193 protein-coding genes, 1 tRNA gene and 11 pseudogenes (2 of these 205 running past the window's edge) are annotated in these 230,686 nt (G+C 58.4%); 111 read left to right on the forward strand and 94 right to left on the reverse strand.

Annotated elements, in window-relative coordinates; genetic code table 11:
* The 9 genes from ABH909_RS16650 to ABH909_RS16690 all read right to left on the reverse strand — a co-directional run.
* Positions 1 to 1,523 carry the 5' portion of a malto-oligosyltrehalose synthase gene (locus tag ABH909_RS16650; protein WP_429435079.1) on the reverse strand. The gene continues 1,273 nt to the left of window position 1, outside the view, so only the first 1,523 of its 2,796 coding nucleotides appear in the window; the start codon lies at positions 1,521 to 1,523; its stop codon lies off the left edge, out of view.
* The gene (gene malQ / locus ABH909_RS16655; protein WP_429435080.1) at positions 1,520 to 3,598 is read right to left on the reverse strand and encodes a 4-alpha-glucanotransferase; all 2,079 of its coding nucleotides are present in this window, start codon (positions 3,596 to 3,598) and stop codon (positions 1,520 to 1,522) included. The genes ABH909_RS16650 and malQ overlap by 4 nt, the downstream gene beginning before the upstream one ends.
* Positions 3,595 to 5,391, reverse strand: a complete 1,797-nt coding sequence (gene treZ / locus ABH909_RS16660; RefSeq protein WP_429435083.1) for a malto-oligosyltrehalose trehalohydrolase — start codon at positions 5,389 to 5,391, stop codon at positions 3,595 to 3,597. Before treZ ends, malQ begins: the two co-directional genes overlap by 4 nt.
* A gap of 13 nt (positions 5,392 to 5,404) precedes the next feature.
* Positions 5,405 to 6,991 (reverse strand): glycogen synthase GlgA, encoded by a 1,587-nt coding sequence (gene glgA / locus ABH909_RS16665; protein WP_429435086.1) that lies wholly within the window; start codon positions 6,989 to 6,991, stop codon positions 5,405 to 5,407.
* A gap of 574 nt (positions 6,992 to 7,565) precedes the next feature.
* Entirely contained in the window at positions 7,566 to 8,519 is a 954-nt protein-coding gene (locus ABH909_RS16670) for a D-2-hydroxyacid dehydrogenase family protein (protein WP_429435088.1), read from the reverse strand.
* 13 nt (positions 8,520 to 8,532) lie between these two features.
* Positions 8,533 to 9,576 carry an alpha/beta fold hydrolase gene (locus ABH909_RS16675; protein WP_429435090.1) on the reverse strand — a complete coding sequence of 348 codons (1,044 nt, stop codon included), beginning with the start codon at positions 9,574 to 9,576 and terminating at the stop codon, positions 8,533 to 8,535.
* A 212-nt stretch (positions 9,577 to 9,788) separates the two neighbouring features.
* Positions 9,789 to 10,223 carry a YqaA family protein gene (locus ABH909_RS16680; RefSeq protein WP_429435093.1) on the reverse strand — a complete coding sequence of 145 codons (435 nt, stop codon included), beginning with the start codon at positions 10,221 to 10,223 and terminating at the stop codon, positions 9,789 to 9,791.
* Positions 10,223 to 10,669 carry a DUF411 domain-containing protein gene (locus ABH909_RS16685; protein ID WP_429435095.1) on the reverse strand — a complete coding sequence of 149 codons (447 nt, stop codon included), beginning with the start codon at positions 10,667 to 10,669 and terminating at the stop codon, positions 10,223 to 10,225. Before ABH909_RS16685 ends, ABH909_RS16680 begins: the two co-directional genes overlap by 1 nt.
* Positions 10,670 to 10,897: 228 nt before the next feature.
* Entirely contained in the window at positions 10,898 to 11,893 is a 996-nt protein-coding gene (locus tag ABH909_RS16690; protein ID WP_429435097.1) for an aldo/keto reductase, read from the reverse strand.
* A 117-nt stretch (positions 11,894 to 12,010) separates the two neighbouring features.
* Between ABH909_RS16690 and ABH909_RS16695 the strand changes: the two genes are divergently transcribed.
* The gene (locus ABH909_RS16695; RefSeq protein ID WP_429435099.1) at positions 12,011 to 12,937 is read left to right on the forward strand and encodes a LysR family transcriptional regulator; all 927 of its coding nucleotides are present in this window, start codon (positions 12,011 to 12,013) and stop codon (positions 12,935 to 12,937) included.
* On the opposite strand, the gene ABH909_RS16700 is transcribed toward ABH909_RS16695, so the two are convergent.
* Positions 12,926 to 13,192: a hypothetical protein gene (locus ABH909_RS16700; protein ID WP_429435102.1), complete on the reverse strand. Its 267-nt coding sequence runs from the start codon at positions 13,190 to 13,192 to the stop codon at positions 12,926 to 12,928. The two genes, ABH909_RS16695 and ABH909_RS16700, sit on opposite strands and share 12 nt — an antisense overlap.
* Before the next feature lie 159 nt (positions 13,193 to 13,351).
* Between ABH909_RS16700 and ABH909_RS16705 the strand changes: the two genes are divergently transcribed.
* On the forward strand, positions 13,352 to 13,540 hold the full coding sequence (locus ABH909_RS16705; RefSeq protein ID WP_007901365.1) for a hypothetical protein: 189 nt from the start codon (positions 13,352 to 13,354) through the stop codon (positions 13,538 to 13,540).
* Positions 13,541 to 13,559: 19 nt separating this feature from the next.
* Here ABH909_RS16705 and ABH909_RS16710 read toward each other — a convergent pair whose 3' ends face one another.
* Positions 13,560 to 13,931 (reverse strand): fe2+ zn2+ uptake regulation protein, encoded by a 372-nt coding sequence (locus ABH909_RS16710; protein ID WP_429435105.1) that lies wholly within the window; start codon positions 13,929 to 13,931, stop codon positions 13,560 to 13,562.
* 234 nt (positions 13,932 to 14,165) lie between these two features.
* On the opposite strand from ABH909_RS16710, the gene ABH909_RS16715 reads away from it, so the two are divergent.
* Positions 14,166 to 16,502, forward strand: a complete 2,337-nt coding sequence (locus ABH909_RS16715; RefSeq protein WP_429435108.1) for an acylase — start codon at positions 14,166 to 14,168, stop codon at positions 16,500 to 16,502.
* 55 nt (positions 16,503 to 16,557) lie between these two features.
* Here ABH909_RS16715 and ABH909_RS16720 read toward each other — a convergent pair whose 3' ends face one another.
* On the reverse strand, positions 16,558 to 17,559 hold the full coding sequence (locus ABH909_RS16720) for a FecR family protein (RefSeq protein WP_429435110.1): 1,002 nt from the start codon (positions 17,557 to 17,559) through the stop codon (positions 16,558 to 16,560).
* Positions 17,560 to 17,792: 233 nt separating this feature from the next.
* A pseudogene (locus ABH909_RS16725) lies at positions 17,793 to 22,611 on the reverse strand (dermonecrotic toxin domain-containing protein).
* 267 nt (positions 22,612 to 22,878) lie between these two features.
* On the opposite strand from ABH909_RS16725, the gene ABH909_RS16730 reads away from it, so the two are divergent.
* Complete coding sequence (locus tag ABH909_RS16730) at positions 22,879 to 23,919, forward strand: Ldh family oxidoreductase (protein WP_429435112.1); 1,041 nt, start codon at positions 22,879 to 22,881, stop codon at positions 23,917 to 23,919.
* A gap of 107 nt (positions 23,920 to 24,026) precedes the next feature.
* Here ABH909_RS16730 and ABH909_RS16735 read toward each other — a convergent pair whose 3' ends face one another.
* The gene (locus ABH909_RS16735) at positions 24,027 to 24,344 is read right to left on the reverse strand and encodes a DUF883 family protein (protein ID WP_429435115.1); all 318 of its coding nucleotides are present in this window, start codon (positions 24,342 to 24,344) and stop codon (positions 24,027 to 24,029) included.
* A 166-nt stretch (positions 24,345 to 24,510) separates the two neighbouring features.
* Between ABH909_RS16735 and ABH909_RS16740 the strand changes: the two genes are divergently transcribed.
* Positions 24,511 to 24,762 (forward strand): hypothetical protein, encoded by a 252-nt coding sequence (locus ABH909_RS16740; protein ID WP_095631421.1) that lies wholly within the window; start codon positions 24,511 to 24,513, stop codon positions 24,760 to 24,762.
* A gap of 578 nt (positions 24,763 to 25,340) precedes the next feature.
* Here the strand turns inward: ABH909_RS16740 and ABH909_RS16745 are convergent.
* The gene (locus ABH909_RS16745; RefSeq protein WP_429435117.1) at positions 25,341 to 26,249 is read right to left on the reverse strand and encodes a LysR substrate-binding domain-containing protein; all 909 of its coding nucleotides are present in this window, start codon (positions 26,247 to 26,249) and stop codon (positions 25,341 to 25,343) included.
* Between the two features lie 85 nt (positions 26,250 to 26,334).
* Here ABH909_RS16745 and ABH909_RS16750 point away from each other — a divergent pair, with 85 nt between their 5' ends.
* Both ABH909_RS16750 and ABH909_RS16755 read left to right on the forward strand, forming a co-directional pair.
* Positions 26,335 to 27,258 carry a carbon-nitrogen hydrolase family protein gene (locus ABH909_RS16750; protein ID WP_429435120.1) on the forward strand — a complete coding sequence of 308 codons (924 nt, stop codon included), beginning with the start codon at positions 26,335 to 26,337 and terminating at the stop codon, positions 27,256 to 27,258.
* A gap of 66 nt (positions 27,259 to 27,324) precedes the next feature.
* Positions 27,325 to 28,902 (forward strand): alkaline phosphatase D family protein, encoded by a 1,578-nt coding sequence (locus tag ABH909_RS16755; protein WP_429435122.1) that lies wholly within the window; start codon positions 27,325 to 27,327, stop codon positions 28,900 to 28,902.
* A 3-nt stretch (positions 28,903 to 28,905) separates the two neighbouring features.
* Here the strand turns inward: ABH909_RS16755 and ABH909_RS16760 are convergent, their stop codons facing one another.
* Positions 28,906 to 29,379 (reverse strand): LEA type 2 family protein, encoded by a 474-nt coding sequence (locus tag ABH909_RS16760; protein ID WP_429435125.1) that lies wholly within the window; start codon positions 29,377 to 29,379, stop codon positions 28,906 to 28,908.
* Positions 29,380 to 29,501: 122 nt separating this feature from the next.
* Positions 29,502 to 30,395: a LysR family transcriptional regulator gene (locus ABH909_RS16765; RefSeq protein ID WP_429435128.1), complete on the reverse strand. Its 894-nt coding sequence runs from the start codon at positions 30,393 to 30,395 to the stop codon at positions 29,502 to 29,504.
* A gap of 101 nt (positions 30,396 to 30,496) precedes the next feature.
* Here ABH909_RS16765 and ABH909_RS16770 point away from each other — a divergent pair, with 101 nt between their 5' ends.
* From ABH909_RS16770 to ABH909_RS16800, 7 genes are all read left to right on the forward strand, one after another.
* Positions 30,497 to 31,588 (forward strand): polyamine ABC transporter substrate-binding protein, encoded by a 1,092-nt coding sequence (locus ABH909_RS16770; protein ID WP_429435129.1) that lies wholly within the window; start codon positions 30,497 to 30,499, stop codon positions 31,586 to 31,588.
* 21 nt (positions 31,589 to 31,609) lie between these two features.
* Positions 31,610 to 32,569: an agmatinase gene (speB, locus tag ABH909_RS16775; RefSeq protein WP_429435132.1), complete on the forward strand. Its 960-nt coding sequence runs from the start codon at positions 31,610 to 31,612 to the stop codon at positions 32,567 to 32,569.
* A 208-nt stretch (positions 32,570 to 32,777) separates the two neighbouring features.
* Positions 32,778 to 33,494 carry a helix-turn-helix transcriptional regulator gene (locus tag ABH909_RS16780; RefSeq protein WP_429435134.1) on the forward strand — a complete coding sequence of 239 codons (717 nt, stop codon included), beginning with the start codon at positions 32,778 to 32,780 and terminating at the stop codon, positions 33,492 to 33,494.
* Positions 33,495 to 33,546: 52 nt separating this feature from the next.
* Positions 33,547 to 33,888, forward strand: coding sequence for a nuclear transport factor 2 family protein (locus ABH909_RS16785; RefSeq protein ID WP_429435136.1), 342 nt, complete (start codon positions 33,547 to 33,549; stop codon positions 33,886 to 33,888).
* Positions 33,889 to 34,115: 227 nt separating this feature from the next.
* On the forward strand, positions 34,116 to 35,234 hold the full coding sequence (gene zapE / locus ABH909_RS16790; RefSeq protein ID WP_429435139.1) for a cell division protein ZapE: 1,119 nt from the start codon (positions 34,116 to 34,118) through the stop codon (positions 35,232 to 35,234).
* A gap of 18 nt (positions 35,235 to 35,252) precedes the next feature.
* Entirely contained in the window at positions 35,253 to 35,834 is a 582-nt protein-coding gene (locus tag ABH909_RS16795; protein ID WP_429435141.1) for a DinB family protein, read from the forward strand.
* 116 nt (positions 35,835 to 35,950) lie between these two features.
* Positions 35,951 to 36,442, forward strand: a complete 492-nt coding sequence (locus tag ABH909_RS16800) for a GNAT family N-acetyltransferase (RefSeq protein ID WP_429435143.1) — start codon at positions 35,951 to 35,953, stop codon at positions 36,440 to 36,442.
* 188 nt (positions 36,443 to 36,630) lie between these two features.
* Here the strand turns inward: ABH909_RS16800 and ABH909_RS16805 are convergent, their stop codons facing one another.
* Positions 36,631 to 38,376 (reverse strand): phosphoethanolamine transferase CptA, encoded by a 1,746-nt coding sequence (locus tag ABH909_RS16805; protein WP_429435146.1) that lies wholly within the window; start codon positions 38,374 to 38,376, stop codon positions 36,631 to 36,633.
* 200 nt (positions 38,377 to 38,576) lie between these two features.
* Entirely contained in the window at positions 38,577 to 38,759 is a 183-nt protein-coding gene (locus tag ABH909_RS16810; protein ID WP_008069248.1) for a DUF6026 family protein, read from the reverse strand.
* 272 nt (positions 38,760 to 39,031) lie between these two features.
* On the opposite strand from ABH909_RS16810, the gene gnd reads away from it, so the two are divergent.
* Both gnd and zwf read left to right on the forward strand, forming a co-directional pair.
* Positions 39,032 to 40,012, forward strand: coding sequence for a phosphogluconate dehydrogenase (NAD(+)-dependent, decarboxylating) (gene gnd / locus ABH909_RS16815; RefSeq protein WP_429435148.1), 981 nt, complete (start codon positions 39,032 to 39,034; stop codon positions 40,010 to 40,012).
* On the forward strand, positions 40,009 to 41,532 hold the full coding sequence (gene zwf / locus ABH909_RS16820) for a glucose-6-phosphate dehydrogenase (RefSeq protein ID WP_429435151.1): 1,524 nt from the start codon (positions 40,009 to 40,011) through the stop codon (positions 41,530 to 41,532). Before gnd ends, zwf begins: the two co-directional genes overlap by 4 nt.
* A gap of 191 nt (positions 41,533 to 41,723) precedes the next feature.
* Here the strand turns inward: zwf and nhaB are convergent, their stop codons facing one another.
* The 3 genes from nhaB to ABH909_RS16835 all read right to left on the reverse strand — a co-directional run bounded on the left by nhaB (position 41,724) and on the right by ABH909_RS16835 (position 45,132).
* Positions 41,724 to 43,226: a sodium/proton antiporter NhaB gene (gene nhaB / locus ABH909_RS16825; protein ID WP_429435154.1), complete on the reverse strand. Its 1,503-nt coding sequence runs from the start codon at positions 43,224 to 43,226 to the stop codon at positions 41,724 to 41,726.
* Positions 43,227 to 43,301: 75 nt separating this feature from the next.
* Entirely contained in the window at positions 43,302 to 44,591 is a 1,290-nt protein-coding gene (locus ABH909_RS16830) for a hypothetical protein (protein ID WP_429435157.1), read from the reverse strand.
* Between the two features lie 277 nt (positions 44,592 to 44,868).
* On the reverse strand, positions 44,869 to 45,132 hold the full coding sequence (locus tag ABH909_RS16835; RefSeq protein WP_429435160.1) for a hypothetical protein: 264 nt from the start codon (positions 45,130 to 45,132) through the stop codon (positions 44,869 to 44,871).
* Between the two features lie 342 nt (positions 45,133 to 45,474).
* Between ABH909_RS16835 and ABH909_RS16840 the strand changes: the two genes are divergently transcribed.
* Positions 45,475 to 46,800, forward strand: coding sequence for a sigma 54-interacting transcriptional regulator (locus tag ABH909_RS16840; protein WP_429435162.1), 1,326 nt, complete (start codon positions 45,475 to 45,477; stop codon positions 46,798 to 46,800).
* A gap of 117 nt (positions 46,801 to 46,917) precedes the next feature.
* Here the strand turns inward: ABH909_RS16840 and ABH909_RS16845 are convergent, their stop codons facing one another.
* The 10 genes and pseudogenes from ABH909_RS16845 to ABH909_RS16890 form a co-directional block, all read right to left on the reverse strand.
* Positions 46,918 to 48,198 (reverse strand): hypothetical protein, encoded by a 1,281-nt coding sequence (locus tag ABH909_RS16845; RefSeq protein ID WP_429435164.1) that lies wholly within the window; start codon positions 48,196 to 48,198, stop codon positions 46,918 to 46,920.
* 49 nt (positions 48,199 to 48,247) lie between these two features.
* A complete protein-coding gene (locus tag ABH909_RS16850; RefSeq protein WP_429435166.1) occupies positions 48,248 to 48,985 on the reverse strand; it encodes a hypothetical protein in 738 nt (245 codons plus the stop codon).
* 32 nt (positions 48,986 to 49,017) lie between these two features.
* Complete coding sequence (locus ABH909_RS16855) at positions 49,018 to 49,698, reverse strand: C39 family peptidase (protein WP_123496755.1); 681 nt, start codon at positions 49,696 to 49,698, stop codon at positions 49,018 to 49,020.
* 62 nt (positions 49,699 to 49,760) lie between these two features.
* Positions 49,761 to 51,047: a heme utilization protein gene (locus ABH909_RS16860; protein WP_429435169.1), complete on the reverse strand. Its 1,287-nt coding sequence runs from the start codon at positions 51,045 to 51,047 to the stop codon at positions 49,761 to 49,763.
* 51 nt (positions 51,048 to 51,098) lie between these two features.
* On the reverse strand, positions 51,099 to 51,671 hold the full coding sequence (locus tag ABH909_RS16865; protein ID WP_429435172.1) for an adhesin: 573 nt from the start codon (positions 51,669 to 51,671) through the stop codon (positions 51,099 to 51,101).
* Position 51,672: 1 nt separating this feature from the next.
* Positions 51,673 to 52,113, reverse strand: coding sequence for a hypothetical protein (locus ABH909_RS16870; RefSeq protein WP_429435175.1), 441 nt, complete (start codon positions 52,111 to 52,113; stop codon positions 51,673 to 51,675).
* A gap of 480 nt (positions 52,114 to 52,593) precedes the next feature.
* The gene (locus ABH909_RS16875; protein ID WP_429435178.1) at positions 52,594 to 53,118 is read right to left on the reverse strand and encodes an AAA family ATPase; all 525 of its coding nucleotides are present in this window, start codon (positions 53,116 to 53,118) and stop codon (positions 52,594 to 52,596) included.
* Entirely contained in the window at positions 53,115 to 53,678 is a 564-nt protein-coding gene (gene pnuC / locus ABH909_RS16880; protein WP_429435181.1) for a nicotinamide riboside transporter PnuC, read from the reverse strand. The genes ABH909_RS16875 and pnuC overlap by 4 nt, the downstream gene beginning before the upstream one ends.
* A gap of 232 nt (positions 53,679 to 53,910) precedes the next feature.
* A complete protein-coding gene (locus ABH909_RS16885) occupies positions 53,911 to 54,645 on the reverse strand; it encodes a methyl-accepting chemotaxis protein (protein WP_429439951.1) in 735 nt (244 codons plus the stop codon).
* Between the two features lie 123 nt (positions 54,646 to 54,768).
* Positions 54,769 to 55,578 (reverse strand): annotated as a pseudogene (locus tag ABH909_RS16890) (cache domain-containing protein); the annotation flags it as partial.
* A gap of 259 nt (positions 55,579 to 55,837) precedes the next feature.
* Here ABH909_RS16890 and ABH909_RS16895 point away from each other — a divergent pair.
* Positions 55,838 to 56,668, forward strand: coding sequence for an undecaprenyl-diphosphate phosphatase (locus ABH909_RS16895; RefSeq protein ID WP_429435183.1), 831 nt, complete (start codon positions 55,838 to 55,840; stop codon positions 56,666 to 56,668).
* Positions 56,665 to 57,096 carry a DUF1294 domain-containing protein gene (locus ABH909_RS16900; RefSeq protein WP_429435185.1) on the forward strand — a complete coding sequence of 144 codons (432 nt, stop codon included), beginning with the start codon at positions 56,665 to 56,667 and terminating at the stop codon, positions 57,094 to 57,096. Before ABH909_RS16895 ends, ABH909_RS16900 begins: the two co-directional genes overlap by 4 nt.
* A 6-nt stretch (positions 57,097 to 57,102) precedes the next feature.
* Here the strand turns inward: ABH909_RS16900 and ABH909_RS16905 are convergent, their stop codons facing one another.
* Positions 57,103 to 57,462 carry an MmcQ/YjbR family DNA-binding protein gene (locus ABH909_RS16905; RefSeq protein ID WP_095630514.1) on the reverse strand — a complete coding sequence of 120 codons (360 nt, stop codon included), beginning with the start codon at positions 57,460 to 57,462 and terminating at the stop codon, positions 57,103 to 57,105.
* The gene (locus ABH909_RS16910; RefSeq protein WP_429435188.1) at positions 57,459 to 58,367 is read right to left on the reverse strand and encodes a LysR substrate-binding domain-containing protein; all 909 of its coding nucleotides are present in this window, start codon (positions 58,365 to 58,367) and stop codon (positions 57,459 to 57,461) included. Before ABH909_RS16910 ends, ABH909_RS16905 begins: the two co-directional genes overlap by 4 nt.
* Positions 58,368 to 58,499: 132 nt before the next feature.
* Between ABH909_RS16910 and ABH909_RS16915 the strand changes: the two genes are divergently transcribed.
* Complete coding sequence (locus ABH909_RS16915) at positions 58,500 to 59,111, forward strand: FMN-dependent NADH-azoreductase (protein WP_429435191.1); 612 nt, start codon at positions 58,500 to 58,502, stop codon at positions 59,109 to 59,111.
* Positions 59,112 to 59,276: 165 nt separating this feature from the next.
* Positions 59,277 to 59,981 (forward strand): annotated as a pseudogene (locus tag ABH909_RS16920) (alpha/beta hydrolase family protein); the annotation flags it as partial.
* A 141-nt stretch (positions 59,982 to 60,122) separates the two neighbouring features.
* On the opposite strand, the gene ABH909_RS16925 reads toward ABH909_RS16920, so the two are convergent.
* The 4 genes and pseudogenes from ABH909_RS16925 to ABH909_RS16940 form a co-directional block, all read right to left on the reverse strand.
* The gene (locus tag ABH909_RS16925; RefSeq protein ID WP_429435194.1) at positions 60,123 to 61,310 is read right to left on the reverse strand and encodes an MFS transporter; all 1,188 of its coding nucleotides are present in this window, start codon (positions 61,308 to 61,310) and stop codon (positions 60,123 to 60,125) included.
* Between the two features lie 311 nt (positions 61,311 to 61,621).
* Positions 61,622 to 63,211: an ABC-F family ATPase gene (locus ABH909_RS16930; protein WP_429435196.1), complete on the reverse strand. Its 1,590-nt coding sequence runs from the start codon at positions 63,209 to 63,211 to the stop codon at positions 61,622 to 61,624.
* Between the two features lie 5 nt (positions 63,212 to 63,216).
* Positions 63,217 to 63,473: pseudogene (locus ABH909_RS16935) on the reverse strand (integrase); the annotation flags it as partial.
* Between the two features lie 283 nt (positions 63,474 to 63,756).
* Positions 63,757 to 63,963 (reverse strand): hypothetical protein, encoded by a 207-nt coding sequence (locus tag ABH909_RS16940; RefSeq protein ID WP_371317102.1) that lies wholly within the window; start codon positions 63,961 to 63,963, stop codon positions 63,757 to 63,759.
* Between the two features lie 371 nt (positions 63,964 to 64,334).
* Here ABH909_RS16940 and lpxO point away from each other — a divergent pair, with 371 nt between their 5' ends.
* A complete protein-coding gene (gene lpxO / locus ABH909_RS16945) occupies positions 64,335 to 65,234 on the forward strand; it encodes a lipid A hydroxylase LpxO (protein WP_429435199.1) in 900 nt (299 codons plus the stop codon).
* Positions 65,235 to 65,378: 144 nt separating this feature from the next.
* Here the strand turns inward: lpxO and ABH909_RS16950 are convergent, their stop codons facing one another.
* On the reverse strand, positions 65,379 to 66,239 hold the full coding sequence (locus ABH909_RS16950; RefSeq protein WP_429435201.1) for a Ku protein: 861 nt from the start codon (positions 66,237 to 66,239) through the stop codon (positions 65,379 to 65,381).
* A 215-nt stretch (positions 66,240 to 66,454) separates the two neighbouring features.
* Between ABH909_RS16950 and ABH909_RS16955 the strand changes: the two genes are divergently transcribed.
* On the forward strand, positions 66,455 to 66,808 hold the full coding sequence (locus ABH909_RS16955; protein ID WP_429435204.1) for a hypothetical protein: 354 nt from the start codon (positions 66,455 to 66,457) through the stop codon (positions 66,806 to 66,808).
* Between the two features lie 51 nt (positions 66,809 to 66,859).
* A complete protein-coding gene (locus ABH909_RS16960) occupies positions 66,860 to 68,011 on the forward strand; it encodes a PQQ-dependent sugar dehydrogenase (RefSeq protein ID WP_429435207.1) in 1,152 nt (383 codons plus the stop codon).
* Positions 68,012 to 68,030: 19 nt separating this feature from the next.
* On the opposite strand, the gene ABH909_RS16965 is transcribed toward ABH909_RS16960, so the two are convergent.
* Positions 68,031 to 68,378, reverse strand: a complete 348-nt coding sequence (locus tag ABH909_RS16965; protein ID WP_429435210.1) for a DUF2834 domain-containing protein — start codon at positions 68,376 to 68,378, stop codon at positions 68,031 to 68,033.
* Between the two features lie 360 nt (positions 68,379 to 68,738).
* Between ABH909_RS16965 and ilvA the strand changes: the two are divergent.
* Positions 68,739 to 69,734 (forward strand): annotated as a pseudogene (gene ilvA, locus ABH909_RS16970) (threonine ammonia-lyase, biosynthetic); the annotation flags it as partial.
* Positions 69,735 to 69,764: 30 nt separating this feature from the next.
* Here ilvA and eco read toward each other — a convergent pair.
* The gene (gene eco / locus ABH909_RS16975; RefSeq protein WP_429435213.1) at positions 69,765 to 70,247 is read right to left on the reverse strand and encodes a serine protease inhibitor ecotin; all 483 of its coding nucleotides are present in this window, start codon (positions 70,245 to 70,247) and stop codon (positions 69,765 to 69,767) included.
* 382 nt (positions 70,248 to 70,629) lie between these two features.
* Here eco and ABH909_RS16980 point away from each other — a divergent pair, with 382 nt between their 5' ends.
* Entirely contained in the window at positions 70,630 to 70,899 is a 270-nt protein-coding gene (locus ABH909_RS16980; protein ID WP_429435216.1) for a DUF1652 domain-containing protein, read from the forward strand.
* A 151-nt stretch (positions 70,900 to 71,050) separates the two neighbouring features.
* Here ABH909_RS16980 and ABH909_RS16985 read toward each other — a convergent pair whose 3' ends face one another.
* From ABH909_RS16985 to ABH909_RS17045, 13 genes are all read right to left on the reverse strand, one after another.
* Positions 71,051 to 71,317 (reverse strand): DUF2790 domain-containing protein, encoded by a 267-nt coding sequence (locus ABH909_RS16985; protein WP_429435219.1) that lies wholly within the window; start codon positions 71,315 to 71,317, stop codon positions 71,051 to 71,053.
* 403 nt (positions 71,318 to 71,720) lie between these two features.
* On the reverse strand, positions 71,721 to 72,452 hold the full coding sequence (locus tag ABH909_RS16990) for a hypothetical protein (RefSeq protein ID WP_429435222.1): 732 nt from the start codon (positions 72,450 to 72,452) through the stop codon (positions 71,721 to 71,723).
* Between the two features lie 465 nt (positions 72,453 to 72,917).
* Positions 72,918 to 73,856 carry a carbohydrate kinase family protein gene (locus ABH909_RS16995; protein ID WP_429435225.1) on the reverse strand — a complete coding sequence of 313 codons (939 nt, stop codon included), beginning with the start codon at positions 73,854 to 73,856 and terminating at the stop codon, positions 72,918 to 72,920.
* Positions 73,857 to 73,869: 13 nt separating this feature from the next.
* The gene (xylB, locus tag ABH909_RS17000; protein WP_429435228.1) at positions 73,870 to 75,366 is read right to left on the reverse strand and encodes a xylulokinase; all 1,497 of its coding nucleotides are present in this window, start codon (positions 75,364 to 75,366) and stop codon (positions 73,870 to 73,872) included.
* A 158-nt stretch (positions 75,367 to 75,524) separates the two neighbouring features.
* A complete protein-coding gene (locus ABH909_RS17005; RefSeq protein WP_429435230.1) occupies positions 75,525 to 76,997 on the reverse strand; it encodes a mannitol dehydrogenase family protein in 1,473 nt (490 codons plus the stop codon).
* 14 nt (positions 76,998 to 77,011) lie between these two features.
* On the reverse strand, positions 77,012 to 78,115 hold the full coding sequence (locus ABH909_RS17010; protein ID WP_218395160.1) for an ABC transporter ATP-binding protein: 1,104 nt from the start codon (positions 78,113 to 78,115) through the stop codon (positions 77,012 to 77,014).
* Between the two features lie 130 nt (positions 78,116 to 78,245).
* Positions 78,246 to 79,076: a carbohydrate ABC transporter permease gene (locus ABH909_RS17015; RefSeq protein ID WP_192343026.1), complete on the reverse strand. Its 831-nt coding sequence runs from the start codon at positions 79,074 to 79,076 to the stop codon at positions 78,246 to 78,248.
* Between the two features lie 10 nt (positions 79,077 to 79,086).
* Positions 79,087 to 80,013 carry a carbohydrate ABC transporter permease gene (locus ABH909_RS17020; protein WP_429435235.1) on the reverse strand — a complete coding sequence of 309 codons (927 nt, stop codon included), beginning with the start codon at positions 80,011 to 80,013 and terminating at the stop codon, positions 79,087 to 79,089.
* A gap of 169 nt (positions 80,014 to 80,182) precedes the next feature.
* A complete protein-coding gene (locus tag ABH909_RS17025) occupies positions 80,183 to 81,505 on the reverse strand; it encodes an ABC transporter substrate-binding protein (RefSeq protein ID WP_429435238.1) in 1,323 nt (440 codons plus the stop codon).
* 321 nt (positions 81,506 to 81,826) lie between these two features.
* Complete coding sequence (locus tag ABH909_RS17030) at positions 81,827 to 82,732, reverse strand: AraC family transcriptional regulator (protein ID WP_429435241.1); 906 nt, start codon at positions 82,730 to 82,732, stop codon at positions 81,827 to 81,829.
* Between the two features lie 183 nt (positions 82,733 to 82,915).
* Entirely contained in the window at positions 82,916 to 83,782 is an 867-nt protein-coding gene (locus ABH909_RS17035) for a phospholipase (protein WP_429435243.1), read from the reverse strand.
* A gap of 175 nt (positions 83,783 to 83,957) precedes the next feature.
* A complete protein-coding gene (locus tag ABH909_RS17040; RefSeq protein WP_429435246.1) occupies positions 83,958 to 85,247 on the reverse strand; it encodes a glycosyltransferase in 1,290 nt (429 codons plus the stop codon).
* Positions 85,248 to 85,303: 56 nt separating this feature from the next.
* Positions 85,304 to 85,666, reverse strand: coding sequence for a response regulator (locus tag ABH909_RS17045; protein WP_429435248.1), 363 nt, complete (start codon positions 85,664 to 85,666; stop codon positions 85,304 to 85,306).
* Positions 85,667 to 85,925: 259 nt separating this feature from the next.
* On the opposite strand from ABH909_RS17045, the gene ABH909_RS17050 reads away from it, so the two are divergent.
* The 4 genes from ABH909_RS17050 to ABH909_RS17065 all read left to right on the forward strand — a co-directional run bounded on the left by ABH909_RS17050 (position 85,926) and on the right by ABH909_RS17065 (position 91,945).
* Positions 85,926 to 89,417: a response regulator gene (locus ABH909_RS17050; protein ID WP_429435250.1), complete on the forward strand. Its 3,492-nt coding sequence runs from the start codon at positions 85,926 to 85,928 to the stop codon at positions 89,415 to 89,417.
* Positions 89,417 to 90,232 carry a CheR family methyltransferase gene (locus tag ABH909_RS17055; protein ID WP_429435252.1) on the forward strand — a complete coding sequence of 272 codons (816 nt, stop codon included), beginning with the start codon at positions 89,417 to 89,419 and terminating at the stop codon, positions 90,230 to 90,232. Before ABH909_RS17050 ends, ABH909_RS17055 begins: the two co-directional genes overlap by 1 nt.
* A 76-nt stretch (positions 90,233 to 90,308) precedes the next feature.
* Positions 90,309 to 91,523, forward strand: coding sequence for a hybrid sensor histidine kinase/response regulator (locus ABH909_RS17060; protein WP_429435255.1), 1,215 nt, complete (start codon positions 90,309 to 90,311; stop codon positions 91,521 to 91,523).
* Positions 91,524 to 91,567: 44 nt separating this feature from the next.
* Positions 91,568 to 91,945, forward strand: coding sequence for a response regulator (locus ABH909_RS17065; protein ID WP_429435258.1), 378 nt, complete (start codon positions 91,568 to 91,570; stop codon positions 91,943 to 91,945).
* A 156-nt stretch (positions 91,946 to 92,101) separates the two neighbouring features.
* Here the strand turns inward: ABH909_RS17065 and ABH909_RS17070 are convergent, their stop codons facing one another.
* The 7 genes from ABH909_RS17070 to ABH909_RS17100 form a co-directional block, all read right to left on the reverse strand.
* Complete coding sequence (locus tag ABH909_RS17070; protein ID WP_429435261.1) at positions 92,102 to 93,772, reverse strand: response regulator; 1,671 nt, start codon at positions 93,770 to 93,772, stop codon at positions 92,102 to 92,104.
* A complete protein-coding gene (locus ABH909_RS17075; RefSeq protein WP_429435264.1) occupies positions 93,769 to 95,271 on the reverse strand; it encodes an ATPase domain-containing protein in 1,503 nt (500 codons plus the stop codon). The genes ABH909_RS17070 and ABH909_RS17075 overlap by 4 nt, the downstream gene beginning before the upstream one ends.
* A gap of 241 nt (positions 95,272 to 95,512) precedes the next feature.
* The gene (locus ABH909_RS17080) at positions 95,513 to 96,568 is read right to left on the reverse strand and encodes a tetratricopeptide repeat protein (RefSeq protein ID WP_429435266.1); all 1,056 of its coding nucleotides are present in this window, start codon (positions 96,566 to 96,568) and stop codon (positions 95,513 to 95,515) included.
* A gap of 326 nt (positions 96,569 to 96,894) precedes the next feature.
* Complete coding sequence (locus tag ABH909_RS17085) at positions 96,895 to 98,316, reverse strand: efflux transporter outer membrane subunit (protein WP_429435269.1); 1,422 nt, start codon at positions 98,314 to 98,316, stop codon at positions 96,895 to 96,897.
* Positions 98,313 to 101,504, reverse strand: a complete 3,192-nt coding sequence (locus ABH909_RS17090; protein WP_429435272.1) for an efflux RND transporter permease subunit — start codon at positions 101,502 to 101,504, stop codon at positions 98,313 to 98,315. The genes ABH909_RS17085 and ABH909_RS17090 overlap by 4 nt, the downstream gene beginning before the upstream one ends.
* 15 nt (positions 101,505 to 101,519) lie before the next feature.
* Positions 101,520 to 102,773 carry a multidrug efflux RND transporter periplasmic adaptor subunit MexE gene (gene mexE, locus ABH909_RS17095; protein WP_429435275.1) on the reverse strand — a complete coding sequence of 418 codons (1,254 nt, stop codon included), beginning with the start codon at positions 102,771 to 102,773 and terminating at the stop codon, positions 101,520 to 101,522.
* Positions 102,774 to 102,908: 135 nt separating this feature from the next.
* Complete coding sequence (locus ABH909_RS17100; protein ID WP_429435277.1) at positions 102,909 to 103,151, reverse strand: hypothetical protein; 243 nt, start codon at positions 103,149 to 103,151, stop codon at positions 102,909 to 102,911.
* Positions 103,152 to 103,301: 150 nt separating this feature from the next.
* Here ABH909_RS17100 and ABH909_RS17105 point away from each other — a divergent pair, with 150 nt between their 5' ends.
* From ABH909_RS17105 to ABH909_RS17115, 3 genes are all read left to right on the forward strand, one after another.
* Entirely contained in the window at positions 103,302 to 104,600 is a 1,299-nt protein-coding gene (locus tag ABH909_RS17105; protein ID WP_429435279.1) for an MFS transporter, read from the forward strand.
* Entirely contained in the window at positions 104,597 to 104,755 is a 159-nt protein-coding gene (locus ABH909_RS17110; protein WP_429435282.1) for a hypothetical protein, read from the forward strand. Before ABH909_RS17105 ends, ABH909_RS17110 begins: the two co-directional genes overlap by 4 nt.
* Positions 104,756 to 104,845: 90 nt before the next feature.
* Positions 104,846 to 104,998 (forward strand): hypothetical protein, encoded by a 153-nt coding sequence (locus ABH909_RS17115; protein ID WP_429435284.1) that lies wholly within the window; start codon positions 104,846 to 104,848, stop codon positions 104,996 to 104,998.
* A 176-nt stretch (positions 104,999 to 105,174) separates the two neighbouring features.
* On the opposite strand, the gene ABH909_RS17120 is transcribed toward ABH909_RS17115, so the two are convergent.
* On the reverse strand, positions 105,175 to 106,092 hold the full coding sequence (locus tag ABH909_RS17120; RefSeq protein WP_008156370.1) for a LysR family transcriptional regulator: 918 nt from the start codon (positions 106,090 to 106,092) through the stop codon (positions 105,175 to 105,177).
* Positions 106,093 to 106,361: 269 nt separating this feature from the next.
* Between ABH909_RS17120 and ABH909_RS17125 the strand changes: the two genes are divergently transcribed.
* From ABH909_RS17125 to pgm, 4 genes are all read left to right on the forward strand, one after another.
* A complete protein-coding gene (locus ABH909_RS17125; protein WP_429435287.1) occupies positions 106,362 to 107,384 on the forward strand; it encodes a zinc-dependent alcohol dehydrogenase family protein in 1,023 nt (340 codons plus the stop codon).
* Positions 107,385 to 107,949: 565 nt separating this feature from the next.
* Positions 107,950 to 109,440, forward strand: a complete 1,491-nt coding sequence (locus ABH909_RS17130) for a hypothetical protein (protein ID WP_429435290.1) — start codon at positions 107,950 to 107,952, stop codon at positions 109,438 to 109,440.
* Between the two features lie 67 nt (positions 109,441 to 109,507).
* Positions 109,508 to 110,908, forward strand: coding sequence for a PLP-dependent aminotransferase family protein (locus ABH909_RS17135; protein ID WP_429435293.1), 1,401 nt, complete (start codon positions 109,508 to 109,510; stop codon positions 110,906 to 110,908).
* A gap of 111 nt (positions 110,909 to 111,019) precedes the next feature.
* Positions 111,020 to 112,666 carry a phosphoglucomutase (alpha-D-glucose-1,6-bisphosphate-dependent) gene (gene pgm, locus ABH909_RS17140; protein ID WP_429435296.1) on the forward strand — a complete coding sequence of 549 codons (1,647 nt, stop codon included), beginning with the start codon at positions 111,020 to 111,022 and terminating at the stop codon, positions 112,664 to 112,666.
* 205 nt (positions 112,667 to 112,871) lie between these two features.
* Here pgm and ABH909_RS17145 read toward each other — a convergent pair whose 3' ends face one another.
* Positions 112,872 to 113,567, reverse strand: coding sequence for a pirin family protein (locus ABH909_RS17145; protein ID WP_429435299.1), 696 nt, complete (start codon positions 113,565 to 113,567; stop codon positions 112,872 to 112,874).
* A gap of 279 nt (positions 113,568 to 113,846) precedes the next feature.
* On the opposite strand from ABH909_RS17145, the gene ABH909_RS17150 reads away from it, so the two are divergent.
* From ABH909_RS17150 to ABH909_RS17160, 3 genes are all read left to right on the forward strand, one after another.
* Positions 113,847 to 116,321, forward strand: coding sequence for a UvrD-helicase domain-containing protein (locus ABH909_RS17150; protein ID WP_429435302.1), 2,475 nt, complete (start codon positions 113,847 to 113,849; stop codon positions 116,319 to 116,321).
* A 303-nt stretch (positions 116,322 to 116,624) separates the two neighbouring features.
* Positions 116,625 to 118,001 carry a pyridoxal-phosphate dependent enzyme gene (locus ABH909_RS17155; RefSeq protein WP_429435305.1) on the forward strand — a complete coding sequence of 459 codons (1,377 nt, stop codon included), beginning with the start codon at positions 116,625 to 116,627 and terminating at the stop codon, positions 117,999 to 118,001.
* A complete protein-coding gene (locus tag ABH909_RS17160) occupies positions 117,998 to 119,179 on the forward strand; it encodes a cystathionine gamma-synthase (RefSeq protein ID WP_429435307.1) in 1,182 nt (393 codons plus the stop codon). Before ABH909_RS17155 ends, ABH909_RS17160 begins: the two co-directional genes overlap by 4 nt.
* A gap of 108 nt (positions 119,180 to 119,287) precedes the next feature.
* Here ABH909_RS17160 and ABH909_RS17165 read toward each other — a convergent pair whose 3' ends face one another.
* Positions 119,288 to 119,563 (reverse strand): DUF1652 domain-containing protein, encoded by a 276-nt coding sequence (locus tag ABH909_RS17165; RefSeq protein ID WP_095631396.1) that lies wholly within the window; start codon positions 119,561 to 119,563, stop codon positions 119,288 to 119,290.
* 508 nt (positions 119,564 to 120,071) lie between these two features.
* On the opposite strand from ABH909_RS17165, the gene ABH909_RS17170 reads away from it, so the two are divergent.
* The 12 genes from ABH909_RS17170 (at position 120,072) to ABH909_RS17225 (ending at position 139,590) form a co-directional block, all read left to right on the forward strand.
* Positions 120,072 to 120,323: a hypothetical protein gene (locus tag ABH909_RS17170; RefSeq protein WP_429435310.1), complete on the forward strand. Its 252-nt coding sequence runs from the start codon at positions 120,072 to 120,074 to the stop codon at positions 120,321 to 120,323.
* 400 nt (positions 120,324 to 120,723) lie between these two features.
* Positions 120,724 to 122,181, forward strand: a complete 1,458-nt coding sequence (locus ABH909_RS17175; RefSeq protein ID WP_429435313.1) for a serralysin family metalloprotease — start codon at positions 120,724 to 120,726, stop codon at positions 122,179 to 122,181.
* Positions 122,182 to 122,278: 97 nt separating this feature from the next.
* Complete coding sequence (locus ABH909_RS17180) at positions 122,279 to 122,701, forward strand: AprI/Inh family metalloprotease inhibitor (RefSeq protein WP_429435315.1); 423 nt, start codon at positions 122,279 to 122,281, stop codon at positions 122,699 to 122,701.
* 200 nt (positions 122,702 to 122,901) lie between these two features.
* On the forward strand, positions 122,902 to 124,689 hold the full coding sequence (locus ABH909_RS17185; protein WP_429435318.1) for a type I secretion system permease/ATPase: 1,788 nt from the start codon (positions 122,902 to 122,904) through the stop codon (positions 124,687 to 124,689).
* The gene (locus ABH909_RS17190; RefSeq protein WP_429435321.1) at positions 124,686 to 126,035 is read left to right on the forward strand and encodes an HlyD family type I secretion periplasmic adaptor subunit; all 1,350 of its coding nucleotides are present in this window, start codon (positions 124,686 to 124,688) and stop codon (positions 126,033 to 126,035) included. The genes ABH909_RS17185 and ABH909_RS17190 overlap by 4 nt, the downstream gene beginning before the upstream one ends.
* Before the next feature lie 2 nt (positions 126,036 to 126,037).
* A complete protein-coding gene (locus ABH909_RS17195) occupies positions 126,038 to 127,411 on the forward strand; it encodes a TolC family outer membrane protein (RefSeq protein WP_429435323.1) in 1,374 nt (457 codons plus the stop codon).
* Positions 127,412 to 127,777: 366 nt separating this feature from the next.
* A complete protein-coding gene (locus ABH909_RS17200; RefSeq protein ID WP_429439954.1) occupies positions 127,778 to 130,735 on the forward strand; it encodes an autotransporter domain-containing protein in 2,958 nt (985 codons plus the stop codon).
* A 203-nt stretch (positions 130,736 to 130,938) separates the two neighbouring features.
* Complete coding sequence (locus ABH909_RS17205) at positions 130,939 to 133,986, forward strand: autotransporter domain-containing protein (protein ID WP_429435326.1); 3,048 nt, start codon at positions 130,939 to 130,941, stop codon at positions 133,984 to 133,986.
* A 23-nt stretch (positions 133,987 to 134,009) separates the two neighbouring features.
* Positions 134,010 to 135,710 (forward strand): polyurethane esterase, encoded by a 1,701-nt coding sequence (locus ABH909_RS17210; RefSeq protein ID WP_429435329.1) that lies wholly within the window; start codon positions 134,010 to 134,012, stop codon positions 135,708 to 135,710.
* A 97-nt stretch (positions 135,711 to 135,807) separates the two neighbouring features.
* Positions 135,808 to 137,661, forward strand: coding sequence for a polyurethane esterase (locus ABH909_RS17215; RefSeq protein ID WP_429435331.1), 1,854 nt, complete (start codon positions 135,808 to 135,810; stop codon positions 137,659 to 137,661).
* A gap of 284 nt (positions 137,662 to 137,945) precedes the next feature.
* Positions 137,946 to 138,311, forward strand: a complete 366-nt coding sequence (locus ABH909_RS17220) for a hypothetical protein (RefSeq protein ID WP_429435333.1) — start codon at positions 137,946 to 137,948, stop codon at positions 138,309 to 138,311.
* A gap of 73 nt (positions 138,312 to 138,384) precedes the next feature.
* Positions 138,385 to 139,590 (forward strand): DUF1624 domain-containing protein, encoded by a 1,206-nt coding sequence (locus ABH909_RS17225; protein WP_429435335.1) that lies wholly within the window; start codon positions 138,385 to 138,387, stop codon positions 139,588 to 139,590.
* 161 nt (positions 139,591 to 139,751) lie between these two features.
* Here the strand turns inward: ABH909_RS17225 and ABH909_RS17230 are convergent, their stop codons facing one another.
* The gene (locus ABH909_RS17230) at positions 139,752 to 139,976 is read right to left on the reverse strand and encodes a YgdI/YgdR family lipoprotein (RefSeq protein WP_095632581.1); all 225 of its coding nucleotides are present in this window, start codon (positions 139,974 to 139,976) and stop codon (positions 139,752 to 139,754) included.
* 218 nt (positions 139,977 to 140,194) lie between these two features.
* On the opposite strand from ABH909_RS17230, the gene ABH909_RS17235 reads away from it, so the two are divergent.
* The 3 genes from ABH909_RS17235 to ABH909_RS17245 all read left to right on the forward strand — a co-directional run bounded on the left by ABH909_RS17235 (position 140,195) and on the right by ABH909_RS17245 (position 146,193).
* Positions 140,195 to 141,853, forward strand: a complete 1,659-nt coding sequence (locus ABH909_RS17235) for a VRR-NUC domain-containing protein (RefSeq protein ID WP_429435337.1) — start codon at positions 140,195 to 140,197, stop codon at positions 141,851 to 141,853.
* Complete coding sequence (locus ABH909_RS17240; RefSeq protein ID WP_429435339.1) at positions 141,850 to 144,126, forward strand: helicase C-terminal domain-containing protein; 2,277 nt, start codon at positions 141,850 to 141,852, stop codon at positions 144,124 to 144,126. Before ABH909_RS17235 ends, ABH909_RS17240 begins: the two co-directional genes overlap by 4 nt.
* Before the next feature lie 144 nt (positions 144,127 to 144,270).
* Positions 144,271 to 146,193 carry a PAS domain S-box protein gene (locus ABH909_RS17245; protein WP_429435341.1) on the forward strand — a complete coding sequence of 641 codons (1,923 nt, stop codon included), beginning with the start codon at positions 144,271 to 144,273 and terminating at the stop codon, positions 146,191 to 146,193.
* 207 nt (positions 146,194 to 146,400) lie between these two features.
* Here the strand turns inward: ABH909_RS17245 and ABH909_RS17250 are convergent, their stop codons facing one another.
* From ABH909_RS17250 to ABH909_RS17260, 3 genes are all read right to left on the reverse strand, one after another.
* Positions 146,401 to 146,877 carry a hemerythrin domain-containing protein gene (locus ABH909_RS17250; protein WP_429439956.1) on the reverse strand — a complete coding sequence of 159 codons (477 nt, stop codon included), beginning with the start codon at positions 146,875 to 146,877 and terminating at the stop codon, positions 146,401 to 146,403.
* A 223-nt stretch (positions 146,878 to 147,100) separates the two neighbouring features.
* Complete coding sequence (locus ABH909_RS17255; protein WP_429435343.1) at positions 147,101 to 148,447, reverse strand: cation:proton antiporter; 1,347 nt, start codon at positions 148,445 to 148,447, stop codon at positions 147,101 to 147,103.
* A 55-nt stretch (positions 148,448 to 148,502) separates the two neighbouring features.
* Positions 148,503 to 149,114 carry a Yip1 family protein gene (locus tag ABH909_RS17260; RefSeq protein WP_429435344.1) on the reverse strand — a complete coding sequence of 204 codons (612 nt, stop codon included), beginning with the start codon at positions 149,112 to 149,114 and terminating at the stop codon, positions 148,503 to 148,505.
* Between the two features lie 169 nt (positions 149,115 to 149,283).
* Here ABH909_RS17260 and ABH909_RS17265 point away from each other — a divergent pair, with 169 nt between their 5' ends.
* From ABH909_RS17265 to ABH909_RS17275, 3 genes are read left to right on the forward strand one after another with little or no spacing between them, the layout of a single operon-like run.
* A complete protein-coding gene (locus tag ABH909_RS17265; RefSeq protein ID WP_429435347.1) occupies positions 149,284 to 149,808 on the forward strand; it encodes a CinA family protein in 525 nt (174 codons plus the stop codon).
* The gene (locus ABH909_RS17270) at positions 149,805 to 150,323 is read left to right on the forward strand and encodes a hypothetical protein (protein WP_429435350.1); all 519 of its coding nucleotides are present in this window, start codon (positions 149,805 to 149,807) and stop codon (positions 150,321 to 150,323) included. The genes ABH909_RS17265 and ABH909_RS17270 overlap by 4 nt, the downstream gene beginning before the upstream one ends.
* Positions 150,324 to 150,330: 7 nt before the next feature.
* The gene (locus ABH909_RS17275; RefSeq protein ID WP_429435351.1) at positions 150,331 to 150,777 is read left to right on the forward strand and encodes a DUF421 domain-containing protein; all 447 of its coding nucleotides are present in this window, start codon (positions 150,331 to 150,333) and stop codon (positions 150,775 to 150,777) included.
* A gap of 124 nt (positions 150,778 to 150,901) precedes the next feature.
* Here ABH909_RS17275 and ABH909_RS17280 read toward each other — a convergent pair whose 3' ends face one another.
* Both ABH909_RS17280 and ABH909_RS17285 read right to left on the reverse strand, forming a co-directional pair.
* A complete protein-coding gene (locus tag ABH909_RS17280; protein WP_429435354.1) occupies positions 150,902 to 151,759 on the reverse strand; it encodes an SDR family oxidoreductase in 858 nt (285 codons plus the stop codon).
* A 286-nt stretch (positions 151,760 to 152,045) separates the two neighbouring features.
* Entirely contained in the window at positions 152,046 to 153,194 is a 1,149-nt protein-coding gene (locus ABH909_RS17285; RefSeq protein WP_429435357.1) for a MalY/PatB family protein, read from the reverse strand.
* Positions 153,195 to 153,564: 370 nt separating this feature from the next.
* Between ABH909_RS17285 and fdnG the strand changes: the two genes are divergently transcribed.
* From fdnG to fdhE (ABH909_RS17305), 4 genes are read left to right on the forward strand one after another with little or no spacing between them, the layout of a single operon-like run.
* Positions 153,565 to 156,630: a formate dehydrogenase-N subunit alpha gene (gene fdnG / locus ABH909_RS17290; protein WP_429435360.1), complete on the forward strand. Its 3,066-nt coding sequence runs from the start codon at positions 153,565 to 153,567 to the stop codon at positions 156,628 to 156,630.
* A complete protein-coding gene (fdxH, locus tag ABH909_RS17295; RefSeq protein WP_429435363.1) occupies positions 156,631 to 157,575 on the forward strand; it encodes a formate dehydrogenase subunit beta in 945 nt (314 codons plus the stop codon). It begins immediately after the preceding gene.
* Entirely contained in the window at positions 157,572 to 158,225 is a 654-nt protein-coding gene (locus ABH909_RS17300) for a formate dehydrogenase subunit gamma (protein WP_429435366.1), read from the forward strand. The genes fdxH and ABH909_RS17300 overlap by 4 nt, the downstream gene beginning before the upstream one ends.
* Positions 158,226 to 158,229: 4 nt before the next feature.
* On the forward strand, positions 158,230 to 159,156 hold the full coding sequence (gene fdhE / locus ABH909_RS17305; protein WP_429435369.1) for a formate dehydrogenase accessory protein FdhE: 927 nt from the start codon (positions 158,230 to 158,232) through the stop codon (positions 159,154 to 159,156).
* Positions 159,157 to 159,265: 109 nt separating this feature from the next.
* On the opposite strand, the pseudogene ABH909_RS17310 reads toward fdhE (ABH909_RS17305), so the two are convergent.
* Positions 159,266 to 159,343 (reverse strand): annotated as a pseudogene (locus ABH909_RS17310) (type II toxin-antitoxin system mRNA interferase toxin, RelE/StbE family); the annotation flags it as partial.
* On the opposite strand from ABH909_RS17310, the pseudogene fdhE (ABH909_RS17315) reads away from it, so the two are divergent.
* Positions 159,344 to 159,565: pseudogene (fdhE, locus tag ABH909_RS17315) on the forward strand (formate dehydrogenase accessory protein FdhE); the annotation flags it as partial. It abuts the pseudogene before it with no gap.
* Between the two features lie 111 nt (positions 159,566 to 159,676).
* Here the strand turns inward: fdhE (ABH909_RS17315) and ABH909_RS17320 are convergent.
* Both ABH909_RS17320 and relB read right to left on the reverse strand, forming a co-directional pair.
* Positions 159,677 to 159,946, reverse strand: coding sequence for a type II toxin-antitoxin system RelE/ParE family toxin (locus tag ABH909_RS17320; RefSeq protein WP_007902310.1), 270 nt, complete (start codon positions 159,944 to 159,946; stop codon positions 159,677 to 159,679).
* Positions 159,936 to 160,127 carry a type II toxin-antitoxin system RelB family antitoxin gene (gene relB / locus ABH909_RS17325; protein ID WP_007902309.1) on the reverse strand — a complete coding sequence of 64 codons (192 nt, stop codon included), beginning with the start codon at positions 160,125 to 160,127 and terminating at the stop codon, positions 159,936 to 159,938. The genes ABH909_RS17320 and relB overlap by 11 nt, the downstream gene beginning before the upstream one ends.
* Positions 160,128 to 160,688: 561 nt before the next feature.
* Between relB and ABH909_RS17330 the strand changes: the two genes are divergently transcribed.
* From ABH909_RS17330 to ABH909_RS17360, 7 genes are all read left to right on the forward strand, one after another.
* The gene (locus ABH909_RS17330; RefSeq protein WP_218394957.1) at positions 160,689 to 161,051 is read left to right on the forward strand and encodes a DUF6124 family protein; all 363 of its coding nucleotides are present in this window, start codon (positions 160,689 to 160,691) and stop codon (positions 161,049 to 161,051) included.
* Positions 161,052 to 161,253: 202 nt separating this feature from the next.
* Complete coding sequence (gene selA / locus ABH909_RS17335; protein WP_429435373.1) at positions 161,254 to 162,702, forward strand: L-seryl-tRNA(Sec) selenium transferase; 1,449 nt, start codon at positions 161,254 to 161,256, stop codon at positions 162,700 to 162,702.
* Positions 162,699 to 164,618 carry a selenocysteine-specific translation elongation factor gene (gene selB / locus ABH909_RS17340; protein ID WP_429435376.1) on the forward strand — a complete coding sequence of 640 codons (1,920 nt, stop codon included), beginning with the start codon at positions 162,699 to 162,701 and terminating at the stop codon, positions 164,616 to 164,618. Before selA ends, selB begins: the two co-directional genes overlap by 4 nt.
* Positions 164,619 to 164,624: 6 nt before the next feature.
* A tRNA-Sec gene (locus tag ABH909_RS17345) sits at positions 164,625 to 164,720 on the forward strand.
* Positions 164,721 to 165,000: 280 nt separating this feature from the next.
* Positions 165,001 to 165,966 (forward strand): tripartite tricarboxylate transporter substrate binding protein, encoded by a 966-nt coding sequence (locus ABH909_RS17350; protein ID WP_429435379.1) that lies wholly within the window; start codon positions 165,001 to 165,003, stop codon positions 165,964 to 165,966.
* A 1-nt stretch (position 165,967) separates the two neighbouring features.
* Positions 165,968 to 166,459 carry a tripartite tricarboxylate transporter TctB family protein gene (locus ABH909_RS17355; protein WP_429435382.1) on the forward strand — a complete coding sequence of 164 codons (492 nt, stop codon included), beginning with the start codon at positions 165,968 to 165,970 and terminating at the stop codon, positions 166,457 to 166,459.
* 24 nt (positions 166,460 to 166,483) lie between these two features.
* Positions 166,484 to 167,992 carry a tripartite tricarboxylate transporter permease gene (locus ABH909_RS17360; protein WP_429435385.1) on the forward strand — a complete coding sequence of 503 codons (1,509 nt, stop codon included), beginning with the start codon at positions 166,484 to 166,486 and terminating at the stop codon, positions 167,990 to 167,992.
* Between the two features lie 101 nt (positions 167,993 to 168,093).
* Here ABH909_RS17360 and ABH909_RS17365 read toward each other — a convergent pair whose 3' ends face one another.
* On the reverse strand, positions 168,094 to 168,525 hold the full coding sequence (locus ABH909_RS17365; RefSeq protein ID WP_429435388.1) for a nuclear transport factor 2 family protein: 432 nt from the start codon (positions 168,523 to 168,525) through the stop codon (positions 168,094 to 168,096).
* A 364-nt stretch (positions 168,526 to 168,889) separates the two neighbouring features.
* Between ABH909_RS17365 and ABH909_RS17370 the strand changes: the two genes are divergently transcribed.
* The 4 genes from ABH909_RS17370 (at position 168,890) to ABH909_RS17385 (ending at position 171,202) form a co-directional block, all read left to right on the forward strand.
* On the forward strand, positions 168,890 to 169,531 hold the full coding sequence (locus ABH909_RS17370) for a hypothetical protein (protein ID WP_429435390.1): 642 nt from the start codon (positions 168,890 to 168,892) through the stop codon (positions 169,529 to 169,531).
* Positions 169,531 to 169,974 carry a phage holin family protein gene (locus ABH909_RS17375; RefSeq protein ID WP_429435393.1) on the forward strand — a complete coding sequence of 148 codons (444 nt, stop codon included), beginning with the start codon at positions 169,531 to 169,533 and terminating at the stop codon, positions 169,972 to 169,974. Before ABH909_RS17370 ends, ABH909_RS17375 begins: the two co-directional genes overlap by 1 nt.
* The gene (locus ABH909_RS17380; protein WP_429435396.1) at positions 169,971 to 170,801 is read left to right on the forward strand and encodes a DUF3618 domain-containing protein; all 831 of its coding nucleotides are present in this window, start codon (positions 169,971 to 169,973) and stop codon (positions 170,799 to 170,801) included. The genes ABH909_RS17375 and ABH909_RS17380 overlap by 4 nt, the downstream gene beginning before the upstream one ends.
* Positions 170,802 to 170,917: 116 nt before the next feature.
* Entirely contained in the window at positions 170,918 to 171,202 is a 285-nt protein-coding gene (locus ABH909_RS17385) for a hypothetical protein (protein ID WP_429435399.1), read from the forward strand.
* A gap of 27 nt (positions 171,203 to 171,229) precedes the next feature.
* On the opposite strand, the gene ABH909_RS17390 is transcribed toward ABH909_RS17385, so the two are convergent.
* Positions 171,230 to 171,787, reverse strand: coding sequence for an ATP-dependent Clp protease proteolytic subunit (locus ABH909_RS17390; RefSeq protein WP_429435402.1), 558 nt, complete (start codon positions 171,785 to 171,787; stop codon positions 171,230 to 171,232).
* Positions 171,788 to 172,060: 273 nt separating this feature from the next.
* Between ABH909_RS17390 and ABH909_RS17395 the strand changes: the two genes are divergently transcribed.
* Positions 172,061 to 172,372 carry a KGG domain-containing protein gene (locus ABH909_RS17395; protein WP_429435405.1) on the forward strand — a complete coding sequence of 104 codons (312 nt, stop codon included), beginning with the start codon at positions 172,061 to 172,063 and terminating at the stop codon, positions 172,370 to 172,372.
* 70 nt (positions 172,373 to 172,442) lie between these two features.
* Here the strand turns inward: ABH909_RS17395 and ABH909_RS17400 are convergent, their stop codons facing one another.
* On the reverse strand, positions 172,443 to 173,369 hold the full coding sequence (locus tag ABH909_RS17400; protein WP_429435408.1) for a LysR substrate-binding domain-containing protein: 927 nt from the start codon (positions 173,367 to 173,369) through the stop codon (positions 172,443 to 172,445).
* A 144-nt stretch (positions 173,370 to 173,513) separates the two neighbouring features.
* On the opposite strand from ABH909_RS17400, the gene ABH909_RS17405 reads away from it, so the two are divergent.
* From ABH909_RS17405 to ABH909_RS17420, 4 genes and pseudogenes are all read left to right on the forward strand, one after another.
* On the forward strand, positions 173,514 to 173,924 hold the full coding sequence (locus ABH909_RS17405; protein WP_429435410.1) for a RidA family protein: 411 nt from the start codon (positions 173,514 to 173,516) through the stop codon (positions 173,922 to 173,924).
* A gap of 104 nt (positions 173,925 to 174,028) precedes the next feature.
* On the forward strand, positions 174,029 to 174,595 hold the full coding sequence (locus tag ABH909_RS17410) for a hypothetical protein (RefSeq protein WP_429435413.1): 567 nt from the start codon (positions 174,029 to 174,031) through the stop codon (positions 174,593 to 174,595).
* Positions 174,596 to 174,697: 102 nt separating this feature from the next.
* Positions 174,698 to 174,826, forward strand: a pseudogene (locus tag ABH909_RS17415) (Lrp/AsnC family transcriptional regulator); the annotation flags it as partial.
* A 151-nt stretch (positions 174,827 to 174,977) separates the two neighbouring features.
* Positions 174,978 to 176,162 (forward strand): patatin-like phospholipase family protein, encoded by a 1,185-nt coding sequence (locus ABH909_RS17420; RefSeq protein WP_429439959.1) that lies wholly within the window; start codon positions 174,978 to 174,980, stop codon positions 176,160 to 176,162.
* Positions 176,163 to 176,171: 9 nt separating this feature from the next.
* On the opposite strand, the gene ABH909_RS17425 is transcribed toward ABH909_RS17420, so the two are convergent.
* Positions 176,172 to 176,825, reverse strand: a complete 654-nt coding sequence (locus tag ABH909_RS17425) for an MliC family protein (protein WP_429435416.1) — start codon at positions 176,823 to 176,825, stop codon at positions 176,172 to 176,174.
* An 86-nt stretch (positions 176,826 to 176,911) separates the two neighbouring features.
* Positions 176,912 to 177,916: an AraC family transcriptional regulator gene (locus ABH909_RS17430; protein ID WP_429435419.1), complete on the reverse strand. Its 1,005-nt coding sequence runs from the start codon at positions 177,914 to 177,916 to the stop codon at positions 176,912 to 176,914.
* A gap of 169 nt (positions 177,917 to 178,085) precedes the next feature.
* On the opposite strand from ABH909_RS17430, the gene ABH909_RS17435 reads away from it, so the two are divergent.
* The 5 genes and pseudogenes from ABH909_RS17435 to ABH909_RS17455 all read left to right on the forward strand — a co-directional run bounded on the left by ABH909_RS17435 (position 178,086) and on the right by ABH909_RS17455 (position 183,018).
* A complete protein-coding gene (locus tag ABH909_RS17435) occupies positions 178,086 to 179,843 on the forward strand; it encodes an alpha/beta fold hydrolase (protein WP_429435422.1) in 1,758 nt (585 codons plus the stop codon).
* A 180-nt stretch (positions 179,844 to 180,023) separates the two neighbouring features.
* Positions 180,024 to 180,479 carry a hypothetical protein gene (locus ABH909_RS17440; protein WP_429435425.1) on the forward strand — a complete coding sequence of 152 codons (456 nt, stop codon included), beginning with the start codon at positions 180,024 to 180,026 and terminating at the stop codon, positions 180,477 to 180,479.
* Between the two features lie 46 nt (positions 180,480 to 180,525).
* Positions 180,526 to 180,600, forward strand: a pseudogene (locus tag ABH909_RS17445) (hypothetical protein); the annotation flags it as partial.
* A gap of 28 nt (positions 180,601 to 180,628) precedes the next feature.
* Positions 180,629 to 182,104 carry a DUF3300 domain-containing protein gene (locus ABH909_RS17450; RefSeq protein WP_429435428.1) on the forward strand — a complete coding sequence of 492 codons (1,476 nt, stop codon included), beginning with the start codon at positions 180,629 to 180,631 and terminating at the stop codon, positions 182,102 to 182,104.
* Between the two features lie 14 nt (positions 182,105 to 182,118).
* On the forward strand, positions 182,119 to 183,018 hold the full coding sequence (locus ABH909_RS17455; protein ID WP_429435430.1) for a DUF2950 domain-containing protein: 900 nt from the start codon (positions 182,119 to 182,121) through the stop codon (positions 183,016 to 183,018).
* 216 nt (positions 183,019 to 183,234) lie between these two features.
* On the opposite strand, the gene ABH909_RS17460 is transcribed toward ABH909_RS17455, so the two are convergent.
* A complete protein-coding gene (locus ABH909_RS17460) occupies positions 183,235 to 187,287 on the reverse strand; it encodes a glycosyl hydrolase family 28-related protein (protein ID WP_429435432.1) in 4,053 nt (1,350 codons plus the stop codon).
* Positions 187,288 to 187,719: 432 nt separating this feature from the next.
* Between ABH909_RS17460 and ABH909_RS17465 the strand changes: the two genes are divergently transcribed.
* Positions 187,720 to 188,361 (forward strand): dTMP kinase, encoded by a 642-nt coding sequence (locus tag ABH909_RS17465; protein ID WP_429435435.1) that lies wholly within the window; start codon positions 187,720 to 187,722, stop codon positions 188,359 to 188,361.
* Between the two features lie 79 nt (positions 188,362 to 188,440).
* On the opposite strand, the gene ABH909_RS17470 is transcribed toward ABH909_RS17465, so the two are convergent.
* The 8 genes from ABH909_RS17470 to ABH909_RS17505 all read right to left on the reverse strand — a co-directional run bounded on the left by ABH909_RS17470 (position 188,441) and on the right by ABH909_RS17505 (position 194,752).
* Positions 188,441 to 188,941, reverse strand: a complete 501-nt coding sequence (locus ABH909_RS17470; protein ID WP_429435438.1) for an outer membrane beta-barrel protein — start codon at positions 188,939 to 188,941, stop codon at positions 188,441 to 188,443.
* Between the two features lie 108 nt (positions 188,942 to 189,049).
* Positions 189,050 to 189,850 (reverse strand): EAL domain-containing protein, encoded by an 801-nt coding sequence (locus ABH909_RS17475; protein ID WP_429435440.1) that lies wholly within the window; start codon positions 189,848 to 189,850, stop codon positions 189,050 to 189,052.
* A 245-nt stretch (positions 189,851 to 190,095) separates the two neighbouring features.
* Complete coding sequence (locus ABH909_RS17480; RefSeq protein WP_429435442.1) at positions 190,096 to 191,058, reverse strand: helix-turn-helix domain-containing protein; 963 nt, start codon at positions 191,056 to 191,058, stop codon at positions 190,096 to 190,098.
* A gap of 55 nt (positions 191,059 to 191,113) precedes the next feature.
* Positions 191,114 to 191,440: a hypothetical protein gene (locus ABH909_RS17485; RefSeq protein WP_429435445.1), complete on the reverse strand. Its 327-nt coding sequence runs from the start codon at positions 191,438 to 191,440 to the stop codon at positions 191,114 to 191,116.
* 280 nt (positions 191,441 to 191,720) lie between these two features.
* Positions 191,721 to 192,203, reverse strand: a complete 483-nt coding sequence (locus ABH909_RS17490; protein ID WP_429435447.1) for a hypothetical protein — start codon at positions 192,201 to 192,203, stop codon at positions 191,721 to 191,723.
* Positions 192,200 to 193,024, reverse strand: coding sequence for a winged helix-turn-helix domain-containing protein (locus ABH909_RS17495; RefSeq protein WP_429435450.1), 825 nt, complete (start codon positions 193,022 to 193,024; stop codon positions 192,200 to 192,202). Before ABH909_RS17495 ends, ABH909_RS17490 begins: the two co-directional genes overlap by 4 nt.
* A 423-nt stretch (positions 193,025 to 193,447) precedes the next feature.
* Positions 193,448 to 193,909 carry a hypothetical protein gene (locus ABH909_RS17500; protein WP_429435453.1) on the reverse strand — a complete coding sequence of 154 codons (462 nt, stop codon included), beginning with the start codon at positions 193,907 to 193,909 and terminating at the stop codon, positions 193,448 to 193,450.
* A 162-nt stretch (positions 193,910 to 194,071) separates the two neighbouring features.
* Positions 194,072 to 194,752 carry a DUF3313 domain-containing protein gene (locus ABH909_RS17505; protein WP_429435456.1) on the reverse strand — a complete coding sequence of 227 codons (681 nt, stop codon included), beginning with the start codon at positions 194,750 to 194,752 and terminating at the stop codon, positions 194,072 to 194,074.
* Between the two features lie 1,122 nt (positions 194,753 to 195,874).
* On the opposite strand from ABH909_RS17505, the gene potE reads away from it, so the two are divergent.
* On the forward strand, positions 195,875 to 197,215 hold the full coding sequence (gene potE, locus ABH909_RS17510) for a putrescine-ornithine antiporter (protein ID WP_429435462.1): 1,341 nt from the start codon (positions 195,875 to 195,877) through the stop codon (positions 197,213 to 197,215).
* 47 nt (positions 197,216 to 197,262) lie between these two features.
* The gene (locus ABH909_RS17515) at positions 197,263 to 198,168 is read left to right on the forward strand and encodes an amino acid ABC transporter substrate-binding protein (RefSeq protein WP_429435465.1); all 906 of its coding nucleotides are present in this window, start codon (positions 197,263 to 197,265) and stop codon (positions 198,166 to 198,168) included.
* 119 nt (positions 198,169 to 198,287) lie between these two features.
* Here the strand turns inward: ABH909_RS17515 and ABH909_RS17520 are convergent, their stop codons facing one another.
* Together ABH909_RS17520 and ABH909_RS17525 are read right to left on the reverse strand one after the other, a co-directional pair.
* Positions 198,288 to 198,485, reverse strand: a complete 198-nt coding sequence (locus ABH909_RS17520) for a YbdD/YjiX family protein (protein ID WP_183681751.1) — start codon at positions 198,483 to 198,485, stop codon at positions 198,288 to 198,290.
* Between the two features lie 15 nt (positions 198,486 to 198,500).
* Positions 198,501 to 200,558, reverse strand: coding sequence for a carbon starvation CstA family protein (locus ABH909_RS17525; protein WP_429435468.1), 2,058 nt, complete (start codon positions 200,556 to 200,558; stop codon positions 198,501 to 198,503).
* Between the two features lie 385 nt (positions 200,559 to 200,943).
* Here ABH909_RS17525 and ABH909_RS17530 point away from each other — a divergent pair, with 385 nt between their 5' ends.
* Both ABH909_RS17530 and ABH909_RS17535 read left to right on the forward strand, forming a co-directional pair.
* The gene (locus tag ABH909_RS17530; RefSeq protein WP_429435471.1) at positions 200,944 to 202,317 is read left to right on the forward strand and encodes a cache domain-containing protein; all 1,374 of its coding nucleotides are present in this window, start codon (positions 200,944 to 200,946) and stop codon (positions 202,315 to 202,317) included.
* Between the two features lie 21 nt (positions 202,318 to 202,338).
* Positions 202,339 to 202,971, forward strand: coding sequence for a response regulator (locus ABH909_RS17535; RefSeq protein WP_429435473.1), 633 nt, complete (start codon positions 202,339 to 202,341; stop codon positions 202,969 to 202,971).
* Between the two features lie 6 nt (positions 202,972 to 202,977).
* On the opposite strand, the gene ABH909_RS17540 is transcribed toward ABH909_RS17535, so the two are convergent.
* Entirely contained in the window at positions 202,978 to 203,502 is a 525-nt protein-coding gene (locus ABH909_RS17540; protein WP_429435476.1) for a transporter suffix domain-containing protein, read from the reverse strand.
* 194 nt (positions 203,503 to 203,696) lie between these two features.
* On the opposite strand from ABH909_RS17540, the gene ABH909_RS17545 reads away from it, so the two are divergent.
* From ABH909_RS17545 to ABH909_RS17555, 3 genes are read left to right on the forward strand one after another with little or no spacing between them, the layout of a single operon-like run.
* Entirely contained in the window at positions 203,697 to 205,220 is a 1,524-nt protein-coding gene (locus tag ABH909_RS17545; protein ID WP_429435478.1) for an efflux transporter outer membrane subunit, read from the forward strand.
* A gap of 5 nt (positions 205,221 to 205,225) precedes the next feature.
* Positions 205,226 to 206,365, forward strand: a complete 1,140-nt coding sequence (locus ABH909_RS17550) for an HlyD family secretion protein (protein ID WP_429435481.1) — start codon at positions 205,226 to 205,228, stop codon at positions 206,363 to 206,365.
* Positions 206,355 to 207,404: a DUF2955 domain-containing protein gene (locus ABH909_RS17555; protein ID WP_429435484.1), complete on the forward strand. Its 1,050-nt coding sequence runs from the start codon at positions 206,355 to 206,357 to the stop codon at positions 207,402 to 207,404. Before ABH909_RS17550 ends, ABH909_RS17555 begins: the two co-directional genes overlap by 11 nt.
* On the opposite strand, the gene ABH909_RS17560 is transcribed toward ABH909_RS17555, so the two are convergent.
* Positions 207,394 to 207,699: a hypothetical protein gene (locus tag ABH909_RS17560; protein ID WP_429435487.1), complete on the reverse strand. Its 306-nt coding sequence runs from the start codon at positions 207,697 to 207,699 to the stop codon at positions 207,394 to 207,396. The two genes, ABH909_RS17555 and ABH909_RS17560, sit on opposite strands and share 11 nt — an antisense overlap.
* 12 nt (positions 207,700 to 207,711) lie before the next feature.
* Positions 207,712 to 208,623: a helix-turn-helix domain-containing protein gene (locus ABH909_RS17565; protein WP_429435490.1), complete on the reverse strand. Its 912-nt coding sequence runs from the start codon at positions 208,621 to 208,623 to the stop codon at positions 207,712 to 207,714.
* A 160-nt stretch (positions 208,624 to 208,783) separates the two neighbouring features.
* On the opposite strand from ABH909_RS17565, the gene ABH909_RS17570 reads away from it, so the two are divergent.
* The 14 genes and pseudogenes from ABH909_RS17570 (at position 208,784) to ABH909_RS17635 (ending at position 225,119) form a co-directional block, all read left to right on the forward strand.
* A complete protein-coding gene (locus ABH909_RS17570) occupies positions 208,784 to 210,142 on the forward strand; it encodes a glutamine synthetase family protein (protein WP_007900282.1) in 1,359 nt (452 codons plus the stop codon).
* A 150-nt stretch (positions 210,143 to 210,292) separates the two neighbouring features.
* Positions 210,293 to 211,381 carry a polyamine ABC transporter substrate-binding protein gene (locus ABH909_RS17575; protein ID WP_429435492.1) on the forward strand — a complete coding sequence of 363 codons (1,089 nt, stop codon included), beginning with the start codon at positions 210,293 to 210,295 and terminating at the stop codon, positions 211,379 to 211,381.
* Entirely contained in the window at positions 211,378 to 212,679 is a 1,302-nt protein-coding gene (locus tag ABH909_RS17580) for an NAD(P)/FAD-dependent oxidoreductase (protein WP_429435495.1), read from the forward strand. The genes ABH909_RS17575 and ABH909_RS17580 overlap by 4 nt, the downstream gene beginning before the upstream one ends.
* A gap of 364 nt (positions 212,680 to 213,043) precedes the next feature.
* Entirely contained in the window at positions 213,044 to 213,640 is a 597-nt protein-coding gene (locus ABH909_RS17585; RefSeq protein ID WP_429435497.1) for a paraquat-inducible protein A, read from the forward strand.
* Complete coding sequence (locus tag ABH909_RS17590; protein WP_429435500.1) at positions 213,637 to 214,293, forward strand: paraquat-inducible protein A; 657 nt, start codon at positions 213,637 to 213,639, stop codon at positions 214,291 to 214,293. Before ABH909_RS17585 ends, ABH909_RS17590 begins: the two co-directional genes overlap by 4 nt.
* Entirely contained in the window at positions 214,274 to 215,929 is a 1,656-nt protein-coding gene (locus ABH909_RS17595) for an intermembrane transport protein PqiB (protein WP_429435502.1), read from the forward strand. The genes ABH909_RS17590 and ABH909_RS17595 overlap by 20 nt, the downstream gene beginning before the upstream one ends.
* Before the next feature lie 17 nt (positions 215,930 to 215,946).
* Positions 215,947 to 216,501: a PqiC family protein gene (locus ABH909_RS17600; RefSeq protein WP_429435505.1), complete on the forward strand. Its 555-nt coding sequence runs from the start codon at positions 215,947 to 215,949 to the stop codon at positions 216,499 to 216,501.
* A 65-nt stretch (positions 216,502 to 216,566) separates the two neighbouring features.
* Positions 216,567 to 217,811, forward strand: coding sequence for an MFS transporter (locus ABH909_RS17605; RefSeq protein WP_429435507.1), 1,245 nt, complete (start codon positions 216,567 to 216,569; stop codon positions 217,809 to 217,811).
* A gap of 80 nt (positions 217,812 to 217,891) precedes the next feature.
* On the forward strand, positions 217,892 to 218,407 hold the full coding sequence (locus ABH909_RS17610; RefSeq protein WP_429435510.1) for a sigma-70 family RNA polymerase sigma factor: 516 nt from the start codon (positions 217,892 to 217,894) through the stop codon (positions 218,405 to 218,407).
* On the forward strand, positions 218,408 to 219,385 hold the full coding sequence (locus tag ABH909_RS17615) for a FecR domain-containing protein (protein WP_429435513.1): 978 nt from the start codon (positions 218,408 to 218,410) through the stop codon (positions 219,383 to 219,385). It abuts the gene before it with no gap.
* Between the two features lie 248 nt (positions 219,386 to 219,633).
* Positions 219,634 to 222,064 (forward strand): annotated as a pseudogene (locus tag ABH909_RS17620) (TonB-dependent siderophore receptor).
* Between the two features lie 63 nt (positions 222,065 to 222,127).
* Positions 222,128 to 223,312, forward strand: a complete 1,185-nt coding sequence (locus ABH909_RS17625) for an ABC transporter substrate-binding protein (protein ID WP_429435516.1) — start codon at positions 222,128 to 222,130, stop codon at positions 223,310 to 223,312.
* On the forward strand, positions 223,309 to 224,370 hold the full coding sequence (locus ABH909_RS17630; RefSeq protein ID WP_429435517.1) for a FecCD family ABC transporter permease: 1,062 nt from the start codon (positions 223,309 to 223,311) through the stop codon (positions 224,368 to 224,370). Before ABH909_RS17625 ends, ABH909_RS17630 begins: the two co-directional genes overlap by 4 nt.
* On the forward strand, positions 224,364 to 225,119 hold the full coding sequence (locus ABH909_RS17635) for an ABC transporter ATP-binding protein (protein WP_429435520.1): 756 nt from the start codon (positions 224,364 to 224,366) through the stop codon (positions 225,117 to 225,119). The genes ABH909_RS17630 and ABH909_RS17635 overlap by 7 nt, the downstream gene beginning before the upstream one ends.
* A 9-nt stretch (positions 225,120 to 225,128) precedes the next feature.
* Here the strand turns inward: ABH909_RS17635 and ABH909_RS17640 are convergent, their stop codons facing one another.
* The gene (locus ABH909_RS17640) at positions 225,129 to 226,067 is read right to left on the reverse strand and encodes a site-specific integrase (protein ID WP_429435523.1); all 939 of its coding nucleotides are present in this window, start codon (positions 226,065 to 226,067) and stop codon (positions 225,129 to 225,131) included.
* Positions 226,068 to 226,376: 309 nt separating this feature from the next.
* Between ABH909_RS17640 and ABH909_RS17645 the strand changes: the two are divergent.
* The 4 genes and pseudogenes from ABH909_RS17645 to ABH909_RS17660 all read left to right on the forward strand — a co-directional run.
* Positions 226,377 to 226,661 (forward strand): annotated as a pseudogene (locus ABH909_RS17645) (lipid IV(A) 4-amino-4-deoxy-L-arabinosyltransferase); the annotation flags it as partial.
* Positions 226,658 to 227,002 (forward strand): 4-amino-4-deoxy-L-arabinose-phosphoundecaprenol flippase subunit ArnE, encoded by a 345-nt coding sequence (gene arnE / locus ABH909_RS17650; RefSeq protein WP_429435525.1) that lies wholly within the window; start codon positions 226,658 to 226,660, stop codon positions 227,000 to 227,002. The pseudogene ABH909_RS17645 and the gene arnE, both read left to right, overlap by 4 nt.
* The gene (gene arnF / locus ABH909_RS17655; RefSeq protein WP_429435527.1) at positions 226,999 to 227,412 is read left to right on the forward strand and encodes a 4-amino-4-deoxy-L-arabinose-phosphoundecaprenol flippase subunit ArnF; all 414 of its coding nucleotides are present in this window, start codon (positions 226,999 to 227,001) and stop codon (positions 227,410 to 227,412) included. Before arnE ends, arnF begins: the two co-directional genes overlap by 4 nt.
* Positions 227,409 to 228,788: a UDP-glucose dehydrogenase family protein gene (locus tag ABH909_RS17660; RefSeq protein WP_429435529.1), complete on the forward strand. Its 1,380-nt coding sequence runs from the start codon at positions 227,409 to 227,411 to the stop codon at positions 228,786 to 228,788. Before arnF ends, ABH909_RS17660 begins: the two co-directional genes overlap by 4 nt.
* Positions 228,789 to 229,071: 283 nt before the next feature.
* On the opposite strand, the gene ABH909_RS17665 is transcribed toward ABH909_RS17660, so the two are convergent.
* Entirely contained in the window at positions 229,072 to 230,037 is a 966-nt protein-coding gene (locus ABH909_RS17665; RefSeq protein WP_429435531.1) for a LysR family transcriptional regulator, read from the reverse strand.
* Positions 230,038 to 230,358: 321 nt separating this feature from the next.
* Between ABH909_RS17665 and argH the strand changes: the two genes are divergently transcribed.
* A protein-coding gene (gene argH, locus ABH909_RS17670; RefSeq protein WP_429435533.1) for an argininosuccinate lyase crosses the window boundary here: on the forward strand, positions 230,359 to 230,686 show its beginning. 1,100 nt of this gene lie beyond the right edge of the window; the window shows 328 of its 1,428 coding nt (coding positions 1-328); it begins with the start codon at positions 230,359 to 230,361; its stop codon lies off the right edge, out of view.

The following is a 230,686-nucleotide window of genomic DNA, read 5'->3' on the forward strand; positions in this document are numbered from 1 at the left end:
TCGAGCACGGGCCAATCAGCCTCGCCCAGGGTTTGCCGGGCACCGTCCATGGCTTGCTGGAAAAACGTTTCGTCTTGGGCCGCGCGGCCCAACGGGCTGATGTAAGTGCGATACACCGGGAAGTGTACGATCAGTTCCTGCAGGGCCCGACGAATCGCGCCGAGGGTCAGGTCCCGGGTCATCAAGTCGTCCCGGGCTACTTGCAACAGGGCGTGGGCGACACTTTCGAAATCTCCGGCCAGGGAGCCGTTGAGAATCTGCTGGCGCGCCAGTTGCGCTTCCTGACGGAAATCGGCGGGCCGTTCGCTGTGCCGGCTCCAGAGCTCACCCAAGGTCCGGGCGCCTTCGGGGTGGTGTTGCAGCAACGACAACTGGTTCATGAATTCGTAACCGGTGCTGCCATCGACGGACCAGTCACGGCGCAGGGTTTCGCCCTGGCCGAGAATCTTTTCGACGTAGATCGGCAGGTGCCGATCCGGTGCCAGGCGATCAATTCTGCGCCGCAGTTTGCGGCAGTAACCACGCGGGTCGGCGAGGCCATCGATGTGATCGATGCGCAACCCGTCGACAAGACCTTCGGCCACCAGCTCGAAGATTTTTGCATGGGTCGCCTCGAACACCGCCGGACGTTCAACGCGCAAACCGCCCAGTTCATTGATATCGAAAAAGCGCCGCCAGTTGATGTCGTCCGCCGCAGTGCGCCAACTGGCCAGACGATAACTCTGGCGCTCCAGCAGGTTATGCAGGCGCTCGAAACCCTGGGGAGTGAGCGAGTCATAGGTGCCGAGTGTGTGCTCGATGGCGTGAAGAATGGCCGGATCGCTGGCGAGTTCGTGCAGTTCGTTTTTCAGCGCAATCGCCAGGTTGTACGCATCAGTCTGGTAGCTCAAGGTACTGAAGCGGTCTGCCAGGGATTTGAGCTGTTCGGCCTGCTCGGCATTCAAGTGATCATCGGCCTTGAGCAGCTCGCCATAGTCTGACGGGGAAATCGGGAAGTGATGTTCGTAGTGTTCGACATAAAAGCCGCCGTGCCGGGCATCGAAACGCAAGGGTAGAGTGCCGTCCTGCAAGGCGATGCCGTAATCACTGCCCAAGAAAGGCAGCAGCAATTGGCCTTCCATCAACGGGTCGGGCGAGTGCCATTGAATGTCGAAGAACTCGCCGTAAGGGCTCAGTCGCCCCCATTCCAGCAAGTCGAGCCACCAGGGGTTATCGCCACCGCCGACGGCCATGTGATTGGAGACGATGTCGAGGATCAGCCCCATGTTTTGTGCACGCAATGCAGCAACTAAACGGCGCAACGCAGCTTCGCCACCCAGCTCAGGGTTGACCCTGGTCGGGTCCACCACGTCATAGCCATGCATGGACCCCGCGCGGGCGGCGAGCAGCGGCGAGGCATAGACATGGCTGATGCCCAGGCTGGCAAAGTACGGCACCAGCGGCACCGCCTGATCCAGGGTGAAACCTTTATGAAATTGCAGCCGCAAGGTTGCTCGCGGCGGTGGGGTGAGCGAATGATTCATTGGTCACGCTCGGCCGCCTGAAGTCGCGCACAGGCGAGCAGTTCCAGGCGTCGGGCGGCGTCCGGATCATCGAGCAGGGTCTCGCTGTCGCCAGGCAACCTGCGCGACCAGTTGGGATGGGTGTCGGTGGTACCGGGCAGGTTGGCCTGCTGTTCGATACCCAAGGCATCTTCCATTGGCAGCAAGACCAGCGGCGCGCGGGTATGACCAAGGAAGCGGATGGCGGCGTCGAGCACCTGATCGGTTTCGTGGGACTCTTCGCGGAAATTCTGCGGGTCCTCGCTCAGCACCCGACGCAAGCCTTCGCGCTCGCGCTCACGGTGTTGGCGCCATTCGATTTCCCCCGGGGCGTCGACCAGATTCAAGCGCGCGCTCCAGTCGATATCGCGGCCATGCCACCAGCCATTGAGCGTCGGCAGGTCATGGGTGCTGGTGGTTGCCAGGGCGTTGTCCGGCCAGTCGAGAATCGGCTTGAAGTGAGTATTGTCCTGTTCGAACAGCAGCACGCGCATGCCGAGAATCGAGCGCGCGATGAGTTTTTCGCGCAACCCCTCGGGCACGGTGCCGAGGTCTTCGCCGAGCACGATGGCCTGATGTCGATGGGATTCGAGGGTCAGCAGGCGCAGCAAGTCATCCACCGGATAATAAAGGTAGGCCCCGTCGCTGGGTGGCGCGTCATTGGGGATCACCCACAATCGTTGCAGGCCCATGACGTGATCGATGCGCAGGCCGCCGGCATGGGCGAAGTTGGCCCGCAGCATTTCGATGAACGCGCGAAAGCCGTTGCGCACCAGACCTTCGGGGGAAAACGCGGAAATGCCCCAGCCCTGGCCGGAACGGTTGAGGATATCCGGCGGCGCACCCACGGTCAGTGAGGCGAGCAATTCGTCTTGACGACTCCAGGCCTGGCTGCCGCCGCCGTCGGCGCCCACCGCCAGGTCCGCGATCAGGCCGATGCCCATGCCGGCGCTGCGGCCGGCGGTCTGGGCGCGTTCCAGGCAGCGTGCGATCATCCATTGGCAGAACGCGTAGTAGCCGATGCGGGTTGAATTTTCTTCGGCAAAATGCGCCAGAGCGGTGCTGCGCGGGTCACGCCATTGTTCGGGCCACTCACGCCAGTCGAGGCTTTCACCGCGTCGCGCACGGATTTCCTGAATCGCTTCGAAGCGGCAGTGATTTTCCAGTGCTTCGCCACCGGCATGGCGGAAGCTGCTGAAATCCGGGTGCAGAGGGTGTTCGCCGTGGGTGAAGCCTTCGTACAAGGCTTCGAGCAAACGGTGCTTGGCTTCGGCGGCGGTGGGCCAGTCGATCAGCGGCAATGCTTCCAGGTGCTTGAGCTCAGCGGCAAGGCCGGTGGCGTCGATCGCGGTGCGCAGGGCACGCTCACCGAGAATCGTACCGGGCGCCGCGTACAGGCTATTGAGGAACAAACGGCTGGAGGGCGAGTAAGGGCTGTAACGCTGGGTGTCGCCGCTGAACATCGCGTGCAGCGGACTGATCGCCAACGCTTCGGCGCCTCGTTCGCCGGCCACCCGGGCCAGATCTTCGAGGGCCTGGGTATCGCCGAAACCGCCATCGCCGGGACGGCGCAGCGAATACAACTGCACGCTCAGGCCCCAGGCGCGCGGGTTTTGACTGCCAACGGCATCGCCGACGCTATAGCAGCGCAGGGGGGCTACCGCCAGGGTGAAGGATTGATCGTCGATGCTGACGTGCTGATAACCCACGGGCACCAGCCCGGGCAATACCGCGTTGTCATCGAGCTTCAAGTTGATCCGTGAGCCGTCTTCGAGATGGATTTCACACGGGGTTTGCGGTTCGAAGTAGCGGGACAGATCAAGGCCAGCACCCACGTCGCACGTCAGCAGCGGTGGCAGGTGCCGGGTTTGTTGCACTTCTTGCAATTGCAGCAGGCTGGCGTCGATCTCCTGGGCCGTGCTGGCGGGGTGGCCAAGCCCACTGAGCACCGAACGCAACACCGCCGGAGCCACTTTCTGTGGACGGCCATTGGCATCGATCCAATCGACGGCCAAGCCTGCTCGGCTGGCCAGTATTTCCAGTTGCGCATTGCTCATGGGCGCTCTCCATCCGGGGGTAGCAAAGGGGCTGCGGCCGTGAGGCTGACTAGCGCGCAATACGGGGCAAGTGTGCCCTGATTCAACAGACCGGCTGATTGTGGCGGGTGTTCGAACAGCAATGTCGAGTCGGCCTGTGGGGTGTGGACCACGGGCACAGCGCTGAGGTTCAGGTCAATGCGCAACTGACTGCCATCGCCCAGCCGCCAGCGCGCCGTCACTGCGCCCTCGGCCAATACCTGCGCACCCAGCGCCTGGGCGCCGGGCAGGTGCGGGATGATGTGTTGGTGGCGGATTTTCAGCAGTTGGCGATACAGCTCATAGACCGGCGATTGGCGGCTGGCGCTCAGTTTCGGCCGTGAAGCTTCGAAGGTCTGCGTCGCGTTCGGGTCGGGGATCTGCTCGCGTTTGTGCGGATCGGCAAAAGCACTGAACGCCGCGAATTCATTGCGTCGCCCTTCGCGCACTAACTCCGCCAGTTCACCGTGGTGGCTGGTGAAGAACAGGAACGGTTGTTCGGCGGCAAATTCGTCGCCCATGAACATCAGCGGGATCATCGGCGACAACAGCAGCAACGCGGTGGCGGCGTAAAGGGCATCAGGATGGGCCAACTGATGCAGGCGCTCGCCAAAGGCGCGATTGCCGATCTGGTCGTGATTCTGCAGGAACAGCACGAAGGCCGTGGGTGGCAAGTGACCGCTTGGCTCACCGCGCGGCGTACCGTGGCGGGTGATATGGCCCTGAAACACGAAACCCTGGCTCAGGCAGCGGGCGAGCTGTTCGGTGGGCTGTTCGGCATAGTCGGCGTAATAGGCATCGGTTTCGCCCGTGAGCAGAACGTGCAGTGCGTTATGGCCGTCGTCGTTCCATTGCGCGTCGAAACCTTGCTCCAGCAGACTGGCCTGATTGTGTTCGTTTTCCGCCATCAGCCACACGTGTCGCGCCGGATCGGTTTGCCGCCGCACCCGTTGCGCCAGCTCCTGAAGAAAATCCGGGTCTTCGATGGCGTGCACCGCGTCCAGGCGCAGGCCATCAAAGCGGTATTCCAGCAACCACATCAGCGCGTTGTCGATGAAGAAGTCGCGCACTTCGCGCCGCCGGAAGTCGATCGCCGCACCCCACGGGGTGTGTTTGTCTTCGCGGAAAAAGCCTTTGGCGTAGCGATGCAGGTAATTGCCGTCGGGGCCGAAATGGTTGTAGACCACGTCGAGAACCACCGCCAGGCCATGGCCGTGGGCCGTGTCGATCAGGTGTTTGAGTTGTTCGGGCGAGCCGTAGGAGGCTTGTGGCGCGTAAAGCAAAACCCCGTCATAGCCCCAGTTACGTTCGCCGGGAAACTGCGCCAGTGGCATCAGTTCGATGGCGGTAATACCCAACTCGGCCAGACGCGCCAGATGTTGCTCAACCTCGCTGAAACCGCCGAGTGCACCGACGTGCAGTTCGTAGATCACCGCCTCATTCCACGGTCGACCCTGCCAGGCGCTGTGTTGCCACCGATAGGCGAGGGGATCGACCACCACGCTGTGGCTGTCGATATCGCCCGCCTGGGCGCGGGAGGCCGGGTCCGGCACTTCCAGCTCACCATCGATGTTGTAGCGGTAGCGGGTACCCGCGGGGCAGCGGGTCTTGATCACAAACCAGCCATCGGCCTGAGGCAATAACGGCAGGGATTGTCCATCTTCCAGTTCGAGACTGACGAAAAACGCATCTGGCGCCCACAAGGCAAAACGCGTGTGTTCTGCGTCCAGCATGATTGCGCCGTGGGGCCAGGTCTCAAGGGTCCGTAACGGCATCGTTGAAAGCCTCTTACTGTTTGCCCGATTTTCCCAGCGCTTTAGCCACCAGTCGTTCGTAGAGTTCGGCGTAGGGTTCGACTGCCTTGCACCAGTTGAACGGCGCAGCCATGGCTCGGCACCGCATCGCGTTGAGCAGGCCGGGGAAGGCGAACACCTTGAACGCGCGGCTCAGGGCTTCGCGATAACTGTCCACCGTGGATTCGTCGAAGAGGAAACCGGTCACGCCGTTTTCAATGGTGTCGGCCAGGCCGCCGGTATTGCGGGCCACCGGCAATGAACCGAAGCGCTGGGCGTACATCTGGCTCAGGCCGCAGGGTTCATAGCGCGAAGGCATCAGCAGGAAGTCACTGCCGGCGAACATGCGGCGGGCGTCGGTTTCATTGAAACCGATGTGCACGCCGATTTGCCCGGGGAAGCGCAACGCCAGTTCACGCATGGCTTGTTCTTCTTCCGGTTCGCCACGGCCGATGATCGCGATCTGCCCGCCATTGGCGACAATGTATTCAGCCACCGCTTCAGTCAGGTCCAGGCCTTTCTGGTAAACCAGCCGCGAGACCACGGCGAACAGCGGACCTTCAGAGTCTTCGAGGTCGAACAACCGGCGAACATGCGCCGCGTTGATCGCTTTACCTTCCCAGTCGCCGATGCCGAACGGGTGGAACAGGTGCGGATCGGTCGCTGCATCCCAGCTTTCATCGATGCCATTGGGAATCCCGCTGAGCAAGCCTTGCTGGGTCTTGGCGGCGAGAAAGCCGTCGAGACCGCAGCCGAAGGCCGGCGTGGTAATTTCCTGGGCATAGGTCGCGCTGACGGTGGTGATGTGGCTCGAATAGGCCATGCCGGCCTTGAGGAACGACATCTTGCCGTAGAACTCCATGCCTTCCTGTTGCAAGGCATGCATGGGGATACCAAGTTCCGGGCACGAGCCGAGGCTGATGACACCCTGGTACGCCAGGTTGTGAATGGTGAAAAGAGTCGGGGTGCGTTGACCACGCCAGTGCATATAGGCTGGCGCCAGGCCTGCTGGCCAGTCATGGGCGTGCACCAGATCCGGGCACCAGTGAATCTGGGCGAGGTTGGCGGCGATATCGGCTGCGGCGAGGCCGAGTCGGGCGAAACGGATATGGTTGTCCGGCCAGTCGCGGCCGTTGTTGGCGCCGTATGGTGAACCTTCGCGCTCGTACAATTCAGGGCAGATCAACACGTAAATGACCAGGCCATCGGGCATGTCCATGCGCCCGATCTTGCAGGGCGGCAACGCGGCATGCCCGCCCAGTTCACCGATAATATGAATCGGGTTTTCGCTATTCATCACTTGCGGATAACCGGGAATCAGCACACGGACATCGTGCAGATGCGCCATGGCCCGCGGCAGTGCGGCGGAAACGTCACCAAGACCTCCGGTCTTCACCAGATCGGCAATTTCTGAGGTAACGAACAGGACTTTCTTTTTATTGGGATTCTGGCTGACTACCGGTGCCAGTGTCTTGGGGATCGGCATGTTGACCGATTTGGCGCTGAGGACACCGACGGTGCTCGTTTCCCCGACCTGCTGATGAGCACGTTCTCCCTGGATATCTAAAGCCGCACTAATCATATGAATCTCCCGTGTTGTTGATCTAATTCTAGGCCTGGCACAAACGGTATTCGTGGCCAAATCCTGTGGCCGGGCGCAAACGCGCTACGCATCGGTGAGCAAGTGCTGCCCATGCGCTGAAGCAGAATGGGGTGAAGTGGCTGTTGCAAGGAATGCACCAGTCGCTGTGGCCCTACCTTTAACCTGACACGAGGCCAACACCAAAAGTTTCGATTATTTTCACCGAATGACCAGCCGGTTTTACTCCGCGAAAAGGAGTCTAGGCCAGAACTTAGAGCAGGGGCGGGCAACGGGTGGAATTGTTCGACAATCGGTCAAAAGAGGGTGCAGGCATAGAGCTTTGCGGGGAGGCGCACCGACGAAGTGCAGGTTTATTTTCTGGTGCGGGACAAATCGGGACCAGGAAGTCACGGTAATCGGGCGTGACAGGACGTGGGTTGCACTATTGCGGTGCGCTGGATCCCTGGGGGATGTGGTGAGGTTGAGGGCCTTTTCGCGAGCAAGCCCGCTCCCACAGGGGAATGCATTTCAAAATGTGGGAGCGGGCTTGCCCGCGATGAACGATAACGCGGTCTCAGCTCAGAATCCGAATCGGCTCCCCCGCCGTCCAGGCCTGTATGTCCTCAATCATCTGCGAAAAGAACACCTGGTAATTCTGCCGGCTGACGTACCCGACATGCGGCGTGGCCAGCACATTGTCCAGCGTTCTGAAAGGATGATGGCGGGGCAACGGTTCGTGCTCGAACACATCCAGCGCCGCGCCCGCCAGGCGTTTTTTTTGCAGAGCCTTGATCAGCGCCGACTCATCGACAATCGCCCCGCGGGCAGTGTTGACCAACCATGCCGTGGGTTTCATCCAGTCCAGTGCCTGAGCGTCCACCAGCCCTCGGCTGCGCTCGCTGAGCACCAGATGGACCGACAACACATCGGCCTGCTCGAACAGTTCCTGTTTGCTGACATAGGTGACATCGACCTCGGCAGCCCGTTCGGCGGTCAGGTTCTCGCTCCAGGCAATCACCCGCATACCGAACACCTGCCCGAACCGGGCTACCCGTTGACCAATGCTGCCGAGCCCGAGAATTGCCAAGGTCTTGCCCTGCAGATCGCCGCCCAACCCTTGTTGCCACTGACCGGCGCGCAAGGCATTGGCTTCGGCCACCAGATTGCGGGTGGCGGCCATGATCAGTGCCCAGGTCAGTTCGGGGGCGGCATGTTTGTAGCTGTCGGTGCCGCACACCTGAACGCCCAGCGCCGCGGCGGCTTTCAGGTCCAGGGCAGCGTTGCGCATGCCGCCGGTAACCAGCAGTTTGAGTGCGGGCAAGCGGCGCAGCAGGTCTTCGTCGAACCGGGTGCGCTCGCGCATCACGCAGATCACCTCGAATGCACCGAGGCGTTCGGCCAGGGTTTCGTTGTCGGCCGGGTAGTCATGGATAAAACTCACTTGGCCGATGCTGTCCAGCACCGACCAGTCCACCACGTCGCGAGCCACGTCCTGCCAGTCATCGATCACTGCAATCTGCACCGCCATCAGTCTTGCCTCATCAACGAACGGGATTGGTTTGGTTCAGCCAGCCGAGCAACGCCTGATGGAATTTCGCCGGTTCCTCCATCTGCGGTGCGTGGCCAAGGCCCGGGAATTCAATCAATGTCGACCGGGGAATCAGTTTCGCCACTTGCTTGCCGAGTACGTCGTAATGACCGATTTTCGCCTTGACCTCGGGCGGTGCAATGTTCTTGTTGATGGCCGTGGTGTCGGAGGTGCCAATCAGCAGCAGGGTCGGCACTTTCAGGTCCTTGAACTCGTAGTACACCGGTTGGGTGAAGATCATGTCGTAGATCAGCGCCGAGTTCCACGCCACCGCTGTTTTGCCTGGCCCTTTGGCCAGGCCCGCGTACATGTTCACCCAACGATCAAACTCCGGCTTCCAGCGGCCATCGTAATAGGTGTTGCGTTGGTAGTCGTGGATACCTTGCGCTGTGACTTTCAGCTCGCGCTCATACCATTGATCAACCGTGAGATAGGGCACGCCAAGGGCTTTCCAGTCTTCCAGGCCGATTGGATTGACCAGCGCCAACTGTTCGACTTGATCGGGATATTGCAACGCATAGCGGGTGGCGAGCATGCCGCCGGTGGAGTGGCCGAGCAGGGTGGCCTTCTGGATGCCCAGGGTTTTGAGCAGTTGCTGGGTGTTGGCTGCCAGTTGCTGGAAAGTGTATTGATAGTGGTCCGGTTTGCTTGAGGTACAAAAGCCGATCTGGTCCGGCGCGATGACCCGGTAACCGGCCTCGCTCAGCGCCTTGATCGAGCTGTCCCAGGTCGCGCCGCAGAAGTTTTTGCCGTGCATCAGCACCACGCTGCGTCCATTGACCTTGCCTTGGGCGGCAACGTCCATGTAACCCATCTGCAGGGATTTGCCTTGGGATTCAAAGTCGAAGTGTTTGACCGTGTACGGGTAAACGAAACCCTGAAGTTGCGGGCCGTATTCCGGCGTTTCGGCCTGGTTCTGGTTCTGGGCGTGAACGAGAACGGGCAGAGCCGCTGTCAGCAGCAGGCCGGGTAACCAGCGGGAGAGGATGGGCGACATGGGTAAGCTCCACAGGAAATCCGCTGATGCTGGATCGGCATGATTAGGGTGACATTAAACATTAGGTCATGGCCTCAATGCCGAGCGAAATCCATGTGGGAGCGGGCTTGCTCGCGAAGGTGGTGTGCCAGACAACATTAATATCGACTGACACTCCCTCTTCGCGAGCAAGCCCGCTCCCACAGGTTCCGCGCCGCCATGGCCCTGAGCATTCAACCCATCCACCCCAGCGTGGCCAGGGCCAACATGCCATAGCGGGCGCCCTTGGCGAGTGTCACGATCACCAGGAAACGCCCCAGCGGTTCGCGCATGACGCCAGCCACCAGCGTCAATGGATCGCCGATGATGGGTACCCAACTGAGTAACAACGACCAATGACCGTAACGCTGGTAGTGCTTTTGGGCTTGCTCGAGATGGCGAGGGCTGACCGGAAACCAGCGCCGCTCGCGAAACCGCTCAATGCCGCGCCCCAGCCACCAGTTCAGCAGCGAGCCCAGCACATTGCCCAGCGTTGCAACTGCCAACAACGACCAGAGCCAATCCTGGTTGCTGAGCAACAACCCCACCAGCACTGCTTCGGATTGCAGTGGTAGCAGTGTCGCGGCACCGAACGCCGCGAAAAACAGCCCGATGTAGGCGCCGAACATCAATGGGCGGGGTAGTCCGCGACCACCACGTCAGTGCCGTCCTTTTTCAAACCGATCACTTGATAGGCATCGCTCATGCCGTCTGTTTCCATGCCGGGCGAGCCCATGGGCATGCCGGGTGCGGCAACCCCCAACAAATCATCACGCTTGCTCAAGGCCAGTACTTGATCGGCCGGCACGTGGCCTTCGACGAATTTACCGTTGATAAGGCCTGTGTGACACGACGCGAGGCGCGGTGGTACGCCGTGTTGTTGCTTGAATTGGCTCATGTCGGCTTCAACATGGTCGGCGACCTTGAAACCGTTGGCTTCCAGATGGCTGACCCATTTTTTGCAGCAACCGCAGTTGGCATCGCGATGAACTTCGATGGGAATCAGCTCGGCAGCCTGGGCCAGGGAAGAGATGAAAAGGGCGCTCAGGGCGGCCAGACGCAGGTGGTTTCGCATGGGGATCTCGTCTCGGGTTGTGGCCAGAAAAGTGCATTTTGACCCGTTTACCTAACAAAGAGACAGGGGATTGTTTCGAAGTACTCCGGCGTTGGCCTGATTCCTGACTACAACTGCAAACTTATGGCAAAGGCAATGGCACGACCCCGACTGACAAAGGCGTTAACGCCAAGGCGTGATGTTTGGCAGCGCTGGCCCGCTCGAACCATCGAACGGGCCGGGCACCTGTTATCGATCAAGCAACTTCATGACTTCTTCCGGATAACGCAGCCCTGCCGTGGCATTGGCCGGGAATATCGCTTCCAGGGCCTGCAACTCTTCGCGGCTCAGCTTCACGTCCAGCGCGGCCACATTTTCTTCCAGATATTTACGCTGTTTGGTGCCTGGAATCGGGATCAGGTAATCCCCTTGGGCCAAGACCCACGCCAACGCCAGTTGGCCCGCCGTCACACCCTTGTCGGCGGCCAGGGCCTGCACTTGCTGCACCAGCAACAGGTTTTTTGCGAAGTTTTCCCCTTGAAAACGTGGACTGAAGCGACGGTAGTCGTCGGCCGCGAAATCATCCGGACTTCTTAGCGCACCGGTCAAAAAGCCCCGGCCCAACGGACTGTAAGGTACAAAAGCAACACCCAGACGCTGGCAAGCCGCCAGACAGCCGTTCTCCTCCTGATCGCGGCTCCATAGCGAGTATTCACTTTGAAGTGCGCTGATCGGATGAACCTTGTTCGCTCGCTCCAGCGTGGTGACCGATGCTTCGCTCAATCCCAGATAACGCACCTTGCCGGCCTTCACCAGTTCTGCCATGGCGCCAACGGTTTCCTCGATGGCCACTTGCGGATCGATGCGGTGCTGGTAATACAAATCGAGGGTCTCCACGCCAAGGCGTTTGAGGGTGCCGTCGATAGCGTCGCGAATGTATTCCGGTCGACCATTGACGCCCCGTGCACCAGGGGTGGAGGGATCACGGACAATGCCGAACTTGCTGGCCAGAAACACCTGCTCACGCTTGCCGATAATGGCCTTGCCGATCAGCTCTTCATTGGTATGTGGGCCGTACATGTCTGCTGTGTCGAGCAGGTTGATTCCCAGTTCCAGCGCACGGTGCAAAGTGGCCGTGGCTTCGCGGGTGTCCACGCCGGTGGTGTAGAAATCGGTCATGCCCATGCAGCCCAGACCTATCGCACTCACCTGCGGACCGTTTTTGCCCAGTTGACGTGTTTGCATGAAATCAGCTCCCTGTGAATTGAATCCCATTGTTGACCTCGACAGAAACAAGATAAACCGGTTAAAACTGCTATCACTGTTTGTAATTTCTAAATAATCAGCCGGTAAGTCAAAGCAATGGACCGTTTCCACGCCATGCGCGTGTTCACCCGAATCGTCGAACTGGGCGGCTTTGCCAAAGCGGCGGATAGCCTGCAATTGCCCCGGGCTTCGGTGACCATTCTGATCAAGCAACTTGAGGCACATCTGGGTGTGCAACTGCTGCAACGCACTACCCGGCAGATCAGTCTGACGCTCGATGGCGCCGCCTATTACCCGCGTTGCGTGCGGCTGCTGGCGGATCTGGAGGAGACCGAAGCCGTGTTTTCCGCCGCTCGCCAAAACCCCAAGGGGCTGCTGCGAGTGGATATGCCGGCCGGAGTGGGACGTTTGATTGTGATTCCGGCATTGCCGCAATTTACTGACCGGTATCCCTTGATCGAACTGGAAATCGGTTTGAATGACCGGCCTGTGGATCTGATCCGCGAAGGTGTCGATTGCGTGTTGCGGGGAGGCTCGGCCCTGGACGATTCACTGGTGGCAAGACCGCTGGTCATGATGGACCAGGTCACCTGCGCGAGCCCGCAATACTTGCAACGGCACGGGACGCCTCAGTGTCTGGCCGATCTCGACGGCCACCGGATGGTGGAGTATTTCTCCAGCAACACCAGCAAGCGTTACGGGCTGGAGTTTGTGGTTGACGGTCAAGTGCAGCCGATCGATCTGCCCAAACAGGTTTCGGTCAACAGCGCCGATGGATATCTCGCCGCGTGCGAAGCGGGTTATGGACTGGTCCAGACCCCGTGTTATCACGTCGCACGACAACTGGACGAAGGCCGTTTGTGTGAAGTGTTAAAAGAAGTGCCGCCACCGGCGTTTCCGTTGACGGCGCTCTATCCACCGCACCGCCAGTTGTCTCGACGGGTGAGGGTGTTTGTCGATTGGCTGGTGGAGCTTTGCGCGCAGCCAAGCGCTGACTTTTATAGGAAACACTCAAGCGGCTGAGCGGGAGCCGATATGGGCGTCGACGTACCGGTGGGTTCTCGTGGCATTTGCGTTTTGCTGTAAGTCGTCATGCAATCCCGCGGTATTCGAAGGCAAGTCGCGGCACAGCGCGGCATGCCCGAGCACCCGCGCGCCATCCATGGCCAGTATCGATTGCCAGCGGCCTTCGGCATTGTGCTGACTGATCATGTTCGGCAGGTAAACATCCGGCTGAGCGTAAATATCGCCGTAGACCTCTTGAAACAACCGGCTCACGGCATCGGCGGTGTTGGGTTATCGCCGCAATGAAGTCAAAACGCTTTATCGGCTGTAACATGAGATCCCGTTTGCAGCCCCCACATCCCCGCAGAACGGTAGGGGCTTGGCATGCAATCGGATACAAATCGGATACTTTTTTTGGTTCAGGAACCCGCAATGACCCAGTCGCAACGTTTGAAATACTCGATTCTGATCTCCCTGGTGGTACTGGGGATCATGTTCGGCCTTTCCTGGCTGCAAAATGCAGGGATCATTACAGAGCAGCTGTTCCAATACATCGCCATTGGCGTGGCGGTGCTCGTGGTGGTGATCAATGGCGTGATGCGTCGCAAGGTCAAGCCTTGAGCGACGCTCCCTGGCCGGATTACTCGCTATTCAGGACGGCGGCAGCCTGTGGGTGCAGGCTGTAGCTTTTGTCTGGATTGAGGGTGATCACGCCTTCACCGCACAAGCGTTTCAATACTTCACGGACACTGAGAAAGGACAGGGGAATGTCCAGGTTCAGCAAGTGACTGTGCACGCCACGCACCCCCAGGCTGCGGTTGCTTTGCGCGGCCGTCAGCAAGGCGTCGATGACTTTCAAGCGAATCAGGCTGGTTCGCAGGCCAAAGCTCTTGAGCAGAAACTTGATCCGTTCGTTGCCGTGGCGTTCGGCGGGTTGATTGAAAACGCCGGAGCCCAGGGTGTTGGCTTTTGGCGCATGGCTACCGTCCGTTGGTAGTTGCGGGTTGTACATGCAAAAACTCCTTTTCAGAGCATGATCATGAAAAATGTGATGGGCGCTCTCAATCAATAAGACGAACGAGCCAGGCAAATAATAATGACTCGTATGTAGAAATTTTGTCGCCAGTACGTCAGCAGCCCGTGAGCCGGGCGTGGGGGCGCCCTCAAAGGCTTAAATTTTTGCTGTTTGCTTCGTTTTAAGGGGAGGCGCATTGCGTGTCATACGTCTTTTCGATCAGGAGCGAGCGTGATTATTTCCAGGCAGTTAACCAGGTTGAGCCTTGCGGGTGTGTTGCTGGGGCTGAGTCTTGCGGCAAACGCGCGCAGCCAGCCAGACCAGGCGACGGCCGAGATTCGTCGAACCAGTTTCGGCGTGCCGCATATTCGTGCCGACAACGAGCGCGGCCTCGGCTATGGCATTGGCTATGCCTACGCTCAGGACAATCTGTGCTTGCTGGCTAATGAGATCGTCACCGTTAATGGCGAGCGTTCACGGTATTTCGGCCCGGATCAGTTTACGGTCGAAGAGCGCGGGAACCTGGCCAGCGATGTGTTTTTCAACTGGCTGAATACACCGCAGGCAGTCGGCGCTTTCTGGCAGGCGCAAACGCCTGAAGTCCGTGAGCTCATCGACGGTTATGTGGCCGGTTACAACCGCTCGCTGACCGAGCGCCGGGCCCAGGGTTTGCCTCAGCAATGCCAGGGCGAATGGGTGCGCGCGATCACTGCGCAGGATCTGGTCAAGTTGACCCGGCGCTTGTTGGTCGAAGGCGGCGTGGGTCAGTTTGCCGAAGCTTTGGCCGGCGCTACCCCACCAAAAACCGTGGCCCATTCGGCAGGCAAACCGGTGTCGTTCCAGCTGGCGGCTTCGCGCATGCAACGTTTCGCTTTGGATCGCGGCAGTAACGCCGTGGCGGTCGGCAGCGAGCGCTCGTTCAACGGACGCGGGATGCTGCTGGCCAATCCGCACTTTCCTTGGGTCGGGGGGATGCGTTTTTATCAGATGCACCTGACTATTCCCGGCAAACTGGATGTCATGGGCGCCGCGTTGCCTGGCCTGCCCATGATCAATATTGGTTTTAACCAGCACCTGGCGTGGACCCATACGGTGGATTCGTCCAAGCACTTCACGCTGTATCGTCTGCAACTCGATCCCAAGGATCCGACCCGTTACCTGCTGGATGGCAAGTCCTTGCCGATGAAAAAGCAGACGCTGGCGGTGAATGTGAAGCAAGCCGATGGCCAGACCCGGCAGATTTCCCATGTGGTCTACAGCTCGCAATTCGGCCCGATTGTGCAATGGCCTGGCAAGCTGGACTGGGACAACCAGTTCGCCTATAGCCTGCGCGATGCGAATCTGGACAACGACCGGGTCTTGCAACAGTGGTATGCGATGAACCGTGCCGCCAGCCTCAAGGATTTTCAGGCATCGGTGCACAAGATTCAGGGGATTCCCTGGGTCAATACCCTGGCAGTGGACGAACAGGGGCAGACGCTTTACATGAACCTGTCGGTGGTGCCGAACGTCAATGCCGACAAGCTGGCCAAGTGCAGCGATCCGCGGGCCGGATTACAGATGATCCTGCTCGACGGTTCCAACAGCGCCTGTGCCTGGGACATCGACCCGCAGGCTGCGCAAGAAGGTATTTATGCGGCAGACAAGTTGCCACAACTGTTGCGCAAAGACTTTGTGCAGCATTCCAACGATTCGGCCTGGATGGCCAACCCGGCGCAGCCGCTCACCGGTTTCTCGCCGCTGATCAGTCAGGACAATCAGCCGTTGGGGCTGCGCACGCGCTTCGCACTGGAACGCCTGGGGAGTTTGAACACTGTCGCTGCAGCAGATCTGCAACACATGGTGATGGACGACCAGGTGTATCAGGCGACTCAGGTGATGCCGGACCTGCTGCAATTTTGCGCCGCGGATCCTGGCACCGATGCGCCGACGCTTACGCCGTTGTGTGCCAGCCTCAAGGCTTGGGATCGTCGGGTGAATCTGGACAGTGGACTGGGCTTTGTGCATTTTCAGAATGTCATGGCGTCGTTGCAGCAACTGCCAGGCATCTGGCGTGTCGCGTTCGATCCGAAGGATCCGCAACACACGCCACGTGGTCTGGCAATTGAACGGCCAGACGTCGCCAAAGCGACTCGGGCGGCGATGCTGGCCTCGGTTGAACAGGTAAAGACCCTTGGCCTGAAAGCCGATAGCCGCTGGGGTGATATCCAGGTGGTCAGCAGTGGCGGGCAGCAAACGCCGATCCATGGCGGGCCGGGCACGCTGGGTGTGTATAACGCGATCCAAAGCGTGCCGAGAACCGACGGCAAACGCGAAGTTGTCAGTGGTACCAGCTATTTGCAGGTGGTGACGTTCGATGACAAGGGGCCGCAGGCTCAGGGCCTATTGGCATTCTCGTTGTCCAGTGACCCGGCGTCGAAGTACTCCCGGGACCAGACACTGGCCTTTTCGAAGAAGCAGTTGAGTGTGTTGCCGTTCACCGAACAGCAGATCACCTCCGACCCGCAGTACCAGGCTCAAACGATTCGCGAGCAGGATGAAAAAGCTGCGAAGATCGCCGCGCAGTAGTCGCGATAGCGTTTGAATCAAAAGCGAAGGCCGCACCCCGCAAGGGTGGCGGCCTTCAGCTTTTTGGGGCTTGTTGCGGGATCGAATTGAGGACCGGATTGCCGTCCTTGTTGCGGGTCAGGTAGACCGGCAGCACTTTGGGCAATGAGGCCACCAGGCTGTCGAGCTCTTTGATGTTGTAGATACCGCCAAGGCGAATCGTGCCGGTGCTGTGATCCGCGATCATGACTGGCTTGTTCAGATAACGATTGATCAAGGGCAGGGCATCGGTCAGCGTCAGATCATCGAGCACCAGTTTGCCGCTGCGCCACGCCAGCGAATGGTCATCGGCAGAGACCTGGCTGATTTGCGGCGTGAAGTCGCCGTGTCGATAACGTGCCTGCATGGCAGGTTCAAGAGGTGAACCTTCGCCGGGCAGGGCACCGTTGCTGGTCACCAGCACGGACCCTTCGATCAGGTTCACGCGTACCTGGTCTTCATACATCCAGACATTGAATCGGGTTCCGGTGACGCGAATCCTTCCGTCGGCCGCCCTGACGATGAACGGATGCTGCAGATCATGACTGACGCTGAAGAAGGCTTCGCCTTTTTTCAGCGTGACACGACGCTGATCCTTGTAATTGCTGAACGTCAGTTCAGTGCCCAGATTCAGCTCCACCTGACTGCCGTCGCTCAGCGTGACCTGACGAACATTATCGCTCGCTTCGAAATGCTGATAGGCATTGGGCAGCCAACCCAGGTTCCATCCGGTATAGGCCGCCAGCGGCAACGCCAAGGCGCAGACGGTGGCGGCAATGCCGAAGGTGCGCCAGGGCATTGTCGGTTTGCTGCGAACAGGCGGCGCGGAAGATTCGGGACGCGGCAAATCGCCCGCAACCTCCCAGATTTCCAGCATGGCTTCGTACTCGAAAGCATGCAGAGGATGGGCATCACGCCATTGCTCGAACGCCTGACGCTCTTCGGCTGTGCAGTCGATGGCATGCAAACGCATGCACCAGTGCGCAGCGGCATCGGTGATGGCGTCGTATTGTGCTTGGGAGAGAGAGTGGTCGGTCATTGACTCATCCTGATTTCCTGCATTCTAACCTTGAGGCGAAGTCTGCGAGAACAACCGTCATGGCATTTGCCCATCAAAGTACAACTTATTTTCACATGGGCGCCCTGAACGCCGGGCGCCGCCGCCCAGGCAGTATCCATAAAGGGCGTGAAAAAATAGTCAACACTTCCAGGACTGGCATCGCAGCTGTTGAGCCCGGCTGGGATCGGGCCCGACAGCTATTACGCCGGACGTCAGGCAGTGGGCGGGGCTGGCGCCGGATCCAGTTGTCGACCCATTTCGCAGATCAAGTGAGCAATCGAATCGGCGTTGCGCAAAATGGTGTCGGCGCGCAGGCCCACATTTCGTGGATTCAGGAAGGCGTTGCGAGCTTCATCCATGGTTCTGCAGCCTGTCGTTTTCAGAATGTCCTTACCCACGTGTTCCAGACCTTCGATCGAATCCAGATTGATCCATGACTGCTCCATTTCGCTCCAGTGAGCAAACAGTTCTTCCCTCGGTGTGGCCAGCGACAGGGCCTGGCGCTGGAAATTCTGCTGCGATTGTTTAGTTGCCACACCGAAACCGGTCACTGCAGCGATGAGATCGGTGAACGGACGTCTTGCTTCAAGCGAGGCAATATCCACGGTGTGCGAAAAAAGATGGGAGAACTCATGAATCAACGTCGCGGCCCGGGCATGGTCGTCGACGTTGAAAGGCTCGGTCAGAGAAGACTTGTACCAATCGAGTTGCGGATCAAAAAAAAGCTCCGTGAAATGCACACGCTGCTGTGCATCGTTATGCACAACAAAAGCGATCGTGCCCCTCATCCCGTATCGGCTTGAACCGACGACAAAACGCTCGGTATTCATAAAGTCGACGTTGGGGTCCACCAGCGCTTTGCAAATGGGCACGATGACGTTTCTTATTTTGTCCAGAAGGCTGGCTTCGATGTCCTGGGCATCAAAAAAAACTTTGAGAAAGGTGTCCAGCCGCGTCCCCGGCGTCAGGTGTTTGAGTTGTGCCAGGTTATGCAAGCTGTTAAACGCGTAGAAGCGAGCCATGTCAATCGCTTGCGTGATCATCCGCGCTTTTTCCGGGTGTTTTGTCCGAATCTCTTCCATTCCCCTGGCTTCGATATTCAAGGTGTCTCTGACCGCGAGGCTGGTAGTGAATTGATTGTGCATTTTTGACAGGGCTTTACCGTAATGGATCGTGTGGGAGTCCGGGTCGACCACCCATTGCTGACCGGCAGCCGCCAACAACGCTGGACCCTGGAGTTGGTCCTTGGCCATTCGCCAGACCGGCCCGATTTTGGCGACGGGATAGACCTTTCCCTCGACAGGGACGTACGTGCGATTGTTGATTGAATCCAGGTACGTGCCATCGGTGCTGATCTTCTTCAGGTTCTTTAATGCAATGTCCGGGCTCTCGAAAGGCTGCAATAGCGTGCGCGCCGGTGCCGTCGGTTTCACTTTCGACCATTGTGGGGCGGCCACCGGGCTGACAACCGGTGCAGCGTGGGAGGTTGCTTGCTCAGTTGCCGAAGCTTCCAGCGACAACCTGCCCAACGTCACCATCTGCGCGGCCCCGGCAATAAACGCCTGCAATGCCCGTTTCCAGTGGTGATCCTGCAGCGCTTGGGCAGAATTCTTGAAGTCCTTGTAGCTTTGCCACAGAAACTGCACATAGGCGAGCTTGCCCGGCAACATGCCGGAGATCAGCTTGATGCCAGTACTGAACAGGTTTTTGGCGGTTTCCCAATCGGCCTGACCGTTGATCTCGGAATGGCTGCCGAGCATCTTCGATAAAAGGCCCCATGTTATCGCTGTATAACTGTGCAAGCAGGTTGCCGTCGATGGGAGAGGACGCAAGGCTGATTTCGCTTGGCTGTCCGCCGGTGGACTTGAACAGGTTACCGAACAAGGACCGCTGACTTTCGGGGAGCCGCCGAATAATCAGATTTTGCAGTGCCCCGGGTGTATTGATCGCCGAGATAACGTTGGCCTCGTTCTCGAATTCGGTAAATACCGAAGCCGAGTGATAAGGCGCATACAGGATTTGCGGTCCGTTATGCCCGGCACCGGGACCGATCAGGTACAGGCCCAGGGTTTTGACGGCAGCGGCGCCTGCGGTCTTGATCAGTTCCAGCGGCCTGACGATAGCGTGGGCACCGGCTACGGCCATGCGGGCCATGGCGTCCGGCATGTCGAGTACTTGCAGGATCAAATCGAAAGCGCGGGTCGAAAGATGTTGCTGCAGTTTCAGCGCATGAGCGTGTTGCAGCAGTTGCCACGGTAATTGTCGAATGTAGCGTTGCTTTCGTTTGTCGGCATCGGTACCGGCCTTGGTCAATGCATCCGTCACCCGCTGTGCATAATCGCTCTGGATATTCAGTGACTGTACAAGCTGGCGCACGGCGTCCTGATTCAACCGGTCGGGAAGCGTCCGGGAGGTGGTCGTAGCTATTTTGAACCCGATGCCTTGAGCTACGCTGGCAGGGTTCAGGCCACACTCGGTCAGGCTTCGCGAGGGCCCGGCCAGGGTCAAGTCGGGCGTGATTTTGATGTGATCAGGGTCAAGCAGCGCGCCAGGGAATCGACTGCCGAGCAATGACACCAATCGCTCATGCACGTATGACCTCAGGGGCTGGATCCCGTGCAGGTAGTCCTTGTCATCGGTGACGCTGTTGCGATATTGCTCCAGCAATTCAACGTGCAACTGCTGTTCTTCGACGGGGGCCATTGCGAGCCATGCAGGCAGGGACTGCTGTCGAGTGATGGCTTGTGAGATCAACGTGGCTCTGCGCAAGTTGGTGTCGATGACTTTTTTCGTCATCTTTTGCAATGCTATGACCTGTTGCGCGTCACTCAGTTTAAGGCTGCGCAGGTGTTCGCAACGGGCCAGGAAGTGATCAATGGAGGATTGCGCAAGGTGCTGCAAGACGTTGCTCTCAATCAGTCGCAGCGAATTGAGCGTATAGCGCTGGTGGAATGTGTGCTGGGCAGGGGAGAGGTTTTCCAGCAGTTCCAGGCGTCTGTTGGCGTCGAGCAAGCGCCGGTTCAATTCCATCGTAGCGCTGCTCACCGTCGCGAAGACTTCCAGCCCGCCTGCCGGTGTCCACAGAATCGCCCGACCCGAATGCCGGACGTCGAGCCCGCCACGTTCGGTCAACAGCACGCAATTGGCCAAGGGCCGCACATTGTTCTGCCCGGAACAGTCCAGGATCAGCGAATAGGCGTCAGGCCTGAAACCGTTGAGGGCCAGGCGCGTTTTTCGATCGGGTTGATCCGGGTTGAGTGCCGTATCGACAATGGCCCGGTCGGCGCTGCGCAGCGTTGCGTTGAGCGCTCTAAGGCTGGCTTCCCCGCGTATTCCCACGGCCAGTGCGTGGGCCAGCCGGGGTTTTAGTTTCTCCAGATAAACGCGCTGAAGCGCCAGCGAGGTAATCGGCTGAGCAGCGAATTCCGTGCTGATCAGCGATTCGACATCGTTGAAGGTTTTTACGAACGCTGCTGCCGTGTCCGCCAACACCATGGAGGGCCGTTGGTTGCCGGATAACACCGGTCGGGTACTCCAGCGTCCCTGAACATCCAGCAACAGCAATTGCTCGCTGATCATTGCGCGTATATCCAGTGCCTTGTCGAACAAGGCATGGAGGTCCACGGTGCCGTCGCTGTGACGAAAAACCTGCAGCACGTATTCAATATTTTGCAGCTGCTTGGTAATGATCGCCTCAAACAGCGTCTTGAATATCGACCCTGAAATCACCTCGCCGGAGACCTGTGGGTGACTGAAACCGATGAACCGGTTACGTTCATCCAGACTCAGGAGACCGTAGAGTTCGTCTTCATGGCCCGCGGCGCTGAATTTGCTGAGCAAGGTGTCTTTGAGGTCCTGATAGTCGTTCAGCACCTGGAGTCCTTGCGTCGGCGTATACAAAAAGGCATTGGCGTGATTAATCATCAGCGCGCCCGCCAGTTCCACATAATTGGCCGCGTGTTCCCAAAGACGCACCGTTTCGAGGGTGAGTGCCGAGGACGTACCCGCCGTCGGCTGAATCAACGAGTGCAAGGCCTGGCTTTGTTCAGGGCTGATGATCTCGGCCTCGCGCTTGATCAGCAATTCTGCGCGCGCCTTTTCCCGAATTGCCCGACTGAAAAAAGCGCGACGGGATGCACCGTCGGCTGCCGCGTTGTCCCAATAGTGCTGCAGTTTTGTGCAAAGAAGGCTTGCCAGTTTGCTGGAAACGGTCTCTACGGCAGTTTTCCAGTGGTGTTGGTCGGTGTTCGCCGGTTGTTTTTCCGGATGGGAGAATTCACGAATCTGCCCGGTCGGCCATCGCTGATGACGGTAATGCGACAGCACCGCGTCGCTCAGGGACAGGGAATTGATCCAGCGTCGGGAGGCGCCGTTGTCCTGGGCGTCGTGGGCTGGTGCGACAGAGTAGATGTTGAGCCGGGTCTGGCTTTGATCAAGCCCCGGGAATGATGACTGCAGACACTCGTCAAGCAATGTGTCGAGCAGCGAAGTGAGCGTTGGCAATTTGATCAACTCATCCAGCATGGCCTGCTCGTTCATCTGCTGGTTATGGGCGATGACGGTGCGCTGGTCTTCGAATATTTCGCCCTCGATGGCCTGAAAGCTCACTTGAATAGAGGTTGCGGCTGCCAGCGTTTTACGCGCAGACAACGACATGAAGGCCAGCACGTCGTCGTCCTCGGTCGCGCTGCTCAGCTGACGCTTTAGCTGTTCGGTCAAGGCAGCGCGGTTGTCAAACTTCTTTATGCCGGCGTACGGGGTGTAGAGAATCTCGCCGTTGTCATCCGGCGTGCGGCTCAACACGAAGCTGCCGGCCAAGGGGATGGGGTCCAGAACATCTGACTTCAGCAGGATTTTTTCGGCAAACATGGGCGGGGTCTGTTGACTGCGTGACGTTTGGCTGGCCAGTTCCAGATGACTGAACCATTCGAAATCCTTGCGCGTGAGCCCATGGGTTTTACCCAGATCATTCCAGTGCCCGGGCGAGTGCAGGGCCTGGGGGAAAAACAGTGGAGCGGGAGGTGTGAGCATCGTCGAGTCTCGTTCAGGGCGCGGTTGAATGCGCCAGTGGATTGAGGCTCAAGACTAAAAGTCGCGGCTGAGTCGAAGGTGGTAGATAGTTACCGCATGGCCGCCCGATGTTTATGCAAACATGCGTCAAAGCGTCTTTTAGGCTCATTCGGTTTTGATCAGGTGTACCGCTTCAAGCGAAGGGTTGACAGGCTGCCTGTCGCCCGTTGTTAATCGGTTGGTTTTCGTACGCTGTTGCCCCCTCCAATAATTACTCTGGAGCTTCAGATGTCTGCGTCTCACGATCATGTATCTACTGCGGTTTCGTCAAACTTGTCTTTCGAAGCGCTGACGGCGTTGCTCGAACAAATCTTCCTGCACTACGGCACCTCAGCCGATGTCGCCAAAACCCTGGCCCTCAACTGCGCTGCTGCCGAACGCGACGGGGCTCACAGCCATGGTGTATTCCGCATTCCCGGTTATGTATCGACGCTGCAAAGTGGCTGGGTCAATGGTCAGGCTGTGCCGGTGGTCGAGGACGTGGCCTCGGGTTTTGTCCGGGTCGACGCCGCGAATGGTTTCGCCCAACCGGCGCTCGCGGCGGCGCGGCCATTGCTGGTCGAAAAAGCCCGCAGTGCCGGCATTGCGGTGCTGGCCATTCGTAATTCCCACCATTTCGCTGCCTTGTGGCCGGACGTCGAGCCGTTTGCCGATGAAGGGCTGGTGGCACTGAGCGTGGTCAATAGCATGACCTGCGTGGTGCCGCACGGTGCAGATCGTCCACTATTCGGGACCAACCCGATTGCCTTCGCCGCGCCCCGGGCCAACGGCGCTCCGATCGTCTTCGACCTTGCCACCAGCGCCATCGCCCATGGCGATGTGCAGATCGCTGCCCGCAAAGGCGAGCGCTTGCCGGCGGGCATGGGGGTGGACAGCCTTGGTCAGCCGACCCAGGACCCGAAAGCGATTCTCGAGGGCGGCGCCTTGCTGCCGTTTGGCGGGCACAAGGGCTCGGCGCTGTCGATGATGGTGGAGCTATTGGCGGCGGCGTTGACGGGGGGTAATTTTTCTTTCGAATTCGACTGGTCGAACCATCCGGGGGCGAAAACACCCTGGACGGGTCAACTGCTGATTGTGATCGATCCGAGCAAATCGGCGGGGCAGAATTTTGCCGAGCGCAGCCAGGAACTGGTCCGACAGATGCACGGTGTCGGACTCAAGCGGTTACCGGGTGATCGACGTCACGGGCAGCGCGCCAAAGCCAAGGTCGAAGGCATTGCGCTTGATCCTCAGACGCTGGCCAATCTGCGAGAGCTGGCTGGGCTCTGAACCTGTGGGAGCGGGCTTGCTCGCGAAGGCGGTGGCACAGTCAACATTGATGTTGCCTGACACACCACTTTCGCGAGCAAGCCCGCTCCCACATAGGTGCGCTTGGCTTAACGCCGTCCCAACAACAGCCCCACCACCAAACCGAATCCAGCGGAGATGGCCACGGTTTGCCAAGGATGGCCGCCGATATAGATTTCACTGGCCTCGACCGCGGGCCTGGTCCGGTCACGCATACTGGAGACCGACCCCTTTGCCTGCTGGAGTTTCTGGGCGATTTGCCCACGAAGGGTGTCCGCTTCTTCACCGACCAGTGAAGCACTGCTTTTCAGCAGTTTTTCCGATTCTTCGATCAGGGCCTGCAGTTCGCTGAAGACCTGATCCTTGATTTGATCCTCGGCGACTTGATCGATGATTTTGCGGGCCATTAGAGTACTCCTTGCAGAAAAATGGGCAGTGAACAATGGAGTCTGGCGCTATGGCAAAAGTTGCAGTGATTTTGCGTGGCGACTCCACCCCGAAGAAAAATCCAGGGCAGGACATTTCCTCCTACAGTGTAAGATGTCGCCTATTTTATGCAGCAGGTAATCTTCCATGAGCTTCAATCTGGCCGACAAACCCCTTGCCGAGCGCGCGGCGCTTGAAGATGAAAAATCCCGTCTGTTCGAACTCTGGCAAAACAACCTGGGTAAATCCAAGGGCGAAGCCGCACGGTTGTTCGCTGAGCGTGCCAAGCGCAAAGGCAAATGGGCCGAGTGGGTCCGCGCCGAACTCGACGGCATGTCGCCCCCGGAATTCGCCAACATGGTGCGCAGTGAAGTCAATCGTTTGATGGCGGCTAAATAAGCTTCCGGACACCACTCCCCTGTAGGAGCTGCCGCAGGCTGCGATCTTTTGATCTTGCTCTTTTGCCGGTTTCGAAATTGCCGAAGATCAAAAGATCGCAGGCTTCGCCAGCTCCTACGGGGAATGAGTACAACCGATCCATGGCCGATGTACGCACTCATGTAGGAGCTGCCGCAGGCTGCGATCTTTTGATCTTGCTCTTTTGCCGTTTCGAAATTGCCGAAGATCAAAAGATCGCAGGCTTCGCCAGCTCCTACGGAGAATGAGTACAACCGATCCATGGCCGATGTACGCACTCATGTAGGAGCTGCCGCAGGCTGCGATCTTTTGATCTTGCTCTTTTGCCGGTTTCGAAATTGCCGAAGATCAAAAGATCGCAGGCTTCGCCAGCTCCTACGGAGAATGAGTACAACCGATCCATGGCCGATGTACGCACTCATGTAGGAGCTGCCGCAGGCTGCGATCTTTTGATCTTGCTCTTTTGCCGGTTTCGAAATTGCCGAAGATCAAAAGATCGCAGGCTTCGCCAGCTCCTACGGGGAATGAGTACAACCGATCCATGGCCGATGTACGCACTCCTAGGAAAAGGTCGCGATAATCGCCTCGCGCACTTTTAACACCACCGGGTCGAGCTGTGTGCTGGTGCGCCAGCCCAGCTCGATCGGATAGCGTGGCAGCGCCAAAGGGCAGGGCAGTAGCGCCAATCCGCTGAGCGCGGCGATACTTCGAGCCGCATGGGCTGGAATGGTCGCCACCGCCTGACTGCCCTTGAGCAGATGCGGCAACGCGGCAAAGTGCGTGGTCGACGCGCATACCCGCCGACTCAGCCCCAACGCCGCCAGGCCTTCATCGGTAATCCCGATAAAACCGCCCGATGACACCAGAATGTGTTCGCGGGCGACGAACGCTTCAAGGCTGAGAGTCTCTTGTCCCTCGGCCAGGCTGAGGGGGTCGACCAGGCACAGATAATCCCCTTCACCCAGCACCTGGCGACTGAGCAAACGCTCGGCAAATCCGCCTGCCGTAATCGCCAGATCGATGCTGCGTTCCATCAAGGCCCGGGCGACGATCTGGCTGTGGGTCTGACGAAAGATCAGCCGCAGTTTCGGCGCACGGTCCGCGATCTCGTCAATCAATCGCCGCCCGTAGGCGATTTCGAAATCATCCGACAAACCCACCATTACCGAACGTCCGTCATATTGATGCGCAGCCGGATCGACCATCGCCAGGCTCTGGCGGCATTTGTTCAGCGCATCGCTGACCACCGGTTTCAACTGATTGGCCTTGAGCGTCGGCGCAAGACCTCGACCGGTACGCACGAACAGCTGATCGCCATACACCTCGCGCAATCGACGCAACGCCGCGCTGACCGCCGACTGCGTCACGCCCAGACGTAATGCGGCACGGCTGGCGCTGGACTCCTCATGCAGGGCTTCGAAGACTTTGAGCAGATTGAGATCGACGGTGGCGATATTCATTTGGTTCATATCATTCAGCAGTGAGTCGGGCTTTATTCATGATCCTGTGGCGCCGGACAATGAGCAACACCTCATTACTGACGGAGTCATCGCGATGCCCAAGTCCATTGTTGCTGCGCTGCAAATCGGCGCCTTGCCCGGCGGCAAGGCTGAAACCCTCGATCAAATCCTCTCCCGGGAAACCGCCATTATCGAATCTGGTGCCGCACTGGTGGTCATGCCGGAGGCATTGCTCGGCGGATACCCAAAAGGTGAGAGCTTCGGTACGCAACTCGGCTATCGACTGCCGGAAGGTCGTGAAGCGTTTGCCCGATATTTTGCCAACGCCATCGATGTGCCCGGTGCCGAGACTGAAGCCTTGGCCGGATTGGCCTCACGCACGGGCGCCAATCTGGTGATCGGCGTGATCGAGCGCGCAGGCAGCACCTTATATTGCACCGCGTTGTATTTCGATCCGCAGGCCGGGCTGATCGCCAAGCACCGCAAATTGATGCCCACCGGCACCGAACGGCTGATCTGGGGCAAGGGCGATGGCTCGACCTTGCCGGTGATCGACAGCCAGGTCGGGCGAATCGGCGCCGTGGTGTGCTGGGAAAACATGATGCCGCTGCTGCGCACCACGATGTACGCCAAAGGCGTGGAGGTCTGGTGTGCGCCGACCGTGGACGAGCGGGAAATGTGGCAGGTGAGCATGCGTCACATCGCCCATGAAGGACGCTGCTTTGTGGTCAGCGCCTGTCAGGTTCAGGACTCACCGCAAGCCTTGGGCGTGGACATCGCCAATTGGCCGGCGCAGCGCCCGTTGATTGCCGGCGGCAGCGTAATTGTCGGGCCCATGGGCGACATTCTCGCCGGGCCGCTGCGTGACGAGGCGGGTTTGCTGACTGCCGAAATCGACACCGACGACTTGATCCGCGCCCGTTACGACTACGACGTGGTCGGGCACTACGCGCGCCCGGACATATTTGAATTGACGGTGGATGAGCGGGCCAAATCGGGCGTGCGGTTCAATGCGTAAACCTGCGGGCGCGCGATTGTCGTCTAGTCTCTAGGCGTTCACACCCTGTCAACGGATGGACTGTCCATGAGTTTGTTACTCGGCCCGATTCTGCAATTTCGTGGCGTCAACAGTAATGTCTATAACGTGTCGGCTTTAGTGGTTTTGCCCTTGGGCGCGTCATCACCCAGCGTAAAAGTACCCGGCGGTGTCACTGGCGGCAAACCGTTGGCCATCGCCGATATCCCGTTGCTCAGTCCTCAGTTCCGCGTCTGGCGCATCGATTTCAAAGCGCTGCAAGACCAGGCGGTTGCCAGCACATACACGATCAAGATAGACGGTGCGCAGGCCAATTTCGTCGTTCCGGCCGAGGGCCAGTCACCGCGCCTGGCCTATGTGTCATGCAACGGCTTTTCGAACCCCAAGGACATGGAGAAGGTGGACAGAAACCATGAGCGCTGGGAGCACATGTGGGGGGCTCATCAAAGCAAGCCCTATCACCTGTTGTTGATGGGGGGCGATCAGGTTTACAGCGACGAGATGCGCAGCAATCTGTCGTCGATGAAATCATGGTTTGCCAAACCCTTCGCCGAGCGTCGAAAGGCGGTCTACAGCAAAGTGATCGAAGCCGATCTGGACAAGTTCTTCGCCAGGCTCTACCTGGAGCGCTGGAAGCAGCCTGAGGTCGCGAAGCTGCTCAGCGCCGTGCCGACGGTGATGATGTGGGATGACCATGACATCATTGATGGCTGGGGTTCCTACGATGAGATATTGCATTCAAGCCCGGTGTTCCAGGGGCTGTTTGCCACGGCCAAGCGCTATTTCAGAATTTTCCAGCAGCAACTGATCCAGACTCATCCTCACCTCAAACCGTCCGCTGATACCCACCCTTGTGCGATTCCCGATACCGCTGACGGCTTTCACCTGGGGTTTACCGGCCTGGGTGAATTGGCATTGCTGGTTCCCGACTTGCGCAGCGAACGTGCGCCGGATCTGACGACTGCGCCGGCCCGGCGAACCCGGATCATTTCGCCCGTCAGTTGGGATGCGATTTATGCCTGGCTGGGGAAGGCCAAGGGGCATAAGCACTTGCTGCTAATGTCGAGTATTCCCGTGGGTTACCTCGATTTACAGGCGGCGGAAAAGGCGCTGGACCTGATTTCGGGGCAACAGGAGCTCGAGGACGATTTGCGCGACCATTGGCGAAGCCTGCCCCACCGGGACGAACGCAAGCGGTTGATCATGCGACTGCTGGATTACGCCCATGCCGAGTCATGCAAGGTCACGCTGGTGTCCGGTGATGTACATGTGGCGGGGGCCTGCGTGATCGAATCGACGTTATCCCGGCATCGCTACGATGGTTCGGGATTGATCTACCAATTGATTTCGACCGGGGTCGTGCATCCTGCACCGCCGGTGCTGGCAGTGCAGTTTCTGGAGTCCATTGGCAAACATCAGGAACAGATCGACTACGGCATCACCGGAACCATGTTGCCTATCGGTTCGCGAGGACGTTACCTGATTGCCGCTCGAAACTGGTTGGCGATAGAGCCGGATGAAGACAGCACCGACCAAAGTCGGCTGTGGGCCAACTGGCATGTAGAAGGCCTCAAACATTGTGTGACCCAGGTAATCGATCCGGTTAAGCCGCAAACCGAGCCGTGAGCATTACCACGTGTCGGTAGTTTGCCCCGGCAGGCGGAGTTTGCCGCGATCAACGAAACGCATTGTGCCGAACACGCCGCCAGCCAGTTTGCCCCGAAGCACGTAAGGCAGATTGTTCAGTGTCTGCGTCTGACCCAGCCCGAGGGTCTGACGCAGCACCGAGAAAGCCGAAACGCTCACCGGCACCACAATCACCGCCTCGGAAAAACGCGGGATCGAGCCCGACTGGTCGCTGACACCGGAGGCGAGGGATTGACCGTTCACCTCCAGATCCAGGGCTACGCCGTTGTAGTCGATCGCTGTTTCATTGGGGTTCTGCACGCGCAGTTTTACCGCGAAACGCACTTCCAGTTCCTGGCTTGGCAGCGGCTCGATACCGACCACATTGATGTTCAGCGGATCGTGTTGGGGGAACAGGGCGCAGGCGCTCAGGGAGAGCAGCAGGAGAGACAGAGACAGGGCGAACAATCTGCGCATGGACAGGTTCTCGTAAAGAAAAAGGGCCGAGCAAGTTCAAAAGATCGCAGCCTTCGGCAGCTCCTGCATAGGTTTACCCTGTAGGAGCTGTCGAGTGCAACGAGGCTGCGATCTTTTGATCTTCAAGCAAACGCCGCAAGCAGATCCTCTTCAAAAGCTTTTTGCGCATCCCCTGGCACCTGCGCACGATGGCGGGCCAGATGGAACGCCACCTCAAAACTCATATCGCCCTGGCGCACGGGGCGCAGCAACCCTTTGCTTTCCCAGCTACGGGCGAAGTGATCAGGCAGGTAGCCAACGTGCTTGCCGGAAAGAATAAAGGCGAGGGTGCCTTCGACCTGCTCGGAGCGGGCCGAACACCTCTTCCCCTGAAATGGCTCGTCGCTGCGCAGGAAGCGGTAGGGGTGATCGACCCGGTCGCAGGCCTGAAGTGCTTGATCATCAGGTGCCTCATCGGTGAACAGCGGATGCCCCGGGGCGCAATACAGGTGCTGGGTTTCAGTGAACAGTTCGCGGTAGTCAAAAGCGCTTTGCGCCTGCGAGAAATAGCCGATCGCCAGGTCCAGCCGTTGTTGCAGCAACAGCCGCTCCATTTCGCCGGGCATGGCGCTGATCAACTCGATACGCACCGATTCATCCCGTTCGCGAAAGCGCCGGATCGCCTCGGCAACCCGTCGCAGCACTGACTGATCAAGTGCTTCGGACAAGCCCAGGCGCACTTCGCCGATCAAGCGTCCGGCCACGCCGTTGGATTGATGACGGAACGCTTCAATCGACTCGAACAAGGCGCGAATGGCAAGGAGCAGCTGTTCGCCCTTGGGGGTGATTTTGAACCCGCCCTTGCCGCGACTGCACAGCCGATAACCAAGCCGGGTTTCGAGCCTGGCCATCTGCTGGCTGATGCTTGACTGACTCAGCCCCAACTCCCCCTGAGCCGCGCTGAAACCACCGCATTCCACCACGCTGACAAACAGGCGGAGCAGGTGCAGGTCGAGGTCATGAAGTTGACCGAGCATCAAACATTACTCCGCAATAAAGTCAGGATAACTAACTTGGTATTTTTCCAATGTAACCGACGACGCATTCTGCAACCACTTCCTCCGGTCAGGTGTTTGTCATGGCTGCACTCTTCAAACTGTGTTTACCCGCACTGTTCCTCGCCATGGCCGTGCCGGCCCAGGCAGAGGAAAAAGTCCTCAATCTCTATAGCTGGGCCGATTATGTCGCGCCCGAGACCTTGCAACGGTTCGAAAAGGAAACCGGCATCCGTGTGCGCTACGACACGTTCGATGCGCCGGAAGTGCTGGAAACCAAGCTGCTCACCGGCGGCAGCGGCTACGACGTGGTGGTGCCGTCGTCCAGCGTTCTGGCCCGAGGGCTGGCGGCGGGTGCGCTGCAGGAAATTCCTCGCGATGGCCTCAAGGGTTACGCCAACCTTGACCCGGACATGCTGGAAAAACTGGCGGCGGTCGACCCCGGCAACCGGTATGGCGTGCCTTACACCTGGGGCACGCTCGGGTTGGGGATGAATGTCGAAGCCGTGCAACAGCGCTTGCCCAACGCACCGCTCAACAGCCTGGACCTGCTGTTCAAACCTGAATACGCCAGCAAACTGAAAGATTGCGGCATTGCGATTCTCGATTCGCCACAAGAGGTGATCGGCCTGGCGCTGCACTATCTGGGTAAAGATCCCTACAGCACCGACAAGGCTGATCTGACAGCCGCCGATGCACTGTTGCGTCAGTTACAGCCGTCGGTGCTGTACGTCGCCACCGGGCGGCAGATCAACGATCTGGCCAATGGTAGCGTCTGCCTGGCATTGACCTACAACGGTGACGCGAGCATGGCCGCCGACCAGGCGCGCAAGGCCAACAAGCCGTTCGAAGTGGCCTACCGCATTCCGCGGGAGGGCACGCTGGTGTGGCAGGACAACCTGGCGATTCCCAAGGACGCGCCGCACCCCGAAGCCGCCCGGGCCTTCATCGAGTTCATGTTGCGTCCCGAATCTGTCGCCGCGCTGACCAATACGCTGTTCTTCGCCACGGCCAATCGGGCGGCGACGCCGTTGGTGGATGAGGCGGTGCGCAGCGATCCCGACATCTACCCGCAGAGCGAGGTGCGTGAGCGGCTGTACGCCGACCGCAGCATGAGCCTCAAGGACATGCGTCAGCGCACTCGCTTGTGGACCACTTTCCGTAGCCGCCAATAAGCCAATAACAAGGAATAGACCATGGACGTCCCTGCACAGAACGATCAGGCCATGACCCGCGACAGTCTTTACGGGACTGCCGCCGAAAGCACCTACGCCGGTATCACCAGTTTCATGCGCCGCCGGTACAGTCGCGACTTGCGTGGCGTCGACGTGGTGGTCAGCGGCGTGCCGTTCGACACTGCCACCAGCAACCGTCCCGGTGCGCGTTTCGGACCGCGCGGCATTCGGGCGGCATCCACCGGGATCGCCTGGGAACGTCATTGGCCGTGGACGTTCGACCCGTTCGATCACTTGGCGGTGATTGACTATGGTGATTGCGCCTTCGATTACGGCACGCCGCAGTCGGTGCCGGACAGCATCGAAGCCCACGCCGAGCGCATCCTGAGCGGCGGTTGCGCGATGCTGACCTTCGGCGGCGATCACTTCATCAGTTATCCGCTGCTCAAGGCCCATGCCCGTCAGCATGGCCCGTTGTCATTGATTCACTTCGACGCCCATAGCGACACCTGGCCGGATGAGGAGGGCAAGCGTGTCGATCACGGCACGATGTTCTGGCATGCTGCCAAAGAAGGGTGGGTGGATCCGTCGCGCTCGGTGCAGATCGGGTTGCGCACCACCAATGACGATCATCAGGGCTTTCAGGTGCTGGATGCGCGGCAGGTGCATCGGCAAGGGTGCGAGGCAATCGTCGAGGCGATTCGTGCGCGGGTTGGTGATCATCCGGTGTACCTGACCTTCGACATCGACTGCCTCGACCCGGCCTTCGCGCCGGGCACCGGAACGCCGGTGTGTGGCGGCTTGAGCACAGTGCAGGCGCTGGAAATTCTCGGCGGGTTGCGCGGGATCAACCTGGTGGGGATGGACGTGGTGGAAGTGGCGCCGGCCTACGACAGCGCGGACATTACCTCACTGGCAGCGGCGACATTGGCCATGGAGATGCTGTGTTTGTATGCGGCCAGGCACAAGGTCGATCGGTAACACACAAGCCAATGTGGGAGCGGGCTTGCTCGCGAAAGCGGAGTGTCAGCCACCAGAAGTGTTGAATGTTAAGCCGTCTTCGCGAGCAAGCCCGCTCCCACATTTGATCTGTGCCAGGCCATCAAGCGATGGTCTTGTCGCTCCTGCCAGTTTCTGACAACAGCCTCTGCTAATCTGCGACGACTTTTCAGGAAAGAGCCTGCCGACCGTGTCGCGAACCAGTCGTTTACTGACCTTGTTACAAGTGCTGCGGGGCAAGAGTCGTCCAGTGACGGCGGCGACATTGGCCAGCGAACTGGAGATTTCCGAACGCACGCTGTACCGCGACATCGCGGAACTCACCGCGCTCGGCGCGCCGATTTTTGGCGAGGCGGGGATCGGCTATGTATTGCGCAGCGGCCTGTTTCTGCCGCCCTTGATGCTCAATGCCGATGAGACCGAGGCCATCGTGCTCGGGTTGCGCTACGTGGATCAGCGTGGCGATGAGGTCTTGAGCAAAGCCGCGGCCGATGCCCTGGCCAAAATCGCCGCGGTACTCGATCCCGTCGCCCAGGAGGCCTTGCGCAACCCGACGATGCTGCCGGGGCCGCCGGGTTATGGCTATCCGCAAAATGCCGTGCCTTTGAATGTGTTTCGCCAAGCCATCCGCGATCAGGCCAAGCTGCACATCGACTACGCGGACGCCAATCAGGTGCCGAGTCAGCGGCTGATCTGGCCACTGGCCCTGGGCTTTCTCAACGAGGTGCGGATTATCGTCGCCTGGTGTGAATTGCGCAGTGCCTATCGCACCTTTCGCACCGACCGGATCTCCGCCGCCAGCGAGCAGGGTGAGCGCTATCCGGGGCGGCGCAGTGACCTGTTGCGCACCTGGCGCAAGCAGATGCAACTGGACGAAGCAGGGCGTTTCACTCCTGACAAGAATTGACACAGGCTTGTTTTAGCATGGCTCCAGAATCAACTCACAAGGAGCCGTAAACATGTCCAATCCAGCCTCTTCACTGGCCCCCGCCATTGCCGCCTACATTGCCGCTGCCAATGCTTGCGACACATCGAGGGTTGCCAGTTTTTTCGCTGAGGATGCCAATGTGTTCGATGAGGGGCAGCATCGGGTCGGCACACAAGCCATCGCCCAATGGATGCAAGACACCGCACAACGTTATCAGCCGCGGGTCGAGGTGCTCGACGTTCAGATGCGCACCGGCAAAGTACTGGTGCACAACCTGATCTCCGGCACGTTTCCCGGTAGCCCGCTGGAATTGCGCTACATGTTCCGCCTCAATGAACAGGGCAAGATCGCCCGGCTGGACATCTCGCTGTAACCCGGTGTTGTGTCGCGGCGCGGAACCTGTGGGAGCGGGCTTATGTGGTGAGATGGCTTGTTGTGGCGAGGGGGCTTGCCCCCGTTCGGCTGCGAAGCAGCCGTAAATCCTTTACATGCGGTTTAACTTTGAAATGCCGGGGGCGCTTCGCACCCCAACGGGGGCAAGCCCCCTCGCCACAAAAAGCCCGCTCCCACATGGATTGCGTTTTACCTATACTGCCGCGCATGAATGTCGACTCTCCCTTAAGCGCCTGGCAACACGCCATCGAACTGAAGGGCTTCGTCCAGGACGAGGCTCAGGAACATGCTGTGTGGGCGTTGCAAAAATGCCATGAAGCCTTGCATGAAGACCGCGCGCCCGTCACCGGTGTATACCTATGGGGGCCGGTCGGGCGGGGCAAGACCTGGTTGATGGATCAGTTCTACCAAAACCTGCGCGTCCCGGCCCGGCGTCAGCACTTTCATCATTTCATGGGCTGGGTGCATCAGCGTTCCTTTCAATTGACCGGCACCGCCGATCCATTGAAAGCGCTGGCCCGCGAGTTGAGCCAGGAAGTGCGCGTGCTGTGTTTCGATGAATTGTTCGTCAACGACATCGGTGACGCGATCATTCTTGGACGTTTGTTTCAGGTGATGTTCGAGCAGGGCGTGGTGGTGGTCTGCACCTCCAATCAACCGCCGGATCAGTTGTACGCGGATGGCTTCAATCGCGATCGGTTCGTGCCGGCTATTGCTGCAATCAAGCAACACATGCAGGTCATAGCGGTGGATGGCGGGGAAGATCATCGCTTGCACCCGGGCGCCGGTCTGCAGCGTTACTGGGTGAACGTACCGGGTCAGCCCGGCGCGCTGAGCGAGGTGTTCAAAGCCTTGACCGTCGGCCAGTCGCTGTCCGGCGATCCGGTGAAGATCGGCTACCGTTCGGTCAATGTCATGCAGGCCAGTCAAACGGTGCTCTGGTGCCGATATTCCGAACTCTGCGAGCAGCCATTTGCCGCGATGGATTTCATGGCCCTGTGCGACACCTTAAGCGCTATTCTGTTGAGTGACGTGCCCAACCTCAGCGCGCAAAAGCGCGAAGGGCGCATTGCGCGCGGCACTGAGGACGGCGTCGAACGGGTGATGGCGGGTGATCGGGAGTTGCCGCAGTTGTCGGTACATGACGACGGCGTACGCCGATTCATCGCCCTGGTGGACGAATGCTACGACCGCAAAGTACCGCTATACCTCGAGGCGCAGGTGCCGATGGAGGCGCTCTACACCGAGGGCTATCTGGAGTTTCCGTTTCGCCGCACCCTTAGCCGTCTTCAGGAAATGCAGCTACAACGTTTCGCCGAGGTTTGATATCCGGGAGGAGCGAACATGAATCAGCCCTTGTCCCACCATTTGCTGACCATGGCCTATCAGAACGCTTGGGCCAATCATCGACTGGCCAAGGCCTGGCTTCAACTAAGCCCGGCCGAACTGGCGGCGCCGCGAGTCAGTTTCTTTCCCAGCCTCAGCGCGACCCTCAATCACATCCTGACCTGCGACTGGTTTTATGTGGACGCACTGGAGCGGGAGTTGCGCGGTGACGAACCGCATCCCGATTGCTACGTCTTTTTCAACGAAGATGAACCGTTCACCCACGGTGCCGATCTCAAGCGCGAACAAGCGCTTGTGGACCGTCGACTGATTGCCTACTGCGAGCAATTGCGCGACGCAGACCTCGGACGGCTCGTGACCATCGCGCGCGACATCCCGCAACATGACAGCCGTTTGCGCATGCTGTCCCATTTGTTCGAGCATCAGATTCATCATCGCGGGCAGGTTCACGCGATGCTCAGTGGCACCTCGGTCAAGCCGCCGCAACTGGACGAGTTTTTCTGTGCCGGTGAGGCAAAACTGAGGGCTGAGGATTTTGCCGAGTTGGGATGGACCGAGGCATTGATCTGGGGCGTTTGAGAGCGAACGATCACAACAAGATCCGGTTGTCGGCACCCCGGCACTCGCGATAAGGTCGCTGGACCTTTCAGCGCGCAAGAAGCGGGCTGGGGCAACTTGTGTGATTGAGGGTGGAAATGGAATCCGCAGAAATTCTTGTGCTTCAGGCCAGCTACACCAACCCGGTGCATGCCGAGGCGATTTGTCTTGTATTGAATCACTATGCCGAAGACCCGATGGGCGGCGGACACCCGTTACCCGCCGATAGATTGCGACAACTGCCGGGGGAACTGGCCAAACGTCCCCATGCCTTCAGCGTACTGGCATTTGTCGGCGGCGAACCGGCAGGGTTGGTCAACTGCTTCGAAGGTTTTTCGACCTTCGCCTGCCGGCCTTTGGTCAACGTGCACGATGTGGCGGTGGTGTCGAAGTTTCGCGGGTTGGGACTGAGCCAGAAGATGCTGCACAAAGTCGAAGACATCGCACGCCAGCGCGGCTGCTGCAAAATCACCCTGGAAGTACTGGAAGGTAACGCAGTGGCTCAAGCGTCCTATGGCAAATTCGGTTTCTCGCCAGGCATGTTCGACCCGGCGCACGGGCGGATGCTGTTCTGGATCAAAGCGCTTTAATTCGCAGTCCATTTTGGGAGCGAGCTTGTTGTGGAATGGGGCTTTTGTGGCGAGGGAGCTTGCTCCCGTTGGGTCGCGCAGCGACCCCTGCATTTCAAAATTAAACCGCATATGAAGGGTTTACGACTGCTTCGCAGTCGAGCGGGAGCAAGCTCCCTCGCCACGCAAGCCCGCTCCCACATGTGCAATTACTGCTGAACGACTGCCGGCGAGACAGGCGCGCCCTTGGGCTTCATCAGGCTGAAATCGATCAACGGTCGCTGCTTACGTGCATAAGGATCGCCGATCATCAATGGCCGAGGCTTGAAGCTGTCGCTGACCAGGCTTTTGCTACGGTCCAGTTCATCGAAACTCAGGCCTGCCAGATCCGCCCAAGTGTGAATCAACTGAGAGCTGCTGTAGGGCCGGCTCAGGTCGCCAGCAAAACTCCAGTCATGGGTTTCGCGCCATTTCGGCGAAGCCCAGGCCATGAATGGAATGGTGTACATCGGTGCCGTCGGTTTGCTCTCGTTGCGGCCCAGGGTTTTATGGCCAACGGAGTCGAAGACGTCTTCGCCATGGTCAGAGAGGTACAGCAGAAAGCCGTTCGGATCAGACTTGGCGTAATCCTTGATCAGGCTCGACACCACGAAGTCGTTGTACAGCACCGCATTGTCATAGCTGTTGTACGTCGGCACCTGATCGTCACGCACGCCGTCCGGAACACCTTTGCGGTCAGTGAACTTGTTGAAGGTCGGCGGGTAACGGTACTGGTAGCTCATGTGTGTGCCGAGCAAATGCACAACGATCAGCTTGCGTGGTGCCGCATCGGCCAGCGCCTTGTTGAACGGCTCGATCACGTCGCCATCGTACTGGGCGGCGTTCTGGTTGCGGTTGTTGTTCAGGTAAACCTGCTCGTCAGCCTGTTGGGAGAAGGTCGTGAGCATGGTGTTGCGCTTGGTCATGGTCTGCTGGTTGGTGATCCAGAAGGTCTTGTAACCCGCCTGCTTCATCATGCTCACCACCGACGGTGTGGACAGGTAGAGGTCGGGGTTTTCTTCGTCGGCGAACGTCAGCACCTGCTGCAACGCTTCGATGGTGTAGGGGCGCGGGGTAATGACGTTATCGAAAACCGCCAGTTGATCCTTCAGCTTGTCCAGTTCCGGGGTGGTCTGCCGAGGATAGCCGTACAGGCTCATGCGCTGACGGTTGGTGGATTCGCCGATCACCAGCACCAAGGTCGCCGGCTGATTGGCCATCGAATCGGTGAGGTTCTTGAGCGGTGGAATTTTGCTGGCGCTGTCGAGCATGGCTTGCATGCCGGCCAACGTGTCGAGGTAACGGTGATAGGCCACGGCCATTTGCCATGGCACCGCGGGCTCGATACGGGTTTCGAACTTCTCGAAGCCGCCCGCCAGACTACCGGCGCGCAACGTATGCTTGATCATCGGGTAACCGACCACCGCCAGTAGAATCGCTGTCGCCGCGACCAGAGCCTGGCCACGTGGCAGGTATACCGGACGCAAGCGGGTCCAGAGGAAGTACGCGAACGCGGTGTGGGCGAGGAATGCCGCCACCATCCACCAGGCAAAATACTGGGTCATGTACTCGCCGGCTTCAGACACGTTCGATTCGAACATGATGAAGATGACGCTCTGGGAAAACTCCTGCTGATAGATGAAGAAATAGCCGAGGCTTGCCATCGAACAGGCCCACAGCACCACGCCGATCAGCGCAGCCATCACGCGTGTTTGCCTGGGAAATAGCAGCATCGGCGCCAGCCAGATGGCGCTCATCACAAAGGCCTGGCGGAACCCGGCAAAACCAGAGGTGCCCGTCAGTTGGATCAGTAGTTGGGTAATGCCCGAAAAATACCAGAAGAACAGAAATAACCAGAGAAATCCTGTCCAATCAAAACCTTTCGCAGACGTTTCGCTGCGTTTAAACAAAGCCATTCAGCACTCCAGCCTGATAGTTACTTCGGCCGTCGGCACTTTCCCTGTCGCAGACGAACGAATGCCGCGCGGATACCGCGCGGCCACAAAGAGCCGGAGTATCGACAAGAAGGTGTGAAAACTTTGTGAGTTGGCCGGAAGCTGGCAGGTTTACAGCGGGTCGGAAACAGCAGTGGCTGCTTCCGATTCAAACGAGGGGGTCAGGCGTGGGGAGCACGCTGGGTGACAGGCAAGGGCTGAGCCTGATTACCTTGGGTCAGCAGGCGCAATTGCGCGACTTCCCGTTTCAACTGGTCGCGCTCGTCTTTCAACTGGCGCAGTTCATCGCGGCGGATCGTGACGTAAAGGGTTTGTGCTGGCAGTGCTGTGTGTACGGTGCCCATTGCTCACCTCGCAAATGGCTGTCTCAACTGTAAGTTCGCTCCCGATTTCGGGTGCTTACTTACTATCGGCGCCAATTTTGATTTCTTTTGCCCCTGAAGGGAACTTTTTTATTTTTCATGGTCGTTGTGTCTTCGATACGATTCCCGACGTTATCAGTCTGGATCGGGCACAATGCCCGGAAACTTCATCCCCATACGCTGGACTAACTCGAATGAGTCGCGTTGGGCTATAACCTTTGACACACTTTATTTGTAGTAGGGAGCATCAGTACATGCAACTCGGGATTATTGGACTGGGCCGCATGGGCGGTAATATTGCGCGGCGCCTGATGCTCAACGGACATACCACCGTTGTTTACGACCGCAATAGCGCCTTTGTCGACACCCTGGCTGAAGAAGGCGCCACCGGTGTTGCCGACTTGCCAGCCCTGGTCGCAGGTCTGGCCAAACCACGCGCGGTGTGGGTCATGCTGCCCGCCGGCGCACCGACCGAAGACACCATCGACACCCTGAGTACCTTGCTTGAAGCGGGCGATACCATCATCGACGGCGGCAACACCTTCTATAAAGATGACATCCGCCGGGCCAAAACCCTGTCGGAAAAAGGCCTGCACTACATTGACGTCGGCACCTCCGGCGGCGTCTGGGGCCTGGAGCGTGGTTACTGCATGATGATCGGTGGCGATGCCGACACCGTTAAGCGTCTTGACCCGCTGTTCGAAACGCTGGCCCCGGGCATGGGCGACATTCCGCGCACCAAGGATCGCCAGTCCGAGGACGATCGCGCCGAGCGCGGTTACATCCATGCAGGCCCCGCCGGTTCTGGCCATTTCGTGAAAATGATTCACAACGGCATCGAATACGGAATGATGCAGGCCTTCGCCGAAGGCTTTGACATCCTCAAGACCAAAGCCAGCACCAACCTGCCGGAAGATCAGCGTTTCGACCTGAACGTCGCCGACATCGCCGAGGTCTGGCGTCGTGGCAGCGTGGTGTCGTCATGGCTGCTCGACTTGACCGCCGATGCACTGGCCAGCGACCCGAAACTCGAGGGCTATTCCGGCTCAGTGGCTGACAGCGGTGAAGGTCGCTGGACCATCGAAGCCGCGATGGAGCAATCGGTGCCTGTACCGGTGCTGTCGAACTCGCTGTTCTCGCGCTACCGTTCGCGCGGGCAAGGCACCTTTGGTGACAAAATTCTCTCGGCCCAGCGCTTCGGCTTCGGCGGCCATGTGGAGACCCCGAAAAAATGAGCCATGTGATCCGCAGGAAATCCAAGGCAGAACCCGCACCGCCTACCACGCTGTTTCTGTTCGGTGCCCATGGTGATCTGGTCAAGCGCTTGCTGATGCCGGCGCTGTACAACCTGAGTCGCGACGGTTTGCTGGGAAATGGACTGCGGATCATCGGCGTTGATCACAACGCTATCAGTGACGAAGCCTTCGCTAAGAAACTCGAAGATTTCATTCGGGCGGAAGGGGCGGCCAAGGTCGGCGAGGGCGGTCTAGCCCTTGATCCGGCGTTGTGGGCCAAACTGGCCAAGCACATCAGCTACGTGCAGGGCGACTTCCTTGACGAACGCATCTACGAAGCGCTGGCGGCGAAAATTGCTGCCAGCGGCACGGGCAATGCGATTTTCTACCTGGCCACCGCGCCACGCTTTTTCAGCGAAGTGGTGCGGCGTCTGGGGGCTGCCGGATTGCTGCAAGAAACCCCCGACGCCTTCAGAAGGGTGGTAATCGAAAAACCTTTCGGCTCCGATCTGCCTACCGCAGAAGCCCTGAACGCGTGCCTGCTCAAAGTGATGACGGAAAAGCAGATCTACCGGATCGATCACTATCTGGGCAAGGAAACCGTGCAGAACATTCTGGTCAGCCGGTTCTCCAACAGCCTGTTCGAAGCCTTCTGGAACAATCATTACATCGACCACGTGCAAATCACCGCCGCCGAAACCGTCGGCGTGGAAACCCGTGGCAGTTTTTATGAGGTCACCGGCGCCCTGCGCGACATGGTGCCCAATCACCTGTTCCAATTATTGGCGATGGTGGCCATGGAACCCCCGGCCGCTTTTGGCGCCGATGCGGTACGCGGCGAAAAAGCCAAAGTCGTCGGTGCAATCCGCCCCTGGTCGGCCGAGGAAGCGCGAGCCAACTCGGTACGCGGCCAGTACACAGCCGGCGAGATCAATGGCGAGCCAGTGCCCGGTTATCGCCAGGAAACCAACGTGGCGCCCGACAGCACGACCGAAACCTATGTCGCGCTCAAAGTCATGATCGACAACTGGCGCTGGGTTGGCGTGCCGTTCTATTTGCGCACCGGCAAACGCATGAGCGCGCGCGACACCGAGATTGTCATTTGCTTCAAGCCGGCGCCGTATGCGCAGTTCCGCGACACCGAGGTCGATGAGTTGCAGCCGACTTACCTGCGGATCCAGATTCAACCCAACGAAGGCATGTGGTTCGATCTGCTGGCCAAGCGGCCGGGGCCGGCGTTGAACATGGCCAACATCGAGCTGGGTTTTGCCTACAAGGATTTTTTCCAGATGCAGCCGTCGACCGGCTATGAAACGCTGATCTACGACTGCCTGACCGGCGATCAGACGCTCTTCCAGCGCGCCGACAACATCGAGAACGGCTGGCGCGCCGTACAGCCATTCCTCGACGCCTGGCAGCAGGACGCGAGGGTGGAGAACTACGCGGCCGGCGAAGACGGACCCAAGTCTGCTGACGAGCTGCTCACCCGCGATGGTCGCGTCTGGCACAGCGTCGGATGAGCGAGATAACGCAACAGCCCATCCGTTTTCTGTAGGAACTGTGGGAACTGTGGGAGCTGTAGGAACTGTAGGAACTGTAGGAGCTGTCGAGTGAAACGAGGCTGCGATCTTTTGATCTTGTCTTTAAACATGAAAATCAAAAGATCGCAGCCTCGTTTCACTCGACAGCTCCTACATGGAATATTGCGGTGTTACAGCCAGTAACTCACCGCATACCATCCCAACACGCCCATCACCACGGTGTAAGGCAGCGCCATCCATACCATCCGCCCGTACGACAGGCGAATCAGCGGGGCAATCGCCGAGGTCAGCAGGAACAGGAACGCCGCCTGACCATTAGGCGTCGCCACGCTCGGCAGGTTGGTGCCGGTATTGATCGCAATCGCCAGGATTTCAAATTGTTCGCGGCTCATTTGGCCGGCGAGGAAAGCCTGTTTCACTTCCGTAATGTAAATGGTCGCCACGAACACATTGTCGCTAATGGCCGACAGCAAGCCATTGGCAATAAACAACATGCCTGGCTGTTGATCGATCGGAAGGGCCAGCACCCAATGAAGCACCGGAGCGAATAATTTCTGATCCTGAATCACCGCCACCACCGCAAAAAACACCACCAGCAGCGCGGTGAACGGCATGGCATCCCTGAAGGCATTGCCGATGCGATGTTCATCGGTGATGCCGGTGAACGCGGTGATCAGCACGATCACCATCAAACCGATCAAGCCGACTTCGGCCACGTGAAACGCCAGCCCGACAATCAGAATCAACGCTGCCGCGCCCTGCACCAGCAACGCAGCGCGCTGACGTGCAGTGCGTGCGGCGTTGTCTTCGGCGGCGTAGTTGGCCAGTACCGCACGTACATTGTCCGGCAGCAGCGTGCCATAACCGAACCAGCGCAGTTTCTCCAGCAGCACGCAGGTCACCAGACCGGCTGCCAGTACCGGCAACGACACCGGTGCGACCTTCAAAAAGAATTCGGCGAAGTGCCAACCCATTTCATGGCCGATCAACAGGTTCTGCGGCTCGCCAACCAGGGTGCACACACCGCCCAACGCAGTGCCGACAGCGCCGTGCATCAGCAGGCTGCGCAGGAAGGCGCGAAACTGTTCGAGGTCGGCATGATGGAGCGTGGGCAAGTGCCGGTCATCGCTGATTTCGCTGTCCTGACGCGGATCGCCGCCCGAGGCGACACGGTGATACACCGAATAGAAACCCACCGCCGCACTGATGATCACCGCCGTCACGGTCAACGCATCGAGAAATGCCGACAGAAACGCGGAAAGGAAACAGAACATCAAAGCCAGTAGCGCCTTGGAGCGAACTTCCAACAACAAGCGCGAGAAGAGAAACAGCAGCAGGTCTTTCATGAAATAGATGCCCGCCACCATGAACATCAGCAGCAAGATCACCGGGAAGTTGTGGACCAGCTCATCATAGAGTGCCTGGGGCGTGGTCATTTTCAGCAGCAATGCTTCGACCAGTAACAACCCGCCGGGCATCAATGGGTAACATTTGAGCGCCATGGCCAGGGTGAAAATAAACTCCACCACCAATAACCAGCCGGCCGCTACCGGCCCGACCGTCCACAACACCACCGCGTTGAGAATCAGGAAGCCGATAATGCTCGTCTTGTACCAACGAGGTGAGTGTCCGAGAAAGTTATGCGCGAAAGCCTGAGCCATTGAACCGGACATCGGCTACTCCTTGTATTAAGAAGCGCGCAAGTTGCCGTAAGAGCAACAGAAGATCAAGTGCGGAATGACGTTGGCCTAACACTGATAACGCGCGACGATCGCACGGCAGTTTCCGTCCAGTGAATAGCCGCCGATGACAATGCGACCGTCGGCCTGAATGGCCAATGAAGTGGCCGTATGCGGACCGTGACCCAGGCGTGTACGAAACCAGCCAATGCCCTTGGCAAAACTGCGATCGGGTTGCCCGCTGGGTAAGTATCGGGCAAAAACGAGATCGTCTTCGACCCTGCCGACCGTCGCTCCGACTGTCAGCACTCGCCCGTCTGGCTGAACCCCGGCGGCGGTCCAGTGGCAGTCGCTACGGCCGACGCCCAAGAGCTTTGGCTGACCACCGTTGCAATGAATATCCGGCCGGCCATTACTGTGAACTTTCAGAGACAGGCAGAGCATCGGGTCGCGACTGCTGCCAAAGCAATGCAAGTCACCGTTTTCATGCTGGACGATCTGGCAGACCCGGGCGCTGTGTTCGCGCACCTTGAAGGTCATGAAACCATCCACGGCAAAGCGGTCGTCCAGTTGGCCATCCGGGTGATAACGCGCCAACAGACCTTCCTCGGGAACATTGATTGTGCCGCTCACCAGGATCCGACCGTCGCGCTGCACCATCAGGCTACAGAGCCAGGTGTTCATTAGCAGGTGCCGGACCATGACGAAACCACGGCCGTTGAAACTGTCGTCCAGCGAACCGTCGGCGTTGAGTCGTATCAGCATGCCGGCGTGATCGGCCAGGTCGAAGTGATGATTGGCCAGCAGCAGGATTCGACCGTCCTCCTGTACGCAGACATCACAGGCTTCAGCGCCCGGCACGCCGCGCGGTAACCAGGCATCGCGAGCGCCCCGGGAAAGATCACCCGGCAGGCGCACCACACAGCATCCATTGTCGCCAAAACCCTGGACCGGACAGCCTTGCTGATCGAACATCGCCAAGGCAGGCAGTGTACGGTGAGCATTTTCGTAATGCAGGCCGGCCACCAGAATGTGCCCGTCGGGCAACACCCGCACCTTGCCGGCCATCGCCTCGAAGCCGTGGGCGAACTGCCCGCTGATGCTGCCTTGTTTGCCGAATGTCAGATCCGCCGAACCCTCTGCAAGCAGGCGGGCCAGGCCGAAGCGATAGCCGCCCGGCGTACCGACCTTTGCCGCCACCAGCAATCGGCCGACAGAGTCAATCGCAATGTCATTGGCCATGCTGGAGAGGCTGCCGGAAAAATACACTTGAGTCTTGCCCGTGCCAGCGAAACTCGCATCGAGCCGTTCGGCGCCATTCACGGTTGCAGGTAAGGCAAAAGCAGTCTGGGGTGACATGCATGCATCTCCTTGCCAGTCGTCCTCATCCGGGTGCCCGGAGGGTGACTGCCTGAGCAAAACATTCAATCCCTGAATGACTCGGCGCACAACTGTTTTCATGAGCCGCAGAGGGGGCGTTTTGTGCCAGAACAGTGTCTTTTCGAACCACTGAAAAGCTTGCCAAGTAATCCGGCGGTGAGACGTTAAACAGGGGAGGGTATTGCGCAGCTGACAGTAGAAAATCGTCAACTAAAAGAAGGGGTGCGGATTGCCGGGTGGCAATCCGCGAAAACACTTAGTGCGGCATGGACCATGATTGCAATGTGTAACCTTCCTGGCTCAATTCGGCACGGGCCTCTTCCAGCACGTGTTCGAGTTGCTCTGGATCGGAATAGGCGCTGCTTGGAATTTGTTTGCGGCTGATGCGCGTGTTGGTGCGATCAATGATGGCCAGGTTTAGTTCGCTACCGTCTTGTAGAGCCCAGGCCACGCATTGAAAGGGTTGGAATGCGCGGTCAGCAATCAAAAGTGCTTCGTTGATACGGAGCGGGGCGTTCATGGGATCTTCTCTCTCTATGCCCAAACAAGTGATGTGCCGTCGGTTGGGCTTACCGTTCGGCTGGTTACTTGTACTGATGTCCGTAACCAGTGTTTAGGTCACACACAATCAAAAGAAATTTTAACTTTTATTGATTGAATCGGTAATCAGGCCGCTTTTGAAAGCTGAATGAAAGGATCAACCCGTTAGGCAACTAACCAACTCGTTTCTTATAACTAATAAGCAAACAACCCTATAAGCAATCGATACAAGCTCGCGTCAAATTCTTGCTAGTGTTACATCGAAGCCCGCCAAATGACTGTTTTTACTAATATTTCCTAAATTTGGCGTCAAGGAACAGTCATGATTGAAGCGCCTGCCTTACGACGTCTTTTAGTAGTGGATCCTTGCGACGACTGCCACCGCTTGTTGCCGGGTTTACGCGCCGTTGGATGGGATGTCGACAGCTGTACGCTGGAAAACGCCACTGAACGAACCTGCGATGTCGGTCTGTTGCGCTTGCAGCCATTTCATCTGGAACGCCCGGAAGCCGTCAAGGAATTGATCACCCGTAGCGGTACCGAATGGATTGCAGTGCTGAATCAGGAAGTCCTGCGATTGCAAAATGTCGGGGACTTCGTCTGCGAATGGTTTTTTGACTTCCATACCTTGCCGTTCGATGTCTCGCGGGTTCAGGTCACCCTGGGCCGAGCGTTCGGCATGGCACGCTTGCGCGGCCAGGGCACGGTGCATATCGATCAGCCTGAACATGAGTTGCTGGGCGACAGTAAACCGATTCGCGAGCTGCGCAAATTGCTCAGCAAACTGGCACCCACCGAATCCCCCGTGCTAATTCGCGGCGAAAGCGGGACCGGCAAGGAATTGGTCGCTCGCACTCTGCATCGACAATCCCAGCGTCACAGCAAACCGTTCGTGGCGATCAACTGCGGAGCGATTCCCGAACACTTGATCCAGTCCGAACTGTTCGGTCATGAGAAGGGCGCCTTTACCGGTGCTCATCAGCGCAAGGTCGGGCGGATCGAGGCGGCTAACGGCGGAACGCTGTTTCTCGATGAAATCGGTGATTTGCCCTTGGAGCTGCAAGCCAATCTGCTGCGCTTCCTGCAGGAAAAACACATTGAGCGTGTAGGGGGGCACCATCCTATTCCGGTGGATGTGCGGGTATTGGCGGCAACGCACGTCGACCTGGAAGCGGCCATCGAGAAGAAACGCTTTCGCGAAGATCTTTACTACCGCTTGAACGTTCTGCAAGTCATCACCGTGCCGCTACGTGAACGCCATGGTGATCTTTCGATGTTGGCCAATCACTTTTCCCATTTCTACAGCCATGAAACCGGTCGTCGTCCGCGCAGCTTCAGCGAAGACGCGCTGATCGCCATGGGCAAGCACGACTGGCCGGGCAATGTCCGCGAGTTAGCCAACCGGGTACGGCGTGGACTGGTTCTGGCCGAAGGACGGCAGATCGAAGCCCGGGACCTGGGGTTGATCAGCCAGCACGCCATTGCCGCGCCGATGGGCACGCTGGAAGACTACAAGTGCCGGGCAGAGCGCCAGGCCTTATGCGATGTACTTAACCGCCACAGCGATAATTTGAGCAACGCCGCCAAGGTGCTGGGCGTGTCCAGACCTACTTTTTACCGTTTGTTGCACAAGCATCAGATACGTTGAGCGATTGCGGGCCCGGAGTGAGGTTTGCCCGCGAAGAGCGATCTTCGCGGGCAAACCTCACGCCTACAGGATCAACAAAAAAACCGCCAAAAAAGCCGGCATATGGTGTGTGCCGGATCAGAAGTAGTACGGGAATTTCAGGCTAAAGGAAAAGTCAGGCGAGTCGTCGGTCAGGCCGATGGCCAGGTTGGGAACGATCGTCAGGTTATCGGTCGCGGCCAGGGTCATGCCGATGTTGAAGTTGGCCGAGTTGTAATCGCTGTTGGTAATCGATTGCCAGTCGCCACCGTCCGGCTTGATCTTGCTCTTGCTGGCGAACTGATCGGTGAACGAGAACGACATACTCATCTTCTCGTTCAAGGCGAAGGCAATACCCGCGCCGATCTGCCAGGAATCGCCCAGTTTCACGTCCCCTGGCACCTTGGAGTTGACCTGAGGGCTGATGTCGCTGAAAGAGTCTTCCATGTTGTAGGTGTAGGACAGGCTGCCGAACAGTACAGCCGGGTCGAAGCTCTTGACCAGCGAGAGCCCCGGAGTGATCGACCAGATACCATTGCCGGTAGGCAACTCCTCGGGTACCGAGAGGTTATCGTTGTTCGGGTCATTGACCAGCTTGATGCCGTAAGGGTCTTCACCGGTTGGCGCCTTGACGCGCAGAGTAAAGACCGCGTCCGGCAGATTGGCCGACTCATCCAGAAACTTGTAGGCAACGCCAACGTTGATATCGCCAATGGTCGGATCGCGGGTCACGGTTGCGTCCGACGTCACCGGGCCTGCGCCACCGGCGCCACCGGAGGAATACGTTGATTCGCGATACACCACGGGGACATTAATGTCGAACTGCCAACGTTGTGCCACGTTGTAGCGGGCGGTCAGGTCCAGGGTCCAGTTATCCGCCTTGATACGGTCGAGGTTGATGTTGCCAAGGAAAATCGAGTCCAGTGCCAGGAAGCCGTTGAGTACCAATGCGCGGGTATCGTAGTGCGTGTATGTCAGGCCGGTTTCGAAGCTGAACTTGCCGCCACCGAAGAAGCCGCTGGCTTCGTCATACAGGTTGGAAACGCTTTGCGCAGGCTCCGAGTCATCCTTGAGCGACTGGCCGTATGAACTGCCCGTGGTTCCCGGCGCCCCGGCGGCCACTGCCTGACCACCACCGGGCGTTTCTGCGGGGGATTTGGTCAGGCGTTTGGGGGCAGGCGTCGCAGGTGTTTCTTCGACTTGGCGAATGCGCTGCTCGAGTACCATCAGCGCGTTCTGTTGTGCTTCGTAACGCTGTTTCAACTCCATGAGTTCTTGTTTTAGTGCTTCGACCTGGGGGTCCGGTGCTGCATACAGCAACGGGACCGGGGCCAGGCTACTCAAACAAACGATAGCTCTGAACGTCAACGATCGGTGCATGGGTTAACCGTCCCTTTTCTGACTACGTCTGGATGACACTGAGCGTAGATCAGAATCCTTGAGTGCGAAGACCTTTGAGCTGGTCGAGGTTGCCGTTCAGCGACCCGGTTGTCACGTTGTCACGCAGCACGACATTGAAAGTCGTGAGGTTGTTGACCTGGTTACCGCCGCCGAGCAACGTCGTGTTCTGCATCAGCCCGCCCTGGGCCAGGCGCTGTTCGGTGCTGCCCTGGTTATTGTTGGCGACGATGTTGAGTTGCACCCCCGTAACGGTCGAGGAAACGCTCAACGCGCCCGCGCCATTGGCGCTGACCAACGTCGAGCCTGCGGCCAACGCTTGGCCCTGCTGTTGCGTTGCTGGCGCCTGACTCGCTTTTGTGACGTTGATCTGAACGTTGTTGTAGGCACTGTTGTGGTCGCCGGCAGCACGCACGACTTGAGTGACGCCTTCGGTGGTGTTGAGGCCATTGCCGCCAGTGACGGTGCCAGTGCCTTGCGAACTCGTTGAGCCATTACCCTTTTCATTGATCATCGATACATAGAACTGTGGCTTGATGGTCGATTGTTGAATTTGCATCGAGGACGTTGCCCCGATCACTTCACCGTTGGCATTTTGCCAAGTGCTGGTCATGACAATGCCAAAACTGATAATCCGCCCTGGCATGACATAGCGGCCACGCAGGGTCGCCAATTCCTGATCCTTCAGCTCAATGGGTTTGAACGTCTGTGCCTGGGTCGGGAGGCTGGCGGCCAGGCAAACCACGGCCAGCCAGAGTGGAGTCTTCATGGGATGCTCCCGGAGCGTCGTGCTCCTTGTTATCAGAAGAAGTCGCTTTGGATGAATCCAAAATCCATCAATTCTGCGTCTCGCACCGGCGTGAAGGCGTTGATGCGGTTCTTGGCCGTCAGTGGCATGGGTGGGTCGAGCAACGCATTGGCTTTGTCGTAACCCTGGCCGATGACGGCAAAGATGATGCCGTTCCAGCCTTTTACAAAGTCGTCGACTTTGTAGCGTTTATGACCGAGTACCGGATCTCCGATATAGACCCAGCCCTTGTGAACTCTTTGCATGACCACAAAGTGTTTGTAGCCACGGATATCCAGAAGCACCACAACCGGAATTCTGATGTCGCTCAACGTTTGTGGCGCTACCCGGTAGCCACGGGCCCGCATGCCGATACTTTCCACGTAACGCTTCATATCGAGCATGGAGAAGCCCTGGACACGGACAAGATCCTGATCGGAATGTGCCAGCATGCCTTCGATGATCTGTTCTTCATTCACGTCCAGCCAATAGGCTTGGCGCAATATGGTTGCCAGCGCAGCTGCGCCGCAACTGAAGTCGGTTTTCTGTTGCACCAGGTCGGCAAACTTACGCTCGCGAATGCTCTGAATCGGCTTGTACACCACCGCGCCACCCGGCAGGACGGACAGCGGCATTTGTGCAGCCTCGCTCACACTGGCCACACACAGCAAAAATGCCAAGGCAATAATGCGCATGGAAGGACGCCTTCTGGTGGTGTTGAAACAGGCCCCCGTGAGGGGGCCTTCAGAGACAGCCATTAGAACGAGTTGTTGGAGATGGCCAACGAGTTGCTTTGTTGGTTGCCCACACCCGCAGCCACGTTGACGCCCAGGTTGCCACTGCCACCATTCACCGAACCGTTCAGGCTTGCGGTGTTGGTCACAGGGTTGGCCCAGCCAGTTGGAGTCAGCACTTGATAGGAATAGGTGTTGCTCAAATCAAAAGAACTGCTCTCGCTGTAGCTTTTTGATTTTTCGTACGAAGATTCGGACTCTTTACTGCCCGATTTTTCGAACGAGGAGGCCGACGAGCTCTCCCACGACTTATCGAACGATCTTTCGAACGAGGAGTCGCTCGATCTTTCACGCGATGCGTCGAAATCGGCATCGATCGATGCGTCAACCGATACGTCGACAGTCCTGGTGCGGGTGCGATCGCCATTGCCATTGTTCCAGGTAACGGTTCTGGTGGCATTCGCAGACGCATCCAAAGCAGCACTCAAAGAAGCACTGCGGCTGGAGCTGCTGTCCGAGCTTCTGAAGCCGCTCGCATCGGAGCTTCTGGAACCGCTTGCCTCAGCGCTCCTGGAACCACTCACATCGAAGCTCGAAGAAGCGCTTTGGTTAACGCTCAAATCGGAAGACTTGTCGCGAGAGGAACTACCGCTGGCCGTTGTGGTAACGGTTATCGTATCCAGGCGAGTTGTCCGATCGGCGTTGTTATTCACCACCAAGCCAGGACCTTGTTGATCGGCAGAGGCGGTGGCAGTTGCGTTACCAAGCGGGGCATTGGTGTTGGCAATGGCCATGGTGTTTTTCTGTTGGTTGAGATCGCCGCCAGCAATGTTGATACCCATATTGCCGCTGCCGCCATTCCCCGATCCGTTCATCACGGCAGAGGCTGTACTACCGAAGTTGTTGACCCTGTTGTTGTTGCTGTATTGCGTGACGTCGGCGGTGGCTGTCGCCGTGCCGAACACGAAGCTGTTGTCCTGACTGGAGTTTGAGGCAGCATTGGCGATGGCGGACGCGTTGTCTTGCTGGTTGCCACTACCGGCCGCCACGTTGACGCCGACGTTGCCGCTGGCGCCTGTGGCAGAGCTGTTCATTTCAGCTTCGTTGATCGTCCCCTCGTTACGGATGCGGTTGCCGGTACTGCTCTGGTTATCCCACGCTTCGGCCGTCGCATAGACAGGGATCTTTGTTGGAGGAGGGGGTTTATGACCGTGGTGGTGGTCGTTGTCACGCTGCCCAGCTTGTACAGCAACAGCCATGACCGCAGCAATTGCGAAAACCAGAGGCTTGAGTGCCATCGAAGGTTTCATGGTGATTCTCCGTACTTATTTTAGGTTAAGTGTTGTGTCTACCTGTTTGGATCAATCCATGACCCGTACGCTCAGGGTGTTGGCCATTCGGTTTCCCACCCCGGAGCTCTGATTCAACTGGATCACCCCACGGCTACCGGTGAAGGCCTGATCGCTGGTAGCGACCTGGCGATTGCCTGGTGCAGAGTCAGTTGGATCGGAGTTGTTGATCAGCGTCACGTTCTGCTGCATGAGGACGCTGTCGTCGATACTTTGCGGCTGTGAACTGATACTTATCCGCAGGGCATTGGCTTGCTGGTTGCTGGCGCCTGCGCTCTGGTTGACGCCCAGTACACCGTTGCCGTGGCTGAAGGAGTCGCCTTGAATGCTGGACCGAGCATCGATCCTGGGGTCGACCTGCGTACGCAGCCGTTGGCGAATCTGGGTGGTGGCGCTGGCATTGTTGCCAATGGCGATGGCCCGGGCGTTGGCTTGTTGCTGCTGATCGCCCGCAGCCTGGTTGACCGAGAGGATGCCCTGGTGCCGCATGCCCGAACCGTCGATTTCGGCGTTATTGATGATGGGAGACTGGGCAAAGGTCGATGCACTGCAAAACAGGGCCATCATCAGCAGCGTACGATTCATCTCAACGGTCTCCCGTGATGACTTTCAGAGCACCCAGCCCTTGCTGGACATTTGAATTGACCATGTTGGCAATGCCGTTGCCCGAGTTTCCCGAACGTCCAGCGGGGAGGTTGGAAAGCTGGGTCTGGTTGGCGATATTGCCGCCCAGGTTGTCGTGGGTGCCTTGAGTGACCAGGCGGGAGATACCGGCACCACTGGCGACATTGGCAAAGTCGCCGTCGCTCAACTCGTTCGTTTGCCTGAGAACTTGTCTGGACGGGTTGGCGTTTGCGGTCGTGGGGCTGGGGTCGGGAATCACCGGTGCACGCGTTGCCATGCGCGGCTGGACATCACGTTTGATAATAATGATGCCGTTGTCAGCCTGTACGGGCAGGCTGACACTTGAGCCCAGTGCACATCCGATCAGTAGCAGGCTAAAGATGCTGTTATCAAATGTCCCCACGGCGGCAATTCCTTCTTTGATGTGGGCGGGTCCCAATCAACGTTTCGAAGGAGCGAGCGAAAGCTGTGCCGGTTTTCGATTGTCGTTTCGATTCAGAGGGTTATCGATCAACGCTAGTGGATCGATGAAAGGATGTTTCAGGTCTGAGACAACCTGTGGCAAGGCAATACCGATAAGAGATTGCAATAGCACTGGATCCAAGCTTTCTGCGGGATGTATCAGCGCTCTAACACATCGGATCAGAAGATGATGACCAGCGTTGAAACGGGTTGTTCGAGAGAGGGCGGTGTTTCAGAAGCGGACGTATTTGCAAAAATACTGCAACAAATGCTGGAGGCGTGTGCCAGCAAGTCTAGTCAAGCGCAATCCCTGTGGGAGCGGGCTTGCCCGCGAAAGCGGTGTGTCAGGCGACATCAATATTGATTGTGCCGCCGTCTTCGCGGGCAAGCCCGCTCCCACAGGATCTGGGTGAGGGCCGGCTCAGCGCCCGAGCAGCCGCGTGACGGCTTGCAGTGCCTGAAACCGGCGTTCGGCCCAATCGCCCTGAAGCACTTGAACAGGTTGTCGATGCTGCTCCAGCCAGGCTTGAGTCGCGTTGAAAAAAGCCCGGCGTTCCTCCAGCTCGGGCTGACACCGTTGACCATCATCGGTCCAGTCGACCAGTTCGGGCGACAGCAGCAAGTGCAGGTCATAGTGCCGAGCCAGCAGCGCTTGCTCGAGCCAGGCCGGGCAATCGCCAAACAGGGTTTCGCTCCAGAGCATATTGCTCAACAAGTGAGTATCGAGAATCAGCAAAGACGGCCTCAGGGCACGAGCGTCGTCTTCCCATTGCAACTGACCGCGAGCGATTTCGGGGATATCGGCCGGGCAGGTGTCGCGCGCCTCCTGCTCAATGAACCAGCGCACGTATTCACCCACCAGCACACCACCGAATTGCTGTTGCAGTTCGGCGGCCAGCCAGCTCTTGCCGCTGGATTCAGGCCCCGTCAGTACCAATACTTTCATGTGCGCAACGCCGGGTCGGTGCGCCATGTCCGCCAGCCATGCACCGCCAGCAGAGCGAACGCCCCATACAGGCCCGCAGTCAAGTACAGCTCTTTGTAGACGAACAGGCCAACAAAAATGATGTCCAGCGCGATCCACAGCGGCCAGCATTGCAGACGTTTTTGCGCCATCCATAACTGAGCCACCAGGCTAAAACCGGTCAGTGCCGCATCGAGCCAGGGCTGCGCAGCATCGGTCCAGTGGGCCATCGCGGCGCCCAGCAGCAAACTGCCGACTGCGCCGACGGCCAGCCCGAGCGCAATGGATTTGCCATCGAGCAGGCTGACATGCCGCTTGCCATGAGTCGCGGTCCCTTGGGTCCACTGCCACCAGCCGTAGATCTGCAAACCGGCGTAGATCACTTGCAGCAGCATGTCCGAATACAGCTTCACTTCGAAAAAGATCCAGCTATACAGCAACACCATGACCAGACCGATCGGCCAGCACCAGGGGTTCTGTTTGACCGTCAACCAGACGGCAATCACGCCGAGGGCGGCAGCAAACAGTTCAAGCCCGGACATGGAGGTTCCTTGGTGTCGTAAAAATGAGGGGGAGCGAATTGTACCCGGATTGCGGGGAATGGGCTTGTTGTGGGGAAGGGGGCTTGCCAATGCCAGTCAAATGAAACGCAGTCCCTGTGGGAGCGGGCTTGCTCGCGAAGGCGGCGGCACAGTCAATATTGATGCTGCCTGATACACCGCTTTCGCGAGCAAGCCCGCTCCCACAAGGGATCGCGTCAGGTGAAGAAAAGGGTTACACCCGAAACTGCTTGAGCAACCCGTTCAACTGCTCGCTCAATTCCTTGAGATGAACGCTGGCCACGCTCGACTGCTCGGCCGCCAGTGCCGTGCTGTGGGACAAGCCTGCGGCCTGGGTCACGTTCTGGTTGATGTCTTCCACCACATGGGCCTGTTGCAAGGTCGCACTGGCAATCGAAGCGTTCAACCCATTGAGATTGCGCAAGGCCTGGCCGATGGCATTCAGGCTGGCGCCGGCCAGGCCGGCCTGCTCGATGGTCAGTTGCGAGGCACGGCTGCTGTCGCCAATCACCTTGACCGCCGCTTCCGAATGGCTTTGCAGGCGTTCGATCATCGACTGGATTTCCGCCGTCGACTTTTGAGTACGCTGGGCCAACAGGCGTACTTCATCGGCGACCACCGCAAACCCGCGACCTTGCTCGCCGGCTCGGGCGGCTTCGATGGCTGCGTTGAGGGCCAGTAAGTTGGTTTGTTCGGCGATGGAGCGGATCACTTCCAGAACGCTGCCGATTTGCGTGCTTTCGGCGGCCAGCGTACGAATCACTTCGACGGCTTGATCGATGGTCGACGACAGCTTGTCGATCTGCTGCAGGCTGCCGTCGATATTGACCTGGCCCTGTTGCGCCTGAGACTCGGCATTGCGCATTTCACTGGCCGCGTGTTCGGCATTCTTGGCCACATCCTGCACGCCGTAGGTCACTTCGTTGATCGCGGTCGCCACCAGCTCCATCTGCTGCGACTGCTGCTGGCTGCGTTGCTGGGCTTGCGCAGCATCGTTGCCCAGTTCATTGGAAGATTGGCCCAGCGCACCAGCGGACACTTGCAGCTGACTGATCACCAGGCGCAGTTTGGCGGTGAAGGCGTTGAAGTGCCGGGCCAGTTGCGTGACTTCGTCCTGGCCGTGGGTATCGAGGCTGCGAGTCAGGTCGCTTTCACCACTGGCGATGTTGGCCATGGCGTTCACGGTTTCCTGGAGCGGGCGCACGATGCTGCGGGCAATCATGATCACTAGCAACGCCATGATCAGCGCAATCACCAGCCCCACAAAAGAGGTCTTCCAGACTTGGGCATGAAATTCGTCCTGCATGTCATCGATGTACACACCCGAACCGATCACCCAACCCCAGGGCTCGAACAGTTTCACGTAGGAGGTTTTTTCCACCGGCGCGCTGGCGCCCGGTTTCGGCCAGCGGTAATCGACCATGCCGGCACCCTTGGCCTTGGCGATGGCGACCATCTCGTTGAACAGCGCGAAACCGTCGGGGTCGCGGATCGTCGAGAGATTCTGACCTTCAAGTTTCGGATTGGTCGGGTGCATGACCATGACGGGCGTCAGGTCGTTGATCCAGAAATAATCGTTCTGGTCGTAGCGCAAACCGCGCACGGCGGTCAGTGCCTGTTTTTGCGCGGCATCGCGGGTGAGGGTGCCGGCAGTTTCCAGGCCGTGATAGTAGGTGAGGATCCCGCTGGCGGTCTGCACCACGTGCTGGGTCTTTTGGGCCTTGGCCTGATAGAGATCGTCGTGAATCTGCTTGAGCATCAACACGCCCAACGTCAGTAGCATCACCACGGCCACGATCAAGATGAGCCACAAGCGTCGGCTGATCGACACACTGCGCAAGCTGTTCATAACGCGGTTACTCCGATTTTTTATTCTTGTCATAAACGATCGCCAGCATCCAATCACACGTTGCCGATCGGGCCTATGCGACTCAGGTCCTATTACGCGGCAGCGTAAATGAGGCGTGTCTGATAGGATTTCGGCCCCGCACGGAAAAACCTGAGCCCAAGTCTTTTCTCACGCAGTTTTTACAGTTTTGCGTGGAGCTTGTGCGCGCGGGGATTCAGCTACGGTTGATCGCGGTCAGCGCTTATAAATTATTAACGGAGCATGCCTTGGGGCATTGTTTCTTGGGGGATTGATGGATCTTTGGACGGCCTTTCAGGCATTGATTTTAGGCGTGGTAGAAGGGCTGACGGAGTTTCTGCCCATTTCCAGTACCGGGCACCAGATTATTGTGGCGGACTTGCTCAATTTCGGCGGCGAGCGCGCCATGGCCTTCAATATCATCATTCAGCTCGGCGCGATCCTGGCGGTGGTCTGGCAGTTTCGTCGCAAGATCTTCGACGTGGTCATTGGCTTGCCGACGCAGCCCGGCGCTCGGCGTTTTACCGCGAACCTGTTGATCGCTTTCCTGCCGGCGGTGGTGTTGGGGGTGATTTTCGCCGATCTGATTCACGAATACCTGTTCAACCCGATTACCGTGGCCAGCGCATTGGTCGTGGGCGGGGTCGTGATGTTGTGGGCCGAACGTCGCCAGCATGAAGTGCATGCTGAAAGCGTCGATGACATTACCTGGAAAGACGCGCTCAAGGTCGGTTTCGCCCAGTGCCTGGCGATGATCCCCGGCACCTCGCGTTCCGGCTCGACGATCATTGGCGGCTTGCTGTTCGGGTTGTCGCGCAAAACGGCCACCGAATTCTCGTTCTTCCTCGCCATGCCTACTATGGTCGGCGCGGCGGTGTACTCAGGTTACAAATACCGCGACCTGTTTGTGCCGGCTGATTTTCCGGTATTCGCCATCGGGTTCGTCACTGCCTTTGTCTGCGCGATGATTGCTGTCCGGGGGCTGCTGATCTTCATTGCCAGTCACAGCTACGCGACATTCGCCTGGTATCGCATTGCGTTCGGTCTGCTGATCCTGGCCACTTGGCAATTCGGGTGGGTCGACTGGACCGCGGTCAAGCCATGAGCGATTCCAGTGCGCGCAACCATAACCCCGGGCGCAAGTCCGGGGGCGCCATTCAGAACCTGCGGCTGAAACTGCTGGTGTTCGCTGTGCTGTGCACGGTGCCGTTGTTTGGCTCGGTGTCGATGTGGCTGCGCGGGGTGTCGGTGATTCCACTGGCGGCCTACGGCATCGTCAGCGTGCTGGCGTTTTTCCTGTACTGGAGCGACAAGCACAAGGCCCGCGCCGATAGCTGGCGCACGCCGGAGAACGTCCTGCACGCGGTGGAACTGGCGGGTGGTTGGCCGGGCGCTTTGCTGGCCCAGCAAGCGTTTCGGCACAAGACCCGCAAAGTTTCGTTTCAGTTGGTGTTCTGGCTCATCGTGTTGATGCATCAAGTGTTCTGGATCGATCAGCTGTTTCTGGGCGCTAACCTGTTTGCATTGCTTTAAAGCACTTTAAAGCAGCAAGCCGACCTGCGTGCGCTTGGGCAACTTGCTCACCACCAATTGGTGGGAGCGTTGCAGCAAGCCTTGCAACTCTTCGGTGCCCAGCGGGTAGGGCGTTTCCATGATGATCCACTGAGCCCGGGCCAGATACGGCGCCGGGTGAATGCCCGGCCGGTCGCAATGGCCCAGGAACAGGTCTTTGTCGACCTTGAAAGCCAGGGACTGCCCTCGCAGGTTCTGCAAGGCAAACATCTTGTTCCCGGCAATCGAAAACACCCGCACGCCACCCCACTTGTAATCCTCTCGCGCACCGGGCAACGCCAGGCAGTATTGCGCGACATCCTCTTCGCTCATTCGTCCCGCTTTCATAACAGTCTGTCCCCACAAACATTAAATGATTCGATCAAATGGTCGATCCAGGCGCGCACCGCCGGCATCACCCCGCGTCGATGAGGGTAGACGGCTTGCAGCCAGCCGCCCGGCAATGACCACTCGGGTAACAGTTGCACCAGTGAACCGTTTTCCAGCTCTTGCTCGCAATACATCATCGGCAGCATGGTAAAGCCCTGGCCGCTGAGGGTGCAGGCTTTGCGCACGATGAAATCTTCGCAGCCCAATCGCGCTTCGAGGCTCAGGTCGTAACTCTTGCCCTGTTGATCAAGCATGCGGATGTGCACCATGCGATCGGCCTCCAGAGCGCCGAGCACGGGCAGATTCTTCAGGTCTTCGGGATGATTGATTTCATGGCCCCGCAAAAATGCGGGGCTGGCAACCATCAGCATCTGGGCCTGACGCAGGCGACGGGTCACCAGCAATGGATCTTCATCACCCAGATCCCGCACTCTCAAGGCAACGTCGACGCCCTCGTTGATCAGGTCAACCCGACGGTTGAGCAGCATGACTTCCAGTTGAACCTGGGGGAATTTCTCCAGAAAGTTACTGATCACCCCAGGCAGCATCTGATGGGCCAACCCTACGGGGCAGGACACTCGCAAACGCCCCCGGGGTTCGCTGGACATGCTGGCCACCGCTTCGTCGGCCATTTCGGCCTCCAGCAGCATCGCCTGACAATGGCGCAAGTAGCGCTCGCCCACGGCGGTGAGGTTGAGTTGGCGGGTGGTGCGTTGCAGCAGGCGCGCGGCCAGGCGTTCTTCCAGCTCAGCAATGCGTCGCGACAATCGCGACTTGGGAATCCCCAGCAAACGCCCGGCGGCAGCAAAGCCACCGGCTTCGACCACTTTGGCGAAATAGTAGAGGTCGTTGAGATCTTGCATGGGTTCAATACTCGACTGTTCTATCTGTGGGACGAACTATCGCATTGTTAGCGACTAATCAGCCATTGGTTTCGTCGATAGGATTGTCTCCATCAGATCGCCTGGTGGCGATCCTCACCTTGGAGATCCCACATGAAATTACTGCATATCGATTCGAGCATTCTGGGTGACAACTCGGCTTCCCGTCAGTTGAGCGGCGAAGTCGTCAAAACCTGGCAAGCTGCCGAGCCTGGCGTTGTGGTGACTTACCGCGACCTGGCCGCCGATGCCATCAGCCATTTCTCCGCCTCCACCCTGGTTGCCGCCGGCACTGCCGCAGAGCTGCGTAATGCCGCGCAACAGCACGAAGCCGATCTGAGCGCGCAAGCCCTGGCCGAATTCATCGCCGCCGATGCCGTGGTGATTGCCGCGCCGATGTACAACTTCACCATTCCGACCCAACTCAAGGCCTGGATCGACCGCATCGCCGTGGCCGGCCAGACTTTCCGCTACACCGAAGCCGGCCCTGAAGGCCTGTGCGGCGGAAAGAAAGTCGTGATCGTTTCCACTTCCGGTGGTCTGCATGCCGGTCAGGCAACCGGTGTTGCGCACGAAGATTATTTGAAAGTGCTGTTCGGCTTCCTGGGTATTACCGACATCGAGTTCGTCCGCGCCCATGGCCTGGCCTACGGTGATGAAGTGCGCACCAAAGCCATGAGCGACGCTCAGGCGCACATCAGCGAGCAACTGTTCGCCGCTGCGTAAGGCTTGCATAAAGTCGTAAACAGCCTCGGGCAATACCCCTGAAACTCTGTATTCTGGTCATCGTGATGGCCAGGTACGGAGTTTTTTTGTGTCTGGCGTTATCGACTTATGGCCCAGGTTATGCAGTCGAGGGCTGACATCTGTGGTCAGGCAACAAGGTGGGGCGTGGTGGCGGTGATCCATCCCGGCGACAACTCCAAAGACCACAGCCGCCTCGGCACCTTGAGTAACCTTTATGGGCGGCCGATCCAGATTTCCGAAGCCATTACCGCGACCCTCAGCGACCGGATGCTCGCGCCTTTCGTCAATGCCCGGCAGGTCGGGGTGATTGGCTATTCGGCGGGCGGTGAGACTGCGTTGATCCTGTCCGGTGCTACGCCGGATCTGGATCGCCTGCGCCGTTATTGCCAGGAGCGCCCGGATGATCACGATGCCTGCAACACGCAAGGCGAACTGATCGCCGACCGCGATGATTTGCAGCCAGTGGCGGACCCGCGCGTGCATGCCTTGTTGCTGATGGCACCGCTGAGCCTGAAGTTCGGTCGCCATACCCTGGCCGATGTGCATGTGCCGGTGCTGCTGTACAGCGGTGATGGCGACAAACTGGTGGCGTTCGACAAAAACGCCGCAGCACTTGCACGCAAACTGCCTACCGCACCGGACTTCAAGTTGCTGGCCGGGGCAGGGCACTTCGTATTCCTGGCGCCATGCAACGAAGAACAGATCGCCGCCATGCCGGCACTGTGCACCGATGCCGACGGCGTCGACCGCAAGGACATTCACCGCAACATGATTTCCGAAGCCGGACGATTCTTCGCCCATGCCCTGGGCAAACCCACTCGCGCCGGGATGCAGACCGCGGATCAGTAAGATCGGTAATGCAATTGCCTGACACCAACAACCATTGTGGGAGCGGGCTTGCTCGCGAATGCGGTGTGTCAGCCGACATTAATGTTGCTGACACACCGCATTCGCGAGCAAGCCCGCTCCCACAGGGGATATGCGGCAGACTTAGACCATCGCTCGGCGTTTCAGCAGCAGGGTCAAACCAAGTCCGGTTATCGACAACATTGCCGCACTAAAGAAAATCCACGAATACCCCAGGTTCAACGCCACTGCGCCCATCAGCGGCCCGGCGATCGCCAGTGCCAGATCGAAAAACACCGCATAGGCACTCAAACCCGCTCCGCGGCTGGAATTGGGCACTTGCTTGATCGCTTCCACCCCCAGCGCCGGATACACAAGCGACAGACCGAACCCGGTCAGCCCAGCGCCGATCAAGGCATAACCCGTCGAGGGCGCCAGCCACAGCAGGACCAGCCCCACGGTTTCAATGGTCATACAGGCGATGGCGGAGGTGAAGCCGCCGAAACGGCTGATGCTGGAGATGAACAGTAACCGCGCCAGAATGAAACAGACCCCGAATACCGTCAGGCAATAAGCCGCGCCGGTCCAGCCAAGGCTGAGGTAATACAGGGTAATAAAGGTAGTGAGCGTGCCGTATCCGATGGATGCCAGGCTCAGGCTCGCGCCGAAGGGGGCAATGCGCCCGAACACCGCCCAGAACGGCAAGCGCTCGCCACGAATCACCGGCACCGAAGGTTTGTTGCGGATCAACAGCAGCGCCAGCAGGGCCAGTAACGACAGCGCGATCCCGAGGCTGGCGAACCCCAGTTCAGCGACCATCACTACCCCCAGTGGTGCACCGATGGCGATGGCGCCGTATGAGGCGATCCCGTTCCAGGAAATCGAACGCGCCGTGTGCTCGGCACCGACCTGGCCCATGCACCAACTGATCGTGCCGACCCCAATCAATCCTTGGGCGATGCCCAGCAACAAGCGGCCAGCGATAAGGATGATCAGGCTCAACAACGGCACACTTTGCAGCAGGGTCGACAGCCATGTCAGCACGCCGCTCAACGCAATCCCCGACAAGCCGTAAACAATCGCCCGCTTGGTGCCGATGCTGTCCGACAGACGTCCGGCCATGGGCCGGCTGAGCAGGGTGGCCAGGTACTGAGAACCAATGGTCAGCCCCGCCACGATGGCGCTGAACCCCAACTGTTCATGGACATACCCTGGCAACACGGCAATCGGCAGGCCGATGCAGAGGAAGGCAATAAAGGTATAGAAAACGATGGAGACGATCTGCCGGGTGATCGCCATGGAGCTTTGCGGGGGCAGTTGCTGCACAGACATGAGAGCTCGTTCGCGGGCGGCGGTAAGAGAACTGCATCATGGAGTGGGTGTGGAATAAAAGGAAGCAGACTAACGATGTGGGTTGCAGAATATGACTGGGGTTTCAGCTTTGTGTGTTCCTGAGGGCCTCTTCGCGAGCAAGCCCGCTCCCACAGTGGATCTCCAGTGGTCATCAATCTTCTGTACGCAGTCGATCCACTGTGGGAGCGGGCTTGCTCGCGAAGGTTTCAGCACCACAATCATTCTGGCCACGAAAATGCAAAAAGCCCCGTCACCAGGACAGGGCTTTTCACTTGAAGCTTGCAGCTGTCTTACATCAACACACCCTGACTACGCAGGTAATCGTCGTAGGTGCCGCTGAAGTCGATCACGCCATTGGCGCTCAACTCGATGATGCGGGTGGCCAGGGACGATACGAACTCACGGTCGTGGCTGACGAAGATCAGCGTGCCCGGGTAGTTCTCCAGCGCCAGGTTCAGCGCTTCGATGGATTCCATGTCCAAGTGGTTGGTCGGCTCATCCATCACCAGCACGTTCGGCTTTTGCAGGATCAGTTTGCCGAACAGCATGCGACCTTGCTCACCACCGGAGATGACCTTGACTGACTTGAGGATCTCGTCGTTGGAGAACAGCATCCGGCCGAGGGTGCCGCGAACCAGTTGCTCGCCGCCCTGGGTCCACTGGCCCATCCAGTCGAACAGGTTGCAGTCGTCTTCGAAGTCATGCGCGTGGTCCTGGGCGTAGTAGCCCAGTTCCGCGGCCTCGGTCCACTTCACGGTACCGGCATCCGGGGTCAGTTCGTTGACCAGGGTGCGCAGCAGGGTGGTTTTACCGATACCGTTCGGGCCGATGATCGCCACGCGCTCGCCGGCTTCAACCTGGAAGCTGAAGTCCTTGAACAGCGGCTTGCCGTCGAAGCCTTTGGCCATGCCCTCGACGATGACCGCCTGACGGTGCAGCTTTTTGGTTTGTTCGAAACGAATGAACGGGCTCACACGGCTCGAAGGCTTGACTTCGGCCAGCTGGATCTTGTCGATAGCCTTGGCGCGAGAGGTCGCTTGTTTGGCTTTCGAGGCGTTGGCCGAGAAACGGCTGACGAACGATTGCAGCTCGGAAATCTGCGCCTTCTTCTTGGCGTTGTCCGACAGCAGTTGCTCGCGGGACTGGGTCGCCACGGTCATGTACTCGTCGTAGTTGCCCGGGAACAGACGCAGCTCGCCGTAGTCCAGGTCAGCCATGTGGGTGCACACGCTGTTCAGGAAGTGACGGTCGTGGGAGATGATGATCATCAGACTGGAGCGCTGGGTCAGAATGTTTTCCAGCCAGCGGATGGTGTTGATGTCCAGGTGGTTGGTCGGTTCGTCGAGCAACAGCACTTCAGGATCGGAGAACAGTGCCTGCGCCAGCAACACGCGCAGTTTCCAGCCCGGGGACACTTCGCTCATCGGGCCAAAATGCTGCTCGATGCCGATACCCAGACCCAACAGCAATTCACCGGCGCGGGATTCGGCGGTGTAGCCGTCCATTTCGGCGAATTCGGTTTCCAGCTCGGCCACGGCCATGCCGTCTTCTTCGGTCATTTCCGGCAGCGAGTAGATGCGGTCGCGCTCGGCCTTGACCTTCCACAGCTCTTCGTGACCCATGATCACGGTGTCGATCACGGTAAATTCTTCGTAGGCGAATTGATCCTGGCGCAGTTTACCCAGACGCACGTTCGGCTCGAGCATGACCTGGCCGCCGGACGGCTCGAGGTCGCCACCGAGGATTTTCATGAAGGTCGACTTGCCGCACCCGTTGGCGCCGATCAGGCCGTAGCGGTTGCCAGCGCCGAATTTGACCGAAACGTTTTCGAATAGCGGCTTGGCGCCGAACTGCATCGTGATGTTAGCTGTGGAGATCAATTACTTTACCTATCAATGGGTTGCGAGCTGCGCATTTGGCGCTTGGGCCATTCCTGGGACATTCTGGAGTTTCTCTCCATCTCTTCCCAGTCACCGCTAGAGTTCAACCAGCGCGCATAAGTCGAGAGCAGCATCTGAACGTTGTGTCCAAGCTGTTGGGCAAAAAGGCGGGATTCATGCCAGACATTGCGCATATTGTCGCATATGTGTGACGGCAGTTGTACGGTGGGCGATAACGTGTCGCAGGCTTCTTCAAGGTCGGGCCCCGGTTTGTGCAAAATCGGGGCTGATTGCAAGAGGGTTCATCATGGACAGGGCCGAGGCGCGTAGCGCTGACTGGATGTTATTTTTGTTCAGTGTTGTGTTCGGGACACTTGGCGTGGCGCTGGGTAAAGTCAGCACCGCTTGCCCGGCCTCGTGTGTTTCAGATGGATTACTGAATGGCCAGCACTTGGTCAGGGTGGGCACCAAATCACGTTCCCCAGGCGCAGCGCGTCTGGGCGCTGAACGAACAGCGACAAGCCGCGACTGACCTGGTCGGGGATTTACAGCAAATAACCAGCGGCATGTCCGGGATGGTTGTCCTGCCCTCCGGTAATGAGGTGCAGTGGAATGTGTTGTTGGTCATCGATAGACGGGATTTCGAAACTTCCCACTATTTGAAGGTGCCGCTCACTCAGCCCGGTCGACTCTTCTTCTTTTGCCTTAGCCATTCTCGCGTGGTTCGCTGCGATTTCATTGAGAGTTGACACGTTACATCTCCCGGTGACTGACCAAGCGTATCGCTGGAGTCCTAAGCGTTGATTTAATTGCCGCCGCGTCAGAATTACGTCGTTCTGGGGCTGCTACGTCCGGCCTTTGCAAGGCCTAAGCCAGACAGGGGCACGTATTGCGTGCCAGGTTTTTATAGGCGACGAATGGTGGAGTGGCAGGACGCTACCACCGCAAGGGCGGTTCGCGTTAGCATTCGCTCAGCGTGCACACATTTTCACAGTTGAAGGTTAACTATTAGTTACAAAGTGCGGCTAATATGCCATTTTCTTCCTCGTGCCGTTCATCGAGGGATGGCTCAAGAACGCGCCATCGGACGCAGTTTGTTCACTTCTGACGTGTGACGATTTTCGTGAAACTTATCATTGCCGCTGTTTATGTCATCTCCGTCGCATATGTGCATTTGCGCGGAAAGGTGCGCCACAAATTAGGCCGTCAACTCAGCGACCACTCCACGTTCCTGGCGCCGGTCAATTGCTTCCTTTATCTGTTCTCCAAAACGCCCAACAAGCCTTATCTCAATCCGGCAGATTTTCCCGACTTGAGCCCTTTGCAGGCTCATTGGGAAGAGATTCGCGCCGAAGGCCAGAATTTGCTCAAGGCTGGGGAGATCAAACGTTCCAATCAGTACGACGACGTTGGTTTCAACTCGTTTTTCAAAAGTGGCTGGAAGCGTTTCTACCTCAAATGGTATGGCGATAGTCACCCGTCCGCCGCAAAGCTCTGCCCGCGTACGACTGAATTGGTGCAAAGCATCGGCTCGATCAAGGCCGCGATGTTCGCCGAACTGCCGCCGGGTTCGAAACTGGTCCGTCACCGCGATCCGTATGCCGGTTCTTACCGTTATCACTTGGGGCTGGACACTCCGAACGATGCCGGTTGCTACATCAACGTCGACGGTGAGAACTACCATTGGCGCGATGGTCAAGTGGTGATGTTCGATGAGACCTTCATTCATTACGCCGAAAACACCACTGCGCAGAACCGCATCATTCTGTTCTGCGACATCGAGCGGCCTATGAAGTATCGCTGGGCGGCGGTGTTCAACCGTTGGTTCAGCCGCACGGTAATGGCGGCGGCGGGCGCGCCGAACGATGCAGGCGACAAGGTGGGTGGCATCAACCGCGTGTTCGCCAGGATCTACACGATTCGCCTGCGCGGCAAAGCGCTCAAAAAGCGTAACCGTACTCGCTACTACCTGGAGAAATGGGCGGTATTTGGCGGGTTACTGGCGATTTTTATTTTGATCTGAGTTTTGTATTCAGGCGTATGACGCCTTCGCGAGCAAGCCCGCTCCCACATTGGTCCTGTGAACGACACAGATCCAATGTGGGAGCGGGCTTGCCCGCGAAGAGGCCGGTATTTTCCCTGCAAAACTTATGGATGTCCCGAGAGGTCAGCCGCTCGACCGCTTCGTGGTTTTTTTCTGCGCAGTAGATTTGGCTTTAGTAGCCGCTTTACCACCGCCCTTGCCACCCAGGCTGCGCTTGAGCAGTTCGGTCAGATCGATAACATCGGCCGTCTTGCGCTCCTCTTCACCCGTAACGGTTTCAACGGTTTGGATCTTGCCTTCATTAGCCTTCGTCTCGACCAGCGCCATGATCTTGTCTTCGAAGCTGTCGCGGTACTCCTCAGGCGTCCAGTCGGCGCTCATGTCCTCCACCAGCCGTTTGGCCATATCGAGCTCACCTTTGGCCAAATCCGGCTTGGTCACTTCACTGCCCAGTTCCAGTTGAGCAAGGCTGCGCACTTCGGCGGGCCAGCGCAGCTTCACCAGCACCATGGCTGATTCCAGCGGCATAAGGGCCGCCAGGTATTGGCGGGTATGCAAAACTACGCGGGCCAGGGCGACCTTGTTGGTTTGGCTGAGGGTTTCGCGTAACAGCGCATAGACCTTGCCGCCGCGTCTGTCCGGGGCCAGGTAATAAGGCGTATCGATGTTTTGCAGAGGGATTTGCTCGCTGTCGACAAAGGCAAAGATGTCGATGGTTTGGGTCGACACCGGATGGGCCGAGCGAATCTCCTCTTCGCTAAGCACCACGTAACGCCCTTTTTCGAACTGGACGCCTTTGACGATGTGCTCCTTGGTGACTTCCTTGCCAGTGACTTTGTTGACGCGCTTATAGCCCACCGGTTCCATGCTGCGGCTGTCGAGCCAGTCGAAATCCACCCCGTGGGAAGACGTCGCCGAGACCAGCGACACGGGGATATGCACCAGACCGAAACTGATTGCGCCTTTCCAGATTGCCCGTGCCATCGTCGTGCTCTCGTCAGTCGATTGATGTTCAGGTGACCTGTGGCCAAGGGCAAAAGTTTCAGTCGGCGGCGGCCCGGTCCTGCGGGCGGATCGGCGGTTCGGTCAACTCGTGTTACATGTTGTGGGGGAGGTTTTAGTTAACAAATCCGAACCCTGGGCGTAGCGTGGCTCTATTCATCCATGAAGCATGGCGCACTCATTTAGAGAGGTCCCCCATGAACCGATGTGTGCTTGGCGTCATCGCGCTGGCATTGAGTGGCGGGCTAAGCCCTTTGGCGCTGGCAGACGCCGCATCGTCGTCTTCGCCCTTGCTAATGGCGCAGAACCTGCCGGGAAACAACAATCCCTACAACAGCCCGATTCGCCGGGCCAATCCCAACAGCATGCAAGGCACGCAACCCAATATCCCGGTAATCCGCGGGCCCAATACGGTGCCGGTGCCACGACCGCCAACGCTCGATAATGGCGGCATCGGCAATCGCTATCCGCAAGATCGACAGGCTCCCACCGGCCAACCGAAATTCATTCCCAATCCACCACCCCGGGACTCGAACCGCAACTACCGTTGAACGGCAGGACAGAAGTCTTGCCAGCCCTAATGACGACAAAAGGAATCGTGCATGTTGCGTAAAATCCTCTTGGCCACTTTCTGTGCCAGCGCCTTTTTAACAGTTACGGCGCCCGTCTTTGCGGCGTCAACACAGGATTATAAAAGTGAGCAGGGCACCCTTGAGCTCACGCCGATCGCTAAAGGTCTGGACCACCCCTGGGCGCTGGCATTTCTGCCTGACCGCCAAGGGGTGCTGGTGACCGAACGGCCCGGTAACCTGCGCCTGGTCAGTGCCGACGGCAAACTTTCGGGGCCGCTCAATGGCGTACCTCAGGTCTGGGCCAAGGGACAAGGCGGATTGCTCGATGTGGTGTTGTCGCCCGATTTCAAGCAAGACCGCATGGTCTATCTGTCTTACGCCGAAGGGGGCGGTGAGGGCGGTAAGGCCGGCACGGCGGTCGGTCGCGGACGGTTGACGGAAGACCTGACGGCGATCAAGGATTTCAGGGTGATCTTCCGGCAGGAGCCCAAGCTCTCCGTTGGCAATCATTTCGGCTCACGACTGGTGTTCGACCGTGACGGTTATCTGTTTATCACCCTGGGCGAGAATAACGACCGGCCCACGGCGCAAGATCTCGACAAGCTGCAAGGCAAGATCGTGCGGCTCTATCCGGATGGCAAGGTGCCGAAAGACAATCCCTTTGTCGGGCAAAAAGGCGTTCGCCCGGAAATTTGGTCCTACGGCCAACGCAACCCGCAAGGCGCGGCACTCAATCCCTGGACCGGCACGCTCTGGGAAAACGAGCACGGCCCACGGGGCGGCGACGAGCTCAACCTCATCGAGCGTGGCAAAAATTACGGCTGGCCGATGGCAACCCACGGCATCAACTATTCTGGCCTGCCGGTCCCGGAAGCCAAGGGCGAAACCGCTGAAGGTACCGTGGGCCCGCACCATGTCTGGGAAAACTCCCCCGGCCTCAGCGGCATGGCCTTCTATGACAGCGATCGCTTCAAGGATTGGCAGCACAACGTGTTTATCGGGGCGCTGGTAAGTCAGGAGCTGATTCGCCTGCAATTGAAGGATGACAAGGTTGTTCATGAAGAGCGGTTGCTGGGTGAACTCAACAAACGGATTCGTGATGTACGGCAGGGGCCGGATGGTTATTTGTATTTGTTGACCGATGAGGACGATGGCGTTTTGTACAAGTTGGGGTTGAAGTAAACGGGCTTGCCTAAAAACTTTAGTCAACTGTCGGACCAGACCGAGTCGCGCTCACGGAGTTTTTCCGCTCCTGAAGCCCCCGCACCACCAGATACAACAACGGCCCGATAGACACAAAAACCGCCGTCACCACCAGATAGGGAACCACCGACAACCCCGATTGCCCACGCTGGCGCGCATCCTTGTACATCCAGATACCGGCAAGCGTCGCCAACAGGTATAAATCGATCACCACTTGCGCGGTATCGGGCCGCGACATCAGGCTGATGCCGAAATCGAGCAGCGATTGCTCGGCCAGCAGCATCACCGAAAGGGTGTAGCCGGCGAAGGCGATCAGGGCGATGAGGGGCAGGGCGACAGACTTCATGGTTTCCTTCCTTGGGACAATGAACAGAATCGCCAGCCTACAGCGGCCTTTGAAAATTGGCCATTGACTTGCCATCAGCGTCGGGCTAATTTCCAGCCATGACATCCACCGTATTGCGCTGCCAGCCAAGCATTATTACCGCCATTCCTTATTTGGCGGGCTAGCTCACGACTGCAGCACCCAACCCGCCCTAGAGGCGGGTTTTTACTTTCTGTCTCTTGGGTTTTGAGCTTACCGGGCGCACGCAACCCGTGTAGGTGCTGCCGAAGGCTGCGATCTTTTGATCTTGAAAAAGCAAAGATCGCAGCCTTCGGCAGCTCCTACGCCGACCGCGTAAACCCGGTTACCGAGGAGACGACCATGAGCAGCACCCCCGCCCAGCAGAGCTTGCTTGAGCACTACGTGAAAAAGATCCTCGCCGCGCCGGTTTACGAACTTGCCGTGCGCACGCCGTTGCAAGCGGCGCCGGCCTTGTCCGAGGCGTTGGGCAATCAGATCCTGCTCAAGCGCGAAGACTTGCAACCGACCTTTTCCTTCAAGATTCGTGGCGCCCACAACAAACTGGTCAACCTGAGCGATGAACAGAAGGCTCGTGGCGTAATCACGGCCTCGGCGGGCAATCATGCCCAAGGCGTCGCGTTAGCGGCTCGCGAGCTGGGAATCGGCGCAACCATCGTCATGCCCTGCACGACGCCGGAATTGAAGGTTCACGGGGTGCGCAGTCGAGGCGCCGAAGCACTGCTGCACGGCGAGAGTTTTCCGTTTGCCCTGGAATACGCGCTGAGTCTGGCGCAGCAAACCGGCCGCACCTTTGTCTCGCCCTTCGACGACCCGGACGTGATCGCTGGGCAGGGCACCGTCGCCATGGAAATCCTGCGCCAACACCAAGGGCCGCTGGATGCGATCTTCGTTCCGGTGGGCGGCGGTGGTTTGATCGCCGGCATCGCCGCGTATGTCAAATACCTGCACCCTCAAATCCGCATCATCGGCGTTGAATCGGAACACTCCGCTTGCTTGCAGGCCGCATTACAGGCCGGCGAACGGGTTGTGCTGCCAACCGTAGGCACCTTCGCCGATGGCGTGGCCGTCGCTCAGATCGGTGCCCATGGATTCGAGGTCTGTCGGTTTTGCGTCGATGAGGTAATGACCGTCAGCAACGACGAACTTTGCGCCGCCATCAAGAACATCTATGACGATACCCGCTCGATCACCGAACCTTCCGGCGCCCTGGCCGTGGCCGGGATCAAGCAGTACGTGGCGCGAACCGGCGCTCGGGGTCAGACCCTGGTGGCCATCGATTCCGGAGCGAACATCAATTTCGACAGTTTGCGGCATGTGGCCGAGCGCGCCGCGTTGAGCGGCGTGTCGGCGTGAGGGCTAGTCCGATCATTCCTGAACGGCTTTCTCGACATGGTTCGACGCCGACCAGATCCGGTAGCGCACTTCGACGTCCTTGGGCACGTAGAGCACGATCGGCAATTTGCTGTTGTATCGCAGTTTGAAACCGTCTCCGACGACTGGCACGAATTCTTTTTTGCGCTTGCCATCCGGGCAGGCCATCAGCGTGCTCATGGGGCCGGTGACTTTTTCCAGCCGATGAAACGGATAGCCCCAGCCTTCGAGATTTTTCTCTTCGAGCCTGCCGCCCAGGCGTTGACGGTTGCAGTCGACGGTCAGGGTCTTGCCAGCCAGGATTTCGACCTGATAGCTGTCTTCCTGTTGTTGCGGAGCGAGGTGAATGACCTGGCGGGTAAAGCCGCTCTCGGGCTTGGGATACGGTGCGACGTCTTCGAGGGTTGCGGCGTGGGTTACGGATGACAGAAGGGCAATTATCAGCCCGACGGTCGTGTTAAGCGGCAAAGCACCCATGATGCCTCCTTGCTTGTGTGTGGGGTCAGCGGATACTGAAAGGATGGGCCGCATTCTCACTGCCGTCCTCACCCAATGCAAACCCGCCATCGGGGTGTTTGCAAAATGCAGGTCTTGAAACAGGTCTTTCTTGCATTTTGCATGACGCGATGTGTTGTCATTTCCCCCAAACCCTTGATTTACCGACGAGGCGCAGAGCGAAATCTCGGGCATGTTTTATGCTGAAGCTGTCTTGAGCTGGCCACGACTTTTACTGAGTCAGCGCTGAAACAAGAAGACGGTTGGGAACGTTGGAACACTGAGGTTCCGCTAAAACAACGGGCGACTTGAGCTCCGACCGACATTGATTTTTATTGGCATCTCACAAACCGAGAGGGTGGCCATGTTTCTTTCTGCCTTGGAACTACGCAATATCATTGAGAGCAGTTTTCTCCCGAAACGCTGCCAATGCACGCTGTCGCCGGACCTGTCGATGACCGTCAAGGTGTATTCGGACGTCGAGACCGACCATCTCGATCTGATCGTTACCGGCATAGATGCCCAGCGTCTCAATGGATGCAGGGAAATCAACGACCTGATAGCCGAGTTGCGCACCGACCTTGCGTTCAACACGCATGGGCAACGGTTCATCGCGAAATCAAAACTCCATTAACCGCCTGCTTCACCCGGTTCGACCGATATGCGCCGGGTCTGGATAAACCCCAGACCCAGTGCAAACTCAACAAAGCGCGGCAGCGAACGAATCCTTGCGGCAGTGAGGGAAGCGCCAGAGCATAGCCCCAGAACCCTGAACAGGCCTATTGTCAGTTCTGATAGCTGCACGCGTCAGACAGTTTTTGGTACGTAATCTCCGCAGGCTTACCCGACTTGTCGATGTACTTCATGTTGGCCGTCACCACTTTGCATTCCTGGGTTTGCGGTTCAGTCAGGGAAATGACCTTGGCCACCTGCAGCTGCATGCCGTAATGATAAGGCACGGCCTGGGAGGACGACGTCTCGTTTGCCTGAGCAAGCCCGGCAAATGTGGTGCAGGCGAGGGCGGTGGTTATCAGCAGTGTTCGCGTGTTCATGATGAATCTCCAGTGCAGAGGGGAAATCAGTTCGACTGAAGAACGTCGAACCTGCCGCACTGGGCGTCAGAGGGAGCTGAGGGCGTGCGGTCCAGTAAAGCTTTGGACCGTGGGGTTAAGCGATGGTTAACCGGCTTGCGTGCCGCCTGTCGTGAGGAGTTTCTGACAGAGGTTTCGTGTCGGTAAAAAACTGCGGGAGCTTCGGCTCGTTCCTACAAGCTTGGGCGCCTTGTCGTCTTTCGCTAACCGGCAACCAGCTGGCCTGCCTGTGGGGGTAGCTTTGTTTGTGAAGGGTTTGATGAGCGTTACCAAGAGCCAGGCTTTTTTGGGGCGATTGGCCGTCTCACCAAATAAAAGAAGACCCCACGGGGTGGGGCCTTCTTTTATTACTCAGCCAGGAAATTCAAAGCGATTGCAAGGATATGGTCGCGCTCTGAGAATCTTGCGGGCTGTCAGCATCCATCCACACCCATTGCGTGCCGTCGCCTTGCAGATTATTGGTGATGCTCTGAATCTGCGAGTAAACGATCTTGACGTTCCCAGCCGCACTGGCAGTAGGCCCAATGTTGGTCACCTGATTGGCAAGGAGGCCGTTTGAAGTCTCATTGACGACAAACACGGTCGCTTGCGCCTCACGGAACTGGCAAGAGAGGAACTGTGTGATGGTGCTGGTGATCGTCAGGTTCATCCATTTCGATGGGGGTACCGCATAGTAACGGGCGTACTTGTTGAACGGATGCTGCTCACCATCGGCTTGCAGCGGATAATTGCTCAGCCCCGATGTATTGGTCGGCATACTGACACTTCCCAACCAGATTTCGACCTGGGATTTACCGGCGTTGCTAGGCAGTGAGACCGACACGGTTTGAGTATCGGTACCCGAGACAAAACCCAACGATGCCAGGCCTGCATTGGCCGTGGTGCCAGGAACTGTGATTGATACGGGTGGCTGGCTATTGCTCCAGTTCACGGAGACAGTCGAGTTGTTGTCATTTTGAGCGGAGTTATAGATAAAGATGCCATAAAGCTGGCCGGGGCTAAGCGCGGTACAGGTGGCTGTATCTCCTGCGGTGAGCGTAATGCGTTGTCCGCCGTTCCAGTTTATTTGGGCAGCTGAGATAGCGACACTTTCCATGTTGGAGTTCCTTTTCCTGTTGTGGGTATAAGAATGGCCGCACAGCAATTTCCTTACCTGCGCTGTGCGTGGAAAAGATATTAGTCGAAGGCATGTAGCGGTCAAGTAACGGGCTGGTTATTTTTATTGAGTGCACCTTGGCTTCTGGTAAGCGCTGGGTTGTATTGGTGGCGATTATCTATTTATTAATATAATTCAATAAGATAAGAATCAGTCATGCCTTGAGCAGTAGTGTTGTTTGAAGACGGATGAGTTTAAGAAATTGACTTTTGGAATAACTCAAATCAGGAAGCGCTATAACTCTTCTTGTAATTTTTATAATCTATGAAACTGTCAATATCCGCTGGTCTTTTAATTTGACTCAAGTTTCTCTGCCTATTTTTAATTGAAATAAAAAATAGATCAAAACAATATTTAATCTCTACCAGCAGGTCCTGAAACCAGCACCTGCGGTAGTGGCGGATTTCAGCTCAACTGCCGCCGATACGGCAAATCCGGTCCGGTCTTGCTACAGGTCAACGCTGCAGCGCTCACTGCAAACCTGAGCATCGCGTCAATTTGCTCACGGCTCAGCTGCTGCAACCCTTCAATCGAATCCAGTTGCTGCTCGGTCAGCCAGGTAATCAGCGCCGCCTGGAAGGTATCCCCGGCACCTACGGTGTCGGCAATCTTCACCGAACAGGCCGGCACCGACCACGCACCGTGGGCACGGCTGAATACCATTGCGCCTTCGCCGCCACGGGTCAGGAACACCAACTGACAGCGGTATTCCAGCCAGCTCTCGATGACGCGCTGAGGATCTTGCTCGGGGTACAACAGACTCAAGTCTTCGTCGCTGACCTTGATCAGGTCGGCCAGCTCCACCAGCGTGGCAATCCGCGAGCGCCACAACTCGATGTTCGGCTCGGGATTGAGGCGCACGTTCGGATCGAGGCTGATCAGGCGTTTGCCGCTTTCCCGTTGCACCAATGCCAATAACGTATCGGCAATCGGCTGAACCACCAGCGAAAACGAGCCGACATGCAAACCGCGCACTTCAGGCCCAAGCGTCGGCAGATGCGCCAGGCTCAACTGCCGATCAGCGCAGCCTTCGCCACGAAAGCTGTAGTGGGGCGAGCCATTGGCACCGACCGCGACCATCGCCAAGGTGGTCGGCGCGGCAAAGTCCACGAGGTAATCCGGGCGCACACCTTCATTCTGCAGCACTTGCTGCAAACGTCGGCCGAGGTAATCGGTCGATAGCCCGCCAAATAGCGCGGCGTCCACGCCCAAGCGGCGCAAACCTACGGCCACATTGAACGGCGAGCCACCGGCAATCGCCTTGAAATTCACTTTGGATGCCAGGCCGCTGGCATCGTCATCGCTGAAGAAATCGAACAGCGCTTCGCCACATACCAGATACATAGTTTCTCGCTCTTTAAAAGGTTGCGACATGCTGTTGATAGCGTTCGTAGGCCTGCTGAAAGGCCGCCACATTTTCTGCAATCGGTAAGGTTTCACTGGCCAGATCGAGCTTTACGCAACGCTCGCACAAGTCCGCCAGACTGTCTTCGTGACCGTTTGCCCAGGATTTGCACCACGCCGCCTGAATCGCTGCGCCGAGGGCCGCGGCCTCGCTTTGTTCGGTACAAATCACTGGCGTATTCATGATGTCAGCGACGATCTGTCGCCACACCGGACTCTTCGAACCGCCGCCGATCAGGCAGATGCGCAGGCTTTGTAAGCCATTCTGGCGCAGGAGGTCCAGCCCGTAACGCAAACCGAAGGTAGTGCCTTCGACTACGGCGCGGCACAGATTGGCCCGGGTCAGGTTGGTCATGGTCAGCCCCAGCAGACTGCCGCTGGCATGGGGCAGGGCGGGGACGCGTTCGCCATTGAGGAACGGCAGCATGCACACACCGTCGGCACCGATCGGCGCTTGCTCGACCAAGCCGTTGAACGCCTCGATATCCAGTTCGAACAGCTCGCGAATTGCGCCAGTCGCGTTGGTCAGGTTCATCGTGCAAATCAGCGGCAGCCAGCCGCCGCTGGAGGAGCAGAAGGTCGCGACCGAGGCATCGGGGCTGACCTTCGCTTGCTCGGCATAGGCGTAAACCGTGCCCGAGGAGCCAAGGCTCATGGTGATTGCGCCGGGCTTTATATTGCCGGTGCCGATCGCGCCCATCATGTTGTCGCCACCGCCGCTGGAGACCAGTGCTTGCGGGTTGATGCCCAGATGTTCGGCGATACTCGGCAGGATTGTGCCGACCGGCTGATGGGCGTCGATCAGTTGCGCAAGCGCAGCTTGCAGGCGCCCGGTGGGGTCGATTTCGCGCAGCAGTTGCAAGTCCCATTGGCGGGTGCGCACGTTGAAATACCCGGTGCCCGAGGCATCACCGTACTCGCTGCAACTGCGCCCGGTGAGCCAGTAGTTGAGGTAGTCATGGGGCAGCAAAATGCGGGCGATCCGGGCGAACACTTCCGGATGCTGTTCTTTGGTCCAGAGCAGTTTGGACAGGGTGTAGCCCGGCGCAATGACTACGCCGAGGCGCTCCAGGGAGCCTTTTTCGCCGCCTAGAAGGGCGAGCAAGCGATCGTTCTCCGGCGTCGACTCGGTGTCGCACCAGAGCTTGGCCGGGCGCAGCACCTGGCCACGATCGTCGAGCATCACCAAGCCATGCTGCTGGCCGGAAACACCGATGCCGAGGATGGCCTGACCGTCTACATTCGCTGCGAGTAATGCATGGTGGGTGGCCAGGGTTAAGGCGTCCAGCCATTGGGCGGTGTCTTGCTCGCGACGACCATTGGCACCGCTGATGAGGCTGTGGGCGGCGGCGCCTTGACCGAGGACCTCGCCGCTGCGCGCGTCGAGCACCACGGCTTTGGTGCCTTGGGTGCCGCAATCGATGCCGAGGAATAATTGTTGGTTTGCCATGGAAGATCCTTGGTGTGTCAGGTCGATCTCGGTGAACCCATTCGCGAGCAAGCTCGCTCCCACATTGGATTGTTGTCGAACACCAAATCTGTATTCGCTGAAGATCTACTGTGGGAGCGGGCTTGCTCGCGAAGACGCCAGCAGTTTCACCGCAGGGCTTATGCCAGCACCCGCTCCAGCGTCCGCGTCACCCCAACCTCCCGCAAGCTGTTACAACACCAGTCGAACGCAGCGACAAATTCGGGGGAGTTCGGAATCGCCGTCCCGAAAATTTCCTCCACTTCCAACAACCGCTGCGTGATCAACGCATCGTCGGTCACCAGCGCCTGACAGAACGCCGCCCGTGGATCCGGAATGGCATAGGTCTGGCCATTCTCATCCACGCCTTTGAGGTACAGCGCCCAGGCCGCCACCACCAGCGCCGCACGCTTGGTTTCCTGGCCATCGGCAATCAAGCAGTTGATGGTCGGCACGGTGAATTTCGGAAACTTCGACGAGCCATCCGAACATACCCGCTCCAGCTGATCGGCAATCGCCTGGTTGGAGAAGCGCGCCACCAGGGTGTTTTTGTACTCGGTCAGGTCGATCCCCGGCACCGACGCCAGTTGCGGCGTCACGTCCAGATCCATGTAGGCGCGCATGTAGCACACGAACAGTGGGTCGTTCATGGTTTCGTGAACGAAGCGGTAACCCTTCAAAAAGCCCAGGTAGGTCAGCGCCAGATGGCTGCCGTTGAGCAGTTTGATCTTCATCTCTTCGTACGGCGTGACGTCATCGGTGAACTGCACGCCGACCTTTTCCCAGGCCGGGCGACCGTTGACGAATTTGTCTTCCAGCACCCATTGCACAAACGGTTCGCAGACCACCGGCCAAGCGTCATCGACCGCATGTTTGTCGGCCAGTTGCAGACGATGCTCGGTGCTGGTCATCGGCGTGATGCGGTCGACCATCGCGTTGGGGAAGCTGACGTGGCGCTCGATCCAGTCGCGTAGATCGGCGTCGCGCAGGGCGGCGAATGCCAACAGGGCTTTGCGGGTCACGGCGCCGTTATGCGGCAGGTTATCGCATGACATCAGCGTGAAGGCGGGCGTGCCGGCCGCACGACGTGTGGCCAGTGCGGCGCAGAGGAAACCGAACACGGTTTGCGGTGCGTTCGGGTGAGCCAGATCATGCTGGATCTGCGGCAGGTGCGCCATGAACTCGCCGTTGCTGTCATCGATGCAATAGCCGCCTTCGGTAATGGTCAGCGAGACGATGCGGATGTCTGGATCGGCAAGTTTGTCGATCAGCGCTTCGGCGCTGTCTTCGGCCAGCAGCATGTCACGGAGGGCGCCGATCACCCGCACTTCAGCGTCGTCGCTGTCACCGAGTTCCAACAGGGTGAACAGATAATCCTGCTCTTTGAGATCGTTCCGGGCGCGACGGTCTTCGGCGCGCAGGCCGACCCCGCAAATGGCCCAGTCCAGCGCTTCGCCGGTATTCATCAAGGCATCGGTGTAATACGCCTGATGCGCGCGGTGGAAACCACCGACGCCAATGTGCGCGATGCCTTGGCGGGTATCGCTCAGGGTATAGGTGGGCAGGGCCACCTCGGGGGCGAGGCGGTTGAGGTTCTGTCTGTTCAGTTTCATTGCATGCTCTCGGATCAGGCTGCGGCGCGCAGTGGGCGGGTCAGCGCCACGCCGTCGGCATCGAATAAATGGCAGTGTTCGGCATCCAGGTGCAGGCTCAGGGTTTCGCCATAACGGCTGGCCAGATCGCCGCGAACACGCATGGTCAGCGCTTCGCCGGACGACGTCAGGACGTGGCAGAACGTGTCGCTGCCCAGGCGTTCGCTAACGTCCGCCGTGACCTGCAAGGTGCAGTCGCCGGTTTGCGCCAGGTTCAGATGCTCCGGGCGAATGCCCAGGGTCACCGCGCCGCCGACGCTCAGGTTGGCGCCGCTCAGCGGCAACGTGATGCGGGTTCCCGCGTCCAGCAGCACTTCGCAGCGCTGGCTTTCGACGCGGGTGACTTTGCCCTTGAGGAAGCCCATTTTTGGTGTGCCGAGGAAGCCTGCGACAAACAGGTTGGCCGGCTGGTGATACAGGTCCAATGGCGAACCGACTTGCTCGATCTTGCCGCCATTGAGCACGACGACTTTGTCGGCCATGGTCATGGCTTCGACCTGGTCGTGGGTCACGTAGATCATCGTGGCTTGCAGTTCCTTGTGCAGGCGCAACAGTTCCAGGCGCATCTGCACCCGCAGGGCGGCGTCGAGGTTGGACAGCGGTTCGTCGAACAGGAAGATTTTCGGGTTACGCACGATCGCCCGGCCGATGGCCACGCGTTGCCGCTGACCGCCAGACAATTGCTTGGGCTTGCGCTCCAGCATCGGCCCGAGTTCAAGGATGCGCGCCGCTTCGCCGACTTTTTTCTCGACTTCGGCTTTCGCAACACCGGCCAGGTCCAGGGCGAACGACATGTTTTTGCGCACGCTCATATGCGGGTACAGGGCGTAAGTCTGGAACACCATCGCCAGGTCGCGCTTGGCCGGGCTGACTTCGGTGATGTCGCGGCCATCCAATTCGATGGTGCCGCCGCTGACTTCTTCAAGGCCGGCGATCAGTCGCAGCAGGGTGGATTTGCCGCAGCCCGACGGGCCGACGAACACCACGAATTCCTTGTCATTCACTTCCAGGTCAATGCCTTTGATGATGGAAAAACCTTCGAAGCCTTTTTGCAGATTTTTGATTTTCAGGTTGGCCATGATGATGGGCCTCCGATTGTTGTTTTTTAAGATCAAAAGATCGCAGCCTTCGGCAGCTCCTACACGGAACGTCCGGCCGATGCGGTGCTCCTGTAGGAGCTGCCGCAGGCTGCGATCTTTTGCTTTTGATTCATTTCACGGCGCCGAACGACAGGCCGCGGACCAGTTGTTTCTGGCTGATCCAGCCGAAGATCAGAATCGGCGCACAGGCCAGGGTCGACACCGCCGATAACTTGGCCCAGAACAGACCTTCAGGACTCGAGTAGGAGGCGATCAACGCGGTCAGTGGCGCGGCTTGGGACGACGTCAGGTTCAGCGACCAGAACGCCTCGTTCCAGCACAAGATCAATGACAACAAAACCGTGGAAGCCAGGCCGCCCTTGGCGATCGGCAGCAACACCCGGACCATTTCCTGCCACAGGGTTGCGCCGTCCAGGCGTGCGGCTTCAAGGATGTCTTTGGGGATGTCCTTGAAGTAGGTGTAAATCATCCAGACCACGATCGGCAGGTTGATCAGCGTGTAGATCACGATCAGCGCGATCCGCGTGTCCAGCAGGCCGAAACTCTTGGCCAGCAGGTAGATTGGCATCAGTACGCCCACCGGTGGCAGCATCTTGGTCGAGAGCATCCACAGCAGCGTGCCTTTGGTGCGCTGGGTTTCGTAGAACGCCATGGAGTAGGCCGCCGGCACCGCGATCAGCAGGCACAGGGCCGTGGCGCTGAAGGAAATCACTACCGAGTTCCAGGCAAAGCTGAAGTAGTCGCTGCGCTCGTTGATGTGCAGGTAGTTCTCCAGCGTCGGCGTGAAGATGAACTGTGGCGGTGTGGCGAACGCGTCGATTTCGGTTTTGAAACTGGTCAGCACCATCCAGAAGATCGGGAAGAAAACCAGGATCGCGATGGCCCAGGCCAGGGTGCCGAGCAGCAGGCTTTGCAGGCGACGGGATTGTTGAAGGGTCATGGCGCAGGCCTCAGGCTTTGTCTGTCAGGTTTTTGCCGATCATGCGCACCAGCACGATGGCCGCGACGTTGGCAATCAACACCGCGATCAAACCACCGGCGGACGCCATGCCGACGTCGAACTGCACCAGCGCCTGGTTGTAGATCAGGTAGGCGAGGTTGGTCGAGGCGTAGCCGGGGCCACCGTTGGTGGTGGTGAAGATTTCGGCGAACACCGACAGCAGGAAGATGGTTTCGATCATCACCACCACCGCAATCGGCCGGGCCAGGTGCGGCAGGGTGAGGTGCCAGAAAATCGCGATGGGGCCTGCACCGTCCAGGCGCGCGGCTTCTTTCTGCTCCTGGTCGAGGGACTGCATGGCGGTCATCAGAATCAGGATCGCGAAGGGCAGCCATTGCCAGGAGACAATGATGATGATCGACAGCAGCGGGTAATGCGCGAGCCAGTCCACCGGCTGCGCCCCGAACAGCTTCCAGATGTAGGCGAGAATCCCCGAGACCGGGTGAAAGATCAGGTTCTTCCAGATCAGCGCACCGACGGTGGGCATGATGAAGAACGGCGAGATCAACATCACCCGCACGATGCCGCGACCGAGAAACTCACTGGCCTCCAGCAACGCGCTGATCAACACGCCGAACACCACGCTGATCAGCAACACACTGCCCACCAGCAACAGGGTGTTGGTGGCGCCGGGCAGGAAGCCCGAGTCACTCAGAAAGTAGCTGAAGTTCTCCAGCCCCACGAACTGGTTTTCACCGGGGTAGAGCAGGTTGTAGCGAATCAGTGAAAAGTAAACGGTCATGCCCAGCGGCACGATCATCCACAGCAGCAACAAGGCCACCGAGGGGCTGACCAGAAACCAGCCAGGGTTGGTCAACCGGCTTTTACGCACCGGTTGGGCAATGTCCATGTGAGCTTTGACGGTTGAAATATTCATGGCGTTAAAACCGATTAAGAACAGACAAATGAAAATCCAATGTGGGAGCAGCTTTGTGTGGCGAGGGAGCTTGCTCCCGCTGGGTCGCGAAGCGGCCCCAAAAATTTTGCGACTGCTTCGCAGCCGAGCGGGAGCAAGCTCCCTCGCCACACAAACCCACCCACAGTTGTTATTGCGCGGTTACTTTGGGATAACCGGCGCGCTTCATCTCACGTTCGGTGGTTGACTGGGCAGCGGTCAAAGCCTGGTCGACCGTGGTCTGGCCGATCAGCGCTGCCGAGAACAGCTTGCCGACCTGGGTGCCCACGGCCTGGAACTCAGGAATGGTCACCAGCTGGATGCCGATGTAGGGCACGGGCTTGAGGGACGGTTTACTCGGGTCCGCGGCCTTCAGCGATTCCAGCGTCACCTTGGCGAACGGCGCGGCACTCATGTAGGCCTCGGTGTAGGTCGAAGCGCGAGTGCCTGGCGGCACGTTGGCGATGCCGTCTTTTTCCGCGACCAGCGCACCGTATTCCTTGGACGTGGCCCAGGTGCTGAACGTTTTCGCCGCGTCCTTGGCCTTGGAACTGGTCGGAATGGCCAGCGCCCAGGAATACAACCAGGCGGAACCTTTGTCGGTGGTTTCATGCGGTGCGTAGGTGAAGCCGACGTGTTCGCTGACCTTGCTTTGAGCCTTGTCAGTGACGAACGAGCCGGCGACGCTGGCATCGACCCAGATCGCACATTTACCGCTGTTGAACAGCGCCAGGTTCTCGTTGAAACCGTTGCTTGATGCGCCGGGAGGGCCGGACTTCTTCATGGTGTCGACGTAGAAATTCAGCGCGTTTTTCCATTCGGGGCTGATGAATTCCGGTTTCCACTGCTCATCGAACCAGCGTGCCCCGTAAGCATTGGCGACGGTGGTGATCAGCGCCATGTTCTCGCCCCAGCCCGCCTTGCCGCGCAGGCAGATGCCGTACTGTTCCTTTTCTTTGTTGGTGAGTTTGCTGGCAAATTCGCTGATCTGGGTCCAGGTAGGGCGTTCGGGCATGGTTAGCCCGGCGTTCTTGAACAGGTCGGTGCGGTAATAAGTGATGGAGCTTTCCGCGTAAAACGGCAGGGCATAGAGCGCGCCCTTGACCGAAAGGCCTTCACGGACTGAAGGGAACACGTCGTCGAGGGCGTAACTGGCCGGCAAGTCCTTCATCGGTTCCAGCCAACCCTTGGCGCCCCAGAGTGCGGCTTCGTACATGCCGATGGTCAACACATCGAACTGCCCGCCCTGGGTGGCGATGTCGGTGGTCAGGCGTTGGCGCAAGACGTTTTCTTCGAGCACCACCCAATTGAGCTTGATGTCCGGATGCTCGGCCTCGAAGGTTTTCGAGAGTTTTTGCATGCGGATCATGTCGCTGTTGTTGACGGTGGCGATGGTCAGGGTCTGGGCGCCGAGGCTGACGCTACTGAGGGTCATGCAGGTAAGGGCAAGCAGAGCTTTTACAGAAGGTTGCATCATGCACTCCTTTTCTGCACCCGGCGGGTTACAGAAGGACAGTTATTGTTTTTGTGTCTTCCTGGGCAGGAAGAATGTGCGCTGATTACAGCCTTCAATCGATGGGCTGACAAATCATCCATCGCACTGTGACCGATACTTTTTTGCACTGGGGTTCAATGCGGGAAGCGCAGAGGACGGTGTTTTAGCGGTTAACCCTGATTGAATCCGTACAGGTTTATACGGCCGAAAATCAAAAGATCGCAGCCTTCGGCAGCTCCTACAGGAGTACGCATTCCACCTGTAGGAGCTGCCGAAGGCTGCGATCTTTTGATCCTGCTTTTAACCGTGGTTTTGCTCGGTCAAACGCTGCACCGCCAAGCGCCGGTAGTGTGACGGCGTCATGCCCTTGAGCTGTTGAAAGCGCCGGTTGAAGTTGGAAATATTGTTGAAGCCCGATTCGAAACACACATCGGTCACGGTTTTATCGCCATCGGCCAGCAACTCGCAGGATTTGCTGATGCGCAGGCGATTGACGAATTCAATGAAGCAGCGCCCCGTGGCCTGTTTGAACACTCGGCTGAAGTAGGTTGGCTTCAGACCCAGGTGCTCGGCGACTTCATCCAGCGGCAGTTCGCGGGCGTAATGGGCAAAGATGTAATCCACCGCCCGGTTGGTGCGGTCGATATTGTGTTCATCGGCCAATTGCGGCGTCGTCGCACCGGACAGCAACTGGTAGTCATCGGACGCCGCCAGCAACTCCAACAGAATGAAAAAATGCCCGAGCCGGGTCATGCCCTTGGTATCAGCGATGCGCTGCATCAAGGTCATGGCCTGGCGGATCGTGCGCTTGCAGCGAAACTCGATGCCGTACTGCGCGCGCTCCAGCAAGGGTGCAAGCGTCTTGAGTTCGGCGAACACCTGATGACCGCTTTCGAACAGTTCGTCAGTGAAATTGACCAGCATGTCGCGCTTGGGCACCACTTCATCTTCAGCCACTTGGCTGATCCAGTTGTGGGGCAGGTTGGGGCCGGTCAGAAACAGCGTTTCCGGATAGAAGTTGCCGATGTAGTCACCGATGAATACCTTGCCGGAGCTGGCGACGATCAGGTGCAGTTCGTATTCCTTGTGGAAATGCCAGCGCACCAAAGGGCAGGGGAAGCCGTGCTGGCGATAGATGATGGACAACCCGTTATGGTCGTCCATCAATTCGTAGGAAGGATCTGTAACTCTGGCTGGTCGGCTCATGTCAGGGCACTTTTATTGTTATCGCCCGTTGATCATGCCTCTTTCCAGGCTCACTGTGCCAGCCTGCGACACTGACCGTGGCTGCTCGATAGCGAATGGTGGTCGACGACAGCGACCAGAGGAACTTTCGTAGGGCGTCCCTTCAAGTTGTAGCGATGCCCTCGGCGTTCGGCGTGATGATCATTAGATTTTCTTGGCGGCTTTGTTCAGGTTTGCCGTTCGGCAATAAGAAACGATTCTCGAATCTTTAATAAAGTCGAAGTTGATGATGTTGCATGTTTCTGCCCATTTACTTTTTGCTGGATCAAACCACAGATCAAGATACTCAAGAATTCTTTTGGGGCCGCCTATGCTGTAACAGGTTGCGGAAAGCGACCAAAGTTCCCGCTGGTCGGGCGGGTTATTCATTACAGTGGCGATGTAATTTTGCAGGTCGTCAGTATTAACCAGATTTTGGTTGACCCATTTATGTTCGATTTTTTTGCAGAATATTGTGTAATCCAGATCGTAGTGCCGTGGGGCGGCGACCAATACTCGTTGTAATGGACTGATTTTCTTGAGTTGACCCAGGCTAAGATACTGGTTTGCGGCAGGTATTATCTGGTCGCCGAGATGCCTTAGCATCATCTCGTTGAAGTATTTGAAATCGAACGTCTCTTTGCCACCTTTCAGTTCGTGAAAAGCCAGCACAATGAATTCATCGTGGCTTCTTACGAGAAAAGCTTTTATTTCGCTGACGAGATCTTCCAGCGTGCGGGATGAGAGGTAATCGCCATGTTGGAAACGGAATTTGCCAAGTCCTGAAGCGTCGGCATCGTAAACCAATCGGATATCGAGCGCCCGAGAACCGCGGCTCAGCTGGGAAAAAAACGGGACGTCCTGACACGCAAGATAGTTGGGACCTGGAAAAAGCGCATAGGACGCTTCCCGGTCGCAGCCTGTATTATGAGTGCCTGGCAGGGTCAGTTCACGAAGCGATAAAGTGTCAATGGCTGGTGTGGCAGCCATCCAGTTATGATTTTCATAGTTGTTTAAATTGCTGGTGTTCATTAATGCGTCCTTGCATCAGCTTGATAAAAAAGCGCCACTTGTTATGAGTTGAATCAGCGTGGCGCTTGCAGCGTGTTTATAGTGGTTTTAATTTTGTTCGCCAAGATGCGCTTTGATGCCAAGTGTGTGGTCGAGAATGCTCTTGTTGTGTTCGGCGGGCGAAGTTCGGCATTTTTTAAATGCGATTTTTTGCTTCAATCCACTGCGCCATGTATTGAGTGCTTTTGTGATGATGATGGCGCAACATGCTGCCGGTAAAGTTATCCCTTCTAAGTTGTGCCAGGTGTTGCTGGCAATACAACAACTTCTCGATCAGCACCGGGCCATGTACCGCCGGCTGATAACGCTCGGCTAATAGCATCTGCCCATGGGATTGGGCGCTCGTCCAGAGGTCTTTGTCTTTATAAAGACGAACCGCACAATCGGCGAACTCACGCGCGGTACGGGTCACGGCCCCCGGCCACGGTTGTTCGCGGTGCATCGCTTCTGCGCCAATCGGAGTGGTGACATTGGGCGTGCCACACAGCATGGCGTCGACAATCTTGCCTTTGATACCCGCACCAAAGCGTAACGGCGCCAGGCAGACCCGCGCCGCAGACATCACTTGCAATGCATCTTCTGCCCAGTTCATCACATGAAACCCTTGGGCCGCATTGTGCAGGGCGGTAGCTTTGGGTGGCGTATAGGCGCCATAGATATGCAGTTGCGCCTCTGGCAGCTGCGCACGGATCAGCGGCCAGATCGTGGTTTTCATCCAGAGCACGGCGTCCCAATTGGGCGCGTGACGGAAGTTGCCGATACTGAGGAAATGCGCCCGGTCTTCAAAGGCTGGCGATGCGGTGGTCAGCGGTTCGACCATCAACGGGCACCAGTGCAGCAGTTGTTGCGGTAACCCGAACTGCTCCACCAGCAATTCAATCTCCACTTCGGAGATCATCAGGTTCAAGTCGCAGCGATACAGCGCGGCGATCTCCCGTTTCGCCAGATCGGTATCGGCCATGAGCTCGAACTCTTCGCGCAATGCAGGAGCGAACAACTCACCAAAATCATTGGCGTCATCACTGCCCTTCAAGCGTTCCTTGAGTCGCTGATGCCGGGCATGTCGCAGGCTTTGCAGGTCAGAGGTCTCCAGCACGCGCAAGGCGTCGGGGCAGTGTTTCTCTACTCGCCAGCCGAACTGTTCTTCCATCATGAACTGGTCGAACAACACGATATCCGGTGCCAGTTCACTGACAAAGGTATCGAAACTGCTGTTATTCAACTCGATCGGCACTTCGCGGATGCCCAGCGCAGTCAGATCCGCACGATGCTCACCAGTGCCGGCCGGGCTGCTGAAGGTGATGTCCCAGCCTTGCTGCAGGAACATATCGAGAATTTGCATCACATGCCCACTGGCCGCAGAAGAGCGGGGCTCGGGCCAGACGTAACCAATCACCAGGACTTTGGTTGCGCGGGGCTGACTCATTGACGGGTATTCCTTGAAGCGGGTAGGGAACGGAGAGAATGGGGGCGCGAGCAAAGTCAGGCCTTGAGGATGTCCTTGACCTTGTCCCGCAACTGATCGATAGAGAATGGCTTTCCGATGAGATACATGCCGTCCGGCACCTCGATGCTTTCGGCATAGCCGCTGGCGAACAGAATCGGCAACCCGGGACGCAGCATGCGCGCTTGCCTGGCCAATTCCCGACCGTCCATGACCGGCAACCCCACATCCGTCATCAGCAAGTCGATGTGCTGGTCTTCATCGTTGATGAACTCCAGCGCCGTTTCACAGCCGTCCGCCTCAAGCACCTTGAATTTGAGTTCCTCCAGCACATCGACGATCAGCTCGCGCACGATGGCATCGTCTTCGACGACTAGAATGGTGGAGGTGTCAGCGGACATAGTGGGGTTCTCAAAGGTTGAATTCGCGGTTGCCGGACAATCGAAACCGCCGGACTCCAGCATGGGTCAGTGACGAATCACGACAAGTTCCCGACGCGTTACAAAGACAATAGCCGCACCAGAGCCGCAGAGAATAACCGCTCCTTTGTCCCAGAGCAGCTAAATGCAGGTTTTTACCGCAAAACATGTCAGAAAAATGGATGAGTCCGGACGTTTTGGGGCAGACTCGATGCCTTTCAACAGCACGACAAGGCTTCCCATGACCTCTGCGTCTTCGGTTGATGAGCAACGATTCCGTAAACTCCTGAGCCGTAACGTCAGTCTGCCATTGGGCGTGGGCGTCATCAGTGCGGTTTTCTTCGTTTCGCTGATCACTTACCTGCTGTCAGTGATCCAATGGGTCCAGCACACCGACCGGGTGATCAATAATGCCAATGAGGCGATAAAGCTGACCGTCGATCTGGAAACCGGCATGCGTGGGTTCCTGCTCAGTGGCGACGAACATTTCCTCGATCCCTACGAGACGGCCAAGCCGAGAATCGCCGTCGCGCTCAATACTTTGCTCGAATTGACCGCTGACAATCCGGTCCAGACTGATCGTCTGCGCCGGCTCCAGGCCTTGCAGTTGGAATGGGCCAATTACGCGCAAGCGATGATCGATTTGCAGCGCGCCAACGGTGACTACCGTGGCGCCGTCAAGGCCGGGCGTGGCAAGCGACTGACCGACGAGATCCGCAAGCAGTTCGAAGACGTTATCGACCTGGAGCAGCAATTGCGTGCTACACGCAACGAGGAAGTGCGCCACACCACGATCTGGAGCATCGCCCTTTATCTGCTGTTCGTGGCCGCTATCAGCGGGTTACTGGCCTACATTGGCCGTCGGGACCTACTCAAACTGTCGCAAAGCTACAGCGCCAACCTTGCCGGACAACAGGCCAGTGCCCGGCGTCTGGAACAGCAAGCCTGGTTACGCAATGGCCAGACCGAACTGGCCGAACAAGTCCTGGGGCAACTATCGCTCAATGTGTTGGGGCGCAACATTTTGCAGTTCTGTGCCCAATATTTAGGCACGGCTGTCGCGGCGATCTATGTCCGTGAGGATCATGGTGGCCTGAAGCGTATCGCGTCTTACGGTTTTTCCCGCGAACAGGAAGCGCTTGAACAGCAGATCTACAGTGGTGAAGGGATTGTCGGCCAGGTGGCGCAACAGGCGCGTTTAATTCGTCTGGATCACGTTCCCGGCGACTACTTCAAAGTCAGTTCCGGCCTGGGCGAAGGTTTGCCGCATAGCGTATTGGTGGTGCCGACCAGCGATGATGATCGGGTCAATGGTGTGATCGAACTGGGTTTCTTGCGCACGCTGACGGATCGTGATGTTGAACTGCTCGAATTGATTGCCGGCAACATCGGCACCTCGATCGAGGCCGCCCGCTATCGCCAGCGCTTGCAGGAAGTACTGGCTGAGGCCCAGCAACTCAATGAAGAGCTGCAGGTTCAGCAAGAAGAACTCAAGAGCGCCAACGAGGAGCTGGAAGAGCAATCACGGATTCTCAAGGCGTCCCAAACTCACTTGGAAGCCCAGCAGGTGGAGCTGGAGCAAACCAACGAACAACTCGCCGAGCAGGGGCAGATCCTGGCCGCGCAACGCGATGCCATGGACCAGAAAAATACCGAGCTGAATCTGGCCCAGGTCGAGCTGCAGGCGCGTGCCGAAGAGTTGCAGCGCTCCAGCAAGTACAAATCCGAATTCCTCGCCAACATGTCCCACGAACTGCGTACCCCGCTGAACAGTTCGTTGATTCTGGCCAGGCTGTTGGCGGAAAACCCGCAGGAAAATCTCAGTGCCGAGCAGGTCAAGTTCGCCGAGTCGATTTATTCCGCCGGCAACGATTTGCTCAACCTGATCAACGACATTCTCGACATTTCCAAGGTCGAGGCCGGCAAGCTTGAGGTGCGAGCGGAAAACACCAGTGTCGCGCGTCTGGTGGAAGGCCTGCGTGGCATGTTCCAGCCGTTGGCTGCGCAAAAGAACCTGGATTTCCAGGTGCAATTGCTGGCCGACGCGCCGCTGATGCTGTTCACCGACCGTCAGCGCCTGGAGCAGGTGATCAAGAACCTGCTGTCCAACGCGGTGAAGTTCACCGAGAAAGGCACTGTCAGCCTGAGCGTCGCTGCTCAACCGGGCGAGGGCATTGCCTTTATCATCCGCGATTCGGGCATCGGTATCGCGCCGGATCAACAGGAAAGCATTTTCGAAGCCTTCCGTCAGGCCGATGGCACCATCAACCGTCGTTACGGCGGCACCGGCCTGGGGTTGTCGATTTCCCGTGATCTGGCCACATTATTGGGCGGCTCCATCAGCGTGACCAGCACGCCAGGGCAGGGCAGTGTGTTCACTCTGGTGCTGCCGCAGCACTATGTCGAACCGGATGAGGCGCCTGTCGAGGCGACGGGCGCCACCCCAGTTGCCGTGCCGAAAAATGCCGTGGTCGCTGCGCCTGGGCCGCTGATTGCCGACGTCGACATTCTGCGTTTCGACGATGATCGCAACAAGGCGCCATTCGCTACTCGCTGCATTCTGGTCGTGGAAGATGAGCCAAACTTTGCACACATTCTCTACGATCTGGCCCATGAACTGGGTTATCAATGCCTGGTGGCCCACGGCGCCGACGAAGGCTACGACCTGGCCATGCAGTTCCTCCCTGATGCGATTCTGCTGGACATGCGCCTGCCGGATCATTCCGGGCTGACGGTATTGCAGCGCCTGAAGGAACATGCCGAAACCCGGCACATCCCGGTGCACGTGATTTCGGTCGAAGACCGGGTCGAGGCGGCCATGCACATGGGCGCCATCGGTTATGCGGTCAAGCCCACCACCCGCGAGGAGCTCAAGGAGGTATTTGCCCTCCTGGAAGCCAAACTGACGCAAAAGGTCAAACGGGTCTTGTTGGTTGAAGACGACGATGTGCAACGCGACAGCATCGCCCGGTTGATAGGCGACGAGGACATTGAAATCACCGCTGTCGGCCTGGCGCAGGATGCGCTGGACTTGCTGCGCACCACGATTTTCGACTGCATGATCATCGACCTGAAGCTGCCGGACATGCTCGGCAATGACTTGCTCAAACGCATGTCCACCGAAGATATCTGCTCGTTCCCGCCGGTGATCGTCTATACCGGACGTAACCTGACCCGGGACGAAGAGGCCGAGCTGCGCAAGTATTCGCGTTCGATCATCATCAAGGGCGCTCGCTCACCCGAGCGGTTGCTGGACGAAGTGACACTTTTTCTGCACAAGGTCGAATCCCGTTTGTCCCAGGAGCGTCAGACGATGCTCAAGATCGCCCGCAGCCGCGACAAGGTTTTCGAGGGTCGTAAAGTGCTGTTGGTTGACGACGATGTACGCAACATCTTCGCGTTGACCAGTGCATTGGAGCAAAAGGGCGCCGTCGTGGTCATTGGCCGCACCGGCCGTGAGGCGATCGAGAAATTGAATGAAGTCGAGGACATTGATCTGGTGCTGATGGACGTGATGATGCCGGAAATGGATGGTTTCGAAGCCACCCTCGAAATCCGCAAGGATCCACGCTGGCGCAAGCTGCCGATCATTGCGGTGACGGCCAAGGCGATGAAGGACGATCAGGAGCGCTGCTTGCAGGCCGGTTCCAACGACTACCTGGCCAAACCCATTGACCTGGATCGCCTGTTTTCGCTGATTCGTGTGTGGTTACCCAAGATGGAACGCATCTAGTGGAGCGCGGTACCGACATCGAATTGCGCTTGTTGATCGAGGCGATCTACCTCAAGTACAGCTACGATTTTCGCGATTACTCCAGCGCGTCGATCAAACGCCGGGTCAATCACGCCTTGAGTCAGTTCGAGTGCAAAACCATCTCGGCGCTGCAAGAGAAGGTTCTGCACAGTCCGAGCGCATTCATGCAGCTGCTGCAATTGCTGACGATTCCGGTGAGTGAAATGTTCCGCGACCCTTCGCATTTTCTGGCGCTACGTCAGGAAGTGGTGCCACTGCTCAAGACTTATCCGTCGATCAAGGTCTGGATCGCCGGTTGCAGCACCGGCGAAGAGGTCTATTCGATGGCGATCCTGCTACGCGAAGAAGGCCTGTTGGATCGCACTATTCTTTATGCCACGGACATCAATCCGCATTCGCTGAATAAAGCGCGGCAGGGGATTTTTTCCCTGGAGAACGTGCGGGCCTACACTCACAACTACCAGCAAGCGGGTGGTCAGCGCTCGTTCGCCGATTACTACACGGCGGCCTATGGTTATGCGATTTTCGACAAGAGCCTGTGCGACAACGTGACCTTCGCCGACCACAGCCTGGCGACCGACAGTGTGTTCTCGGAAACTCAATTGATTTCATGTCGTAATGTATTGATTTACTTCAACAAAAAACTTCAAGGACGTGCGTTTGGCTTGTTTCACGAATCGCTGTGTCATCGAGGGTTTCTGGCACTGGGCAGTAAGGAAACCCTGGATTTCTCGGCCTATGGCAATCAATTTGAAGCATTGGTCAAATCAGAACGGATCTATCGCAAATCATGAATAGGGCTGTGCTGGATACTCATCGGCTGGATCTTCGCGGCATTGGCCGTCTGTTCGTCGAGGTGGAACGAATCGCATGTTGAGTAATGTCCAGGCCAAATTACTGATCGTCGACGATCTGCCGGAGAACCTTCTGGCGCTCGATGCATTGATCAGGCGTGAAGACCGTATCGTCTACAAGGCCTTGTCCGCCGACGAAGCCTTGTCGCTGTTGTTGCAGCATGAATTCGCCATGGCCATTCTTGATGTGCAGATGCCGGGCATGAACGGCTTCGAACTGGCCGAGTTGATGCGTGGCACGGAAAAAACCAAAAACATCCCGATTGTGTTCGTCAGCGCAGCCGGCCGCGAGCTGAATTACGCGTTCAAGGGCTACGAAAGCGGTGCGGTAGACTTTCTGCATAAGCCGCTGGATATTCATGCGGTCAAGAGCAAGGTCAATGTCTTTGTCGACCTGTATCGCCAGAGTAAGGCGATGAAGTATCAGGTCGAAGCCCTGGAGCAGAGTCGCCGGGAGCAGGAGGCGCTGCTCAAACAGTTGCAGAACACCCAGAATGAGCTGGAGCAGGCGGTGCGCATGCGTGATGACTTCATGTCCATCGTGGCCCATGAAGTCCGTACACCGCTCAATGGCCTGATTCTCGAAACCCAGTTGCGCAAAATGCACCTGGCCCGGAATAACGCTGCAGCATTCACGCTGGACAAGATGCACGCCATGGTCGACCGCGACGAGCGGCAGATCAAAAGCCTGATCCGCCTGATCGAAGACATGCTCGATGTGTCGCGGATCCGCACCGGCAAGCTGTCGATCCGCCCCAGCCGGTTTGACCTTGTACAACTGGTGAACAATCTTCTACAAAACTTTGCCCCGCAGGTCGAGGCCGCGCAATCGTCGGTCACCTTGACGGCGGAGCAGCCGGTGATGGGGCACTGGGACGAATTCCGTATCGAACAAGTGGTTTCCAATTTGTTGACCAATGCGCTGCGTTATGGCGCCAAGAGCCTGATCGACGTACGCGTGTACAATCAGGACGGGCAAGCGTGGGTTGAGGTTCAGGATCGCGGTATCGGGATCAGTGAAGAGGATCAGCCGCGCATTTTTCAGCAATTTGAACGCGTTTGCGCCAAGGCCGTTGTAGCGGGGCTGGGCCTGGGGCTGTTTATTTCGGAGCAGATTGTCGCCGCCCACGGTGGCTCCATCACCGTCGAGAGCCGGATTGGCGAAGGCGCCTTGTTTCGCGTTTGTCTGCCGGTGCAGGAAAACAGCCCGATAAACGCAACCTCTGAGTGACCGCAAGGTCGTATCAGCAGCTATTGACCGAACAAAGGCTTTCCATGAGTGAAGATGCACAAGATGTGGTACTGATCGTCGAGGATGACCCATCGATCTTGATGGTGCTGTCTGCTTACTTGTCGGGTGAGGGTTACCGGGTACTGCAAGCCGAAAACGGCGAGCAGGCCTTCGAAATTCTGGCGAGCAAACCGCATCTGGACATGATGATCACCGATTTCCGCTTACCGGGGGGAATCACTGGCGTGCAGATCGCCGAGCCCGCCGTGAAGCTGCGACCGGAGCTCAAGGTCATCTTCATCAGCGGTTACCCGCAGGAAATTCGCGAGACCGACAGCCCGATCACCCGCAAAGCGCCGATCCTGGCCAAGCCGTTCGATCTGGATGTGCTGCAAAAGATCATGCAGGACATGCTGTCCTGAAGACGGCTGGCCCCCCGTGTAGGAGCTGCCGCAGGCTGCGATCTTTTGATCTTTTGATCTTTTGATCTTTTGATCTTTTGATCTTTTGATCTTTTCGCGCCTGCGCGACGGCCCGGATCAAAAGATCGCAGCCTTCGGCAGCTCCTGCACGAGATCTCAGACGCTGATCATCTCCCGCACCTTCGCCGTCAACAAATCGAAAGTGAACGGCTTGGTGATCATCTGCATGCCCGGATCAAGAAAACCACCGCGCACGGCGGCGTGTTCGGCATACCCGGTGATGAACAATACCTTCAGATCAGGCCGATATTGCCGGCCGATTTCCGCCAGTTGCCGGCCGTTCATGCCCGGCAGTCCCACGTCGCTGATCAGCAAGTCGATTCGCTGGCCGGAGTTGAGTATCGGCATGGCGCTGTCGGCATCGCTCGCTTCAACGTAGGCGTAACCCAATTCACTCAATACGGCACTGACCAATACTCGCACTGCGGGATCATCCTCGACGATCAGCACGGTTTCGCCATCCCGGGCGTAAGGCGCGTGGTGGGCATCGATTTGGGTATCCTGGACCAGTTCGCCGCTGAAGCGCGGCAAAAACAGACTGACCGTGGTGCCTTTTCCGACTTCACTGTGAATGCTCGCATGGCCGCCGGACTGTTTGCTGAAACCGTAAATCATCGACAACCCCAGGCCTGTGCCCTGGCCAATGGGTTTGGTCGTGAAGAAGGGATCAAAGGCCCGGTTGATGGTGCTTTGCGGCATGCCGTAACCGGTATCGGTGACGCTCAGCACGATGTAATCGCCCGGTTGCAGATTGCTGTGCGCCGCGGTGAACGCCATGTCCAGATGCTGATTGGAGGTTTTGATCAGCAGCTTTCCGCCGTCGGGCATGGCATCCCGGGCGTTGAGCACCAGGTTGAGCAGGGCGCTTTCGAGTTGGTTGGGATCTGCCTCGGCCACCCACAGCTGCTCGTCCAGCTGCATTTCCAGCTGAATGCTCTCGTTGATGCTGCGTTGCAACAGCTCGTCCATGGACACCACAAGAGTGTTCATTTGCACCGGTTTTGAATCCAGCGACTGACGGCGGGAGAACGCCAGCAAACGATGCGTCAGGCCCGCTGCGCGGTTGGCGGAGGTCACTCCAAGATCGATCAGGCTGTCCAGGTCTTCGGTGCGTCCGCGCGCCAGGCGTCGACGCAGCAGCTCCAGACTGCCGATGATGCCGGTCAGCATATTGTTGAAGTCGTGGGCAATGCCGCCGGTGAGTTGGCCGACCGCTTCCATTTTTTGCGACTGCCTGAGGACCTCTTCGTTGCGGCGCAATTGCGCGGTGCGCTCTTCAACCTGTTGCTCGAGGGTTTCCAGAGTGTTTTGCAGGCGCAGTTCACTTTGGCTCAGGTCAATCAACCGGTCTCGGGCTTCATACTGCCGACGTCGCCCGCGCAACGCGGTGGTGACCAGGCTGATCAGAGTGACCGGATGGAACGGGCGCTCAAGGAAAGTCACGTTGCCCAACTGCGACCCGAGTCGCGACGCAGGGTTCTGCTCCGGGCCACCGTGATGGGTCAGCAGCACGATCGGCAGATCCGACCATGCCGGTTGCTGTTCGATCAGACTCAGCAACGGTTCAAGGTCGGCGCCCAATAAGGCCTCGGAAGCAATCACCAACAGGCCGGCACCTAGCGACAGCTCGTTGCACAACGCGACCAGATCCTTTGTGATGATCCCTTCGACTCCTGCCTCGTTGAGCATCATCAGCGCGATCTGGCTGTCGCGTCCCAACGGCGCAAGAATGATCGCACGCTCGGACATTGCCTCCATGGCCGTCACCGGGCATCTTCCTCAAGCAGCGGATTGCTCGCGCCCAGATAAGTGGGCACGCCACGCAATACACCCTGGAAGGCATCCAGTGGTTTGCCGATCGTCATGCCTCGGCTGCTGATGCGGTATTCGCGGATGGTCGATTCGTGGCTGCCGGTACGTTTCTTGATGATCGAGATCGCTCGGCGAACCTTGCCCAGGGCTTCGAAATAGCGCAGCAGAATGACTGTGTCGGCGAGATAGGTAATATCGACGGGGGCTTGCATGTCACCGACCAGCCCATGTTGGGCGACGGTCATGAAGGTCGCGGCGCCTTGGCGATTGAGGTACAGCAGCAACTCGTGCATGTGCAGCACCAGCGCATTTTCTTCAGGCATTGCCGCCTGATAGCCGTTGATACTGTCGATCACCACGGTTTTGATATTGCCCTCATCAACACAACGACGAACCCGGTAGGAGAATTCGCCGGGAGACAATTCGGCGGCGTCCACTTGCTCGATCAGCAAGTTGCCGGTTGCTTCCAGGGCCTTCAAGTCGATGCCGATGTTTTTCATCCGCTCGAACAGCAGCCCAAGTTCTTCATCGAAAATGAACAACGCGGCTTTTTCGCCACGGGCCACCGCCGCAGCGGCGAAGATCATCGAGATCAGCGATTTTCCGGTACCGGCCGGGCCGAGGATCAGAGTGCTGGACCCCGTCTCGATACCGCCACCAAGCAGGGCATCCATTTCCGGGATGCCACTGGTCAACTGCTGGCGGATATAACGGCCGCGATGTTCGGCTGCCACCAGGCGCGGGAAGACATGCACGCCGTCACCCATGATGGTGAAGTCATGGAAACCACCCCGGTACTTTTGGCCGCGATACTTCACCACGCGGATGCGCCGGCGTTCGGCGCCGTAGTTGGGCGTCAATTCTTCGAGACGAATAACCCCGTGGGCCACACTGTGCACGGTTTTGTCGAGGGCCTCGGTGGTCAGGTCATCCAGCAGCAGTACCGTGGCTTCGTAGCGCACGAAGTAATGCTTGATGGCCAGAATCTGCCGACGGTAGCGCAAAGAGCTTTGAGCCAACAGGCGGATTTCAGACAAGCTGTCGACCACCACGCGGGTCGGTTTGACCCGTTCGACCGCTTCGAAAATCTGTTTGGTGGCTTCACCCAGCTCCAGGTCCGAAGAATACAGCAGACTCTGCTGATGCTCGGCATTGAGCAGGCTTTCCGGCGGGGTGAGCTCGAAGATGTGGATGTTCTCGTCCAGCTCCCAGCCGTGGGACAACGCCCCTTGGCGCAGCTCGCGCTCGGTTTCCGAAAGAGTGATGTACAACGAGCGCTCGCCGGCATGGGCGCCAGCCAGCAAAAAATGCAATGCGACGGTGGTTTTGCCGGTTCCGGGTTCACCCTCCAGCAAGAACACGTGGCCGCGGGACAATCCACCGGCCAGGATATCATCCAGACCTTCAATGCCGGTGGCGGCTTTTGCACTGATCAACTCGTTAGATATAGACAAGAAATGCCCTCTCATGACTAGGGGAAGCGAGGCTACAGGCTGAAAGTGCCTGAGTGGACTGCCTGATCACTTGACCCTTCGCCGAGACGGCGGTTCAACCTTTTGCTGCTCTGATTTATAGCAGCTGTCGAAGGCTGCGTTCGGGGACGCTCGAACGCAGCCTTCGGCAGCGCCCACAGGCGCGTAGGAACTGCCGAAGGCTGCGATCTTTTGATCTTGATTTTCGATCTTTCGATCTTGATTAAAGCCCTTGCTGCAACGCCGGATCATCCGGGTTGAGCTGTTCAAGCTGCGCCAACAGAATCTGCACATTCTGCAACTGACCGCTTTCCTTCCAATAATTGATCAGCAGCACCCGCGCCTTGCGATCGGCCGGGTGGCGCTGGACGATTTCCTGCAACTGGTTCTGCGCCGCTTCCAGCTCTTGCTCAGCATGCAGCGTAGTGGCCAAGTCGTAGCGATATTCCTTGTTGTCCGGTTCAAGCTCCACCGCTTTGGACAGCCCGAGCAGGGCGAACTCACTTTGCCCGTGATGCAGCAACCAGAGTCCCAGCGCATGTTGCAGATAGGCCGAGTCAGGTTGGGCTTTTAATTGTTTTGCCAACAATTGCCTGGCGGCATCGCTTTGCCCCTGTTTATCCAGCACTTCGATTTGCATCACCAGTGCCGGCAGATTGCCGGGCGCCAGTTGCAACGTGCGCTCCAAGGCCTGCTGCGCGTCCTTCAACTCGGCATTGTGCAAGTGCAGGCGCGCCAGTTGGTATTGGGTTTCGGCGCTTTGCGGTTGACGCTTTAGGAGCTGCTCCCAGGCATCGATGGCTTGCTCCAGGGGGCCGAAGTACAACCCCAGTTCATCCGGTGTCAGCCCCAATAAGGCATTGACCGCCGCAAACCTTACGCTCGGATCGCTGTCATCGAGCAAAGGCCCCAGCAATAGACTGCGCTGCCCGCTGGACACCAGCCCACTGATGCTTTTGATCGCTGCAATGCGCACATCCGCCGAGGCGTGTTGAAGGTCCGCATCCGCCAGTTTCAGGGCTTGCGGGCTTGGGTAGTTGGGCAGCTCGGCGTGCAGCCAGACACGACGCTTGGCCGACAGGTCAGGGCGACCCAGTTGCTGATAAAGCACCCGCGCCGCCCCCGGTTGACCTGCACGAGCCTGGGCCAGCGCTTCGCTGTAGCCATGCTTGATCGCCGCCGGCACCACAGGCGTCGTGCTGCGCAGGAAAAACCAGGCAAGGGCGAGGGCAAACAATACGCAAACGCTGATGAGCAAGTAGCGGCGGGACTGAGGCATGCAGGAATCCGGGGTGGCAGGTTTTTGCAAAGTGATCAGCTTCGGTCAGGCCGGGCTGTGAGTCAAACCAGGCGTGAGTTTTTCGCGATTCGAGCCTTGGGGGCGCAGAACTGTCCAATCCTGACACCCCCAAATCCCTGTGGGAGCGGGCTTGCTCGCGAATGCGGTATGCCAGCCACAGAATATCTGTCGGATGTACCGGCCTCTTCGCGAGCAAGCCCGCTCCCACAGGTTCTGTGAGAATCAAAAAAAAGCCCCGCGACCGAATGAGGCGCGGGGCAAAAGAATTGGTTGGTTGTGGCCAACCAAAGGAGCTCGTTGAAACGTTACTTGCTGGCGACCGTCTCTGGTTGCCAGCCGCCGCCAAGGGCTTTGTAGATTGCGACAATGCCGCGATACAAATCGACTTCGGCCTGGGCCTGGGTATCTTCCGCCGCGAGGCGCTCACGCTGGGCATCAAGCAGCACGAGGAAGTCCACGGTGCCTTCGCGGTAACGAATCTCGGCGAGATCGGCAGCGGCGCGGCTGGATTCGCTTTGACGAATCAGCGAGATCAGGCGTTGCTGACGTTTGCCGTAATCGCTGAAGGCGTTTTCCGACTCTTCCAGCGCCAGCAGCACTTGCTGCTCGTAGGTCGCCAGGGCGCCTTCGGCTTCAGCATCGGCACCGCGCAAACGGGCGCGCACGCTGCCCAGGTCGAATGCCGCCCAGGTAATGCTTGGGCCCAGTGCCCAGGCGTTGGCCGCCGACGAACCGATCTGCGATCCGCGCCCGGCGGTGAAACCGAGGAAGCCGCTGAGGCTGACCCGTGGGAACAAGTCAGCCTTGGCCACGCCGATGCGCGCGGTGGCGGCCGCCAGTTGGCGTTCGGCGCTACGGATGTCCGGACGCCGTTGCAGCAGTTCGCCCGGATCACCGATCGGCAGGGCCTTGGCGATGGCTGGCAAGTCTTTTGGACTCAGGTCGACGGTCAGCTTGTCCGGACGCTCACCCAGCAGGGTGGCGATGCGGTTGCGCTGACGCACCTGTTCGGCCTGCAGTTGCGGCACGCTGGCTTCGACAGAGGCCAGACGCGCATCGGCGCGAACCACGTCCAACTGATCGCCGACACCGGCATCACGCAGGTTTTCGGTGATCTTGCGCGATTCCTGCTGGTTGTTCAGGTTGGCCAGGGCGATCTTTTCCCGCAGCTGTGCGCCACGCAGTTGGCCATAAGCGTCCACCAGTTCGGCAATCATGGTGACTTGCAGTTGGTAAAGATCGGCTTCGGCGGCCTGCTGTTCAGCGTCGCTGGATTCCAGGTTGCGCTGGATACGACCGAACAAGTCCAGTTCCCAGGCCATGTCCAGCCCCAGGTCATAGCGTTCACTGCTGACCCGGTCGGTGGTCTGGCCGGGAATCTGTCCCTTGGCCAGATCACTGCTCGCGCGGCTGGTGATGGTCGGCATGGCGTCATTGCTGGCGTCATCGCGAATCGCCCGGGCCGCTTTCCAGCGAGCGAAGGCCACGCGCAAATCACGGTTGCCTTGCAAGGATTGCGTCACCAACTGGTTGAGGGTCGGATCGTCGAACTGCTGCCACCAGATGCCTTCGAAACGGGCGCGGTCGAAGTTCTTCTGACCGGCGCTGCCATCGGTGGCGGCCGTGATGTTGGCCGCCTCCGTGGTTGGGGTTTTGTAGTCCGGGCCGACGGCGCAGGCACTCAAGGCCAGCACCAGAAGGCTCGGCAGGAAGGCTTTCAGGCTCATTGTTGCGCCTCCAGTGGCTTTTCCAATTTCAGCGCCTTGGCTGCTTTGCGCGCTTCACCGCGCTCCACAAAGTTACGAATCAGTACGTAGAACACTGGCGTCAGCAACAGACCGAAGAAGGTCACCCCGAGCATCCCGGAGAACACCGCCACGCCCATGGCATGACGCATTTCAGCACCTGCACCGCTGGAGAAAACCAGCGGCACCACACCCATGATGAACGCGAAGGAGGTCATCAGGATCGGCCGCAGACGCAGACGGCAAGCTTCCAGCACTGCTGCCAGCGGGCCGAGGCCTTCTTCCTGTTTATCCTTGGCAAACTCAACGATCAGAATCGCGTTCTTGCAGGCAAGTCCCACCAGTACGATCAAGCCGATCTGGGTGAAGATGTTGTTGTCACCGCCCGAGGCAATCACACCGGTAATGGCCGACAGCAGGGTCATCGGTACGATCAGGATCACCGCCAGTGGCAGGCTCCAGCTTTCGTATTGAGCCGCGAGCACCAGGAACGCCAGCAATACGCAGAGCGGGAACACGAACAGCGCGGTGTTGCCGGACAGAATCTGCTGGTAGGTCAGGTCGGTCCACTCGTAGGTCATGCCGTTGGGCAACTCGTCCTTGAGCAATTTCTCGATGGCTTTCTCGGCCTGGCCGGAGCTGTAGCCGGGGGCTGCCGCACCGTTGATTTCAGCGGTGATGAAGCCGTTGTAGTGCATCACACGGTCCGGCCCCGAGGGGTCGCTGACCTTGATGAAGGTCGCCAGCGGAATCATCTCGCCGCGGTTGTTACGCACTTTCAACTGACCGATCTGGTCCGACTCAAGGCGGAACTGTTGCTCGGCCTGAACGTTGACCTGATAGGTGCGACCGAAGCGGTTGAAGTCGTTGGCATACAGCGAACCCAGGTAGATCTGCAGGGTGTCGAAGATGTCGCTGACGGCCACGCCGTGGGTCTTGGCTTTTTCCCGGTCGATGGCGGCATCGACCTGTGGCACGTTCACGGTGTAGCTGGTGAAAAGGCCGGCCAGTTCCGGCACGCTGTGGCTTTTGGTGATGATGTTCATGGTTTCTTTGTACAGCTCGTCATAGCCCAGGTTGCCCCGGTCTTCGATCTGCAGGCGGAAACCGCCAATGGTGCCCAGGCCTTGTACGGGCGGCGGCGGGAAAATCGCCATGTAGGCTTCCTGAATCCCGGCGTACTGGCCGTTCAATGCACCGGCAATCGCACCGGCGGACATGCTCGGATCCTTGCGCTCGTCGAACGGTTTCAGGGTGACGAACACGATGCCGGCGTTAGGGCTGTTGGTGAAACCGTTGATCGACAGACCCGGGAAGGCCACGGCGCTTTCTACACCAGGCTGTTTCAGCGCCAGGTCGGACATGCGCTTGATCACCTCTTCGGTACGGTCCAGGCTCGCGGCATCCGGCAGTTGCGCGAAGGCCACCAGGTATTGCTTGTCCTGGCCAGGTACGAAACCGGTCGGCGTGTTGGAGAAACCGAAGAACGTCAACACCATCAGGCCGGCGTATACCAGCAAGGCGATACCGCTGCTGCGGATAACCCGGCCTACAGTGCCGACATAACCATGGCTGGCCTTGTCAAAGAAACGGTTGAACGGACGGAACAACCAGCCACCGAAAAGCTTGTCCAGAACCTTGGAGAAACGGTCTTTCGGCGCGTCATGGCTCTTGAGCAACACCGCAGCCAGGGCGGGCGACAAGGTCAGCGAGTTGAAGGCCGAGATCACGGTCGAAATCGCAATCGTCAGGGCGAACTGTTTATAGAACTGCCCAGTCAAGCCGGAGATGAACGCCGCCGGGATAAACACCGCGCACAGCACCAGCGCCGTCGCGATGATAGGACCGGTCACTTCGCGCATCGCACGCTTGGTGGCTTCGACAGGGGTTAATCCGAGCCCGATGTTTCGCTCGACGTTCTCCACCACCACAATCGCATCGTCGACCACGATACCGATGGCCAGTACCAGCCCGAACAGCGACAGCGCGTTCAACGAGAAACCAAACAGGTGCATCACGGCAAACGTACCGATCAGCGAAACCGGCACTGCCACCAACGGGATGATCGAGGCACGCCAGGTTTGCAGGAACAGGATCACCACGAGTACCACGAGGATCAGCGCTTCGAAGAGGGTGTGAACCACCGCCTCGATGGAGCCGCGCACGAAGATCGTCGGGTCATAAACGATGCTGAAGTCCATGCCTTGCGGGAAGTTCTTCTTCAGCTCGGCCATTTTCTCCCGAACGTCGTTGGAGATCTGGATCGCGTTGGAGCCAGGGCGCTGGAAGATCGGGATCGCCACCGCCGGCTGGTTGTTCAGCAAGGAGCGCAGGGCGTATTGGCTGGAGCCGAGTTCGACGCGAGCGATGTCTTTCAGGCGAGTGATTTCACCATTCTCACCGGAGCGAATAATGATGTTCTCGAACTCTTCCTCGGAAACCAGACGGCCTTGCGTGTTCACTGACAGCTGGAACGCGGTGGCGTTCGGCGCAGGCGGAGCGCCCAGGGCACCGGCCGCCACTTGACGGTTCTGTTCACGAATCGCGGTGACCACATCGGTGGCAGTCAGGTTGCGCGAAGCGGTCTTGTTCGGATCGAGCCACACCCGCAGCGAGTAATCGCCCATACCGAACAGTTGCACATCACCGACACCGCCCAGACGCGCCAACTCATCCTTGATATTGAGTAAGGCGTAGTTGGACAGGTAGAGCATGTCGTAGCGTTTGTCCGGCGAGGTCAAGTGCACAACCATGGTCAGGTCGGGCGACGCCTTGTCGACGGTGATACCGATGCGCGTCACTTCCTCGGGAAGCTTGGGCTCGGTCCGGGTCACGCGGTTCTGCACCTGTACCTGCGCGTTGTCCAGGTCAGTGCCCAGGGCGAAGGTGATGGTCAGCGTGATTTTGCCGTCGGCGGTGGACTGCGAGGACATGTACAGCATGTTCTCGACGCCGGTGATGGCTTGCTCCAACGGAGCGGCCACGGTTTCACCGATGACTTTAGGGTTGGCGCCCGGGAAGTTGGCGCGGACCACAACGGTCGGCGGTACGACTTCGGGGTATTCGCTGATCGGCAACTGGAACAGCGAGATCGCGCCGGCGATCAGGATCAGCAGCGACAGTACCGCTGCGAAGATCGGCCGTGAAATGAAGAATTGGGAAAAATTCATCGGAGTAATTGTCCCTTAACCGCGTGGAGTCGCAGCAGCCACTTTCACAACCGTACCCGGCGCGACCTTGGCAGGTGCGACTTGGGGCAGGTTGCTGGCTTCCAGCGCTTGTCGTTGTTGTGCGAGAGCCGCGAGGGTTTCCTGGCTGGCCATCGGGATCACTTCAGGGGTGACCGGTGAACCAGGGCGAACCCGTTGCAAGCCCTTGACGATGATGGTGTCGTCTTTGTTCAGGCCGCTGCGCACGATGCGCAGACCTTCGATCTTCGGACCCAGTTCGACAGGGCGGTAAGCCGTTTTGTTGTCGGCATCCATCACCAGCACGAACTTTTTACCCAGGTCGGTACCGACTGCTTCGTCGTTGATCAACACCGCGGAATAAGTGCCGCTGCCCACCAGTTTCAGGCGTGCATAAAGCCCCGGGGTGTAGGTACCGTCGCTGTTGTCGAACACGGCGCGACCGCGGATGGTGCCGGTCTTCGGGTTGACCTGGTTGTCGACGAAGTTCATCTGGCCTTGGTGCGGGTTGCCGTCTTCATTGGATAGGCCCAGGTAAACCGGCGTGGTTGCGCCGCGTTGGCCCTGGCGGGCGAGCTGGGTGTATTTGAGGAATACGCGCTCGTCAGCGTCGAAGTAGGCGTAAACCTTGTCAGTGGACACCACGCTGGTCAGCGCGGTGGTATCGGCGGTTACCAGGTTGCCGGCGGTGATTTCCGCACGGCTGACACGGCCGCTGATAGGCGCAGTGACGCGGGTAAAACTCAGGTTCAGTTTGGCCAGGTCCAGTTGCGCCTGGAGCGCGCCGACGGCGGCGCGGGCTTCTTGCGCCGCGCTGGTGCGCGAGTCGGCAAGTTCGGCGGAAATCGCGTTGCTGGTGCGCAGACGTTCACCGCGCTGGGCTTCGTTTTCGCTGCGGGTGGCGGTGGCGCGAGCTTGGGCAACCAAGGCTTCGAGGCGGCGGACCTCAGCCTGGAAGGGGCGCGGATCGATCTGGAACAGCAGGTCACCTTTCTTGACCAACGCGCCTTCGGTGAAGGCCACATCATCGATCTGGCCGGAAACCCGTGGACGAATCTCTACCGTTTCCGGCGCTTCAAGGCGCCCGGTGAATTCATCCCACTCGTTGACCGGTTGTTCCAGCACCTTGGCCACGCTGACTTTGGCCGCGGGCATCGTGGCGGCAGCGTCCGGGGTCTTGCCGCAAGCGCTCATCACCAGCACGGCCAACAGGGCCAAGGGGAAGCGCAAATGTTTGAGTGACTGTTCCATGGATGCATCCGCCAATGTATTGAGATGGACGGATGATGCTTGGCGAGGGTGTATGGCACGAATCGAATGAAGCGAAGGTAACTATCATTCGGAATGATATAAGCTCATTGCGAGCCCTCTAGCATGCGCCTCCCATTAGGGAGCTATCAAATGAAATAATGACAATTCAGTGTTGTAAGGAATGTAAGGGATTGGCTTGAAATGCCGCAACCACGCTGCTCCCTTTGTACGTTCAAGACGGTAAGCCTCTATATTCACAAGGAACTGAATATGTTTGTTCGTAGTATCCGCGATGTTGAAAAAACCGATTTTTTCAGCATCAGCCATCGCCTGCTGACAGAGAAGGACGGAGTGGGCTTTACCATTTGCCACAGGCACCGAGCGCCACTCCATAAACAGTCAGAGAGCCTCTTCGTACTGAGTTCCGAAATGGACTGCCTGTTCGACGGGCCAGTCGTTTCCAAGCAACGAATAACGAGACAACAGGCTTTTTTCAGACCTGTTGAGTGACTGCGCGGAGTTGATGATATGAAATTGTTCAGGCCGTTGCTTCAGCGGCCCGTAGCCTTGCTGTGGGGAGGGTTGGCGCTTTCTTCAATCGGTGACGAACTTTTCGCGATTGCCATTGCCTGGATGGCGGTGCAGATCGCCGGAACTGATGCAAGCTGGCTTAGTGCTTTACGCGGTGCCGCCGCGTTGGCTGGTGCTTTGCTGGGGGGGATATGGGCAGAGCGCTGGGACCACCGTCGCACGATGATCGGCGCCGACCTGGCGAGAGCCGGGATTGCTCTGATTCCGGTGCTTGCTTGGGCGCTCGGCATTATGAGTCTGTGGATGCTGGCGGTGCCGCTCATGCTCATGATGATCGTAAACTCGTTGTTCGAGCCGGCGCTACGCGCCAGTCTTCCGCGGATTACCGCGGCGCCGGACCAGTTGCAATCGGTCAACGCGCTGTTCGATGCCATCATCCGTGTCGCTCGGGTGATCGGACCAATGCTGGCAGCGGCGATTACGCTGCTGATTCCGATCGAGCATCTGTTTACCCTGAACAGCATCACCTTCCTGATCTGCGCGTGGGCGGTCATGAAGTTGGGCAAAGCGTTGCCGCGCCAACCTGTCAAGGCAACCAGCCGGCGTGCCGGATTTACCGCCGGCTGGAGAAGCCTTGCGGGACGCAGCCAGATGCAGACGGTATATGTGTGTGCCGGGCTGGGCAATGTCGCCTGGAGCGTGGGTATATCGATAGGCATGGCGCTGGCAGTCGTCAAATACGATATCCAGGGATTCGGCGTCCAAGGTTTTTCTGCCTACGGCCTGATTATGGGGGCTTATGGAGCAGGGAACCTGATCTCCATTTTTGTTGTGGGCAATCTGCAAATCCGCCGCTTGTATCACGGGTTTACCTTCGGCTCCATGGTAAACGGCCTGGGCATCGCGATCATCGGTGCGGCCGTGCTGTACCTGCCACCGGAACACGTTTTGACGGGGATGATGGTCGGCGCAAGTCTCGCGGCACTCGGCGGGCCACTGATCGACATCTCATTCATTCTGCTCATTCAAACCCGTTTCCGGCAAAGCGAAATCGCCGGATTGGCAAGACTGCGGTTCGCCACATTGGGTGCGTCGATTTTGATTGCCGGTGCCTGCGGTGCTGCGCTGTATGCCCGTTTTGAAACCGGCCTGGTGATTGTCGGTGCCGGGATTTTCGAAGTGATGGTGGGGGCAATTGTGTTGCTCGCCCCCAAGGATAATGACGCCGTACAGGCGAATAGCGAAGACGGCGCTTCGTCGTCAAACTTGGCAGATGGCGGCGAGGTGGCCAGATGAAACAGTTCCATGACTATGTAAAAGACCATGCCGAGCGAATGCCGGACAAGATTGCACTGACCATCAGTGGCCGAAAGATCACCTACCGAGCATTGGACGAACCTCGCCTGTGTGGTCGCCCGGCAGTTAACGGGCACAGGGATGGCGGCGAATGATCGGGTCGCACTTCATGCACCGACCTCCATCGAAACCATCGCCTGTGCGCTGGGCGTCATGAAAGCCGGATTCGTCCTGGGTGCTGATGCATGGGAACTGCGGCGATTTTCGAGGCGAACCCGGTGCAGCGGCACTGGCGTGACCTTCAGGTGATGGCGTCTCATCTGGATGTGAATTGGGATAACGCGATGCTCGCCTATGGAGATTTTGCAATGGATCATCATCCCGTGATCCGGCTATGAAGCGTTAAGCTGCGGGGGTGTCATCGAGTTCATCATGGCCTCGGGAACTCTGGGGCATCATCGGCCAACCGCTGATGAGGCTCCCCAGGGCTGATTAAACCAGTCAGCGCGTCCATACCGCCGTGGTTGACCACGGGGCCTGCAGGACCAGGACTTGCAAGGCCGTTCGGCGCGCATTAGGCCAGGCTATCCGGATCCCCAAAGAACATCTGAATCCGAGACCGTAACCACCGCTCCCCCGGATCGTTATCCTGCGACCCACGCCAGGCCATGTGCAGCTCAAAACTGCGCACTGGCAATGGCGGGTCTTCCGCCCGCACACCACCGGCTGCCGTCAACGCTTCGGCGGTGTAATCCGGGACCGTGGCGACGATATCAGTCCCGCTGATCAGTGTGCTCAACCCATTGAACTGCGGCACCGCCAGCACGACATGCCGTTTGCGCCCCAGCTTCTCCAGCTCTTCATCTATAAAGCCGCTCAGGTCGCCAGCGAACGAAACCAGCGCATGGGGGCGGGCGCAGAAGTCATCCAGGCTCAATGGTCCCGGTACCGTGTCGGCGCGCAACAGTTTCGGCATGCTGCGGCGCAGCACTTTGCGCTTGGCATTGGCGGGCAGGTCGGCGGTGTAGCTCACTCCAATGGAGATCTCGCCCGAGGCGAGCAGGCTCGGCATCAGGATGTAGTTGGCCCGACGCACCACCAGCACGATTCCCGGCGATTCCGCGCGCAGGCGTTTGAGCAGCATCGGCAGCAGCGCGAATTCAACATCGTCCGACAAGCCGATGCGGAACACCGCGGTGCTGGTCGCCGGGTCGAATTCCGCCGCACGACTGACCGCGGTGGAAATCGAATCCAGGGCCGGCGAGAGCAGGGCAAAGATTTCCACCGCACGGGCGGAAGGCTCCATGCTGCGGCCGGTGCGCACGAACAACGGGTCATCGAACAGCCCGCGCAGGCGCGAAAGCGCCGCACTGATGGCCGGCTGGCCGAGGAACAATTTCTCCGCAGCGCGGGTCACGCTGCGTTCGTGCATCAGTGTTTCGAAAACGATCAACAGGTTCAGGTCGACACGACGCAGGTCATTACGATTCATCTGGAGTCCTGGCAGATTCAGCAAACTTGACGTGAGCGGCCATATGAGAACAATGGCCGGCATGAATCTTACGGGGAAAGACTGGTACTCTGCATAGGGTAATTCAGTTTTTTCTGAAAGGCTGCTTCGGTTTTTCACGGCATTGGATGATGTCGCCGTCGCTGCGGAATCAATGACAGGCATGTCGACTATTAATAGCCACTGATGGTCTTGGGTAAAAAGCCCAGATAAAGTTCAGGGCATTAGAGGTTACTTTGACGAGGTTTGCGATGTCCCGCACGATCCGTTTTCACAAGTTTGGTCCAGCCGAGGTGCTCAAATGCGAAGAGCATGCGGCCGCTCTGCCTGCGCCGGGCGAAGTGCAGGTGCGCGTCGAAGCGATAGGCATCAGCTGGTATGACATTCTCTGGCGCCAGAACCTGGCCTCATCCCATGCACGTCTGCCGTCAGGCCTTGGCAGCGAAATGGCCGGTGTGGTCACGGCGCTCGGCGAGGGCGTCGATGACCTGGCTATCGGTGACAAGGTGGCCAGTTTCCCGGCCGAAAGCCCTAACGACTATCCGGTCTATGGCGAACAGATCGTTCTGCCACGCACGGCGTTGACCCGCTACCCGGACGTGCTCAGCCCGATCGAAGCCAGCGTTCATTACACGCCGCTGCTGGTCGCCTACTTTGCCTACGTTGATCTGGCGCGAGTCAAACCCGGGCAATTTGCCTTGGTCACCGACGCCAGCCACTGCGCCGGGCCATCGTTCGTGCAGCTGGGCAAAGCCCTTGGTGTGCGGGTGATTGCTGCGACCAAAACCGCGGATGAGCGGGAGTACCTGTTGTCTCTGGGTGCCGAGAAAGTCATCGTCACTGAAGAACAGGATCTGCTGCTGCAGATCAACAAGATCACGGATAGCCGCGGCGTCGATGTGGTGTTCGATGGCCTTGGCGGACCGCAAATGTCGCTGCTCGGCGATGTGCTCGCCCCTCGTGGCAGCCTGGTGCTCTATGGCCTGCAAGGGGGTAACCAGACGCCATTCCCGGCCTGCGCGGCGTTCCAGAAGAACATTCAGTTTTTCGTGCACTGCATCGGTAACTTCACCGGCAAGCCGGAACTGGGCATCATTCAGGACCAGGTCGCATTGCAGCGAGCCCTGCGTGACATCAACCAACTGACCGCCGACCGCGTATTGCTGCCGCTCAAAACCCGGGTCTTCCCGTTTTCCGAGTTTGTCGAAGCGCACCGCTATATGGGCGAATGCCCTTGTCGCGAACGGGTCGCCCTTCAGGTCGAACCTGCCTAGCCCTTTCTCCGCCAAGAGTCCGCGCGAATGCGGACTCTTTTGCTGGCAATCACTCCAAATGGGACGTTCCATCGATCTGTCGGTGGGCCGGTTCAGCAACTGAACTGGTTTTTGCTCTCGATCTGTATCTTCTAATCATTATGTAAGCCCTGATAATTGAATGATTACTTTCATCTCAAGGAAAGAGTCATGGCCGAGTATCAGGCTGAAACTCCTCAATGCGCGTCGGCAATATATGCTCAACAAATAATGCGGCGCCGCTCAGTTGTCTTACATTCATGGGCAACTTCTTTCTTTATTTCTTGTGCTAAGTGTCTGTGGGACGCTGTCGGAAATTTCCTAGGAAAACCCGCGGGAGCCCACGGAGCCCGTTCTGCGGGGCATCGCACCGCCAATGGTCTCCTTGGGTTACCCGTAGCGCTCAATCATTTCAAATAATTACACAATGCTTAAGTGCTAGCATTTGAATAACCGCACTGACACTCCATTCATGACAAACAACCTGTTGCGCAATACACCTCGTTATTGGCGTGGCATCGAACTTATGAGTCACAGGTAAATAATGATGACCTCTACCCATGATCAGGCAATGAACTATGTTTATCAGCAAATGCTGCAGCGCTTGCTGGGGTTTTTCTCTCGCGCCGAGCGCACGGCATTGCAATTGCTGATTCAGCGCCTGGTGATGTCCGCCGGAGGTCTGGAGCGCATCGGCGAATACAAGGTGCTATCGATCCAGTCCGGCTCCCGTGACAGCTGCTACACGCTGGCGCTGCTGCGTGCCGCGCAGCTGAGTATTGCCGGGCGGGCACCGGCGACGTTTCAGCTGCGAGTGGCGACCTTGCGCTTGAACGGCACGGCCTCGGCGGCCTTGGAAAATATCCATCGCAGCTGCTGCGCATTGTTTCTCTACGACGATCCCCGGGTCGAAGTGTTGATGGTCGATAATCGCGAAGTCCTGCCGTTCAATCATCTGGCGCCGATCTCCGAAGCCGGTCGCGAGTCGAATCGGCTCAATCTGCTGATGGTCGGGCACCGCCGTGCCTGGGACGGGCCACTTGATCTGTGGGATGACGGATACCTGGCGACCGGCGAGTTCTACGGACAAATCGCCCGCTGGAACCAAGGTGTCGATGCATTGATCAGTAGCGATACACCCCGTCGGCAGAAGCAGTTTCTCGAGGGGTTGAATCGCGCGGCGGCCAAGGCCGGGCTCAAGGCGCCGGACCGTCACGAAACGGGCTACGAATGCCTGTTCACGCGACTCGATGAGTTGGGCTGCGATTGCTACCGCGAGTTTTATCCTGAGTTTGCCCAAGCGGCTTGGCGTCCCGCCGAACATTTTGAAGCGTGTCGCCGCACGACCTTCATCGATATTCACGACATGCTGGTCCGTAACCTGGAAGAGCGCTGGCCACTGCTCACCGATTTCCTTGGGTTTCAACCTGACGAGTTATCGGCTCAGCTCAGTGATAACGACTACGTCAGCTTGTCGATATCCGCGCATCTTCGTGGCTTGCAAGCGTGCTTTGTGCAGGGTCGCCGCTACGAGGAAGGCATTGACGAGTACCTCCAGCGGGCGCTGGTGATGATGCGTCGCAAACACGTTCCAGAGCGCTTTTGCGAACAGGCCGTGGAGACCTTCGCCAACCCGATGACGAAGACCGACCAGCGTGCATTGGCGGCGGCTGAAGCACAAAAGAGCCTCGGTTTGAGCGAGGCTCAACTGGTGTGTCTACTGTTTGCCCCGTTTGTCGATAACGGTGCGGTGCTTGAGCATTTTCTCCGTCAGTGCCATCCCGGCATGCTCGTCGCGTTGCCGGACTTGCACCGGGCGATGCAGGGCGGTCCGGCACCCGAGCAGGTATTGCAATGGATGGTCGATGTCAGCGGGTTGCCCGTGAGTCTGATCGGTACGCTTTATCGCATGGGGCCGGTGGTTCGAAATGAGGTCGGGGCGCTGGGCATGGGAAGCGCCGAGGAGGATGGGCAAGCTGAATTCGTGGAGCCTGGTAGTGAAACAACTGTGGCTGGCGAATGGTCGACGTGCCGGTGAAAGTGCCTGGTTCGACGGATCCGACAAGGATGTGTCACGACGTTCGTAGTCTGTTCGGCCGTAACCCATGAGAGGGCCACAAGATACCGATTTTGCGTACCAGGCGGTGTACCGTTACCTGACTAACCTGATCAATGAGCCGGGCAGTGACGTGCAAGTGCGCCTGCCTTCATTGCGGCAGTTGGCGCACCGTCTGAATGTGTCGATCTCGACCATTCAGTACGCGTATTCGTTGTTGGAAAAGGAAGGGCGCGTCTATTCGGTGGCCAAATCAGGCTACTACGCACTCCCTGTGTCCTCGATCGGCATAGCCGGTAGCGGCAAGGACCTGCTTGAAACGGTTTATGTCAACGCCAGGCGTCCCGGCATGCTGGTGCTGAGCGCCGATGAACCGGCGTTATTACAACCTCTGGATAGTCCGTTGCTGCTACTGGAAAGAGAACTGCTGCGCCAGTATCCGCGCCAGCCGCAACCGTCTTCGCAACCCTGCGGCGAGCTGGAGCTGCGCACAACCCTGGCAGCACGCTACACCACTTCACCGACCCGTTGCTGGCACGCCGATGACGTCTATATCGGCGCCGATCTGCGTGGTGTACTGGAAATATTGATCGCCGTCCTTGGCCTCAAGGATGCTGTGGTGGTGGTCGAATCACCGTGCGACTGGGCCATTCTGCGCCTGTTTCAAGCCGCGGACGTGCAGGTGGTCGAGCTGCCCCTGCAAGCCCATGGCGGCCTGGATCCTGAGCAATTGAAGAAGCTGCTCGAGACTGAACAGGTGCGAATGGTGTTGCTTTCATCGAGGCTGAATATGCCCCGGGGCAGTGTGGCGCCTGACTGCAACAGGCGAATCACCGCGCAGTTGCTGGAGCGACACGGCAGTTGGGTGTTGGAAAACGATTGTTACGGAGAGCTCGAATTCGAGCCGAGCGGCTTGCGGTTTCGTGATCTGCTGGACCCGGATCGGCTGATCGTGTTCTCCACATTCGAGAAAATCATCGGCTCGGAAGCACCCTTCGGCTATTTGCTGTCGCGACAGCTGCGTGCCGAACTGCAACGGCACTTTCTGCTGCGCGCTTTCCGCTTGTCGCTGATTCGTCAGAAAGCCATTGCGCGGCTGTACAGCAACGGACGCATTGATCAACACCTGCAGGTGTTGCGTCGGCTGCTCAAGGAACGCATGGTGCAGATGACTCGATTGCTGGAAGAGCGTCTGCCCGATGCGTTGCACTTCGTTGAGCCCCGGGGCGGGGCGACGATTTGGGTTCGTTCGTCGCGCCAGGTTGATGTGCGTCGCGTGTTCGAGCGTTTGCTCAAGCAGCATGTGGTGATTGCACCGGGGGAGCTGTTCAGTTTGCAAGGCCTGCACGGGCAGCACTTGCGCCTGAGTCACACCTTCGGTGGTCACCACGACCTCGCCGATGCATTGGGGCTGTTGGCGGATGCCTTGCGCCTCGAATCGATCGACTGAACCGAGATGCAGATTCGTCCTCGGAACCTGACAATCGATAACATCGCGCCCGGAGCAAACTGTCAGTAAACTGCGCTCTATCCCCGAACCACTCTTTCTCAGAGGTTTTGCATGACACTCAGTCCTTTTGCGGGCAAACCGGCACCGGCAGAACTGTTGGTCGACATCCCGCGACTGGTAACGGCCTATTACACCGGCCAGCCCGATGCAGCCATCTCTAGCCAGCGCGTCGCCTTTGGCACGTCCGGACACCGAGGTAGCTCGTTCGATCTGAGTTTCAACGAATGGCACGTTCTGGCCATCAGCCAGGCGATCTGCCTGTACCGCGAAGCCCAGGGCATCGACGGTCCATTGTTCGTCGGCATCGACACCCACGCGCTGTCCACACCGGCCGGTGCCAGCGCCCTGGAAGTCCTGGCGGCAAACGGCGTGACGATGATGATCGCCGAAGGCGACGAGTACACGCCGACGCCGGCCATTTCCCACGCGATTCTTTGCTACAACCGCGGGCGCACCTCGGGCCTGGCGGACGGCATCGTCATCACCCCGTCTCACAATCCGCCTCAAAGCGGTGGCTACAAGTACAACCCTACCAACGGCGGCCCGGCCGATACCCACATTACCAAGTGGATCGAAGCCAAGGCCAACGAGCTGCTGGCGGCCAAACTCGCCGGCGTTAAACGCATCAGCTATGAGCAAGCCCTGAAGGCCAGCACCACCCATCGTCACGATTACCTCAACACCTATGTCGCTGACCTGATCAACGTGATCGACTTCGACGCCATCCGCGAGGCGAAGCTGCGTCTGGGTGTCGATCCGCTGGGCGGAGCAGGGGTGCGCTACTGGTCGGCGATTGCCGAGCACTATCGCCTGGACCTGGAGGTGGTGAATAAACAGGTGGACGCAACATTCCGGTTCATGACCGTCGATTGGGACGGGCAGATTCGTATGGACCCATCATCCAGCCACGCCATGCAAGGTTTGATCGGTCTGAAAGAGCGTTTCGACGTAGCCTTTGCCTGTGACCCGGACCATGACCGCCATGGCATCGTGACCCCGTCCGGTGGTTTGCTGGCACCCAACAACTACCTTGCAGTGTCGATCGATTACCTGTTCCAGAACCGCCCGCTGTGGCGCGCCGATGCGGCCGTGGGCAAAACCGTGGTCAGCAGTGGCTTGATCGATCGCGTTGCCAAGCGTCTGGGCCGTCGCCTGTATGAAGTGCCGGTCGGCTTCAAATGGTTTGCCGACGGCCTGTTCGACGGCTCCCTCGGTTTTGGCGGCGAAGAAAGTGCCGGCGCATCGTTCCTGCGCAAGGACGGGAGTGTCTGGTGCACCGACAAGGATGGCTTGATTCCGGCGCTGCTGGCGGCTGAAATGACTGCCCGCACCGGGCGTGACCCAAGTCAGGCCTATCGCGCCTTGACGGATGAACTGGGCGAACCGTTCTCGGTACGGGTCGATGCCAAGGCCAACCCTGAGCAGAAAGCGTTGCTGAGCAAATTGTCGCCAGACCAGGTCACCTCGACTCAACTGGCGGGCGAAGCGATCCAGAGCATCCTCAGCCATGCACCGGGCAACGATCAGGCCATTGGCGGTCTGAAAGTCATGACCGAGAATGGTTGGTTCGCGGCGCGTCCGTCGGGTACTGAAGACATCTACAAGATCTATGCGGAAAGCTTTGTCAGTGACGATCACCTCAAGCAGTTGGTGGCAGAAGCTCAGACACTCGTGGATGGCGCGATCTCTGCGAAGTGATTGAGGGCCCTGTGGCGAGGGAGCTTGCTCCCGCTGGGGCGCGAAGCGGCCCCAAATCGGTTGGCGAGGTGTAACAGGTACACCTCGCCGGTTGGATTACGACTGCTTCGCAGCCGGGCGGGAGCAAGCTCCCTCGCCACAAATGAAAATGAAAAAAGGGGCAACCATCAACGGTTGCCCCTTTTTTGTTCCCACATTTACCCCATCAAGCCTCATCCACCAACACAATCTCACTGTCCTCAATCGCGGTCACGCGCAACACCTGCTCCTCGGCAATCGCGACACCGTCTCGAGCTTGTGCACGTAAGCCGTTGACGTCAATGACCCCAGTGGCTGGAACCAGATAGGCACGACGGCCGCTGTCCAGATGATATTCCGCGGATTCACCAGCCTTCAGGTTCGCCGCTACCAGACGCGCATCGGCGCGAATGTGCAGGCTTTGATCGTCACCGGTCTTGCCGCTGGCCAGGGTTATAAAACCTTCGCGCCCGCCTTTGGGAAATGGCTTGGCACCCCATGACGGTGGCGAACCGGCTTCGTTGGGTATGATCCAGATCTGAAAGATCCGGGTTTCGGTCGCTTCCAGGTTGTATTCGCTGTGGGCGATCCCTGTTCCGGCGCTCATGACTTGTACATCACCTGCTTCGGTGCGGCCCTTGTTGCCGAGGTTGTCCTGGTGAGTAATCGCGCCTTCACGAACATAGGTGATGATTTCCATGTCCCGGTGTGGGTGTTGCGGGAACCCCGTTCCGGGAGCAATCACATCGTCGTTCCACACCCGCAGGTTGCCCCAGTTCATGCGTTTGGGGTCGTAGTACTCGGCGAACGAAAAATGGTGATGGGCATCCAACCAGCCATGGTGTGCGCCACCCAGCGAATTGAAGGGTCTGAGTTCAAGCATGATCGTCTCCTGAAAAGGTTCGTCATGGGGCGGAATGCCTGAGCCACAGACGAGAACCGGTGGTTGATGGCGAGCATGATCCATCAGTCATTCATCGATAAAAAGCGTAAAAAATGCCTCAATACAATCTAATTAGCTGATATTAAATAACCTCGAAACACTCTCAGTGAACCTTCACTTCATCGCATAAGCCAATGACCTATAAGCATTTCACTAGAACTCAACGGCAAATGCAGACACCATAGCCCTCAACAGCCTCACACCCTGGAGTCCGACCGCGTGCCGCAACACACCCCCGATCTTCCTCCCGAACTTCGCCCCTTGGCCGAGATGCCTTTGTTCAAGCGCCTGGCCGCCCGGTTCTTTGGCCACGGCCTTACCCGCCTGCGTGCGCAACACCGCGCGTCCTGGCTGCACGGGCAAGCCGACGGTTTTCGCAGCGGCCACAGCGCCGGGGTGGAGTATGGCTATAAGGAAGGCAAACTCGAGGGGCTGGAAGAAGGTCGACAGGTTCTGTTGATTCGCGACTCACGCTCGACCGAGCATCGACCGCCCAACATCGATGACAATCTGTTCGATGATTGGCGCCTGCCATTGAGTGCAGAGCTGAAGAAGCGCATGAAGGCCGACGTGGCGCGGCTGTTGCCCGCGCATGCCCAGCCGAGCGCTGCCCAGTGGAAGATGATTTTCAGCGATACACCCTCGACCTCGGTGATCGCGGGGGCAGGTGCGGGCAAATCGACTACCCTGGTGCTGCGAATTCTACTGCTCAGTCATTACCTGGGGTTTGAGCTGAGCTCGATGACTGTGGTGACCTTCACCCGCGAATCGCGCAAGGACTTCATCAACAAGCTGATCGAGCTGTTTGCAGTCTGGGGCCGGGGAATCAGCCTTAAAGAAGCGCGCGATCTGGTGCGCACGTTCCATTCACGCATCCTGCCGATGGTCCGCAGCCTGCCGGGTTTCGAGCGGCTGCAAGCGTTCGAAAACCTCAGTCAGCGCATACAAGGCGGCGATGAGGAGGTCGACAGCAACCCCTTCGATCTGCGCATCAACGACGCCCAGCGCCAGCAACTCAATGCCTGCTATCACAGCCTGTACACCCGCGATGAGCGTTTTCGCGAGTTGATAAAGCCGTTGTCGCGTCACGCCTTGCAGCTCAAGGAACTGGAGCGTGATCACCCGGACGTGCAGAAACGCATGGCGGTGACTGAACTCGCCGCCAAGCGTGATGAAGAACTCTGCGACACCATCGAGGACTTGTGGTTTCGCGCCGGCGCCTGGCCGATAAAAGGCATCGAACCGAAGCGTCAGATCTTCGATATCAACGGTTCGACCTTTCATTGCCACGGCTACATTCCGACGCTGGACGCCTGGGTGGTGCTGGGTTTCGATCCCCGGGAAAATCCACAGGTCAGCCGTCCAAATGCCAAACTTTCAGTGCGTGCAGAATGGGCGGTAAAGCGCACCCTGTTTCAAGCTTTCTGTCGTAAGCCTTTGATATGGCTAGACAGTTATGAGTCTTCAAAACGTGTTTTGGCATCCCTTGCCGGGGATGCCAGCGCCGGGCCGGGCTTCGATTACAAGGTCAAGGGCGAGCTCGGCTCCGCGCCGTTGCTGGACTGTTTTGTCGCAGCGGCCGGGTTTATTGAAAACCTCGGCCTGGATGTGCCGAATGCCGTGGGCCAGATGAGCTTCTCCAAGGATGACCCTGACCGGTTTTTCTTCGAGGCGTTGAGCCTGTTCTGGCGAGCGCTGGAAGATCATCTGCTGGATCAATCGCCACCGGTGATGACTTACAACCGGATGTTTGCCTTGTTCAGCGAGCATTCGCCGGAGAACCTCAAACTGCTGAGCGATGAGCTGCTCAGGCCCATGTCACACTTGATGATTGACGAGTTTCAGGACGTATCACCACAGATCGTTTCGTGGATTCGCGCCAGCCTGGTGGAGATTCGCAGTCGCGGACCGGCCATGCATGTAGGGCGCGGCGCGCAGCGTTCGTCATTGCTTTGCGTCGGTGATGACTGGCAGTCCATTTATGGATGGCGCGGCAGCTCGCCGACTTACTTCATGGAATTCAACAAGGAATTCCCGTCGCCGAGCACGACCAAAGTGATGCTCAGCGACAACTACCGCAGCCATCAGCACATCATCGACGCCGCGGAGCATATTGTCCGTGCGGCGCCGGCGATCGCTGGCAAGAAGGCCAAGGCCAGCGGCGAACCAAAGGTATTGCTGCCGGTGAATGTGCTCGATCGGGATGACCAGGGCTTGGCCCAGCGCCTCATCGAACATTACCGAAAGGGTGATTCAATCTTGATGCTTTATCGAAAAAGCAGCGATAAGTCATTGATTGAAGAGCATATTCGGTCTGTAGTTAATGTGGATTCGAGCTTGCCCTACGACGCTCGACGGCTCAAACAACTGACCTATCACAGCGCCAAGGGCCTGCAGGCTGATGCGGTATTTCTGCTGGGCGATTGCCAGCACCTGACCAGTTCACCCTACAAGAACCAGGTCTATCGCATGGCCGGACTCGGCAAGGCTGGCGACAGCGAGCCTTACGACAGCGCACAAAAAGACGAGATTCTGCGACTGGCCTACGTGGGCATCACCCGGGCCGTGAGCCATTGCTACTGGTACGTCGATGGCCAGGATACCTCGGCTGCGAATATGCCCAAGGCTTCCGACCGGATCGGCAAGGGCAAGGCGTTTTTCGCTGATCACCGCCAGGGAAAAGTGCCAGCCTGACTTTTAAGAGCGTCTTGAGCAGGAAACCTGTGGCGAGGGAGCTTGCTCCCGCTTGAGTGCATAGCACTCACAAAAAAATGGGCGCTTGTCGAATTTTTGGGGCCGCTACGCGACCCAGCGCGAGCAAGCTCGCTCGCCACAAAGGCAGGCATGGCTGAGGAGGTACCGACTGGCTGCGAAAAGTTGCGGGGGGCGCAATCCCGGCCTATGGTCCAAGGCGAGGCTTTGCTTGCGACTGGCGCGCAATGATTCGCCGCAGGTCGCTGTCCTTCCAATGCGGATACATGCAGCGAGGTGACGAACATGCCGAACGACTCCCGTCCTGCCGTGCTCGAATTGATCGGCAATACGCCCCTGGTGCGTGTCAGCCGTTTCGATACCGGCCCCTGTACGCTGTTTCTCAAACTCGAATCACAGAACCCCGGCGGCTCGATCAAGGATCGCATCGGTCTGGCAATGATCGACGCCGCCGAGCGCGATGGCCGCCTGAGACCCGGTGGCACCATCGTCGAGGCCACCGCCGGCAACACCGGTCTGGGCCTGGCCCTGGTCGGCCGGGCCAAGGGTTATCGGGTGGTGTTGGTGGTGCCGGACAAAATGTCCACCGAGAAGGTTCTGCACCTCAAGGCCATGGGCGCCGAGGTGCACATCACGCGTTCCGATGTCGGCAAAGGTCATCCCGATTATTACCAGGACGTCGCTGCGCGGTTGGCGCGGGACATTCCCGACGCCTTCTTCGCCGATCAATTCAACAACCCGGCCAACCCGCTGGCCCATGAGTGCAGTACCGCTCCGGAGATCTGGGCGCAGACTCAGCATGATGTGGATGCCATCGTTGTCGGCGTCGGTTCGGCCGGCACGTTGACCGGGCTGACCCGTTTCTTTCAGCGCGTACAACCGAACCTGGAAATGGTGCTGGCCGATCCGGTCGGCTCGGTGATGGCCGAATACAGCCGCAGCGGCACCCTGGGTACGCCCGGTTCCTGGGCGGTGGAGGGCATTGGCGAAGACTTCATTCCGTCGATTGCCGACCTGTCCAGCGTGCGCAAGGCTTATTCGATCAGCGATGAGGAAAGCTTCGATCATGCCCGCCAACTGCTGCGCGCCGAAGGCATTCTCGGCGGCTCTTCGACCGGCACGTTACTGGCGGCGGCGCTGCGTTACTGCCGCGAACAAACCGAGCCGAAGCGGGTGGTCAGTTTCGTCTGCGACACCGGCACCCGTTACCTGTCGAAGGTCTATAACGACCAGTGGATGAACGATCAGGGGCTGCTGGCGCGCAAGCGTTACGGTGATTTGCGAGACTTGATCGCGCGGCGTTTCGAGGATGGCCGGGTGGTCAGCGTGGGGCCGGACGACACCTTGCTCACCGCGTTCCAGCGCATGCGCCTGGCGGATGTGTCGCAACTGCCGGTGCTGGTGGACGGGCAGCGGCTGGTCGGCGTGATCGATGAGTCCGACATTCTGTTTGGCGTGCACGAAGACGCTACGCACTTTCGCATGACCGTGACCAGCGCCATGACGGACAAGCTCGAAACCCTGCCTCCCGGCGCCAGTCTTGCTGAGCTGGAGGCGGTGCTCGATCGTGGGTTGGTGGCGATCATCGCCGACACTTCGGGCTTCCACGGGCTGATTACTCGGGTCGACATGCTCAATCACTTGCGGAGATCCCTCGCATGAGTCAGCACGATGAAACCGCCAAACCACGTGCCTTCGCCACCCGTGTGATCCATGCCGGACAGACGCCGGACCCTTCAACCGGGGCGCTGATGCCGCCGATTTACGCCAACTCCACCTATCTGCAACAGAGCCCCGGTGTGCATAAGGGCTTCGACTACGGGCGTTCGCACAACCCGACGCGCTTTGCGCTGGAGCGTTGCGTGGCGGATCTCGAGGGCGGTACCCGGGCCTTCGCCTTCGCTTCCGGGCTGGCGGCGATTGCCAACGTGCTCGAACTGCTCGACGTCGGCGCCCACATTGTCTCGGGCAATGACCTGTACGGCGGCACATTCCGGCTGTTCGACAAGGTGCGCCGGCGCAGTGCCGGGCATCGTTTCAGTTTTGTCGATCTGACCGATCTGGCGGCCTTCGAAGCGGCGCTGCAGGATGACACGCGGATGGTCTGGGTCGAGACGCCGAGCAATCCTTTGCTGAGCCTCACGGATCTCGCCGCCGTCGCGCGTGTCTGTCGTCAGCGAGGCATCATCTGTGTGGCCGACAATACCTTCGCCAGCCCATGGATACAGCGGCCGTTGGAGCTGGGTTTCGATATCGTGCTGCACTCGACGACCAAGTACCTGAACGGTCACTCCGACGTGATCGGTGGCATCGCGGTAGTCGGACAAAACGCAGAGCTGGCCGAGCGGCTGGGTTTTCTGCAGAACGCGGTGGGGGCTATTGCAGGGCCGTTCGACGCTTTTCTCACATTACGCGGCGTGAAGACCCTGGCGCTGCGCATGGAACGCCACTGCAGCAACGCGCTGGAGCTGGCGCAATGGCTGGAGCGTCAGCCGCAGGTGGCGCGCGTTTACTATCCAGGCCTGCCATCGCACCCGCAGCACGAATTGGCGCGGCGGCAGATGCGTGGTTTCGGCGGGATGATTTCCCTTGATCTGAACTGCGACCTGGCGGGTGCCAAACGTTTCCTCGAGAGTGTGCGGATCTTCGCCCTGGCCGAGAGCCTGGGCGGGGTGGAAAGCCTGATCGAGCACCCGGCGATCATGACCCATGCCAGCATCCCCGTCGAAACCCGGGCACAACTCGGCATCGGCGATGCGCTGGTGCGTTTGTCAGTGGGAGTTGAGGATGTCGAAGACCTGCGTGGCGATCTGGCTCAGGCGTTGATGAGGATTGGTTAAACGTTTAAGCCGCGAGGCAGACTTTGTAGCAGCTGCCTCGCGCTGCTCGGCAGCTGCTACAAAAAGCCCGCTAATTCCATGAGCGGGCTTTTTGTCGGGTGCCGACCATCAGGCATAACTCCTGAGGGCCTGCGGCGGAATGAAGGTTTCCAGCTCATCTTCAACCGCTTCGATAATTCGTTCTACATCCGCCGCATTCATGACCGTTGCGCAAGGAATGCCGGCAATGGCGATCATGGTTTCACCACTGGCGCGGTCGAACAGACGGGCAACCATGCTGCCCGGCGCATCCATGGTCGCTTCGAAACCCATGGGATGAAAATGCCAGCGCATCAGCTGGCAGGCATTTGGAAAAGTGACTTTGCTGAAAGACCCTTTATTCATGTGTTGCCCACCTTATTCATCGAGCGCTTCCTTTAGCTCATGTTAGGAGGGAAGAACCTTCAGTGGTTCAACCGTTGACTGTCTTTAAAAGTAGCATCCAGATGTGAAAATCATGTGGATTTTTTCAGTCCGTTTAGCGATTGGTTCATTTTTTTTGATGCAGATCACGGGATCCCCCTTTTTGGCGACAGGACACCGCGCCGTGGCGACGCAAACTGGCCAGTCGCGTCGCGGGGTTCATGGAAGGCCGGCTATCAAGAACGACGAGCCCGGAAATGCTGGGGAAATTGTTTGCGTAGCGAGCCATGCCGTTGAATGTAGACCGGGTACTAACGCTGGCGTGGAACAAGATTCGGACGGGGCGTTAAAGCCATCCCGAGTACGTCGAGTTCATTTCGGAGCGCGCTTCATACACTCATCCATACCTGTTAGTTCTGACAGTAGAAAACTCGCGATTTGCTTTGTAGTCTGACGCACGCAGACATGACGTCTGTGAAGGAGAGCCGCAATGAAAAAGTCAGATTTCAGAAATTTCGTCGAAGAACAAATCAATATCGCTGCTGGGAGAATCATTGATAAAGGCACCTCATCCGATGGCATCGCTTTAGGACGATTGAATGTATTTCTTGCTTTACGTCGAGCGCTTGACAGCAAGGCAACTCCCGAAGACATCGGGATATTGGGTGCCTTCAACGATGCCTGCCAAAAGTTGGCAGTGCTGGATCCTAACGAGACAATCTTCTCTGGATTGGAAGCCTAGCGGGGACCCTGTGGCGGGAAAGAAGGTTTTCTCGTCACAACTATCACGACTAACTGAACGTTTAATCTGGTTGATGGCAATGTACCAGTACTTGCACTAAATCCTCTGAAAACTGAGACGCAGTCGACTAAAAATAACTCACCAATATTTAATATTTAAATATCAGATTGTCGGACAATCCAATTAAGACCTTCAACTAAAAACTCTATTTCTGCATCGTGCGCACTGTTTGCTGGAGTTCGCCTGAACAACTCAATTTGACGTCAAAAAAAATGTAGACGTTTCATTTCGAATTGTGTCAGTTTTTATACGCCTTCATTGGGCGAGTGATAGGACGATCTCGCCAGAGATTGTCGTATCGGACAAAAACTGTTCCATTGCTAAACAAGGAAGTGTGTTTATGTCGAAAGTAAAAGCCAACGCTATTGATCTTGCCGAACAGGGCTTTGCGCCATTGCAAGCGCTGGGCGCCCCCAGTTCCGCCTACAACCAGATCGATAGTTTCAGCCATCAGTATGATCGGGGTGGCAATCTCACGGTCAATGGCAAACCCTCCTTCTCCGTCGACGAGGCCGCTACCCAGCTGCTGCGTGACGGCGCGGCCTACCAGGACAAGGACGGCAGCGGCAAAATCGAACTCACCTACACGTTCCTGACCTCGGCTTCGTCGAGCACCATGAACAAGCACGGCATCAGCGGGTTCAGTCAGTTCAGCGCGCAACAGAAAGCCCAGGCCGTGCTTGCCATGCAATCCTGGGCCGACGTGGCCAATGTCACCTTTACCGAAAAGTCTTTTGGCGGCGACGGTCACATGACCTTCGGTAACTACAGTAGTGGTCAGGATGGCGCCGCAGCATTCGCCTACCTGCCTGGCACTGGTGCGGGTTATGACGGTACTTCGTGGTATCTGACGGGAAGTGGCTATAACGTCAACAAGACACCGGACCTGAACAACTACGGCCGTCAGACCTTGACCCATGAAATCGGTCACTCTCTGGGCCTGGCTCACCCTGGCGACTACAACGCCGGTGAAGGCGCGCCGACCTACAACGACGCGACCTACGGCGAGGACACCCGCGGTTACAGCGTCATGAGTTACTGGAGCGAGAGCAATACCGACCAGAACTTCAGCAAAAGTGGTGTGGAAGCCTATGCGTCCGGCCCGCTGATGGACGATATTGCCGCCATCCAGAAACTCTACGGTGCCAACACCACCACCCGTACCGGTGATACCACCTACGGCTTCAACTCCAACGCCGGTCGCGACTTCCTGAGCGCGTCTTCGTCGTCGGACAAAGTCGTGTTCTCGGTCTGGGATGCGGGCGGCAAGGACACCCTGGATTTCTCCGGTTTTACCCAAAACCAGAAGATCAACCTCAATGAAGCCTCGTTCTCCGACGTTGGCGGCATGGTGGGCAACGTGTCCATTGCCAAGGGCGTCACCGTCGAGAACGCGATGGGCGGTTCGGGTAGCGACCTGCTGATCGGCAACAGCGTGGCCAACGAACTGAAGGGCGGTGCCGGCAACGACATCCTCTTCGGCGCGGGTGGTTCGGACAAACTGTGGGGCGGTTCGGGTTCGGACACCTTTGTGTTCGCGGCCAGCAGCGACTCCAAACCAGGTGCGGTCGACCAGATCCTCGATTTTGTCAGTGGCCTGGACAAAATCGATCTGACCGGCATCACCAACGGCGCGGGCCTGCACTTCGTCAACTCGTTCACCGGTGCGGCAGGCGATGCAGTGTTGACCACTTCGGGCGGTAACAGCCTGTTGTCGGTGGACTTCTCCGGGCACGGCGTGGCTGATTTCCTGGTCAGCACCGTTGGCCAGGCGGCGTTCTCGGACATCGTGGCCTGATTCAAGGCAAAAAGGAGGGCGGCGCTTGAGGCGCCGCTCTCTGTCCTTTGAACGGCAAGTGTTATGAGTAAGGCTACAACCATGAGTAAAACGCCCTATGATCCAGAACGCTTTTACTTGCAAAACAACCGCGTGGCTGTTGGCGACGCTGATGATGTTTCTTGGAGAGGTAGCCATGGCACGCAGTCTTAAATTAGCCGACCCGTCGGAACTCGCCGGGAAATGGCAGGCCACCTTGAACACCGCGCAAGACTCGCCCGAGTCCCAGGCGCTACAAGACAAACCGTCGAATGTTTGCTCGATCGAGTTCAAATTGAACCAGACCCTGGGTGAGGGTGCCGAGTGCCTCGGTGCCTGGCTGAACGATTCGGCGATTGGCTGGTTCCCGGAACCGGATGGCATTGCCGTGACCGGTAGAGAAGGCTCAAGAATTGTGTTTTTCAGCCGACTGCGTGAGGGGCTTTATAAAAGCACCTTGAAGTCAGGTCTGATCATTACGCTCGAGCGCACTGCGCATTAAGTAAAGAGTGCCTGGCTGGATATAAAAATAGTTATTGCCGTTATAAGCAGCCAATCAATAGCCGAAACTCTTTGAAGAACTCAAAGGGTTGTTATTGATGTGCAAAGCGATCACCGGCAAAAGAATGTCTCGACCCATGTGCGAACAGTTAATCGCAACCTCGCCAAGTAAGGCGAGGATTAATACCTCAGGAAAAACCAATGAAGATGGCGAAGAGCCCGGCCACCGCACCGTTGTTCAAGGCACTGGGCGACTATAAAAGCATCCTGATCAGCGTCGGGTGTTTTACCGCACTGATTAATGTGCTGATGTTGGTCCCGTCAATTTATATGCTGCAGGTCTATGACCGAGTACTGTCTTCGCAAAACGAAACCACCCTGGCGATGTTGTCGTTGATGGTGGTCGGGTTCTTCGCTTTCATCGGTTTGCTGGAAATCGTGCGCAGCTTCATTGTCATCCGTATCGGCAGCCAACTGGAGCGCCGCTTCAACCTGCGGGTATATCAAGCTGCTTTCGAGCGCAATCTGTTCAAGGGCGAGGGCAACGCGGGGCAATCCCTGGGCGACCTGACCCATATTCGCCAATTCGTCACCGGCCCGGCGCTGTTTGCCTTCTTCGACGCACCGTGGTTTCCGGTCTATCTGTTTGTGATCTTTCTGTTCAACGTCTGGCTCGGCGTATTGGCCACCGCAGGCGCGGTACTGCTGATCGGGCTGGCCTGCCTCAACGAGGCGATGACCAAAAAGCCCTTGGGCGAAGCCGCGGGGTTCTCCCAGAAGTCCAGCCAACTGGCCACCAGTCACCTGCATAACGCCGAGACCATTCAAGCCATGGGCATGCTCGGTGTCTTGCGCAAGCGCTGGTTTGAAGTGCATTCGCGTTTTCTCGGCTTGCAGAATCAGGCCAGCGATACCGGCGCGGTCATCAGTTCCTTGAGCAAAACCCTGCGCCTGTGCCTGCAATCCCTGGTGCTGGGGTTGGGCGCGTTGCTGGTGATCCAGGGTGACATGACCGCCGGGATGATGATCGCAGGTTCCATCTTGATGGGCCGGGTACTGAGCCCCATCGATCAGTTGATCGCCGTGTGGAAACAGTGGAGCGGCGCCAAACTCGCTTACCGCCGTCTCGACGCCTTGCTGCAAGCCTACCCGCCGACCGACGAGGCCATGGCGCTGCCGGCGCCGAAAGGCCAGATCACCTTCGAACAAGTCAGCGCCGGCCCGCCCGGGCAACGGGCCGCGACCTTGCACATGGTCAATTTCAACCTGGGCGCCGGGGAAGTGCTGGGCGTGCTCGGGGCTTCCGGCTCGGGTAAATCGACCCTGGCCCGGGTGCTGGTCGGCGTCTGGCCGACGCTCGGCGGCACGGTGCGCCTGGATGGCGCGGACATTCATCGCTGGAACCGCGACGACCTGGGCCCCTACATCGGTTATCTGCCCCAGGACATCGAATTGTTCAGCGGCAGCATCGCCGAAAACATCGCTCGATTCCGTGAGGCGGATCCGCAAAAAGTCGTCGAAGCCGCGCAACAGGCCGGCGTTCATGAATTGATTCTGCGCATGCCGCAGGGCTACGACACCGTGCTGGGCGAGGATGGCAGCGGTTTGTCCGGCGGCCAGAAACAACGTGTGGCCCTGGCTCGTGCGCTGTATGGCCACCCGAGCCTGGTGGTGCTGGATGAACCGAACTCCAACCTCGACACCGTCGGCGAAGCGGCACTGGCCGGCGCTATCGCGCAAATGAAAGCCCAGGGCACCAGCGTGATTCTGGTGACCCATCGTTCTTCGGCCCTGGCCCAGGCCGACAAATTGCTGGTGCTCAACGAAGGTCGCTTGCAGGCCTTCGGCCCAAGCCAGGAGGTGCTCAAGGCGCTTGCCGGTAACCCGTCAGGCGCCCAGGAACAGCAACGTGAAAAACCTGCGCAGGCACCGGGCGGGCTCAGCATGAGCCGGCAGTATCAGCCCACGACAAGGAATTCGGGTGTATGAGTAGCACACGCATGAACGACGACAGCGAAGCGACGATGGAACACGACTACATCGCCGAACGCCCTGAGCGCGACGCGCGTTTCTTCGCCCGCATGGGCTGGATTCTGGCGATTGTCGGTGCCGGCAGTTTCTTCACGTGGGCGAGTCTCGCGCCGCTCGATCAAGGCATTCCGGTGCAGGGGACCGTGGTGGTCTCGGGCAAGCGCAAAGCTGTGCAATCGATGAGCAGCGGTGTGATCAGCCAGATTCTGGTGCGCGAAGGCCAAGTGGTGAAGCAAGGCCAGCCGCTGTTCCGCCTCGACCAGACCCAGGTCGCGGCCGACGTGCAATCGCTGCAAGCGCAATACCGCATGGCATGGGCCAGCCTGGCGCGCTGGCAGAGCGAACGGGACAACCTCAAGCAGGTGAATTTTCCCGCCGAACTGAGCAACGATCCTGACCCGCGCCTGGCCCTGGTGCTTGAAGGCCAACGGCAATTATTCAGCAGCCGTCGCGAAGCGTTTTCCCGTGAACAAGCGGCCCTGCGCGCGAACATCGAAGGCGCCAGCGCGCAACTGGCCGGCATGCGCCGCGCGCGCACCGACCTGACGGCCCAGGCCAGTTCCCTGCAACAACAGCTGAGCAATCTTCAGCCCTTGGCGGACAACGGCTACATCCCGCGCAACCGCTTGATGGATTACCAGCGTCAGTTGTCACAAGTGCAGCAACAGCTAGCCGAAAACACCGGCGAAAGCGGCCGTGTGGAGCAGGGCATCCTGGAATCCCGCCTGAAACTGCAACAGCACAGCGAGGAATACCAGAAGGAAGTCCGTAGCCAACTGGCCGAGGCGCAACTCAAAAGCGTGACCCTGGAAGAGCAATTGACTTCCGCCGGCTTCGACCTGCAACACAGCGAAATCATCGCCACCGCCGACGGGATCGCCGTCAACCTTGGGGTTCACACCGAAGGCGCGGTGGTGCGTCAGGGCGACACGCTGCTGGAGATCGTCCCGCAAGGCACCCGCCTGGAAGTGGAGGGGCACCTGCCGATCAACCTGATCGACAAAGTCGGCACGCACTTGCCGGTGGACATTCTGTTCACCGCGTTCAACCAGAGCCGTACCCCGCGAGTCCCCGGCGAAGTCAGCCTGATCTCCGCCGACCAGATGGTTGATGAGAAAACCGGCGTGCCGTACTACGTGCTGCGCAGCAGCGTCAGTGACCAGGCCATGGAACAACTCAACGGCCTGGTGATCAAGCCTGGCATGCCGGCGGAAATGTTCGTGCGTACCGGTGAACGTTCACTCCTCAACTATTTGTTCAAACCGCTGCTCGACCGGGCAGGCTCCGCGTTGACCGAGGAATAAGGATGTTCGGCTGTATGAATAAGTTTTTCGCAGCGACCCTGGCATTGCTGACGTGCGACAGCGCGATGGCCATGGGGCCGTTCGACATTTATGAGCAAGCGTTACGCAATGATCCGGTGTTTCTCGGTGCCATCAAGGAGCGTGACGCGGGCCTTGAAAACCGCGCCATCGGCCGCGCCGGGCTGCTGCCCAGGCTTGGTTACAACTACAACAAGGGGCGTAATGACTCCAAGGTCACTTACCTCAACGATCGCGGAAACCGCCAAAGTGATGACCGCAACTACAGCAGCTACGGCTCGACCCTGACCCTGCAACAGCCGCTGCTCGATTACGAGGCGTATGCGGCGTACCGCAAAGGCGTGGCGCAATCGCTGTTCGCTGACGAAAACTTTCGTGGCAAGAGCCAGGAGCTGCTGGTTCGCGTGCTGGAGAATTACACCAAGGCGCTGTTCGCTCAGGACCAGATTGATATCGCACGGGCCAAGAAAAAAGCCTTCGAGCAGCAGTTTCAGCAGAACGAGCAAATGTTCCGTCAAGGCGAAGGCACGCGCACCGACATCCTCGAAGCCGAGTCACGTTATGAACTGGCGACCGCCGAGGAAATCGAGGCGCACGATGAACAAGATGCAGCCCTGCGTGAGCTGGGCGCGCTGATTGGCGTGCCGGCTATCGACATTGCCGACCTGACGCCACTGGATCAGAACTTCCAGACCTTCACCCTGCAACCGGCCAATTACGATACCTGGCACGAGATGGCAGTGGCCAACAACCCGAACCTGGCCTCCCAGCGTCAGGCAGTGGAAGTGGCGCGCTACGAAGTGGAGCGCAACCGCGCCGGCCACCTGCCAACAGTCAGCGCCTACGCCTCCGTGCGCCAGAACGAATCGGAAAGCGGCAACACCTATAACCAGCGTTATGACACCAACACCATCGGCATCGAAGTCAACGTGCCGCTGTATGCCGGTGGCGGGGTCTCGGCCTCGACCCGGCAGGCCAGCCGCACCATGGAACAGGCCGAGTACGAGCTGGACGGCAAGACCCGGGAAACCTTGATCCAGTTGCGCCGCCAGTTCAGCGCCTGCCTGTCGGGGGTCAATAAATTGCGGGCTTATCAGAAGGCATTGGTGTCGGCGGAAGCGCTGGTGGTCTCGACCAAACAGAGCATTTTGGGCGGGGAACGGGTCAACCTCGATGCGCTGAATGCCGAACAACAACTATTCACCACCCGCCGGGATCTGGCCCAGGCGCGCTACGACTATTTGATGGCCTGGACCAAATTGCACTACTACGCCGGCACCTTGAGCGAGCAGGACCTGGCCAAGGTGGATGAGGCCTTCGGCCAAGGCCCGAACATGGAAAATCGCACATCCCCGTAGGAGCTGCCGAAGGCTGCGATCTTTTGATTTTCCGGCGTCTTTGCTGACGCCAAAAGATCGCAGCCTGCGGCAGCTCCTACAAAAACAAGAAAGCGAGATGTCATCAAGGAACACCGCACATCCCGTAGGAGCTGCCGAAGGCTGCGATCTTTTGATTTTCCGGCGTCTTTGCTGACGCCAAAAGATCGCAGCCTGCGGCAGCTCCTACAAAAACAAGAAAGCGAGATGTCATCAAGGAACACCGCACATCCCCGTAGGAGCTGCCGAAGGCTGCGATCTTTTGATTTTCCGGCGTCTTTGCTGACGCTAAAAGATCGCAGCCTGCGGCAGCTCCTACAAAAACAAGAAAAGCGAGATGTCATGCACATGGACGTACAGATCAAGCCGATGTCGGTCGGCACGCTATTGCTCGTGATTTCATCAGTACCAGGCCCAGCCCAGGCGCTTTACCTGGAAACCGGCAAACCCGGCGACCCCGCCAGTTGGCGCTCGGCAGAATTCCAGCGTGATTGGGGACTGGCGCGCATGCAGGCCGATCAAGCCTATGCCGCTGGCATCACCGGCAAGGGCGTGAAAATCGGCGCGCTGGATTCCGGTTTCGATTCCAGCCATCCCGAATTTACCGCCGATCGTTATCACGCAGTGACCGCCAGCGGCAGCTACGTCGACGGCTCGGCGTTCATCGTCGACGGCACGCTCAACACCAACAACGACTCCCACGGCACCCACGTCACGGGAACCATGGGCGCTTCCCGGGATGGCACCGGGATGCACGGCGTGGCGTACAACGCGCAAATCTACGTCGGCAACACCAACAAGAACGACAGTTTCCTGTTCGGCCCCAGCCCCGACCCGCGCTACTTCAAAGCGGTCTATAACGCCCTGGCGGATGCTGGCGTACGCGCGATCAACAACAGCTGGGGCAGCCAGCCGCCGGACGTCAGCTACCGAACCCTCGACGATCTGCACGCTGCCTACGCCCAGCACTGGAACAAAGGCACCTGGCTCGATGCCGCCGCCGACGTTTCGCGCCGAGGTGTGATCAACGTGTTCAGCGCCGGCAACAGCGGTTATCCGAATGCCAGCGTGCGTTCGGCCTTGCCGTACTTTCAGCCAGACCTGGAAGGCCACTGGCTGGCGGTATCGGGGCTGGATCAAAGCAATCAGCAGAAATACAACCAATGCGGGATCGCCAAGTATTGGTGCATCACCACGCCGGGCGCGAAGATCGACAGCACCATTCCCGGCGGCGGTTACGCGATCAAATCCGGCACCTCCATGGCCGCACCGCATGCCACCGGGGCACTGGCGTTGGTGATGGAGCGCTATCCGTACATGAACAATCAGCAGGCGCTGGAAGTGCTGCTGACCACCGCGACCCAGCTCGACGGCTCGATCACCGACGCGCCGGGTACGCGCATTGGTTGGGGCGTGGCCAACCTCGAACGGGCGATGCGCGGGCCGGGGCAACTGCTCGGGGCGTTCGACGCCAATCTGGGAGCAGGGCAGAGCGATGTCTGGAGCAATGACATTTCAGATAAAGCGCTGATCCAGCGTCAGACCGAAGACGCCGCCGAACGTAGCGCCTGGCAACAGACGTTGAAGGACAAGGGCTGGGAGAGTGGTGTCTCGGCTGGCGCCAGTCAGCAGGATCAGACCGATTATGCGGTGGGCATCGCTCGTGATTCCGCCGCCGCCAATCGAATCTATGAAGGCAGCCTGATCAAGTCCGGTGCCGGGCGGTTGATGCTGACCGGCGACAACACTTACCGAGGTCCGACCACGGTCAACGGCGGTTTGCTGGCGGTGAACGGCTCGCTGACATCGACGGTGACCGTCAATGACAGCGGCACCCTCGGCGGTAACGGACGAATCGCTGCGTTGACCGCCAATCCCGGCGGCACCGTGGCGCCCGGTAATTCCATTGGTACGTTGCAAGTCAGCAGCGACGTGACGTTTGCGCCGGGTTCGACCTACGCCGTCGAACTGTCACCCACCAGCAGCGACCAGATTATTGCCGGCGGTACGGCCACGATCAGCGGCGCCACCGTCAGCCTGTCCCTGGAAAACAGCCCGACCTTGCTCAGCACCCAACAAGTGCAAAGCCTGCAGGGCCATCAGTACAACATCCTGCAAGCGGCGGGCGGCATTCAAGGCCAGTTCGGCGCGGTGCTGCCCAACTACCTGTTCATCGGCGGCAGCCTTGATTACGCCGCGACCGGCATTCAGCTCAGCGTTGAGCGTAACGCCACAACCTTCGCCAGCGTCGGGCAAACACCGAATCAGCGTAATGTCGCGGCCGCTGTGGAAGGGCTTGGCGCGGGTAACGCCGTCTACGAAAGCCTGCTGCTGTCGCCGACCGCCAGTTCCGCGCAACAGGCTTTCCAGCGGTTGTCGGGGGAAATCTACCCGGCGCTGGGCGCGGTGTTGATCAATGACAGTCGTTACCTGCGCGATGCGGTCGGTGAGCGTCTCAACGAAGCCAACGGTTCCCGAAACAACGGCTGGATCAAAGCACTGGGCGCCTGGGGCAAGACCGATGACAGCCACGATACCGCCGGCTACACCACGTCGATTGGCGGTTTGCTGGCCGGTGTCGATGGCGCAGTGGACGATGAAACCCGTGTCGGCTTAGTTGCCGGCTACAGCGATAGCTCGATCAGCATGGGCTCCGGAACTCATTCATCAGCACAAGTCGATAGCTATCACCTGGGCGCCTATGCCGGCCACGAACTGGGCGCCTGGCGTCTGAGTGCCGGCGGCGCCTACAGCTGGCATCGGGCCGACGTCAAACGTGACATGCAATACGGCGACGTCAGTGCCAAACAGAAAGCCAAGGTCGATGCCGCGACTACTCAGGTGTTCAGTGAGGCAGCGTATCGCCTGAACCTGCAAGCACTGGCCTTGGAGCCGTTCGCCAATCTGGCTTACGTACACCTCGACACCGACGGCTTCACCGAAAAAGGTGATGCCGCCTCGCTCAAAAGCAGTGGCGACCGGCGTGACGCGGTACTCAGCACGCTCGGCGTACGCGCACTGAAAACAGTAACGCTGTCCAGCCAGCAACAACTGGACCTGAGCGCCAGCCTCGGCTGGCAGCACAACCTGAGCAACATCGATTCCGAGGAGCACCTGGCGTTTGCCAGCAGTGGCACTGCGTTCGTGGTGCAAAGCTCACCACTGGTTCGCGATGCGGCGCTGGTGAGCGCCCATGCCAGCCTGGCCTTGAGCCGGGATGTTCGGTTGAACCTCGATTACACCGGCCAACTGGCCAGCCGCGAGAAGAGCCACGGCGTCGGGCTGAGTCTCAATTGGCAGTTTTAACGTGTGTGGCGAGGGGGCTTGGCGCAATCCATGTGGGAGCGGGCTTGCTCGCGAAGGCGTTGGAACAGTCAACATTGATGCCGTCTGACACACCGCTTTCGCGAGCAAGCCCGCTCCCACAGGTTCTGGGCCTTGACTGACAGGCATTGGGTAGTCCCCCTCGCCACAAGGATTTTTGCAACACAACTAAGGACGGTAGTTCGATGAATAACAAGTACAACAACCTTGCCTTGCTCTGCGCATTGACCACCCTGGGCACCGCACACGCGGCGCCCTACGTGGAGAACGGCAGGACAGGCGATCCCGATAGCTGGCGCAGCACAGAGTTCAATGCCGACTGGGGCCTGGGGGCGATCAATGCTGAGCAGGCTTACGCCGCCGGCTACACCGGCAAAGGCGTGAAGCTGGGGATTTTTGATCAACCGGTTTACGCCTTGCACCCGGAGTTTTCCGGGGCCAATAAAGTGATCACCCTGGTCACCAGCGGCATCCGCGAATACACCGATCCGTACATTCCGGTCAAGGCCGGGGATGCCTTTCTGTATGACGGTTCGCCCTCGGTGGGCTCCAACGGCAAACTCGGTGCCCACGGCACTCACGTTGGCGGGATCGCCGCGGGCAGTCGCGATGGCGGGCCGATGCACGGCGTTGCTTTTGGCGCACAAATCATCAGCGCCGACAACGGTGACCCGGGCCCGGAAGACGGGATCATTCGCGGCAACGACGGCGCGGTGTACAAGGCCGGTTGGGATGCGCTAATCGCCAGCGGCGCGCGGATCATCAACAACAGTTGGGGCATCGGCATCACGGATCGTTTCGACCTCGGTGGCCGAGACCCGGCGTACCCGCACTTCACCGTGCAGGACGCGCAACTGCAGTTCAACGAGATCCAGACCTTGCTCGGGACTAAACCCGGCGGTGCCTACGACGGCGCCATCGCGGCGGCCCGCAGTGGCATCGTGACCATCTTCGCCGCCGGCAACGACTACAACCTCAACAACCCGGACGCCATCGCCGGCCTTGGCTACTTCGTCCCCGAGATCGCGCCGAACTGGATGACGGTCGCCGCGTTGCAGAGGAACCCGGACACCGGCAGCTCCGATCCTTATAACATCAGTACCTTCTCGTCACGTTGCGGCTACACCGCGAGTTTCTGCGTGTCGGCACCGGGCAGCCGCATCTACAGCTCGATTATCAGCGGCACCAATGCCGATGACCTGACCACCGGCTACGCCAATTACAACGGCACCTCCATGGCGGCGCCGCACGTAGCAGGCTCAGTGGCGGTGTTGATGGAACGCTTCCCGTACATGACCGGCGCGCAAGTCGCTAGCGTGCTGCGCACCACTGCCACCGACCTCGGCGCACCCGGCGTCGATTCGCTGTATGGCTGGGGCATGATCAACCTGCGCAAAGGCATCGATGGCCCGGCCATGTTCGTGACCGAGCAGGACATCCCCGAGGAATTCCGCATCGAAGGCGCCTACGGCTCCAGCCAGTTTGTCGCGGACTTGCCGGGTATCGGCGCGATCATCGACGCCGGCAAACCCACCGAGCGTGTGTGCAATGACGTGCATTGCGGGCTCGACGTCTGGCGCAATGACATTTCCGGTCATGGCGGCCTGACCAAGCAGGGCATCGGCACACTGGTGCTGACCGGCGCCAATACCTACGCCGGCCCGACCCTGGTCAATCAGGGCCGACTGGCGATCAACGGATCGCTGCTGTCGGCCGTCACCGTCAATGACAGCGGGATCCTCGGCGGTAACGGCAGCATCGCGGCGCTGACCGCGAAAAGCGGCGGTACCGTGGCGCCTGGCAACTCCATCGGCACCTTGCAAGTGGCGGGCGACGTGACTTTCGAGCCTGGCTCGACCTACGCCGTAGAGCTGTCGCCCACCAGCAGCGACCAGATCATTGCCAGCGGCAAGGCTGTGATCGAAGGCGCAACAGTGAGCCTGTCCCTGGAAAACAGCCCGACATTGCTGACCACCAGCGAAGCGAAATCCCTGCTCGGCAATCAGTACAACATTCTGCAAGCGGCCGGCGGGATCGAAGGGCGCTTCGGTGCGGTGGTGCCGGATTACCTGTTCCTCGGCGGCACCCTCGACTACTCGGCTGGCGGTATTCAACTGGCGGTGGTGCGCAATGCGACCTCCTTCACCAGCGTGGGCCAAACCCCGAACCAACGCGCCGTGGCCGCTGCCGCCGAGCAGTTGGGCGCAGGCAATCCGCTCTACGAAACCCTGCTGCTGTCGCCGACCGCCGCTGTCGCGCAACAAGCGTTCCAGCAACTCTCGGGGGAGATTCATCCGGCAATCGGCACGCTGCTGATCAACGACAGCCGCTACCTGCGCGATGCGGTTGGCGAGCGTCTGCGTGAGCACGATCTGTTCGACGCCGGGGCACCCACCGATGACCGCAGCAACGCTTGGCTCAAAGTGCTCGGCGCTTGGGGCAAGAGCGATGGCGGGCATGACAACGCCAGTTCCAACAGCTCCATTGGCGGGCTGCTGGCCGGTGTCGATGGCTTGATCACTGAAGATACCCGACTGGGCTTCGTCACCGGTTATAGCGACAGTTCATTGAGCATGGGCGATGGCACGCATTCATCGGCCTCGGTCGACAGCTACCACTTGGGTGCGTACCTGGGCCATGAAATCGACGCGTTGCGCCTGAGCGTCGGCGGCGCTTACAGCTGGCATCGCATCGACGTCAAACGTGACCTGCAATTTAACGGTGTTAGCGGCAAGCAGAAATCCAAGCGCGATGCGACCTCCGCGCAGCTGTTCACCGAAGCGGCGTATCGCCTGGACCTGCAACCGGTCGCTCTGGAGCCGTTTGCCAATCTGGCTTACGTGCACTTGAACACTGAAAGCTTCAGCGAAAAAGGTGATGCCGCCGCGCTCAAGGGCGGTGAAAACAACCGCGACGTGGTGCTTTCGACCCTTGGCCTGCGGGCGAGCAAAGCCATTGCGTTGTCCGACCAGCAACAGCTGGAACTGTCCGGCACGCTCGGCTGGCAGCACAACCTGAGCAACACCCGTTCCGAAGACCACTTGGCCTTCGTCAATGGCAACACCGCGTTCAGCGTGCAAAGCGTGTCCATGGACCGCAATGCCGCGGTGGTCGGTGCCCGTGCCGGATTGGCGCTGGGCAGCGATACCCGTTTGAGCCTGGATTACAACGGGCTGCTCGGCTCCCGGGAAAAAGACCACGGCGTGGGCCTGACCCTGGACTGGCAGTTCTGATTTGACGCAAAGGAAGCAAGCACATGGGACTGTTTGATTATAAAAATGCCGGCAGTGAGGCCGGTAAAGCGCTGTACTCCGACGCGATCTCGCTGACGCTCTACGCCTACACACCGACCGGCCAGCCATTGCCGGCGACCGCTTGGGCGCCAATTGGCGCGGCAGCGTTGGGCTATCAGGGCAACGTCGGGGCGCAAGGCACTTTCTATGGCGAGAAGGACGGCTTCACCAGCGCCGAAGCCGAAGTGCTCGGTAAATACGACGGGGCAGGGAAGCTGATCGGCATCGGTATCGCTTTCCGTGGCACCGGTGGCTTGGGGTACAGCGACACTTTCGGCGACATGAAAAACAATCTGCTGGCCGCGGTCGGGCCGGTGGATTACGCGACGAACTACGCGAAAAACGCCTTCGACACTTTGCTCAAAGATGTCGCCGCGTTTGCCATCGCCCATGGCTTGAGTGCCAAGGACGTACTGGTCAGCGGGCATAGCCTCGGTGGGTTGGGGGTCAACAGCCTCGCGGAGTTGAGCGGCAATAATTGGGGCGGTTTTTTCAAGGACGCCAACTACATCGCCTTCGCCTCGCCGACCCAAAGCGCCACCGGCGGCAACGTGCTGAATATCGGCTACGAAAACGACCCGGTGTTTCGAGTGCTCGACGGCACCACCTTCAGCAGTGGCTCGCTGGGCAAGCACGACGGTCATCAGGCGTCGGCGACCAACAACATCGTCAACTTCAATGACCAGTACGCTTCCACCGCGCAGAACCTGGTGCCATTCAGCATCCTCAATCCGCTGAACTGGTCGGCCCACGGTTCGTTGGGCTATGCCGACGGCTTGAACCGGGTGATCGACTCGCGCTTCTACGACCTCACCGACAAGGACTCGACGCTGATCGTGTCCAACCTGTCGGAATCGTCCCGAGGCAGCACCTGGGTCGAAGACCTGGGCCGCAGCGGCGAGCCGCACACCGGCAGCACCTTCATCATCGGCACCGAGAGCAATGACTGGCTCAAGGGCGGCGCGGGCAATGACTTCATCGAAGGCCGCGACGGTAACGACCGGTTCCGCGATGACGGTGGCTACAACCTGCTGCTGGGCGGCAAGGGCAGCAACACCTTCGAGCTGCAGAAGCCGTTGCAGAACTTCAGCTTTGCCAACGATGGCGACGGCACGTTGTACGTGCGCGACGCCTACGGCGGCATCAGCATGACCCGCGACATCGGCGCGCTGGTGAGCAAGGAGTCGGGTTCGTGGTGGGGCAGCAAGGAGGTGACCTACAACGTCACCGCCAACGGTTTGCTCAACGGCACCGAACTGACCCACTACAACCACTCGCTCAACGGTGATGCCTATAGCAACACGCTGGCGGCGACGCTGGATGGCGATTGGCTGTTCGGCAACGCTGGTGACGACCTGCTGCGCAGCGACAAAAGCCACGTGACCTTCGTCGGTGGCGCGGGCAATGACGTGATGCAGGCCTCGGGGGGCGGCAACAACACCTTCCTGTTCAGCGGTGCCTTCGGCTTCGACGCGATCAATGGCTATCAGGGCAGCGACAAACTGGTGTTCATGGGCGTCCAGGGCGCAGGGCAGGGGTATGACTACACCCAGCACACGACCCAGTCCGGCAACGACACGGTGCTCAAGATTGGCGATTACGCCGTAACGCTGGTGGGCGTGGGTCTGGATAATCTCTCGGCTTCGGGAATTACCTTCGCGTAAAGGCTGCATGCACTAAATGCTCCGGGGCGCCTCGTCAGTGAGGCGTCCTGGTTGTGAGCTATCTCTGACAATTCCAACAAAGAGAGAGGCAATACCAATGGGTGTGTATGACTACAAAAACTTCGGCACAGCAGACTCCAAGGCGTTGTTCAGCGACGCGATGGCGATCACGCTGTATTCCTATCACAACCTCGACAACGGTTTCGCCACCGGTTACCAGCAAAACGGCTTCGGCCTGGGCTTGCCGGCAACCCTGGTCACCGCGCTGATCGGCGGCACCGATTCCCAGGGCGTCATTCCCGGCATTCCCTGGAACCCCGATTCGGAAAAGGCTGCTCTCGAAGCTGTGCAAAAAGCCGGCTGGACGCCGATCACCGCCGCGCAATTGGGCTATGACGGCAAGACCGACGCTCGCGGAACCTTCTTCGGCGAGAAGGACGGTTACACCAGCGCCCAAGTGGAGATCCTCGGCAAGTACGACGCCCAGGGTCATCTCACCGAAATCGGTATCGCTTTTCGCGGCACCAGTGGCCCGCGGGAAATCCAGATCGGCGACTCCATCGGTGACGTGATCAACGATCTGCTGGCGGCGCTGGGTCCCAAGGATTACGCGAAAAACTACGCAGGCGAAGCTTTCGGCAATCTGCTCAGTGACGTTGCAGCGTTTGCCCAGGCCAATGGGCTTTCGGGCAAGGACGTGCTGGTCAGCGGCCACAGCCTCGGCGGGTTGGCGGTCAATAGCCTGGCGGACTTGAGCAGCGATAAGTGGTCCGGTTTTTACCAGGATTCCAACTACATCGCCTACGCCTCGCCGACCCAAAGCAGCAGCGACAAAGTGCTGAACATCGGTTATGAAAACGACCCGGTGTTCCGCGCCCTCGATGGCTCGACATTCAACCTGTCCTCGGTGGGCGTGCACGATGCCGCCAAGGATTCGACGACCGATAACATCGTCAGCTTCAACGACCACTACGCCTCGACGGCGTGGAACGTGTTGCCGTATTCGATCCTCAACATTCCCACCTGGATTTCCCACTTGCCCACCGGTTACGGCGACGGCATGACCCGCGTGCTGGAGTCGCAGTTCTACGACCTGACCAGCAAAGACTCGACCATCATCGTCGCCAACCTCTCGGACCCGGCTCGCAGCAACACCTGGGTCCAGGACTTGAACCGCAACGCCGAAACCCACAAAGGCAGCACCTTCATCATCGGCAGCGACGGCAATGACCTGATCCAGGGCGGCAAGGGTAACGACTACCTGGAAGGCCGCGACGGCAACGACACCTTCCGCGATGGCGGTGGCTACAACATCCTGTTGGGCGGCAAGGGCAGCAACGTGCTGGACCTGCAGGAGTCAGTGAAGAACTTTGTCTTCGCCAATGACGATGCCGGCAACCTGTACGTGCGCGACGCCAACGGCGGCATCAGCATCACTCGCGACATCGGCAGCATCGTCACCAAGGAGCCGGGTTTTCTCTGGGGGGTGTTCAAGGATGACGTGACCCACAGCGTCACCGCCAATGGCCTTGTGACCGGCAGCAACCTGACCCAGTACGCCTCAAGCGTGAAGGGCACGACCGGCGCCGACACCCTCAATGCGCACGCAACCGGCGACTGGATGTTTGGCTTCGATGGCAACGACCATTTGCTCGGCAGCAGCGGCAACGACGTGTTTGTCGGCGGGGCGGGTAATGACCTGATGGAGTCGGGTGGCGGGGTCGATACGTTCCTGTTCAGCGGCGCGTTTGGCCAGGATCGGGTGGTGGGTTATCAAGCCAACGACAAACTGGTGTTCCTCGGGGTTCAGGGCGTTGCGCCGAACGATGACTACCGGGCCCATGCCACGGCGGTGGGGCAGGATACGCTGCTCACATTTGGCTCTGATTCGGTGACCCTGGTGGGTGTCGGGCTGGACAGTTTGTCCGGTAGTGGGATTGTGATCGCCTGAGGGTGATGCGGCGCCGGTAAGGGCCTCTTCGCGAGCAAGCCCGCTCCCACATTCGATCTTCAGTGAACACCAAATATGGGTACGCCTGCGATCAAAATGTGGGAGCGGGCTTGCTCGCGAAGAACGATAACGCGGTAACCTGCCTGTCTACGTGACCCACCGGTCACTCTCGAACTTCAATACCTGCACCAACATAAATCTGGCACTAAACAATCAGCCCACATGCACGTTATACTATAACGCAGGTGCTGCATGCCGCCATTGAGTACAGGAGATTTTGCAACGTGAGTAACAGCAAGAGGCACACCTTCGGAATGGCGCTGGCCTTTATATCGGCAACCGCCGCCGCAGAACTGCCTCAAAGCTCGATTCTGACCCGTTACGGAGTCACCTCCGATCAACTGCCAGAACCGGCCGCGATCGAAACCGCCAAACCCATCGAAGAGAAAACCCGCTTTCAAATCCAGCCGGAACAGCCCTGGGTGACAGTGCGCCTGGGCGACGATAAACAACCGGAGAAAACCGGCAATATCAGCATCGATCGTTCGATGCAGCAGGAACGGGAGCGTTGCCAGCGGATGCAGGAACGACTGATCCGGCAAGGAGGGCAGTCCGTCTCCTGCGATAACAGCATTCCAGGGATTCACTGAGCAATGAAGCAACAGACGCTGCCAGGCTGAAGCAACAGGGCTGAGCCCACTGACCACGACATGAGTGACTGATATGACCCTATCCACAAGCGTGGCAGGGCGGGCGGGAAGTGTTTCTTCTGCGCTTGCCTGCAGCGCTGCAAAAACCAACACCCGGATGCTCGCCATCGACGCCCTGCGCGGCTTCGTCATGCTCTGCATGCTGGTCGACCATGTGCGGGAAACCTTTTTGCTGCACCGCCAGGTGACCGACCCGATCGACGCCTTGAGCGTGACCCCGGACCTGTTCTTCACCCGACTGCTGAGCACAATCTGCGCCCCGGTGTTCATCTTCCTCACCGGTTTGTCGGCTTGGCTCTACAGCCAGAAACACACGGCCAACGAGACGTCGGTGTTCCTGCTCAAGCGCGGGCTGTTCCTGGTGTTTCTAGAGCTCACGTTCGTGTGCTTTGCCTGGAACGCCGAGTTCCCGCCCAAGACGTTGTGGTTGCAAGTGATCTGGTGCATCGGCATTTGCATGATCGTGCTTGCCGGGTTGCTGCATTTCAAACGGGGTTGGTTGATCGTACTGGGGCTAGCGATTGTCGCCGGGCACAACCTGCTCGACGGCGTGACCGTGGGGCCGGAGTCGCCGTTCTTTGTGCCGTGGTCGATCCTGCATCAGCGAGTGTTCATCGACATCACCGAGTTCACCCGGGCACGCACCACGTATCCGGTGTTGCCGTGGATCGGGGTGATTCTGCTGGGCTGGGCCATCGGGCCATGGTTCGGCAAGGACATGGAACCGGCGGCGCGGATTTCGCGGTTGCTGAAAGTCGGCTGCGGCCTGCTGGTGGCCTTCGTGTTCATCCGCTACTTGAATGTTTATGGCGAGAAGCCCTGGGTGCAAACCGGTGAGTCGCTGCGCACTTTCATGAGTTTCCTGAGCGCGAAGAAGTACCCGCCATCGCTGATGTTCCTGATGCCGACGCTTGGTCTGGGATTGATTCTTTTGGCGTTGTTCGAGAAAGCTCAGGATCGCTGGTCCACCGCGACCTTGGCAATCTACGGCGGTGCGCCGATGTTCTTCTATTTGCTGCACCTGTACGTGCTCAAGGCGATGTACTTGATTGCCGTCGCGATCTGGGGCACCAATCAGGGGACTTATTACGGCTTCGACAACCTGCCCATGGTCTGGCTATGGAGCGTGATCCTAGGAGTGTTGCTGTTCTTCCCGACGCGCTGGTTCGCCAACCTTAAACAGCGCCGTCGCGACATCGCGATTCTCAAATACCTCTGATCAAAGACCGCGTCCACCGGGAAGTTTGAGCGACGAAGAACCTGTGGGAGCGTGGCTTGCCCGCGAAGAACGATTACGCGTGATACCTGACAAACCGCGGTGAATTTTTCGCGGGCAAGCCACGCTCCCACAGGATATTCGTCGTTTAGCCCGCCAGGGGCTCAGTCTTCCTTGCGAACCGTGGCCACTTCATCGGCCCGGACTTTCACTTTTGCCCCGGAAATATCTTCAAACTCAAAGAAGCCGTCCTCGGTTTTGGTATCCGGCATGTCCTTGGTCAAATACTGAGTGCCGTTCTGCAGGGTGACAACCGTTGGCGTCGAGCAACCGGCCAGGGCCAGAAAGGCCGCTACCGCCAAGGGCAAACCCAGAGTCTTGATATTCATACACACCTCTCCTTACTCAATAAAAACAGCGCGAACGCCTCGCTTGAGGTCAATCGTCACCGTGCCTCTAACGCGGTTGGTGTGATGGAATGGCAGAAAGTTCGATGGTCACCCGAAAATTGCCGAATAGCGTCGCCACTGATCTTTTTCCGTTTGCGCCGGGTAGGGCATAACTGGTATCTGTACGCATAACCAGTACTCGTTTGCCATGGCCCTAAATGCCCGTGATTGTAAATCCCCTCGATGATCCGTTCTATTACTTGAACAACTTCATGCAAGTGCTTGATTGGCTTGAACATCGTTATGCCGATGTATTGAGCATCGAAGAACAGGATTTCATCCGCGACTTCAACCGACTGCCCCGTGAGTCCCAGGCTCTGCTGGTCAGGCTGGTGATGCGCAAGGGCGTGCATTTCAGGGCCGGAAAATTGAGTTACGCCGAGATCGGTGACATCGACAGCGCTGCAGCGCCGTTGCTGGCATTGGGCTGGCTCGATGAGCAGTCGCCGTTACACATCGAAGATTTGTTCGAAGTGCTGCTCAAGGCCGAGATGCTCCAGTGCTTTGGCAGCGTCATCGATCAGCCCAAAGGCAAAAAGACCGATTGGCTGCCAGCCCTGAGCGAGCAGTTTCCCCAAGCGCACAGTTTTGTCCAATGGTGTCCGGCCCTGAATGACCGGTTGTTCAGCCTGACCGTCATGGGCCTGTGCGACCGATTGCGGCTGATGTTCTTTGGCAATCTTTACCAGGACTGGTCGGAATTCGTGCTGGCCGACCTGGGCATCTTTACCTACGAGAGGGTCGAGTTCTGCGCCGAATCCCGCGGCTTGCGCAGTCGCGAAGACGTCGACGCCTGCCTGTTCCTGCACAGCTGCCAGCAGCGTTTCGAGGCTGGTGAAAACGTGGCGGACGTAGTCGAGCAGATCAACGGGCTGCAACTCGACAATCCCTGGCTGCAAAAACGGCGCGGCAAACTGCTGTTCCAGATCGGCCAGCATTGCGAGCGCGTTGCGGATTTTTCCACTGCCCTGAACCTCTACCGTGAATGCGCCTACCCTGGCGCGCGTGTGCGGCTGATTCGCGTGCTTGAGCGCTGTGCGGAATATCAACTGGCCATGGACCTGGCCACCTACGCCGAGCAAGCCCCTGAAAGCGCCGCCGAGCATCAGCACCTCTTGCGTGTGTTGCCCAGGCTGCGGCGCAAACTGGGTGGGCCGCCGATCAAGCGGCCAGCTCCTCGGGCCATGCAGCGTCTGGACCTGCAACTGCCCCGGCACGATCCGGCGTTGTCGGTAGAGTCTTACGTTCAGGCGCATCTGGCGGACGATTCGGCGCCGGTGCATTACGTCGAGAACAGCCTGATCAACTCGCTGTTCGGGCTGTTGTGCTGGCCGGCGATCTTCGCGCCGTTACCGGGGGCGTTTTTTCACCCATTCCAGCGCGGCCCAGTGGACCTGCTCAACGAAGACTTTCATGCGCGGCGCGCCGATCTGTTTCAGGCCTGCCTCGCGGAACTCGATGACGGGCGTTATGTGCAAACCGTGCGCGAGCGTTACAGCGCCAAGTGGGGCGTGCAGTCACCGTTCGTATTCTGGGGCGCACTGAGCGAGGAACTGCTGGAGCAGGCGCTCGACTGTCTGCCCGCCGAACACCTCAAGCACTGGTTCAATCGACTGCTGCTCGACATCAAGGCCAACCGCGCCGGCATGCCGGACCTGATTCAATTCTGGCCGCAAGACAAAACCTACTGGATGATCGAAGTCAAAGGCCCCGGCGATCGGTTGCAAGACAATCAATTGCGCTGGCTGGAATTCTGTCACGAGCACCAGATGCCGATCGCCGTGTGCTACGTGCAATGGACGGAGCAGGGCGCGTGAGCTACAGCATTGCGGTGCGGGCGCTGTGTGAATTCACCGCCAAGGTCGGCGACCTCGACCTGCGCTTTACCCCGTCGCCAACCGCACTGGAAGGTATCTTCGGGCATCGTACCGTGGCGTCACGGCGCAGCGAGGGTTACCAGAATGAAGTCGCGCTGGAAGGCCAGTATCGAACCTTGACCGTGAAGGGCCGGGCGGACGGCTACGATCCGGCGCAAAACTGCCTCGAAGAAGTCAAAACCTACCGTGGCGACCTGAGCAAACAACCGGCCAATCACCGGCAGTTGCACTGGGCGCAGGCGAAGATCTACGGCGCGTTGATGTGCCAGAAATTGCAGTTGGAGCAGATTAATCTGGCGCTGGTGTACTTCGATATCGTCAGCGAAAAGGAAACCTGTCTGGTCGAGGCCTTCAGCGCCGCCGAACTACAGCTGTTCTTCGTACATCACTGCGGATTGTTTCTGCACTGGGCCGAACAGGAAATGGCCCATCGCGAAGGGCGCAATCTGGCGGCGCAACAGCTGGCATTTCCCCATGCCGATTTTCGTCCGGGGCAACGGCATCTGGCCGAATCGGTGTTCAAGGCGGTCAGCACCGGTCGCTGTCTGATGGCCCAGGCACCGACCGGTATCGGCAAGACCGTTGGCACGCTGTTCCCGATGCTCAAGGCCCTGGCGCCGCAACAACTGGACAAGGTGTTTTTCCTCACGGCGAAAACTCCCGGGCGCAAATTGGCGCTGGATGCCGCGCAGGTCATCCTCGACAGCGCCGACGCTCCACCATTGCGAGTCCTCGAGATGATCGCCCGGGACAAGGCTTGCGAGCACCCGGACAAGGCCTGCCATGGCGAGTCCTGTCCGTTGGCCCAGGGTTTTTATGATCGTCTGCCGGCCGCACGTCAGGCCGCCAGCCAACTGAGCGTGTTGAATCAGAGTGCCTTGCGCGAGGTTGCCCTGCAGCATGAGATTTGCCCCTACTACCTCTGCCAGGAAATGGCCCGCTGGGCGGACGTGGTAGTCGCCGACTACAACTACTATTTCGACTTCAGTGCGTTGCTGTTCGGACTGGCCCTGGCCAATAACTGGAAAGTCGCGGTGCTGGTGGACGAAGCCCACAATCTGGTGGAACGCGGCCGGCAGATGTACAGCGCCAGCCTTGATCAGGCGACGTTGAACAGCGTGCGAAAAACCGCGCCCGAAACACTGAAGAGATCCTTGCAACGGGTCAATCGTGAATGGAATGCCTTGCATGATCAGCAACTCAGTCCCTATCAGGCCTACGACAAAGCCCCGGAAAAACTGCTTCAGGCGCTGTCTTTATGCTGCGCGAGCATCGGCGACTACCTGAACGATTACCCTCAGGGCCTGGACAGCGGCTTGCAGAATTTTTACTTCGACATGCTGCAATTCGGCCGTGTGGCTGAATTGTTCGATGAGCATTTCCTGTTCGACATCAGCAAACGCGACCTCGAGCGCAAGCGCAACCTGTCGCAACTGTGCCTGCGCAATGTGGTGCCCGCCGGTTTCATTCGCCCGCGCTTGACTGCTGCGCGTAGCACTGTGCTGTTTTCCGCCACCCTGAGCCCTCGGCATTATTACGCCGACTTGCTGGGTACACCGGCGAATACCGTCTGGATTGATGTGGAGTCACCGTTCAGCGCTGAACAGTTGCAAGTGCACATCGTCAGCCAGATTTCGACCCGCTTTGTCCACCGTCAGGCATCCCTTGAGCCCATCGTCGAACTGATCGCCAGACAGTTCATCCAGCGCCCCGGTAATTACCTGGCATTCTTCAGCAGCTTCGATTATTTGCAGCAAGTGGCGCAGTTGCTGGCCGAGCGGCATCCGCACATCACGCTGTGGTCACAGTCTCGGGGAATGGGGGAAGGGCCACGTCAGGCCTTTCTCGATCAATTCACCGTCCATGGTCAGGGCGTCGGCTTTGCCGTGCTGGGTGGAGCATTCGGCGAAGGCATCGATCTTCCCGGCGCGCAGTTGATTGGTGCATTCATTGCTACCTTGGGGCTGGCGCAATTCAATCCTGTCAACGAACAGATGAAACAACGCATGACCGCGATTTTCGGTGCCGGGTATGACTACACCTACCTGTTTCCTGGCGTTCAGAAAGTAGTGCAAGCAGCGGGGCGTGTGATCCGCACTCAGCAGGATCAAGGGGTGGTGATGTTGATCGATGACCGGTTTGGCGAGAGCAAGGTCAAGCAATTATTGCCTCGTTGGTGGTCGGTCGAAACTGCCCTTGAGTCAGTGCGGTGAAATCCTTCATTGAGCGTTCAGAGTATCTGGAATAAGGGTCAGTGGCGCACGCCCCTTGCGATCAGATCGAAGTGCCTTTTTGGGAACTGTCTTATTCCCCGGTTTGTCGCATACTCCAGAGAAACAATGGATGGGTGGGATGTCATGAGAGGTGTCCGGACCAAGATTAATGCGATCGATGAGATGCGCTGTCGTCTGCTGATCGATGCGGTGATCGACTACGCGATCTACATGATTGACCCCGATGGCATCATCACTAGTTGGAACGCTGGGGCCAGGCGTTTCAAAGGGTATGAGGAAGCGGAAATTCTCGGCCAGCATTTCTCGCGTTTTTATACCGAAGAAGATCGCCATGCCGGTCTGCCTCAACGTGCTCTTGATACCGCCATTGACGAAGGGCGTTTCGAAGGCGAAGGCTGGCGGGTTCGCAAGGATGGCACGCTTTTTTGGTCCCATGTGGTCATCGACCCCATTCTCGATCCGTCGGGCAAATTGTTGGGTTTTGCCAAGATCACCCGGGATTTGACCGACCGCAAAATGGCCGAGGAAACCCTCAAGCAAAGTGAGCAGCAGTTCCGGCTGCTGGTGCAAAGCGTCACCGACTACGCCATCTACATGCTCGCCCCGGATGGACGTTTGACCAACTGGAATCAAGGGGCTCAACGCATCAAAGGCTACCGACCCGAAGAAGTGATCGGCCAGCATTTCTCGATGTTTTATACCCCTGAAGATCGCGAAGCCGGTGAACCGCAACGAGCGCTGGAAATGGCTACGCGTGAAGGACGATTTGAAAACAACGCCTGGCGCGTGCGCAAGGATGGCACGCGGTTTTTTGCGCATGTGGTGGTCGACCCGATTTGGGGCGACACCGGCACGTTGCTGGGGTTTGCCAAGATCACTCGGGACATCACCGAGGTCACCCAAGCTCAACAAGCGCTTGAGCAAACCCGCGAAGCGTTGTTTCAGGCGCAGAAAATGCAGGCCATCGGTCAGCTCAGCGGCGGGATTGCCCACGACTTCAATAATTTGCTGACGGTTATCCTGGGTAATCTGGAAGTCGTTCGCAAACGTTCGGCGGACGATCCGAGAATTACCCGTTTGCTGGACAACGCTACTCAAGGTGCTTTGCGCGGCGTATCCCTGACCCAGCGCATGTTGGCGTTTGCCAGGCGTCAGGAACTCAAGACCGAATCGGTCGAGATACCGGCATTGATACAAGGGATTACCGGGCTGTTGCGCAGCGCTCTGGAACCTGTGGTCAGCATAGAAACCCGCTTTGCACCAGGACTTGAACCGGTCATGGCCGATGTCAATCAGCTCGAATTGGCGATATTGAACCTGGCGACCAATGCCCGCGATGCCATGCCCGAGGGAGGGAAACTTGTCATCAGCGCCCAAACAGAAGAAGTCCACGACCAGTCGAAATTGTCCCTGGCGCCAGGCCGCTATGTTTGCCTGAGTGTCACGGACAGGGGGGAGGGCATGGATGACGCTACCCTGGCGTCGGCAATGGACCCTTTCTTCACCACCAAAGGTGTCGGCAAAGGCACTGGCCTCGGGTTGTCGATGGTTCACGGGTTTACAGAGCAACTGGGCGGGCGACTCATTCTGAAAAGCCAGAAGGATGTCGGCACTACTGCCGAACTCTGGTTGCCCGTCGCAATCGCCGGCTCGACTATCGAACTCGTTATCGAGGATACGGCCGTGTCGCGAGTGCCGCGTTTGCGTGTATTGGTCGTGGATGACGACAGCCTGGTATTGACCAGTACCAGCCTGTTGCTTGAGGACCTGGGTCATCAGGTGATCAGTGCAGCGTCCGGTGCACAGGCACTGGCGCTGTTCGACAGCGAGCAGGAGTTTGACCTGGTCATTACGGACATGGTCATGCCCAAGATGAATGGCGCCCAACTGGCGCAGGCTATTCGGATCATCAGGCCGCACCTGCCGATCATCCTCGCCACGGGTTACGCCGAACGGCTGGAAGGCTTCGAGTCCCGACTGCCGCGCCTGTCCAAGCCTTTTACCCAACTCAACCTGGTGGAAATCATTGCGTTGGCGATGAAATGACACCTTCCGTTCGGGGCATGGTCGCGCTCCTCCGTGGCGAGCGAGCTTGCTCGCGCTGGGCTGCGTAGCGGCCCCAAAAATCTGACAACCATTGCCGATTTTTTGTGAGCGCTATGCACTCAAGCGCGAGCATGCCTCCCTCGCCACAGGTTTCTCACTGACTCAAGACTCTCGTTCGTCATTCACCGGGCTTTGCTATTCCCCCCATCAAGCAGCGAGAATCGGCGCGCCCAGTTCTTTTTTGTAGCGTGTTTTCAGGCTTTCCATCTCCGCACCCAATTCGTCAAGCGTCGTTTTGCCCAGCAATTTTTTTGCCTGAGGAAACATTTCCGTTTCCTCTTCTTCAATGTGATGTTCCAGCAGTTCCTTGACCACTTTCACTCGACCGGCAAATTCGACGGTGGAGGGGTCAGTGGTTTTCAGGTCCGGAAGCACCAGCGTATCGACGGCGCGATGTTCTTCCTTGGCTTCGTAATACATCACGTCCTGTTCCTTGCCCCCGGCTTTTTTATACGCCGGATACAGCACTTCCTCTTCCAGACGGGTATGGATCGTGATTTCCATTTCCAGTTTGGCCAGCAGCTCGGTGCGCTTTTTCACCCCACGTTCGGTGGACTCGCTCAACTGGGCCAGGATGCCTTTCACGCGTTCATGGTCGGCTTTCAACAGGTCAATGGCGTTCATGGTCAAACCTCTTGTTTCGTCACGGGATAAGCGCAAACGGTCTTCATGCCGTTGTCGCTCATAGAGCTGGAGCATTTCCCGTGCCTGTTTCGATGTTTCAGAAAAGTCCCGTAAAAACAGTGAGTTGCAATCAAAGGAGGGCGGCGTTTGTCGTGCAACCTGCAAGAATATCCGTTGCTGTTCAATGCAGGTTGAACGAACGATTGCCTCACCCAAAAAGGTGTCAGGCATCCGGTTCATGGCGGCGCTCATAACGAGTCAGCATCGGTTGAGTACTGATGCCATGCGCCAGAATGCTGAGCGCCACCACCGACAACGTCAGGTCGGTGCACAGCGTCGCTGCCGCCGGACCGAGGTCGTGGTTCAAGGCGTAGAACAGGTAATAAAAACTCCCGATCCCGCGGATCCCGAACCAGCCGATCAACAGCTGCTGGCGACCGTCCAGCAAGCGCCCCCATGGCATGAGCCATACGCACAAGGGGCGAATGGCACAGAACAACACCAGCGCAATCACCAACGCTCGCCAATCCCAATGGCCCACCAGCACTACGCCCAGCAGGGTGACCAGAAACACTTCCATGGCCCGTTCTACCAAACTGCCGAATGCCAGCATGTCACCCATCATGATGCCCGCCGCGACTTGGGTTTCTGGCAGATTCGCCACGTCGCCGTGGACGGCAGCCTCAGGTTCGACGTTTTGGTGGCCGACGATCGGTTGCACCAGATGCTCGGCAGGGATTCGCGCGTCGCCGGTGGATTTGACTTCGGCCTGTCGCAACCCCAGGCCGGCGGCGAATACCGACAGAAAGCCATAGCCATGGATCACCTCGGCCGCGACATAGGCGAGGGCGATCAGGGCCAGTGTCAGGTAATCGTTGGGGGAGATGGTGCTGTCGGCATTGCGGATGCGCATCGACAAGGTCAAGCGACCGATACCGTGGCCCATCCAGTAACCGATGAACAAACCGGCAGGCACGGCCCACAGCACACTTTTCAATGCCCAGTCACTGAGCCAGGCGTCGCTATTGCCGCCCTGCTGCACGAAGAGTAAGCCGAGGATCACGAATGGAAAGGCGATGCCGTCATTGAGGCCCGCCTCGCCGGTGAGCCCGAAACGCACCGAGTCGTAATCCCTGGCGTCGTTGACCTGCAGCAGTGAGGCCAGTACCGGATCGGTGGGGGCCAGAATCGCCCCGATCAGCAACGACGGCCCCCACGCCAGGGCAAAACCGTAATGCAGTAGCAGGCAGACGCCAATGATGGTCAAGATCATCACCGGTCCCGCCAGGCCGAACGCCACCCGCCATCGAAGATCCTTCAGTGGCAGACGCAATTTGAGCCCGCAGACAAACAGCGAAAAGAGCACAGCGACTTCCGTCAGGTGCTCCATCCAGATCGCCGTGTCCTTGATGTCCAGCTTCAACAAGCCCAGGCCACCCGGCCCGATCGCCACGCCCAGCGCCAGGCACACCGCTGACGTGGTCACCGGCATCCAGCGCAGATAGGACGAGGTCAGCGCCAGGGTCAGCAGCACCGCACCCAACACCGCCACCCATACAATGAAGCTCATGGCCGGTTCTCGGAGGTGTACCGCCGACCGCCGGCGGATGGCGGACTCAGGAAAATCAAACGCCAGTCACGCGCACGTACTCAGGTCCCAGGTAGTTGAACCAGAGCAGAATCATCTCCACCAAAATAGTCACCAGCACCAATAGCCCGACGCCCCATACGCTCGCCGCATACAGCAGGCCTTGCTCCTTGCGTTCGTGCATGAAGATCGGCAAACCGACGAACAGCAAAAACGTTGAATAAAGGGAGGCGGCCCCCAGCACGGTGATCGCCAGCCAGCGACTCGGATAAAGCCCGGCAATACCTGCAAGGAAGAACGGGGTGACAGTGTAGGCGGCAAAACCGATGCACTGATTGACGGTGGGGCGGGAGTCGAAGGTGCGCGACATCCAGCGGATGAACAGCCCCATCAGCACCACGCCGACAATGATGCTCAAGTACAGCAGCCCACAGAGTTGCAGGGCGCTGGCGGTACTGAGTTTGACCGTTTCGTTTTCGGCCAGGCTCCAGCCGACGTAGGTGGTCCCGAAAAACAGGCACACGGCGGGAATCAAGGCGAGCAATAGTAAATGGGCGAGGTAATGGCGCGGATTCGCTTCCTCTTCTTTGCGGATATCGGTCCAGACGAAATTGGGCTGAGTGAACAGCCTGACAAAGGGTGCGGACATGTCGACCTCCAGGTAACGAGCGGCCCGGCATAGGGGCCCCTAACAGTATTGAGGTGCATCCAGCGCCGGGGGTTCATTTTTTATCGGAGGTCATGGGCGGTCTGCCCGAGGGAATGTTTGCCAGCGTCGAAGGTCAACCGAGCAGTTCCTCTTGCCTGGAGGCCCTGCCATGAACGTCAGCCATACCGTCGTCGAATATTTGCGCCGCCACGACCTGCGACTGACCACTGCCGAGTCCTGTACCGCCGGAAAGATCGTGACCTTACTGGCCGAAGTGCCAGGCAGCGGGGACCTGATCGAGAGTGGCTACGTGGTCTATTCTTCTGAAGCCAAACAACGGTTACTGAACGTCAGCCCCCATACGATCGAAGCCTTCAACCTGACCAGTTGCGAAGTCGCTCGCGAAATGGCCTTGGGCGCCTTGCTCGACAGCACCGCCAACGTCGCCGTGGCCACCACCGGTATCCTGGGGCCGGAGGATGTCGACGGGATTCCGGCAGGTACCGTCTGTTTTGCCTGGGCTTATCAGACCGAGAAAGGAAAGTGTGTATTCACCCAACAGCATCGCTTTTACGGCTCCCGCAGCAAGGTCCAGTTACTGGCCGCCGAACATGCCTTGAAGCGGATCTCGTTTTTTCACAAACGCGCCCTGGCCGATGACAAGACCGGTGAACAAGATCGGGTAAACCAATGAACGAGCATTCCCGCCGCACTGAAGACGACAGCCGCGATTTTCCGGTGCGCGAAGACATGGCCTATCAGATCAAGGTCTGGCGATTCGAACGCTGGGGCTGGTACGTGATGGTGCTGCTGGTGGTGTTGGCGTTGCTCGGCTTGTTTTCCCGTGGCCCGCTCAGTTCCCGGGACGTTCACGGCAGCGATGGCAAGGTACGGGTGGAGTACGAGATGTTCCACCGTCATGGCTCGACCAATCCGATGAAGGTCAGTGTGATCGGCCGGCCGGATACCACGGTTGAACTGGAACTGACCGGTAAACTGCTGGAGGGCTTCGAAATCGAAACCCTGCAACCGGAACCTGTGCGTGCACTCAGTGGCGAGCAGGGCATGAAACTGTGGGTACAAACGGACGCGCAAGGGCAGGCCAGTCTTTACCTGACTTTGCGTGGCGAGGGGCTGGGCCTGTTTCGCAGCCATATCGCCTCGCCCGGTGCAGCCCCCGTCAAGGTGGATCAATTCATTTTCCCTTAGGTGACTTATGGATTCGGTATTGCGCGCAGCCGTGATGTACCTGGCGTTGATGGTGCTGTTCAAAATCGCCGGTCGGCGCTCGCTGGCCGAACTGACGACGTTTGATTTCGTACTGCTGATGATCATCGGCGAAGCGACCCAACAAGCGCTGGTGGGCAATGATTTTTCCCTGACCAATTCGATGCTGGTGATCATCACGCTGATTGCCATTGACGTCGGCCTTTCACTGCTCAAACAGCGCTCGCAATGGGTGCAGCGGTTGATCGACGGCGGGCCGACGATCATTGTCGAAAACGGCCAGATCCTGCACCAGCGCCTGCGCCATGCGCGATTGGTCGAAGCAGATATCATGGAGGCCGCGCGTTCGAGCCAGGGCATTGAAACCCTTGAGCAGATCAAATTCGCCATCATCGAGCGCAATGGCAAAATATCGGTGATTGCACAAGAGCCCTGACTCACCGCGATCCCCGTAGGAGCTGCCGAAGGCTGCGATCTTTTGATCTTGCTTTTGCTGACATCAAAGTCAAAAGATCGCAGCCTTCGGCAGCTCCTACGGGGCCGATCGCAGCCCACGGGCGTCAAAGCATCGGCTTGCCGCCCGTGACGCCATACCGTTGCCCGGTGATGTAGCTGGCTTCATCCGAGGCCAGCAGCACATAGATCGGCGCGACTTCCGCCGGTTGGCCGGGGCGGCCGAGCGGGGTTTGCGAGCCGAAGTTCTGCACGTCTTCCTCGGGCATGGTCGAGACGATCAACGGCGTCCAGATCGGCCCCGGCGCCACGCTGTTCACCCGGATATTCTTTGGCCCCAGCATCTGCGCCAGGCCGGCGGTGAAGTTGGCAATCGCGCCCTTGGTGGTCGCGTAGGCCAGCAATGTCGGCTTGGGCATGTCGGAGTTGATCGAACTGGTGTTGATGATCGAACTGCCAGGCTTCATGTGTTTCAACGCGGCCTGACAGAGCCGGAACATGGCCGTGATGTTCACATCGAAAGTCATTACCCATTCTTCGTCCGGGATGTCCTCGATGTTTTCGTGGGTCATCTGGAAGGCGGCGTTGTTGACCAGAATGTCGATTCGGCCAAAGCGCTCCACCGTTTTGTCCACCAGCGCCTGGCAGTGCGCTTTCTGCGCCACATCGCCAGGCAGCAGCAGGCATTGGCGACCGGCCTGCTCGACCCAGCGTGCGGTTTCCTGCGCATCTTCCTGTTCATTCAGATAGGCCACCACCACATCCGCGCCTTCCCGGGCGAAAGCAATCGCCACCGCACGGCCGATGCCGCTGTCGGCACCGGTGATCAGGGCAATCTTGCCCTCCAGCCGACCCGAACCTTTGTAGCTCTGCTCGCCACAATCCGGATAAGGGTCCATTTTCATCTGGACTCCGGGGACTGGCTGGCTTTGTTTGGGGAAGGGTGGTTTTGGATAGTCAGTCATCGGGAAATCTCCTCTGTTCAAAGCAAAAGATTCAAGCGCCACCAGCGCTCGTTGAGGGTTGACCCCGGTCTTTTGTCTTGAGTTCGGTTGGATTTCGATGGACTTCGGCAACCCGAAAATCCCTTGTGCAAGCCTGCTCGCGATGACTGCTCTCACATTTGAACGGTGTACACCCTGTAGGAGCTGCCGAAGGCTGCGATCTTTTGATCTTGCTTGCGCTGACATCAAAATCAAAAGATCGCAGGCTGCGCCAGCTCCTACATTTGATCCTCGTTGCCCGTAAGAATCAGCGGTTACGCAAACTACGTTCCATTCGCGCGATCCCTTCTTCCAGCAGCGCCCGCGGGCAGCCGAAGTTCAAGCGCACGAACTGCCGGGCGTGATCGCCGAAATCCAGCCCTGCGCTCAGCCCGACCTTGGCCTGCTCGAGGAAGAACTGTTGCGGGTCATCCAGCCCCAGCGCCGTGCAATCGAGCCACGCCAGGTAAGTGCCTTGAGGCACATTCATGACCACACCCGGCAACCGCGTACGAACCGCCTCCACCAGATAATCCCGATTGCTTTGCAGGTAGGCCATGAGTTCGGCCAGCCACGGGCCGCCTTCGCTATAGGCGACGCGGGTGGCTTCCAGGCCCAGCGGGTTGACGCTGTCGACCATGCCGCAGCGAGCGCTGTTGACCCGATGACGCAGTGCCGCGTCCTGAATGATCATGAACGCCGTTTTCAAACCGGCGATGTTGTAAGCCTTGCTCGCCGACATCAGGGTGATGGTGCGCTTGGCGATCTGCGGGCTGAGCGAGGCGGTCGGAATGTGTACGCGCCCGTCGAAGCACACCTGGGCGTGGATCTCGTCGGAGATGATCCAGGCATCCTGCTCCAGACAAATGTCGGCGACCGCTTGCAACTCCTCGCGCGGGAAGACCTTGCCCAGCGGGTTATGCGGGTTGCTCAGCAGCAACGCGCCGCCGCCCTGCAGGGCCTGGCGCAAGGCATCGAGTGGCGTGGCATACGTGCCATCGGCCAACGCGTCGAAATCCAGTTCGACTTTGTTCAGCTGCCAGTGGCCCGGCGCATGGCGCAGCGGCGGGTAGTTCGGCGTTTGTACCACCACGTTCTGCTGCGGTTGAACCAGCGCATTCAGGGCCATGTTGAACCCCGATTCAATACCGGGCAGGAAGACCAGCTCCTGAGGCTGCACGCGCCAGGCGTATTTGTTCCAGAGGTCGGCGACGATGGCCTCACGCAAGTCATCCTGAGCCACGCTGTAACCGAGCATCGGGTGTTCCAGGCGTTTTTGCAGCGCCTGAATGATCGCTGGCGGCGCGGCAAAGTCCATGTCGGCGACCCACATCGGCAACACGTCGGCCGGGTAGCGGCTCCATTTGGTACTGCCTGTGCCATGGCGGTCGAACACCTGATCAAAATCGAAAGTCATGCTCAGTCTCATAAAAGGCAGGGGGTTAATCCGGTGGTCATGATAAGCGCCAACCTCTGTGGGAGCTACCTGAGGCTCGGGGATTACCCGACTGTCGGTTTTCACACCGCACAAAACAGCATTGTCTACAGTTTAAGGTGGCGGTAGTTCCGTTGCCGTCACCGTGATCGTCCAGAAAAACCCGGCCAACGCATGATGCCAGGCAGTTAAGCAAAATCCCTGTGGGAGCGGGCTTGCTCGCGAAGAGGGCAGCACAGTCAACATTGATGTCGCCTGACACACCGCTTTCGCGAGCAAGCCCGCTCCCACAGGAGTCATGACTTGACTGACTGGCCAATGCACCGGGTTTCCACCTGATCAGGAGTGCACGATGGACCTCAACCGTCGTCAGTTCTTCAAGGTCGCTGGTCTCGGCCTTGCGGGCTCAAGCCTCGGTGCGCTGGGGATGGCCCCGGCACCTGCTTTTGCCGAACAAGTGCGTCATTTCAAGCTCGCCCATACCCATGAAACCCGCAACACCTGCCCGTACTGCTCGGTCGGTTGCGGCTTGATCATGTACAGCCAGGGTGACAACGCGAAGAATGTCGCCCAGAGCATCATCCACATCGAAGGCGATGCCGACCACCCCGTCAATCGCGGCACCCTCTGCCCCAAAGGCGCAGGCCTGCTCGATTTCATTCACAGCCCCAGCCGTCTGCAGTATCCGCAGGTGCGCAAGCCCGGCACCACGGAATGGACGCGTATCTCCTGGGATGAAGCGCTGGATCGCATCGCCGACCTGATGAAGGCCGACCGCGATGCCCACTTCATCGAGAAAAACGCCCAGGGGCAAACGGTGAATCGCTGGCTGAGCACCGGTTTCCTCGCGGCGTCGGCATCGTCCAACGAAGCGGGTTACATCACCCACAAGGTGATTCGCAGTCTCGGCATGCTGGGGTTCGATAACCAGGCACGTGTCTGACATGGCCCGACGGTGGCAAGTCTTGCCCCGACGTATGGCCGTGGTGCCATGACCAACCACTGGACCGATATCGCCAACGCGAATCTGGTTCTGGTGATGGGTGGCAATGCCGCCGAAGCGCACCCTTGCGGTTTCAAATGGGTGACCGAAGCCAAAGCCCATAACAAGGCGCGGCTGATTGTGGTCGACCCGCGTTTCACCCGTACCGCCTCGGTGGCCGACTATTACGCGCCGATCCGCACCGGCACCGACATCGCCTTCATGGGCGGGCTGATCAATTACCTGCTGACCGAAGACAAGATCCAGCACGAATACGTGCGCGCCTATACGGACGTGTCGTTCATCGTCAAGGCCAATTACGGTTTCGAGGACGGCTTGTTCAGCGGTTACGACGCGGGCAAGCGCATCTACACCGACAAGTCTGGCTGGGGCTATGAAATCGGCGAGGACGGCTTCGCCAAAGTCGACCCGACCTTGCAAGATCCACGCTGCGTCTACCAGTTAATGAAGCAGCATTACAGCCGCTACACCCTGGAGCTGGCCAGTCAGGTCTGCGGCATGCCCGTGGATGCGATGAAGAAAATCTGGGAGGAGATCGCCACCTGCTCGCAACCGGGCAAAACCATGACGATTCTCTATGCGTTGGGCTGGACCCAGCATTCGACCGGCTCGCAGATGATCCGCAGCGCGGCCATGGTGCAACTGCTGCTGGGCAACGTCGGCATGCCGGGCGGGGGCGTCAATGCCCTGCGCGGTCACTCCAACATCCAAGGCCTGACCGACCTGGGCTTGCTGTCCAACCTGCTGCCTGGTTACCTGACCCTGCCGGCCGAGACCGAACAGGACTACAACGCCTACATTGCCAAGCGCGCACTCAAGCCGTTGCGGCCCGGGCAGATGTCCTACTGGCAGAACTACGGCAAGTTTCACGTCAGCCTGATGAAAGCCTGGTACGGCGCCAATGCCACCGCCGAGAACAACTGGGGTTACGACTGGTTGCCGAAACTGGACATTCCTGGCTACGACATCCTGAAAATGTTCGACATGATGGGCAAGGGCGAGGTCAATGGCTACATGTGCCAGGGCTTCAACCCGATCGCCGCCTTGCCGGACAAGAACCGGGTGATGAAGGCGCTGGCCAAACTCAAGTGGCTGGTGGTGATGGACCCGTTGGCCACCGAAACCTCGGAGTTCTGGCGCAACGCCGGGCCTTACAACGATGTGCAAACGGCCGAGATCCAGACCGAAGTCATCCGTCTGCCCACCACCTGTTTCGCCGAAGAAAACGGTTCGCTGGTCAACAGCGGTCGCTGGCTGCAATGGCACTGGAAGGGGGCCGACGGTCCGGGCCAGGCGCGCACCGACGTGAAGATCATGGCCGAGCTGTTCCTGCGCCTGCGCCAGCGTTACCAGGCCAACGGCGGAGCCTGGGCCGAGCCGATCCTCAAGCTCGACTGGCCGTACAAAGTGCCGGATGACCCGACGCCGGAAGAGCTGGCCCGGGAATTCAACGGCTACGCCGTATCCGATGTCACCGATGCTTCGGGCGCGGTGATCAAGACCGGTCAGCAGCTGTCCGGTTTCGGTCAGCTCAAGGACGATGGCAGTACGGCGTCCGGTTGCTGGATTTTCTGCGGCAGCTGGACCGAGCAGGGCAACAACATGGCCCGGCGTGACAACAGCGATCCTTTCGGCATGAAACAGAACCTGGGCTGGGCCTGGGCCTGGCCGGCGAATCGGCGGATTCTCTACAACCGCGCCTCTTGCGACACCCAAGGTAAACCGTGGGACGCGAAAAAACGGCTGGTGTGGTGGAACGGCAAGGTCTGGACCGGCACCGACGTGCCCGACTACAAGGCCGATGTGCCGCCGGAAGCCGGAATGAACCCGTTCATCATGAATCCCGAAGGCGTTGCGCGTTTCTTTGCCCTCGACAAGATGAACGAAGGGCCATTCCCGGAACACTATGAACCGTTCGAGACGCCCATCGGCATCAACCCGATGCACCCCAACAACAAGCAGGCCACCAGCAACCCGGCCGGACGGGTCTTCGATTCCGTCTGGGACACCCTCGGGCAGGCCAAGGACTTCCCTTATGCGGCGACCAGCTACCGGCTGACCGAACACTTTCATTTCTGGTCCAAGCATTGCCCGATCAACGCCGTGACCCAGCCCGAGCAGTTCGTCGAAATCGGCGAGGTGCTGGCCAAGGAGAAAGGCATTGCGGCCGGTGACCGGGTAAGGGTCAGTTCCAAGCGCGGGCATATCGAAGCGGTGGCGGTGGTGACCAAACGGATTCGTCCGCTGCAGGTCAATAACCAAGTGGTGCATCAGATCGGTATTCCGTTGCACTGGGGCTTCACCGGCGCCACCCGTCACGGTTACCTGACCAACACCCTGGTGCCGTTCCTCGGCGATGGCAACACACAGACCCCGGAATCCAAGTCATTCCTGGTCAACGTGGAGAAAGTCTAAATGGCCAGCCAAGACATCATCGCCCGTTCGGCCACCACCACGATGCCGCCCTCGGTGCGCACGCAAGAGGAAGTGGCCAAGCTGATCGACACCACCAAGTGCATTGGCTGCAAGGCCTGCCAGGTCGCCTGCTCGGAATGGAACGAGTTGCGCGACGATGTCGGTCACAACCTCGGCACTTACGACAACCCTCAAGACCTCAGCGCAGACACCTGGACCTTGATGCGCTTCACCGAGCATGAAACCGACGCCGGCAACCTCGAATGGCTGATTCGCAAAGACGGCTGCATGCACTGCGCCGAGCCCGGCTGCCTGGCGGCGTGCCCCAGCCCCGGCGCGATCATCAAGCACGCCAACGGCATCGTCGATTTCGATCAGGATCACTGCATCGGCTGCGGCTATTGCATCACCGGTTGCCCGTTCAACATTCCGCGTATCTCGCAAAAGGACCACAAGGCTTATAAATGCACGCTGTGCTCGGACCGGGTGGCGGTGGGGCTGGAACCGGCCTGCGTAAAAACCTGCCCGACCGGCGCCATCGTTTTCGGCAGCAAGGAAGACATGAAAGAACATGCGGCCGAACGTATCGTCGACCTCAAGAGCCGCGGTTTCGAAAACGCCGGTTTGTATGACCCCGAGGGCGTCGGCGGTACCCACGTCATGTATGTGCTGCACCATGCCGACACGCCCAGGTTGTATGCCGGGTTGCCGGATCACCCGGCAATCAGCCCGCTGGTGGACCTGTGGAAAGGCCTGAGCAAACCCCTGGCGTTGCTCGCCATGGGCGCGGCGGTGCTGGCCGGGTTCTTCCATTACGTGCGCGTCGGGCCACAACTGGTCGAGGAAGACGAACATCCCGTCACCCTCGACCCGGCGGTGCATGAGTTCGATCCATCGGTGCACACCTTTGATCCGACGAAACCCGGCGGGGAGGACAGGCCATGAACGACAAACCGATCCTGCGCTACACCGCCAACCAGCGCACCAATCACTGGCTGGTGGCGATTCTGTTTCTCGCGGCCGCGCTGTCGGGGCTGGCCTTGTTCCACCCGGGACTGTTCTGGCTCAGCAACCTGTTTGGCGGCGGTTCGTGGACGCGCATTCTGCATCCGTACATGGGCGTGGCGATGTTTGTGCTGTTCCTCGGCCTGGTGTTCAGTTTCTGGCGGGCGAATTACTTCAGCGCCAACGACCGGTTGTGGCTCAGGCGCGTCGGGACTGTCATGCGTAACGAAGAGGAGGGCGTGCCGCCGATCGGCAAATACAACCCGGCGCAGAAGCTGCTGTTCTGGGTGTTGCTGATCTGCATGCTGGTGCTGTTGTTCAGCGGCCTGGTGATCTGGCGTGCCTGGTTCAGCGCGTACTTTGGCATCACCAGTATTCGCTGGGCGATGCTGTTGCATGCGCTGGCGGGGTTCATCCTGGTGCTGAGCATCATCGTCCACGTCTATGCCGGCATCTGGATTCGCGGCTCGGTCCACGCCATGGTGCGTGGCCAGGTCAGCCGCGCCTGGGCGAGAAGACACCATGAGCTCTGGTACCAGGAAGTGACCCGAGACGAGACGCCTGAGCGACCGATCACAAAAAAAGGATGACCCCTTGGCCACGATCCTCGAGCCTGGGCAGATAGAAGCGGCGGCGAGTTCACCGCCGTTTCTATACCTGCCACCGAACAACCTGTTCACCTTGCGCGCGCTGCGCCTGGAACGCTTGGCCGATGGACATCCATTGGCGGATTACCTGCGTTTGGTTGCCGGACTGTGTCACGTTCAGCAGAAGCTGATAGACAATCCGCCCGTAGCCGCCATGCCCGATCCCGAACGTCTGCGGGTGTGCATGGAACATGGCTTGCCACCGTTCGCCACCGACAGCCTGGTGCGTGAAAATGTTTGGCTGCCGTATCTCGACGCCTTGTTGCAACGCTATCAGCCACCGCCACAACCAGCGGTAGAAAACGCCGTGGCGACGTTGCGCAGTGCCAACCCGGGGCTGCTCAAAGCCTGGGCGATTGCCTTGGTCAGCGGCCAGTATTCAATGTTGCCGGCAGAACTGGTGCCGTTCCTCGGTGCAGCGCTGCAAGCGGCCTGGAGCCATTGGCTGCTGAGTTCACCCGACCTTGAACTCAAGCGCGGCGACAGCCTCAGCCAATGCCCGGCCTGCGGTTCGCCGGCGATGGCCGGGGTGATTCGTCATCGGGGCAAATACAACGGTTTGCGTTATCTGGTGTGCTCGTTGTGTGCCTGCGAATGGCATGCGGTGCGGGTCAAGTGCGTGTACTGCGAACAGAGCAAGGGGCTTCAATACATCAGTTTCGAGGATGACCGTCACGCCGCCAATCAGGCACCGTTGCGGGCGGAAGTCTGCCCCGGCTGCAACAGCTATTTGAAACTGATCTACCTGGAAAATGACGCCGAAGCCGAAGCACTCTCGGCAGACCTGTCCAGCCTGATGCTGGACATGCGCCTGGAGCAGGAAGGCTACCAGCGCCTGTCGCCGAATCTGATGCTGGCACCGGGAGGTGACTGAGCGTGTCCCTTTGATGTTCAGGCTTGAGATAAATCCCACCCAAAGCGAGATAAATCCGGTTATGTCCACGAAGCGTGCTGGTCAAATCCGATGCAAATAACTGGTCGAGTCAGGGGTATTCCTGCCTGGCATGCAAAACGGTCAAGATCTCGATTCGATCTGTCACCCGGTAGACCACCAAGTAATCATCAGTTTCGAGGATGACCGTCACGCCGCCAATCAGGCACCGTTGCGGGCGGAAGTCTGCCCCGGCTGCAACAGCTATTTGAAACTGATCTACCTGGAAAACGACGCCGAAGCCGAAGCACTCTCGGCAGACCTGTCCAGCCTGATGCTGGACATGCGCCTGGAGCAGGAAGGCTACCAGCGCCTGTCGCCCAATCTGATGCTGGCACCGGGAGGTGACTGAGCCTGTCCCCTTGATGTTCAGGCTTGAGATAAATCCCACCCAATAAGCGAGATAAATTCGGTTATGTCCACGAAGCGTGCTGGTCAAATCCGATGCAAATAACTGGTCGAGTCAGGGGTATTCCTGCCTGGCATGCAAAACGGTTAAGATCTCGATTCGATCTGTCACCCGGTAGACCACCAAGTAATTGGGATGCACAACAATTTCCCGCGTACCGGGTACACGACCAAATCGATAAAGGTAGGGATGTTGCGGAAGTGCCGAGGTAGCAACCTCAATGGCTTGGTACAGTTCGCTCGCCGCTACAAGGTGGCGGTCGCCAATATAATCAATGATTTGCCACAGTTCAGCCCGCGCTTCGGGCCGCCACTCAACCAGCATCGCGCTTATTGCGCTTGGCTTCGAGAAGGGATCGCATATCAGCCATTACCTGATCGTGCGGGACATTCGGGCGTGGATCATCGAGCGACGCCTGCACTTTGGCACGGAACCAACGGTCGTAGCTGGCGGCCTGCTCTTCGGTTTCAAACTCTGAAACGATGGGGGAAAGTTCGGCGCTCATAGTGACCTCCGGGATCAATACTTAGCAGTCTAATCGGTATGTGGCTCACTGTCGTGGGTGTCAAGATGAAGTACACCCAGCCAAGCATCACGTGGTCCCATCTCTCTATCTGATGGGCGCAACCACATTAAACCTCTCGCTTGCGACAGCCAACCCCTAAAAGATGTCGGACGCTTCCTCAATTTTTTGAACGCTTTCATGTGTTTAACGTACGCGTTTAAAGACACCCGCCGTTACGTCCTACCGGCTACAACGCCTTGCGTCGTTACCTACGCGTGCGCCAGAATCGGCTGGCTTGTGCGGCTGTGGGGCGGGCTATATCGTTTCCCTGTCACTGAAAAACAGTGATCGGGTTTGGTAGCCCGCCTGTAACAGCCGTATGGCAACACCTTATGCCGTCTCTTTTTTGGGACTCTGCTTTTATGGTGGTCATGCGTGGGGCTCCTTTGTGAGCGCCGGGTTTCCTGTTGCAGCCGGTCTACCAACCCGCGTATGGCCGCCACCCTTCGTTTGGTAGCGAGGGTGATGGCTCCTTAAAATCTGCAACAAGGAGTTTTCATCTTGTTCAAAGTTACGCCCAACCCGCCAGACTCTGATCCGGCATCCCCGTACGAATCTAACGATTCAAAAAAATTTCACGAAGCCGCCGAACGCGCCCTCAATTTCTACCTAAACCCGGCAGCGGTCATGAACAATACCCCCCGCAAACCCAGCACCATGTACATGGTTGCGCCGGATGTCGGCCATGAAACCTTGCTGGTTCAAACGTGTGAGAACTTGGCCTCGGCCAGTGTCATGGCCAGTGACATTGCTGCACTGGTAGAGGGCACCCACCGCAATACCCTGCTGGCGCTTCAGCAAGTCATCATGCTGGCTGAACTGGCGGTGAATCGAATGCTGGATAATTTCGTTCCACCTAAGTAATCACTCAGCCCTTTACCGAGAGGCTTGCCCCTCGGTAAAGAGCTTTCCGCCAGCGGCGACACGATCACAACGCGAACCTCAAACGCAAAGACATCACCGCCGCGCAGACGACCAAAGACGAAGGCGGCGCTCGGCATCACCTGAGCAGTGAGCCCAGCGGCTACACTCAGACGCGACGGTCATTCGCTTCCGGGAGCCTCTGATGTCTGCAACCTCCGCCAGCCACACCTTGCGGCTGCCCTCCATCGACAGCTTGCTGCGCCATCCCGCCTGCCAACCACTGGCCGAGCGTTACGGGCGTGACGCGCTGCTGGCGGGTTTGCGGCAACTGCTCGATGACTTGCGCGAACCGGTGCTCAAGGGCGAACTCAATGCCGTTGAAATCACCCCCGATATCTTGGCAGGCAGGGCAGGCGAGCGTCTGGCGATCCAGCATCGCAGCCAGGTGCGGCGGGTGTTCAACCTCACCGGCACCGTACTGCATACCAATCTGGGGCGCGCGTTGTTGCCGGAATCGGCTATCGAAGCCGTTCAACTCGCCGCCCGCTATCCGCTCAATCTGGAATTCGACCTGCACAGCGGCAAGCGCGGCGACCGGGATGATTTGATCGAAGGCCTGATTCGCGAGCTGACCGGCGCCGAAGCGGTGACCGTGGTCAACAACAACGCCGCCGCCGTGTTACTGACGCTCAACAGCCTGGGCGCGCGCAAGGAAGGCATCATTTCCCGTGGTGAATTGATCGAAATCGGTGGCGCCTTCCGCATTCCCGACATCATGGCTCGCGCCGGGGTGCGGCTGCACGAAGTGGGCACCACCAACCGCACCCATGCCCGGGATTACGAGGCTGCCATCGGTCCGCGCAGTGGCTTGGTGATGCGTGTACACGCGAGCAATTATTCCATCGAGGGTTTCACCGCCCGGGTGCCGACGGCTGAACTGGCGGAACTGGCTCACCGTCACGGGCTGCCGCTGCTCGAAGACCTGGGTAGCGGCAGCCTGCTGGACCTGACTCGCTGGGGCCTGCCTGCTGAACCGACGGTACGCCAGGCGCTGCTCGATGGCGCGGACATCGTCACCTTCAGCGGCGACAAACTGCTCGGCGGTCCTCAGGCCGGGTTGATAGTCGGGCGCAAAGACCTGATCGCCAAGATTAAGAAGAACCCGCTCAAGCGTGCATTGCGGGTCGACAAACTGACTCTCGCGGCGCTCGAAGCGGTGTTGATGCTCTACCGCGACCCGGATCGGTTGGCCGAACGCCTGCCGAGCCTGCGCCTGCTGACCCGCCCTCAAATCGACATCTTCGCCCAGGCCGAACGCCTGCAACCGTCACTGGCGCAGGTGTTGGGTGATGGCTGGAGCGTCAGCGCGGTGCCGGCGCTGGGCATGATCGGCAGCGGCAGCCAACCGGTGGCTCGTTTACCGAGCGCCGCGTTATGCCTGCGGCCCAACGTTTCCAAACGTCTGCGCGGGCGGCGATTGCTGGGGCTGGAGGCCGCGTTTCGTCGGTTGCCGATTCCCGTGTTGGGGCGCATTGATGCTGATGCGCTTTGGCTGGACCTGCGCCAACTGGATGACGAAGCCGCGTGGCTGGCGCAGCTCAATCAGCTGGCGCAATTCGATCAGTTGCAGGAGGAGGGCCGGAACGGGTGATTGTCGGCACGGCGGGGCACATCGATCACGGCAAAACCTCCTTGCTCCAGGCATTGACCGGCCAGGCCGGCGACCGTCGCCGGGATGAACGCGAACGCGGCATGACCATCGACCTCGGTTATCTCTATGCAGCTCTGGAGCCGGGCGCAGCGCTGACCGGTTTTATTGATGTGCCCGGTCATGAGCGCTTCACCCACAACATGCTGGCCGGGGCGCAGGGCATTGATCTGGTGTTGTTGGTGGTGGCAGCCGATGACGGCGTCATGCCGCAGACCCGCGAACATCTGGCGATCGTCGAGTTGCTGGGCATCCCTCGGGCACTGATTGCCATCACCAAATGCGACCGCGTCGATCCTGCTCGTGTGCAGGCCGTCCGGGAACAGATCGAAGCATTGCTCGCACCCGGACCTTATGCCAACGCGCCGCAAATCGCCCTGTCGAGTGTGACCGGCGAGGGTGTCGAGACGCTGCGTCAGGCCTTGCTGGATGCGCAACATGAGGTGCTTCAACGCAGCGCCAGCGGCGATTTTCGCCTGGCGATTGATCGGGCGTTCAGCGTGGCCGGCGTCGGGATCGTGGTGACCGGCACCGCGTTGTCTGGCCAAGTGATCGTGGGCGATACGCTGATGTTGAGTCCGCTGGGCAAACCCGTGCGGGTGCGAGGCCTGCATGCGCAGAATCAGGCGGCTGACAGCGCCATGGCCGGGCAGCGAGTCGCGCTGAACCTGAGTGCCGACCGTTTGGCCCTGGAGCAGATTCACCGGGGCCACTGGCTGTTGGCTGAATGGCTGCATGCGCCGACCCAGCGTCTGGATATCGAGATGACCTTGCTGACCAGCGAAGCGCGAAGCTTCGAGCACTTTCAGCCCGTGCATGTGCATCTCGGCACTCAAGACGTGACTGGGCGCGTGGCGTTGCTGGAGGGTGCCAGCCTGGCACCGGGGCAGCAGATGTTCGCGCAACTGCTGGTGAATGCGCCGGTGCTGGCGGTGAAGGACGATCGCTTGATCTTGCGCGATCAAAGCGCCCAACGCACCCTCGGCGGTGGCCGGGTGCTCGACCCGTTCGCCCCGGCCCGACACCGTCGCAGCCCCGAACGATTGGCGCAGCTACAAACGCTGGCCACCACCAACAGCCTGGAAGACGCACTGCCGGCGCTGCTGGCCAACAGCGACACCGGGCTTGATCCCCGGCGTCTGGAGCGCCAGTTCAATCGTCTGCGCGATAGCTGGGAATTGCCCGATGACGTGCGCTTGATCGATACGCGGCAAGGGCCGTTGCTGTTCAGCGCGGTGCGCTGGGAAGCCCTGAAAGCGCCGCTGCTGGAACACCTCGCACGCTTTCATCAACTGGAACTGGATCAAATGGGACCGGACAGGGACCGCCTGCGTCGCTTCGCCGGCACCGCGCTGGAGCGGCCGACCTTTATCAGCCTGCTCGACGAATTGCTGGCCAGCGGTGCGATCGTCGCCAGCGGTCCGTGGCTGCATTTGCCGGACCATCAAGTGCGTTTGAGCGAGGATGACGAAACCCTGTGGCAACAGCTACAGCCTCTGTTTGAACACGCGGGTTTCGATCCGCCGTGGGTGCGTGATCTGGCAAAAGCGACAAGCCATGAAGAGGCCGCCGTACGCCTGCTGCTGCGCAAGATGGCGCGGCTGGGGCTGGTGCATCAAGTGGTTCGTGACTTGTTTTATACCGAAACACTGGTGCGCCGATTGGCGGCTATGCTGGTGCAACTGGCCAGCGATGACCCGGTGATTCAGGTCACCGCGTTTCGCGATGCCGTGGGCCTGGGGCGCAAGCGCAGTATTCAGATTCTGGAGTACTTCGACCGGATCGGCCTGACCCGACGCTTTGGCGACCGGCGTCACATTCGGCTCGACAATGCACTGGCTCAACCGGCAACAAACTGAGTTCAAGGAAGGCAATCGCGCCCGGTGGCGCGGCCGGGCTTCAAACCCGGTTGGGGACGGCATCCGTTCCCGGGCAGGTTCGACTCCGGCTGCCTTCCGCCATTTGGTAGAACACTGATGTAGGCAGTTAACGCCTGTCAGCTCAGCACAATCCCTGTGGGAGCGGGCTTGCCCGCGATAGCGGTGTGTCAGGCAACATCAATGTTGACTGTGCCGCCATCATCGCGGGCAAGCCCGCTCCCACAGGAATAGCGCTGAGCTGGCTGGTGAAAGCCCGCCAACAAACACAACTATGACCTACGCTTATTCCCAGACGCATGTTCAACGAACAGGGGCTCTTCCCTGATCGAAAACAACAAGAACAGCTATCCGGAGACGACTCATGTTTGCATTGGCCCGTCGATTCAGCAGCAACCTCGCCGTTTTAGTTACCGCCGCCGCGCTCGCCTCACCGGTATTTGCGCTCGATACCGTCAAGTTCATGGCCCCGGGCTCAGTCGGTGGTGGTTATGACCAGACCGCACGTGTCCTGGGCAAAGCCATGGTCGAAGCGAAAACGGCAAAGTCCACAACCTTCGAGAACAAGGGTGGGGCGGGTGGGACCTTGGGGTTGGCGCAATTTGCCAACGGCACCAAGGGCGACGCCAATGCCCTGATTGTGGTCGGTGCAATCATGGTCGCAGCCATCGAGCAAAACAAACCGCAAATCACCTTGAAGGACGTGACGCCGATCGCCCGACTGTTTACCGAATACAACGTGATTGCCGTGCGTGACGACTCCCCGTACAAAACCCTGGGCGACTTGCTCAAAGACTTCAAAGCCAACCCGTCCAGCATCAAATGGGGCGGTGGCTCCAAGGGGTCGATCGACCACATTGGTATCGCCGAACTGGCGAGCAAAATGGACGTCCCCGTCAACAAGGTCAATTACGTCGCCTTCGCCGGTGGCGGCGAAGTCGTCGCCGCGACGCTGGGGGGCCACATCACGGTGATCACCGGCGGCTACGCCGAGCTTGCCAAATACGTGCAGTCCAAACAATTCCGCTTACTCGCCATCGGCGCGCCCACACGCGTTGAAGGCATCGATGCACCGACCCTCAAAGAAAGTGGCTATGACGTGACAATCGGCAACTGGCGGGGTGTTTATGGCGCCGCAGGCCTGACGCCTGAACAGCGCAAAGAACTGACCGAAGCCGTCCTGATCGCCACCAAAAGCACGGTCTGGCAAGAAAACGTAAAAACCAATGCATGGTCGCCGAGCATTCTGACCGGGGATGATTTCGGTAAATTCGTCGAAGAAGAGCACGGGCGCCTGCGCGCGATGCTGGTCAAGGTCGGGCTGCTTTGAGATGGCCGGGCGCTGGAAAGTCATGCCGACCCAACTGGCGATGGGTTTAGGTGTCGTCGCCATCAGCGCGGTATTGGCGTTCGGTGCCTCGCGGTTTCCCCCCGAAATGGGCTTCGTCATCATGGCAGCGTATGTCTATCCCTACGCCGTCGCGGCGTTTCTGGGCGTCGTCGGTCTATTGATGTGCTATCAGGCGCTCACCGGTGGTTTTCGCAACCTTGCCGACGACCATGAAACCACCCGGCCTCAGCCCGGCGGCAAGGCCGGGGCGACCTGGGTCACGGCGGGGCTGGTGGGCGTTGCCTTGCTCATTACCTACATCGGTTTCGTATTGGCCGCCTCATTGCTGTTTGCCTGTTCGGCACGGGGTTTCGGCAGTCGCAGCCCGGTGCGGGACCTGGCCATCGGCATCGCCCTGACGCTGCCGATTTACTGGCTTTTCACCGCCGGGCTAGGGGTTTCCCTGCCGCCCCTGGTCAACGCCTGGATTTGATCCGGGCCCAAGGAGGTCGACAAGGTGGACATTCTCTCGAGTCTGGCAACCGGCTTCGGTGCCGCGTTGGCGCCGATCAATCTGATGTGGGGTTTTATCGGTTGCCTGCTGGGGACGGCGATTGGTGTTTTGCCGGGGATCGGGCCGGCGTTGACCGTCGCCTTACTGCTGCCGATTACCGCCAAGGTCGATCCTACCGGCGCGCTGATCATGTTCGCCGGCATCTATTACGGTGCTCAGTTTGGCGGCTCCACTACCTCGATTCTGCTTAACACGCCAGGAGAGTCCTCCTCCATGGTCACGGCCCTGGAAGGTAACCTCATGGCCCGCAACGGGCGGGCAGGCCCGGCGTTGGCGACGGCTGCGATAGGTTCATTCGTTGCCGGCACCATCGCGACAATCTTGCTGACCCTGTTCGCGCCCCTCGTAGCGATATTGGCGCTCAAGTTCGGGCCGGCGGAGTATTTCGCGATCCTGGTGCTGGCCTTCACCACGGTGTCGGCGGTGCTCGGTGCGTCGATGCTGCGCGGCTTTGCGTCATTGGGGATAGGGCTGACCATCGGCTTGATCGGCCTGGACTCGACTTCAGGCATTGCCCGCTACACCTTGGCGGTGCCCGAACTGGTCGATGGCATTGAAGTGGTGCTCGTCGCGGTGGGATTATTTGCCGTCGGTGAAGCCTTGTACGGCGTGCTCTACCAAAAAGAAGAAACGGCCGGCCGCCATCGCTTGACCTCGTTGTGGATGACCCGCGCCGACTGGAAGCGCTCGATTCCTGCATGGTTACGGGGCACGCTGATCGGTTTTCCATTCGGGTCGATTCCGGCCGGTGGCGCGGAAATTCCGACGTTCCTGTCGTATTCGACCGAACGCAAACTCAGCAAGTACCCGAAAGAATTCGCCGCCAGCAAAGGCGAGGGCGCCATCGAAGGCGTTGCCGGCCCCGAGGCGGCCAACAACGCCAGCGCGACCGGTTCGCTGGTGCCATTGCTGACCCTGGGCATACCGACCTCCGCCACGGCGGCGATCCTGTTGGCCGCGTTCCAGAACTACAACCTGCAACCGGGGCCGCTGCTGTTCCAGACCTCGGGCGAATTGGTCTGGACGCTGGTGGCCTCGCTGTACATCGGCAATGCCATCCTGCTGGTGCTGAACCTGCCGTTGGTGGGCCTGTGGGTCAAACTCTTGCAGATTCCACGACCGTACCTGAACGCCGGCATTCTGGTCTTCGCCACCATCGGCGTGTACGGCATGCGCCACTCGACGTTCGACCTGTTTTTGATGTTGGCCATCGGTTGGGCCGGAGTATTGATGCGGCGATTCGATTTCCCCGTCGCCCCGGTGATCGTCGGCATGCTGCTGGGCCCGATGGCGGAAAAACAACTGCGCAACGCCTTGTCCATCAGCCAGGGCGACTGGATGGTGTTTGTGACACAACCGATCGCGGCCTCGCTCCTGGTGCTGACGCTGTTGGTGCTGCTGGTTCCGTACGTGCTGCATAAACGCGGCATTAAATTGCATGAGGATGATTGAGCGCTTCGCGAGCCGGTTTGATGATCCGCGCGATGAAGCAGATCAGCGTCCCCGGCTGCATTCCCACGCTCTGCGTGGGAACGATCATCGCACCCTCAATTTCAGAAACGGAACGCTTGTCGTCCGACCAGTAGCCATTTGCCTTTCTGTTTCTGCCAGATCTGGAAGTTCTCGATTTCCGTCGGAACGATCTCTTCACCCTTGATCGCTTGTGCCGAAAAATGATGCCGGACCAACGCCACATCACCCGACAGCGTGATGGTCTGGCCTTTCATTTCAAGTGTCTTGAAAGCGCTTTTACCGGTTTCGATGTCAGCGATGAACGCTTTCTTGTCCTGGATTTTCCCGCTGGAATGGCCGTAGGTAAGGTTTTCAGCGGTGAGCGCATTCAGTTGGAGAATGTCCTTGTGCAGCATCGCTTGAGTCAGATGGTCTACCGCTACGGCAACATCCTTTTCGCCCGAGGAAGGGGCCGCCATCACGTAGCCGCTGAAGAGGCACAAGAAGCCGATAAGCAATTTCGTTTTTTTCATGGGTATTTTTTCCTTGTTGTTATTGAGAGGGCAGACGAAATAGGCGTATCGTCTGTCATCGTACAACGTAGCAGATTTTTGTTGCGAGATGCATCCAGCCAGTCAATGAAACGCAATCCTGTGGGAGCGGGCTTGCTCGCGAAAGCGATGTGTCAGGCGACATCAATGTTGAATGTGCCGCCTTCATCGCGGGCAAGCCCGCTCCCACAGGTTCCGCTCCCGCGAGTACCACCGGTGCGGTTTTTATCACTTCATCATCTGCGTGGAACTCCCTGCCAGCCCCCCCGTCATTTGCAATGAAGCACCACCGCGGACACACCCGCGGCCACTTCCTGACGTGTTCATTACGAAGGCGAGGGATGACATGACTACTCCAGACAGCAGAACCGGACAACCGGATGGCCCTCGGGATCCCGCAGGCTCCGAACAGAACTTTCAACATATAAAGGAGGAGGTTACCGAAGCGATAGGCGGTGCACGGCATCAGGCCGATGAGCAGTTCGGCCAATACCGCGATACCGCAGCGGACCAGATTGAAGCATTGGCCAGAGGCGCCCAGTCAGTCGTTTCCGAGATCAGGACGAACGATACGTTCGGGATGTCCGACTATCTGGCGAACATGGCCGACAGCATGAGCAGCCTGGCGGGAAAACTGCGCAGTAAAAGTGCCGAAGAGCTTCTGCACGATGGCGCTGATCTGGCGCGCGACAATCCAGGGTTGTTCATTGTCGGCAGCATAGCGGTGGGGTTCGGTCTGTCGCGGTTCCTGAAAGCGGGCACGGCGCCCCTGCCGACAACAACCGACCGCGAGTTCACGGAGCAGGGCAGCACACCCTCGTTCAGTGGCGATGGCTCGCAAGAGTTCTATGAAACGTCGATGCCATCGGCAGGCGATTTGTCGCCCGGGTTGGCCACTGGCATCACGCCGTCTTCGCCGAACGCGCCCGACCATCGTGGCGATACTTCTTCAATGCCGGGGTCCAGCCCCTTCTCAGGAGAACGGTAATGAACAGAGACGATCCAGAACTGCAACGCACACAGCCCATCAATCCGTCGGGTACGACCACTGATTACGATGCTTCCGTGGTCGGTCTATTGCGGCAGTTATCTCGGGAAGTTCCGTCGTTATTCACCAAAGAGCTGGCGTTGGCCAAGGCGGAATTGCAGACCAGCCTGACGACATTGAAAGCAGGGATTGCCGGTGTCGCTGGCGGCGCCATTGTGCTGCTCGCCGGGCTCATTATTGTGCTGATGGCGGTGGTCTATGCCTTGAGCCTCGTGATGGCGCCCTGGCTGGCCGCGCTGATTGTCGGCGTCGTGGTGATGGTCATCGGATTCGTGATGCTGCAGGCAGGCAAAAAACAATTCGAGCCTTCCCACTTCAAGCCTGATCGCACCCTGGACGCGCTGAACAAAGACCAGGAAGCCCTGCGGAGGAAAGTGTCATGAAGCGAGAATTAGACACCGAAGCGGCCAAGAGCCCGGAAACCATCGAGCGCGAAATCGATGCGCAACGGGAGAACATCGGGCATATCGTTGACGCGCTGGAAAGCAAGTTCACCCCTGGCCAGATGTTCGATCAGGCGCTGCTGATGATGCAAAGCAACGGCTCGACTTTCCTGACCAATCTGGGCACCAGTGTGCGCAACAATCCCATGCCCGCGGTGCTGACCTCGGTCGGCCTGATGTGGTTGATCATGAGCCAGAATCGCCCGCCAACGCCCAGGGAATATCGCGTTGAGACTGAGCTGGATGTCGATTGGACCGATGACGTCGCCGAAGGGCTCACCGACGGCATGGACAGCGCCCGGGAGCGTCTGCACAAAACCACCGATTCGCTCAAGAACAGCTATCAGGCCGTCAAGGGTAAGGCTGCGCACCTGAGCGACAATCTGCATGCCAAGACCGATCAGCTCAGTCACGCTGTCCATGACACCAGTGATCGCCTGGCGCGCAGGACCCATGAAATGGGCGACCAGTTCAGTCATCTGCTCAAGGAACAACCCCTGCTGATGGCGGCGATGGGTATCGCGGTGGGCGCGTTGCTGGGCGCGGCATTACCCACTACCGCAACGGAGCGCCGTTATCTGGGCAGGACCAGCGCCAGCCTCACCGGCAAGGTCAAACAGCAAGCACGGGAGGGCTATGAGGCCGTGCGCGAAAAGGTGATGGAACCCATAGAGCCCCACGATGCAATCGCTGGAGAGACGGGCGCGATGCGCAAGACTACGTCCGAAACCTCAGCCGATCTGTCCCGTGGGCTGGGAACTTCTTGACGGGTATCAGGGCAAGACGGGAGGTCTGAAGCACAGACGTCCCGTTGAGCCCGGTTTGTCGACGCCCTGATACTGACCAGACAGCCAAGATCAGACACCCTGACGAGGGACGCATCATGATTGATGAAGCCACAGGTATGACCGCCGGTGTGCGCTACGAAATCGAGAAACGCGAAAGGGTAGAACCGTTTGCCGGTTTTTTTCTGGATGGCAAGTATTACCTCACGCCCGAACTGCAAACAGCCATCGGCTGGATTGAGGGCAATCGCTTTATCTACGATGTACTTGATCCCGAAGGCGAGCCGATGTTCAAGGACCGCGTGGCCGGCACTATCAAGGATTTGAAACTCATATTGAGTGATGGAATGACCCTGGATATCCATCCCGTTCCGGGCACCTGACGTCAGTAGGGCCGTCCCGAACCTGCGTCAGCCGCCGCTGATTTTCCAGTGTTTGACGTTATCGGCAAACACCATCTGATGCATTTCGTGGGCGATTCCGTAAGCCAGGGATTCATGCGCCGCAATGACTTTTTCTTCCGCTGAAAGGCAATGAAAAATGTCCAGTTTGGTATCCGCGTGGGCGGTTTCCAGGGCAAAGATTTGCACATAACGCGCGAGGTCGTTATCCAGGCTCAAGAGGTATTCGCGCAGGCGTTGATGGTCGACCGAGCTTTGGGGGAAATACCAATTCATCGGGTGAATCAGAAACCGCGAATGAGGCGCGGTGATCCGTCGGCCGGCGGCCAGGTACATGATGATGCCCATCGACTCTATGTTGCCGGCATTGATCGCGCACAGCGGCACCGGCAGGGATTTGAGAAAGGTGTAGAGGGCGAAGCCGAAGTTGGTGCTGCCACCGCTGGTGGATAGATTCAGCAGCAAGGAAGAAGCGCCCTGGTCGATGGCGTCGAGACAGCAGTCTCTGAAGCGCTCCATGGTGCCCTGATCAATCTGGCAATGAAAGTGGATGATGTGCTCTGTCATCGATGCACCTCCATAGGAGATAAATAGAGAGTCGAAGACGAATAATGCCAGACCTCAACGCTCTTTTCTTTCATCAAATTATATAAGCACAACCCGCTCTTATACTCGTTTGAATCACTTCCATTAGTCGCCGTAGCCAGAGTTTTCTGGAACTAATAATTCCAATCCGCTTGTCGCAAGAATGCCGGATCAGTTCAAACTTTCAATCGCAGAAAACCTCGGAATTAGACGAGCCGACGACGAAGGCTCGTGAATAACATGAGGAGAACGGAAATGGCTAACACCGGAAACAAGAACCCAGGCAATTTTGCCAATGACCCTGGAAAAGCCTCCGAAGCCGGTAGAAAAGGCGGGGAGTCGGGCGGCGGTATGATGAACGATCCGCAACGCACCTCCGATGCCGGCAAAAAAGGTGGACAGGCCTCAGGAGGCCGTCAATCCAGCGATACCAATCGCTCCGGCAGCGAACAGGGAGGAGGCCGCTCGGGCAACTTTGCCGACGACAGAGATAGAGCGTCTGAAGCAGGTAGAAAAGGAGGGCAACAAGGAGGAGGGCAAAATCCCGGCGGCGGGCGTAAACCCTGATGCCGAGTGAAATACATCAAGCCCCGCTTATGGCGGGGCTTGGTTTTATCCAGGGCAGGTTCCTGTCGCCTCACGAATGATGCCGGTCCGTGATAGGCGCATGCTGTGCCATCAACTCAGCGACCCAATCAATGAATACGCGCAACTTGAAGCTGATATGCCGGTTCGGTGGAAAGGCCAGGTAGATTGGCATCGGATCGAGGCGCCAATCCTCGAACAAACGGACCAACTCACCGCGCGCTTCGTAGGTTTTGGACATGTAGTCTGGCAGCCAAAGAACTCCTAGGCCGGCCAGACCGGCCGCGATGTAGGCATTGCCATCATCGACTGCCAACACATAACGCCCCTTGATATAGACGCTCTCGCTGTTGCTGCGCATGGCATAAGGCACGGCTTTGCCTGTGCGTGCCCACAGGAAGCCGACGACACGATAATGCGAATCTTCCAGCTCTTGCGGATGCGACGGCGTACCGACGCGGTCCAGGTAACTCGGCGCCGCATAAACGCCCAACTGGAGGTCGCCTACCCGCCGGGCCATCAGAGACTGATCGGTTAGTTCTCCGCCCCGCACAACGCAATCTACGTTCTCACCGATCATATCCACGATGCGATCGCTGACGCCCATATCGATTTGGATGTCAGGGTATCGAGCATGAAATGCAGGCAACGCCGGTATCAGAATCATGCTGGCCAACGGGCTGGGTACATCCACTCGCAGTCGGCCCCGGGGCAGGGCCGAGGCGCTGGACAGACTAGTCTCGGCATCGTCCATGTCGGCTATCAGCCTTACCACACGTTCGTAATAGACGGCGCCATCGGCTGTTACATTGACCTTGCGCGTCGTGCGGTTGAGTAGTTTGACGCGTAACCGGGCCTCCAACTGTTGCACCAGTTGCGTCACGCTCGTCTTGCTCATATGCAGTGTTTCGGCCGCCTTGGTGAAGCTGCCCGTTTCCACCACCCGAGCAAATGCCTGCATCGCATCGAAACGGTCCATTTCTGCCCCGGATATCTATTGGATTGTTTGGGTTTTACAAACAGTGATGGCTACAGTTGCTCGTTTATCGGGCAGGCACAAGTCCTTAAAGTTTCTTTCATCATTAATTGCGGGTCGGCTTTGATCCGTTGAAGGAGGCACCGTATGACTACGCGTGATGTTGTTTTTCCGCCCGGACGCCAAGCGCTTTACGAGCGCAATCGCTATTCGCCGGCTATCCGTTCCAATGGCTTTTTATTCGTTTCGGGGCAAGTCGGTAGCACCGAAGACGGCTCACCCGAGCCCGACTTGGAGACCCAGGTTCGGCTCGCGTTCAACAATCTGAACGCGATCCTGGGATCTGCCGGTTGCACCTTCGACGACGTGATTGACGTAACGGTCTTCATCGTCGATCCACAAGAGAAGTTCGAAACGATCTGGAAGGTTGTGCCGGAGTTCTGGGGTAACGCACCGCACCCGACGTTAACCGCTGTTGGTGTAACGTGGCTGTATGGATTCCATTTTGAGATCAAGGTGATTGCCAAGCTTCCGGACGGGTCGAAAGTGCCGGTTTGAGTTAGGGAAATGGGCAAATCAGAAGTCACTGCTATGCTCATCGCAACTGGTTGAGTCCGAACGTGTGGTACCTCAAGGAAGGTCAATCAAGAGAGGGAATCCAGATGCCACTGGAAGCAAGCATGCAAAGCCGGCTCAAAGATCACTACGATCCTTTTCCTGGCCCCGACGCCAGTCTTTTCGAACTCGGCGAGTTAATTTCGACGTATCTGAGTCAGAACGGGGTGACCGAGGAGGGTGTCATTGCGGTGGCACTCTCGAACTTTCCTTACCATTACTTGAGCTTTTCTCCCGGCTTGCAGCGTGACGTGAAAGACAAGATCGGTGAGCGACTTCACACCCGCGGCAAGGCATTCGAAGAAGCTACTGGCAAGAAATTTATACTTCGTGTCGACGTGCCTGGCGGTGGCGAGGTTGATCCAGGCATTATCCAGCAAGCCAATCAACATAACCCGGGCTGCGCCGAGAAAAAGATCATTACAGCCCTGGAGCGTTATGGAGAAAAGATGACAGCTTTCGCTATCGTTGCTCATCCAGCGCACAACTACATGAACACCACATCCTCGTCACATGTGGTACTCGCAGGCGCATCACAAACTTATATCGGTCCTTGCACCAGTTGTATTCTGGTCGGAAAGATTCACAAGGCCACACTCGGGCATCTCGTTTAAACCCTCCTTGCACCAGAGAAGTCAACCGACCGGCTCAGCGGTACAACTCATTTCCCTGAGCCTGGTTTCAGGAATAGGGCCACATGGATGCAGATCGGACTTAGTTACAGTGACTTTGTCGAGAGCGTATTGAGGCGACAACTCGGTATCGCCTCAATCCAGTCAAATCTTGCGTTGCGTGAAGTCAAAACGACCAATCGTATCGCCATTGCGGGGCGGACAAAGCAGTAAACGGGCGACAGACCGGACGTCCCGCCAACCTCATGACTGCCTTTGCTTGCGCTAGCATGAAAGGTGGTGAGGCCACGCCATTGAGACTGGTCATGGGGGTATTGAGTGTGCGTGACGGGTTCTGTCAATTGCTGGGGCCGGAGGAGGCGTGTTGAAACCATTCCCGCTCAGACCTGGCGCCTCAACCCTGAACATGTTGCGTCAAGCATGCCTGCAACGCCGTGATGCGGTGCCGTCAACGTTAACGGAAAAAGCGCTGATCCCGGGTATTCCAGATGCTCGCTACTGGCTGGACCAGGACCTGACACCATTCATTCGGGATGTGAGCCTGGCCAACCTTCGAGAGGCTGAGGCGCTCGCCAGCGCAGGGCTACCGAATGACATGCTGCCGCGGGCAAATTTGCTGGCCGTTTCGGGCGGCGGCGACGCTGGCACATTCGCCGGGGGCATCATTGCGGGATGGACCCTGCATGGGACTCGACCTGTATTCAAAGTCGTCACCGGTATTAGCGCTGGCGCCCTGGTCGCCCCGTTTGCCTACCTGGGGCCCCAGTACGACGATGTCATTGTGCGAATCTGCAATGCAGTCGGCCCAAAAGACATTTTCCATGCGCGCAATTTGCTGACCCGTCTTACCAGCGATGGCATAGCACACAGCAAGCCCCTGTCGCGGCTCATTGCACAGCACGTCACGGCCGAGATTCTTGCGGCGATCGCCTCGGAATACGCCAAGGGACGGCTCCTGATGATTGGTACCACCGACCTTGATTCAGGGCGCCCGGTCACCTGGAACATGGGGGCTATCGCCTCCAGCCAGGCACCGGGAGCGCTCGAGCTGTTTCGCAACATTATGGTCGCGTCGATGAGTATTCCCGGTGCCGTCTCACCCGTCATGATTGATGTGGACGTTAACGGCCACCCGTTTCAGGAAATGCACGTGGACGGAGGTGTCCTTACGCAGGTATTCCTTTACCCACCTGGCACCGTGATGGCGCTGAACCAGGTGCCCGGGGCGCGTTTGCGGCGTGAACGGCATTTCTATGTCATTCGCAACGGCAAACTGGAACTGCAATGGTCCGGAACGAAGCGCCGAACCTTGAGCATTGGCGGTCGAGCCATCAGTGCATTGATCCAGACTCAGGGGATTAGCGATCTGGATCGAATTTACCGAATTGCCCAGCAAGATGAGGCGGACTTTAATCTGGCGTACATAGGCTCCGATTTCCATGTTTCCCGCCTCCATAAATTCGATGGCGAGTACATGAAGCGTTTGTTCGAGTACGCCTATGAACTCAGTGCCAAAGGTTATCCGTGGCATAAATCGCCGAGTACGTGAGAGACGGTCTCAGCCGATCGGCTCGGCCGTACAACTCATTTCCCCTGAGCCTGGCTTCTGGAAAAGCACCGCATTGCCGTCTTGCCAGAAGCTGTAGCTCCCTCGGGAATCCTTGCCAATGTACTGGGTTCCCGAATCATTCTGCACCTGACTCAGGGTGATCGAGGTGTTCGCCCATTTCAGGTACACGACACCAGGCTGAGTGTTAAAGAAGGTGGCGGCAAGCAGCTCATTTAATCCTGTACACCGAAACGCCAGCGGGCCTTCGGTGAGTCTGTCTGGATCCTTGGTTCTCGCAATGACCGAACCTTGACGCAGCTGGTGCGCGCGCTCGGCATTCTGTCGGATCGTACACGCCTTGGGCGCAGGGTCGGAGGCACACTGATTGCGGGCATCGAGCCAGAACTGCTGGTCGATCACGATCTTGTCCGGACGCGGTACTGAATGATCGTCCGTGAGCGCCAGGCGATAAAGACGCGTCAGTTCGATATCCATCTGCACCAGTTGTGGGTCGCGACAAATCAGCTTTTCGACCGACGCCGTTGCCGTGGCGCAGTCGAAACTGGTGTGGAAGATGGGTGAAGCAGTTGCGCAGGTGCTCGTCGCCGCGCACACGCTGGCAGCGAGCAGGCAGGTGAGCGTTTTCTTGTTGGGCTGATTCATTACCTGATACCCGGATTGCTGTGGGATCTATTGATCCGTTGAACAGTCATTTGTTCGCATTGGGTGTATCGCAGTATAAGGCTGTATTACAGATTGGACTGGCGAGCTCGCCAGGTCGATGGACTGCAATCGAAGTGCCGGCTGAACCAGCGTGAGAAGGCACTAAGTTCGGAAAACCCCAGAACCCCGGCGATCTCACTCAAACGTTGATTGGAATGTGCCAGGTGACGCATTGCCAGTTCCGCACGCACCTGATCCAGCAGCGAGGAGAATGTTTCGCCCTCCTGCGCGAGCTTGCGATGCAGTGTTCGCCTGTCCCATCCCAAATTGGCCGCTACTTGTTCCACCGAACAATGGCCCGTGGGCAGCACTGTCCAGATCATCTGGCGCACTTGTTCAAGTAAAGCTGTCTTGGATTCTTCGCGGATGCTGTCCAGATATTGATGAACATAACGGGCCCTGTCCGGATCGGCACTGGGCAGTGCCTTGTCCAGATCGGTACTGCGGCAAACGATGCCATCCATCAGACTATTGAACTGCACGGAGGTGGCGAATATGCGGCGGTGTCGACTGTCGTCCATCGGCGCTGCGTGACGAAAGCAAACCATTGAAGGGTGCCAGTGGTTCCCCAGCAAGGTTTTCAGCAGGCGGTGGGTTACTCCCACTGACAGTTCCATCGCCTGACGCACCGGCAGGTTTCCCACCGTGACCTGTTCCATGCGCAACACCACCACGCCGCCATTTTCCTCGATATTCAGCACCAAACCCTGATTGTGGAGAAAAAGGAAGTCGCGGAACGCTTCCATGGCCGAACGGATCGTCTGTTCGTCTCGCCACAGCAGCGCCAGAGGCCCCAGATTGGAGAGCTTGCGGGTTTCGGCCATGCGCAAGCCAAAATCGTCCACTCCCGCTTCACGCGCCGAATTTTCGAGCAGGCGTGCTACAGCTTCGTTGGGAATCTTCAAGTCTGGTTGAAGCAGGCATTGGGGATCGAGGCCGACAAGGCGCAATTGCTGCAGCTGATCGACGTGTAGCAATCGGGCTGTTTCAGCGTAGTTCGTCAAGCTGGCACTGCGAACAAGGCCACTCATGAATGATGACTTCTCAATCCGGGACAGCGATTTGTCAGCTTAGCAGGTGAATGTCCCGCAAAGTCAAGGTGAACGCCAGTAGCTGCGCGACACTGCGTCACTTCCCGCATCGTCAGGTGGGGATTGCTCGTTGCCCTCAAGGCTTGTGTACAAAAACAAGAGAATGGCCATGAATAAAACACCTCGAATCACTCGATCAACGGACACCCCTGCAAAGCGTCGCCGCGCGCCAAAAGCTCTTCAAGAGCAGCAGAAACAAGAGTTAGCGGTCAACACAGCACAGGTTGCGACACCATTGCTCAGGGTGCGCCCGGTCGATCTGCTGAGCGCCTCCGGTGCCTTGTTCAAGGCCGTGGGCAAGAGGCCGGTCAAGGCTGCACGGCATGTTGGCAGTTACCTCAAGGAGTTGGGCAGTATTGTCGCCGGCAACTCCAGCGTGGCACCGAGTCCCAAAGACAAACGTTTTTGCGATCCGGCCTGGCAATCCAATGCCTTGCTGCGCGGCCTGTTGCAAAGCTACCTGGCTGGTAATGACGAACTGAGCCGTTTTATCGATGGGGCCCATCTCGATGCCAGAGAAAAGGGCCGCGCCCGGTTCATTGCCGCACAGTTGTTTGATGCATTGGCGCCGAGCAACCTGTTGCTCACCAATCCGGCAGCGTTGCGCAAGTTGCTCGATACGGGAGGCATGAGCTTTGTCAAAGGGATCGGGCAGTTCTCCCGGGACCTGCGCCACAACGGCGGGATGCCGATGCAGGTGGACAGCGCGCCATTCAAGGTGGGAGAAAATGTCGCCACGGCGAAGGGCGAGGTGGTGTTGCGCACCGAGATGTTCGAACTGCTGCAATTTGCCCCAACCACGAAAAATGTACATGCCCGCCCGTTGGTCATGTCACCGCCGCAGATCAACAAGTACTACGCCATTGACTTGTCACCCGACAAAAGCCTGATCAAATGGATCCAGGACAGCGGTATACAACTGTTCGTCATCAGCTGGCGCAATCCGACCAGCATGCACCGCGATTGGGGCTTGTCCGAATACGCGCTGTGCCTCGACCAGGCAGTGGACGTCGCGCGGCAAATCACCGGTAGTGCGGATGTGAACATGTGGGGTTCCTGTTCAGGTGGCCTGACGCTCGCGGCCTATCTCGGCTGGCTGGCGGCGCGCGGTGAAGGCGCCAAGGTGGCGAACACCAGTTGGGCGGTGTGCGTGCTCAATATGCCCGCGCTCTTCGGTGAGACAGCCATCGGCCTGTTTGCCACGCCGGCGGTACTGCGCGCGGCGAAGACCAGCTCGCAGTGCAAGGGAACACTCAGTGGCCAGGACATTGCGCGTATGTTCGCCTGGATGCGACCCAACGATCTGATCTGGAATTATTGGGTCAACAACTACCTGCTGGGCAACAAGCCGCCGGCATTCGACATTCTGGCATGGAACAACGACTCCACGCGTCTGCCGGCAAAACTGCATGCCGACTACCTTGATCTGGCCCAGCACAATCCCTACAGCAAGCCGGGGGGCTTGCAGATCGCCGGCGAGCCGATTGACATGAGCAAGGTCAAGGTCGGTGCCTATGTGATCGGCGGCACGACCGACCACATCACACCCTGGCAGGGCTGCTACGGTACCGCCCGATTGTTCGGCGAAGACAGCACCTTCGTCCTCTCCAATGCCGGCCATCTACAGAGCTTGATCAATCCGCCGGGCAACCCGAAGTCGTATTTCTACGCCGCCAATGCCACCGCCTCAGATCCAGAAAGCTGGCTGCAAGATGCAGGCGAGAGCCACACCGGCAGTTGGTGGCCACATTGGCGGCAGTGGATTGAACAACGGTCGGGCGCTAGCCGGCCAGCCCCGCGCAAACTGGGCTCACGCAAATATCCGCCGTTGTATACAGCCCCGGGCCATTACGTACTGGAGCGTTGAGATCAACTGGCGCGCATTGGCTGATTACGGTCAATGCTCAAAACTTTCCACACCCGTTCGAGGGGGCACACGTATAAAAGGAATTAGTAGTTGCCCCCGAAGAACATAGTCCCCAGGGTTAGTCGCCAAACGTGAGCTAGACTCAAAGATCCAAAGCAGACTGATAACAGTGGAGGCTTTATGAAAAAGTCCATCCCCCCCTGTTTGGCTACTATTGTCTCGGTATTCTGCCTTTGCGCTTCAGCCGAGACCGTCACGCCACTCAAAGGGCAGTCCCCCGAATTGATTCAGCAGGACATAAGCGCATGCCAGGCTCAAGCCGGGAACGCGGCAAGCACCAGCACGACGTCTCAATCAGGTGGACGTGCTCGCGGTGCCGCTACGGGCGCAGTAGCCGGTGCGGCGGTTGCCGGAGCGCGCGGTCGTCAGCATGACGAGATTTATGACAAGGTGGACGACGACGTTAAACAGGAATATCGACAGAACAACGCCAAGGATGCTGCTGTCGCAGGTGCGGTTGTAGGTGGATCCCGACAACGTCAGGATCGTCGTCAGGATCGCCGGGCAGAACCGGCGGCTACTGCTTCCGCCTACAACAGTTGCATGCAGCAACGTGGCTATCAGATAGCCCCTTGAGCTTGGGTTAAAGACTTCTTGAACTTGCGTTGAAGGCTTGAAGAAAGCCAAGCGCATCAAGATCTGCATCGTTTTTGACGGGCGCGACGGTGCAGGGAAGGGCGGAACGATCAAGGCGCTCAAGCCTGCCTGACCACAGAGGGGGTGCAATGCGCATTCCATTGTTCTACGCGGTGTCAGCTGCATTGTTTTTGAGCGGATCTTCCTGCCTGGCGCAATCATTGGACGCGAACGCGACCACCAGCGCTGCCGCTACCGCGCCCGTCAACGCGGTGGCCAAGGATGCCGTGTTTACTCAAGAGCAGTTGGATCAAATGCTGGCTCCTATTGCGCTTTACCCCGACCCACTGCTGGCCCAGGTGCTGATGGCCACTACGTACCCCGGGGAAATAGCCGAAGCGGTCACCTGGTCTAAAGCACACCCGGACGCCAAGGGCGACGATGCGGTCAAGCAAGTGGCGAACCAGCCCTGGGATCCGAGCGTGCAGGCGCTGGTCGCTTTCCCCCAGGTCATGGCAACGCTGGGACAGGATCCCGTCTGGGTGCAACGCCTGGGGGATGCCTTTCTGGCGCAGCCCGACGATGTCATGGGGGGCGTGCAACGCTTGCGTCATCAGGCCCAGTCAGCAGGGAACCTGCAAAGCAACCAATATCAGAACGTGACGGTTCAGGCGGCTGCGGCACCGACAGCGGCAGCTCCGGCTCCGGCTCCGGCTCCGGCCACCAGCACCTCCACGATCATCATTCAGCCGTCCGATCCGCAGGTGGTTTACGTACCCACTTATAACCCGACCACAACCTATGGCACCTGGCCCTATCCGGCGTCGCCGCCCGTGTACTATCCACCGCCACCGGCCTATTACCCCGGTTCGGCATTGATGGCCGGGCTGGCCTTTGGTACCGGTGTGGCTATCATCGGCTCGTTATGGGGTGAATGTGACTGGGACAACAACGACATCGACATCGACGTCGACCGCTACAACAACATCAATCGCAACAATCAGATCACTCGGAATCAGAACAACTGGCAGCACAACGCTGTTCATCGCGACGGCGTTCCCTATCGAGACAGTAAGAGCCGCGAACAGTATGGCCGCCAACTGGACGGTGCCCGTCAGCGTGAAGCCTATCGAGGGGACGATGCTCAGCGAGCCCAGGCTCGTGAAAAAGCCCGTGGTTCAATGGACAAGCACGGTATCGAGCGACCTGCCACCACAAACCGCGAAGCCCGTGATTCGGCGCGCAAAGCCCAGTCTGCAACTGCGCCCGGCAATCGGATGCAAGCAGGTACCGACAGACCGAAAGCGTCTGACAGGAACCAGGACACTGCCAGAAATACTCGGGAGAGTCAGCCACCCAGGAAACAGACCGCTCAGGTAAACCAGCGCGGGCAGGGCGATTTGCAAGGGCGCCAGACTGTGCAAAAACGGCCGGCTACCAGCACGGGCAGTGCCCGCAACAATGCATTCGCCGGCGTGCGTTCGCCGGCCCAGGCCAACGCACAAGCCAGTCGCGGCCAGGCCAGCCAGGCATCCGCCCGGCGCCCCAGTGCCTCGCGTCCAGCCGGCCATCAGGTCAGTCGGCCGTCCAGTCCACCCGCGCGTCAAAGAGGGAGCCGTCGTTGAAAAACAATGCTCGAATGAAGGCTCTCACGGGCTTGTGCTTTCATGTCCTGGCGATCGCTGCCGGTTTGATGTGGTCGTGCATGGCTACGGCACAGCAGGCTTTTCCGACGCCGGAAATGGCCGCCCAGGCGTTCGTCGAAGCACTGGGGACGGAATATGCCGATCAGGCACGCCTGACTGAGTTGCTGGGTAATGAATGGCGCAGTTTCATCCCGCGCGAAGGCGTGCAGCGCAGTGATGTGGATGCGTTTTTGAAGCAATACCGCGAACAACACACCATTGAAAAAACCAGCGATCGCAAGGCGGTCCTGTCGGTTGGCAGTGACCACTGGACTCTGCCTATCCCCATGGTAAAAGGCGCGGACGGGTGGCGCTTCGACATCGACGCCGGTAGCGCCGAAATCCGTGCACGTCGAATTGGCCGCAACGAACTCGCCGCGTTGCAATCAGTGCTGACTTATCACGACGTCCAGATGGAATATGCAGCCGTGGATCGTGACGGTGACGGCGCGCTCGCCTACGCGCAAAAAATCTTCAGCACCGCCGACAAGCACGACGGACTTTATTGGGAGGACGACGATAGCGGTCAGATCAGCCCGTTGGGGCCCTTGTTCGGTAAAACCATTGCCGGCGAAGACTGGCAGGGCTATCACTTTCGCATCCTTGATGGCCAAGGTCCTTCGGCACCGGGCGGCGCCTATAGCTACCTCATTGGTGACAGGATGAGCCGTGGTTTTGCACTGATCGCCTGGCCGGCGAAATACGCGGACACCGGGGTGATGAGTTTCATGATCAGTCATGAAGGGCAGGTGTTCGAAAAAGACTTGGGACCCGGTGGTGACCAGTTGGCGGAGTCGATGAAGCGCTTTGATCCAGATGACAGTTGGAAGGTGGTGACTGTGGGTCAAGAGTAGATCTGCCTGGGACTGCAGATCCCTTGGGGAGCGGGCAAGCCCCAATGCCTGTCAGTTAAGCGCAATCCATGTGGGAGCGGGCTTGCTCGCGAAGACGGCGGCACAGTCAACATTGATGTCGCCTGATACGCCGCTTTCGCGAGCAAGCCCGCTCCCACAGGTTCCGCGCCTTAACTGACTGGCATTGGGGCAAGCCCCGCTCCCTGGGATGTGAGCCTAACCCAAGGCGGTGAAATCGCTGGCGTGCAACGCCTGGACACCCACCAGCTGGATTTCGAACTCCGGCGTGGCGTCGGCATCGACACTGCCGTAAAGAATGCCATCGGCAAAGCGCAGTTGGCCGGTGGCGTTGGCAGGGTCGAAGGCGTTGCTGCCGACGAAGGTGAAGGCGTCGACAGTGGTGGTCAGCGGGTTGGCGTCCAGGCCGGTGAAATCCAGAAGATCGCTCTCAGTGCTCTTGAAGCCGTTGATCACATCGCGCAAAGCCCCGATGCCCATGTCCGACAGCGCACCAAAGGCGTAGGTATCCGCGCCAGTGCCAGCGGCGAGGTTGTCGGTGCCGGCACCGCCGATCAGCCGGTCATTGCCCGAACCGCCCACCAGCGCATCGTTGCCCGCACCACCGTTCAGAACGTTCGCGGCGCTGTTGCCCGACAGCGTGTCGGCGTAGGCGCTTCCCGTCAGGTTTTCAAAGGACTTCAAGGTATCGAGCCCGGAACTCACGGTGTTTTGTTGCGCTGACGTGGAGAGGTTGACGGTGACGCCGGACAGGGCGCGTTCATAAGACACCGTGTCATTGCCATCGCGCCCGTCCAGCACGTTGTTGCCGGCGCCGGCGAACAGCGTATTGTCCAGCGCGTTGCCCGTGCCATTGGCGGCGCCAGTGCTATCGACATACAGATGCTCGACGTTGTTGCCGAGGGTATAGGCCGCGAGGTTGCTGTGCACACGGTCGATCCCTCCCGACACCGCATTGCTGTTGATCTCGATCACGGTGTCGTTGGCGTTGTCGACATGGTAGGTGTCATTGCCATCGCCGCCGCTCATGCTGTCGGCCCCTGTGGCGCCATCAAGTACGTTATTGGCGGCATTGCCGGTGATGAAATTGTGCCGCTCATTGCCGGTGCCGTTGATGGCCGACACGCCGGTGAGCACCAGGTTCTCGAGATTGGCTCCCAGGGTCCAGCTGACCGAGGCCTGTACGGTATCGATCTGCGAAGTCGAGGTGTTGGTTTCCATCACACGGTCGGATGCGTTATCGACCACATAAACGTCGTTGCCATTGCCACCGGTCAGGGTGTCGGCGCCCAGGCCGCCATTCAGCATGTCGTTGCCCGAGGTGCCCGTCAGGGAATCCGCCTGGTCGGTACCGGAAATCATGTTCTGAGCGTTGTCGAAAATCTCCTGCACGCTGTTGTTGTCATTGGGGTTGCCTTGCAAGCCAAGGTCATTGGCAATGTAGTCGGCCAGGCGCTGGCCGACGATTTCCGCCGACTCCTCGTGCAGGTGCCAGACGTCATCGGGATACGCCAGCGGATCGACTTCGTGGCGCAAGGGCAGGTCGGTGTAGTCCACCGCCAGCTTGACGTCGGCGCGCTCGGCGGCAATGGCTTCCTGGGCAGCGCGGACATAGCCAACCCCCTCGACGATGGAGGCAATCTTTTCTTCTGAATAACCACGGGCACGCGCCGCATCCTGTTCGTAGTGACCGGTTTCCATCAAGTACACACTGAAGTTGCCGAACTGGGCATGCAGGTAATCGAACACCTTCAGGGTCGCGGCCTTGTAGGCCGCTGCTGCCGCTGCTTTGTCCGTGGCGCGGCCGATCTCCTGGGCGGCTTCCTCGCCCTGACCCCAAATGATGCCCATGGTGACGTTACCGATGGATTGCAGTTCAGTGAGCTGGTCGCGCAGCAGCGTTACGGCGCGCAACAGCGCAGCGCCAGGTTGGTTGGTATCGGTCAGCCACCAGCACAGCTTGAGTTCTTCGGCGCTGAGGGTCGACAAACCGGTGACCGTGCTGCCGCCCACTGCAATGTCGATGTTGTTTCCGTTGGCATCGGTGAATTGGCTGCGCACGTCAAAGGGGGTATAGCGGCCCAGGTCGTTGACCAGCATCGAGGTGCCGGACTGATTGTCGTCCTCCGTCATGCGCAGCAGACGCGCATTGGACTGGCCGAGGGTGGGCAGGTAGAGAATGTCCTGCTGAGCTCGTACGCCGAACACGAAATCACTGGCGGTCAGGGTGTTGAGGTAATTGCCGTTGAGGGCCATTTCAAAACGATTGCCATCGGCATCCGCTTCGGCGGACTTGATGTAGGTCTTGTCGCCGGCCGCATTGAGGGTCATGTACAACGTGCCATTACTGCCATCGCCGAGGCCTACGAAGCCCAGGCTCGAAACATCGATCTTGTCCACGCCTGCGGTGAAGTCATAGATCGTGTCAGTGACCGTGACACCGCCAGTGTCGTAGTCGCGGTAGCTGTCGAGCACGTTGGTGTAGCGGAAGGTGTCGGCACCGTCGCCGCCGTACAGCGAATCGCGTCCGGCACCGCCCTCGAGCTTGTCGTCGCCCGCGCCGCCACTGAGGTTGTCGTTACCCGCCAGGCCGAGCAGGGTATCGGCCGAATCGCTGCCCGACAGTGAGTCGCTGCCGCTGGTGCCGGTGACCACCCGATTGAAGATGAAGTTATTCGCCGTCAGCGTGCTGGCGAAGTTGCCCGAGAGAATCAGCTCGAAGCGATTTCCGCTGGCATCGGCATCGTAATCCTTGATGTAGGTGCGGTTGCTGCTGGCGCTGTAGCTGACCTGCAGGGTGCCGCCACGGCCATCGCCCAGGCCGGTGAAACCGAGGCCGGCGAGGTCGATCTTGTCCTGGGTGACGTCGAAGTCGGTGATGATGTCATCGAAACTTGTAGTTGCATTGCGATAACTGTCGGACTGAGCGGCGAAACGGAACGTATCGGCGCCGGTGCCTCCGGTGAGTTTATCGATACCGGCACCGCCCACCAGAATGTCACCACCGGCCCCGCCATTGAGGGTGTCGTTGCCGGCACCACCGTAGAAAATTTCGCTGGCGGTGCTGCCCAGCAAGGTGTCGTTGCCAGCCGTGCCTTGCACGATAGTCATCGGCACTGTGGCGCTGACATAACTGCCGTCACCATAGACCAGCGTGGCTCCCTTGCTGGTGTGACTGATGGTGTTGCCAATAATGGCATTGCGATCAGTGCCGTCTTCGTTGCGTTCGGCGACGCCGTAAGTCGACAGGTCGCTGCCGATGATGATGTTGCCCTGGATGATGTTATCGCTGCCGTTGAAGTACTTGCCGGACACGCCCAGGGTGTCGTTGTAGGACTGGATGATGATCTCCGGTACGGGGCCACCGAGGGAATTATTGGTCAGCGTGTTGTCGATGATCTCGACGTGGTTACTGCCGTAGATGCGTATCCCGGTGCTGGCGTTGTCGTGAATATCGACGCCGCTGACGGTCACCTCACTGGACATTTTGATCAGCACCCCTTCGGCGCCGTTGCCATACACCTCGCCACCGGTGATGGTGATGTTGCTGGGGGAGGGGATGTCCTCGCTGCCGCGCTGCACCACGATGCCATTGCCGCCATTGTTGTAAGCAATGTTATTGGTGAGCGTGAAGTCGTGGGTGCTGGTAACGATGTTGAAACCGTGGCGGTCGTTGTCGTAGGCGATATTGTTTTCGAAAGTGCTCTCGCTGAGGAAGTCAGCCACGAAACCGTCCAGGCCGTTGCCGTGGGACACGCTGTTCTTGATGACCATGTTGACGGTCTGCTCGTGGGGGTCGAAACCGTACCCGGAGCAATCCTTGATCTCGACGCTGTCGAGGGTGACGTTGGAATCGTAGCCTGCTTCGCCGGGAATGTAGCCATTGAACCAACCGTCGATCTTGCCCGTGGTGCTGTCACGGTTGCCATCAATGGTGAGATTGCTGACGCCGAAGTCATGGGTTTCTTCGCCATAGGCAGAGCGGATGACCCCCGTGATCTTGGTATCGGAACCGTCAGCCACTTTGACGGTGGTTGCTCCCATGCCATCGCCGTACAGGTAGACGTTGCTCTTGAGCATCAGGCAACCGTCGGAGGGTTCCTCACCGCCCGAAACGATATAAGTTCCGGTCGGCATATATACCTGCCCACCGCCTGCGGCGGCCGCTGCATCAATCGCACTTTGTATCGCCGCTGTGTCGTCTGTGATGCCATCTCCTTTGGCGCCAAAATTTTGTACATTGAAAATCATGAGCTTATCTCCGTATCGGGCAAAAAACTCGTTGAATGCCAATATTCCATCGACAGCCACCGTGTTATGACCCAGCGGAGGGCAAAAGTTGTGACCGCGTATCGGGTAAGCGTCAAAAAACCGGAGTAACTGATTAGCGGTTGTGAGGTATTTTGAGTTATTTAGAAGAAATAACGTTCTATTGACGCTTGCCTGGCGAGCGATGCGCCTGAGGCAGCTGGTACGCGGAGAGGGGGTTCGGGCCGCGTTGAGATGACGGACACGGCGCTTGCGAGACCCTGGATTTTGAGCCCCGTCAGCCCAGAAACAAGGTTAGAGTGTTCAGCAATGTCTGTTCATAAGGACCCTCCACTCGATTCGGCATAGTCGCGCCAAGCGATTGCAGCGAGCGAACAGGGCAACAAAAACCGTATATCAATCGTTATGTGAAGAATGAATCGTTCGCTGTTTGTTTCTCTGGATGGGCCCAAGGGCGCCGGCAAAACCACACTGTTGGAGGCCGTTACGAAAGTACTGAGGGCAGACAACAAAAAGGTGATCCGACTTTGTGAGAAAAAAAGCGATCCCTATAGGGGTGAAACAATGGCCCTGGTGAACAGACTCGTCAGAAATCCCACCCGGGATTTGGAGTTGGAAGTTTGTGCGCGTTTTGCTGATAGCCGCACCTGGATTTCCCGGCACGTACTGGCTAAACAGCCACCAGGCAGCATCATCCTGATCGATCGCTGGTACCCGTCTGACGCCGCGTTTCGCCGTATAGTCCCGTTTGCAGAGATTCTAAAGTTGAACATGGATCGAAACGTGCAAGTGCCAGACCTGCATGTCGGGGTTGTCACCACAGCTGAAATTTCGTGGGCGAGGGCAGCGGCACGAGGGCGTGGGCTGAGCAGTACGGTGATCCATAAGCTGGAAGAACAGGTCGCTTGTACCAAGGCGTTCGAGCGAGCGATCGCAGATCACGGCTGGGTTTTATGCCGCAATGAAGGAACGATCGAAGAGGCAACGATGCAGGTGGTTTCTGAGATCTATAGCGTCCAGGCGAAGTTGGCTGCGCCGTTGTCTGGCGCTGATTGAAGGTGCACGGGTGGCTGAGCTGGTGATGTTTCAGGGGGCGCGTTGAGCGACCTTTAAGGCCGCTCAATTGAAGCAGGCGTTACCAAAGAATGAATGCAGAGGCCGTTGTTTGATTCAGGTTAATGTTGCCGACCTCCAATATTTCATACTCAGCGCGGACGCCGATATTGCGAAACACATCCACTTCAACGCCCGCCCCGTAGGTCAAGTCCACGCCGGTGTCATCATCGCTGGCGTTGCCGTCAGCATCCCAGGCATGAGCACCGACACTACCGAAAATGCGCACCCGCTCTCCCAATGGGAAGCCGACATGCGCACTGACTTGCACCGATTTTCCATCGAAATCAAGATTCTTGTCCTCGAATTGGCCAAGATCAACGAAGGCGCCCTCGAAGGCCAGATAGCCATTGAGACGATAGCCTGCAAAAACCTTATAACTGGAGTCTTCATCGCTCAGATTTGATTCGTCGGTTTCAATATTGCTGACGCCAGCACCAAGATACAAACCTTTGTCATCCGCAAGTGCCTGAAAGGATAGCAATGAAAGTAGGGAAACGAAGCCTAGGTTTCGAAGTAGCATAAGAAGTGTTGTCCTTTTACAGGTTGTCGATTGTGAGATGTTTGCCGAATGTGCGTAGTCGCGAGGATTAATAGAAGTCATTGATTGATATTGATGAGTAATATTCAGTCACTGTAAGCATCTGATGTTCGCCGGACATTGAAAATACCGCCTGGCCAAGGCATGTACAGGGAGTGCCGGTTCGGTGAAAGCGTGTCTGAAAGAGCCGGTGCCAACGTTACCCATAGCAATACGATGTCCATACACTCTAAGCCTGTGCAATTGAGCCGCTGCTTCTTTGTGATTTAACAAAGCACTATCGTTGATTTCAAAAACGATGGCGGACGGCGGTATGTTGTATGTCGTCATGATGCCGGCCACAAAGTCGGGAAAGGTCTGGTCGAGCAGGTCGTGGGCGGTAAGATTGATGGTGATGAAGAAATCCTTGCATGCCCAGAGATAGGTGCTGTAATCCTCCGCAACACGGCGCATGACCGAACGCGTGAGTTCGCAGATCAGTTCGGACTTCTCTGCCGCTGAGATGAAGACATCTGCCGCAATGGCGGCGCCTTTAGGGTGCCAGCGAGAATGTGATTCGGCACCGACCAGATATCCCTTCCTCGAATCAACGATAGGTTGATAGTGCACGTCCAGTTTGTCCGCCCTGATTGCCTTGCGAAGCTGAACGACGGTCGAGGTGTAATACCTAAGCACCCTCCATGAAAGGTAAAGCAGTGCTTCCAAGATGAAGGCCAGGGCAATGAATAGCGTCCATTTCAAGTCATTCAACTCATGGGTTTTACTCAAGCCCTGCCCAAAAAGTCTGTCTGCGTAATGATCGGCAAGAAACCATGCAATTAAAGCCATTGCAGCCGTTGCGCATAAAGCTGATGGGTAAGTTCTAAGTAAGGCTCTATACGCGGCAATCATAAAAACTCCGAAAAACATGATTTGACTAGGCGGGATCTGACCAGAGGCGAATTTTTAACTGTTCATCAGCCAGGCCAACGCGACACCGCACAAATAGGCGGCAATGCAAAAGAAGATTTTATGCTTGAGCGGCAATGAATTTAATCGATAGCGCATGTTTGTTCTCCTGGCTATTTAGCAAGCAATGTAGGCCATTAATGTGGAAAATTAGAAATATTAATTGTTATTTTTTCGAAGGTTAATCTTTAAACCGGTTTTTCTGCGTTGCGCCTTGCGGTTTCCGAAGGTATTTCTCCATAGGCACTCTGATAGGCCTTGGAAAACCGGCCTAAATGGTGAAAATTCCAATACATGGCAGTTTCGGTAACCGTAGGCCAGGTGTGACGGATCAAATCTCGGCGGGCGTTGGCGAGTCTGAGATTTCTAATGTAAGCAATGGGTGAGGTTCCGAACGTTTCGACGAAACCAAGATGTAAGCTGCGAGTTGTGGTTTCAAGTTGTTTTACCAATGACTTCATGCTCAGCGCTTTGTTAATGTTTTCATGGATGTAATCTATTGCTTCCGTCGCAACTATTCTTCTTGACGGGGTTTTAAGCCTGGCGCGACCAACGGGTGTCAATGCGCGCAGGAGTGAAATCAATAACACGCTTTCAAAGTCTGATATTTCCGAGCGCCTGCGCTGTTTTTCGGCAGTGCCATTGATGTCTGTAAAACAAGCGTTGATGACCTGAATGGCAGACTGCATTAATTTGAAGTTTGTAACCTGGAAGCGTTGGTTCTTTCGATGGGCGAGCACATCGATAGTTGAATCATTATCGATGCATTGTGCATAGTGCTCCAGTGTCGTGGTCAGCGTATAAAGAGTTTCATTCGGTTCGCAGGTGTACTGTACGGGCTCGCCGCTATACAGCACGATGACTTCATTAGGCCGCAGTTCATGATTATTGACAGAGGGTCGGCCAACGGGCGCCTGTGAAATGGCAATGGTTATAAAGCCTGGAGGAACAGAGCTGTCCAGAGTGACAACTGAATCGAAATCCAGCCGGCTGCATTGGAGAGTCAGACTATCAATGAGCTTAAACTGTCGAATACTTGCCTCATGCTCTGCCGAAATCAAGCTGACTGTCCACTGGCCGATAGTTCTATCGGGTTCATTTGCGGCAATGGGCGTTACATGAAAAACTTCGTCAGGAATTATTGTGCGCATGGAGTTTAACGCTCTTCAGCTAATAAGTAGTGCCAAGCCATTGTTCAGACCTATGTCAATGAGTCGGTGTGAGTTCCAGCGCCGCTGAAAAAACATACGCATCGCTCAACGGTAGATCCAGCAGGCTTTGAAGTTTGCACGGCGCTATTTTCGAACCAAAGATTGCCGTTTGTTGACCGCCGATGGCCGCTGCATCAAAGGCAAAATAATCATTGATACGATAGCTTGTGCAAATCCTGTAACTGGAGCTTTCATCGTCAAGCTTCTTTTTGTTGCTTTCAATAGGCGCCAGGTCGACGCTGTAAAGCTCCTTGTATCCAGCCATGGCCTTGAGTGAAAGCAATACACCAAATGATACGGTGGCAAAATTTTTTAGCCGCATGACGAGCTTCCTTGTTGATGATTTTTCAATAAGAGCAAAGTGCCCGCCACATGACTGTCACGGCGCGGCCTGTGAATAGTCTCGCCCCCGAGGGGGTTGTCAAAGTCAAAAACTCATATTTTCAATCAACAATCGGCTCGATTTGCTGAAGGCGCGAGAAGCGCCTTTACTGGTCATGAAGGAAAGCAGCCAGGAAAATCATCAAAACGGGAGGATTTTTAAGGGGGAGGGGGATTTGATTCAAATCAGTAATTATTATTTTTATTGTCTGAATGATGGTTTAGTGACTCATGCAACGCAAGCGGCCGGTTTCGTGCACATAAAAACATACGGCGTTGTCATCGGTGACAGGTATGAGCTCATAGTTTAGAACGGCGCCTTCCTGCAAGACATACTGGCGCCTGAAAAATAGATCGGGAGTCTTTTCAATGGCGAATAACTCGTTGTCCTGACTCAACTTGACGTTGTTGATTTTTATCTGGACGTGATGATTGCTTTCCCGGATAACATTTGCAGTGATGGTGGCGTTACGAATTTTTCCGTTCAGGTTTTCCAGAGAGGTTTGTGTTAGTCGGCCGTGCCCGATGGTCAGATACTCCTCAGTATTGAGCTGATTCAAGTCTTCGAGCCATTGTCGGGTGATGGTCTGATAACTGATGTTTTCCATGTAATAAGATGGAGAATAAAGCAAAGAGAAAATGCAAGCGACGTTGATGATTCCAAGCACTATCCAGTGAGTCATTGAAGGTGTTGTCAGCTTCATAGGGTTGCCTCCAGACATTGCCGGATCATCAGTGCGAGGTCTTTTTGAGCGCTATTTAATTGTAAGTTTGCTGTGCTTGAATCCGGGCGGACGCACGAAACGGAATAATTTGTTTTATAGAGATTCAGCCAGACCTGACCTTTTAAATGGGGAGAGGACTGTTCGATCTGTTTGGCCGAAAGATCCCTCAGTGATTGAGCCTCAGCGACCGAGTGGGCAACAGCATGGATGAACAGGTCGTTCTGTTTCAGGCTGGAAATTTCTATTTTTGGTGTGTCGAAGCCAGAATGGAACCCTGTGTAAACGCATACTCCCAAGGTCAGGAAATAGCCGATCAAATGGGCTTTGGTTATGTAATTTGATTCTTTGGTTTTTTCTGAAAGTCGCGGAAGATCATCATCACTTCCACTTCGCGGTAATTCTTCAATGACGGGCGCGCAAGGTTGCACCGCTTCATCTGTTGGCATCGGCAAGGCTGCCTGGGCATCGACTACATATTGACGATTGAAGCAATATCCTCTTCGAGGAACCGTCATCAAGATTTCGTGATCTCGACTGTCGTTAAGAATGTTTCTAAGTGAGAAAACGGCCTGGTTCAAACTGCCGGCGGCGACGACGCGGTCATTCCAGGCGTAGTCGGTAATCTCCTCACGGCTTTTGGTCTGACCGGGCTCCATAAGCAGCAGATCCAGTAGACGCGATTCAGCTCTACCTATCGTGGAAGTTTGAACATCGCCATAGGGTGTCGTGATGGAAAGCAAGGCGGTATCTGGGTCGAAAAGGGCCATGGCACCATTTTTCAACTTGAAGGCGTAGCGCATGGAAATCCTCCGTTCAGTTGGTTCTGGCTGAGTATAGAGACGGTTTGAGAGGCTGAGTTAGACGCAATACATGCTTGTCGGGGGAGATGAGCGGCTATTTGCGGGCAAGCGCGAAAGGTGCAATCAGGTTTTGCAGACAATGCTGGAATAGCTCTCGAAAATGTCACTGGCGTCAAGCAAGGGTAATCCACGGCGTTTCAATCGGGGCGGTCATGATGCTTGATATGAGCACCTCGCGCTATCCGAAAACTGCAAGACAGGGCCATGCATGCCTTGAGTAAATATGAATCGGTTTAGTCCTGCCGCATTCTTTCGACCAAGAGGCAGGGCGTCCCTGAACATGTTTCTCACGACTAGTTCAGGGCGGGATGGAAAGGAAGGGGAGTGAAATGACTTCAGGCGAGGGCGAGGCAGTCAGTTGGATCAAGGCAAAACGTTATAGCCACGCTGTTGCAGGCAACTGCTGTACACGGAGTTGTTGGCGGTGATGTTTTGCTCAGTGGCGGCAAGATTCTGTCTGCGCTCCTGACGTTGCCTTGAGGCGCCGACCACCACGCCGGCCGCAGCGGCACTGCGCGCACGATTCTGGCGATAGTCCTGCTTGATATCGTCGTCGATCTGGTCATAAACGTCGTCATGTTGCCGGCCGCGAACCTGCGCAGCAGTGGCGCCGGCGATCGCGGCTGTGGTAGCGCCTTTTATCCGACCTCCGGAAGGCACTGTGTTTTGTGTCGGAAATTGAGCATTGGCTTGTGTCTGGCAGGCACTGGTGTCTTGCTGAATGGTCTGTGAAGTCTGGTTTTTGAGTGGAACCAGCGTTACCGCCAAGGCACCAGAGCTGGCGAGAAATAGGCAGGCCGATAAGGTAAGGGTCGATATTTTCATCAAGTCGGACTCTCTCCAGGCGACATCATGGGGTCTGACGGATTATTCATAGATACGCAGCGTGACCGCCGTTGCGAAACCCCATGCCCGTTTGTTCGCAGTGCAAAACCATGACAATGGATAGCAGGCAAGTCAACGTTGCCATGGGGTATCCCGTGTCAGCTACTGCTTGGAAAGCAGGGCCTGCATGTCGGTCGTTACGGTTTTGAGTGCGACTTTGAAGTCATTGGCGCCTATTGGCTGACTGGCATTTTTCAATGTCTCGCCGAATACCTTGCGAACCACCTTGACGACCGGCAAACCGGTTTTGGCATCGATCAGGTCCATTTCCAGATACAACTCGGCCGTCTGATCACGATGGCCGGTGGCTGCTTGTGTGGCCCCGACGACAGCTGCGATCGGTACGGCCTCATACCAATGCATGCCCTCGTTGTTGGCGCTGACGTGGGTGATCGCCGCCTGCAGAATCAATGTCCGTGAATCGGCCGGTGCTTGCTGCACATTCGAGACGATCGTATAAGCGGGGACCAAGGCGTTTCGGACACTGTCGCTGGCCATGATCTGTACATCTTCCAAGGTTTTCAGGTTGACGCGCGCGGTGGGTATGGGCGCTGGATACAACTCAACCTCCGTGAACACGACAGTGGAATAGGCATGGGGATCAAACCCTGGCGCGACCCAGCGCATCACTTTCTGTTCACTCTGCGTAGTGTGTTCTTCCAGTCCCTGATAATTGGGCAGAAAGCCCGAATATTGTTCTGTTTGCGCCACCTTCGAGACACACCCGACTTGAAACACGCAGCTCAAGGCAATCCCCACAATCCATTTATTCGACATGCTCATGTGTTCTGTTCTCAAGTAATGAAAGTTGCTGTTCAGGTTCCTGCCCCCAGTACCGACCTGAGCGACGCAAGGCTGGCGCCTGCACGTCGGTCGATACGGGGCGGATACTGCCCGGTAAGGGCCGGATAATCCGAATCAATAACCCTCAAAAACTATTAAAAACGTCATTGCGGTACCTTAGCTTGAACTGAATGGGCAACGACGCCGCATCACCAGCGTGCAGCTGTCACTTCATTCAATGACTTGCCATGAATACGGAGTGCAGGCCCGTTGACAGAGAATTTTTTTCGAAGTCACAAGATAGAACCTTTGATAGAGGTTCCGTCCTGACACATCATTTAACATAATATACATTACACGTAACAACATGTTTCAGGGTTAGCCCGGTTGCACGTGGATTTTGAGGTCCTCAATCCACCCTCGTCCTTACATCAGCTTTCCAAAACAACTCTGTATGTTCGGGAATCTTCTCTCTGAGTTTCTGCCGACTGCTCATCTCCCTACCTGAAAATCAAACCTCGTGAAACCGCTTCGCTGATCAAACCGTATTCCGCTAAACCCGTCATTAGTTGCTCTGGAAGCTTTCCAACGCCACTAGGTACGTGCAGCTGAAAGCATTCCCCGGTGATAACGTCGTTGCCCAGTGATCAACATACCGTCTGGAAAAATCAGGCTGTCCTGAATCGGGTTTCCCAAATGGTAGTAATGAACGATGTCCGAATGATTCAAGTGAACATGGCCTATAGGCCAATCTTGCTCGGCAAGTAATGAATTGAAATTCATCCATGAGGTTTAACTTCTATTTTGATCTGACCATCGCGTGGTGATCGAAATGAAAGGTTCTTCATCAAAAACCTCCTTCCATGTGAGGCTCCAGAGTCAACACGGCAATCACTGTTTCAGCGTCGGGAATCTGAATATTAAGCTATCAGCAATGCTGTATCGATAGTTAATAACTATGCTAAATAACCATTTAGTCGTTTTATCACGCGCTCGCCTCGCTCTCGGCTTGCAACGCTTCCCGCACATTCGAGGACTAACTGGCGATAAATCTGTTCGACGGGCTATGAGCATGGCAATCAGGGCTATGGTCAATGTGTTGAGCAGATCAAGGAGTTTCCGATGGCCGACCCAAGCAAGAAAATGAGCCTCATGGGGCTCACCACTCTGGTGACGGTGAACATGATGGGATCGGGCATCATCATGTTGCCAACGAGCATGGCCCAGCTCGGGGCCGTTTCGTTGTTGTCATGGATCGTCACCGCCGTCGGTTCGATGGCCATCGCTTACTGCTTTTCCCAGTGCGGCATTTACTGCCTGCGCTCAGGCGGTTTGTCTGCCTACACCGAAGAGGCGCACGCCAAATCCGGCTTCTTCCTCTGTTCGTATCTGTATTTTCTCTCGCTGGGCATCGCCAACGTGGCTGTCGCCATCTCTGCGGTGGGTTACATGACATCGTTCGTGCCCTGGCTGGGCAGTGGCGCCATTCCCCTGTTTATCGGTACGGTTGGCCTGCTCTGGCTGACCACGGTTGCCAACTTCGGTGGCCCCGGCATCACCGGCAAGATCGGCGCGATTACCGTGTGGGGGGTGATCATCCCGGTCGCTGGCTTGAGCATCATCGGTTGGTTCTGGTTCAAGCCCGATGTGCTGATTGCTGCCTGGAACCCGAACAACTTGCCGATCTCCGACGCCATCGGCAAGGCGATTCCCCTCACCCTGTGGGCTTTCCTTGGCATGGAATCGGCGGCACAGGCTTCCGATGCCGTGGAAGATCCCAAGCGCACCGTACCGTTGGCCTGCCTGTTCGGCACGCTGGGCGCGGCAGTGGTGTATGTGCTGTCGACTACGGTCATTCAGGGCATCGTACCCAATACCGAACTGGCCAACTCATCGGCGCCCTTCGCGCTCGTCTATGCACATATGTTCAGCCCCATGGTCGGCAACATCGTTATGGCGCTGGCAGTGATGGCTTGTGTCGGTTCGCTGCTGGGCTGGCAGTTCACTCTGGCGCAAACGGCGAAGATGACTGCTGACCGAGGCATGTTCCCGAAATTGTTCAGTAAGGTCAGCGCACAGGATGCGCCTATTCTCGGCATGCTCGTTTGCGGCATCTTTCAGACCTTGATGGCGCTGTCGACCATCTCGCCCAATGCCAGCGCCCAGTTTGGAAAACTCGTCAGCCTGGCAGCAGTGACCAATCTGATCCCATACGTGACAGCCGCCACGGGCCTGCTGGTCATGATGTACAAAGCCAAAGTCAGTACGGAGATCTACACCCGCAACACGATGCTATTACTGATCGCCGTGGGCTATTCGTTGTACGCCCTTTATGCCTGCGGCAAGGATGCCGTATTCGGTGGCCTCATTGTCCTTGCATTCGGCTATTTGCTCTATGGCTTCCTCTCCAAGCGTTTTGTCGATGCGTCTCCAACCGCTCAGATCAGGGCCGGCAATCCTTAGCTGTATTTCCAGGACCGCACAGACATCCGAATACGGGGCGCCAGGATATGAACGTACAACTGACCAAAGCCGTTAACTTGCTGTTCGTCTGCCTGCTCACAATGGTGCCGGTACTCGCGGGTGCCAATACCCTTGAGCGCGTGCGGGTGAGCAATACCTTTACCCTCGGTTATGTGCCGGATTTCGCACCCTTTTCCGTCCAGGCAGGCGACAAAGCCATCGGTTATGCGATCGAGCTTTGTCTGAAGGTCGCCGACAAAATCAAGACCGAGCTGGGTCTGGCCGCGTTGCAGATACGTTACCGCCCCGTCGTCGTCAACGACGAGATGAATGCCGTGAGCACGGGCGAGATCGACATCCTCTGCACGCCGACGCCACCCACATTGGTACGACGCAAGCGTGTGAGCTTCTCGATTCCAATCTACACGGCCGGCCTTTCGGCAGTGGTGCGCCAGGAAGCACCTGAGGCGTTGCTCAATGTACTAAACGGCAAAGTAGCGCATACCGGACCGACCTGGCGTGCGACCATCAATCGTGGGCTGGCCAACCTGACTTATGCCGCCACTGCAGGTGGCGTCACCGAGGCCTGGATCCGTCAGCAGATGCGATTACTCGGTGTGGTGGCCACCCTGGTCACAGTCGAGAACACTGAAGCGGGCCTCAAACTGGTCGCCGAAGGCAAAGCCGATGCCTTTTTCGCCGAACGCATGATGTTGAAGAATCTCCTCGCCAGTAACTATTCCGCAGGGAATCTGGTCCTGCTGGATCGAGTTTTTGAGTACTCGCCGACTGCAATGGCGGTGAATCGAGACGATGAAGATTTCCGTTTGCTGGTCGACACCGCGCTGAGTGAACTGTATCGATCGGGCGAAATCGAGCAGGCATACGACACCTACCTGGAAGGCATTACCGACACGGACAAAAAGCTGTTCAAGGTCTATGCGATACCGTAGAGGCAAGCCCTGAAAGTACAACGACAAAAAAAGCCCGGCCTGCCCACGGTAGCGTCTTTAAGACCGCTATCGCCGGCAGGCCGGGCTTTTAAAGCAGAATGCCGCTTAAAGGTTTCGCATCAACAGCACTTCGGTCCCGCCTTGCTGCCGTAACGAGCTTCTTGACGTTCGCGAAAGAACACTTCGTAACTCATCAGCGGTTTGTCCGGGTGTCTGGTCTGCATATGCTCGACGTAAGTGTCGTAGTCGGGCATGCCGACCATCAGGCGCGCGGCCTGACCGAGGTATTTACCGAGGCGACTCAGGTCATTGAACATGGGCACCCTCCTCCATCAAGCATCCGGCAAAGCCTGGAACGGCGCTTCTTTATCCGTACGCTCCTTGGTGCCCCAGGCGGCAATGCCGACCTTGAGTGCAAAGAACAGGATGCTGAACACCACGAGCAAAAACAGCGCGGTCAGCGTTGCGTTGGTGTAGGCGTTGTAGATCACATGCTGCATCTGCTCGATGCTCTTGGCCGGCGCAAGGACCTGGCCGTTGGCCAAGGCGTCGCTGTATTTTTTCGCCAGCGCCAGGAAGCCGATTGCCGGGTTGGCGTCGAACAGCTTGATGAAGCCTGCGGTGGTGGTGCAGATCAGCAACCACACGGCGGGCAGCATGGTGACCCAGACGTAGCGTTGGCGTTTCATTTTGATCAGCACCACGGTTGCCAGCATCAGCGCGATACCCGCCAGCATCTGGTTGGAGATGCCGAACAGCGGCCACAAGGTGTTGATCCCGCCCAACGGGTCGATCACGCCTTGATACAGCAGATAACCCCACATCGCCACGCAACCGGCGGTGGCGATCAGGTTGGCAGTCCAGGATTCGGTGCGCTTGAGCGCCGGCACGAAGGAGCCGAGCAAGTCCTGCAGCATGAAACGCCCGGCACGGGTGCCGGCGTCCACTGCGGTCAGGATGAACAGCGCTTCGAACAGGATCGCGAAGTGGTACCAGAACGCCATGGTGTTTTCACCCGGCAGAAGTTGGTGCAGGATCTGCGCGATACCGACCGCCAGGGTCGGCGCACCGCCGGCCCGGGCCAGGATGGTGGTTTCACCGATGTCCTTGGCCACCGTTTGCAGGGCTTCCGGGGTAATTGCAAAACCCCAGCTGCTGACGGTCTGAGCCACCGAAACAGCATCGGAGCCTACAAGGGCTGCGGGGCTGTTCATGGCGAAGTACACGCCTGGCTCGATCACCGACGCGGCCACCATCGCCATGATCGCCACGAAGGACTCCATCAGCATGCCGCCGTAACCGATGTAACGGGCATGGCCTTCATTGGCAAGTAACTTAGGTGTGGTGCCGGAAGCAATCAGTGCGTGGAAACCAGACACCGCGCCACAGGCAATGGTGATGAACAGGAACGGGAACAACCCACCCTTCCACACCGGCCCGGTGCCGTCGATGAACTGGGTCAAGGCCGGCATTTTCAGATCGGGCATGGTGATCAGGATGCCGATCGCCAGCGCGACGATGGTGCCGATCTTGAGGAAGGTGGACAGGTAGTCACGTGGCGCCAGAATCAGCCATACCGGCAATACCGCCGCGACAAAACCGTAGCCAATCAGCATCCAGGTGATCTGGATTCCGGTGAAGGTGAACGCCTTGGCCCACACCGGGTCAGCGGCAATCTGCCCGCCCAGCCAGATCGAACCCAGCAGCAATGCCACGCCGATCACCGAGATCTCGCCGATGCGACCCGGGCGGATGTAGCGCATGTAAATGCCCATGAACATCGCGATCGGGATGGTCGCCATCACCGTGAAAATACCCCACGGGCTTTCGGCCAGGGCCTTGACCACAATCAGCGCCAGCACTGCGAGGATGATGATCATGATCAGGAAGCAGCCAAACAGCGCGATGGTCCCGGGGATGCGGCCCATTTCCTCACGGACCATGTCGCCCAGGGAACGACCGTTGCGGCGGGTGGACATGAACAGGACCATGAAGTCCTGAACCGCACCGGCCAGCACCACCCCGGCGATCAGCCACAGCGTACCGGGCAGGTAGCCCATTTGCGCTGCCAGGACCGGGCCGACCAGCGGCCCTGCACCGGCGATCGCTGCGAAGTGGTGCCCGAAGAGCACGTGTTTGTTGGTCGGTACGTAGTCCAGACCGTCATTGTTGAGTACGGCGGGAGTGGCTCGATTGGGATCGAGCTGCATCACCTTGGTGGCGATGAACAGGCTGTAATAGCGGTATGCGACGAGATAAATAGCGACTGCTGCGACTACGATCCAGAGGGCGTTGATGGCTTCGCCGCGGCGCAGGGCCACGACACTTAGCGCAAACGCTCCCAGGACAGCCACGGCAAACCAGGCGAGGTGTTTAGCCAGACGGGGCATAGCGTGTCTCCTGCCGACAGCCAGTGGCTGCGGCGGTAATTATTATAATTGTGTCCGCATTGCGGAGCGGGCCCAATATCCGCCCATGCTGTCGACAAATAAATCCGCGTTACTACGTACGTGGCGTCTACGTAGTTCTACGTAGACGCAGCTGATCTGTCAGTTGAAATGCAAAACCTGTGGGAGCGGGCTTGCTCGCGAAGGCGGTATATCAGACGACATCGATGTTGAATGACAGATTGCATTCGCGAGCAAGCCCGCTCCCACAGGTTTTGGCGTTTCATCATGGCCGCAGGTCATTCTGTCCAGCACTGCTACTGGAGGCGCGTATCTTTGGCATATGATGCCGGGCCTTCGCCTTCCCTCGGTCTGGCCAGGAGTAGAGATGCAGCTCAAACACAAAATCGTCGCGCTCGGGATTCTGCCGCTGGTGTTGGCGATCGCGGTCATCTGCGCGCTGGTGATTTCCCTGAACCGGCAATTGGGTGATCAACAAGCGCAACTGATCGAAGACAGCATTCTGGCCAGCAAACGTGCAGAGCTGAAAAACTACGTCGAAATGGCCCAGAGCCTGATCGCACCGCTGTACGACAATGGCCGGGGTGACGCTCGCGCGCAGCAACAAGTGCTCGAAGAACTGCGCAAGCTCAGTTTTGGCATCAATGGCTACTTTTTCGTTTACGACCACGAGGGCCGCAGCCTGATGCACGCGCGCCAGTCAGAGCTTGTAGGCAAATACCTGTGGGGCATGACCGACCCTCACGGTTTGCCGGTAATCCAGGCGTTACTCAAAAGTGCGCAATCGGGCGAAGGTTTTCAACGTTACGCCTGGAACAAACCCTCTTCCGGCCAAGTGACCGACAAGCTCGCTTACGTGGTAATGCTGGACCGTTGGGGCTGGATGCTCGGCACCGGCATCTACCTTGAAGACGTTGAACGCGCCACCCGACAGGCCCGTGACGAGGTGGCTCAGGGCATCCGCAAAACCATGCTGGCCATTGCCGCAGTGGCCCTCGTTGCGGTGCTGTTTGTCTTCGCCAGCGGCATGACGCTGAACGTCAGCGAGCATCGCCTGGCCGACAAAAAACTCCAGCGCCTGACCCAACGCATCGTCAGCCTGCAGGAGGAAGAACGGTCGCGGGTTTCCCGAGAGCTGCACGACGGCATCAGCCAATTGCTGGTGTCTATCAAGTTTCAGTTCGAACTGGCCAGCCATGTGCTGGAGAATGGACAAGATAAAGGATTGAGCATTTTAAGAGACGCCACGGAGCGCCTCGGGGATGCGATTGGCGAAGTGCGCAGCCTCTCTCACGACCTGCGCTCGTCGCTGCTCGACACCCTCGGCCTACCGGCGGCAATCGGTCAACTCGCCGCAGAATTCGAGCAACGCAGTGGCTTGGTCGTAATCTTCAACGATAACGAATTCGACTGTCATCTGGTCGATGGCGCCGCCGTCTCGTTGTTTCGCATCGTGCAAGAAGGCCTGACCAATATCGAACGCCACGCACAAGCAAAAAACGTCATCATTACCCTGCACGGTTCTGAAAAGTCCGTACGTTTGACGGTGGTCGATGACGGTATCGGTTTCAACGTTGCCCAGGTCGAACGTCGTCACGCGGGCATTGGCCTGCGCAACATCCGTGAGCGTGTCGAGCATTTTGGCGGTCGATTCGACCTGACCTCGATGCCGGGAAGAAGTGAGCTGGACGTGCTACTGCCAATGAAACTGCCGGATGCAGAACGCTGGCCCGGCCCATAACAATTAGAGTGAATACCTGCGATGAATCTGCCCTCCCCGATCCGCGTCGCCCTGGTCGACGATCATTCCCTGGTCCGCGATGGAATCAAATCGCTGCTGGGGGTCATGGCGCAACTGGAAGTGGTGGGAGAAGCCGAGAATGGCGCCGATGCCATTGAAATGGTCGGGCGCTGCCAACCGGATCTTTTGCTGGTCGACATCAGCCTGAAGGACATCAACGGCCTCGAGCTGACACGGTTGTTGCGCAGCCAGTACCCCTCGCTCAAAGTGCTGGTGTTGAGCATGTACGACAATTATGAATACGTGAGTGAGTCCGTTCGCTCGGGTGCCAGCGGCTATGTGCTGAAGAACGCGCCTTCAAGGGAAATCATTGCGGCGATCGAAGCGATTGTCAGTGGCGGGACGTTCTACAGCGCCGAGATCGCCCAGCGGCTCATTGCCGATAAAAGTACCGACAACGAGCTGACTCCGCGCGAAAGCCAAGTGCTGTACAAGATGGCCCAGGGGCTGAACAACAAGGAAATGGCTCGCGAACTGGACATCAGTGTCCGGACTGTAGAAACTCATCGCCTGAGCATCCGTCGCAAGCTCAACATCGACAAACCCGCTGCACTGGTAAAGTACGCGATCGATCACGGGATCATTTCACGTTAGAGGCGTTCACACCGCGCTTGTATTAACGACACGTGCCTTGCGTATAAACAATGCACGGACCTTGTCCCAGAAATTTCCACCCAGCACGAAAAAACTGCCGATCAACATGGCATCGCCCAGTGCCTGGAGCTGCCAGAGGTTTGGTCGCAGCCCCGGCCAAAGAGTGTCAACGTAGGGTTCGAGAAATGCCGAAATCAGCGGCAGGCAAAACATCACAAGACCGATTCTATGGCGAGCCGGGCCTACTTCCACGTCTGCCGACGGTGCAAGCGTGGAGACGTAACCAAACATGCTGCGCTTGAGTTGCTGAAAGCCGGATTTACCCATGATTGCAATGACGAGAATTAACAGAACCTTGTTGCTGATAAACAAAACGCCTGTCAATGCCGCAATCTTTGAGCCGGGCACATCGAGTGCGGCAGCGAGAGGCACCATCAGCCAGGAGCCCAGCATCAAACAAATAATCGCAATGCCCAGTTTGAAACGCCAACCGGTGGAGCTTTGAGCAATGTTGTCCTGAGGGCTACTCATGGTCTTCTTAACCTTCATTTTTTGGCCAGGATTAATGGATCTTCAGAAGCGTAGCAGTTTGTCGATCCCAGATCATTCACCATGAGCTTGTATTTGTCGCAGCTGTACTAACCTAAGCGAACCAGTAACCAACGCCATTTCAATATCAGGTATGTTCGGATGACGTTTTCCCAAGATCTACTATCAGTGCACCGATGCTGACGCGCTCTAGTCCATTGCTTCTGCTGCTCGTCCTTGGCCTTGGCGGTTGTGTCCGTCTGGGGCCCGATTTTCAGCCTCCCGGCGAAGCCTGGACAAAACTCTGGAGCAGCCCCGCGCTTGAGCAAGCCAGCCAACGAAGCCTGAATCCCGACATTCGCCAGTGGTGGCAAGTGTTCGCCGACCCGGTCCTCGACGCGCTGATCGCGCAATCGGATGCGCACAATTCCAACCTGAAAATAGCCGGCCTTCGCGTTATGGAAGCCCGCGCCCGGTTGGGTATTGCGCAAAGCGGGCGTTATCCGCAACTGCAGCAGGCCAGCGCCGACAGCTTGTACTTCAACCGCAAGCAGTCCGGCGGGAACAACCCGCAAGACAGCCACTTCTGGCAACACAGCGCCGGTTTTGATGTCGGTTGGGAACTGGACTTTTGGGGGCGTTTCAGTCGAGCGATCGAGTCCTCCGATGCCAGTTACTTCGCGGCTCAGGCCAACTATGAAGACGTCCTGGTACTGCTGCGTGCTCAGGTGGCCGATACCTACTTTTCGTTGCGCACCACCGAGGCGCGTTTGCGCGTTGCCCGAGAAAACGCCGAACAGCAAAAGCGCAACTTTGAGATCACCGAAAAACTGTTCAACAGTGGCCAGAGCGCCGAACTCGACGTGCAACAAGCCAAGACTCAATACCTGGGCACCTTGAGCAGCATCCCGGATTTTGAGGCGCAAGTAGTGCGTACCCGTAACGCGTTGGCTGTGCTGATCGGACAGCCGCCCAGCACCCTGCCCCAACTGCTTGAACACGAGGGACTGATCCCGCTGGTGGACCAAGCCGTGCTGCAAGACGTGCCGGCCAACCTGTTGTTGCGTCGACCGGACGTGCGCGCCGCCGAGCTCAATGTCGCAGCCCAGTCGGCACTGATCGGTGTGGCGCAAACCGACTTTTATCCGTCGCTGACCTTGCTTGGCAGCATTGTCTGGACCACCGATACGTTGAGCGGCACCTCCAACAGCCTGGACCTGATCGGCGGACCCAGTTTGCGCTGGAACCTGTTTGACCACGGCCAGATCAGCAACAATGTGCGCATACAGGATGCGCGGTTGCAGCAGCTGATTGAGGTTTATCGCGACAAAGTCCGCCAGGCCGCACGGGAGGCCGATGATGCCGCCAGCAGCCTGATCAAATCACTGGAACGCGAGCGCATCCTGGGTGAAGCACAGGTCGCCGCCGCGCGTTCGTTGAGCCTGGCCAGCACTCAATACCGGGAAGGTTACTCCGACTTCCAGCGCGTGCTGGATGCGCAACGCGCGTTGCTCGAACAGCAGGACAATTACCTGCTCAGCCGCAGTAACGCCGTGAGCAACCTGATCGCGCTGTACAAAGCCCTGGGTGGTGGGTGGTACAGCACACAGCCGACAGTCGATCAAAACACTCGCCAACAAATGGAACAACGTACCGACTGGGGCAACCTGCTGAATGAGCCAGCCCCGTCGCAAGCCTCCTATCCCGAGCCGAAAGGTTAAAGCCGATGACTGAACCCTCGCCGCCCGTTACTGAGGCGCCCTCCCCCAAGGCATCCGAGCCTGCCGCCGATCCTGCAAAAAAAGGCATCAGATGGGTATTGCTGCTGATCGTCCTGAGCCTGGTCTGGTACCTGTTGGCTGACCGTTTCACACCGTATACGCAACAGGCTCGGGTGGGCGCTTTTGTGATTCCGGTGGCCTCCGAAGTGGCGGGCCAGGTGATCCGTGTGAATGTGCGCAACAACCAGGACGTCAAGGCGGGCGATGTGCTGTTTGAAGTGGATCAGCAGCCCTATCAAATAGCCGTCGACCGCGCACGTGCCGACCTTGAGTCCACACGCCGCCAGATTGGCGCCAGCACCGCCGGCATCGCTTCGGCTGAAGCCAATTTGCGCGCAGCCCAAGCCAATGAACTCAAGGCGCGACAGGACAATCAGCGTCTTGAAGGTTTGTATCGCGAAGATCCCGGCACTATTTCCGTGCGCTTGCTTGAGGTTTCTCGGGCCAACCGTGAACAGGCTGTCAGCCAGGTCGCCGCAGCCCGTGCCGAAGTCCAGCGGGCACGGGAACAGGAAGGCGGCAGCGAGGAAGACAACGCACTGTTGCGCAGCGCCGCCACGGCGTTGTCAAAAGCTGAACTGGATTTGTCCAACACGCAGATACGCGCACGGTCGGCGGGACTGATCACCGACCTGCGCACCGATGTCGGACAGTTCGCCACTGCCGGCAGTCCGGTCATGACCCTGATTGCCATCCATGATGTATGGATCAGCGCAGACATGACCGAAAACAACCTTGGCCTGGTCGAGGTCGGCACCCCTGTTTCGATCGTGCTGGATGCCCTGCCGGGGAGGGTTTTCGAGGGCCGTGTGCGCAGTGTCGGCTACGGTGTCAGCGTCGGTCAGAGTACCGCGCCCGGCAGCCTTCCCAGTGTGCAGAACAGCCGCGACTGGCTGCGTCCAGCCCAGCGTTTTCCGGTGATTATCGAGTTTTCCGAGGACTCAAGGAAAACGCTGTTCGCCAGCCGCGCCATCCGTGCCGGTGGGCAGGCTGAAGTGATGGCATTCCCGACTCAAGACAACCCGTTGAACCTGCTCGGTCGTTTGTTCGTGGGGCTGATGAGCTGGCTGAGCTATGCCTATTAAGCGCTTGCCTGCCAAGCGCACGCCCCGGGCTCAGCGTGCGTTGCGTATGGGCACAGGCACTGCGTTATGCCTGGCGGTCAGCTTCGGCCTGGGCTTGCCGATCCCTTTTCTCGCGCCGGTGCTGGCCGTGTTGCTGCTGGCTTCTCTCAATCGGCCGTTGCCATTCAAGGCTGGATTGATTCTCGCTCTGGCTGCGATGTTAACCACCGGCGTCGGCCTGTTGTTGATTCCGATCCTGCGTTACTACCCGATTACCGGCGTGCTGCTGATTGGCGTCAGTATGTTCCTGGCGTTTGGTTTTGGCCTGCGCGGCGGCAACGCCTTGATCATGACCTTTATGATCATTGGCCTGACGATGATTTCTTCGGCAGGCGTCGTCGAGTTCGATCTGGCGATGATGGTCATCGGTGCCCTGGTCAAGGGGTTGATCCTCGCCGTTCTCGTTGTGGGGATTAGTCACTGGCTGTTTCCCGACCCCGCCAATGCGCCGTCCCCACCCGCCGCCAGCGCTTTGCCGGAGCAAGAAGTGGGCAGGGTTGCACTGCGTGCGACCCTGATTGTCATACCGGCATTCCTGTTGGCCCTGATCGACCCGGCGAGCTATCTGCCGATCATTTTGAAAGCGGTCAGTCTTGGCCAACAGAGTTCGACGACAACGACGCGCAACGCTGCCCATGAACTGCTCGGTTCGACCTTCATGGGCGGGCTGTTGGCTGTTGGCTTCTGGTGCGCGCTCAGCCTGTTCGTGCACGTGTGGATGTTCTTTCTATGGATGCTGCTGTTCGGCTTGCTGTTGGCGCGCAAGCTCTATGCCCTGAGCCCGACCCGACAAACCCCGGGGTTCTGGCTCAACAGCCTGGTCACGCTGATCATCCTGCTCGGTCAGTCGGTTCAGGACAGCCTTGCCGGGAAAGACGTCTATACCGCCTTCGCCGTGCGCATGGGATTGTTTATCGCCCTCACGCTCTATGCCTTGCTGATGGTCCACCTACTTGATCGGCGGCAGCGCAATCCACGTGTCACTCAGCTCACGGAGTGACCTGATAACCCCGCCCTTGCAGGCAGTCGTGATAGTGCTGTTTTACATCGACCTCGACCTGCTCATAAAACTCGTCGTGTTGACGTCCTCGTACCTGCGTAGCATCCACTGCTGAATCCTCCGAAGGTGGCGGGCTAGAGGTACCCTGGCTGGTCGTGACGTTGCTGCAATCATCGATATCCAGCTGGGTTTGTTGCGAACTCTGCCCGTTCAAAGGCACGACCGTTTCGGCCTGAACCTGGGTATAGGCCATCGACATGACGGCACACAGGCTGAAAAACGCTAACCGACTCATGATGATCTCCGATCACGATCCATTGTGCGTACGGGCCAGCGTTTGACTTGGAAGTTCCTGGAACAACGCTCGATAGCTGTTGGAAAACCGTCCCAAATGCCAAAACGACCAATTCATCGCCACTTGCGCGACCGTCGTTTCCCCGGCCGTTTGTCTGAGCAATTCGCGGCGGGCGCTGTTGAGCCGACGCAAGCGCAACCAATGCGTGGGTGTCATTGCGGTATATGCCTTGAACGCATGCTGCAACTGGCGCAGCGAAACCCCGGCCACCTGGGACAGCTCCAGCAAATTGAGGGTTTCTTCCGGTGTATCGGCGGCCCATTCGGCAACCCGTTTCATGATCGCTCGCTCCTCTGCCCGGCGCTGCAAACCGGCGCGATCCAGGCACACACAGGCGTTATCGAGGATGTACAAACAGTCCTCCAGCAGTTGCTGGGTCAACGCCTCTTTGCTCGGCGGATCCAGGGTCTGCGTCAGCCGCGTCAACGTCCCGCTCAACCAGCGGCTGAACAGTGCGTTCTGACCTGAATTGAGCGGCGACATGAACAAACCTTCAAGTTGCGCCACCTCCAGACCATGCCGCTGAACGAATGCCGGACCGAACACCACGGCGATTTCCTGATAGTTCTCCGGGGTGATCCAGATATTGCGGCTTTCACCGTTCAACACGTACAGCGAGTTGTCGCTGCGATCGAAACAGAACGCCAGCGAGCCTTGCGGGGCGCTGAAATTCTGCTCGACGCGGGTGTTCATCTGTTCCTCGTAAATCTCCACGCCTTGCAAATCCAGATAGCGCACCCTTCCGGCGAAATGCCCCGGGGACATTTGCTGATAGTGCTGCACCCAACCCGGTGTGGCGCGGATTTGCTCGGCCACGTCGGCGGTGTTGAACGCTTGAACCTGCAACGGATTACACGCTGTCATGGGTTGCCTCGCGCACTCTTTTGGTGCGCTTTGTGCGGTTTAAAGTGGATAGATGGAACGGCAAGGCTCACCCAAGATAGTCGTCAACGCGCCACAGGGGAAGTGTTCGGTGGATGAAGCCGCCCTCCCCGGCGTCAATCAAACCAACAATGAGGTTTTTATGAATGCCCCTTTCGATCAGCTGTTCACGTGGCTGAAAGATCACAAGATTACCGAGGTCGAGTGCGTGGTCAGCGACCTGACCGGCATTGCTCGCGGCAAGATTGCACCCACCAACAAATTCCTGCATGAGCGAGGCATGCGCCTGCCGGAAAGTGTGCTGTTGCAAACGGTAACCGGGGACTTTGTCGACGACGACATCTACTACGACCTGCTCGACCCGGCCGACATCGACATGGTCTGCAAGCCCGTCGCCGATGCGGTTTACGTCATTCCATGGGCCATCGAACCCACCGCCATCGTGATCCATGACACGTTCGACAAGTTCGGCAACCCCATCGAACTGTCGCCGCGCAACGTGCTGAAGAAAGTGCTGCAGCTCTATACCGACAAAGGCTGGAAGCCGATTGTCGCGCCAGAAATGGAGTTTTACCTGACCCAACGCTGCGAAGACCCGGACTTGCCGCTCAAGGCGCCACTGGGACGCTCCGGCCGTGCGGAAAGCGGTCGTCAGTCATTCTCCATCGACGCCGCCAACGAGTTCGATCCACTGTTTGAAGACGTTTACGACTGGTGTGAACTCCAGGGCCTGGACCTCGACACGCTGATCCACGAAGACGGCCCGGCGCAGATGGAAATCAATTTCCGTCACGGCGACGCGCTGGATCTGGCGGACCAGATCACCGTGTTCAAACGCACCCTGCGCGAGGCGGCACTCAAGCACAACGTCACGGCGACCTTCATGGCCAAACCGATCGGCGACGAGCCCGGCAGTGCCATGCACCTGCACCAGAGCGTGGTGGACATTGCTACCGGCCAGCCGATTTTCGCCGATGCCGACGGGCAGATGAGCGAGCTGTTCCTGCACCATATCGGCGGCTTGCAAAAGTACATTCCCAAAGTGCTGCCGATGTTTGCGCCCAACGTCAATTCGTTCCGCCGCTTCCTGCCCGACACCTCGGCGCCGGTCAATGTTGAATGGGGCGAAGAAAACCGCACCGTCGGCCTGCGCGTACCGACCTCCAGCCCCGACGCCATGCGCGTGGAAAACCGCTTGCCGGGCGCCGATGCCAACCCTTATCTGGCGATTGCCGCGAGCCTTTTGTGCGGTTATCTGGGCATGGTCGAAAAGGTCGAACCGAGTGCCGCCGTGCAAGGCCGCGCCTACGAGCGGCGCAATCTGCGCCTGCCGATCACCATCGAGGACGCACTGACGCGCATGGAAGAGTGCGAAACCATCGAGCGCTATCTGGGCAGCAAATTCGTGCGCGGTTACGTCGCGGTCAAACGGGCCGAACACGAAAACTTCAAACGCGTGATCAGCTCCTGGGAGCGCGAGTTCCTGCTGCTCAGCGTCTAAAACCTCGTTCCCACATGAGATCACAACCCCCTGTGGGAGCGGGCTTGCTCGCGAAGGCGGCGTGTCAGGCGACTTCAATGTTGAATGTGAAATCGCCTTCGCGAGCAAGCCCGCTCCCACAAAAATCCAATAACTCCAAGAGGTGTCGATATGCGTCTATTGAAATCCGTGGTTCCAGCCTCGCTGGCCTTGCTCTTCAGCGCCACTGCACACGCTCAATCAAGTGTGAGCGTCTACAACTGGACCGATTACATTGGCGAGACCACCCTCGCTGACTTCCAGGCAAAAACCGGGACCAAGGTGATCTACGACGTATTCGATTCCAACGAAACCCTGGAGGGCAAACTGCTCGCCGGCCGCACGGGTTATGACGTGGTGGTGCCCTCCAATCACTTCCTCGCACGCCAGGTGAAGGCCGGCGCGTTCCTCAAGCTGGATCGCTCGCAGTTGCCCAACTGGAAAAACCTCGACCCCAAACTGCTGGCCTTGCTGGAAAAAAACGATCCAGGCAATGCACATTCGGCGCCGTACCTGTGGGGCACCAACGGCATTGGCTACAACGTCGACAAGGTCAAGCAAGTGCTGGGCATCGATCGCATCGATTCCTGGGCGGTGTTTTTCGAGCCTGAGAACTTGAAGAAGCTCAGTCAGTGCGGCGTGTCGATGATGGATTCAGCCGATGAAGTGTTCCCGGCGGTCCTGAACTACATGGGCATGGACCCACGCAGCGAAAACCCCGAGGACTTTAAAAAGGCCGAAGCCAAACTGCTGACCATCCGGCCTTACATCACCTATTTCCATTCGTCCAAATACGTGTCGGACCTGGCCAATGGCGATATTTGCGTCGCGTTCGGCTATTCGGGCGATGTGTTCCAGGCGGCGAACCGTGCCAAGGAAGCGAAGAACGGCGTGAATATCGCCTACTCGATTCCCAAGGAAGGCAGTAACCTTTGGTTCGACCTGCTGGCGATTCCTGCCGACGCCAGCAACCCGAAAGAGGCTCACTCGTTCGTCAACAACCTGCTGGATCCGCAGGTAATCGCCAAGGTCAGCGCCTCGGTCGGTTACGCCAATCCAAACCCGGCGGCCAAGCAATACATGGACGTCGAGCTGGTCAATAATCCAGAGGTCTATCCTCCTCAGGAAGTGCTCGACAAACTCTACATCTCCACCACCCCGCCCCAGCCGATCATGCGCCTGATGACCCGCTCCTGGAGCAAAGTGAAGTCCAGCCAATGAATCAGTACGATCACCAACACGCTCATTCCTATTACGCTGCATCGGCCAAGGGGATGACACCTTACCCCGCGCTGGCCTCGGATCTTGAGGCCGATGTCTGCGTGGTGGGCGGCGGCTTTACCGGGGTCAATACCGCGATCGAACTGGCGCAGCGCGGGCTCTCGGTGATTCTGCTGGAAGGCCGGCGGATCGGCTGGGGCGCCAGCGGGCGTAATGGCGGGCAGTTGATTCGTGGCATCGGTCACGACGTCGAAGGTTTCGCCCGGTATGTCGGTCAGGAAGGTGTGCGCTATTTAGAGCGTGCAGGCATCGAATCGGTGGAACTGGTGGGCAATCGCATCCGCGAGCATGGGATCGATTGCGACCTGCGCTGGGGCTTCTGCGAGCTGGCCAATACTCCGGCGCAGTTCGAGGCGTTCAATGCGGAACTGCAAAAACTTGCCGAACTGGGTTACCGCCATGAAACCCGACTTGTCAGCCCCGAGCAGATCCGCCAGCAAGTGGTGGGCTCCGATGTTTATGCCGGCGGCCTGATCGACATGGGCTCCGGTCATCTGCATCCGCTGAATCTGGTGCTCGGTGAAGCACACATTGCCGAATCCCTCGGGGTGCGAATATTCGAACAAAGCCCGGTGCTGGAGTTGATTCATGGCAGCACCGTGCAGGTTCGTTGTGCCGGCGGCACGGTTCGCGCCGGCAGTCTGGTGCTGGGTTGTAATGCGCACCTGGAAGAACTCGAACCACGCCTGAGTGGCAAGGTGCTACCGGCAGGCAGTTACATCATCGCCACCGAGCCTTTGGCACCTGAGGTTGCCGCGCAATTGATTCCGCAGAACCTGGCGCTGTGCGACCAGAAAGTCGGCCTCGATTACTACCGGCTCTCGGCAGATCGACGCTTGCTGTTTGGCGGTGCCTGTCATTATTCCGGGCGCGATCCGAAGGACATCGGCGCGTATATGCGGCCCAAAATGCTCAAGGTCTTCCCGCACTTGGCGGATGTGCGCATCGACTATCAATGGGGCGGCATGATCGGCATCACCGCCAACCGCTTCCCCCAAGCCGGACGATTGACCCAGTACCCGAACGTGTTCTACGCCCAGGGTTATTCCGGTCATGGCCTGAACGTGACTCACTGGTGCGCACGCTTGCTGGCTGAAGCGATTCATGCCGGACACAGCAAGGGCCTCGATGTGTTCAGCGCCGTTCCGCATATGACCTTTCCCGGTGGAAAAGCCCTGCGTTCACCGCTGCTGGCCCTCGGTATGTTCTGGTATCGCCTGCGCGAATTGCTTGGCTGACTACCCTTACAGGCGCTGCCGAAATTTCCCCGGTTGACTACCTCCCCCGTAAGCGCTGCCGCAGGCTGCGATCTTTTGATCTTGATCTTTGGCAGCCTTGAAATAGCCAAAAGATCGCAGGCTTCGCCAGCTCCCCCATTGACCGTGCTCCTCTGCAAAACACTGGCACCCCCGATGCCCCGTAGGAGCTGCCGTAGGCTGCGATCTTTTGATCTTGCTTTTAAAAATCAAAAGATCGCAGCCTGCGGCAGCTCCTACAGGGAATTCATTGTCCGCCCTGATCAGTCTTTTATTTGCTCAATCGCAAGTCACTTCTATATTGAGGGAGTGCTCTGACTTCCCTGTCTTCTGGCGAGTGCGGCCTATGGCTACGACTGACCAACTGATCATCTGCGAGCACTGCGACTGCGTGTATGAAAAAGTCACGCTCGCCAAACATCAGAAAGCCCTGTGTACCTGCTGCGGCGGCGTGCTGCAGCGTTATAACGGACTGTCGGTGGAGCAGCGTCTGGCGTTGGCCTTCACGGCGATGGTGCTGTGGATTTTCGCTAACTTCTATCCCGTCATGAGCATCAGCCTCAAGGGCCTGAAAAACAGTGCGACGCTGTGGGATTCGGTATTGGCATTGAGCCAGGGACCGATCACTTTTATTGCGCTGGTGGCGGCGATATCGATCGTCATCGCGCCGCTTTTTCAGCTTGTGTTGCTGATCTGGGTCCTGAGCTTCGCCCTCGTGCATCGGCGCTCGCCAGGCTTCAAGCTGTGCATGCGCTGGCTCGAAACCCTCAGGCCCTGGAGCATGCTCGAGGTGTGTCTGCTGGGGGCAATGGTGGCGGTGTTCAAACTGGCAGGTATGCTCGATGTAATACCCGGCCTTGGCCTGTTTGCCCTGGCGGTTCTCAGCCTGCTGCTGATCCGTATTGCCGGGCGCGATGTCCGTGAATTGTGGGACACCCTATGAACAGGCCACCGCTCGCCAGCGAACTCAATCTATGCCTGTGCCATAGCTGCGGCCTGGCCTGCGACATCACCGATAACCCTCACCAATGCCCACGCTGCGGCGCGCCCCTGCATGCTCGTAAAACCAACTCATTGACGCGCACATGGGCCTACTTGCTGACTTCGCTGGTGTTTTATATTCCCGCCAATCTGCTCCCGGTCATGAACACCAGTCTGTTCGGCAGTGGCTCCGACAGCACCATCATGAGCGGTGTGCTGGAGTTCTGGGCACACGGTGCGTGGGACATTGCCCTGATTATTTTCATCGCCAGCATCGCGGTACCCGGCATCAAGTTCGTTGCCCTTTCCCTGCTGCTGATCACCGTGCAACGCGGCAGCCACTGGGCGCGTAAGGAGCGTTCGAAGCTTTACCGTTTCGTCGAGCTGATCGGCTACTGGTCGATGCTCGATGTGATTGTTGTCGCGCTAGTCGCCGCGCTGGTGAAATTCCAGGCGCTGGGCGATATTCAACCGCGCCTGGGTATTCTGTTTTTTGGTCTGGTGGTGGTATTCACCATGCTGTCTGCCATGAGTTTCGACCCGCGGCTGATCTGGGATAACAAGCGGGAAAAACCATCAAACGAGGAGGTCATGGATGAAGTCGCAAGCCACTGATGGGCCGCAAGACCCCGGTCAGGCCAGTATCAAGACCCGTCGCTTCAGCGTTTCGCTGGTGTGGATTGTGCCGATCGTTGCGGTGCTGGTGGGGATCTCCCTGGTGATCCACAGCATGATGCAGGAAGGCCCGACCATCACCGTCACGTTCAAGACCGGTAGCGGTCTTACGGCGAACAAGACCGAAGTCAAATACCGCAACGTGGTCATCGGCCATGTCTCGGAAGTGAAGCTGAGTAATGATCAGAAAAGCGTTAACGCCACAATCAAACTCGACAAACAGGCTGAAAACTTCACCCGCGAAGATTCGCAATTCTGGGTCGTGCGACCGCGCATTGGTGCCGGCGGCGTCTCAGGCATCGATACCCTGCTGTCAGGCGATTACATTGGTGCCGACATCGGCGAGGCCAATGCCCGTTCCAAACACTTCATTGGTCTGGAAAACCCGCCGCCCATTACCTATGGCGAGCCGGGCAAACGCTTCATGCTGCACACCCAGGACCTGGGCTCGCTGGACATCGGCTCCCCGGTTTATTACCGCAAGATTCCGGTCGGGCAAGTGGTGGCGTATGCGCTGGATGCCGACGGCAAAGGGGTGAACATCGAAATTTTCGTGCACTCGCCCCATGACGTCTTCGTCACCCAGAACACCCGGTTCTGGAACGCCAGTGGTATCGATGTAAGCGTGGGTGCCAATGGTTTTGCGGTGAGTACCGAGTCCCTGTCTTCGTTGTTGGTGGGCGGCATCGCGTTTCGCGCGCCGGAATACAGCCCCAATGATCAGCCGGCCAGCGAGAATAAAGCCTTCGACCTGTTCGAAGACCAGCAAACCGCTCTCGCGCCCCCTTTTGGCAAGGGACAGTACCTGAGTTTGCGCTTCGATCAGGCCTTGCGCGGGCTGAAGGTCGACGCGCCGGTGGAGTTCCTCGGCATCGAATTTGGCAAAGTCGTCTCGGTCAATCTGGATTTCGATGCGAAAAAGCGCAGCTTCCCGGTCAATGTCGGCATCGTGATTTACCCGCAACGCCTCGGCCAGGCGCATATCAAAATGCTCGAGGCTTTGAAGCATGATCCGAATGACGAAGCCGCTGGTGTGCGGCTGATGGGCAGCTTCATCGAAAACGGCCTGCGGGCCCAGGCCCGTAGCGGCAATCTGTTGACCGGCCAGCTCTACATCGCGCTCGATTTCTATCCCGACGCGCAGAAAGTCGTGTTCGATCCAACCGCCCGCCCCGTCACCATCCCCACCATTCCTGGCAGTCTCGAACAGTTGCAGGAAAAACTGGAAAACATGATCAACAAGATCAACCAGCTACCGATCGATCGAATTGCCGGCAATCTGGACAGCAACCTCGTCGAACTGCGCAAGGGCCTCGTACAGTTCAACGCCAGGACCCTGCCCGGCGTGCAGACTACCTTGGGGGACGTCAGCAAGGCCTTGCAATCGGCCAGCTCGACCTTGGCCGAGGATTCGCCGCAACGGGAGCAGTTGACCCAGACCCTGGACGAACTCGGGCGCATGTCACGCTCCTTGCGAGAACTCTCGGATTACCTGGGCCGGCATCCGGAATCGCTGATTCGCGGTCGTCCCGACAATGCCGCACCGATGGATATGAAGGCGCCACCGCGCAATTGAGCACAGGAGCAATACCCATGGCTTTCCCGCTGAAGATCTCGCTGGTCACTGCGCTGTTACTGCTCACCGCTTGCCGCAGCGATCCGATTCAGTTCCATACCCTGACCCCGACCCAACTAAGCGGCGCAAGCGGCGGTGCGGAGATTCAGATCGAAGGCATCACGGTGCCGCCCCAGGTCGATCGCCCGCAGATTGTCATTCGCGAAGGTAACAGTGGCCTGGCGATCCTCGAAACCGAATGGTGGGCGGCGAGTCTGGTGGACGAGTTGCGCAGCGCCCTGGTCGATCAACTGGTCACCGACAATCTGCAACGCAGAGTGTCGTTGCGACTGGACGTGCAGCGCTTCGATTCGATCCCCGGTCAATACGCGCTGATCGACGTCAAATGGCGCCTGCGTAGTCTAAGCCCTGGCGATGCTGCGTTGATCACCTGTCGCACCACCTTGCAGACCCCCGCCGGCCCGAGCATCGATGAGCTGGTGCTCGCCCATCAGAACAATGTGAAACGGTTAGCTGCCGCCATCAGCCAGGCTGCAATCGGATCTTCACGGGGCTGTCCGTCGGTCAAGTAGTCAGTGCGCGGTTTTCCCTCGGGGGCAAAGCACGTAGGATGCCGCCCAACCACCGAGGCTGACCGATGTCCCATACAGGTACCCTTCAGGGTTCGAGCGTAAGAATCCTGATTTATCTTCTGTTCGCGATCCAGCTCATCTCCATGGGCGCGATGGAAATGAGCGGGCCGTTCTGGCCCGTCCACCTGCGTGGGCTGACGTCCTCGGAGTCGGTATTCAGCTTCGCCAGTATCGCCGTCTACGTCGGGCCGATGCTGGGGATTATGCTGACCAGCGCCTTCTGGGGCCGTATCGGCGACCGGTATGGCCACAAGTTGATGATGATCCGCGCCCTGGCCGGTTTGTCATTGACCCAGCTCGGGCTGGCCCTCTGCAGCGATATCTGGGTGATTTTGCTCCTGCGCTTCTTGCAGGGCGCGTTTGCCGGGTACATTGCTCCGGCCCAGGCCTACGGCGTCAGCATCGAAGCGCCTTCACGCCGGGCGCGGCTGTTTGCAATCCTGCAAATTTCCACCAACGTCGGTTCATTGCTCGGTGCCGTGGTCGGCGGGCTGATCCTCGATTACGCGACCTTCTTCTGGATCAACATCATTGCCTCGGCCCTCTGTGCGATCTGCACCGGGGTGGCGGCCTTGACCTTGCCGGATGTGCCGCCGGTGAAGAAAGCCCCGGTGGTGGATGCCACTGCATCGGTCAAGCGTTCACGTAGCGTATGGCAAGGTTCGCCGCTGCTGTCGTTGCTGGGCGTGATGGGGATTTTGTTGCTGGCGCGAATGCTGCCTCAGACGTCGTTCTCGCTGTATGTCAGCTCGGTGTTCGAGGTCCGCAACTCGGTGGTCGGCTTGTGCTATGGCTTGCTGGCCTTGGGTTTCATCATCTCGGCTACGCCGTGGTCGCGCTACTTCGAGCATCGTAGCCAGCAGGACACCCTGCACCGCATCACCTACATTGTTATCGGTTGCATCGGCCTGACCGCCGTGGCCGGCATCACCCGTAACCCGGCGGTGTTTGTCATTGCCTACTTCGTGTGGGGCGTGCTGCTGGGGGCGACGACGCCGGTGCTGATGGCACTGATTTCGAAAACCGCCGACAGCTCACAGCAGGGTTACGTGCTGGGAATTGCCCAAAGTACCGCGCAATTCGCCTCCATCGCAGGCATCTCGGCCGGTGGTTTGCTCAGCCAGGTCTATGGTTTGCAATATACCTACCTGTTTGTTTGCCTGGCCTACGTGGTCGCGCTGATTCCGATTGTCGCCTTGCGCTATTGGCCAGTGGTGATGCAACCGAATCAGATTCCTCCCGGCGATTGATCCTGAAGGCGCCTCTTGCGCCGCAGGGTCACAGTCAACTAGCATTGGGAATACTTCTCAATCGCTAAAAATTATCATCCATGAGCGATACCCTGCCCGCCACTCACAACAATCACCTGCGCATGATCGAGGCCCTGTACAGCGGCCATCATGGCTGGCTGTATGCCACGTTGCGCAAAAAACTGGGTAACGCCATGGATGCGGCCGATCTTGCACAGGATACCTTCACTCGCATACTCGCTTCCCGGGTCGCGGTCATTGAGCAGCCTCGGGCTTACCTGAGCTGCGTGGCCAAGGGCATTCTGGTCAATTGGTATCAGCGCAAGGCGCTCGAACGCGCCTACCTGGATGCCTTGGCGTTGCTGCCCGAGCCCGAAGCGCCCTCCCCCGAACTGCGTTTCATGGTGCTGGAAACCCTGCACGAAATCGACGCAATGCTCGACTCCCTGCCGCCGCTGGTGAAGCGTACGTTCTTGCTGTCGCAGATCGGTGGGTTGAAATACGAGGACATCGCCACGCAACTGGGCGTCTCGCTGATTACCGTCAAGCGCTACATGAAGCAGGCTTTCGTGCAATGCCTGATGCTGGTGGAATGAATGTCGACTCGCCACAGTGATGCGCAAATCGATCCACGAATTCTCGAAGAAGCCGCCGAATGGCTGATGCGTCTGAGTGAAAGTGACTTCAATGAAACCCAGCGAGCCGAATGGGAATGCTGGCGCGTCAGCAGCCCCGAGCGTCATCGCGCCTGGGCTCGTGCGCAATTGCTGCAAAGCAAGCTCGGCGGGCTGCCGCCGTCGTTGGCGATGTCGGCGCTGGATCGCCCAAGCAACCCTGAACGACGCACCGCGCTGGCAAAACTGGCGACTATCCTCGCGGTACTGCCCACCGGCTGGGGCAGTTGGAAACTGCTGGAATCGCAACAATGGACGGCCGACTACCGAACGGCCGTGGGCCAACGGCGTGAAATGACCCTGGCCGACGGCTCGCGCATCACCCTGAACACCGACACCGCCATTGATGTGCTGTTCGACGCCAACCAGCGACTGATCAACTTGCGCGAAGGCGAAATTCTGGTGCAGACCGCGCCGGACAGGTTGTCCCAGGCCAGACCTTTTCTGGTCAGCACCCGTCAGGGGCGCATGCAGGCCTTGGGCACACGATTTACTGTTCGCGAATGGCAGACCCGCACCTACCTTGCCGTGCTGGATGGCGCAGTCAGAGTCGAGTTGCCCCGTGACAGTCACGTCGCCCCATTGATCGTCAATGCCGGGCAACGCACCGATTTTTCCGCGCAAGCCTTCGGCCGATTGAACCCGGTGGACAGCGCCGTCAGTGCTTGGGCTCAAGGCATGTTGATGGCTGACAATGTACGTCTGGCCGACTTCCTCGCCGAACTGGCGCGCTATCGCAAAGGCTTTGTGCGCTGCGACCCGGCCATTGCCGATCTGCGGATTTCCGGCGCCTTCCCCATCAGCGACACCCAACGCACCCTGAACATGCTCGTGCAAACGTACCCGGTGATCGCCACCGGGCATTTAAGCGGCTATTGGGTCACGCTTTCTCCCACCTGAGCGGGACTAAACACATTTACTGAATTCAGCACAAATACCTGTGGGAGCGGGCTTGCTCGCGAAAGCGGTGGGTCAGGCGACATCAATGTTGACTGTGCCGCCGTCTTCGCGAGCAAGCCCGCTCCCACATGGAATCTGGGGAGGACAAAACGTCCCGCAAAAAATTACGGCGCCAGTGATACTTTTTTTGATCTCGACTGGCTAGGGAAGGAAGAACTTCTCAACCTCGTCGAAAGGGTCATCACTCCATGTTCGTTGCACGCCCTCAGTGTTCGGATCGCTCATTGAAACTGGCTGTCCGTAGCGCGTTGCTAAGCCTTGCCCTGACCGGTGCCGTCAGCCCGTTTGCCTCGGCCGCCACGGCGGTACAACTGGATAGCGCCGCCACCCGCGTCTACAACATCGCGCCGGGGCCATTGGGTGCAACGTTGTCGAGATTTGCCGTGGACGCCGGCATTGCCCTGTCGTTTCAACCTTCGATGACCGAAGGCCTGACCAGCCCGGGCCTGTCGGGCACTTACTCGACCCAGGAAGCGCTGAGCCGATTGCTGGCCGGCAGTGGCCTGGAAATCGTCTCGCGCAATGACGGCAGCTATACCCTGGCACCGCGTCCGGCCGATAGCGCAGGCGGTGTGACCCTGGACGAAACCACGGTCAATGGCATCGACGCTCGCACCAATAGCCTGCCGCCGGCTTATTCCGGCGGTCAGGTCGCACGTGGTGGACGCCTCGGCATGCTGGGCAACAAGGATGTGATGGACGCGCCCTTCAGCGTCAGTAACTACACCTCGGCACTGATGAAAGATCAGCAGGCAGTTACCGTGGCCGATGTGCTGGAGCGCGACTCCTCGGTGCGCTCCACGGGCCAGACCGGTGGCATCGTCGACTCCTTCTTCATCCGCGGCTTCCCGGTGGGAGAAGGCAACCTAGGTGAGTTGGCGTTCGACGGCGTGTATGGCGTGGCCCCCAACTATCGGGTGTTCACCGAGTACGCCGAACGCATCGAAGTGATCAAAGGCCCTGGCGCCCTGCTCTACGGCATGTCACCCAACAGCGGCGTCGGTGGCGTGATCAACGTGGTGCCCAAGCGCTCTCTCGATGAAGACTTGACCCGGTTCACCGCCAGTTACGCCATGAACTCGCAGATCGGCGGGCACATCGACGTCAGTCGGCGCTTCGGTGAGGAACGCCAGTTCGGCGTGCGCATCAACGGCAGCACCCAGCAAGGCGACACCGCCATTGACGATCAATCCCGCGATGTCGATATCGGTTCGATCTCACTGGATTATCAGGGTGACCGCCTGCGCACCACCCTGGACCTGATCAGCCAGAAGGAACAATTCGACGCCGCGTCACGACCGTTCCTCATCGCTTCTGGCGTGGAGATTCCATCCGCTGCCAATGGCCGTACCAACGTCAGCCAGGACTGGGTTGGTCTGAAACCCGTGACAAATCCGCCTTGCTCGGCGCCGAGTACGACCTCAACGACGCCCTGACCGTGTTCGCCCACGCTGGCGGCGGCAAGTCGGATGTCGCGCGAATGTCCGACCAGACCCCGACCATCCTCAACAGTGCTGGCGATACGCGCTCGGTTCCCGGCTATTACAAATTCGAAGTCGAGCGTTACACCGTCGATGCCGGTGCCCGCCTGCGCTTCGACACGGGCCCAATCAGCCACAGCACCACCGTGCAAGTCACCCGTTACCGCGACGAGTTGTCCCGGGGCATCAACTCGGGGCCGGCGGTTCTGTCAAACATGTATCACCCGGTCGACCGTCCGAAACCATCGATTGCCAGCCCCGATGCGCTGAAAGTCTCCGAGACCGAGCTGTCCGGCGTGGCCCTGGCCGACACCCTGTCGATGCTGGACGAACGTTTGCAGGTCACCCTCGGCCTGCGCAAGCAGAATATCCAGTCCGATAACTACAACACCGCCGGCGCGGTCACCACCTCGTACGATGAAAGCGAAAGCACGCCGCTGTTCGGGGTGGTGGTCAAACCCTGGGATCACGTTTCGTTCTACTACAACTACATCGAAGGCTTGAGCAAAGGCGACATCGCACCGGCCACAGCCTCGAACTCGGGCGAGATCTTCGCGCCTTAATCTCCCGGCAACAGGAAGTCGGGGTCAAGGTCGACTACGGCACCTTCACTTCTACACTCGCCCTGTTCCAGATCAAGAAGCCCAGCGGCGAACTGGCCAACGGCGTGTTCTCGGTGCAAGGCGAGCAACGCAACCGTGGCGTCGAGTTGAACGTGTTCGGTGAAATCGCCCAGGGCACGCGCCTGCTCGGCGGCGTGACCCTGCTCGACGCCGAACTGACCCAAACCGGCACCGCCGCCAATCGCGGCAATAAACCGGTGGGTGTGCCCGAGGTTCAGGCCAACCTCTGGGCCGAATGGGATACCCCGTGGGTCGAAGGTTTGACGCTGACCAGCGGCGCGATCTACACCGGCAGCCAATACGTGAACCAGGCCAATACTCAGGAACTCGATCCCTGGACCCGCTTCGATGTCGGCGCGCGTTACGCCACCCGCATCGCGGAACGCCCGACCACGTTCCGGGCGACGGTGCAAAACGTGCTCGATCGTGAGTACTGGTCCGGAGTGGCGTCTTACGGCGCCTTCTCCCAAGGTTCGCCGCGCACCCTGCAACTGTCGGCCACCGTCGATTTCTGAAAACGTTCAGCCCGAGCAGTGGCCTGAACCGCTGCTCGGGCTGGCCCTGTAAAGGCTTCAACCATGGCATCTGTTCATCGACACAGCCACGCCTTCGTTGCCCTGCTATTGGCAGGAGTGCTGGGCGTGGCGTTGTTTTTTTCACTGGCGCCGCGCAATGCGGTCGCCGCCGCTCAAGACCCTGCAGCAGTCACGGTGACTGACTTGCTGGGCCGCAAGGTCAAGGTGCACCTGCCGGTCAGACGGGTGATTCTAGGTGAAGGTCGTCAGCTGTACCTGGTCGCCGCGCTGGATACGCAGAACCCGATCGAGCGCATCGTCGGTTGGCGCAAAGACTTGATCCAGTCCGATCCGGACACCTATGGCGCCTACCTGCGCAAATTCCCTGACATCGCGAAGATTCCCACCTTCGGCGGCTTTGAAGACGGCACGTTCGACATCGAGCAAGCCATCTCGCAGCAGCCCGACGTGATCATCCTCAACATCGAAGCCCAACACGCAACCGAAGATGCTCGCTACATCGAGAAACTCGACGCCTTGGGCATTCCGGTGGTCTATGTCGATTTTCGCAACAACCCGATGGCCAACACCGAACCGACCATGCGCCTGTTCGGCAAACTGTTCGGCAAGGAAGCGCGTGCCGAGGCGTTCATCGATTTTCGCAACCAGCAGATCCGCCGCGTCACCGACGTCATCAAGGCCACTCAAGCACCGCGCCCGAACGTGTTCATCGAGCGTATCGGCGGCTACACCGACGATTGTTGCCTGAGTTTCGGCAATGAGAACTTCGGTCGTTTCGTCGAGATGGCCGGCGGCAACAACATCGCCAAAGGCATCATTCCGAATACCTTCGGCCAGTTGAACCCTGAACAGGTGATCGTCGCCAACCCGGATCACGTGGTCGTGACCAGTGCTAACTGGGAAGCCTTCGCGCCCAGTGGGCGTTGGGTCGGCGTCGGCCCGGGCGCAGACCTCACAGAGGCCCGACGCAAATTGGCCTGGTACACCCAACGCCCGGCATATGCCGGGATCAAGGCTCAGGACACTCAGGCGTTTCATGCGATCTGGCACCAGTTCTACAACAGCCCTTACCAATTCGTGGCCATCCAGCAACTCGCCAAATGGTTTCACCCGACGCTGTTTGCCGACCTCGATCCGGACGCCTCGTTTCGCGAACTGCATGAGCGATTCCTGCCGGTACCGTACGAGTCGGGTTACTTCGTCAGCCTGAAGGAGAGCCGACAATGAGTTCTCTGGGCGAAGCGCAGATCGTACAGCGCGACACGTATCGCCAACTGGTGCTGCGCAAACGGCTGATCCTCGCGGCGTTGGTGGTGTTGCTGGTATGCAGCGTGTTGCTGGATCTGGCCCTGGGCCCCGCCAGTTACAGCTTGAGCGAAGTGCTTAACGCGCTGTTTTCACCGGACACCGCATCGGCGCAAGTGCGGGTGGTGATGTGGGAAATCCGTCTGCCGGTAGCGCTGATGGCGGTGGCGGTCGGCGCAGCATTATCGCTGGCCGGCGCGCAGATGCAGACCATCCTCAACAACCCTCTCGCCAGCCCTTTCACCTTGGGCATTTCTGCCGCCGCCAGTTTCGGCGCGGCCATGGGCCTGGCCTTCGGCGTCGCGCTGTTCCCCGTGGCGGCGCAGTACATGGTGCCGGTGAACGCCTTCATCATGGCGATGCTTTCCGCCCTGCTGATCCACTTCCTGAGCATGCGTCGCGGGGTGACGGCGGAAACCATCGTGCTGCTCGGCATTGCGTTGGTATTCACTTTCAATGCGCTGCTGGCGCTGGTGCAGTTTTTCGCCACCGAACAAGCCGTCGCGGCAGTGGTGTTCTGGACCATGGGCAGTTTGACCAAAGCCACCTGGCCAAAACTCGGGGTGATCTGCCTGGTGATCCTGATCACCCTGCCGATTTTCGCCAAACGCGCCTGGGCCTTGACCGCCCTGCGTCTGGGCGATGACAAGGCCGCGAGTTTCGGGATCAACGTGCGCAGCCTGCGCTTTCAGACGCTGATCATGGTCAGCCTGCTCGCCTCGTTTCCGGTGGCGTTTGTTGGCACCATTGGCTTTATCGGGCTGGTCGGGCCGCACATCGCACGGATGCTGATCGGCGAAGATCAACGGTTCTTTTTACCCGCCTCGCTGCTGACCGGTTCGCTGATTCTGTCCGCCAGTTCGGTCGTCAGTAAAACCCTGATCCCGGGTGCGATATTTCCCATCGGCGTGGTCACCTCGCTGATCGGCGTGCCGTTCTTCATATCTCTGATTCTCAGCGGGAAGAAAAACTCATGGTGAAGATCCAGCTTGAGAACCTTGGCGCCCGCTACGGCCAGCGCGAGATCATTTGCGGCGTGACCACCACGACCTTCACCGGTGGCCAGGTGGTCGCCGTGGTCGGGCCGAACGCAGCGGGCAAGTCGACACTGTTCAAACGCATGGCCGGGCTGATCGATGGGCCAGGCCAAGTCATTCTGCAAAACTCGAAAAAAGGTTCACAAGGCATCAGCTACATGCCGCAAGGCTTGAATGCCAGCGCCCGTCTGACGGTTTACGAGTCAGTGTTGCTGGCGCGCAAACAACTGACCCCGGGCTGGATCGTGCACGACGACGAGTTGAGACTGGTGGACGAAATCCTCGGCGCACTGGGGATCACCGAGCTGTCTTTCCGTAACCTCGGCGAACTCAGTGGCGGCCAGCAACAACTGGTGTCGATTGCGCAAACCCTGGTGCGCGAGCCGGAAATCCTGCTGATGGACGAACCGACCAGCGCCCTCGACATGCATCGGCAGGTGCAAGTGCTGAACTTCATGCGGGCACTGGCGCGCAAACGCGAGGTGATTGTGTTCATCGCGATCCACGACCTGAATCAAGCCCTGCGCTTCGCCGATCAGGTGCTGGTCATCGCCAACGGTACCAGCCAGGGCAGCGGGCCCAGCGATGAAGTGATCACTGAGCAGATGCTGCGCGAGGTCTACAAGGTCGAAGCACGGATCGAGAAATGCAGCCGTGCCCAAAGCCACATTCTGATCGACGATATCGTCTGACACCCGCCCTCAAAGGTCGAAGCGGTCCACTGCCCGACGGCGTTCATTATCGTCGCGCACATCGTAATTGGCCGTGGTCTGGATGTTGCTGTGGTGGGCCAGTTTCTGCGCGATCGACAGGTCGTGCTCTTCGATCACTCGGGTGATAAACGACCGCCTGAAATCGTGCGGCATGATTTTCACCCCGACCTGCGCACCGCGTTGCCGGGCAATGTAGTAGATCGCATGCTTGGTGATGCGCTCGCGGGTAATGTGGCTGCCACGGCGGATGCGGTTGAACAGGAACGGATCATCCGTCTCGCCCTCCTTTAACTGCGAACGCCGCAACTCCAGCCACGCATCCAGTTTGGCGAAGGCCCAGGCTGGCGCGTACTTGATCAGCTGTTTGTTGCCCTTGGCGGTGACGCACAGGCTGCGTTCGGTGAAGTCCACCTGGGCCAGGTCCAGATTCACCGACTCCGATTTGCGCATCCCCGACCCGTACAGAATCCCGATGATTGCCGCATCCCGTAGCCCTTGTGGCCGTGGGTCGGCGGCGCAGACCTCCATCAAGTCACGAATCAAGGTGCGCTTGAGGTTGCGCCCCTGGGACAGCCGCGTGCCGGCAATGCCTTTGACCGAACGCATTTTCAGCAGATGCTCCTGACTGATCAGGCTCATGCGCCACGCTTCGTTCATCACCCCGCGCACCGCATTAACGTAGAGCGACGAGGTATTGGGCGCGTAGCCGTCTTCGCGCAAGGTCGCGACCAGGGCAACGACATCCTCGGGTTGCAGCTCGTGCCAGGGAATCTCTTCGATGTTCATGTCTTCGAAGTCCAGACGGTCGGCGGCGTCCTGCAATACATAACGCATGGTCAACTGGCTGGACGGTGCCAGACGGGCCAGGTACAGGGTTAACGGGTTGGCTTTGGAAACGCTGGATTCAGTAGCAGGTAAGTCAATCAATGAAACGGCCTTGAAATGAATAAAGTTCAACAAAACAACTGAACAATGAAATTTACTTGAGATAAAAACGAGGGATTTCTGTCGGGCTATTACCTGCATTCGACCAGCCCGAGGGGCCGTCACGCTGCCGGTCATGGCCGAAAAAGTCAATTGATGGCTTCTTGGCTTACCGCCAATCATTCCGTTGCATTACGCCGGCGCGGCGTTCGATCTCGATCGGCTCTGGCCAACAAACATGGCATCGCCAATGCCAAACGTCTGCTTGACTGGATATCAACGGTTGCAATGAGCGAGACCATTGTACTGGCCGGCACCGCTTCAGCCCTGGCCTGACGCCTGAAACGCCCCGACGTGGCGTTATGCAACACGATAGGCGAATTGAAATATGGCCTCGCCTATCCTCATTCAATGAAGCAGCGAGTCGCGGACAAGGAGCACCCGTGCATGGGAAAGAAACCGCCAGAGGTTCGGTCGATGGTGATGCGGGTCAAGGGCGATGGCGAGCTGCAAGAAATCGAACGACTGCCCAAGGATGGCAAACGTTATGAACAAGGCAACCTGGTGACTCTGATCGTTCCTCAGGGGGTGTCATGAGCCTGCTGCTCGTATTGGCTGCCTGCCTGCTGACCTGCCTGGGCCAAATCGCCCAGAAATACGCCGTGGAAAGTTGGCGCGGCAAGACGTCGGGCTGGGGCGAGAAACTGCGCTCGCCATGGCTGTGGCTGACGCTCGCCTCCTTGGGATTGGGCTTGCTGGTCTGGCTGCTGGTGTTGCAGCGCCTCGAAGTCGGCGTCGCCTATCCCATGCTCAGCCTGAATTTTGTGTTGATCACACTGGTCGCCCGCTTCGTCTTTCATGAAACCATCGACCGCCGTCACTGGCTGGGCGTGGCGCTGGTAATCGCTGGCGTAGCGCTGCTGGGGCAACACGCGTGAGTCTGCGTCGCGGACTTGCCTTCGCCCTGGGCAGCGTGCTGCTGGGTAGCGCCGCACAGTTGGGCATGCGCTGGAGCATGACCCGTTTGCCCCATCCCGAACAGTTGATATCCGCCTTGAGCAACGGCAGCGTCGATGTGTTCGCCGTAGTCGTCGTGCTGGCCGCCATTCTCGCCTATGCCGTGTCGATGCTCACCTGGCTCGCCGCCCTGCGCGATTTGCCTCTGGGGCGGGCGTATTCGCTGCTGAGCATCAGCTACGCGCTGGTGTATGTGCTGGCCGCCAGCCTGCCGCTGTTCAACGAATCCTTCAGCCTTTCGAAAACCCTGGGGGTGGCGTTGGTCATCCTCGGTGTCATCACCATCAACTCTCGACCTGCTCACGCGCCCACAATCAGGAGAGCTCCATGAAAATCAGCGTATTTGGTAGCGGTTATGTCGGCCTGGTGCAAGCTGCCGTCCTGGCTGAAGTCGGCCACGACGTGGTGTGCATGGACATTGACGAGAATAAAGTCGCGTTGCTGCAACAAGGCCACGTCAGCATCTTCGAACCGGGGCTGGCCAGCCTGGTGCGCGAAAGCCTGGAAGCCAAACGGCTGCAGTTCACCACCGACGAAAAATTCGCGGTGCAACATGGCCAGGTGCTGTTCATTGCCGTCGGCACGCCGTCCAGGGACGATGGTTCAGCGGACCTGCGCCACGTGCTGTCGGTGGGTGAAGCGGTGGCGCGTCATCGTGAACAACCGGTGATTCTGGTGGAGAAATCCACGGTGCCGGTGGGCACGGGCGATACGCTGCGCGCGCATATCGAAAAGTGCCTGCTCAAGGTCGGTCGGCTGCTGCAGTTCGATATCGTCTCCAACCCCGAGTTTCTCAAGGAAGGGTCGGCCGTGGCCGATTGCCGGCGCCCGGACCGCATCATCATCGGCTGTGAACGCGATGACGTGCGCGATGTGATGCGCGATCTCTACGCCCCATTCAATCGCAACCATGACCGCATCATGTTCATGGACCTGCGCAGCGCCGAGCTGACCAAATACGCCGCCAACTGCATGCTGGCGACCAAGATCAGTTTCATCAACCAGATCGCCGAGCTGGCCGAACACCTGGGTGCCGACATCGAATCGGTGCGGCTGGGCATCGGCGCCGATTCACGCATCGGTTATCACTTCATCTATCCCGGCTGCGGATACGGTGGCTCGTGTTTCCCCAAGGACATGCGTGCGCTGATTCACAGTGCCAAAGCGGCTCATTGCTCCAGCGACCTGCTGCAAGCGGTGGAAGCGATCAACCAGCGGCAGAAACACAAACTGTTTGAACGCATCAACGCCTTCTACAAGGGCGACTTGCGCGGCAGAACCTTCGCCCTGTGGGGCCTGGCCTTCAAGCCCAACACCGATGACATGCGCGATGCGCCGAGCCGGGTGCTGCTGGAATCGCTATGGGCGGCCGGGGCTCATGTGCGGGCGTTCGACCCGCAGGCCATGCAGGAAACCCAACTCCTCTATCCTGACCAATCGAAGCTGATGCTCATGGGCACGCCGGAATCGGTGCTCGCGGGTGCGGACGCACTGATCATCTGCACCGAATGGCAGCAGTTCAAGGCCCCCGACTTCGATCTGATCCAGCAACGGCTCAACGCTCCGGTGATCTTCGACGGGCGCAACCTGTACGACGCCGAACGCCTGGCCCGCAGTGGTTTTCTGTACTTCCCGATGGGCCGTGGCGAATCGCGCAACCTGCCGATTCCCCATCAGCAATGGCCAGCGGCCTCGGTCGTGGCGTGACGCGCCCATCTCCCGGCCCATCCTTGTAGGAGCTGCCGAAGGCTGCGATCTTTTGGCGGCTTCAAAGTTGCCGAAAATCAAGATCAAAAGATCGCAGCCTGCGGCAGCTCCTACACAAAGCTCGGTGTACGCATGCTTGTAGGCGTCGCCGAAGGCTGCGATCTTTTGGCGGCTTCGAAGTTGCCGAAGATCAAGATCAACAGATCGCAGTCTGCGGCAGTTTCTACATAGAAGTATTGTCTGTTGGTTATTGTTAGCCATGCTTGAACACTTGCGCTTGGGGTCAAACCGACGCTTTCAAATCCACCCCCAACGCTTGGGCAAACGCCTTCACCAGCGGACTGCGCACGGTGTTGTGGCGCAGGATCAGATTGAACGGCGTGACGATATTGATCAGGTCCGGCCGCACCGCCCGAAACTGCCCCTGAGCCACCAGATTTGCGGCGTAATGCCTGGGCAGGAAACCCACAAAACGGCCGGTCTTGACCAGCAGCGCTACGGCTTCAACCTGAGTGGCCGATGCGGAAAAGCTGTCGTAGCGGGCAAAATTCAGTTTGTCTCGATGGATCGCGTAACGGTGGTTGATGCACTCGTGATCCTGCAGCACATTCCTGCCCATCTCCGCCTCCGGCACCGAGAACAGCGGATGGCCGACAGCGCAATACACGTAAGAGTGTTCTTCATAAAGCGGGAAGTAATCGAACTCTTCTCGTTTCTGATAAACCGGCACAATCCCGGCTACTAACCGCCCTTCGACTACGCCTCTTTCCACCTCATCTAACTGAGACGCCTGAAGTTGAAGCCTTACTTTCGGCGACTCTTCATTCAGCTTTCTAAGCGCCGCAACTAGCGGTGAACTATCGTCGGTGATCGTATTATCAATAACACCCACCCCAAGGTCGCCAATAAGTTCATTCTGCGCCGAACTAAGCCGGTCACGAAAGTTATCGACCGAGGCAAACAGATCGATCGACGCCTGGTACACCAGACGCCCTTCTTCGGTCAGGTGAAAACCTTCCCGCCCTCGGGTACACAGGCGCATGCCGATGCGAATCTCGAGGTCGGAGATCTGTTTGCTGATGGCCGCCAGGCCCACATTCAGCTCATTCTGCGCCGCGCTGAAGCCACCCGCCTCGACCACGGCCTTGAACACTTTGAGCAGTTTGAAATCCAGACCGCTGAGGGTCAGCGGTGCCCGATGTACCGTTTTTGGCGGCGGGTTTCCGGAATTGGAAAGTGGGGTTTCCATAATGCTTATTTACCTCTGGCGCCCTATTCAACACTCTGTGTCCAACAACAAAAACAGTGCTGGCTAATAATAATGAACACAGAAAACAAAGCTTGGCAACCGTTTATAAATCCCGCCGATCAGTGCCAACTCACTGATTTTGAACTATTAAAAACTGACACTTCAACGTAGGAGCTGCCGCAGGCTGCGATCTTTTGATCTTGATCTTTTATGGGTCAACCAAGATCAAAAGATCGCAGCCTTCGGCAGCTCCTACATGAGATATCGCTTCGATCTGACGGCATACCGATTTCAATTCGCTCTACGACGAGGAAAACAACAATGTCTCAATCCACCGACCGTCTCTGGGGTGCCCGCTTCAAGAGCGGCCCGTCCGAGGCCCTGGCGGCCCTGTCCCGTTGCCCCGAGCGCTACTTTCGCCTCACCCCGTATGACCTCGCCGGTTCCAAGGCGCATGCCCGGGAATTGCAGCGCGCAGGGCTTCTGAGCGAGCAGGAAACCCAGACCATGCTCGACGCCCTGGAGCGTATCGGTGATGACTTCCGTGCCGGCAGCATCGCACCGACGCTGGATGACGAAGACGTCCACACGTTCATCGAACGCCTGCTGACCGAACGCCTCGGCGCCCTGGGCGGCAAGCTACGCGCCG

It is taken from the genome of Pseudomonas sp. BS3782 TE3695, from assembly GCF_050435305.1.
Taxonomy (GTDB): Bacteria; Pseudomonadota; Gammaproteobacteria; order Pseudomonadales; family Pseudomonadaceae; genus Aquipseudomonas.

Bases quoted from the DNA above. Each gene is read 5' to 3' on its own strand.
- ABH909_RS17375 (WP_429435393.1), top strand. From the start codon at position 169,531: ATGAACAGAGACGATCCAGAACTGCAACGCACACAGCCCATCAATCCG.
- ABH909_RS17230 (WP_095632581.1), bottom strand. From the start codon at position 139,976: ATGAATATCAAGACTCTGGGTTTGCCCTTGGCGGTAGCGGCCTTTCTG.
- ABH909_RS17555 (WP_429435484.1), top strand. From the start codon at position 206,355: ATGCCTATTAAGCGCTTGCCTGCCAAGCGCACGCCCCGGGCTCAGCGT.
- ABH909_RS17185 (WP_429435318.1), top strand. From the start codon at position 122,902: ATGAAGATGGCGAAGAGCCCGGCCACCGCACCGTTGTTCAAGGCACTG.
- ABH909_RS16695 (WP_429435099.1), top strand. From the start codon at position 12,011: ATGGACCGTTTCCACGCCATGCGCGTGTTCACCCGAATCGTCGAACTG.
- ABH909_RS17570 (WP_007900282.1), top strand. From the start codon at position 208,784: ATGAATGCCCCTTTCGATCAGCTGTTCACGTGGCTGAAAGATCACAAG.
- ABH909_RS16980 (WP_429435216.1), top strand. From the start codon at position 70,630: ATGTTTCTTTCTGCCTTGGAACTACGCAATATCATTGAGAGCAGTTTT.
- ABH909_RS17115 (WP_429435284.1), top strand. From the start codon at position 104,846: ATGGGAACTGCGGCGATTTTCGAGGCGAACCCGGTGCAGCGGCACTGG.
- ABH909_RS17265 (WP_429435347.1), top strand. From the start codon at position 149,284: ATGAACGTCAGCCATACCGTCGTCGAATATTTGCGCCGCCACGACCTG.
- ABH909_RS17260 (WP_429435344.1), bottom strand. From the start codon at position 149,114: ATGTCCGCACCCTTTGTCAGGCTGTTCACTCAGCCCAATTTCGTCTGG.
- ABH909_RS16835 (WP_429435160.1), bottom strand. From the start codon at position 45,132: ATGAACGCCCCGCTCCGTATCAACGAAGCACTTTTGATTGCTGACCGC.
- ABH909_RS16900 (WP_429435185.1), top strand. From the start codon at position 56,665: ATGAGCGATTCCAGTGCGCGCAACCATAACCCCGGGCGCAAGTCCGGG.
- ABH909_RS17250 (WP_429439956.1), bottom strand. From the start codon at position 146,877: ATGAACGCCATTGACCTGTTGAAAGCCGACCATGAACGCGTGAAAGGC.
- ABH909_RS17405 (WP_429435410.1), top strand. From the start codon at position 173,514: ATGACTACGCGTGATGTTGTTTTTCCGCCCGGACGCCAAGCGCTTTAC.
- ABH909_RS16910 (WP_429435188.1), bottom strand. From the start codon at position 58,367: ATGCAAGATCTCAACGACCTCTACTATTTCGCCAAAGTGGTCGAAGCC.
- ABH909_RS17490 (WP_429435447.1), bottom strand. From the start codon at position 192,203: ATGAAGCTGACAACACCTTCAATGACTCACTGGATAGTGCTTGGAATC.
- ABH909_RS17470 (WP_429435438.1), bottom strand. From the start codon at position 188,941: ATGCTACTTCGAAACCTAGGCTTCGTTTCCCTACTTTCATTGCTATCC.
- ABH909_RS16735 (WP_429435115.1), bottom strand. From the start codon at position 24,344: ATGGCCCGCAAAATCATCGATCAAGTCGCCGAGGATCAAATCAAGGAT.
- ABH909_RS17195 (WP_429435323.1), top strand. From the start codon at position 126,038: ATGTTCGGCTGTATGAATAAGTTTTTCGCAGCGACCCTGGCATTGCTG.
- ABH909_RS16855 (WP_123496755.1), bottom strand. From the start codon at position 49,698: ATGCGCATTATTGCCTTGGCATTTTTGCTGTGTGTGGCCAGTGTGAGC.
- ABH909_RS16670 (WP_429435088.1), bottom strand. From the start codon at position 8,519: ATGGCGGTGCAGATTGCAGTGATCGATGACTGGCAGGACGTGGCTCGC.
- ABH909_RS16690 (WP_429435097.1), bottom strand. From the start codon at position 11,893: ATGCAAACACGTCAACTGGGCAAAAACGGTCCGCAGGTGAGTGCGATA.
- ABH909_RS16845 (WP_429435164.1), bottom strand. From the start codon at position 48,198: ATGCACCGATCGTTGACGTTCAGAGCTATCGTTTGTTTGAGTAGCCTG.
- ABH909_RS17300 (WP_429435366.1), top strand. From the start codon at position 157,572: ATGAACGACAAACCGATCCTGCGCTACACCGCCAACCAGCGCACCAAT.
- ABH909_RS17125 (WP_429435287.1), top strand. From the start codon at position 106,362: ATGTCCCGCACGATCCGTTTTCACAAGTTTGGTCCAGCCGAGGTGCTC.
- ABH909_RS17580 (WP_429435495.1), top strand. From the start codon at position 211,378: ATGAATCAGTACGATCACCAACACGCTCATTCCTATTACGCTGCATCG.
- ABH909_RS17165 (WP_095631396.1), bottom strand. From the start codon at position 119,563: ATGAATAAAGGGTCTTTCAGCAAAGTCACTTTTCCAAATGCCTGCCAG.
- ABH909_RS17020 (WP_429435235.1), bottom strand. From the start codon at position 80,013: ATGAATATTTCAACCGTCAAAGCTCACATGGACATTGCCCAACCGGTG.
- ABH909_RS17515 (WP_429435465.1), top strand. From the start codon at position 197,263: ATGAACGTACAACTGACCAAAGCCGTTAACTTGCTGTTCGTCTGCCTG.
- ABH909_RS16785 (WP_429435136.1), top strand. From the start codon at position 33,547: ATGTCCAATCCAGCCTCTTCACTGGCCCCCGCCATTGCCGCCTACATT.
- ABH909_RS16810 (WP_008069248.1), bottom strand. From the start codon at position 38,759: ATGGGCACCGTACACACAGCACTGCCAGCACAAACCCTTTACGTCACG.
- ABH909_RS16850 (WP_429435166.1), bottom strand. From the start codon at position 48,985: ATGAAGACTCCACTCTGGCTGGCCGTGGTTTGCCTGGCCGCCAGCCTC.
- ABH909_RS17535 (WP_429435473.1), top strand. From the start codon at position 202,339: ATGAATCTGCCCTCCCCGATCCGCGTCGCCCTGGTCGACGATCATTCC.
- ABH909_RS17455 (WP_429435430.1), top strand. From the start codon at position 182,119: ATGAAGGCTCTCACGGGCTTGTGCTTTCATGTCCTGGCGATCGCTGCC.
- ABH909_RS16985 (WP_429435219.1), bottom strand. From the start codon at position 71,317: ATGAACACGCGAACACTGCTGATAACCACCGCCCTCGCCTGCACCACA.
- ABH909_RS16675 (WP_429435090.1), bottom strand. From the start codon at position 9,576: ATGTCGCCCATCCTCTCCCGCTGGTTACCCGGCCTGCTGCTGACAGCG.
- ABH909_RS17625 (WP_429435516.1), top strand. From the start codon at position 222,128: ATGGCATCTGTTCATCGACACAGCCACGCCTTCGTTGCCCTGCTATTG.
- ABH909_RS17280 (WP_429435354.1), bottom strand. From the start codon at position 151,759: ATGACTGACTATCCAAAACCACCCTTCCCCAAACAAAGCCAGCCAGTC.
- ABH909_RS17610 (WP_429435510.1), top strand. From the start codon at position 217,892: ATGAGCGATACCCTGCCCGCCACTCACAACAATCACCTGCGCATGATC.
- ABH909_RS17120 (WP_008156370.1), bottom strand. From the start codon at position 106,092: ATGAATCGTAATGACCTGCGTCGTGTCGACCTGAACCTGTTGATCGTT.
- ABH909_RS16840 (WP_429435162.1), top strand. From the start codon at position 45,475: ATGATTGAAGCGCCTGCCTTACGACGTCTTTTAGTAGTGGATCCTTGC.
- ABH909_RS17090 (WP_429435272.1), bottom strand. From the start codon at position 101,504: ATGAATTTTTCCCAATTCTTCATTTCACGGCCGATCTTCGCAGCGGTA.
- ABH909_RS17105 (WP_429435279.1), top strand. From the start codon at position 103,302: ATGAAATTGTTCAGGCCGTTGCTTCAGCGGCCCGTAGCCTTGCTGTGG.
- ABH909_RS16755 (WP_429435122.1), top strand. From the start codon at position 27,325: ATGAGTTTGTTACTCGGCCCGATTCTGCAATTTCGTGGCGTCAACAGT.
- ABH909_RS17380 (WP_429435396.1), top strand. From the start codon at position 169,971: ATGAAGCGAGAATTAGACACCGAAGCGGCCAAGAGCCCGGAAACCATC.
- ABH909_RS17395 (WP_429435405.1), top strand. From the start codon at position 172,061: ATGGCTAACACCGGAAACAAGAACCCAGGCAATTTTGCCAATGACCCT.
- gnd (WP_429435148.1), top strand. From the start codon at position 39,032: ATGCAACTCGGGATTATTGGACTGGGCCGCATGGGCGGTAATATTGCG.
- ABH909_RS17210 (WP_429435329.1), top strand. From the start codon at position 134,010: ATGGGACTGTTTGATTATAAAAATGCCGGCAGTGAGGCCGGTAAAGCG.
- ABH909_RS17565 (WP_429435490.1), bottom strand. From the start codon at position 208,623: ATGACAGCGTGTAATCCGTTGCAGGTTCAAGCGTTCAACACCGCCGAC.
- zapE (WP_429435139.1), top strand. From the start codon at position 34,116: ATGAATGTCGACTCTCCCTTAAGCGCCTGGCAACACGCCATCGAACTG.
- eco (WP_429435213.1), bottom strand. From the start codon at position 70,247: ATGGGTGCTTTGCCGCTTAACACGACCGTCGGGCTGATAATTGCCCTT.
- potE (WP_429435462.1), top strand. From the start codon at position 195,875: ATGGCCGACCCAAGCAAGAAAATGAGCCTCATGGGGCTCACCACTCTG.
- ABH909_RS17525 (WP_429435468.1), bottom strand. From the start codon at position 200,558: ATGCCCCGTCTGGCTAAACACCTCGCCTGGTTTGCCGTGGCTGTCCTG.
- ABH909_RS17550 (WP_429435481.1), top strand. From the start codon at position 205,226: ATGACTGAACCCTCGCCGCCCGTTACTGAGGCGCCCTCCCCCAAGGCA.
- ABH909_RS17630 (WP_429435517.1), top strand. From the start codon at position 223,309: ATGAGTTCTCTGGGCGAAGCGCAGATCGTACAGCGCGACACGTATCGC.
- ABH909_RS17365 (WP_429435388.1), bottom strand. From the start codon at position 168,525: ATGAAAAAAACGAAATTGCTTATCGGCTTCTTGTGCCTCTTCAGCGGC.
- ABH909_RS16995 (WP_429435225.1), bottom strand. From the start codon at position 73,856: ATGTATCTGGTATGTGGCGAAGCGCTGTTCGATTTCTTCAGCGATGAC.
- ABH909_RS17045 (WP_429435248.1), bottom strand. From the start codon at position 85,666: ATGTCCGCTGACACCTCCACCATTCTAGTCGTCGAAGACGATGCCATC.
- ABH909_RS17430 (WP_429435419.1), bottom strand. From the start codon at position 177,916: ATGAGTGGCCTTGTTCGCAGTGCCAGCTTGACGAACTACGCTGAAACA.
- ABH909_RS17475 (WP_429435440.1), bottom strand. From the start codon at position 189,850: ATGATTGCCGCGTATAGAGCCTTACTTAGAACTTACCCATCAGCTTTA.
- fdxH (WP_429435363.1), top strand. From the start codon at position 156,631: ATGGCCAGCCAAGACATCATCGCCCGTTCGGCCACCACCACGATGCCG.
- ABH909_RS17010 (WP_218395160.1), bottom strand. From the start codon at position 78,115: ATGGCCAACCTGAAAATCAAAAATCTGCAAAAAGGCTTCGAAGGTTTT.
- ABH909_RS17040 (WP_429435246.1), bottom strand. From the start codon at position 85,247: ATGAGTCAGCCCCGCGCAACCAAAGTCCTGGTGATTGGTTACGTCTGG.
- ABH909_RS17400 (WP_429435408.1), bottom strand. From the start codon at position 173,369: ATGGACCGTTTCGATGCGATGCAGGCATTTGCTCGGGTGGTGGAAACG.
- ABH909_RS16765 (WP_429435128.1), bottom strand. From the start codon at position 30,395: ATGCTCGGTCAACTTCATGACCTCGACCTGCACCTGCTCCGCCTGTTT.
- xylB (WP_429435228.1), bottom strand. From the start codon at position 75,366: ATGGCAAACCAACAATTATTCCTCGGCATCGATTGCGGCACCCAAGGC.
- ABH909_RS16730 (WP_429435112.1), top strand. From the start codon at position 22,879: ATGTCTGCGTCTCACGATCATGTATCTACTGCGGTTTCGTCAAACTTG.
- ABH909_RS16875 (WP_429435178.1), bottom strand. From the start codon at position 53,118: ATGAAAGTATTGGTACTGACGGGGCCTGAATCCAGCGGCAAGAGCTGG.
- ABH909_RS17175 (WP_429435313.1), top strand. From the start codon at position 120,724: ATGTCGAAAGTAAAAGCCAACGCTATTGATCTTGCCGAACAGGGCTTT.
- ABH909_RS16685 (WP_429435095.1), bottom strand. From the start codon at position 10,669: ATGCGAAACCACCTGCGTCTGGCCGCCCTGAGCGCCCTTTTCATCTCT.
- ABH909_RS17155 (WP_429435305.1), top strand. From the start codon at position 116,625: ATGCCGAACGACTCCCGTCCTGCCGTGCTCGAATTGATCGGCAATACG.
- ABH909_RS17275 (WP_429435351.1), top strand. From the start codon at position 150,331: ATGGATTCGGTATTGCGCGCAGCCGTGATGTACCTGGCGTTGATGGTG.
- ABH909_RS17215 (WP_429435331.1), top strand. From the start codon at position 135,808: ATGGGTGTGTATGACTACAAAAACTTCGGCACAGCAGACTCCAAGGCG.
- ABH909_RS17065 (WP_429435258.1), top strand. From the start codon at position 91,568: ATGAGTGAAGATGCACAAGATGTGGTACTGATCGTCGAGGATGACCCA.
- ABH909_RS16760 (WP_429435125.1), bottom strand. From the start codon at position 29,379: ATGCGCAGATTGTTCGCCCTGTCTCTGTCTCTCCTGCTGCTCTCCCTG.
- pnuC (WP_429435181.1), bottom strand. From the start codon at position 53,678: ATGTCCGGGCTTGAACTGTTTGCTGCCGCCCTCGGCGTGATTGCCGTC.
- ABH909_RS17030 (WP_429435241.1), bottom strand. From the start codon at position 82,732: ATGAGCCGACCAGCCAGAGTTACAGATCCTTCCTACGAATTGATGGAC.
- ABH909_RS17485 (WP_429435445.1), bottom strand. From the start codon at position 191,440: ATGCGGCTAAAAAATTTTGCCACCGTATCATTTGGTGTATTGCTTTCA.
- ABH909_RS17190 (WP_429435321.1), top strand. From the start codon at position 124,686: ATGAGTAGCACACGCATGAACGACGACAGCGAAGCGACGATGGAACAC.
- ABH909_RS17320 (WP_007902310.1), bottom strand. From the start codon at position 159,946: ATGCTGGTTGAGTGGCGGCCCGAAGCGCGGGCTGAACTGTGGCAAATC.
- ABH909_RS17130 (WP_429435290.1), top strand. From the start codon at position 107,950: ATGACCTCTACCCATGATCAGGCAATGAACTATGTTTATCAGCAAATG.
- ABH909_RS17160 (WP_429435307.1), top strand. From the start codon at position 117,998: ATGAGTCAGCACGATGAAACCGCCAAACCACGTGCCTTCGCCACCCGT.
- ABH909_RS17385 (WP_429435399.1), top strand. From the start codon at position 170,918: ATGATTGATGAAGCCACAGGTATGACCGCCGGTGTGCGCTACGAAATC.
- ABH909_RS17145 (WP_429435299.1), bottom strand. From the start codon at position 113,567: ATGCTTGAACTCAGACCCTTCAATTCGCTGGGTGGCGCACACCATGGC.
- ABH909_RS16925 (WP_429435194.1), bottom strand. From the start codon at position 61,310: ATGTCTGTGCAGCAACTGCCCCCGCAAAGCTCCATGGCGATCACCCGG.
- ABH909_RS17285 (WP_429435357.1), bottom strand. From the start codon at position 153,194: ATGACTTTCGATTTTGATCAGGTGTTCGACCGCCATGGCACAGGCAGT.
- ABH909_RS17015 (WP_192343026.1), bottom strand. From the start codon at position 79,076: ATGACCCTTCAACAATCCCGTCGCCTGCAAAGCCTGCTGCTCGGCACC.
- ABH909_RS17660 (WP_429435529.1), top strand. From the start codon at position 227,409: ATGAAAATCAGCGTATTTGGTAGCGGTTATGTCGGCCTGGTGCAAGCT.
- ABH909_RS17425 (WP_429435416.1), bottom strand. From the start codon at position 176,825: ATGAATCAGCCCAACAAGAAAACGCTCACCTGCCTGCTCGCTGCCAGC.
- ABH909_RS17035 (WP_429435243.1), bottom strand. From the start codon at position 83,782: ATGAACACCAGCAATTTAAACAACTATGAAAATCATAACTGGATGGCT.
- ABH909_RS17605 (WP_429435507.1), top strand. From the start codon at position 216,567: ATGTCCCATACAGGTACCCTTCAGGGTTCGAGCGTAAGAATCCTGATT.
- ABH909_RS17270 (WP_429435350.1), top strand. From the start codon at position 149,805: ATGAACGAGCATTCCCGCCGCACTGAAGACGACAGCCGCGATTTTCCG.
- ABH909_RS17085 (WP_429435269.1), bottom strand. From the start codon at position 98,316: ATGAGCCTGAAAGCCTTCCTGCCGAGCCTTCTGGTGCTGGCCTTGAGT.
- ABH909_RS17590 (WP_429435500.1), top strand. From the start codon at position 213,637: ATGAACAGGCCACCGCTCGCCAGCGAACTCAATCTATGCCTGTGCCAT.
- ABH909_RS17520 (WP_183681751.1), bottom strand. From the start codon at position 198,485: ATGTTCAATGACCTGAGTCGCCTCGGTAAATACCTCGGTCAGGCCGCG.
- ABH909_RS17600 (WP_429435505.1), top strand. From the start codon at position 215,947: ATGGCTTTCCCGCTGAAGATCTCGCTGGTCACTGCGCTGTTACTGCTC.
- ABH909_RS17665 (WP_429435531.1), bottom strand. From the start codon at position 230,037: ATGGAAACCCCACTTTCCAATTCCGGAAACCCGCCGCCAAAAACGGTA.
- zwf (WP_429435151.1), top strand. From the start codon at position 40,009: ATGAGCCATGTGATCCGCAGGAAATCCAAGGCAGAACCCGCACCGCCT.
- ABH909_RS16955 (WP_429435204.1), top strand. From the start codon at position 66,455: ATGAACCGATGTGTGCTTGGCGTCATCGCGCTGGCATTGAGTGGCGGG.
- ABH909_RS17585 (WP_429435497.1), top strand. From the start codon at position 213,044: ATGGCTACGACTGACCAACTGATCATCTGCGAGCACTGCGACTGCGTG.
- treZ (WP_429435083.1), bottom strand. From the start codon at position 5,391: ATGCCGTTACGGACCCTTGAGACCTGGCCCCACGGCGCAATCATGCTG.
- ABH909_RS16805 (WP_429435146.1), bottom strand. From the start codon at position 38,376: ATGGCTTTGTTTAAACGCAGCGAAACGTCTGCGAAAGGTTTTGATTGG.
- relB (WP_007902309.1), bottom strand. From the start codon at position 160,127: ATGAGCGCCGAACTTTCCCCCATCGTTTCAGAGTTTGAAACCGAAGAG.
- ABH909_RS16885 (WP_429439951.1), bottom strand. From the start codon at position 54,645: ATGGAGCTGGTGGCGACCGCGATCAACGAAGTGACCTACGGCGTGCAG.
- ABH909_RS17235 (WP_429435337.1), top strand. From the start codon at position 140,195: ATGCCCGTGATTGTAAATCCCCTCGATGATCCGTTCTATTACTTGAAC.
- ABH909_RS16745 (WP_429435117.1), bottom strand. From the start codon at position 26,249: ATGAACCAAATGAATATCGCCACCGTCGATCTCAATCTGCTCAAAGTC.
- ABH909_RS16770 (WP_429435129.1), top strand. From the start codon at position 30,497: ATGGCTGCACTCTTCAAACTGTGTTTACCCGCACTGTTCCTCGCCATG.
- ABH909_RS17370 (WP_429435390.1), top strand. From the start codon at position 168,890: ATGACTACTCCAGACAGCAGAACCGGACAACCGGATGGCCCTCGGGAT.
- ABH909_RS17050 (WP_429435250.1), top strand. From the start codon at position 85,926: ATGACCTCTGCGTCTTCGGTTGATGAGCAACGATTCCGTAAACTCCTG.
- ABH909_RS17170 (WP_429435310.1), top strand. From the start codon at position 120,072: ATGAAAAAGTCAGATTTCAGAAATTTCGTCGAAGAACAAATCAATATC.
- ABH909_RS17135 (WP_429435293.1), top strand. From the start codon at position 109,508: ATGAGAGGGCCACAAGATACCGATTTTGCGTACCAGGCGGTGTACCGT.
- ABH909_RS17435 (WP_429435422.1), top strand. From the start codon at position 178,086: ATGAATAAAACACCTCGAATCACTCGATCAACGGACACCCCTGCAAAG.
- ABH909_RS17635 (WP_429435520.1), top strand. From the start codon at position 224,364: ATGGTGAAGATCCAGCTTGAGAACCTTGGCGCCCGCTACGGCCAGCGC.
- ABH909_RS17450 (WP_429435428.1), top strand. From the start codon at position 180,629: ATGCGCATTCCATTGTTCTACGCGGTGTCAGCTGCATTGTTTTTGAGC.
- ABH909_RS16895 (WP_429435183.1), top strand. From the start codon at position 55,838: ATGGATCTTTGGACGGCCTTTCAGGCATTGATTTTAGGCGTGGTAGAA.
- ABH909_RS17530 (WP_429435471.1), top strand. From the start codon at position 200,944: ATGCAGCTCAAACACAAAATCGTCGCGCTCGGGATTCTGCCGCTGGTG.
- ABH909_RS17060 (WP_429435255.1), top strand. From the start codon at position 90,309: ATGTTGAGTAATGTCCAGGCCAAATTACTGATCGTCGACGATCTGCCG.
- ABH909_RS17465 (WP_429435435.1), top strand. From the start codon at position 187,720: ATGAATCGTTCGCTGTTTGTTTCTCTGGATGGGCCCAAGGGCGCCGGC.
- ABH909_RS17355 (WP_429435382.1), top strand. From the start codon at position 165,968: ATGGCCGGGCGCTGGAAAGTCATGCCGACCCAACTGGCGATGGGTTTA.
- ABH909_RS16705 (WP_007901365.1), top strand. From the start codon at position 13,352: ATGACCCAGTCGCAACGTTTGAAATACTCGATTCTGATCTCCCTGGTG.
- ABH909_RS17080 (WP_429435266.1), bottom strand. From the start codon at position 96,568: ATGCCTCAGTCCCGCCGCTACTTGCTCATCAGCGTTTGCGTATTGTTT.
- ABH909_RS17540 (WP_429435476.1), bottom strand. From the start codon at position 203,502: ATGAGTAGCCCTCAGGACAACATTGCTCAAAGCTCCACCGGTTGGCGT.
- ABH909_RS17575 (WP_429435492.1), top strand. From the start codon at position 210,293: ATGCGTCTATTGAAATCCGTGGTTCCAGCCTCGCTGGCCTTGCTCTTC.
- selA (WP_429435373.1), top strand. From the start codon at position 161,254: ATGTCTGCAACCTCCGCCAGCCACACCTTGCGGCTGCCCTCCATCGAC.
- malQ (WP_429435080.1), bottom strand. From the start codon at position 3,598: ATGAGCAATGCGCAACTGGAAATACTGGCCAGCCGAGCAGGCTTGGCC.
- ABH909_RS17225 (WP_429435335.1), top strand. From the start codon at position 138,385: ATGACCCTATCCACAAGCGTGGCAGGGCGGGCGGGAAGTGTTTCTTCT.
- ABH909_RS16860 (WP_429435169.1), bottom strand. From the start codon at position 51,047: ATGAAACCTTCGATGGCACTCAAGCCTCTGGTTTTCGCAATTGCTGCG.
- ABH909_RS17615 (WP_429435513.1), top strand. From the start codon at position 218,408: ATGTCGACTCGCCACAGTGATGCGCAAATCGATCCACGAATTCTCGAA.
- ABH909_RS16960 (WP_429435207.1), top strand. From the start codon at position 66,860: ATGTTGCGTAAAATCCTCTTGGCCACTTTCTGTGCCAGCGCCTTTTTA.
- ABH909_RS16795 (WP_429435141.1), top strand. From the start codon at position 35,253: ATGAATCAGCCCTTGTCCCACCATTTGCTGACCATGGCCTATCAGAAC.
- nhaB (WP_429435154.1), bottom strand. From the start codon at position 43,226: ATGTCCGGTTCAATGGCTCAGGCTTTCGCGCATAACTTTCTCGGACAC.
- speB (WP_429435132.1), top strand. From the start codon at position 31,610: ATGGACGTCCCTGCACAGAACGATCAGGCCATGACCCGCGACAGTCTT.
- pgm (WP_429435296.1), top strand. From the start codon at position 111,020: ATGACACTCAGTCCTTTTGCGGGCAAACCGGCACCGGCAGAACTGTTG.
- ABH909_RS17545 (WP_429435478.1), top strand. From the start codon at position 203,697: ATGCTGACGCGCTCTAGTCCATTGCTTCTGCTGCTCGTCCTTGGCCTT.
- ABH909_RS17560 (WP_429435487.1), bottom strand. From the start codon at position 207,699: ATGAGTCGGTTAGCGTTTTTCAGCCTGTGTGCCGTCATGTCGATGGCC.
- ABH909_RS17110 (WP_429435282.1), top strand. From the start codon at position 104,597: ATGAAACAGTTCCATGACTATGTAAAAGACCATGCCGAGCGAATGCCG.
- ABH909_RS16950 (WP_429435201.1), bottom strand. From the start codon at position 66,239: ATGGCACGGGCAATCTGGAAAGGCGCAATCAGTTTCGGTCTGGTGCAT.
- ABH909_RS16680 (WP_429435093.1), bottom strand. From the start codon at position 10,223: ATGTTCGGCGCCTACATCGGGCTGTTTTTCGCGGCGTTCGGTGCCGCG.
- ABH909_RS16915 (WP_429435191.1), top strand. From the start codon at position 58,500: ATGAAATTACTGCATATCGATTCGAGCATTCTGGGTGACAACTCGGCT.
- ABH909_RS17205 (WP_429435326.1), top strand. From the start codon at position 130,939: ATGAATAACAAGTACAACAACCTTGCCTTGCTCTGCGCATTGACCACC.
- ABH909_RS17460 (WP_429435432.1), bottom strand. From the start codon at position 187,287: ATGATTTTCAATGTACAAAATTTTGGCGCCAAAGGAGATGGCATCACA.
- ABH909_RS16740 (WP_095631421.1), top strand. From the start codon at position 24,511: ATGAGCTTCAATCTGGCCGACAAACCCCTTGCCGAGCGCGCGGCGCTT.
- ABH909_RS16710 (WP_429435105.1), bottom strand. From the start codon at position 13,931: ATGTACAACCCGCAACTACCAACGGACGGTAGCCATGCGCCAAAAGCC.
- ABH909_RS17440 (WP_429435425.1), top strand. From the start codon at position 180,024: ATGAAAAAGTCCATCCCCCCCTGTTTGGCTACTATTGTCTCGGTATTC.
- ABH909_RS17390 (WP_429435402.1), bottom strand. From the start codon at position 171,787: ATGACAGAGCACATCATCCACTTTCATTGCCAGATTGATCAGGGCACC.
- ABH909_RS16830 (WP_429435157.1), bottom strand. From the start codon at position 44,591: ATGTCACCCCAGACTGCTTTTGCCTTACCTGCAACCGTGAATGGCGCC.
- ABH909_RS17180 (WP_429435315.1), top strand. From the start codon at position 122,279: ATGATCCAGAACGCTTTTACTTGCAAAACAACCGCGTGGCTGTTGGCG.
- ABH909_RS17200 (WP_429439954.1), top strand. From the start codon at position 127,778: ATGGACGTACAGATCAAGCCGATGTCGGTCGGCACGCTATTGCTCGTG.
- ABH909_RS17005 (WP_429435230.1), bottom strand. From the start codon at position 76,997: ATGAAACTGAACAGACAGAACCTCAACCGCCTCGCCCCCGAGGTGGCC.
- ABH909_RS16750 (WP_429435120.1), top strand. From the start codon at position 26,335: ATGCCCAAGTCCATTGTTGCTGCGCTGCAAATCGGCGCCTTGCCCGGC.
- ABH909_RS16865 (WP_429435172.1), bottom strand. From the start codon at position 51,671: ATGAATCGTACGCTGCTGATGATGGCCCTGTTTTGCAGTGCATCGACC.
- ABH909_RS17480 (WP_429435442.1), bottom strand. From the start codon at position 191,058: ATGCGCACAATAATTCCTGACGAAGTTTTTCATGTAACGCCCATTGCC.
- ABH909_RS17025 (WP_429435238.1), bottom strand. From the start codon at position 81,505: ATGCAACCTTCTGTAAAAGCTCTGCTTGCCCTTACCTGCATGACCCTC.
- ABH909_RS17410 (WP_429435413.1), top strand. From the start codon at position 174,029: ATGCCACTGGAAGCAAGCATGCAAAGCCGGCTCAAAGATCACTACGAT.
- ABH909_RS17505 (WP_429435456.1), bottom strand. From the start codon at position 194,752: ATGAGCATGTCGAATAAATGGATTGTGGGGATTGCCTTGAGCTGCGTG.
- ABH909_RS17500 (WP_429435453.1), bottom strand. From the start codon at position 193,909: ATGAAAATATCGACCCTTACCTTATCGGCCTGCCTATTTCTCGCCAGC.
- ABH909_RS16905 (WP_095630514.1), bottom strand. From the start codon at position 57,462: ATGAAAGCGGGACGAATGAGCGAAGAGGATGTCGCGCAATACTGCCTG.
- mexE (WP_429435275.1), bottom strand. From the start codon at position 102,773: ATGGAACAGTCACTCAAACATTTGCGCTTCCCCTTGGCCCTGTTGGCC.
- ABH909_RS17350 (WP_429435379.1), top strand. From the start codon at position 165,001: ATGTTTGCATTGGCCCGTCGATTCAGCAGCAACCTCGCCGTTTTAGTT.
- ABH909_RS17595 (WP_429435502.1), top strand. From the start codon at position 214,274: ATGAAGTCGCAAGCCACTGATGGGCCGCAAGACCCCGGTCAGGCCAGT.
- glgA (WP_429435086.1), bottom strand. From the start codon at position 6,991: ATGATTAGTGCGGCTTTAGATATCCAGGGAGAACGTGCTCATCAGCAG.
- ABH909_RS17255 (WP_429435343.1), bottom strand. From the start codon at position 148,447: ATGAGCTTCATTGTATGGGTGGCGGTGTTGGGTGCGGTGCTGCTGACC.
- ABH909_RS16800 (WP_429435143.1), top strand. From the start codon at position 35,951: ATGGAATCCGCAGAAATTCTTGTGCTTCAGGCCAGCTACACCAACCCG.
- ABH909_RS17495 (WP_429435450.1), bottom strand. From the start codon at position 193,024: ATGCGCTACGCCTTCAAGTTGAAAAATGGTGCCATGGCCCTTTTCGAC.
- ABH909_RS16965 (WP_429435210.1), bottom strand. From the start codon at position 68,378: ATGAAGTCTGTCGCCCTGCCCCTCATCGCCCTGATCGCCTTCGCCGGC.
- ABH909_RS16720 (WP_429435110.1), bottom strand. From the start codon at position 17,559: ATGACCGACCACTCTCTCTCCCAAGCACAATACGACGCCATCACCGAT.
- ABH909_RS16990 (WP_429435222.1), bottom strand. From the start codon at position 72,452: ATGGAAAGTGTCGCTATCTCAGCTGCCCAAATAAACTGGAACGGCGGA.
- arnE (WP_429435525.1), top strand. From the start codon at position 226,658: ATGAGCCTGCTGCTCGTATTGGCTGCCTGCCTGCTGACCTGCCTGGGC.
- ABH909_RS17245 (WP_429435341.1), top strand. From the start codon at position 144,271: ATGAGAGGTGTCCGGACCAAGATTAATGCGATCGATGAGATGCGCTGT.